Here is a 230,686-nt window from a genome sequence, read left to right as displayed (position 1 = left end):
CAGGTTGCGGTTGATCTCGGTCCAGATGTCGCAGATCAGGTCCGGCTCGCCGGGCGACAGGGTCTCCATCGCGGCGTGGTGGAAATTCATCTGCCGCTCGCGCTGCCAGCCGGGCTGCAGCGACTTGGCCCATTCCGGATCGGTCTTCTCGTTGCGACGCTCGTCGACGGTCGAGGCGGTGCGCTGCAGCACGTAGAGCTGCTTGGCGTACTGGCCGAGGAACGGCACCGCCTGCACCGAGGTCGCGCCGGTGCCGACGATCGCCACGCGCTTGTCGGCGAGCTTGTCGAGCACCGGATTCTTCTGGTCGCCGCCGGTGTAGTCGTAGTCCCAGCGCGCGGTGTGGAACATCTTCCCCTTGAACTCGTGGATGCCGGGGATGCCCGGCAGCTTGGGGACGTTCAGCAGGCCGTTGGCCATGACCACAAAGCGGGCGCGGATCTCGTCGTCGCGGTCGGTGGTGATCCGCCAGCGCTGGATCTGCTCGTCCCAGCGCATCGAGGTGACCAGGGTGTGGAACAGCGCGCCCTGATAGAGGTCGAACTTCCGCGCGATGCTCTGCATGTACTCGCGGATCTCGAAGCCGTCGGTGAATTTCTTCGACGGCAGGAAGCCCATCTCTTCGAGCAGCGGCAGGTAGCAGTAGGCGTCGTTGTCGCACGACAGGCCCGGGTAGCGATTCCAATACCAGACGCCGCCGAAGTCGCCGGCGTGGTCGATGTTGCGGAAGCTGGTCACGCCCATCTTGCGCAGGTGGTAGCCGGCGAGCACGCCCGACCAGCCGCCGCCGAGCACGGCGACGTCGATGTCCTCGGAAACCGCGTCGCGCGCGACGACCGCCATGTGCGGATCGCGGTCATAGGTGTCGTGAGCGAAGTGGTCCGCCGGCGGCATGTACTGCCGCTGGCCCTCGGGCCGGGTGCGGAGCGTGCGCTCCTGGCGGTAGCGCTCCCGGAGCGCCGGAATGTTGACGGCTTCAGGCGCGGGGATGGCGCTCGGCTTACAGGTCATTTCCGATCCCAATGCTACGGAGCTTACTGGTCGTCTCAATCAACAGTGTTGTCGATTGACGGGCGCATTGCAAGTCGCCGCGGGAGCTGGCGCCTCACGGATAAACCCATACCGAGGCCATGAGGTGCGGCTTTTTGCTCTCGCCCCAAACACTAAGGATTTGACCTAACTATTAAGGGCGCATATCACTGCTCGCCGACACGGGCGGCCCGCAGGGATTGGAGCGCAAGCAGTGACACCACACGCCGCCCACAGCGGGCGTCCCGGCCCGATCCCGCCGAACCCGCGCGTCGTCGACGGTATCTTCCGCGCCCTGTCTGATCCGACGCGCCGCAGCGTTCTGGAACGGCTCACGGCGCGTCCGGCGTCGGTGAGCGAACTCGCCGCGCCCTACGACATGGCCCTGCCTTCCTTCATCGAGCACCTGAAGGTGCTCGAAGGCAGCGGCCTGGTGCGCTCGCACAAGACTGGGCGCGTCCGAACCTACGAGCTTGCGCCCGAGCAGATCAAAGTCGCCGAGGACTGGCTCGGGCGACAGCGGAAGCTCTGGGAGCGCCGTCTCGACCAGCTCGACAGCTATCTCATCAAGATGAAGAAGGAAGGTTCCGAATGACGTCACCTGTGATCAAGATCGACCCCGCGCTCGATCTGGTGCTCGAGCGCGAAATCGACGTGCCGGTGGAGCTCGTCTGGAAGGCCTGGACGACGCCCGAGCATCTGCGGGAATGGTTCGCCCCGAAGCCTTGGGCGATCACCGACTGCAGCGTGGATCTGCGTCCGGGCGGCGTGATGAACTTTGTGATGCGCTCGCCCGACGGTCAGGAATTCCCCAATACGAGCTGCTACCTTGAAATCACGCCGTTCGAGCGGCTGGTGATGACGGACACCCTGCAAGCCGGCTACCGCCCCTCGGCCAACCCCTTCTTTACAGCCGTCGTCGAGATGGCCCGCCACGGGTCTGGCGCACGCTACAGGGCCATCGCAATCCATGGCGACGCCGCGACGCGGCAGAAGCACGAGGAGATGGGCTTCCACGACGGATGGGGCACGGTGCTCACCCAGATGGTCGACTACATCAAGGCTGGACACATGCAGCGGTAGGACCTGGGATTGCGACGCGGCCGGCCCTAAGCCGCCGGCCGCACCCGCCCGTACTGTTCGCGCACCAGGGCGACGAACGGACTGCCGTCGTAACGCAGCTCGTCGCGGCCGGCGGCGTAGAGCAGCCCGACCTCCCGCTGCAGGTCGAAATCAGCGACCCGGACGAACCGCACCAGGGGATCATGGAAGCTTTCCGGCATCATGCCGATGCCCAGGCCGGCGCGGACGACCGCCAGCATCCGCTGGTCGCTGGTGGTCTTCAGCACGAAGCGCGGCCGCACCCCGCGCTCGGTGAAGAAGCGGCTGATCTCCGGCAGCGCCTCGCAGTGCCGGCGCACCACCATCCGGTCGCCGGCCAGCTGTTCGGCCTGCACGAACTCGGCGTCGGCCAGCGGGTGGTCGCGCGGCAGCACCATCAAATAGCGCTCGCCGCGCAGCAGCTCGGTGTGGAAGCGCGCATGGTGCGGCCGCACCGCCGTCAGCACCACGTCGAGCCGGCCGCGGTCGAGCCGCTCGGTCAGATCGCGCTCGGACCCTTCGAGGATCTCGAGCACCTCGTTGGCGCTGTTGTTGCGGTGACGGGCGATGATGCTCTCCAGCGTCGCCGTCGGAATGGTCAGCAGCACGCCGACCCGCAGCACCCGTGGCTGCGGCGCGTGCTGCACCTCCTGCACCGCCAGCTCGTACTCGGCGGCGATCCGGCGGGCTCGCACCAGGAAGCGGCTGCCGGCCGGCGTCAGGGCCGTGCTGTGCTTGTCGCGATCGAATAGCCGCACGCCCAGCTGGCCCTCGAGCTTGGCGATGCCGGTCGACAGGGTCGGCTGGGTGACCCCGACCCGCTTGGCCGCGCGGCTGAAGTTGCCGGCTTCGGCGACCGCTAGGAAGTAACGCAGCATGTATCGATCGGTCATAGACATCACCTATTACCGATCCGCCGATCTTTCAATTTCCGTCAATCAGGCCAGAACGTTAGAAGCCGGGGACATTGAAAGTGGCGCCGCGCATGTGCGAACCGAGTATCGGCGCCGCCGGCCGCGTGTCTGGCCGCGAACAGACCGGAGGACATCTGTGACGGTTCTTCCCAACGCCATCGATCCGACGAGCGAAAGCTTCAAGCGCAACCAGGCGCATAACCTGGAGCTGGTCCGGGAGCTGCGCGAACACGCGGCAACCGCGGCGCTCGGCGGCCCGGCGGAGTCGCGCGAGCGGCACGTCAAGCGCGGCAAGCTGCTGGCCCGCGACCGCATCGAGTACCTGCTGGACCCGGGCTCGCCGTTCCTCGAGATCGGCCAGCTGGCGGCACACGGCCTCTACGGCGACGAGGCGCCGAGCGCCGGGGTGATCGCCGGCATCGGCCGGGTGAACGGCCGCGAGGTGATGGTCGTCGCCAACGACGCGACGGTGAAGGGCGGCGCCTACTTCCCGATGACCATCAAGAAGCATCTCCGAGCCCAGGAGATCGCGCTCGAGAACCGGCTGCCCTGCGTCTACCTGGTCGACAGCGGCGGCGCGAACCTGCCGCACCAGGCCGAGGTCTTCCCCGACCGCGAGCACTTCGGGCGGATCTTCTACAACCAGGCCAACATGAGCGCCCAGGGCATCGCCCAGATCGCCTGCGTCATGGGCCTGTCGACCGCCGGCGGGGCCTATGTCCCGGCGATGAGCGACGAGGCGGTGATCGTCCGCGGCCCCGGCAAGGAGAGCCAGGGGGCGATCTTCCTGGCCGGCCCGCCGCTGGTGAAGGCCGCGACCGGCGAGATCATCAGCGCCACCGACCTGGGCGGGGCCGACGTGCACGGCCGCACCTCCGGCGTGGTCGACCACGTCGCCGCCAACGACGAGCAGGGGCTGGCGATCGTCCGCGACATCGTCGGCCGGCTGAACACCGTCAAGAAGCCCGACATCGACATCATCGATCCGGTGCCGCCGAAGTACGACCCGCGCGAGATCTACGGCATCGTCCCGACCGACGTGCGCGCGCCCTACGAGGTGCGCGACGTGATCGCCCGCATCGTCGACGGCTCGGAGCTGCAGGAGTTCAAGCCGCTCTACGGCACCACCCTGGTCACCGGCTTCGCGCGGATCTGGGGCTGCCCGGTGGCGATCCTGGCCAACAACGGCGTGCTGTTCTCCGAGAGCGCGGAGAAGGCGGCGCACTTCATCGAGCTGGCCTGCCAGCGGCGCATCCCGCTGGTGTTCCTGCAGAACGTCTCCGGCTTCATGGTCGGCGGCCGCTACGAGGCCGGCGGCATCGCCAAGCACGGCGCCAAGATGGTCACCGCGGTGGCCACCGCCAGCGTGCCCAAGTTCACCGTGCTGATCGGCGGCAGCTTCGGCGCCGGCAACTACGGCATGTGCGGCCGCGCCTACAGCCCGCGGTTCCTGTTCACCTGGCCGAACTCGCGGATCTCGGTGATGGGAGGCGAGCAGGCCGCCAGCGTGATGGCGACGATCCGGCGCGACGGCATCGAGGCCAAGGGCGGCGCCTGGAGCGCCGAGGACGAGAACGCCTTCAAGGATCCGATCCGCGCCCGCTACGAGCAGGAAGGCAGCCCCTACTTCGCCACCTCGCACCTGTGGGACGACGGCGTCATCGACCCCGCCCAGACGCGGGACGTCCTCGGCCTCGCCCTCTCCGCCGCGCTCAACGCCCCCATCGCCGAGGCTCCGCGCTTCGGCCTGTTCCGGATGTGACCATGTTGCAGTCGCTGCTCATCGCCAATCGCGGCGAAATCGCCCGCCGCATCATCCGCACCTGCCGCCGGCTGGGGATCCGCACCGTCGCGGTCTACTCCGACGCCGACGCCCAGGCCCCGTTCGTCCGCGAGGCCGACCAGGCCGTGGCGATCGGCCCGGCCCCCGCGGCCGAGAGCTATCTGGTCGGGGCCAAGATCCTCGATGCGGCCAAGCAGACCGGCGCCCAGGCCATCCATCCCGGCTACGGCTTCCTGTCGGAGAACGCCGCGTTCGCCGAAGCGGTGACCGCCGCCGGCCTGATCTGGGTCGGCCCGCCGCCTTCGTCGATCCGCGCCATGGGTCTGAAGGACGCCGCCAAGAAGCTGATGGCCGACGCCGGCGTGCCGGTGACCCCGGGCTACATGGGCGACGACCAGTCGGACGCGCGGCTGCAGGCCGAGGCCGAGCGCATCGGCTTCCCGGTGCTAATCAAGGCGGTGGCCGGCGGCGGCGGCAAGGGCATGCGGCGGGTCGATGCGGCCCAGGACTTCGCCGCCGCCCTCGCCTCCTGTCGGCGCGAGGCGACCGGCGCCTTCGGCGACGACCGGGTGCTCTTGGAGACCTACGTCACCCGCCCGCGCCACATCGAGGTGCAGGTGTTCGCCGACAGCCACGGCAACGTCGTGCACCTGTACGAGCGCGACTGCTCGCTGCAGCGCCGCCACCAGAAGGTCATCGAGGAGGCCCCGGCCCCCGGCATGTCCGAGGAGGTGCGCGAGGCGGTCTGCCAGGCCGCGGTGCGCGCCGCCCAGGCGGTCAACTACGAGGGCGCCGGCACCATCGAATTCATCGCCGACGCCGGCGAGGGCCTGCGCGCCGACCGCATCTGGTTCATGGAGATGAACACCCGCCTGCAGGTCGAGCATCCGGTCACCGAGGCGATCACCGGCCAGGACCTGGTCGAGTGGCAGCTGCGCGTCGCCTCCGGCGAGACGCTGCCGCTGGCGCAAGCCGACATCCCGCGCCGCGGCCATTCGATCGAGGCGCGGCTCTACGCCGAGAACCCGCACACCGGCTTCCTGCCGTCGATCGGCCGGCTGGACCACTTCCGCCTGCCGACCAGCGTGCGGATCGACAGCGCGGTCGAGGAAGGCGGCGTGGTCACGCCGTTCTACGACCCGATGATCGCCAAGCTGATCGCCTACGGCCCGACCCGCGAGGCCGCCGCGGCCGAGCTCGCCGCCGCCTGCCGCGCGGTCGAGGTCTATCCGGTGAAGACCAACGCCGGCTTCCTGGCCCGCGCGCTCGCCGACCCCGATTTCCTGTCGGGCGCGGTCGAGACCAACTTCATCGCCGACCGGCTCGACCGGCTGGTGCCGCCGGCCGAGCCGTCGACGGCGGTGCTGCAATCGGCGGCCAACGAGGCGGTGGCGCGCAGCGGGGTGCCGACGGCGCTGACCGGCTTCCGGCTGAACGCCGACCCGCAGGTCCGCGCGCAGCTGACCCACGAAGGCCACAAGCACGACATCCAGCTGATGCCGGAGACCCGGCCGCACGATCTCAAGGTCGTGGTCTCGGGCCGCGACTTCATCGTCTTCGAGAACGGCGAGCCCTACGCGCTGACGCTACCGAAGACCGAGGCCGGGCGCGAGGAGGCCGGCGACGGCCAGATCGAGTCGACCATGCCCGGGCTGATCGTCGACGTGATGGTCACTGAGGGCCAGACGGTCGCCAAGGGCGCGCCGCTGGTGGTGCTCGAAGCGATGAAGATGGAGCACACGCTGACCGCGCCGTTCGACGGCGTGGTGGCGACGGTGTCGGTCAAGAAGGGCGATCGGGTCGCCGAGCACGTCCTGCTGGTGAAGCTCGAGCCGCAAGAGGAAGTCGCGTAATGGCCGGCAAGCTGTACGACGCCTGGGAGATCGGCGAGGTCCTGCGCCACGACCTGCGCCGCACGGTGACCGAGACCGACAACCTGCTGATCTCGGCCCTGACGCACAATCCGCAGCCGCTGCACCTCGACGCCGAGTACGCCGGCGCCACCGAGTTCGGCCGGATCGTGGTCAACGGCATCTTCACCTTCGGGCTGATGATCGGCATCTCGGTCGGCGACACGACGCTCGGCACCCTGGTCGCCAACCTCGGCTACGACGAGGTGGTGATGCCCAAGCCGGTGTTCATCGGCGACACGCTCAGGGTCGAGACCACGGTCCTCGACAAGCGGCCGAGCAAGTCGCGCCCGACCCAGGGCCTGGTGGTGTTCGAGCACCGCACCTACAACCAGGCCGACGAGCTGGTTTGCCAGTGCAAGCGCACCGCCCTGCTCCGCCGCGAAGCCGCCTGACGGCCAGGGTCGGTCAGGCCGCGAGCACTCCGGCCAGCCAGGCCTCCGCCGCCTTGAAATGCCGACGGCTGACCGCCGCCTCCGGGGCCCAGGCCTCGAAGCCGTGCGGCGCCCCGGGAGCGATCTCGAACGTCACCGGGACGCCGGCCTTCTGCAGCCGCTCGGCGTACAGGCGGTCCTCAGCGCAAAACAGATCGATGTCGCCGACGCCGATCCAGGCCGGCGGCAGCCCGCTCAGCTCCCGGCGCCGGGCCGCGGCGGCGTGGGCCGGCGGATCAGCCTGGCCCGGCTCGTGGCCCAGGTAGGCGCCCCAGCCGAGCGCGTTGAGGCGATTATGCCAGACCAGGTGCGCCGGCGCGTCGAGCTCGCGGTGCGCGGCGGTCCGGTCGTCGAGCATCGGCGAGAACAGCCACTGCCCGCAGGGCTGGACCCCGCCTTCGTCGCGCAGCCGCAGGACCAGGCAGGCGGCCAGCCCGCCGCCGGCGCTCTCGCCGCCGACCGCCACCCGGGCCGGATCGATCCCCAGCCCCGGCGCCGCCTGCTGCAGCCACCGCCACGCGGCATGGCAGTCGTCGAGCGGCCCGGGGAATGCGCCCAGCCGGTAGTCGACCGAGACGACGGTGACGCCGAGCGTTCGGGCGACCTCGCCGCAGATGCGGTCACTCTGCACCGCACGGCCGATGATGTAGCCGCCGCCATGGATCCAGAGCAGCGCCCCGGCCGAGCGGCGCGCCTTCGGGTGATAGACCCGCAACGGCGACACCGGCGACTTGACGATCTCCAGCCGCACGCCCGCGGTCTTGCCGGCCGGCGCGACCCCGAGCAGCGCCTGGGCCAGACGCTGCGCCCACGCCGCCTCCAGCGGCAGCACCGTCGTCTTGCGGAGCGGCTTGCGCAGCTCCGGATCGACCTTCGACAGCTCCAAGGCGCCCTCCCCCGACGTTGAACGAACCCTGATAGCTCGCGTCGCGCGCTGTCGTCGATCGGCGGCCGATGTGTGATGCTGGTGCATGACGACTGAAGCGGCGCCGGGCGCGCGGATCAAGATCAAGCGGATCGTGCACACGATCCACGCGGTGGGCGACATCGCCGCCTGCCGCGCCAAATACCTCGACGTCCTCGGCGGGCTGATCTTCGCGGAGGGCTACTTCGAGGCCGAGGACCGCGACATGGCGCTGCTCTATGTCGCCGACTTCATGGTCGAGCCGATGGCGCCGCGCGATCCCGCCCGAGCCGACAAGCCGTTCGCCCGCTACCTGCAGCGCTACGGCGAAGGGCTGCACTCGTTCGAGATCGCCGTCGACGACGGCCCGGCGGTCGCCGCGCAGCTGAAGGCGGCCGGCTGCAAGCTGTCGGCCGAGTACGGCTTCTTCTTCTACGTGCGTCCGGAGTCGACCGGCGGGGTGCTGCTCGAGGCCTGCGAGACGCCGATGCCGAACGACCCCTACGACCGGCGCGGCTGGCGGCCCGACTGGTCGGACGGGCACCCGATGACGATCCTCAAGCTCGACCACATCGCCTGCGTGACCCGCGACGCCGACGCCGTGCTCGGCTTCTTCACCGGCCTGCTCGACGGCGAGCTGCTGGCCGACGGTCGGATCGACGGGCCCCAACCCGGCCGCCGCGTGCTGCTGCGCCTGGCCGAGACCAACGTCGCCTTCCTCCAGCCGGACGACCCGGAGAGCGGCCCGCTCGGCGACTTCCTCAAGCCGCCGACTTCCGGGGTGCATGCAATGGTCTGGCGGGTCGAGGACGAGGCGGCGGCCGAGGCCTGGGTGCGCAAGAAGGGGCTCCGGACGACGCGCAAAGACTGCGTCTCCGCCGGCTTCGCGATCGCGCCCGCGGACTTCCAGGGCGCGCGCCACGAGTTCGTAGGCGCCGCCTCCTGATGGTGACCGTTTGCCGGACCAACGCCGCGTGAGCAGGCTCCGCGGACTGATGATCGCCGCGCCGAACTCCGGCGCCGGCAAGACGACCGTGACGCTGGCGCTGCTCGCCGCAATCCGCCGGCGCGGTGTGGCGGTGCGCGCGGCCAAGGCCGGCCCGGACTACATCGACCCGGCGTTCCACAGCGCCGCCACCGGCGCGCCCGCCTTCAACCTGGACAGCTGGGCGATGGGCCCTGGCCAGCGCGCGGCCTTGGTGGCGACTGCTGCGCCAAGCGGCGAGCTGCTGGTCGTCGAGTCGGCGATGGGCCTGTTCGACGGCGTCGCCGGCGAGCCGGGCCGCTGCGGCGCCGGCGCCGACCTGGCCGCCCAGTTCCGCCTGCCGGTCGTCCTGGTGCTGGACGTCACCGGCCAGTCGCAGACCGCCGCGGCGGTGGCGCGCGGCTTCGTCGGCCATGCCCCGGGCGTGGAGATCGCCGGCGTCGTGCTCAACCGGGTCGCCAGCGAGCGGCATCGCGCGGGCGTCGCCCCGGCTTTGGAGGCGAGCGGAATTCCACTGCTCGGCGCCCTGCCGCGCGACCCGGGCCTGGTCATGCCGGAACGCCACCTTGGCCTGGTCCAGGCGCAGGAACACCCTGCCCTCGCCGCGCTGTTCGACCGCGTGGCCGACCTGGCCGAGACGCATCTGGACCTCGACCGGATCATCGCGCTGGCGAGCGGGCCGGTGCTCGACGCCGCCGCCGCCGAGCCGCTGCTCCAGCCGCCGGGCCAGCGCATCGCGCTCGCCCGGGACGCAGCCTTCAGCTTTATCTACCCGCACCACCTGCAGCAGTGGCGCGCCGCAGGCTGCGAGATCGCCTTCTTCTCGCCGCTGGCCGACGAGCCGCCGCCGGAGGCCTGCGACGTCTGCTGGCTGCCGGGCGGCTATCCCGAACTGCATGCACCGGCGCTGGCCGCGGCGACGCGGTTCAAGGCCGGCCTGCAGCGGTTCGCCGCCACCCGGCCGGTGCATGGCGAATGCGGCGGCTACATGGTGCTGGGCCGCACGCTCGAGGACGCCGCCGGCGAGACCCACGAGATGACCGGCCTGCTCAGCCACGCGACCTCGTTCGCCCGGCGCAAGCTGAACCTCGGCTATCGGCGCGCGGAGTTCCTCGGCCCTTCGCCGTTCGGCGCAAGCGTGGTCCGCGGCCACGAGTTCCACTATGCGAGCCTCGTCGATCCGGGGACCGACCCGCCGCTGGCGCGGCTGCACGACGCGCAAGGCGCCGACCTCGGCCTCGCCGGCGGCCGTCGCGGCGCGGTCAGCGGCAGCTTCTTCCACGCGATCGCCGCCGACGGCTGAAACGCCCCTCCTGCCCGGTGAAGCGATGCTCTATAGGCTGACGGACAAGCCGCGGCGCGGGGTCGGCCGCCGGCAAGGAGGAGCTACGACATGACTGCGTCCGGGAGCCTGCCGCGCTATGAGACGATCGAGCTCGCCCGCAAGGGGCGGCTGCTGACGATCACCCTGAACCGGCCGGACTCGCTGAACGCCGTCAACCTGGCGCTGCACGAGGAGCTGCCGGAAGTCTTCAAGTTCGCCGCCACCGACCCCGACTCCGACGTGGTCGTGCTGACCGGCGCGGGCCGCGCCTTCTCGGCCGGCGGCGACCTCGACCACATGTGGCGCAACGCCACCAACCCCGAGCTGTTCGACCAGGAAGCGCGGGCCGCCAAGCGCATCGTCTTTGCGATGCTCGACCTCGACAAGCCGCTGATCTGCCGGATGAACGGCCACGCGGTCGGCCTCGGCGCGACCATCGCTCTGATGTGCGACATCGTCTTCGCCGCCGAGACCGCCAAGATCGGCGACCCGCACGTCAACATCGGCCTGGTGGCCGGCGACGGCGGCGCGGCGATCTGGGCCTACCGGATCGGCCTCGGCCGGGCGAAGGAGTTCCTGCTGAGCGGCGACCTGCTCACCGCCAAGCGCGGCGAAGAGATCGGCCTGATCAACCACGCGGTCCCGCTTGAGGAGCTCGACGCGGCGGTCGACGCCTTCTGCGACAAGCTGCTGAACGGCTCGGCCAACGCCATCCGCTACACCAAGATCCTCACCAACCTCGAGCTGAAGCGCATCGCCACCGCGGTGATGGACGCCGGCATCGCCTATGAGTCGCTGACCGTCCGCGGCGCCGATCACCGCGAGGCGATCCAGGCGCTGAAGGAGAAGCGCAAGCCGGTGTTCGGCAAGCGCGAGGGGTAACCAAAGTCCCGTCATCCCGGATCGGCCTTGCCGGCCGTCCGAGATGACGGGCTTGTTTGACTAGGCCCGGCGCACCGCCAGCACGCTCCCTTCGGCGTCGGCCGAGACGTAGAGGGTGCCGTCGGCGCCGGCGGTGATGCCGGCGAATGGGCCCATCGGGCCCGACATGTCGCCGATCGCGCCGAGGAACTTCGGCGTCACGCCCGGAGGCGAGCCGACCGGCAGGTTGGCGGCGATGGTCTGCCGCGCGCCGCTGTTCAGCTCGTATTCGACCAGCGCCTTGGCGCCGGCGTCGACGATGTAGAGACGGCCGTCACGGACCAGCAGGCCCTGCGGCGTCGTCAGGCCGTCGACCACGGTCTCGGCCTTGCCGCCGGACACCTTGACCACCCGGCCGCCGTGCGACTCGGCGACATAGACCGCGCCGTCCGAGCCGACCGCGACGCCGGAAGGCTCCTTGAGCCCGCTCGCCAGGGTCTCGACCTTGCCGCCCTCGACGGACAGCACCCGCCCGCCGCCGGCTTCGGCGAAGACCACGGCCCCGCCGGGCGCGATCGCCACGCCGTAGAGCCGGTCGAAGCCGTCGGCCAGGACTTCGCTTTCCTGCTGCGCCGGCCGCCAGCGGGAGACCTGGCCGGTGGCGATCGTCACCACGAACTCGCCCGGCCCGGCGGCGGCGACGCCGCGGACGTAGCCCGGGCTGCCGGGGGTGAACAGCATGCCGAGGATCTGCGGCGCGCCGCCCGGCTTCAGGCTGTAGCTGAACGGGCCGTCGGCGACGAACAGCACGCCGTCCTCGCCCATGGCCATGCCCAGCGGCCAGTTGAAGCCGCCCGGGATGACATCGCGCAGCTTGCCGCCCTCGAGGATCTCGTGGACGTAGCCGGGGATGCTGGAGACGAAGATCCGGTCGCCGACGAACGCCACGTTGTCGAGGCCGGGCGCGATGTCGGCGAGCACTTCGCGGGCGCCGGTGCGCGGGTCGATCCGCAGCACCTGGCCGCTGTGCACCTGGGTCGAGACGATCCGGCCCTTGGAGTCGAACTTCACGGAGTCCGGCACGCCGAGGTCGCCGGCCACCTTCTCCGGTACGCCCTTGCCGTCGAGGCTGACGCGCCAGATCTCGTTGGCCGCCTGGGCCGGGAAGTACAGCATCCCGTCTGGCCCGACGTCGAAGGCATTGACCATCGGAATGTCGGCCGCCAGCACCTTCGGCTCCCCGCCATTGCGGTCGAGCTCGAGGATACGGCCGCCCATCCGCAGCTCGCCGGCGATCAGCCGGCCCTGGTGGAAGGTGATCGGGTTGGCGACCGGGATGTCGCCGTAGATCACCCGGGTCTGGCCGTTGGTCTGGAGGACGCTGACCCGACCCTCGGTGATCTCGGTCGCGTAGAGATTGCCCTCGTCGTCGAACACCAGGTCGTCGGGCCCGACGATGCCGCCGCCCATCGGGCTGATCGCCTCGACCGCGCCGGTCTCAGGATCGATGGCGCTGATCTGACTGCCGGAGACCTGGGCCACATAGATCCGGCCGTCAGCGCCGGTGCGGATGCCGTTGGCGCCGTAGAGGCGGCTCACCGGCGTGATCCGCTCCAGCGTCCACCCCTCGGCCAGGCCCGGGGGTTGTTCCGCCACAAAGCGCCCGAACTGCATCGCCATACCGATCATCCTCCCTGTGGTGCGGTCCAAGGCGCGCCCATCGTCCCGTCGCCGTCGAGGCTGTTGTCCGGGACCGGCGCGCCGCGCCCTCGACCGCTCATCAACGCCGTTGTCGACTGACCGTCAAGCCGGGGCGCGCTCTGATCCCCGGCCGCCGGCCGGCCTTTATAAGGACCGTATAATTGGGCCTGGCCGGGCGATCCCCTAGGCTGGCCGCATGTCCAAGCATCAGATCTTCGTCGCCGCGATCGGCGGGTTCAGCGCCGCCCTGCTGGTCCGCGCGATGGTCGGCGTGGCCCTGCTCATCGACTGACGCAGGGTCCGGGAGCCGTCGGCCAGCCCGCGCGTTCGCGCCGCCGTGGAGTGTTCAGCGGAGAGTACCCCGTGCCCAGGCTTGATCAGGACGATCGCGACCGCTTGAGCGGTCGGCAGTACGCCTTCCCGAAACAGCGCAAGGAGCCGCTGGAGGACGCCAGCCACGTGCGCAACGCCGTGGCCCGCTTCGACCAGGTCGAGGGCGTCAGCGACGCCGAACGCGACGAAGCCTGGAAGCGGATCCAGGCCGCGGCGAAGAAGTTCGACGTCGCGCTCGAAGAGCGCAGCTGGCGCGAACTCGGCAAGCCGAAGCGTTAGCCCCGGCTCGCCGCGGTCAGCGGCCTCAGCCCTACTTCCGCTCGACCCAGTCGGTCGTCAGCGCGCGGTCGGAGAGGTACTTGGTCGAGCTCCAGCCGCCGTCGACGACGATGTTCTGGCCGTTGATGAATTCGGCGCCCGGCGAGCAGAGGAAGGCGATGGTCGAGGCGATGTCCTCGATGGTGCCGAGCCGCGGATAGGGCGTCATCTCGACGTTGATGCGCTTGAAGGTCTCGTCCTCCAGGCGGTGCTCGACCATCGGCGTGACGGTGACGCCCGGCACCACGGCGTTGCAGCGGATGCCCTCGGGCCCGTACTGGGTGGCGATGTGGGTGGTCAGCGCGGTCAGCCCGCCCTTGGCCGCGGAATAGGCGCCGCCGCGGCGGCCGCCGATCACCGCGAAGGTCGAGCTGACGTTGATGATCGCCGAGCCCGGCTTCATGTGGACGATGGCCTCGCGCGCCAGGCGGAACGGCGCGCGCAGCATCAGGCCCAGGAAGTAGTCGAGCATCTCGTCGTCGGTTTCGTGCAGCGGCTTGGGGCTGCCGGCGCCGGCGTTGTTGATCAGGAAGTCGATGCGGCCGAAGCGCTCCAGCGCCAGGTCGACGATCTTCTTCGGCGCCTCGTCCTTGGTGACGTCGATGGCCAGCGTCGCGACGTTGGCCGGATCGCCGATCTCGGCTTCCAGCTTGGCCAGCTTCTCGGCGTCGCGGCCGACGCCGACGATGGCCATGCCCTGTTGGTGCAGCTTGACGGCGGTGCCCCAGCCGATCCCGCTCGAGGCGCCGGTGATGATCGCAACCTGCTTCGACATTCTCTTCTTCCCTAGATCAATGGACCGGCGGCAGGGCGGCCAGGCGGTCGGTGGCCGCCTCCATCCCGCCCGCGAGCGTCGCCAGCAGCTGCGCCCGCTTCACCAGCAGATGCGGGTCCGCTTCGTCGCTGAAGCCGATCCCGCCGTGAATCTGGATGTTCTTGCCGGCGTTCTCGATCGCGGCGTGGCCGGCGACCAGCAGGGCGCTCTCGACCGCCAGCTCGGCGTCGGCGCGGCCCTGGTCGATCGCCGTCGCGGCGAAGCTGACCTGGTCGCGGGCGCTGCGCGCCTGGATCGCCATGTTGGCGCAGTGGTGCTTGACGGCCTGGAAGGCGCCGATCGGCCGGCCGAACTGCTCGCGGATCTGGGCGTACTCGACCGCCATGTCGACCGCGGCCTGGGCGACGCCGGCCAGCGCCGCGGCGTCGAGCAGCCGCAGGCGCAGCAGGGCCTTGGCGTCGAACACCGCCAGCGGCGCGCCGAGCGCATCGACCGTCTCCAGCCGCGCCAGCCAGTTGCGGCCGTCGAGCTCGGTTCCGGCCGCGGCGTTATAGAGCGCCGCGCCGTCGGCTTCGCGCAGCAGCAGGAACTGCGCCTCGGCGTCGCCGACCGCCACCACCTTGCCGCCGCGGCGATAGCCGGCCGCGACCCGCGGCGTGCCGCCGGCGGCGGCGCGCGTCGCGTCGAGCCCGGCGTGGGCGGCGGCGATGGTCGCCAGCACGCTCGGCGCGGCCAGCCGGCGGCCGAGCGAGACGACGATCAGCGCCTCTTCGGCCGCGCCCAGGCCGCTGCCGCCGGCCTCTTCGGCCAGGCCGATGCCGAACGCGCCCAGCCCGTCGAGCTGGGTCCAGACGTCGGCGGTCTCTTCGGCGCCCTGGTGCAGCCGGGCGAGCGGCAGCAGCTCGACCAGCGCGTCGTCGACCGCGCCGACGATCTCCAGCTGGTCCTGGCTGGGATGATAGGATCCCTCACCCGACATCGCGGCTTGCTCCTGAGACTAGATTTGCGACGGCATCCCTACTGACCCTGGGCGATAGGGTCCAGACCTGAGCTGAGGGCGCGCTGAAAACGCCCCCTCCGTCTCGGCGCGTCCCGCGCCGATCCACCTCCCCCGCTTCGCGGTGGAGGATCTGAGCGCTAAGATGCTCCACCGCTTCAGCGGGGGAGCTGTCGCCGAAGGCGACTGAGGGGGCGTTCGGCGCAGGCCTTCGTCGCCCGCTCCGACATCGCCCCAACGGAACCGGGAATGCAGCGCCCCGGCCGCTCTTGCCGTTGCGGCTTGGAAATGATCAATGCGGCGCCTTGGGCGCCCTTCGGCGAGGGGCCCAATTGACGCTCGTCCGTAGAGGCAGCCTATGACGACTAAACCTAGCGCCCTCGAGGGCATCCGCGTCATCGACATGAGCCGCGTGTTCGCGGCGCCTGTGGGCGCCCAGATCCTCGGCGATCTCGGCGCGGACGTGATCAAGGTCGAACGCCCCGGCGTCGGCGACGACGGGCGCGGCTACGGCACCGCCTGGGTCAAGGGCAAGGACGGCGCCGAGACCCGCCAGTCGAGCTTCTTCACCGTCTCCAACCGCAACAAGCGCTCGATCACGCTCAACCACTCCAAGCCGGAAGGTCAGGAGATCATCCGCAAGCTGGCCGAGACGGCCGACGTGCTGATCGAGAACTACAAGGTCGGCGACCTGAAGCGCTTCGGGCTCGACTACGAGAGCCTCAAGGCGATCAATCCGCGGCTGATCTACTGCTCGGTCACCGGCTACGGGCAGACCGGCCCCAGCGCCGCGCTGCCCGGCTACGACGGCCTGTTCCAGGCCCAGGGTGGGATGATGGCGGTGACCGGCCTGCCCGACGGCCAGCCGGGCGCCGGACCGCTGAAGGCCGGCCCCAGCCTCGTCGACTTCATCACCGGCCACAACACCGCGCTGGCCATCCTCGGCGCGCTGATGCACCGCTCGCGCACCGGCGAAGGCCAGTTCATCGACATCGCCCTGCTCGACACCTCGGTGGCGATGGTCAGCCACATCATGCAGGACTACCTGATCAGCGGCGTCGCCCCGCCGCGGCTCGGCAACGGCGGCAACGGCGGCGGCCCGGCCGACCTGCTGCACGCCAGCGACGGCATCGTCTATCTCACCGCCGGCACCGACGAGCATTATCGCCGCCTGACCGTGCTGATGGAGCAGCCTGAGCTGTTCACCGACGACCGCTTCGATTCCAACTTCAAGCGCGCCCGCTCCGGCCAGGCCGAGCTGATCCGGATCATCAACGCCTGGTCCAGCCAGCTCACCGTCGCCGACTTGCTCGCCAAGTTCGACAGCGTCGGCATCCCGGCGGCGAAGTACAACGAGCTCGAGGACGTCTGGCGGGATCCGCAGGTGGAGCACCGCCAGCTGCGCGCGACGACCCCGCACCCGCACGCCGAGGCCGGCTCGGTCGATCTGATCGCCAGCCCGCTGGCGCAGATGTCGGCCAGCCCGGCGACCATCCGCCGCCCGCCGCCGTTGATCGGCGAGCACACGCGCGAGATCCTCGGCGAGCTCGGCTACGACGTGGCGCGCATCGCCGAGCTCCAGGAGCTCAAGGTCGTTTGAGCGATGTGCTCGGTCATCACACCCGCCGCCAACGAGAAGGTTTGATCTGATGGAATTCGGTTGGTCGGCCGAAGAAGAGGCGCACCGGGCGCGGATCCGCGAGCTGCTGGCGCGCACCCTGCCCGCGAACTGGAACGAGATGTCGCTGCACGGTCCGGGCAGCGACGTGCAGACCGCCTACGCCCGCGAGTTCTGCCCGAAGCTGGCCGAGGAAGGCCTCTTGGTGCCGAACTGGCCGGCCGAGTACGGCGGCGCCGACGCGCCGGTCTGGCTGCAGTTCATCCTCGGCGAGGAGATGTGGGCCGCGGGCGAGCCGCGCGGCGGCCAGTACATGAACATCAACTGGGTCGGCCCGGTGCTGATGCGCTACGGCACGCCGGCCCAGCTCGAGAAGCACCTGCCGCCGATGCGCGCCGGCCAGTCGCTGTGGTGCCAGGGCTTCTCCGAGCCGGGCGCCGGCTCCGACCTGGCGGCGCTGCGCACGACCGCCACCCCGGTCGAGGGCGGCTACAAGGTTTCGGGCGCCAAGGTCTGGACCTCCTACGCCGGCCACGCCGACACCTGCTTCCTGCTGGCCCGGGTGCCGCAGGCGGCCGGCGGCGCCGCCGGCAAGGCCGGCATCGTCATCCTGCTGACCGACATGAAGTCGCCGGGCATCCAGGTGAAGCAGATCCCGGCGCTGATCGGCGAAGGCGACATCCACGAGGTGTTCTTCGACGACGTCTTCGTGCCGGAGACCGACCGCCTGGGGGCCGAAGGCCAGGCCTGGGAGATCATCAACTACGTGCTGCAGCACGAGCGCGTCGGCATCGCCCGCTACGAGTTCTCGCGCCGCACCCTCGACCGCGCCGTGGCCAAGCTGAAGGCCGACGGCCGCTGGGACGATCCGATCGTCCAGGAGAAGGCCGGCCGGGCGCTGATGCTAACCGAAGCGGCGCGGATGCTGGTCTACCGCATCGTCGACGGCAAGGCGCGCGACCTGCCGCCGGACGCCTTTGGCAGCGTCGCCCGCTGGGCCACCGTGGTCGCCGACAACGGCGTCAACGAGTTCATGACCGAATTCCTGCCCGAGGGCCTGCTCGGCGAGGATCCGCTGCAGCAGGCGCACCACCAGCGCGCCATCGCCGCCGGCGTCGCCTCCGGCGCGGCCGAGATCCAACTCAACCTGACCGCCCGCCGCTGGCTCGAGCTGCCGGGAGACAAGCGCAAATGAAGTACGCCCTCACCGAGGACCAGGCCGCCATCATGGCCGGCCTCGACCAGCTGCTGGCCGGGGTCGACGCCTCGCCGCCGGTCGAGCCGGTCTTCTTCGCCTATGACGCCGAGCTCGACGCGACCCTGGCGGAATCCGGCTTCCTCGACATCGCCCGCGAAGAGGGCTTCAGCGCCCTCGACGCCGCGCTGATCGTCGAGCGGCTGGCCCGCCTGCCGCGCGTCGTCGAGGCCGCCGCCTCGTCGATCGTCGCGCCGGCGCTGAACGTCCCGGTCGGGACCCGTCCGGTCGCCCTGACCAGCGACCCGACGAAGCCGGCGCGGTTCCTGCCGATGGCCCAGGTGCTGCTGGTCGACCGCGGCGACAAGGCGACGATGATCACCATCGACCCGGCCAACGTCGAGCCGGTCGAGACCCTGTTCGCCTACCCCTACGGCCGGCTGAAGAGCCTCGACGGGGTCGAGGAGGTCGAGATCGGCGACGCAGCGATCCTGCGCCGGCGCTGGCGGATCGCGCTCGCCACCGAGGCCGCCGGGTCGATGGCCTCGGCGCTCGACGCCATCCTCGAACACGTCAAGACCCGCCACGCCTTCGGCCAGCCGCTCGGCGCGTTGCAGGCGATCCAGCACCGGCTGGCGATGGCCGCCGAGACCGTCGAGTCGGCCAAGTGGCTGGCGTTCCGCGCCGCCTGGTCGGACGCCGAGGCCGACGCGGCGATCGCCGCCGGCTTCGTGCAGACCCGCACCGCGCAGTTCACCTACGACCTGCACCAGTTCGCCGGGGCCATGGGCCTGACCATCGAGTTCCCGCTGCACCTGTGGAGCTACCGGCTGCGCGCGCTGGCCGGCGAACTCGGCGGCGGCAGCCGTCAGGCCCGCGCCGCAGCGCTCGCCGCCTGGCCGGATTCTGCTGTGGCTGGCGCTGCGTAAAGGGACGACCGCCCGATGACCGAGACGATCACCGAGTTCCGCGCCCGCGCCCGCGCCTGGCTGGAAGCCAACGTCCCCCAGGGCGCGCCGCCGGAAGACGGCCCCGCCAGCCGCGACTTCGTGCTCGGCTGGCAGCGCAAGCAGGCCGAGGGCGGCTGGACCGGGATCGCCTGGCCGAAGGAGTTCGGCGGCCGGGGGCTCTCGGTGCTGGAGCAGATCGTCTGGTTCGAGGAGTACGCCCGCGCCGGCGCGCCGACCCCGCTCGACGCCTCCTTCGTCGGCCTGAACCACGCCGGCCCGACGCTGATCGCCTGCGGCAGCGAGGCCCAGAAGGCCGAGCACCTGCCGAAGATCCTGGGCGGCGAGACCATCTGGTGCCAGGGCTTCTCCGAGCCCGGCTCCGGCTCCGACCTGGCCTCGATCAAGACCCGCGGCGAAGTCGACGGCGACACCCTGGTGATCAACGGCCAGAAGATCTGGTCGAGCTTCGCCGACATCGCCGACGTGCAGGAGCTGCTGATCCGCACCGACCCGACCGCCAAGACCGGCCAGGCGCTGAGCTGGGTGATCTGTCCGATGGACACGCCGGGCATCACCGTGCGGCCGATCCGCACCATGGCCGGCGTGCTGAAGTTCGCCGAGGTGTTCTACGACGACGTGCGCATTCCGCTGGCCAACGTCGTCGGCGGCCTGAACAACGGCTGGGCGACCGCCATGGCGACGCTCAGCTTCGAGCGCGGCACCGCGGCGCTGGCGCTGTTGCTGCGCCACATCCTGGAGGTCGAGCGGCTGCTCGCCGACTGCCCGGCCGACCGGCCGCAGATGCGCGCCCGCCTGGCCAAGCTGCGCGCCGAGGGCGCCGCGATCCGGGCGATGAACTACCGCTTCGCGCTCGACAGCGAGCATGCGGTGCCCGACGCTTCCGGCTCGATGATCCGCCTGGCCTTCGCCGAGTTCGCCCAGCGGGTCACCGCCGCGGCCATCGACCTCTACGGCCTCGACGCGCCGCAGACCGTCGGCGCCCACGGCTGGGCCCACGACTACCTCGACGCCTTCTCCGAAACCATCGCCGGCGGCGCCGCCGAGATCCAGCGCAACATCATCGCCGAGCGCGTGCTGGGGCTGCCGAAGGGACCGCGGTAGGGCGGAAGGGCTGCGGCTGCCCTCCGTTAGGCTCACGGCCGCCCAGCGCGCAATCGATGCGCTCACGTTCGACATACCAGTCAGAGAGCGGCCAGCCTTCTCCGGAGGTCGATTAGCTTAGGCTCCCGGGCGATACCCTCAACTTCCGAAAGCCGTTCCACGAGCGCGGCACCGCCATATGGCCAGCCCGACGCTCGCTCAGAGAGAATTACGTAGAGAAGTTGAACGAGTTCTCGCGGGTAACTCTTGAGTATATCATCGTTCTTTTCCGAGTCGTATAGCCCCGTGAAGCTTTGCTCTACCGGCCCCAACAAAGGGAGCGCCAAGGCCAATACCTCCGGCAAGGCGTCGCCGGCCGACAGGATAAGATGCGCCAATTGAGCCGAGACCTTGGGCGTCTTAACCATCCGTTGTCGCGGCCATAATTCCCCTAAGAAAATGTCAAGGTCGATGGTCCACGCCGCCGGATCTCTTGCGCGCCACTTCTGTACTTGCCGCAACATGTCCGAACGGAAACGGTCTGTGCCACGCGCGAGAGCCAAATGCATCTCTGCGTCCGAGATAAAGCGATCCCCACCGTCCGCCCGGCTATGCCAACCTGATAGCAAATGAGCGGATAGATTCTGAATGTAATGCGCCTCGCCCCAATCCTTATCCACCAAGGATAAAAGACGAGGCTTTAGCCTAATCAGAAGTTCCTCGCTAATTGCATTCGGACTCCAGAAGAATCCAGACCAGAACACGTCAACGTCCGCCTCCTCCCCGTCCAGCAACGAAAGCAAATGAACCTCAGACCAAACGCGATCGAAGACGTAAAACCAGTTTATATTGTGAAGGAAAATGACGGCCGCATATCTACGCGGATCGCTAGGTAATTCGAGCAGCTGGGCAACCTTGTCGAGCCAATGCTTGGGAAACCCGTTTTGGCGAGAGGGATTGCGACCTTCTAGCGTCATGAGCGCATGCGCCAGACGCCCGGGAGGCGAGTTGAGCGCCGCCGTTACCCAGTCCATGCGGCTGGAAACGACCGATGACTGACCCGACGAAGGATCGTGCCGTAGGGCGGCGAGCATTGCCGCCCAGATTCGGTCGAAAGCCTTCCTATCTTCCTTCCACAAGCTCGGTGCCGCCCCTTCAAACCAACGTGATACCGGGGGCATTATTTCGGCCAACGCTGCGGGATGCAGGCGGCTGAGTTGCTCGGCAATCGCCTTAATCATTCTCAAGCGATCGCTGCGCCGTTCGTCGATCTGCAGAAAAATGCTCCAGGCCCAGTCTGGAACTTCACCGCGGCGTGCAGCCAAAGTGAGTGCGCGAAGAACTTTGGCGGGCCTCAACTCGCTGAGGCCTAAAAGTGGCCTTCGCTCCGTCCAACTCTCAAAGTCGCGCCCCGAAATCGCCTTGGCGGCCGCTAGCACTTGGCTTGGCGGTTTAGCCAGTAGATCGGTCGCATCCACATCGACGCCTACCCTATGTATCCGCATTTCTGTGGACGCCGCGGCATCCCCAGCCCGCTCGTCATGCCAATCCGGCATGGAGCCTTTAAGCGCATCGACGGAGGACAGGGCTTCCGCTGTCAGCTGACAGCCGCGGCGCTGCAGCCACGTGAGTCTCTCCAAAATCCAGTGGTTTGCCCAGGCGCGGTTTTCCTCGTCTGTCAGGTCCGATCGAGCCGGAGGGCCTGCGATTAGGCGATCCTCTAACGCGCGCTTCTTCCCCTCCGGCATATCACCGCACCGGGCGTGCCACGCCAACAGGAGATCTCGCTGGCCAGAGTGACTCCAAAACTCGTTGTCGTTCAGTGCTAAAAGCGTCTCCCCCGCCTGTTCGCCATTGATCAGCGACGGCATGCCGCTAGTCCAAGCCCGAAGGCGATCGAAGATCTCCCAGCATTCAGGCCAACGGTTCAACTCGTCACGAGCTGCGGTGAGATCTTCAGAAACAAGCCGCGTGAACAGAGAAACATAACGCAGCACGGCGGCGGGAAGGCCGTGATCCCGGGCATAGTCTTCCCCATCCGGAGTAGGCTCGGCGATGATGGGCGGCAGATTGTAGAATGCCCAACCGCCCAGCTCGGCTTCCAATTCGATGGCGATCTCAAGGCCACGCCGCGCCTCTACAATCACTCCGAACAAGTACTCCAATGGAACTGTAAGTTGAGTTGGCGTTCGCGGGTAGGTCACTTCGGGTCGGACAATCTCCCTCACTGCCGCGTTGTCGCCTGGCGGCCCAGAGCGCAAATATGGTCGCTCTACCTTCAGGCGCGGCATGAGAACCTTGCCCCACTCGCGCACCGCGGATGTTGTCCAGCCGGCGCGTTTGATCCTTTCGGCGAACTCGAACCATTCGGCGTGATAGTATGCGCCCGGCGGCTCATCCACTCTCAGCAGCAACCGCCAAGCATGTTCGGCGTCGTTCGACGTTCCAGTATTGCGAACGAGCTTCCTAGCAATTTCGCGAGCGATGTCAGGATGCAAGGGCAACCGGCCGGCCGCCCACCATGGCGCTGCAGGCTGATCAGCTACTTTGGGCAGCCACACTGCTCCAAGCTGCAGCAGCCGCGGAAGCAGTCGTGCCGCGCGGCCGCCATCCAGACCAATCACGCCAGCCAAATGCTCATCACCGACCTGTTGGCGGTCTAGGCGATTTGGCGCGAATGCGTTCCAGGCTTCAGCGGGAACGCTCCGCCTGCGCGGTGCAGCCTCGTCAGCGGGGGGGAGCGGCTGAACGTCATCATCAAGACCATAGGCGTCGAACGGATCAAAAGATTGCTGTCCCTCCTCCTCCTCCGTCCTGAGCCGTGGGAGGTCGGAGTAGCGAATGGCTGGGTCGAATACGCACAGCCATTCGGCGGGGGGTGCCGCCTCTGCGAACCGCTTTGCGCCTTGGTGCGAGGAGACGATGTGTTTGACTTGTCCTCTCACCACAGGATCGAGCCCGACGGGGCCGGCCTGTGCGGCAGTAAGGACGCGGGTGTACCAGCGGTCTGGATCGCGCGCCCGCTCAGCCCAGGCCTCTAGCGTCTTCCACAACGCCGCGTAGTTGCTTGCGCCATCGAAGGGGATTGCGATGACGCCCTTGTCGCGCCAGAGCGCCTTTGCCTCATCTGCAGGTCCCGCCTGAAAGGCGTAAATGGTTGAAGCTGGACCTGCTCGATTGTTGAGCGCCTCCAGAAGGTACTGAACCGGCGGATCATCGGCGGCGTAGCCAACGAAGACGATCTGATAGCGTCCAAGGACTTCTCGAATGAAGGAGGTGGCCCAGCCCTCAGCCAAGTACGCGCGGCCAAAATCCGTGCTCGAAAGGACAAACTCATCGTCAGAGGCAGCAGAGTAGTCAGCCAGGACGTGACCGTGGAGGTGAATAATCCCATTGAAGCGCGAGGGACGGCGCGGGTCTGGTAACGCTGGAGGGGCATGGCGGGCCAACTCGCCAGCGGCCGCGTCCTCGAACAGCAGGTCGAAGTTGGTGGTGACGAGCCGGATCGAGCCGTCAGCGCTGGTAGCAAGATCCAGCAAGATCTTGTGGGCGGATAGATCTGCGTCCGGTTGTGGGCGCAGCGCCTGGGCGACGGCTGCCCTAACCTCAGCCACCTCGAATTCTCGCTCGAGTAACGTGAATACCCTGTCCGCCGGAACGAGCCCTCCCACGCCAGGGATCGGTGCCATACCGGCGGCGACCTCAATCACCTTTCTTGCGGGGCTGTCGGTTGCGGCGCGAAGGTGATCTACGACCCGCCTCGCTAAGCCGAAGAAATCTGGCAAGCCCGCGCGCGCCCGAGAGACTCCGGCCCCGCAGAAGAAGATGACGCCGCCTTCGTCCCTCGCGAGCAGCAGATCATCCGGGATGCTTGGCCCATCGGGGAAAAAGCGCATCGTTTCGCGTCACCTAATCCACGAACGCGGTTTGAGTCGAAGCGGGACCATACCACCTTAGTCGCGGCGCTCTCGCCTCCGCGGCGCAAGCCGAGGCTTGGACGGTGCTCTGCCGCGACTTCTGGAGCAGCAGTTCTCCCCGGGGAGGATCTAGGCCGCCGCCCGCCCCTCCGGCCAGCCGACCATCTTCCAGCCCGCCGGGGTCGCCCAGACGTATTCGAGGCAGTGGCCCAGCGTCTCGCGGGCGCCGAGGTAGGTTTAGATCAGGTCCGACATGCCGTCCTCGCAGACGAACGGCAGGCCCGCGGGTCGATCTCTGCCGCCAACGCCAGGCGGTCGTCGCGGCGCAGGTAGCCGTCCTCGCTTCGCGGGCCAGTCGCCCGGCAAGTCCCCGCAGCGCCGCGACTCAGCAATCCCCCGGCGCTGGCAAGGCGAACACCCGCGTGGCCCCGCCGGGGAACAGATGCTCGACGCCCTGAACCGCCAGGCGGATCGGCGCGGCGTCGGGCTCGCGGCCGCGCACCCGCAGCGCGTCGCGGGTCAGGCACAGGTCCAGGGTGTGGCCGCGATAGCGGATGCGCATGTCCATCTTGGCGAGCCGGTCGGCCAGCCGCGGGTTAAGCCGCAACACCCCGCCGGTGGTCTCGACGCCGGTGCAGACCCGCTGGATGAGGTCGACGCTGCCGGCCATGGCGCCGAGGTGGACGCCCTCGGCCGCGGCGCCGCCCTGGATGTCGCTGACGTCGCTCTGCAGCGCCTCGGCCAGGCAGGTGATCGCGTCGGCCCGATTGGCCCTGGCCAGCACCCAGGCGTGCACGACCCGCGACAGCGTCGAGCCGTGGCTGCAGCGGGCATGGTAATAGACGACGTTCTGCCGGATCGAGGGCTCGGGCAGCGCATAGCCGAGGCGCTGGAACAGGGCGGCGAGTTCCTCGGCCGAGAACAGGTAGAAGAGCATCAGCACGTCGGCCTGTTTGGAGACCTTGTAGCGGTTGGCGCTGTCGCCCTCGGCTTCGAGGATCAGCTCCAGACGATGGATGTCGCCGTAGCGCGCGCGGTAGCCGTCCCAGTCCAGCTCGGCGAGGCTCTCATAGCCCTCGAACTGGCTGATGATCCCGTCCTGGTGGAACGGCACGAACATGCGCCGGCTGATGTCCTCCCAGCGCGCCGCCTCCGCCGGCGTCAGGCCGAGCCGGGCCATGAGCTCGGCGCGCCGGATGTCGGGGAGCACCTCCAGGACATCCAAGGCCCGGCACAGCACCCAGACCGCCATGATGTTGGTGTAGGCGTTGTTGTTCAGGCCCGGCGTCGCCGCGCCCGGGTAGGATTCATGGAACTCGTCCGGTCCCATGACCCCGTGGATTTCGTAGCGGTCGCGCGCGGCGTTGTAGGTCGCGATGCTCGCCCAGAAGCGGGCGATCTCGAGGATCAGCTCGGCGCCGTAGAATTGCAGGAACTCCCGGTCGTCGGTGATCTGGAAATACTGCCAGACGTTCCAGGCGACCGCGCTGCTGACATGCCGCTGGCGGAAGCTGTTGTCCGGCACCCAGCGCTGGGACCGCGGGTTCAGGTTCAGCTCCTGGGTCTGCTCCTGCCCGTCGCTGCCGCTCTGCCAGGGGAACATGGCCCCGCGGAAGCCGGCCCGCGCCGCCGCGACGCGCGCCTCGTCGAGCCGCCGGTAGCGGTACATCAGCAACGACCGGACGATCTCCGGCTGGCGGAACGCCAGGGTGGGGAAGATGAACAACTCGTCCCAGAAGACGTGTCCCTGATAGGCCTCCCCGGTCCAGCCGCGCGCCGGGATGCCGATGTCCAGGCCGATCGAATTGAGCGACGCGGCGGCCAGCAGATGGAACAGGTTCAGCCGCAGCAGCATCGGCACGTTGAGCCGAAACGGCTCGCCCGCCGGCTGCATGCGAATGTCGAACCGCCGCCACAGGTGCTTCCAGGCCAGCACATGGGCGGCGCGCAGGCTCTGGTAGCCCCCGGCCCTGGCGAGCGCCTTTTGCGCCGCCTCCCGCGGCTCGGCGATCGCGTCGTCGCGCGAGGTGAAGAGCACGGCCACCTTGTCGAGACGCAGCGTCTCGCCGGCTGCGATCTGCAGCTCGAAGTCCTGCGCGACATAGCCAGGCTCCGACAGCGGGCGTCGCGCCGGCTGCAGCGGCTCGTCGCCGCGAAACACCCGGGTCCGGGCGGCCTGGGCCACCTGCAGCTGGGATTCCGACGTGCGGACGAGCAGCAGCACGCCGTCATCGCCGGCCGCCTCGCCGGCCAGCGGCTCCAGGTGGCGGTTGTTGAACCTGGCGTAGAGCTTGGCGCCGGCGTTGACGACCCGGCCGTCGATCCCCGAGCGGACGGTCACCGCACCGGACCAGTTCTCCGCCCGCAGGGTGATCTCGAGCGCGGCGGTGTGCATGTCGGCCATCGACACGAAGCGCCGCTCGGTCAGGCGGGTGCGGCGGCCTTCGGCGTCCTCGAAGGTCATCGCCCGCACCAGCATGGCGCGCCGCAGATCGAGTTGCTGGCGGAAGGCGGTGAGCCGCACCTGGCGCTCATCGAACCAGTCGGCCCCGGCCAGGCGCAGCTCGAGATGCAGCCAGTTCGGCAAGTTGACGAGGTCCTCGGACTCGACGGTGCGGCCGGCGATGCTGGTGCGCAGCCGGTTGTAGCCGCCGGCCAGGTAAGTCCCGGGGTAGCGCACGCCGTCGGCGCGCGCCCAAGGCGCCGCCCCCCGCGTCGCGAAGTAGCCGTTGCCCAGCGCGCAGAGCGCCTCGCGCTGGCCTTCGCTGGACGGCTCAAAGCCGTCAAAGATCAGCGCCCAGCCGGCCGTGCCGGCCGCGGGCTCGAGCCCCGCCTCGCCGCCTAGACCCGGATCCGGAGGTGAGGAGCGCGCCATCTCTGGTTTCCCAACCCGGTGTGCGCAGGCGGGCGCAGGCTGTCAGGGCTCAAGCAGCGCCCATCGCCGAGCGCCTTGAGACGCTGGATCTTGAGCGGTCCGCCCGCCCGGCCCATCGGGCTGCGCCCGCAGAGCGCTGGGAGATTTACCTGAGCCTCGCCGCCGCCGACGCCCTCACCCGGCCGCCCGGCCCTCCGGCCAGCCGACCATCTGCCAACCGGCCGGGGTCGCCCAGACGTATTCGAGGTAGTGGCCGAGCGTCTCGCGGGCGTCGAGGTAGGTGTAGATCAGGTCGGGGATGCCGCCCTCGCAGACGAACGGCAGGCCCAGCCGGGCGATCTCCGCCTGCATCGCTGCGCGGTCGTCGCGGCGCAGCGAGACGTGGTGCAGGCGCAGGGATTTGTCGGCCTTGTCCTTCGGCAGATAGGGCAGGAACGGGTCGATGAAGCCGGAGACCGGCTCGATCAGTTCGAGCTGCAGCGCGCCGTCCCAGACGCAGGCCACCTTGGTCGCCTGGCTGCGCTCGCCCTGCGGCGTGCGCACCGCCAGCTCGATCTCGAAGGTGATCCAGTCCTCCAGGCCGTAGCGCTGGCCGACCTGGTCCATCGCCCACTGCAGGTCGTGGGTGACGTAGGCGTTCTGGTAGTGGCCGTGCAGGAACATGGGGCGGGTCCTTCCTGGGAGTTTAGGCCGGTAAGAGGCTGAACGCCCCCTCCGTCTCGCGCCTGCGGCGCGATCCACCTCCCCCGCTTTGCGGTGGAGGAGCGGGGCGCGTCGCTGCTCCCCCGCGTGCGGGGGAGCTGTCAGCGAAGCTGACTGAGGGGGCGCTCAGCGCGAACGCTCACAGCAACAGCGTGCCGAGCAGGCCGCCGTCGACGGCGACGCTCTGGGCGGTGACGTGGCTGGCGTCGTCGGACAGCAGGAAGGCGGCGACCGCGGCGGCCTCGTCCGGGCGGCCGACCCGGCCCTGCGGGGTGCGCGCGGCCATGTTGGCCTTGGCCGCCTCCGGCACGCCGCTCAGCATCGGAGTGTCGATGAAGCCGGGGTTGAGGCAGTTGCAGCGCACGCCGCTGGCCGCCGCCTCCATGGCGATGGCCCGGGCGATGCCGAGCGCGGCGTGCTTGCTGGCGACGTAGCCGAGGTTGCCGACCATGCCGCGCTCGGCGCCCAGGCTGCCGGTGATCAGGATCGCGCCCCTGCCGCGCGCGGTCATCGCCGGCAGCAGGTGGCGGACCGCCCAGAACAGCGAGAAGACGTTGACCCGCATCACCCGCTCGAAGGCCTCGTCGGTGTAGTCGGGGGTCAGGCCGAACATGCCGTCGGTCGCGGCGTTGAGGAACAGGCCGTCGATCGGCCCGGAGGCGGCCACGGCCTGGTCGAGCGCGGCCAGGAGCTGGCCCTGGTCGCCGACGTCGGCGGCGACGTAAGCCGCGTTCGCGCCGATCGCCTGGCAGGCTTCGGCGAGCACCTCGGCGCGGCGGGCGATCAAGGTCACCTTGCCGCCGAGGCCGGCGATCCGCGCGGCGGTCGCCCGGCCGATGCCGCTCGACGCGCCGGTGATCACCACATGCTGGCCGGTGAAATCCATCTGTCGCCTCCCTGGGTCGTCTTTGTCGTTAGAACCGGCCGCCGACCGAGACCGCGTCGGCCGCAGGCTTCCGGGTCCCCAGCGCCTCGCGGGCCTTGGCCCGGATGTAGGCGGAGATCTGCCGCAGCTCGGCATCGGACAGGTTCTCGAAGCTCGGCATGCCGGTCGGCCGCAGCGCGCCGTCGTGCACCACCTGGCGGAACGCCTCGGGATCGAGCGCGACGCCGCTTTCCCGCAGGTCCGGGGCGACGCCGGCCGAGACCGCGTCGCGGCCGTGGCAGAGCGCGCAGGTGATGAACAGCGCCTCACCGGCCCTGACGTCGGCCTCGCTGATCTTGATCGCCGGATCGTCGACCGCCGCGACGCTCATGTCGGCCGGTGCGCTCGGCGCCAGCACCGCCTTGCCGTCGAGCGCGAAGGTCAGCAGCCGGCGCGGCTGGGCGTTGTACTTCCAGCCGACGTGGGTGCCGCCGACCGCCGCGGCCCCGCCATAGCCGACCAGCACCGAGACGTACTGCCGGCCGTTCACCGAATAGCTGATCGGCGCGCCCTGCACGCCGAGCCCGGCGTTGAAGCGCCACAGCCGCTTGCCGTCCTTGGCGTCATAGGCCGAGAGGTAGCCGTCGCCGGTGCCCTGGAACACCAGGTCGCCGGCCGTGGTCAGGGTCCCGCCGTTCCAGAAGCTGTCGAGCTTGACCTTCCAGGCCTCCTTCTGGCGCACCGGATCCCAGGCCTGCAGCCAGCCGGTCTTGTCGTCCGGATTGCCGGTGATCAGCGTCATCGCCCCGGCCGGATTGACCTTGCCCGAGGCGCCCAGGCTCTTGGTGAAGCGGATGCCCTGCTGCTGGGCCGGGATGTAGACCAGGCCGGTGCGCGGGCTGTAGGTCATCGGCTGCCAGTTGTGGGCGCCGGCCGGGCCCGGATAGATGTCGACGTCGCTGGCCTCGTAGCGGATGTTCGGCCGCTCGACCGGCCGCCCGGTTTTCAGGTCGATGCGGTCGGCCCAGGTGACCTTGCCGGTCTTCTCGGCGGAGATCAGCTTCCCGGTCTCGCGGTCCAGCACATAGAAGAAGCCGTTGGTCGGGGCGTGCAGCAGCACCTTGCGCGGCTTGCCGTCGATCTTCAGCGTCGCGGCGACGATGTTGGCGGTGGCCTTGTAGTCCCAGGCTTCGCGCGGGTTCTCCTGGTAGTGCCAGACGTACTTGCCGGTGTCGGCGTCGAGCGCGACGATCGACACTAGGTAGAGGTTGTCGCCGTCGCCGGGGCTGCGCACCGCCGGATCGTACGGCCCGCTGTTGCCGACGCCGATGTAGACCCGGTTGAACTCGGGATCGTAGCTCATCCCGTTCCACACCGTGCCGCCGGTGCCGGTCTTCCAGTATTCGCCGCTCCAGGTCTTGGCCGCGGCCTCCATCGCCGGATCGCCCTTATTCTCCTCCGGGCTGCCGGGCACGGTGTAGAAGCGCCAGGCCTGCTTGCCGGTGGCCTGGTCGAAGGCGGTGACATAGCCGCGCGAGCCGAAGTCGCCGCCGCCGTTGCCGATCATCACCTTGTCGCCGAACGCCAGCGGCGCGCCGGTGCTGAAATAGGCCGCGCCCGGGGCGATCGCCTGGGCGCTCCACAGCTCTTTGCCGCTCTTGGCGTCGAGCGCGATCATCCGGCCGTCGAAGGTGGCGACGAAGATGCGGCCGTTGGCGTAGGCCACCCCGCGGTTGGCGGCGTAGTTGAGCCGCATCCGCGCCGGCTCGTGCTTCCAGAACTCCGGGTCGTGCTTCCACAGCAGTTTCCCGGTCGCGCCGTCGACCGCGTAGACCGCGGCATAGGTGCCGGAGAAGTAGAGCACGCCGTTCACCGCCAGCGGCGTGGCCTGCAGCGTCACCTCGCCGGGCAGGTCGAGCGACCAGGCCAGCCCCAGCCGGTCGACATTGTTGGCGCGGACCTCGGCGAGCTGGCTGTAGCCGCTCTCGTCGACGCCGCCGCCGTGGTTCGGCCAGTCCGCCGCCGCGCCGTAATTGCGGTCGCCGCCGCCGGGTCGGGTGCAGCCGCTAAGCGTCGTCAGGCAAAGCAGCGCGGCGACGAGCAGGCCCGACGCCGCGAGAGTCTTCTTATGCAACTGGTCTCACCTTCCGCGCGCGGCGTCCCGATACCCGCGCTCGATAAGATCAGACGTACGCCGAAGCGCAACCTTGAGCCGCACCTGATCGGCGGCCGCCTCCACAAAACGCGGAGGCGGCCGCCGTCGGTTTTAGACGATCCAGCTGGTCTGGAAGTTGGCCTGGGTGACGTTCTGCAGCACCAGCTCGCCGCCCTGGCCGTTGGTCAGCACGACGTGCAGATCCGCGCCCTGCTGGCTCAGCTGATAGGTCACGCCCGGGTCGAGATCGACGCGGTCGCCCTGGGCGCCGGAGAAGTCGGTGACGTGGGTCACCCCGCCGTTGTTCACGGCGTAGAAGGTGTCCGCACCGGCGCCGCCGGTGGCGACGTTGGCGCCGCCGAGGTCGCCGGCGATCCAGTCGTTGCCGGCGCCGCCGGTGATCTGGTCGTCGCCCTGGCCGCCGCGCAGGATGTCGGCGCCGGAGCCGCCGATCACCGTGTCGACGCCGATGTTGCCGTTGATGATGTTGTGGCCGCTCGACTGGCCGGCGTTGACCACGTCGTCGCCCTGGCCGCCGAGCAGCCAGTCGCCGACGCTGGAGCGGCCGATGATGCTGTCGGCGCCCTGGTTGCCGTTGACGTTGTTGAAGTGGTCGAGGTTGCCGGTGATGGTGTCCGCACCCTCGCCGCCACGGATGTAGCTGTCGCCGCCGGCCGCCGCGCTGAGCGCGTCGTTGCCGCCGGTGCCCGGGACCGGCGTCGGCTCAGGCGTCGGCTCCGGCGGCAGCGGCGCGGAGCTGCCGTCCCACGGGTGCGAGCTGTCGAGGCCCGGCTTGCTCGACAGGGTGGTGGTGTTGGTCGCGGTGATGCCCGAGCCGCTGGTCAGCTGGTTGACGCCCCAGACCTGGGTGCCGTCCATCGACACCGGCGCGCCGCCGGGGTTCATCACCATCGAGCCGCGACCGGCCATCTCGTTGATGATGGTGTTGTTGGTCATCGTCAGCGAGCTGCCGCTGTGCAGGCTGCCTTCGGCGCCGAAGGCGACGATGTTCGGGTTGGCGCTGTTCGGGCCCTGCTGGATGATGTTGTTGGCCAGGATCGCCTTGCCGCCGTTCGGCAGGTCGACGCTGTAGCTGGCGTCGCCGTTGTTGTCGTAGATCCGGGTGTTGGTGATCTCGGTGATCGAGGCGCGGCTCTTGATCTCGTGGCCGTACACCGCGTCGTGGAAGAAGCTGTCCTGGATGGTCAGCTTGGCGACGTCGTTGACGTAGATGTTGTGCGTGTAGCCGTCGCCGTAGCCGTTGTGATCGAACTCGCTGTTCTTGATCGTGATCGTGCCGGTCGACGACGGGTTGGCCAGGATGCCGTTCTGGTTGTCGTGGAAGTAGCTGTTGGTGACCACCAGGTTGCCGGCCTGGTAGCGGATGCCGGCGGCGTTGTTGCTGCCGCCCGTCGCGCCGCTGAACTCGAAGTGGTCGACGGTCACGTCGGTGTTGGTGACCAGGATGCCCTTGCCGTTCGAGACGTCGGTCGTGCCGACCATCTTCACCATGCCGCCCACGCCTTGCAGGGTGATCTTGGTGTTAATCTCGATGAACTCGTTCGTGTAGGTCCCGGCCTGCACCTGCACCACGTCGCCGTCGCGCGACGCGGCCACCGCCGCCTTGATGGTGGAGTATTGCTGGCCCTGACCGACCGTAAGCGTTGCCATGTATGATTCCCGTCCTCGACGCCCCTGCGCCGAGCGGGAAATCAGCGGTCGATTGCGGCGCCGCCGGGGCAAAACCTGCCACCTTGAGCGGATCGGGACGACATGTCGCAGCAGCGTGGCCGGGCATGGAGGCGGCTCTGCTGCGGCGAAATGACCGGTCGCGTTGGAATTTAATTGCCGAACGTGGCGCAGCTAACGCCGCACCTCATGCTGTCATCCCGGAAGCCGCGGCAGCGGCTGTCCGGGACCCAAGAACACGACGTCGCCAGCGACGCACCGGCCACGCCGTGTTCTTGGGTCCCGGTCTTCGCTGCGCGAAACCGGGATGACAGCGTGGGGGCGGCCCGCGCGCCGCTGAAGCTGACCCTGCCGGCAATCCGACGCGCGCGAGACGGCGCCCGTCGGGACCGGGCGTGGCGCCGCCGCCGGCGCCGGCCTAGCCTCGGCGAAAAGGATCCCCGGGAGGCGAGACGTGGCGCGATACAAGTGGCTGGTGTTCACCAACTGCACGCCGGGGCGCGAGGCGGCGTTCAACGCCTGGTACGACGAGGTGCACATCGCCGACCTGCTGCGGGTGCCGGGGATCGTCGGCGCGCGCCGCGCCGAGCTGACCCAGGAACAGCTGACGATGGCGACCGGCGACCCCGAGCTCTGCGGGCCGGAGCGGATCGGCGCGAAGCACCGCTTCCTGGCGGTCTACGACATCGAGTCCGACGCGCCGCAGGGGGTGCTGGAGGAGATCCGCGACCGCGCCAACACCGCCGAGATGCCGATCACCCCCGACCTGGCCGAGGCCTGGACGGTGCTCTACCGCGATTTCTGAACCACCGCCGTCAGGCGATGGCTTCCTCGCCGTGCAGCGTCGTGCGGTCCATCAGCCGCTTGCTGTTGGTGTCGTAGGGCGCGGCGCGGTGCATGGCGCCGGTGTTGTCGAACAGCAGGAAGTCGCCGACCGACCAGCGGTGGCGGTAGACGTACTGCGGCTGCGTGGCGAACTCCTGCATCCGGCAGAGCAGCGCCCGGCCCTCCTCGAAGCTCATGCCCTCGACGTAGTAGGCGGTGGCTCCGATCAGCAGCGACTTCTGGCCGTTCGGGTGGGTCCAGACCATCGGGTGGGCGCGCGACGGATAGGCCTGCCAGCGCTGCAGCTCGGCGTAGGTCGGGTCCGGGTTGACCATCCGCTGGGTGCTCTCGAGGCAGTGCCGGACCTTGAGGTTGGCGATCAACGCCTTGTCCTCGGCGGGCAGGTCCTCGTAGGCGGCGTAGGTGTTGGCCACCAGGGTGTCGCCGGTGCCCGGCGCGGCGAGCACCCGGCAGTTCAGCATGGTCGCCTTGGCCGGGACGTCGTCGTTGGCCCCGTCGATGTGCCAATAGAACGCGCCCTTGGTGTAGTCGGCGACCGGGTTGACCTCCTTGTCGAGCGAGATCTTCTGGACCTCCTTGCCGCCGACCAGGAACACCTCGCCGATGGTGCCGGCGAAGGCGAGCTGCTCTTCGATCGTCAGGTGCACCTCGGGGAAGACCAGCGCGCTGCGCTGCTTCAGCAGCTGGTTGATCTGCTCGGCGTAGGCGCCGGCGACCATGTCCTCTTTGGTGGTGCGGATGACCGACCCGACGCGCGGCGACGCGTGCTCGACTTCAAACATCTATTCCTCCTCCGGCCCCGCCTGGGTCTCCGCCGTGAGCCGCTTGACCGCGAGCTCGCGCAGGGCGCTGGTTCTGATCTTGGCGCTGCCGGTGAGGCTGAGGTCATCGTCGCCGACGAACAGCACCCGGCGCGGAGTCTTGTAGCTCGCCAACCGGGCGCGCAGGAAGTCACGTACGTTAGTTTCTTCCAGCACCGCGCCCGGCTCCAGCACCACGCAGGTGACCACCAGCTCGCCGAGCGTCTCGTGCGGCACGCCGACCGTGCGGCTGAGCTTCACCCCGGGGCAGTTGGCCAGCTCGGCGTCGACCTCGATCGGCGAGACGTTTGCCCCGCCGGTCTTGATGATGTCGGTCATCCGGCCTTCCCAGCACAGCCGGCCGCGCTCATCGATGCGGCCGCCGTCGCCGGTGCGGAAGAAGCCCTCGGCGTCGAGCGTCTCGTCGAGCGGGACGCCCAAGTAGCCGAGCATCAGGGTCGCGCCCTTGACCGCGATCTCGCCGGACTGGCCGCGCGGCAGCACCTCGCCGCTAAGCGGATCGACGACCTTGATCACCGCGCCCGGCAGCGCCGCGCCGTGGCTGTCGCCGGCGATCTCGTCCGGCGTGTTGGCCGGATAGGCGGTGACGATGGTGAAGGTCTCGGTGTTGCCGTAGGACCAGCGCGGCTCGACCCAGGTCGTCGTCACCGTCGGATGGCGGGCGAGCGGGTACTGCGGATCGACGTAGCGCAGGCTCGACAGGTCCGCCTCGGCCCAGTTCGGCGCCTCCTCGAGCCGCGCCCATTGGTGGGTCCAGCCGACCGGCATGGTGACCCGCTCGCGCTCGATCAGCCGCAGGGTCTCGGCCGGCTCGAAGGTCGGCTGCAACACCAGCAGGCCGCCCGAGCCCAGCGTCGGGCCGAGGGTCTGGCAGAAGTTGCCGGACCAGAAGAGGCCGTTGACGCTGAGGCAGCGCAGGTCGTCCTCGACCTGCGGGATCCACGCCCAGCGCCAGAGCTGCGCGGCCACCGCCCGGTGCGCGCTGAGGATGCCCTTCGGTTTGCCGGTCGAGCCGGAAGAGAAATAGATCACCCCGGGATCGGCCGGGGTCACGCCGGCGGCGGTCGCCGCCACCAGCGCCGGCGAGATCGCCTCGCCGTGCGCCAGGAACTGCGCCCAGCTCTCGATCGCCCCGCCGGCCGAGCCGTCGCCGACCATCACCAGCCGCCGCAGGTGCGGGAACCGATGCGAGGCGAGCGCGCCGGGCGCGGCCACGGCGATCTCCGGCGCGAGCTCGGTGAGGATCGCGGCGAAGTCCTTCTTCAGCACCCGGCGTTCGGCCAGCAGCACACCGACGCCCGAGGCCTGCAGCAGGTATTCCAGCTCCGCCGGCGTGGAGAAGGTCGACAGCGTCACCGCCACGCCGCCGGCCAGGCCGACGCCGAAGAAGGCCGCCAGCCACTCCGGCCGGTTGGTCATCATCACCCCGACCCGGCTGTCCTTGCCGACGCCGCAGGCGATCAGCGCCCGGGCGACCTCCTCGGCGCGCGCCCACAGGTCGGCGTAGCTCCAGCGCTCGGCCGCGCCGTCCGGATGGTGCAGCACCAGCGCCTCGCGCGCGGCGAAGCGCTCGGTCACCTCGCGCAGATAGCCGGGCAAGGTCAGCGCGCCGATCCCCGGCTGCTCTTCGAGCGGCGGGCCGTGGATGATCGAGGCGGCGGGGGGCGACATGGCGTCCATGGGATAATCCGACCAGACCGCTCGCCGAGGGTCAATCGAAATTGAACTCCTGTTCAACTTTGCGCTTGGGCCGGCCCCGGCTTCGGGCTAACTGCTCTTCGCCGAAACGATCGCATTAGGCTGACCCAGGGAGGAGCGCCCGATGAGCAACGAGACCAGCGCCGAGATCGCCAAGACCCGCCGCAACTGGGGTGAGGAGCACAAGGCGAGGTATCTGGAGTCCGGCGGGACGCTCGGCCACATCGAGGACGTCACCGACATCGGCGGCCATCGCTTCACCACCATGCTGCTGCTGCAGACCGTCGGCCGCAAGAGCGGCGAGACCCGCACCACCGGCCTGATCTACGGCGACATCGGCGGCGAGGTCGTGGTCGTCGCCTCCAAGGGCGGGGCCGACCAGCACCCGGCCTGGTACCACAACATCAAGGACAGTCCGGAGGTCGCGATCCAGATCGGCGCCCAGGCGTTCCGCGCGACCTGGCGCGAGCCCACCGGCGAAGAACGCGCCAAGGTCTGGGAGTTCATGGCCGGGGTCTTTCCGCCCTACCGCAACTACCAGGCCTCGACCGGCCGCGAGATCCCGCTGGTGATGCTCTCGCCGGGCGAGGCGATCCCGGTCTTCACGGCCTAGCAGGCCAGCCGGCTAGGCGCGCCAGACGAGGCGCGCCACCAGCCCTTCGGGCCGCCAATCCAGGTCGAGCGCGCCGCCCAATTGGGCGGCGAGCCGGGCGATCAGCCGTGAGCCGAAGCCTTGCCGCTTGGGCGGCTGCAAGGCCGGGCCGCCGCTCTCCGTCCAGGTGAGCTCGACATTGCGCCGCCGGTCGGCATGCCAGGCGACCTCGACCTTGCCATCCGGGGTCGAGAGCGCGCCGTGCTTGACCGCGTTGGTCGCCATTTCGTGCATGATCATGCTGATCGCCTGGACCTGCGCCGCCGGCAGGGCGAGCTTCGGGCCGTGTAGCGCAAAGCGCGGGGCGGCGGCGTAGGTCGACAGCTCCCCCTCGACCAGTTCGCCGAGCACCCCGCCTTCCCAGTTGCTGCGCGACAGCGTCCCCTGCGCCCGGGCCATGGCGTCGACGCGTCCGACGACCTCCTCGCGAAACCGCGCCGGGTCCTGGGCGTCGGTGAGCCGCACGACCGACTGGACCATGGCCAGCGCGTTGCGCGCCCGGTGATCGACCTCGCGGGTCAGCAGGTCGCGCGCCTCCTCCGCCTGCTTCCAGGCGGAGATGTCCAGCAGCACGCCGGGAAAGCGCAGCGGCCGGCCAGCCTCGTCCAGCTCGACCCGCCCGCTGCCCTCGACCCAGCGCCAATTCCCATCGGGCTGGAGCACCCGATACTGGTGGCGATAGGCGCCGCCGCGCGCGATCGCCTCGGCGACGGCGGCTTCGACGCCGGGGTGGTCGTCCGGATGCACCGACACCATCGCCTCCGAAGGCGGCAGGCCGTTTCGGCAGCGCTCCGGGTCGAGGCCGAAGAAATGGGCGAACAGCTCGTCCGTCGTCATGACGTTTTCGGCCACGTTCCACACCCAGGTGCCGAGGATGGCGCCGGCGTCCAGCGCGAGCTGGACGCGTTCGGCGGTCTCGGCGAGTTCGCGCCGCGCCGCGTGTTCAGCGGTGACGTCCTGGTAGGTGCAGAAGCCCAGCTGCCGGCCGTGCGGCCTCACCTTCGAGGCGCTGATCTCCAGCATCAGCACCTGCCCGTCGGCGCGCCGGTAGCGCATCAGCTCGCGCTCCACGGAGCCGCCGCCCTGCAGCACGCGGGTGAGCGGATAATCCTCCAGCGCATAGGGCCGGCCGTCCGCGTGCACGGCGCCGTAGGTCGCCGGCTCGGCCGGCGGCGGCCAGGCCGGCGCCTCCCCCAGTCCGAGGATGCGTCTGGCGGCCTTGTTGTGCCACGGAAACTCGCTGCCCGGCTCCACCACCGTCACGCCGACCGGCATCTCGTCGATCACGGACAGCCAGGTTTCGACCTCGGCGCCCAAGCCCGTGGGAGAAATCAGCGGCTCCGTCTGCGACCTCGCCATTTTTGCCGCTTCCTTCGCCAGAAGCGCACGTGGCGGAACGAAAGCCGCTCCCGGTCAGTTGCCGGCCCCCTCGCTTTTGCGAACGTGGCTAGCCGCAGCGGACCTTCGAGACCTTCCCGCCGGCGTCAAGCTCGACGTTCAGCCGGTCGTCCCGGTAGTCCATCGTGACCGCGTCGCCCGGCCGGATCACCCGCAGGGTCTTCGCCTGCGCGGCCTGCTGCAGGCTGGCCCCGAGTTCCTCGGTGTAGGCGCGGCCGACCGCGAACTCGGCCGCCGCGGCGCGGCAGGCGCCGCTCATGGCGCCATCCGCGGGCGGCGTCGTGGGCTCGGCCGCCGGCGTCGCGCACGCCGCCAGCAGCCAGAGCGCCGACAGCGCGCTGGCGTGACGAACTCGGTCGCAGGGGATCGCCCCGCGCACAGCTGAGAAGATCTGCATCCTGCAACCCTAACCTGCGACGACGGCGTTCGACAGCCCGGCCTTCGCCGCGGCGAGGCCCAGGGACACGACCTGCGCCTCTCCGGTGTTCACCGGATGGCGCTCGGCGTGACGGCGCGGCCATTGTGCAGTCCGACCATCAGGGAGAGATGCGATGGCCACGAAGCGACTGCTCGCGCTGCTGTTGGCGGCCGCAGCGCTCGCGCCGGCGGCGCACGCCCAGACGCGCGCCCTGGTCGACGGGCGCGACTGGCAGCGCTCGTCGATGGAGGAGCGGCGCGCCTATCTGATCGGCGTCTCCAACGCGATCTCGGTCGGCGCGCGCTACGACAGTCGCAAGGCTCCCGGCCAGAACACCTTTGCGGTCCGCGCCCAGACCGATCTCGCCGGGGCCCAGCTGGCCCCCGCGGTCACCGCGATCGACGACTGGTACAAGACCCACCCCGAGCAGCTCGACAAGCCGGTCCTGTCGGTGATCTGGCGCGAGCTCGCCAAGGGCGGCAAGTAGCGGCGGAGCGAGACGATGAACGCGATCCTTCGTACCTGCGCACTGGCCGTCGCGAGCCTGTTCCTGGCGACCTGCGCGACCGCGACCGGGGCCGCGGTCGGCGCCGGCATCGGCAGCCTGTCCGGCGACGCCGGCAAGGGCGCGGTGATCGGCGGCTCGGTCGGCGCGGTCATTGACATCATCGATTGAGGCCGCGGAAGTCCGTCGCCGCAGATCAGTTCGCCCGCGGCGCCGCCTGCCGCCACCAGGCGTGGATGGCGGCTTCCTCCGGCGGCAGGACGACGAACAGCGGCGCGGCGAACGCCCGCCACTGGGGCGCGTAGCGCGGCGCCACCGAAGTCAGGATCGGGACCTGGATCTCGACTGCGGCGGCGAAGGCCGCCGCCAGGCCGGAGCGTTCCGTCTCCAGCTTGCCGAACTTGCTCAGCACCACCAGCCCGCAGCCGGCGGCGATGTCGCGCCGGACCGCCTCGCAGGCCGACGCCAGGCTCTCGGAGTCGAGGTTGCAGGCGGTCGAGCTCGGCCCGAGATCCTGGAACAGCGGATAGATCCGGTCGTCGACCAGGCTGCGCAACTGGCCGTCGCTGCCCGGCGGGGTCTCCTCGACCACGCCGACCACGCGGGCGAGCGGCCGCAGCGAGGCGGCGACGCGGCCGAACAGCGCCTGGATCTGCGGCGACGGCGCGCCCTGCACGACGGCGATCGGCTTGACGGGGTCGGTCATGGCTCCGGTGCTCGCGACGCTGATCTTGGGCGACAGGCCGCCGCCGATCCGCCGGCCCGGAGCGTTCCTCCCCCATAACCGCGGGGGAGGAAAGCCCGGATGTCCGCGCGTCAGCCGAAGCGCGGCGTGCAGTCGGGCAGTTCGCCGTTCGGGCCCATGCCGGAGTCGTACTCGACCACGGTGCAGACCGGGTTGCTGTTCGAGGCGAACAGCTTCAGCTCATCGGCCTTGCGGGCCTCGAGGAACTGCGGGTCGCCGAGGCCCTTCATCGCCGCCTCGAAGTCCTCGCGGGTGTTCCACCAGATCTCCATGATGCAGTCGTAGCCCGGGTGGATCACCTCCCCGGTCAGCGGGTTCGGCTCCGGCGTCACGTAGCGGCGCACGTAGCGCTGGGCGTTCGGCAGCGACGGCTTGGCGCCGAGCTTCTTGGCCAGCTGCGAGTGCTGGTTCTCGTAGTAGTCCATGAACTCTTCCATGGAGATGTCGTCACGCTTCTTCAGGAAGACGACCTGCTTGATCATCGAATGCTCCTCCCAGCGCCGGTCCAGGTCGCCGCTCCCGCAGATCAGCGGGTCGGACCGGCCGGCTTCAGAAAACTGAACACCTACTCAACAATCGCATGCGGGCGCGGTCAAGGCGCCGTTGGTGGGGCGGCCCACACGATATGTCAGCGCCCGTCCATAGCGATGTCGCGCCCAGCGTCCGCCGTCGAGAGGCCGAACGCTTTCGCGATCGGCCGTGCTTTCCCAATTCCGCCGACATTCATTGGCCGGGCCCGCTAGGTTTCCCAGCGGCCGACGTTCGCAATCGCGAGATTGCGAAACTCATTGGGAAAGTTCGTGGCGCAGAATCGTGTTGCCCCGGGACGGATTATAAGAAATTTGATCTGTCGCCGCGGCGCGATCGCGGCGCAGCTGGCGCTTCGGCGAGATGTCTTCCCCCCATTGGATCGCCGCCCAGTCGTTCGCCGAGGCGGCCGGAATCACCCCGCAGGCCGCCCGGGCGGTCCTTCGAGGCGCGCAAAGCGGCAAGCTGTGGCGCGGCCGGCGGCTCGTCGTGCAGCGGTGTCTCGGTCGTGGTGGCAAAGGAGGCCTCAACCACCGCGTTGAAGTCACAAGTCTGCCAGACGGTGTGCGCGCGCGCCTCCAAGAGTGCTTGCTGCCGGCTAGCTCCCCGGCTCCCCAATCCGCCGCGCTCGACGAGCGAACGCTGACCAAGCTGAGCGCCGTCGAAGCGGTCGTCGCACACCCGCCTGGCAGCCGCGCCCGCGGCCTCGCCGCCGACCAGGCGGCACGCGCCCATCGCGTGACTGCCAGGACAATCTATCGATGGCTCGCCCGCTATGAGCGCCATGGCCTCCGCGGCCTCGGCCGATCGCGTCCCAGCAATCGCGGTAAGCGCCGCGTGCGGATCTCCCGAGACTTCGACCGCGCCTATCTGACGACCGGCCTTCCAGAGGCCGGCCTTGAGAAGATCGCGACGCAAGTCGACCAGGCCATGAAGGGCCTGTGGGCGTCACGCGCCGAACAGGCGGGCGGGGCCGAGGTTCGACGTCTAGCGGAGTTCATCTTGGTCGAGACCTGCGAACAGCGCGGTCTCGAGCTGCCCGCATCGGCGATGCGCCTGTCGCGTCGGCGGGTCGAACGCTTCGCCCACTACCGGGCGGTCAACCAACGGCGGAACGACCGCAAAGCCTACGACGACGCCAAGCCGCGTATTCGGCGCAACTGGACTGGATTGGCGCCGATGGAACGGGTCGTCGCGGACGTGAAGCATCTGGATGTCATCGTCCAGCGTCCAGACGGCTCGACCGCCTGGCCGAAGATCATCGCCTTCATGGACGCCGGCACCGGGCGCGTCTTCGTCCATCCGGTGCTCCTCGACCGCGGCGAAGGCGTTCGGCAGGAGCACGTGATCGAGGCGTTCCTCGCCATGGTCGCCGATCCCGCTTGGGGCTTTCCGCAGGGACTCTACCTGGACAATGGCGCCGAGTTCGCCGCCATGGCGAAGATCGACGGCGCGCTGCAGCTGCTGAATGCGCCGGGCACCCGAACGACGATCTTCGCTCGACCCTACAACGCCGCCGCCAAGCCGATCGAAAGCCTGTTCGCCCGGCTTGATCGCTACGTGTTCGCGCTGCTGCCGGGGTACGCCGGTCCCAACCGTCTCGCCAAGAAAACGCAGGCGCTCGGCAAGCCGCCGCAGCCGTATCCCGGCGAGTGGGATGACTTCCGCCTCACCGTCCTGGAGTTGGTCCGGGCGCACAATCATCGACCGGTCGGCGGCCTGTGGGCCGGCCGTTCGCCCGCCGCGTGGTTCGAAGAGAAGGTCCAGGCGGGATGGCGGCCGGTCAGCGTCGAGGCTTGCACCTTGGACGCCGCCTTCGCGGACACCGACAGCCGCCGCATCGATCGCGGCGTCTTGAAGATCAATGGCCGTCGCTTCACCCATGAGGCGCTGGTCGCGCTACCCAGCCGCACAGTGGTGGATCTGGCGCTGCCCTGGCGTCGCGATGCGCCGCCGCTCGCCCGCCTTGGCGGCGCCTGGGTCTATCTGCAGCCGGATGCGCCGTATCCAGCCCGGTGGATCGAAGGCGCCCGCGAGTCCGGCCGGCGTCAGGCGCGACTGAACCGCCACGTCTCCGCGCTCGCGAAAGATGCGCCCAAGATCGATCCGGTCGACACCAAGCTCCGGTGGGCGCGCCGCATCGAACCTTTGGCGGTCCGTACGCCGCTCCCGTCGCTCGATCTAGGCGGTGAGGTGAGCGACCGCGGACGCGCCATGCAATCCACAGCGGTCGCCCCGCCGCCGTCGCATGCGGCAGCACGTCGGTTGCATGAGATGGCGTTGACGGCTCGCCTCGAGGCCCAGCAGGCTGATGACTGATTTCGTCGCGACGTCGCTGGCCCGCCGCCTGTTCGCGCGAATGCAAGACACCCATGAGCGGCGGCGGATATCCGTCTTCGCCGGGCCGCCAGGCGTCGGAAAAACCACCACAATCGACGAGTTCGTCCGGCGCCGGCCAGGAGAGGTCGTCGTGGTGAAAGTCTCCCGGCGAAACGCCGGGGAGATCCTGGTGATGCAGCATACACTGGAGGCGCTGAGCCCACTGACGGGGTGTTCACCGCACCCCTCGCATATGGCGATCTGGTCACTGCGCCGGCGCCTGTTTGAGGCGACGCGCGCCTGGGCCGGCGGCGATGCAGCCCTGGCTTCCGAGACCAGCAGCGCCATTGGAGGAGATCCCCGAAGGACCGTCATTTTCGATGAGGCTCAGAACCTCTCTCGGGAGGTGATCGAAGCGCTGCGCTACTGGAATGACGGCGACCGCTGCTATGCGCCGATGCCTTTGGGCCTGATCTTCGTCGGCAACAACGAGTTCTCACTCGCCGGCGGGCCATCCCAATGCGTCATCTCGGCGGCCGTCGCCGACCGAGCGCTCTACCTGCAGACGTTCGACTACGAAGACATCGCCGATGAGGATCTCAAGCTCTTCATCGACGCGCGCGGCGGGGTCGAGGGCGATGCGGTGGAGGCGATCCTGCGGTCACTCAGAATTCAGCGCGCGCCACGCAGCTTTCGGCGGCTTTCTGACCTGCTCGACGACCTTGAACGAGAAGCAGGCGCCCGCTGCGTATCGGCGGACGACGTGCGCCGTCACTTCGCCCTCGCCTAGTATGCAATGCCTGGCAAAGCCATCGCCTGCCATAATTTCCATTGTGCGCGAAACGGCCAAGCTTCGATCGCCTCCCTTTTATCGCCGCTGATGGAAGAATCAGCTCGCCGTTCAAGGATATGGCTAAACCACGAAGCCCACGGTCCGTACGAACGGACCGGGGCTCAATGTGGCGGTGATACGCTCTTTGGAGCGCCGAGCTGGTGGCCCTGCTCCGCCATTCACGCGTAACGGCTGGCTGCTAGTACCGTTCCGAGGTCCGCGCCAAGCCTCGCCCCCAACGGCAGGTGATTGGCCAGCCGGAAGTCTCGGCCCGAGAGGCGGGACCAGGGTTTGGTCGTTTGTCCGCGCTGCGTTACTGGGCGGGTTCACCGTCAACTGGTCGCGCGGTGCTTCAGGATTGTTGAACCCGGCTCAAGGCACCAGACTGGCGCCCAGAGCTTGTCCCGAGCTCTCTCGTGCGGCAGGGCCGGCCATGCAGTTCCGACGTTCAGACTTCGCGGACCTCGCGTACTTCCTCGAGATCGCCAAGCACCGCAACTTTCGCCGCGCGGGCCTCGAACTCGGCCTGAGCGCCTCCGCCTTGAGCCACGCCCTCCGCGGGCTGGAAGAGCGGCTCGGCGTGCGGCTGCTCAACAGAACGAGCCGCAGCGTCACCCTCACCGCGGCCGGCGAGGCGCTGCAGGCGGTGATCCAGGACCCCTTCCGGCAGATCGGCCAGGCGCTCGATGTGGTGAACCAGTTCCGGGATGCGCCGATGGGGCGGGTGAGGCTGAGCGTGCCGAACGACGCCGCCGATCATCTCCTGGCGCCTGTGCTGCCCACCTTCGTCGAGCGCTACCCAGATGTCGAATTGGAGGTTTCCGTCAGCAACCGCATGATCGACGTGATCGAAAGCGGCTTCGACGCCGGCATCCGCTATGGCGGGACGGTGCCGGAAGACATGGTGGCCCAGCGGCTCTCGCCGGACATCCGCTGGATCGTGGTGGCCGCCCCATCCTACCTGGAACGCTTCGGCCATCCCGAACATCCGAACGACCTGCAGGCGCATCGCTGCATCCGCATCCGCATCGGCGATGACAGCATCTACCGCTGGGAGTTCGAGCGTGGAGAAGATCAGCTGTCGGTCGCTGCGCCCGGCAGCCTGATCGTCGACGATGGGCGCCTGGGCCTGGCTGCGGCGCGGGACGGGGTCGGGCTGATGTATGTCGCCGACACCATGGTGCGGGCGGAGCTTGCGAGCGGCGCGCTCCGCAGCGTCCTCGACGACTGGGCGACCTCGAGCGGCGGCTACCACATCTACTATTCGAGCCGGCGGCAGGTGCCGGCGGCGCTCCGCCTGCTCATCGAACTGGTGCGCGAGCTACGTCCCCTGGGGCTGTAGAAGCACGCCGCCACCGTTGAATTTCGCGCAACGGTTCATCGCGCGAAGGCCGACTGATCCGGCGGTCGCATCAGGGCTATCTCACCGCGGTCGGGCGAAATCGCCCCAAGCCGTGAGAGCTCATGTCGATCCAATCCGCCACTGCTTCGGAGGTCTCGGCGCCGCGTGAGGGCGCCTGGGGTGCGATCGGCGCCCTGACCCTCTGCGTCTCCACCCTGATCGCCTCCGAGTTCATGCCGGTCAGCCTGCTGACGCCGATCGCGGCCGACCTTCACATCACCGAGGGCCAGGCCGGCCAGGCGATCGCGGTGTCCGGCGTGTTCGCGGTGCTGACCAGTCTCGTCATCTCGTCCGCCACCCGCGGTCTGGACCGGAAGCTGGTCCTGCTCGCGCTGACCGTGCTGATGCTTGTCTCGGGCCTGATGGTCGCGTTCGCCCCGAACGCTCCCGTCTTCATGGCCGGCCGGGCGCTGATCGGGGTGGTCATCGGCGGTTTCTGGTCCATGTCGGCCGCCACGGTCATGCGGCTTGTGCCGGAGGACCAGGCGCCCCGGGCGCTCGGCGTGCTGAACGGCGGCAACGCGCTCGCCACCACGATCGCCGCCCCGCTCGGCAGCTTCCTCGGCCAGTACGTCGGTTGGCGCGGCGCCTTCTTCGTCGTGGCGCCCCTGGCGGCGATCGTCCTGGCCTGGCAGCACCTCAGCCTGCCGGCCATGCCGCCCCACCCGGAGCCGCGAACCGGCAGCGTCTTCCGCGTGCTGCGCCGCCGGGGCGCTCCGCTGGGCTTCGCAGCGGTCGCCCTGCTGTTCGCCGGCCAATTCACGCTCTTCACCTACCTGCGGCCGTTCCTCGAGACCGTCACCCGCGTCGACGTCTCCGCCCTGTCGCTGATCTTGCTCGGGCTGGGCATGGCCGGGCTGGTCGGAACCTGGCTGATCGGCCGCCTCTTGCCGGCCCATCTCGCCGCGCTGCTGACCGGCGCCCCGATGGCCCTGGCCGTCATCGCCGTCGCCCTGATCACGCTGGGCGAGGCGACGATCCCCACCGCCGTTCTGCTGGGCGCGTGGGGCTTGATCAGCGTCGCTGCGCCCGTCGCCTGGTGGACCTGGCTCAGCAAGGCGCTGCCGGACGACGCCGAGGCCGGCGGCGGCCTGATGGTCGCGGTGGTCCAGCTGGCGATCACGCTTGGCGCGACCTTGGGCGGCCTGCTGGTCGACGCGCGCGGCTATCACACCGCCTTCGCCGCCAGCGCCGCCATCCTCGCCGCCGCAGCGCTTCTCGCCGCACTCGGCTCCCGCCTTTCCGCCCTGAGGCTCCCGTCATGACCCGCCCGCCATCCTCCGTCCAACATCCGTCGCCGCGGGCAAGGCTCGACCGTCGCGACGTCCTCAAGTTCTCCGCCGCCGGCCTGGCCACGGCAGGCCTCGTCGCCATCCACCCGAACTCAGCGAAGGCTCATTCCATGCGCAACGACGCCACCAACACACAGATGACGAAGGACTGGGACAAGACCTTCCCTCGCAGCGAGAAGGTTCACCACGAGAAGGTCACCTTCACGAACCGCTACGGCATCGTCCTGGCGGGCGATCTCTACCGGCCGAAGGACCGCGCCGGCGAGCGGCTGCCGGCGCTGGCGATCAGCGGACCGTTCGGCGCGGTCAAGGAGCAGTCCTCCGGTCTCTACGCCCAGACCATGGCCGAGCGCGGCTTCGTCGCCCTGGCGTTCGACCCGTCCTACACGGGCGAGAGCAGCGGCGAGCCGCGCAACGTCGCCTCTCCCGACATCAACACCGAAGATTTCAGCGCGGCCGTCGACTTCCTCGGTCTGCAGTCGGCCGTCGACCGCGACCGCATCGGCCTCATCGGCATCTGCGGCTTCGGTGGGATGGGGCTGAACGCCGCGGCCGTAGACAAGCGCGTCAAGGCGGTCGTCACCACCAGCATGTACGACATGTCCCGCGTGATGGCGCGCGGCTACTACGACAAGCTGGGGCGCGAAGAGCGCGCGCAGATGTTGGAGCGGATGAGCCAGCAACGCTGGGCCGACGCCGTGAAAGGTTCCCCCGCCCCGGGAGCGCGCATTCTTCCGGAGACTCTGGAGGGCGTCACCGATCCGGTCGCTCGCATGTACTTCGACTACTACCGGACGCCGCGCGGCTTCCACGCGCGCTCGCCGAACTCCAACGGCGGGTGGACGGCGACGAATGCGCTGTCGTTCATGAACATGCCGCTCCTGACCTACATCAAGGAGATCGCCCCGCGGCCGGTCCTGCTGATCGCCGGCGAGAAGGCGCACTCGCGCTACTTCTCGGAAGACGCCTACACCGACGCCGCCGGGCCCAAGGAGTTGCTGATCATCCCGAACGCCGATCACGTCGATCTGTACGATCGCGCGGACAAGATCCCGTTCGAGAAGATCTTCGACTTCTTCGCCCGAAACCTCTAGCGCGGAGGCTCTCCTTCAAGCGCGCAGCCGTGGCGTTCGCCCTCTTCCTCGCCGGCGTCCCCATGGCGCCGGGGCGGCCGGGAGGGGCGTGGGCTGGACGCCGATGCGCCGTTGCCAAACTGACGTCAGTCACAGCAATTCGTATCAGCTCGCCGGCCCTGACACCTTCACCGGCGCCGCGGCGACCACGCCGCGGCGTCGCTCGGTCGGTCGTGTGGTCACCTTCTCGAAGTCGGCTTCGAATGTAGGCCGCATGGTCCCGCAAAGCCGATCCCACACCGTAGTGAAGCCGCCGTAGTTGCCCTTGAAATAGCGATGGTGCTGGTCGTGGAAAGTGGCCGAGATGAACCACTTCGTCGCCCAGCTCTTGTTCCACCATCGCGGCAGGAACTCGTGTCCCGAATGCACATAGAGCCCCATCAGCGGCGCCAATGGCGCAATGATCAGCATGCTCTGCTCGTGCACGGTGAAAGCCGCCGTGAACAGTAACAGGGAGCTGCCGTTGACGAAGGACTCCAAAGGACTTTCCGAGAAGGTCGTGAGCAGATTCGGCGACGGCGAGCCATGATGGACCTTGTGGACCAAGGTGTAGAAGGGCTCCTTGTGCATGAGCCGGTGCCACCAGTAGAACCAGGCATCGAATAGGACGAAGTACAGGGCGACCTCTACAGCAACGACCCAAGCTGAGGCCGCCGCGCCACTGTAGGTGATGAAGCCTTGGCTACGTAACCATTGGCCGGCCCCGCCAAGAAGGAAGGCGGAGGCGGTTAGGTTGACCGCCCCCCAGATGACTTCGCGGCCCAGTAGCCGCCATCTGAAGCCCTTCGGCTGGATCTTGCGTGCCCGGAGATACCCGGTGCTGATCCCGACTATCAGGCCGCTTCCAAGGAACAGGGCGAGCGCCCAGCTCAGCGGGTCGAACGTCGAAAGCCCGTGCAGAAACTGCATCATCGAACGTGAGGCCTCCGGCCACAAACAGTTTGAAATCCGAAGTATGGCATATGTGCGGCTCTGTGCCGGCCCTATCCGCCGAGCAGTCGATCGGGCAGACGTTCAACGCCCCGTGTGGAGGTGGCGAGCTTCACCCGTGGGACGCGACGAACATTGCCGCCAGCCAGGGTGTGAGGCGTCGGTTTCATGACCAGCGCGGCTCTGAAGACCACGCAGCGGCTGCCGTGAACGCCGCCGGCGAAACCACAATGGATACAGACCTGGTCAGACACCGGGCTGACCCCCTTTTTGAAAGCGAAGCTTGACCAGGCCAAGTGCGGTTAATGACGGCGCCGGCAGTGCAACGGCGGTGGCGCCGATCGCCGGATCGATACGGGATGCGAAATCATCGCGGCTCGTTCGGATCGAAACTCCTCAGACCAAGCTCGCTCCGCCGTCCGCGCGTGGGCCGGCTATTATTTCCCCGGCAGCTTGGCGAGGTCCGCGTCAATGTCGGCGAGCGCCTTCTCGGTCAGCATGTCAGGGGCATACTGCTGAACGTCGGCGAGCGTCATGCCGCGAGCCATATCGATCTCGTCGTTCTGAACGAGCTCCGGCACGCGCTTCGCGAGAACAGCCTTCACCGCCGGATCGTCGAGCAGCGTCCCGATGTCTGTTTTGGCGACGCTGTAGGGCGCCGCGGACGCTTTCGCGGCTGTCGCAGTTTGCGGCGCGGGGGCCTGAGCGAGCGCAGATGAGGCGGTGAGCGCCAGCGCGAGTGCGGAGACGACAGTGACCAAGCGCATGGAGTTCTCTCCTGGTGAATCTAGTCGGACCGGTCAAACCGAACTCCGTGAGGCCGGCCACAAGCGGCCCCCGCTTGCGATGCCGCTAATTTATGACTTAGCACCTGCTAAGTAAAGACGGTTGTCAAAAGCCCGCTGCGATGCGCCGCATGGCCGGCGGGCGGGGACAGCGGTGTTGAGGCCGCGGAATCATTCTGAGCTGTACCGCTTGCGAGCCGACCGGCTGCTAGGTTAGCGTTGACCCTGCTTCGCCGCTCGAACGTTCCTGTGAACCGTGCATGACGATGTGACGAGTTCACCAGGCCCTGAGCCTTGCTCCGAGTACCGTTCCTAGAATGCGAGACCCAGTGCCCCTAAAATCCCCCTCCCCCGAGGCGACCGTGTTGTCGCCGGTCACTGTCGGTAGCGCGCCGTACCGCCCCGCACTCACCCTGCTGGCGAGCCTCTTCTTCATGTGGGGCTTCATCTCGGTCATCAACAACACGCTGTTGCCGCACCTGCGCAGCGTGTTCGACCTTAACTACACCCAGACCACGCTTATCGAGTCGGTGTGGTTCATCGCCTACTTCGTCGCCTCCATGCCGTCGGCCTGGCTGATCGAACGGATCGGCTACAAAAAGGCGCTAGTGGTGGGTCTCAGCATCATGGCGGCCGGCGCACTGCTGATGGCGCCGGCGGCGCAGATCCCGTCCTACGGCGTCGTCCTAACCGCTCTCTTCGTGATCGCCAGCGGCATCACCCTGCTGCAGGTGGCGGCCAACCCCTACGTCGCCGTGATCGGCCCGCCGGAATCGGCGCCTGCCCGCCTGAACCTCGTGCAGGCCTTCAACTCGATGGGTACGACGTTCGCCCCGCTGTTCGGCGGCGCCCTGATCCTGGGCCGCAGCGTCTCGGGCACGACCCAGGACCCGTCCACTCTGACGATGGAGCAGCGGCTGGCCGGCGCGCAGTCGGTCATCCTGCCCTATTTGATCGTCGCCCTGGTTCTGGTCGTGCTGGCGGTGATCATCGCCCACTTCAACCTGCCGAGCTTCGGCGAGAACTCCCGTCGGGCCGCAGCCGCTGAGCGCAAACACATGTCGCTCTGGCGGCATCGCAACCTGATCCTCGGCATCCCGGCCATCTTCATCTACCTGATCGCCGAGATCGGGGTGTCCAACCTTTTCATCAACTTCGTCTCCGCCCCCGAGATCGGCAACCTCACGCATGAGCAGGCGTCGAGGTACCTGTTCCTGCTGTGGAGCGGGATGATGGTGGGCCGCTTCGTCGGCAGCTTGGTCATGCGCAAGGTCCCGGCCGAGAACGTTCTGGCCGGCGCCGGCGCCGGCGCGGCCATCGTCATGTTGATCGCGGCCACCGCGACGGGTCAGACCGCCATGTGGGCCCTGATCTCGGTGGGGCTATTCCACTCGATCATGTTCCCGACCATCTTCACCCTCGGCATCCGGGGCCTCGGACCATTGACCGAGGAAGGCTCGGGGCTGCTGATCATGGCGATCGCCGGCGGCGCGCTGGTCATCGTACAGGGCTGGCTGGCCGATCATTACGGTCTGCAGGCTTCGTTCTTCCTGACGGTGATCTGCGAACTCTACATCGTGTTCTACGCCCTGTGGGGCTGCCGCGCTCGAACGCCGGAGGCGCAGCACCCGGCGAAAGTGGCTGAGGCGCGTCGGTGAATTCGGCGCCGGCGGCAGTCTGACGATCGGCGCTTGAGGTGGGCCCTGCCCAGCTGCCCAGCTGCCCAGCTGCGCGCATCGCATCGCCGAGCACCGGCGAGCTTCAGCTCAAGCAGCGCGAATGGGACTTGTCCGCCGAGGGCCTGGCTTCAGGTGGTTCGTCGCTCGGCTGCCCGAACGCTGCGCAGTCTCAGGTTAGTCGGCCATGCCGCGACGCAGGTCCTCCATCGCCAGGTCGATTAACTCGAGGCTGGCGGCGCGAGCGCGTTCGGAGTCGCGATCCGCAATGGCGGCGAACAGCGCCTGATGTTCCGGGGTGGCGTCGCGTGAAAGGCGACGTTTGCGCTGCTTGAACAGCGTCGAGGCCTCAACTGCGGTGGAGATCGTCCGGGTAAGGGCGATCACGGCTGGATTGCCGGTCGCGGCGAGCAGCAAGGCGTGGAACCGGCGGTCCGCGAGCTGCCCTTCGCGCCGCTCGAAGCCGAACCGCTTGATCTCCTCGATCGCGTGGCCGAGCTGCCCGAGTTGTTCGGAGGTCCGTCGCTCGGCCGCCAGAGCCGCTGCGGCCGGCTCGACGATGCGGCGCAGCTCGAAAAGGGAGAGGACGAAATCCTCGGTCGGCCCGGCCTCGAACGTCCAGCCGAGGACATCCGGATCGAGGATATTCCATTCGTTGTTCGGGCACACGGTCGTCCCGGATTTGGGCCGGCTGGCGACAAGGCCCTTCGCTGCGAGGATGCGGATCGCTTCGCGATACGCCGTGCGCGAGATGCCGAGCTCAGCACTGGCTTCCACCTCGTTTGGCAGAACGGCGCCGGACGGGTGGCGGCCTGAGATGATGTCGATCGCGAGGTCGCGCGCGATCCGATTGTGGATAAGCTCCCCCGCCGGCGATGACGCTCCCTCGGGCGTCGGCGCACGGCCCGTCGCTATCGCCAAACGGGCTCGAGCTGCTCTGGCCACTCGGTTCGGTCTCCACGGAATTCCTGCAAGAAGCAGTCAGTAGGTAGCGCGTCCGCCGGAAATGTCGAACGTTGCACCCGTTGAGAAGCTGCACTCGTCGCTCAGCAGCCAGCAGATCATCGAGACGACCTCGTCCAGCTCGCCGAACCGGCCCATCGGAATTTTGGACTTCATCATCTCAATCTGGCTTTCGGGCATCTGCTCGAGCAGCGGGGTGACAAAGACCGCCGGGGTGACGGCGTTTACGAGCACGCCGGTCTTGGCGAGTTCTTTCGCGAACCCCTTGGTGAACCCCACGACCCCGGCTTTCGCCGCTCCATAGGCTGACGCGTTCGGGTTCGGATCCTTCGCGGCGATGGACGCCAGATTGACGATCCGGCCGTAACCGTTGGCGATCATGTAAGGGGCGAGAGCGCGACAGGCGTAGAAGACGCCGTTCAGGTTCACCTCGATGACGCGCCGCCAGCCCTCGAGCGGAAAGTCCACCACTGGTGCCGTGGGACCGGTGATTCCCGCCGAGCACAGCAAAAGGTCGACGCTGCCTAGAGCCTTCCGCGTGTCCTCCGCAGCCGCCGCGACCGCGGCGGGGTCCGAAACGTCGACTGCGCATGTGTGCGCGGCGCCGACCTCGGCTGCGGCCTCGACGAGGGCCTGCGGATTGAGGTCCCAAAGCACGACGCGCGCCCCCTCCTTGGCCAGCCGCTGAGCGACCGCCTTGCCCGCCCCTGAGGCGCCGCCCGTGATCACCGCACAACGCCCGCTGAACCGTCCCGCGAACATCCGCTTCTCCCGACGTCGAACGCGGCCGTCGCCGCTCCATTCTTGTCTGACTAGAATGGAGAGCCGTGGATTGCAATCGGCTGCGAGCTTCAGCTTTCGGCCCCGCCTCTGCGCGCGATCCGTTCTCCTAGCCGCTTGCTAGCGGAGTAGCGTGAGGGGTCCTGAGGCCGTTGGACGCACCTTGCCTATTGTCTGAGTACAATTGACATCCAGCGAGCCCTTCCGCATGTCAGGCGCAGCGCGGAGGAGCATGGCCGATGCGAACGATGTGGTTTGTGAGACGGTCGCGCCTCCCGAGGCGCACCCACTGACGGTCGCCCACCGCAGTAGGCGACGCCCGCCGCTGCCCAGCACAATTCAAAGGAGTTCCCATGAAATTCGTCCGCTTCGGCCCGCCCGGCCAGGAGAAGCCCGGCCTGATCGACGCGGCCGGCGCGGTGCGCGACCTCAGCGGCCAGGTCCCGGACATTTCGGGTGACGTCCTTTCCGCCGCCGGTCTCGTCCGGCTGGCGGCTATTGATCCGCAAACGCTGCCGCTGGTCGCCGAGCCAGTGCGCTTCGGGCCGCCGGTCGCCGACACCCGCCAGTTCATCGCCATTGGCCTGAACTTCGCCGATCATGCCGCCGAGACCGGCCAGGCGGCGCCCAGCGAGCCGATCATCTTCACCAAGGCGGTCTCCTGCATCCAGGGGCCGGACGACGACGTGCGTAAGCCGCGCCTGTCGACGAAGATGGACTGGGAGGTCGAGCTCGGGATCGTGATCGGCGCCCGCGCGTCCTACGTCGCCAAGGACCAGGCGATGGACTACGTCGCTGGATTCTGTGTTGTCGATGACCTCTCCGAGCGGCAGTTCCAGATGGAGCGCGGCCCGACCTGGGACCGCGGCAAGGGCTGCGAGACCTTCGGCCCCGTCGGACCGTGGCTGGTGACCAAGGACGAGATCGCTGACGTCCAGAACCTCGACATGTGGCTCGACGTGAACGGCAAGCGCATGCAGACCGGCAATACGAAGACGATGATTTTCGACTGCGCGACGATCGTCTCTTATCTCAGCGAATTCATGGTGCTGCTGCCCGGCGACATCATCACCACGGGCACCCCGCCCGGCGTGGGCATGGGCATGAACCCACAGGTCTGGCTGAATGAAGGCGACGTCGTGGAACTCGGCATCGAGAAGCTCGGCCGCCAGCGGCACAAGGTGATCGCTTGGAACGAAGGCCGCTGAGGTGAGCGGGCCTCGGCTGAAAGACAAGACCTGCTTCGTCACCGGCGCCGGTCAAGGAATCGGCCGCGCCATTTCTGAGCGCTTCCTCGCTGAAGGCGCCGTCGTGATCGCCGCCGACGTACGTTTCGACGGCGGCCTCGCCGGCGCGCGCCGGGTGACGCTGGACGTCACCGACGAGGCGGCGGTTGCGACGGCCGCTCGGGCCTATCCCGCGGTATCGGTGCTGGTGAACTGCGTTGGCGTCGTCGTCCAGGGCGCCCTCCTCGACTGCGATCCCGCCGAGTTCGACCGCAGCATGAACCTCAATGTGCGATCGATGATGCTGACGATGCGGGCGTTCCTGCCGGCGATGCTGGCGCGTCGGCAGGGCTCGATCATCAACATCGCCTCGGTTGTCTCCTCGGTGATGGCGGCCCCTGACCGCTGCGCCTACGGCACGAGCAAGGCCGCGGTCCTGGGCCTGACCATGTCCGTCGCCCGCGACTACATCGCCCAGGGCGTTCGCTGCAACGCGATCAGCCCGGGCACGGTCGAGACGCCCTCACTTCACGACCGCTGGGCGACGACGGGCGACATTGAGGCCGCGCGCGCAGCCTTCGTCGCACGCCAGCCGATGGGCCGGCTGGGCCAGACCGATGAGATCGCGGCGACCGCGGTGTTGCTCGCGTCGGACGAAGCGACGTTCATGACCGGCGCCAATCTGGTCATAGATGGAGGCATGAGCCTGTGAGCCAGCACAATGCAATCGTCACCGGCGACAGCTCGAGCATCCGCCGACACCTGGCCCACGCGCGGGCAACCAGGCCCGTCTGATGAGCGACGTGCGGGAGGTCCCGTTCACAACGCGCCGCTTCGGGCCGGCCGATAGCGGCGCATTGATCGCGACACTGCGCACGATCGCCGGGCGCCGCCACGTTCTGACCGCTCCCGCCACAGTCTCAGCCTACGCCACCGGCTATCGCACCGGCGGCGGACCGGTGGCCGCGGTCGTGCGGCCGGGATCGCTGGTCGAGCAGTGGCGAGTTTTTCAAGCCTGCGTCGCCGCCGATCACATCGTGATTGCTCAGGCCGCCAACACCGGCCTGACAGGCGGCTCCACGCCCTGCGGCGAGTACGACCGCCCGGTCGTCATCATCAACACGCTGCGGATCAGGGGCGTCTTTCCGCTGTGCGAGGGACGCCAGGTCGTTTGCCTGGCGGGCGCGACGCTCCATGAACTCGAGCGCGCGCTATCACCCCTCGGGCGCGAGCCGCATTCGGTGATCGGCTCGTCCTGCCTCGGCGCGTCGGTGGTCGGGGGGATCTGCAACAACTCGGGCGGGACCCTCGTCGCCCGCGGGCCCGCCTACACGGAGTACGCTCTCTACGCTCAGGTTGAGGCGTCAGGGGAGATCGTGCTGCGCAACCACCTCGGCATTCGACTGGGTGACGATCCCGAGGAAATCCTCGCCGCACTGGATTCGGGGGCTTTCGGCGACTTCGATGTCGTCGATGAGGGCTGCGCCGCCTCGGCGAAAGACTACGAGTCCATTGTTCGCGACGTCGATGCGCGCACCCCAGCGCGGTTCAACGCCGATCCCCGCCGGTTGTACGAGGCCTCCGGAAGCGCCGGCAAGGTTATGGTCTTTGCAGTGCGCGTGGACACTTTCGCCAAATCCGAGCGCCCAACGACTTTCTACATCGGCTCGAACGCGCCGCAGGACCTGACAGCTATTCGTCGCCGCATGTTGGCGGAGTGCTCGTTGCTGCCGATCTCGGCGGAGTACATTCATCGCGAGGCTTTCGACATCGCCGCCCGCTACGGCAAGGACACCGTGCTCGCGATCCGATGGCTTGGCGTGCAACGGCTCCCGAGACTGTTCCAGCTCAAGGCGTGGCTGGATCGGCTGGCGACGACCCTGCCGGCTGATCTCTCCGATCACCTGCTTCAGGCCGCATCCCACCTCTTCCCCGACCATCTGCCGCGGCGCATTCGGCAATACCGCGACCGCTTCGAGCACCACCTGATCCTGAAAGTTCCGGAGGCCGCGGCGCCATTCGCCCGGACGCTGCTTGGCGAGATGTTCCCGAGCCCGCAGGGCGAGGCTTTCGAGTGCTCCCCGGAGGAGGCCGAGCGGGCGTTCCAGCACCGCTTCGCCGTCGCCGGCGCCGCCGTGCGGTACCGCGCGATCCACCGCCGACAAGTTGAGGACATCGCCGCCGTCGACATCGCTCTTCGTCGGGACGACCGCGATTGGTTCGAGCGCCTGCCCGCGACCATCTCCGATCGGCTTGTGGCCAAGCTCTACTACGGCCACTTCTTCTGCCACGTATTCCATCAGGACTACGTCGTGCGCAAAGGCGTCCCGTCCATGGCGCTCGAGCACGAGATCCTGTCATTGATCAAGGAGCGCGGCGGGGAATTTCCCGCCGAGCACAACGTCGGGCATCTCTACTGCGCCAAACCCGAACTTGCCGGACACTATCGCCGGCTCGACCCCGGCAATCGTCTCAACCCGGGCATCGGCAACACGAGCCGCAATCGCGATTGGATGTCGTGAACGCGCTCAGGAGCTCAGCAACTCATAGCTGACGCTGGCTCGACGCGTGGCGATCCGTCAGCGACCGAATCGGAGTTCAGAAACAGACTACCCGCTAAGTTTGCGGGCGCGACCGGCGAACTCCGCCGGGCAGCCATTGCGGGACGAAAGGGGCGCGGACTACCCTGGGCCAATGACCCCGAACGACACGCAGCGGCGAACCCGCTCCAAGCCGGAACTCCGCCGCGCCCAGATCCTCGATGAAGCCGTGGGGCTAATCGCGGAGCGTGGATATTACGGGTTCGGCATCCGCGAACTGGCGGATCGCTGCGGGCTCACCAACCCCGGCGTGCTCCATCATTTCGGATCGAAAGACCAACTGCTCATCGCGCTCCTTGAGGATCGAGATCGACGGGTCCAGGATGCCGTGTTCAGTGCGATAGAAAACGCGGGATTTGTCGGGAAAGCGCTTTCGTTTAGCGAGACTTTGCAGCTGTTCCATATCACCGCCGTTCAGGCCGAGGCGCGGCCGGAACTTCTGAGACTCTACGCTATACTCCAATCCGAAGCGCTTAATGAGGCGCACCCTGCCCACCAGTTCTTCGCGGAACGTCAGGCCCGGGTGGTGCGATCCTACGCAGCCCTGGTCGAAGCGTTTGTCGCCGAACCTGAATCGACGGCGCTCCACCTCGTTGCGACCATCGACGGACTGCAAGAGGAATGGCTGCGCGCCAAACAGGGGTTCGACCTCGTTGAGGAGCTTGATCGAGCGATCAAGCGCATCCTGGCTGCGCGTACGGTAAGCTAGGCCTCTCTCTGCAAAGCCGCCTCTCCGCCGACTGGCAGGACGCGATCCCTACTGAGAGCTGTGTCCGCGCGGACACAATTGATGCGGCTGAACACCAGCTTCAGCACTTGTCTGATTATTGCCCCTTCCCTTATACCTACCACTCGCTAAGCAAATGCGACAAAGGCGGGCAGCCGCCGAAGGACTCTGGGGAGGCATGATATGAAGCGGTTCATCTGTCTCGCGCTGGCCAGCGCGAGCTTCACGGCCCTATCGACTGGGGCTTTCGCGCAGCCGGCCGCCGCGTCGTCAGACGATGCTCAGCTCGCCGAAATCGTCGTCACGGCGCGCCGACGGGCGGAGAGCCTGCAGACGGTGCCGCAGACCGTGAACGCCGTCACCGGCGCGACGTTGGAGAAGCTGAACATTCGCCAGTTCGACGAGGTTCAGTCGGTTGTTCCGGGCCTAACCCTCACAAACGGGACCAACGGCTTCTCAACGGCCGCGACGATCCGCGGCGCACCGTTCGAGGCCGAGTCGGGCGCTCAGCCGACCGTCGCCTTCTACCTGAACGATGCGACGATCCAGTCGAACTTTGCCTTCCAGTCGATGTTCGACGTCGGCCAAATTGAAGTGCTTCGCGGGCCCCAAGGCACGCTGCGCGGGCAGTCGGCGCCCTCCGGGTCGATCACCCTCACTACGCGCCGGCCTACGCTCGGTGAATTTGGCGGCTACGGAAACCTCACGGTGACCGACCAGCGTGCGCGCAATCTGAACGGCGCGATCAACGCACCAATTATCCGTGACGTCCTCGGCCTCCGCCTTGCGGCGATCATCGACGACAATCGGGGCAACGGCGTCGGAAGCATCAACAGCAGCATCCAGCCATCGTCCAAGAGCTGGGCGGTGCGTCCGAGCCTCCGGTTCGAGCCGAACGACAGCATCACCGTCGATCTAATGTATCAACACCTTGAAAGGAAGGTGCTCTACTTCGACCAGGTTGCTTCGGTCTCGCTGTTCGATCCCGCCTTGTCGGCGACGCAACCGATTATCGACCCCGACGATCGCGTCGGGATCACCAACAACATCTTCAGCCGCTTCAAGCAGAAGCAGGACATCTTCACGGCCAACGCCGAATACCGGTTCTCCGGCCAAAGGCTGAGCTATGTGGGCTCGTTCACCGAGTTGGACCTGCGCCAGTTCGGCAGCCAGGATGCGGCCAATGCGTTCCCGACAGCGGACGTGGCGCAGGACACCCATAGTCACTCGAAGCAGAGCACCAACGAGCTGCGCCTGTCGTCAGACGACCGGCTGTTCGGCTTCCTCGACTACACGGTTGGGGGCTATGCGCAAGACTTCAACCCGCCTACCGACCTGGTGAACGTGACGCCCATCACGCTCTTCGGGCAACTTGTTCAGGTGGCGGAAACGCCGATTGCAGTTCGAACCAAGACGCACGAACGCTCGATTTTCGGGAACGTGACCCTGCACCTGGGCGACGCCACCGAGCTTTCGGGCGGCCTTCGCAAGCTCTGGTATCGAGACTCGAACTCCGTGAACATTAGCGGCTTTCCGGTGCTCGACGACAAGAAGGGCAAGGGCGAAGCGACACTATACAACGTGTCGCTCTCGCATCGCTTCACCAGCGACTTCATGGCCTATGCGAACACTGGCAGCGCCTTTAGACCCGGCCCGTTCGTCGTCGGCGTCTTCCGGCCGCTCACTCCGGCGCTCGAACGCCACGTCGACCTAGCCAACGAGAAGTCAAAATCTTACGAGCTTGGCTTCAAATCGACCTTCTTTGACAAGCGCGTGCTCGTAAACGCCGCGGCGTTCCATCAGGATTTCAATAACTTCATCTACCGTGGTCCGCTGGTCTACTATGTCGGCCTCAACCAGCTCGGCCCGTCAGTCAGCAGCATTAACTTCGGCAACAGCGTCGACGCGAAGATCGATGGCGTGGACATCGACGCCTCGTGGCAGGTGATGCAGGGGCTCAACCTCTCGGCGACGTTCAGCTACGCCAAGAGCAAGATAAAAAACGACGTGGTCGCCTGCAACGACCTCAATGGCGACGGCGTCCCTGACGTGCTGACGCAAGCCCCGACCCTGGACCAGCTCCAGGCGGCGACCGGCGCCCAGGCAGTGTCCGAATGTCCCTCGAGCGGTTCTCTCCTGTACACGCCGAAATGGGGTCTCTCCGTTCAGGGCGAATACGCGCGACCCGTTTCCGATGACATGGACGCCTACCTTCGCGGCCTCTTCACCTATCGACCGAAGACGAACGGGGATCCGGCGAACGCCTATGACACCGTCGACGGCTTCGGCCTGCTGAATCTTTACGCCGGCGTGCGCAGCGGGAACGGCGCGTGGGAGATCTCTCTCTTCGCCAAGAACGTGTTCAATACCGGCAAGGTGCTGACCGCGTCTTCGACTCTCGTCGCCACCAACGTCCAGGCCCTGCAGCCGCCGACCTTCAGCAGCGTTGCGGCGGAGACCATCAACAGCAGCTACCTGAACGTGACGACGACCGCTCCTCGGGAAATCGGCCTCAACGTTCGCTACGCCTTCGGGTCGCGCTAGGGCGCCCGCTCCTCCTCCTCCCTCTGGCCGGGCGATTTGGGAGTCGCCCGGCCTTCTTTTTTTTGGAGAGCGTCCCGGGGCAACACGGAAACCGGTCGCGCGCGAGCGCGCATTTCCCGTCCCCCGCAGGTCGTTGAGTTCGCCCAACAACCGCAGCGCAGAGTCGGACAGCACGCGTTGATCGGCTTGCTAACCGACCACCTGCTAAGTTATGTGTCTCCCCCACGGCGGCTGGCAGCTCGGACGGCCGTAGAGCCCTAGGAAACCGACAATGGGACGGACTTTGGACGCGCCGAATTACGCGCCTGCGACCGCTTACCACCAACCAAGCCCTGCGACGTTCGAGCTGGGCGTGGACACGCTCTCGATCGAGGATCTCATCAGTTCGACCGCCACCCGCGCCATCCTGACGCGACTTGCGCCGTGGGCGCTGGGGATGGCTGGGACCGAGACGTTCAAGCCCTTCCTGTCGACCTTCACCCTGCGCGATGCGGCCCACTACCTGCCGTTCGACGCCACGAAGCCGATCGCCGAAGTCGATGCGGCGCTTCGCGCTCTGCCGAAATCCGAATGGCCCCCCCATGTCCGCTGAAGTTGCGTCCTCGCTCAACCGGCGGGACATCCTGCTCGCCACCGTCACTGCGGCTGTCTTCCCGCTGCTGCCAGGACAGGCGCGCGCGGCCGCGCCGGCGGAGGCGCTCAGGATAGGACGGGATCAGCCGTTCGACTTCGCCTGGAAGTTCTTCCGCGGTGAAGGCGCGTTCGAAGCGCCTGAGGCGGATGACAACCGCTGGCGCACGCTCGATCTTCCGCATGATTGGAGCATCGAGGACCTGCCGGCCGAGCCGGGCTCCGGTCGGGTGGGTCCCTTCGATCCGCGTGCGCCCGGCGGAACGGCGAACGCCTTCAGCGTGGGCGGCGAAGGCTGGTATCGAAAGCGCTTCAGCAGCGAGGCGCTTCCGCCCGGAAGCCAGGTCTCCGTGCTGTTCGACGGCGTCTACATGGAGAGCGACGTCTGGCTGAACGGCCATCATCTTGGCCGACGGGTGCACGGCTACACCGCCTTCTTCTACGATCTGACGCCGCATTTGCGGCAAGGCGACAACGTGCTCGCCGTTCGGGTCCGCAATGTCGGCAAGAACAGCCGTTGGTACACGGGCTCGGGCATTTATCGCGGCGTAACGATCGACGTCGTTTCGCAGCCGGCTCGGGTCGAGCAGTGGGGGGTGGCGGTCGCAACCCGGCGCATCACCGAACACACCGCCGAGATTGCGGTCGAGACCCAACTTGCCGAGGCTGCGCCCGATCTCGTGCTGGTGAGCCGGGTTCGATCCCCGCAAGGCGTTGTGGTCGCCGAAGCTACGGCGCCCGCCCGCGACCGGGTGAGCCAATCGCTCGACCTGCCCGCCCCTAGCCTATGGTCGCCGAACACGCCGGCCCTCTACTCGCTCGAGACGGAACTGCGCCGCGGGACTGCGGTGCTGGACCGTGTCGTGACCCCGTTTGGCGTCCGAGTGATCACTTTCGACGCGCAGAACGGAATGCAGATCAACGGCGTCGCCACAAAGCTGCGCGGCGGTTGCGTGCACCATGACAACGGGCTGCTGGGCGCTGCCGCCTATGCGGATGCGGAAGACCGGCGAGTCCGCTTGCTGAAGGCCCGCGGCTACAACGCGCTGCGCAGCTCTCACTATCCGGCTTCCCGCTCCTTCCGAGAGGCCTGCGATCGGCACGGCATGATGCTGATCGAAGAAGCCTTCGACATGTGGCGCGTCTCGAAGACCCCGCAGGACTACGCCAATCACTTCGCGGAGAAGTGGAAGGCGGACCTTGCGAGCATGGTGCTCGGTGCGCGGAACAGTCCCTCCGTGATCATGTGGAGCATCGGCAACGAAGTCCCCGGCCGATCCACTCCGGAAGGCGTGAAGACCAGCTGGGAACTGGCCAACGAAGTCCGCAAGCTGGACCCCAGCCGACCCGTCACCGCCGGGATCAACGGCTTTCTCGGCCGCCCTGTCATCCCGGACGAAGCGACGGCGCGGAAAGGACGCGCGGGGCAGCCGGACGAGAGCGCCACCGTCTTCCTGGACGTGGTCGGGTACAACTATCGGCTCGACAGGTTCGAGGCCGACCACCTGAAGCGGCCCGAACGGGTGATCTACGGCTCCGAGAGCTATCCCAAGGACCTTTTCAAGGTCTGGGACACGATCGACGAGAAGCCTTACCTCGTCGGCGACTTCGTCTGGTCGGCCATGGATTACCTCGGCGAAGCGGGCATGAGCACTGCGATCCTGAGCAAATCGAAGGTCGCGATGCCGTCGCCTCCTGCGTGGCCCTGGGTCGTGAACAATCCGGGCGATCTGGACATCACCGGAGGTCGTAAGCCTTCGTCCTATGCCCGCGACGTCGCTTGGCAGGTCAGCCCGCTTGAGGTCGCGGTTCAGCGCCCTGTTCCGGCGGGCATGTACGAGCACGTCAGCTGGTGGGGCTGGTCGGATGAACGGCAAAGCTGGACCTGGCCTGGCCACGAAGGGCAGCCGCTCACTGTTCGGGTCTACACGCGGGCGGATCGCGTTGAGCTCCGCGTCAACGGCGTGGTCGTGGCGTCCAAGTCGCTGGCACTCGCCGAGCAGCTGCCCATCGAACTTGCGGCGCCTTACGCGCCCGGGACCTTCGAAGCGGTCGCCTACCGCGGGGGCCGGGAGATCGGTCGCCGTCGCTTCGACACCGTCGGGCCCGCGGCAGCCCTGCAGCTCATCCCGGAGGCCGCTCAGGGCTCACGCGAGCGCGGCCGCCTCTCCTTCGTTCGGCTCGAGGTCCAGGACAGCGCTGGCAGGTCGGTTCAAGACGCGGTGCGGCAGGTGGCGCTGAACGTGTCGGGTCCTGCCCGGCTGGTCGGCTTCGGGAGCGGCAACCCTCACGCGGTCGGTAGTTTCCAATCTCCGGTGTCCCAGACGTTTGAAGGCCGCGCCCTGGCCATCCTCTCCGCGACGGGCGCGCCGGGTGCGATCCGCATCGAGGCGCAAAGCCCCGGACTGCGCGGAGCCAGCGCTGTTGTCGCCTTGCTCTAGGCGGTGTGCCGGTCAGCAGCCCATCCAGCTGACGGCCCCCGGAGCCCGCTTGAGCAGCTCTGGTTCCCCGCCCAATCACTCCAGTGGACCCCCTCCAAAATGCGTTCAATGAGATCCGTTTCGTTCGCAGTGCTCGCCGGCGCCTGGCTCCTGGCCTCCACCAGTCCGGCCGCCGCTGAGTCAGCTTCGAAGCCCCTGGCGGATGATGTCGTGCGTACACGGGCCGACGCGCTGATCGCTCAGATGACCCCTGAGGAGAAGGCGGGGCAGCTCGGCCAATATTTCTACTTCCCCCAGGCCCCGCCGTTGAACGCTCGGACCGAGAAGTGGGTGGAGGCGGGCGGCCTCGGGTCGGTGCTGATGCTGTCCGATCCGGTCGCCACCAACCGCGTGCAACGGATCGCGGTCGAAAAATCGCGGCTGAAGATCCCCGTGCTGTTCGGATTCGACGTGGTCCATGGACTGCGCACGATCTTCCCGGTTCCGCTGGCGATGGCGGCGTCGTGGGACCCCGCTCTGGTGGAAGAGACCCAGCGCGTCGCCGCGCGCGAGGCGCGCGCCGTCGGGATCCATTGGACCTTCGCGCCGATGCTCGACATCGGCCGTGATCCCAGGTGGGGCCGCATCGTCGAAGGTCCTGGCGAGGATCCGTACCTAGCCTCGGCCATGGCGGCGGCGCAGGTGCGTGGTTTCCAGGGCGCGCATCTCGGCGCGGATGGCCGCGTCATTGCCGGCCCGAAGCATTTCGTCGGCTACGGCGCCGCGCTGGGCGGCCGGGATTATGACGAGGTGGCGCTGCCCCAAAGCGAACTCTGGAACGTGCACTTTCCGCCGTTCAAGGCGGCGGTCGACGCCGGCGCCGGGAATGTCATGAGCGCCTACATGGCGCTGAACGGCGTGCCCGCCTCAGGCAACCAATGGCTGTTGACCACGGTGCTGCGGGAGACCTGGGGCTTCAAGGGCTTCATCGGCAGCGATGCCGGCGGCGTCATTCAGCTGACGACGCAGCACTTCGCCGCTGATGCGCAGGATGCGGCCGTGCGCGCACTGAAGGCTGGCGTCGACATGGAGATGGGCGCCGTGCCGCAATCTCCGGCGATGAGCACCCTGCCCGCCGCGCTACAGGCCGGAAAGATAAGCGAGGCCGAGCTCGATGCGGCGGTCCGCCGAGTGCTCGAAGCGAAGATCCGGATGGGCCTTTTCGAGAAGCCCTATGTCGACGAGGGGCAGACGGAGGCCGTCCTCAACGACCCGAAGCACCTGCAGCTCGCCCGGACGGCTGCGGAGCGGTCCGCGGTCCTGCTGCGCAACGAGAAGGCTCTGCTCCCGCTCGACCGAAAGAAGGTCAAGTCCATCGCCGTTATCGGTCCGCTGGCCGACTCGGCTCGGGACACCCTTGGTCCCTGGGTCTTCCCGCAGAACAAGCCGAAGGCGACCAGCGTGCTCGCCGGCCTGAAGTCAAAGCTCGGACCTTCTGTGCGGATCGACTACTCGGAAGGGGTCCGTATGGCGCGCACTTTTCCGTCCTTCATGGACCAGCTCGAGCCGCCGCCCAAGCTGCCTCCGCTCGACGAGACCGCAGAGATTCAGCGCGCGGTCGCCATCGCGAAGAACGCCGACGTCGCCATCCTCGTTCTGGGCGAGCATCAGAACATGATCGGGGAAAGCGCCTCGCGCGCTTCGCTCGCCTTCCCCGGCCGTCAGCAGGAGCTGCTCGACGCTGTCGTGGCGACCGGCAAGCCGGTCGTCCTCGTGCTGATGTCCGCTCGGCCGATCAGCCTCACAGGGGCTCAGCCCCAGGCCGTACTGGACATCTTCTATCCGGGCTCAGCCGGGGGGGAAGCGACGGCGAACCTGCTGTTCGGCGACGCGACGCCGAGCGGCAAGCTGCCGTTCACGTGGATCCGTGACGCGGCGCAGGCGCCCAATCACTACGGGCAGCTCATCTCGCATCAGCCGGAAAACGCCCAGAAGCGCTACTGGGACGGGACCAACGCGCCGACTTATCCGTTCGGCTACGGCCTCAGTTACACGACGTTCGAGTACGCGAACCTGAAGGTCGAGCGGCCGCGATATCGTCTTGGTGAGCCTGTCACCGTGACCGTGGACGTGAAGAATGCGGGCGCAAGAGCCGGCGATGAGGTGGCCCAGCTTTACCTGCATCAGCGGTGGGGGACCTCGGCGCGGCCGGCGCGCGAACTCAAGGGCTTCCAGCGGGTCGCTTTGAAGCCAGGCGAGACGAAGACGCTGCGTTTCAAACTAGAGCCGGCGGCGCTCCGCTACTGGACTGAGGTCACACAGGACTGGGTTCAGGACCAAACGACGTTCGACGTTTGGGTCGGAGGCAGTTCGACCGCCAAGCACAACGCCAGCTTCGAGGTTCGCGAGCCGTAGCGTTCCGGAGTGCGCGCCAGGACGCGTGCAACAGACAGCAGAAAACAGGAGGTTCTGATGAACCGTCGTAACGTGCTCGCCGGCGGCGGCGCCCTGGCCGCGCTCGCGAGCGTCGCGCCCGCGATGGCGCAGATCGCCACCGTGCCGGTCTCAGTCGACCTTCGCCGCGAGGTCGGCCCGCTGGAGCACATCTGGGAGCGCTGCGCGGGATCTGATCGCGCCGCTGTCACCCTGCGCGAGGACTGGCGCAAGGACGCGCGGCGGGGGCGCCAGGAGCTCGGGGTCCAGCGAGTTCGCTTCCACGGGATCTTCGACGACGAGATGGGCGTCGGTACCAAGAGCTTCCGAATGGGACCCGGCTACAACTTCCAGAACGTCGACGCCGTGTACGACGGCCTCCTCGAAATCGGCTTCAAGCCCTTCGTGGAGCTGAGTTTCATGCCGGGCCGGCTCGCGAGCGGGACGCGCACGTTCGGGACCTACCGCGGGAATGTGACGCCACCGACGTCCATGGCGGATTGGAGCGCCTTCATCGTTCAGTTCGCGCGGCACCTGGTCGAGCGTTACGGGGCGGCCGAAGTGCGGCAGTGGCCCTTCGAGGTCTGGAACGAGCCTGACCTCCCCTCCTTCTGGTCCGGCTCCCAGCAAGACTATTTCGAACTTTACCGCGCCACCGTCACCGCTCTGCGCAGCGTCGATCCCGCGTTCAAGGTCGGCGGTCCATCGACCTCTCGCATTCAGTGGCTCCCTGAGTTCCTGGCCTTCTGCGCCGAGAACCGCCTGCCCGTCGACTTCGTCAGCACGCATATCTACGCCGGCGACGATCAATCGAAGATGTTCGGTCAGGCAGGCCTCTACCGACAGAACGACGTGGTGCCTGCGGCGATGAAGAAGGCGCGCGAGCAGATCGACGCCAGCCCCTTCAAAGGGGCGCCGCTCTGGCTCAGCGAATGGTCCTCCGACAGCCCGGCCATGATCGCGCACATCGTGAAGGGCTGTCTCCCCTACTGCCACGGCATGTCCTACTGGCAGCTGACCGGCACGTTCGAAGAGATCCTGGTCCCCGGCTACATCTTCAAGGAAGGCGACAATGGCTGGGGGATGATGTCCCAGCGCGGTGTCGTGCGGCCGGCGTTCAACACCTTCAAGTTGCTCCACAGGCTGGGACACCAACAGTTGGCTTCGGAGGGCCCTGCGCTGGCGTCCCGCACCAAGGGCGGCGGAGCCGCTGTCCTCGTCTGGAACCTCGCCGAAGCTCAACAGGCGTCCGGCATCCCTGGGGCCAGCAACGAACGAAAGGTCGTCGGGGAAGCGAAGCGTCTTGAGGTGACGCTTAACGGCGCCAAGCCCGGGCAGGCGGTCAGGGTCAGCTACGTCGACATGCAGCGCGGCTCGCCCTACCCGGCTTGGCGAGCACTCGGCTCTCCTACGTATCCGACCAAGCAGCAGCTGGAGAGGATCCGTGCCGCTGCCGAGCTTGCGCCGGCGGAAACACGCCGCCTCGGCCGATGGAGCGAGCTGAGTCTGGAGCTTCCACCTGAGGGCGTCGCCCTCATCGAGCTGTGATCAAGCACACGCTGCTTCGGCGGCGTCGAGCAGCTGAGTTTGTTTTTCGTCGGCTCCGCCGGCGCTCTCGCCCAGTTGTCACCCGCCCGACGACTTCCCGAGCAGCCTCCGACCCGGGCGAATTCACAACCTCGGCCTCCAATGGAGATACCATCATGAAGAAACTGCGTGTTGTCGTCATCGGCGCGGGCAATGTGGCCGGCATCGCAGTGCGGGCTCTGCGCGGCCGCGAAGACGTCGAATTGGTCGGCGTCTGGAGCCGCTCAAAGCATGTTGGGCAAGACGCCGGCCTGCTCGACACGGACGAGCCGTGCGGGGTGATCGTCACGGATAATGCAGACGAGATCTTCGCGCTCAAGCCGGACTGCGCCCTTACGGCGCTGAATATCCGCGACCCACGAGAAGCCCAGGTGGTCAACGGAGAGTGGTTCGTGAAGCTGCTCGAGAACGGCATCAATGTCGTCACCGCCAGCGATGGGGGGCTGGTCTACCCGCCGGCGCACGTGGACCAGGCCTATGTCGCCCGACTTGAGGCCGCGGCGAAGAAGGGCGGCGCGACGCTCTACATGAACGGCCAGGAGCCCGGCTTCGTCGAGCACATGGCGCTGCTCGCCGCCACCATGAGCAACACCATCAAGCGGATCACCTCCTACGAGCTGTTCAACTACTCGTCGGTGAAGGACCGCAACGAGATGGCGCTGATTTTCGGGTTCGACGAACCGCCGGAAAAGCCTGCCATTCTCGAGCACCCCGGCATGCAACTGATGGTCTGGAAGGGCCCAGTGACGAACGTCGCCAACAAGCTTGGCTATGAAGTCGAGCGCTATGAGGAGTCCTACGAGAAGCGGGTCACCGACCGCGACCTCAAGGTCGGCTTCGGCGTAATCAAGGCCGGGAACGTCGCCGCCGTGCGGCTGCGGACCAGCGCGATCGTCGAGGGGCGCGAGGCCGTCGTGGTCGAACACGTCAACCGCATGTGTCCCGACATCGCGCCGGAATGGGAGAAGGCGGACACCGTCGGCTGCATGCGGATCCGCATCGAGGGCGATCCGAACATCTCGATGGAATGCTCCGTCGGCGACCCGGACAAGCCCGAGGAGCTGGGCTACGACGGCTATGTGATGACGGCAATGCGGATCGTGAACGCCGTCCCTTATGTCTGCGCAGCGCCGCCCGGGATTACCACGTTCCGGGTGCTTCCGCTGACCACGCCTTCGAACGCCTTCCGGAGCGACGCAACCTTCATCGACCACAAGATCTGCCGCGCCAACACGTAAGTCTGGTGGGCCACGTCGCATCCCGACCCCCGCCCTCGACACTGCCCGAGGCAGCGCTCGAGGGCGGCCTTCCATGCGTAGTCTGTGGGGTCGCGACCCTGCCAATGCGGTCGCGAACTCCACGCCGTCACACTGAGATTATGATCCCGCAGCCCTGGCCGCTTCGACGATCCACTGACCGGAGTCTCGAGCCTGCTCGTAGATGTCCAGGTGGATAATCCGTCTCCTCTCGTTGAATCGGTAGACTGCGATCACGTTCTTCCGAATGAAGTCTTCACCTCGGTAGTGCCGCTCCTCGATCTCCTGAAACACCGCATTGCCGACCTCGGTCATATTGAAGATGGTCATCTCGAAACGCGTGCCGCCGGAGATCCAGCCAGTGAGAAACGTCTGGTATTTCGGCCAGTCGAGTTCTTCTAGGTAGGCGCCTATGCGTCTGAATTCGCTTACCTCGATGAATTCCGCCACAGGTCTCCAGTCTATCGGAGAATAGGCGGCGTCCGAGATCGCCTTCGCTTGCGCCGCGCAGAATTGATTCACAATTTGCGTCAGCGGGCCTGCCTCATGTCGCACACTGTTGGCAGTAACGATGTTCATTTATCTTCTCCCAGTTCATCTCCGTGGCCTGCAAGGTCGACCCGTCCAGCTTGTTGGACTGCGGTTGTGCCGGTCAGGTCAGATGTGAAGCTTCAGGGCCGTGCGTCTGCACGCCGATCTCCGCAATCAGACCATCGACTCCCGCCTTCGCAGCAAGCTCATCCTCTTCGCCGGATCCGCCGCTGGCCCCGAGTCCGCCAACGCACACGCCCTCGAGGAGGACGGGGACGCCGCCTTGGGAGGGGGTGACGCATTCGAACGCTAGCAGCGAAGTGGTTCCGCCGTGCAGCAGGTCCTCGAAGACTTTGCTCGGTGCGCCGAAGAGCGCGGCCGTGCGCGCCTTCTTGAACGACGCGTCGATCGTGCCCAATGGCGCCCCGTCAAGGCGGGTGAAGGCCAGCAGATTTCCGGCGTTGTCCACCACGGAGATGCTGAGCTTCAGGCCGCGCTCGAGAGCCGCCTTTTCAGCCGCAGCCAGAGCGGCTTTAGCGCCGGATGTGTTGAGTGTGCGGACATGCGCCGTCAGCCCGCTGTCATGACCAACCCTTCTCTTCTCCACCTGTTTTATCGCCGCCGCGCCGCCTGGGCTCAGGCCAACTGCGCGCTCTGACCGCCGTCGATGACCATGACGGCGCCATTAATGAACCGCGCGCGGTCCGAGACCAGGAAGGCGGCAAGTTCGGCGCATTCAGCGGGCTCTCCGCCGCGGCCAGCCGGAATGGTCGCGGTGAGGCTCTCGAGCAGCCCCGCCGGCGCCGTGGCCGCCGCTTCAGTGAGAAACAGGCCAGGCACTACGGCGTTGGCGCGGACCCCCTGGCGGCCGTACTCCACGGCCGCCGCCTTGGTGATCGCGATGATCCCGGCTTTTGCGGCTGAATAGACCGCGGTCGAGGCTTTTGCTCCAAGCGCGGCGACGGACGCCCAGTTCAGGACCACGCCCCCGCCCGCCTCGCTCATGGCGCGCACGCCATGTTTAGTGCCGTGGACGACCCCTCGAAGGTCGATGTCCAGGATCCGGTCGTACTCGGCCATGTCGAGGTCGCCGAGCATCCCGAAGTGGGTCACGCCGGCGACGTTGAGAACGGCGTCCAGACGGCCGAACTCGTCGACCGCGGCGCGGATCATGGCCTCGACGTGCGCTTCCTGAGTGACGTCGCAGCGAAACGGCCTTGCAGCGTCGCCGATCGCCACCGCGACGTCCTGCTCGGCGCCACTCACGTCACCGAGCACCACCTTGGCCCCGTAAGCTGCGAACAACTCGGCGGCGGCTTTCCCCAGGCCAGACCCAGCTCCCGTTATGACTGCGACCTTGCCGTCCAGTTCAGCCATCAACGCACTCCATCTGAGCTTCGTGACACCATCGCGCCGCCACTTGAGCCTCGCCGTCAGCGTCGGGAGGCGGGCAGCAGCACGTCCGAGATGATCGACGGCTTGAACGGCTTCAGCTCATCGAGTCTGCCCGCTTGCACCAGCTTGGCCCAGTCGGGCTCGGCGATCATCGCGCGGCCGACGCCGACGAGGTCGAAGTCACCGCGCGTGAACATCTCCATCAGCCGCGTCAGGTTGCCGAGGCTGCGGCCTGCCTCGACCCCTTCCATCAGGCTCGACTGCATGTCGTTGTCGAGGCCGATGGAGCCGATGGTCATGCTGGGTTTGCCGGTGACCTTCTTGGTCCAGCCGGCCAGGTTCATGTCGCTACCATCGAAAATTGGCTCCCAGAACCGGCGCTCCGAGCAGTCGAAAAGATCGACGCCGGCGTCGACGATCGGCCGCAGCAAGCTTTCCAGCTCCTGCGGGGTCTCGGCGATCCGCGCCTTGTAGTTGACCATCTTCCAGTGGGAGATCCGGAGCACGATCGGCACGCCCTGCCCCACCCGGCGCCGCATTTCGGCGATGACCTCGGCGGCGAGCTGGCCGCGGCGCTCTGGACTTCCGCCATATCGGTCGGTGCGCTTGTTGAGCTCAGGCCACAAGAACTGGTCGATGAGGTAGCCGTGACCGCCGTGAATCTCGACGCCGTCGAAGCCGAGCTCCATCGCCGTCTCGGCGCCGCGCCCATAGGCGTCGATCACTTCGTCGATCTGGGCCTGCGTCATGCCTTCGCAGACCTTCTTGCCCGGCTCGATGTAGCCGGAAGGGCTCACCTGACCGAGCTCCGGGCGGTAGCGCGGGGCGCCGACCGCCATGTCGAAGCTGGAGTATACGAGCCCGACGTGCCACAGCTCAGGGAAGCAGAATCCGCCAGCGGCGCGCACCTCGCTGGCGACCCTGCGCCAGCCCTCGAGCGCCGCCTCGCCGTGAAAGCGGCCCAGCATTGGATTGTCGCCTGAAGAGGAGTGGTCGATGTAGACGCCCTCCGTCATCACCAGTCCTGCGCCGCCCTTCGCACGACGCGCGTAGTATTCGGCAACCTCGCGCGAGGGCGCGCCGTCGCCGCAGATCGCCAGCCCCATCGCCGGCATGACGATACGGTTCTTCAGGGTGACGTTCCCGAGCCGGAACGGGGCGTAGAGCGGGGAGAAATCCGGCATATGCGTCACGGAACGGATCCCGGATGCTTCGGCTGTGTTGGCGGCTTCCACCGTGGCGTCCTCAACGCTGACTTCATCAATCTCGGGATCGGGGCAGGCGCCCGCGGACAGGCGGGAGCGGCTGCCGCCCACCTCAAAGCTCCACCCCGGCCAGGCAGCTCATGGCGCAAGCGCGGCCAGCCTCGTGCGGCGCTGGACGCGCAGCGTCGCCAGCCTATGAGTTCAGCTTGAAAACTCGAGCGGCGTTGCCGCCCAGGATCGCACGGGCGTCGTCCGGCCCCGCGGCGTCCACGACCGCCTTGGCGGAGGTGCGGCCATAACCAAATGAGCCTTCGGAATGTGGATAGTCGGTAGCCCACATCACGCGATCAGCGCCGATATATTCAAGCTGCCGAAGGCCGAGGGGATCGTTCTGGAAGGTGGCGTAGCAGTTCTCATACCAGTAGTCGCTCGGACGCCGTTCGATCCGGTCGATCACATCGCCATTGCCGAAGCTGTCGAAGATCATCTCGGCGTCCTGCAGGGCTGGCGGCACCCAGGAAATCCCGCCCTCGGCGAAGACCACCTGCAGGCCCGGGTGACGATCAAAGACCCCGCCAAAGACAAGCTGTCCCCACGGCTTCCGGAACGGCGCCATCAGGGTCATGTTCAAGGCGCCAACCCCGCCCCGGTGCTCCACGTCCGTGCCCTCGCCAACGTGGAAACAGACCGGCAGCCCGGCTTCGGCGACCACGTCCCAGAAGCGGTCCATGATCGGATCCTGGTAGTGGATCTCCTTGCCTTCGATGCTCTTGCCGGGATTGACCGGGATCATGAAGGTTTTGAGCCCTAGGTCGACGACCTGCTGCATCGCGCCTTCTGCGGCTGCGGGATCCCACCAGTTGCTGAACACCGCAACGGCGTGAGACCGGCCGCTCTTCTCGATGTGCCCGGCCGCATAGTGCTCGTTGTAGACGCGGTACAGGGCTTCCTGGACTGCGAACTCCGGATAGCGAGCGAAGCCGATCAAGGTGTTCGGGAAGCAAATCTCCTCATCGACGCCTTCGGCGTCCATGTCGCTGTAGCGCCGCTCCGCGCTCCAGTCGCCCTGCCCCACGCCGACGGAGCGTGAAATCACCTTCTTCGTCCGCTCGCCGATCGGCAGCGCCTCGACCTGTCCGCGATAGCCGATTTTCCAGAACTCATCGAACCAGACGCGCGGCGCCTTGTCCCTCAGATGCGATGGGAAGTTCTCGTAGAAGACGTCCTCAATGATCTCCCAATGGTTGTCCGCGGAGATCAGCCGGGTCCCGGGCGGCAGGCCCATATCGCCCTCGCTCTGCGGCTTGCGATCCATGATCACGCCGATGTCGCGGATAGCGGGGATGGCGAGGCTGCGCGTAGCGGTGGACATAGAACTCCTCCCAATCTGATCGCGGGCGCGGGACGAACTCATCGGTCGCCGCTTCTGCCGCCCGTTTGCGGCACACAATCTGACTGTGCATCCGTTCAGGCGCAAGAGGGTCTGGAACCAAAGCTGGAAACTTTCGGCTTGGCCACGCTGTAGGTTGAAGCAGGGAAGTCCCATCGCCTGCTTGACCGGGCGTCTCGTTTCGCTGATCTTGTGTTCAGTCTGAATGGGCTCACCCTGGCCCCGCCTGTGAGGCGCTCGCGGGCAAGGCATTGTCGCGACGAAGCCGCAGGTCTCGCCGTCGGCTCACGCAGAGCTCGGCAACATCCCGAATTTTGGAGGTTTCATGTCCCAGGCCGCAGTCGACATTGAGGCGCAACTCGACCTTACCGACGTCGAACCGCGCGTCGGTCAGCTGGTCGGCGGCGGCCAGCGCCGCGATCCGTGCTCGCCGAACGACATCCGCCGCTGGGTCATGGCGATGGATTATCCCAATCCAATCCACTGGGATGAGGATTTTGCGGCGAACTCCAAGCTTGGCGGGATCGTTGCGCCGCAATCATTCGCGGCCTGCATGGACATCGGCCACGGCGTGCAGCCGGCCTGTGTCGGCCGAATTCCCGGCTCTCACCTTATCTTCGGTGGCGAAGAGTGGTGGTTCTACGGTGCCCGCATCCGCCCGGGCGACCTCCTCTTCCAGACCCGCCGCTTTCACGACATCAAGCTCGCCGACACCAAGTTCGCCGGCCCGACCCTCTTCAGCCGCGGCGACACCATCCACCACAACCAGCACGGCGGCCTGGTCGCCAAGGAGCGAGCGACCTCGATCCGCTACCTGGCCGCCGAAGCCGAGAAGCGGAAGATGTACGCCAACCAGCTGCCACCGAAGCCCAGGTGGACGCGCGAGAAGCTCGCGGAGATCGACAAGATCCGCCACGCGTGGATCTTGTCCGGCCGAGGCGGCGCCTCGCCTCGGTTCGACGAGGTGCAGGTCGGCGACAAGCTCCCCCGGCGCGTGATCGGCCCACACACCATCACCAGCTTCACGACCGAGTACCGCGCCTTCAGCGAGAACGTCTGGGGCGGTTACAAGTGGGTGGCGCCGGAGGGCGTGAACGACCCCTGGATCAACCAGGACGCTGGATGGGTCGAAGGCTTCCAGATCCACGACGATCTCGCCGCGATGGACCCCCGCTACCGTGACGGCCTCTATACGGGACCTTCCCGGGGGCACGTTGACGACGAATACGCCGACGAGATCGGCATGGCTCGAGCTTACGGGTACGGCGCCACCATGGGGGCGTGGGTGACGGACTACCTTGCCTATTGGGCAGGCTGGGACGGCTTCGTTCGCCACGTGAAGTCGCAGTTCCGCGGCCCTGCGTTCGAGGGCGATGTGACCTTCTTCGACGCAGAGGTGGCGGCGAAGAAACCTGAGTCAGAGTGGGGCGTGCCGCTGGTCGCCTTGCAGGTGAAGCTGGCCAATCAGGACGGCGACGTGGTCGTCAATGCGACGGCCGAAGTTGAACTCCCCCTCGTCTGAGGTTGGCATGGTGGGCAACGTTCCGCTTCAGCGCCGCGCATCGATTATCCACGGCCCGCCGCTCAGCGAGGAACCTGGGCTGGGCGCGCTCACCCTGCCGGGATACCTGCGTGAGGTGACCGAGCGCCACGCGACCAACGAGGCGTTGGTGTTCCACCACGCTGACGGTCGCGTGGAACGTTGGAGCTACGCCGAACTCTGGGAGCAGGCTCTAGCCGTAGCCCGCGCGCTGGTGGCCTGCGGCGTCGGCAAGGACAGCCGGGTCGGCGTGATGATGACCAACCGGCCCGAGTGGCTCGCCGCCTTCTTCGGCGTGGGACTGGCCGGCGGCGTGGCTGCGACGATCTCCACGTTTTCGACGCCTGCCGAACTCGCGGTTCTGCTGAAGGCCTCGAGCGTGAGCGTTCTGCTGTTCGAAGGCCAAGTCCTCAAGCGGGATTTCGCGGCCATTCTGGAAGAGCTGGAACCGCGCATCCCCGATGCTGCGCGAGGCGAACTGACCTCGACGCAGTTCCCCTACCTGAAGCGTCTTGTCGTGGTCGGACGGGACGCGCGGGGCGGACTTGAAAGCTGGCCGGATTTCCTGGCGCGTGGTGAGGCGGTTGATCCTGCGACCGTCAGGGCGCGGGCGGACCTGGTGGCGCCGGCGGATGCCGGCGCGCTGTTTTTCTCCTCCGGCTCCACCGGAAAGCCGAAGGGCGTCCTTTCCTCCCATCGCGCCGTGGCGATCCAGGCGTGGCGCTGGCGACGCATCTACGGCTTGCAGAATGAGGTGCGCTGCTGGACGGCCAATGGCTTCTTCTGGTCGGGCACCTTCTGCATGTCTCTCGGCGCAACGCTCTCGGCTGGCGGCTCTCTCGTCCTGCAGCCCTCGTTCGACCCCGTCCGCGCGATAGAGCTCATGGAGGCGGAACGTGTCACCCTTCCCTGCGCCCAGCCGCACCAGTGGGCGCAACTTCGCGACAGCCTGCGTTGGCGCAACGCCGATCTGTCGAGCTTCCGTTACGTGGATCCCATGTTCGTTGATCGCCAGCCAACGGTGGCGACGGACTGGCAAGATCCGGTGCACAGCTATGGCAACACGGAAAACTTCACCATAGTTGCGGCTGATCCGAGCGGCGCCCCGGATGCGGTCGCCGGAGCGAGCCACGGCGCCCCTCTTCCCGGAACGTCCATCAAGATTGTCGACACAATGACCGGCGCAACGCTCCCGATCGGGGAGCGCGGCGAGATCGCGGTCAAAGGGCCCACTCTGATGTTGGGGTACCTGGGCGTTTCGTTGGATGAGACCTTGGACGCCAACGGCTATTTCCGCACGGGCGACGGGGGCTTCATCGATGAGAGCGGACGCCTCGTCTTCGAAGGCCGCCTCAACGACATCATCAAGACGGGCGGCGCCAATGTCTCGCCGGAGGAGGTCGACGCGGTGCTGGAGACCTGCCCTGGGGTCCGCATCAGCCGCACGGTGGGTGTCCCGCACGAGACGCTCGGGGAGCTGGTAGTCTCGTGCGTCGTTCCTCATGCCGGAGCCGCCCTGGACGAGGACATGGTACGCGATTTCGCAAAGTTGCGCCTCGCGAGCTACAAGGCGCCGCGGCGGGTCATTTTTGTCGGTGAGAACGAGCTCGAATTAACAGGCAGCGCCAAGGTGAAGACGCGTGAGCTGCGCGAAGTCGCGATGAAGCGCCTGAGCTCCACAGGCGCTGGCGGCGGCCCCCGGGCGACGCAATGACTCGCCCCCGCGAGCGGCCGCGCCGTCACATTTTTCAATGCGGTCGACCAGCAGCGGGGGGACCAGGCGGCGCGGCGAATCGCTCCCTCCCGAGGCGCTCTTCGAGTACATGCTACTTCCGCGGCCGGGCCGCAGTGGGACGTGGACGGAGAAGAGCAGGATGAGCAACCGTCGAACGGCAGACGCGGAACTCTCCCGCAAGCTCATACTCGATGCGACCGAACGGCTAATGGTCGATCAGGGGTACGCCTCCGTGAGCACCCGGCGGGTGGCCACTGAGGCCGGATTGAAACCGTCGCTGGTCCACTACTACTACAAGACGACCGACGACCTCGTGATTGCTCTTTATCATCGAGAAACAGAGCAAATGCTTCGGCGGCTGACGCAAGCGCTGGGGTCGGAGAAGCCGCTCGAGGAACTCTGGAAACTCAACATGGACCGAGGGCGGACGGTTCTTGCGGTGGAATTCCTCGCCCTGGCGAATCACCGGCCGGCCCTCCGCGCTGAGATCGCGCTCCATGCGGAGCGCTTCCGGAGCATGCAGGCGGGCGCTCTGGCGCGTGTGTTTCGCAATCTTTCGATCGATGCTGACGTCAACATTCCGCGAGCCGTCACCGTGCTCGTCGCCGGTGTCACAAGGGCGCTCGTGATGGAGGACGCCCTCGGGATTTCGGCGGGCCATGAGGACGCCCATGGTCTGGTCGATTGGCTTATTCAGCGCGTGGAGGCGACCCGAGAGGACCCTGCACCGGCCACGGTCGATGCGGTCTGAGTCAAGACTGGTTGGCCCCACGAGTCACAGGCCGACCTTCTCGATCAGCAGCCGGCGTCCAGCGGCGCGGCCGCAACCAGGCCTAACGCGCCGGGCCAACAAGATGCTGGAGGGCCGGCTGGTGACGGAGCTGCGGCTGGCGAAGGGACGGATGAGCGGCTGTGCGCCTGGAGCCGTGCGCGACTGCGCAGGCGATCGTCAGCCACCTCTGCGCAAGCCGGATCTGGAACCTGCTAGGTCCGCAGAGCGGTTTCACCAATCCAATCCGCGCCTTACGACCGCTTGGTCGGTTTCTTGTTGACCTACGATCGTTGACGACGGTGGGCCGGAAAGCCCGAAGCTGGAGACACGCTGGTGGATGAATTAACGGGCAAGATCGTCGCTGTTACGGGCGCCGGGGCCGGAATGGGGCGCGCCACTGCGCAGCTGTTTTGCAGCCGGGGGGCCACGGTCATCGCCGCAGACATCAGCGGCGCTCAGAATGAGCTGTCGAAAGAGTTCGGCGCCTCAGTGCTTCCCATTGATTGCGATGTACGGGACGAAGCTCAGGTAGAGGCGCTGATCGCGACAGCGGTGAGCCGTTTTGGACGGCTGGACGCGATGCTCAATGTCGCCGGGTTCGGCGTTCCCGCCATGCTCGCTGACGCGGATATGGCTGAGTATGAGCGCATGCTTGACGTTGACCTTCGCGGCGTCATTCACGGCACCAAGCATGCCATCCGCGCTATGATCCCTAATGGTGGGGGCGTGATCCTGAACTGGGCCTCCGTAGCCGCCTTTGGCGCTACGCGCAATTGGGGGCTCTACTCGGCTGGCAAGGCTGGGGTCGTCGCGATCACAAAGACCGCTGCAATCGAATATGCATCGGTTGGGATCCGCGCAAATGTCATCGCTCCCGGCACGATTGTCACCCAAGCCTTCGCGCAGATCCCCCGCGACCTGGAGACCCAGCTCATGGCGTCAATTCCGATGGGCAGGTTCGGGAGAACGCAGGAGGTCGCTGAACTCGCCGCCTTCCTCGTGTCGGATCGAGCGACATTCCTCTCCGGCGCGGTTATTCCGATCGATGGCGCACAGACTGCCCAATTGGCGTGAACACGACCGTCCCCGGAGCCGGTTGGTCGATGACGACGAGCTCGCGGGTGGTGGTTGACCAAGCCGATCGGACGCGGGGCGTCAGTCACCGCCCCGCGCAGAATCTAGAATCACGACCCTGGACGCCGATCCTTGTCTGGTGAGGCGCCCCACGCTGCACCCGCGGGTTGCTTGTGCTCACGGTGAATCCGCCGACGCTGCTCGGGTAGCCTGGATTGTAGCGCCGGCGGATGCCGGTGCTCACTGGCGGTCCTGCCTGATTTCGCGAGTTCCGCCCGCGGCCCTAAGCGCTGGTGTCCGAGGTCGGGCGAATGCAGATCTCGGAAATGTTCACGCGCCGCGGCAGCGACAGGATGTAGGCGATCGTCTCGCCCACCTCGGACGGCAGCACCGCGCCGTCCTTGCTGACGTGCGCCTGGATCGCCTTGCGCCAGTTCGGATCCGAGATGCTGTCGCCGACCTCTGTGCTGGTGGCGCCCGGCATCAGGGTGCAGATTCGGATGTTGCGGCCGCCCAGCTCCTGGCGCATGGCGTCGGTCATCGAATTGACCGCGTGCTTGCTGGCCGAATAGGCGTTGGTCTGCGGCCCGCCCTTGCGGCCGGCGAGCGAAGAGATGGTGACGATGTCACCTTCCCCCTGCTGCAGCATGTGCGGCACGGAGGCCTTGCAGGTGTAAAGCGTCGCGAACAGGTTGATGTCGAACACTCGTCGATATTCGTCGAGGTCGCAGTTCTCGATCCCGCCGGCCTGCATGACCCCAGCCGAGTTGATCAGGATGTCGATGCGACCGAGCTTGGCGACGGTCTCCTCGACGATGCGCGCCGCCTCAGCCTCGACGGTCACATCCGCGGCGAGCGCCAGCGCCGTTCCGCCGGCCTGCTCGATCTGGCGCACCACGCCTTCGAGGCGGTCCGCCCGGCGCGCGGCGACCACGACCTTCGCGCCGGCCGCTGCCAGCGCGACCGCCGTGCCTTCGCCGATGCCGGAGGACGCGCCGGTCACCAGCGCTACCTTGCCTGACAGGGGCTTCGTCATCCTTCATGTTCTCCTGGTAAAAGCGTGCGTTGGTTGCTCCGGAGCGACCCGCGCCGCGGTCGAAGCCTTAGTGGCTGCGGGCCGAAGTGGGCTTTAAGATCTTGTGATCGACCGATGTCGCGGCGCTCCGCAAAGCGCTGCTTGGAGTCGTCAGAGGCAGCTCGCGGAAGCTCGTCACGCCGGGCGACGCGGCGCACACGTAAGGGATCGCATTGACGATTCGCGTCACCGTCATCAGGTAGCCGTCGTAACCGAGCTCTTCGGGCTTGCTGCGATCGCCAATCGTGCATTCCATGGCGATGTTGGGATCACCCTCGATCTCGACCCGCATGCAGCCGTGCGTGTCAGCCTTCTTCCATTCGGGCGCGATGTCGTCGCACATCCGGTTCACATGTTCGACGACGATGGCTTCGCGGCCCTCGACATACGCGCTGGTGCGAATGCGCACAGCAGCAACCCGGCCCTTCTGGATCGTGCCGAAAGCGACCTCGATGTCGCGTTCGGCGACGCGTTTTTCATAGAGTTCTTCGAACCGCTCGACCTTGTAACCGAGTTTGTCGGCGACGTTGATCAAAGGGCCGCCCCAAACGTACAGCTGGACGCCTGGCTGCTCCAGGATGGCTGGCTTTTCCGGCAGCTCGTCAAAGCCGAAGTTCAGGGCCATCTCGTTACGATCCTGAACCATCGAGTAGTTGAACAACTCGTAGGACGTGATGCGGCTGATGGTGTTGCTCATGGTCGTGGCGAGCAGCGCCATATGGTCGACGAACCCGGGCTCCTGGCCGTTCGCATATAGCGTCGCGTTGCCCTTCTGGGCGGCCGCCTCGAGCCGCGCGACGTAGGCTTGGTCCGCATGCGACGGCGGGAAAACCAACGAACCGTCGCTGGCCGTGACCACGTTGATGCCCCGTTCGAGCAGTTTCACGTGCCATTCGCCGTTGACGCTTTGCGCCTCGAGCGGGTCTCTCACGTTGAGCGCCATGACGGCGCAATCGGGAAGGAGTGCGAAGATCTCCTCCTCGTTGTTCGTGATCATCACTCCGCACGGTTGATCTGTGTCGAGCAGGCCAGCGTCCACGCCGACGTTGCGCGAACGGCTCCAGACCCCGACGAGTTCGACATCCTCCCGGCCCTGCAGGCAGCGAACTGCGATCCCCCCGATATTGCCGCTTCCGATCACCACCACGCGCAGCTTGGTCATTGTCTTTCCTCCACATTCCGCTCGCGGCGGAGCTTGACCGCGCCGAAGCACTGACTCGACTACCCCGAGGTCATCGGGGCCGTTGCGCGCCGTCAGTCCGGCGCACCAAATTTTGCGGCAAGCTCCAGCAGCTCGGGTTCACGCTCCACCCCGGTGGATCGCATCACGCCGGCGACCAGCACGTAGGCCCCGACCGTGAACATGAAGTCGAGCAGCTGCTGGTTGTCCCACTCCCCCGAGAGCGCTCGCCAGCTTTCTTCGCTGATCCGGCGGTCCCTCACCAACTCTTCGGTCGCGAGGATGATTGTCGTCTCGAAGTCGCTGAAATAGGGATCGTCTGCGCCGACCTGCAGCGGGCGGAACAGCTCGGGCTCCAGGCCGAAGCCCAGGCTGGTGCGCAGATGGCTCGACCACATGTACTTGGCCTTGCAGAGCCAAGCCGTGCGCATGATCGCGATCTGGCGCTGCCGCACTGGAACGGTGCTGGTGAGCAGCAGGTGGATGTTAAGCTGTGAGAAGAGGTCCGCAAGCTTTGGGTGGTGGGCGAAAGTCTTCAGGACCGGGTTCTTCCCCGCTTCTTTGAACGGTCCTTTCGTCCACGCCGCGAACATCGCCCTGACTTCATCGGTCCAGGCGTCCGGCTCGAGCTGGGGCATGCGGGCGGGAGGGTCGGGCGGAAAGCTCATTGCAGGTAGCGCCCACCATTGACGCTCAGGGTCTGCCCCGTGACGTAGCTCGCCTCCTCCGAAGCCAGGTAGGCGACCGCGCCGGCCATATCCTCGGGCCGCCCGGCACGCTTCATCGGCGAGGCCGCGGACGTCGCCTCCACGTCGAGCGGAGCGCTGCGCAGCATCGGTGTGTCGACGAACCCGGGCGGCACGTGGTTCACGGTGACGCCCGTAGCTGCAAGTTCGATCGCCAGCGTCTTGGTCAAGCCGACGACGCCACCCTTCGAGGCGCCATAATGCGTGAGATTGACCGAGCCGGCCTGCGCCGACGACGAGGAGATGTTGATGATCCGGCCCCATGAGGCGGCCAGCATGTCCGGCAGAACAGCTTGGGTGAGCAGAAACGGCCCGCGCAGGTTCACGGCGAGTGTACGGTCTAGCAGCTCCGCGGTGACTTCCTGGAACGGGCAAAAGATCGAGATCGCCGCGTTGTTGACCAGGATGCCCACGGGCCCAAGTTCCGTCCGCGTTCGGGCGAGGCTTTGAGCGATCTCGTCCGGGGCCGAGGCGTCGCCGACGCAAGCGATCGCCCGGCCGCCCGCCCGCACGATAGCCTCGACCGTCTCTGCCGCGCCGGCGGCGTTCAGGTCCCAGACGGCGATCGCCGCCGCGTCCTGCGCCAGCCGGATGCTGCACGCGCGGCCGATCCCGCTGCCGCCACCGGTCACGATGGCGACTTTGCCTTTGAGCGACATGTTCGTCTCCTCCGAGAGGGCTCCTCGCCTGCGTCAGGCGGGTCCCTACTTCACTTTGAAAGGGTACTGTTCGCGTGGCGCGCACTGATGCAGCTCGCGCACCGACGGCGGATATTTGCCGCCGATATCCGTGACGCCGTATTGCACGCCAAGTTCGGCGCCGATCAGGGTCTTTCCGCTCAGCGCCTTCCGGTCGGGGTCGTTGAACAGCGCCCAGATGACGTGGCCGGTGAACTCCGGCGACTCCAACGTGCCTTCCAGATGTTTGAAGTGCTCCGGCGCGGCGGCCATCATGCCGAGCAGCCGCTCCGTGGCCAGCGATCCCATCCAGATGGAAACCGCCGCGACGTCGACGCCGGCGTCGTCAAAGTCGACCGCCATGTCGGCGGCCATCTTGTCCACCCCAGCCTTGTGCGCACCATAGGCTGGACCAAAGCAGTAGTGCACCGCCCCCGGCGCGGAGGTGAAGACGATGAGCCCGCCGCCCTGCCCAACCATGGTCGGCGCCGCGTACCAGCTGGCGTCGAAGCCGCTTTTGACGCCGACGTTGATCATCTCGCCGATTTCGCGGGGCTTTTCCCAGAAGGGCCCCGGCGCGGGAAGCTGGTCATGGATGGCGCAGGCGTTGTTGACCAGGATGTCGAGCCGGCCCTGCTCGCGTTCGACCTGATCGAACAACGCTCTGACCTGGGCATCATCGGCGTGGTCGACGCGAACGGGGATGCCGCGTCCTCCCGCCTTGGTGACTTCGTCCGCCGTAGCATAGATCGTGCCGGGGATGCTGGCGTCGCCTTCCCGCTGCGAGCGACCGGTGACATAGACGGTGCAGCCGTGGCTGCCGAGTGCGACGGCTATGCCGCGACCGGCGCCGCGGCTCGCGCCGGTCACAACGGCGACGGGCGAAGAGTCACTCATGCCGCAAATCCTTTGGGGCTAAGCTGAAACTTGGTGCGAGCGATCGGAGCGCCAGGCACGGGGCTGCGTCCACGGTAAAGAACCGAGGTCTGCTCGGTCAGGGGGGTCCCCGCGGCGAGGGCTTGAGCCGATGCGAGGTCGACGACGGTGACGTAGAGGTCGCGCATGTCGGCGCCGCCGAAGCGGACGTTCGTGCAGGCTGCTCCGGGCAAAGCCAGCCGCCGCACCTGCTGGCCGTCTGGTGCGAGGCATAGGAGTTCGCCTGAGCTGAAGCCCGTGATCCAGACATTGCCCTCGGCGTCGAGAGCCATGCCATCGCAATCGGGCTTGTCCGCAAAAAGCCGCGGCTCGCCGAGCCGGCCCGAGGCGTCGATCGGGAACGCGCGAGTGGCGGCGAAGCTCTCGTTGAAGAAGAGCGTCGATCCGTCCGCACTCACGGAGAGGCCGTTGGCGAACGCCAGGCCGTCGCGCAACTGCGTAAACGCGCCCTCGCGGGAAAGACGGTAGATCGAAGACGGCCCGGGTCTCTCGCCACGCATGATCGATGGAAGGTCGGTTGTCCCGAAGACCATGCCCCCGGAGCCGTCGGCCCGCATTTCATTGACGCCGTCCAAGCCGGCGATGAGCACGCCGGCGTCTCCGCTTGTGGGGTTTATCCAGACCACGCCGCCAATACCCGCGACCAACAGACTTCCGTCTTCGTTGAGAAGCAGGCCCCCGACCATGGTGCGGTCCTCAAGCAGGACCACATCAGAGCCGACACGGCGGACCCCGCCGGCGCCGATGTCGGTGAACCAGACATCGGCCCCGTCGACCAGAAGGCCTTCCAGATAATAGCCGCGCGCGATCGGCTCGAAGTCGGTGCCGCTCATCAGGCGAACGCCTCTTCGCCTTCCAGCTTGGTGCGTTGCATCAGCCGGCCGCTCTTGTGGTCGTAGGCCAGCGCCCGGTGCATGGTGCCGGTGTTGTCCCAGATCACCATGTCGCCGAGCTTCCAGGTGTGGCGGTAGACGAACTGCGGCTGGGTGGCCCAATCGCGCAGCCGCACCAGCAGGGACTCGCTCTCGGCGATGTCAACGCCCTCGACCTGCAGGGCGGTGGCGCCCAGCACCAGCGACTTGCGGCCCGAGCGATGCTTCCAGACCAGCGGCAGGGTGTTCTTGCCGCGGGACATCCATTGCTGGAGCGTCGCGTGGCTCGGCTCCGGCTGCCAGTAGAGCTGCGAGCGCCACATGGCGTGAACGACCTTCAGTCGCTCGAGCTCCGTCTTTTCTTCCTCCGGGAGCTCGTCCCAGGCGGCGTAGGTGTTGCAGAACTCGGTCTCGCCGCCGGTCGGCGCCAAGCGGCGGCTGGACATGATCGAGGCCAGGATCGGCTTGTCCGACATGGTGCCGTCGATGTGCCAGAAGAAGGCGCCCTTCAGGTAGCTGGCGATCGGGTTGATCTTCTCGTCCATGGTGATCGGATAGACGGCGTCCTTGCCGGCCATGCCCTCACCTTCCTCGTGCGCGAAGGTTCCGAGCGTGTGGGTGAAGGCGATCTGCTCTTCGTCCGTGAGGTTGATCTCCGGGAACACGATCACGCCGCGTTGCTCGAGGATGCGCCGGATATCGGCGGCCTTTGCGCCGCTTAGAAGGGTCGCCTTGTCCGTCTGGATGGCGCTGCCGATTCTTGGCGCAACATCGCTCACCTCAAAGCGGGCCTGGGTGGAAACGGTCATTCGCAGCTCCATCTGTTCTGCTCAGCAGCGGCCTTTCGCGGCGCGCTGAGCCATCCCATTTCGACCGATGATCAGCCTCGCGACATGGCTTTGCGCGGCGCGTGCGAACGAGGTCGAGCAGGTCTAATTTTCACTATGCAAGTGTTCAGTCAATAGGGGATCGGACGGTTTCCTAGTCCGGCGGCCGCTCACGCGGTGCGGCGCGGCGTCGCGCACCCGGGCGCTCCACGCCGCTCCCGGCGCGAGATCATCGCATCGCTGATAAGCGACTGCGTACAGCCCCGCGCTAGGAGGAGCCCGGACCAGGCGGGCGGCTTTGCGGGAATCGAGGCCGCCGAAACTCAGCCGTCTGCCGAAAGCTGACGGCCTCGCCCGTAGCTACATGCCTGGGACGGGCTGCCCTCCGGCATCCGCACCTTTCACCACAGCGCCGCCAGCAACTGCCTCGATCTCAGCGGGCGCCTGCTTCGCCCGCCCCCGGAGATAGTAGCGGATGCTCTCGACCTGCTCGTCCGACAGCTGCGGCGACGGCGGCATGCCGGCGGGCTTGAGCGCGCCGTTCTTCACCACCTCGCGGAAGGCGGCCTGATCCACGATCAAAGGCGAGAACCGCAGATCGGGCGCGGCGCCGCCGCCGATGGCGTTCATGCCGTGGCAGACCAGGCAGGCGCTGGTGGCGTAGGCCATGGCGCCGGCCTTCATTTGCTGAGCTTCAGGGCGGAAGGTGGGATCCTCCGGAGGCGTGAGCGCCGGCGCTTCGAACGGCGGCAGCTGATCCTTGCCGTCGAGCGAGAAGGTCAGCACGCGGCGCGGCAGCCTGTAATCCGTCCGCCAGGCGGCATTGCCGGTCGCCAGAATGCCGCCGCCCTGTGAACCGCTGCCGGTCAGCACCGTGACGTACTGCTTACCGTTCGCCCGATAGGAGATGGGCGGCGCGACGACCGGCGCGTCAGTCTTGAAGGACCAGACCACCTTGCCGCTGCGGGCATCGCGGGCGACGAACTGCCCATCGATTTGGCCCTGGAAGACGAGGTCTCCGCCCGTGGCCAACACGCCGCCCGGCCAGTCTCCGGGCAACTCGACGCTCCACGCCTGCTTCTGGGTGGCGGGATCGATCGCCTTCAGGAAGCTGCGACGGCTGCCGGGCAGGTCGGCGTCGGCGATCACGGTGGCGCCCGAGGCGCCGAAAATACCGGTAGCGCCGGGCGGCGCCGGACCAATGAGCGCCCCCATCTCCATGACCGGGATGTACACCAGGCCCGAGCGTGGGCTGAACGCCTGAGGCAGCCAGCTATGCGCCCCCTGCGGACCGGGCCAAAGTTCAAACATCCCCTTGGTCTTTTCGTAGCGGATACCCGGGTTCTCGACGGGACGGCCCGTCTTCAGGTCGATGCGCTGAGCCCAAGTCACCTTGGCGAATGGCTCCGCCGAAAGGAGTTCGCCGGTCTGGCGATCCAGCACGTAAAGGAATCCGTTCTTCGGGGCTTGGATGAGGACTTTGCGCGTCTTGCCGCCGATCTTCAGATCGGCGAGCGTCATGTCCATAACCGCCGTGCAGTCCCATTGCTCCGCGGGGCACACCTGGTAATGCCAAGCGTATTCGCCGGTGTCGGCGTGCACGGCGACGATCGAGGCCAGGAACAGATTGTCTCCGCCGCCCGGACTGCGCAGCTGCTGGTTGTACGGGAAGCCGTTGCCGACCCCGATGTAAATGAGGTCCAGCTCCGGGTCGTAGCTGAAGGCGTTCCAGGCGGTGCCGCCGCCGCCCTTGCCGTACCAGTCCCCTTTCCAGGTCGGTCGCATGATCTGCTCGGCCTTGCTGGTCGCAGGCTTCGAGGGATCGCCGGGCACGGTGTAGAACCGCCAGAGCTGCTTGCCGGTCATCGCGTCATAGGCCGTCACATAGCCGCGCGCCGGGCTGATGTCGGCCCCGCCGTGCCCGATGATCACCTTGCCGTCGAAGACGCGCGGCGCGCCATTGCTGTTGCGAAGCTCGTCGAGGCCGAACTGACGCTGTTCCCAGACCGGCTTGCCGTTGTTCGCGTCCAGGCCGATGACGCGCCCGTCGGTCGTGGCCACGATGACGCGGCCGTTCCAGTAGGCGATCCCCTTGTTGCCCCAGCTCATGTGCAGGGGCGACTGGGCGATCTCACGCGTCTTGGCGTCGTACTCCCAGAGCAGCCTGCCGGTGTCCGCCTCGAAGGCGCGGATGTACGAATGCCCCGTGGTGATGAACAGCTTGCCGTCTGCGACCACGGGCGGCGAAACCGAGAAGCCCGGCTCCAGATCGAAGTGCCAGGCGAGCTTGAGTTCGCTCACATTCTTGAGGCTGATCTCCTTCAGCGGGCTGTAGTGCTGCTCGGAGCCGTCGCCGCCGAAGTTGGGCCAGTCGGCCCCCGAGGTCTCGCCGGTCCGACACCCCGTCAAAGCCAGGCTCGCGGCCAGCAAGGGCGCGCAGAACCAAGCAAGCGCCCTTACGCGCACACGTCGTTCGTTCATCGAAATTCCTGCCCGATAAGTCACTTGAGGCGCTCGCCGGTCACCTTTGCGGACCCGAAGATGCCCAATTTGACCTTGCCGCTCAGGCGATCGCCCACGACCTGCAGGTCGTATTTGAGCGTAAGCGCCGCCGGCTTGGTCACTTTCATCTCCCACTTCAGCGTCCCGCCGACGGCTGTTCCGCGGAAGTCCTGGTCGCCGATGTCGCTGAACAGCGTACCCGTGAGCTGGCCGCCTCCGGTCACGAACCGCCCCCGCATCTCTTGCGCGCCCATGGGGCCAGCGATCGTCATCCGCCACATGCCATCGACGATGCGCTCGGCCGTGTCCGGCGCGGCGACCTCGGCCTCGCCGTCTGCGTCGAGCCCGGCCAATGCGGCGGACGGTCCAGCGATCGCCGGGCCTTCGCCGGCCTGGTCTTCCCGCCGGGCGGCGAAGCGGCTCGGCGGCTTAGGCGGCGGCGCGCATCCGTCGATCACGCGCAACAGCTTCTCGGGCGTCAGCGGCAGGTCCACGGGGACTTCGCCGAACGGCGCGAGCGCATCGGCGATGGCGTTGACCAGGGTCGGGGGACCGATGATGCAACCCCCTTCTCCGACCCCTCGGAAGCCGCCCTCGTTCCTGGCCGGCGTCGACGCACCATGCAGGTGCTCGAAGTCCGGAACGTCGAAGATCGTCGGCAGGAGATAGTCCTTGTAGGTCGCGGCAATGGGATTGCCGCGTGCGTCGTAGCCAGCTTCCTCCAGGAGCACGCTGCCGATCGCCTGCGCGAGACCGCCGGCGACCTGGCCTTCGACCACGGCCGGATTGATCATGACTCCGCAGTCTTCGCTGGCAATCCAGCGCAGGATCTTCACAAACCCGGTCTCAGCATCGACCTCGACGACGCACGCGTGCGCGGCGCTGGTGAAGGTCATTGGCGGCGGGTCGTAGCGGACCTGCGCCTCAAGGCCGGTCTCAAGGCCCGGCGGCAGACGCGCCGGCTCGCCGTATGCGATCTCGGCGATCTCGCGCAGGCTGCGCGTCATCTCCGGCGCGCCTGCCACGCGAACGACTCCGCCTTCGATCTGCACGTCGTCAGGATTGGCGTTCAGCAGGTGCGCGGCGACCTGTTTGACCTTGTTGGCGAGGAGCTTGCCGGCCTTCATCGCCGCGCCGCCGCCGATCACACCCTGTCGGCTGCCGCCCGCGCCCGGACTGAAGCCGCCGCGCGAGGAGTCCCCTTCGAAGACCGAGACGTCCTCGTACGGCACGCCGAGCTGTTCGGCGATCACCTGGGCCATGGTGGTCTGGGTGCCATGACCTTGGCTGTGAGTGCTCATCACGGCGGTGACCTTGCCGGTCGGCTCGATCCTGAGCTGAGCGAGTTCACCGGTCATCACCGGCATGCTGCCGGCCGCGCCGGTCGGCTCCACATAGGCGGCGGTGCCTAAGCCCAGGTAGCGGCCCTCCCTACGAGCCTGCGCCTGTTCGGCGCGGAAGGATCCCACGTCGAAGTGCTCGAGCAGCTTTTCGAGACATTCGGCCGGGGTGATGTCTTCCAGCGGGATGCCCATCGAGGTGACGATGGGTTGATCGGCTAATGTCACCAGATTGCGGCGGCGCAGTTCGATTGGGTCGATCCCGATCTGCCTGGCGGCGCGATCCAGCAGGGTCTCCCGGATCAGGCTCTCCATCGCCCAGGGCCCGCGGTAGGCGGTCAGCCCCTGGGTGTTGGTGTACCAGCCCCGCGTGAGAAAGCCGTAGGCCGGCATCTTGTAGGCCGCCCAGATGAACATGTGCACGGCGATGTTCGGGTCGGCGCCCATCGGAAAAGCGCCGTTGTTGCTGCTGTAGTCCCCGTGACTGGCGAGAAGCCGTCCTTCGGCGTCAAAGGCGGCGCGGAGGATCATCTCCTGTTCGCGAGCCTGGTTCGAGGCGGTCAGGTTCTCGAGTCGATCCTCGATCCACTTCAGCGGCCGCCCCAGCAGCATGGCTGCGACGATGACCGCCATCTCCTCGAACCAGGGATGGTTCTTGAAGCCGAAGGAGCCGCCAACGTCCTTGGCGATCACCCTGACGCTCATCTTCGGCAGGCCGAGCGCGAGGTTGATGTAGCGCGCCACCAACTGCGGACTGGCGCAGGTGATGTGGACGAGCAGCTCCTCCTGACCCTGCAGCGTCGCAACGACGCCCCGGGTCTCCATCGGGGACTGCGAGATGCGCTGGTGGACCACGGTGTGGGTCACCAGGTGCGGCGCGCCCGAGAGCAGCGCCTCCAGATCAGTGTCCGGCTCGTCGTCGCCCATCTGGGCGGAGACATTCGACTCCGTTTCGGGGTGGACGCGCGGGCCGTGTCGCGCGTCGTCGATGCTGACAACAGGATCCTCGTCGTCATACTCGACCAAGATCAGGCTGGCCGCATCTTCGGCGACATACCGGTCCACAGCGACGACCATGGCCACGGGGTGGCCTGCGTAGGCCACACGATCCGCGGCGAGCACGGTCGCCGGGATCTCCGTGGGCGTCATGAAGAAGCTGTGCATCCTCACCGGAATGCGCGCGAGATCCTCAGCTGTGAGGACGGCATGCACGCCTAGCAGGTCGCGCGCAGCGCTAGCGTCCATCGACTTGATCCGGCCGCGGGCGATCGGGCTGCGCACGAAGGCGACATGCAGCATGCCGGGCAGCACCACGTCGTCGACGAAGGTGCCCTTGCCGGTCAGCAGGCGCGGGTCTTCCTTCCGCGGCAGCCGCTGGCCGATGAAACGCTGAGCTTGAATGGTCACGCCTTCTCTCCCGCAGTCTCGCCGGCCACCCGGCGGATCGCTCGGCGGATTCCCTGGTAGCCGGTGCACCGGCAGATGTGCCCCGACATCGCCGCTTCCAGCGTCTCGCCGCTAGGCTTGGCGTCGGCGCCGTCGGTCAGCGCCGCCAGCGTCATGACGATGCCCGGGGTGCAGAAGCCGCACTGCAGGCCGTGCTCGTCGCGCAGCGCCTGCTGCACCGGGTGCAGCGTGCCGTCGGCGGCGGCCAGCCCCTCGACGGTGGTGATCTCCGCGCCGTGCGCCTGCACCGCCAGCATCAGGCAGGAGCGCACCGCGACGCCGTCCACGATCACGGTGCAGGCGCCGCAGACCCCGTGCTCGCAGCCGAGATGGACGCCGGTGTAGCCGACGTGGATCCGCAGGAAGTCGCCGAGCGTGCGGCGGCCCTCGACGGTCGCCTGGTGCTTGCGGCCGTTGATGACGACCTCGATCTTGTGCTCGCTCATGCCGCCTGCCTCAGGTTCAGCGCTTCGCTCAGGGTCCGCGCAAAGATCCGACCCCCGACGGTGCGGCGGTAATCTGCGGTAGCGTGGTGGTCGTCGAAGGGCGCGGTGTCGGCGACCGCCAACTCGGCGATCGCGCGCGCGTCGAGCCTTTCCAGCGGCTGGCCGATCAGCGCCTGCTCCGCCTGGCGGGTCTTGATCGGCGTCGGCCCCATGCCGAACCAGGCCAGTCCGGCGCGGGCGATCTTGCCGTTCTCAACCACGACCGCGCCGGTCAGGCCGACCAGGGCGAAGTCGCCGGGCCGCCGGGCGACCTCGCGGAAGACGGTGACCGTGTTCGCCGGCCAGTCCGGATAGTGGATGGCGGTGACCAGCTCGTCGGGCTCGAGCGCGGTCATGTACGGCCCGAGATAGAGCTGGTCGGCCGCGATGCGTCGCACGCCGCGGGTCGAGCGGACCTCGACCTCGGCGCCCAGCGCCACGGCCGTGGCCGGCATCTCCGCCGCCGGCTCGCCGAGCGCGATCGACCCGCCGATGGTGCCGCGGTTGCGCGTCTGGTGGTGGCCAACGTGGCGCATGGCTTGGACCAGCATCGGCAACGCCTGGGCCAGCGCGGGATCTGCGAGCACCGCGTTCTGCCGGGTAATCGGCCCGACCCGCGTTCCGCCGTCGGCGCGGGTCACCCCCTTCAGCGCGGCGATGCGGTTGATGTCGACCAGGATGAACGGCTGGCTCATGCGCAGCGCGAGCAGCGGCATCAGGGTCTGGCCGCCGGCGATGATGGTCGCCCCGCCGCCCGCCTCGGCCAGCACCGAGCAGGCCTCGTCGATGGTCTCCGGGGCGACGTAGTCGAAGGCCGCGGGCTTCACGGTTTCGACTCCTCGACGAGCCGGGCCAGCAGTGACGGATCCAGCACCACGGTGGGCGCGGCCGCGCGGCGGCCGAACTCGAAGCCGGCGGCGGCGACCACCACCACCAGCAGGCCGATCGCCAGACCCATCCAGTCGGAGCCTTCGCCGCCCTGGCCGTGGCCGATCAGGTAGCCGACCAGGCTGGCGACGACGAGCGCCAGGATCCAGGCCATCGGCGGGGCGCCGGACGGACGGGTTGCCGCCGTCGGCGCGGGCGCCGGAGCGCGGGATGCGGCGCTGGGCGCGGCGGCGCTGTCCGGCGCGGCAGCCGCGGCCGGCGGGGCGCCGCCCACTTGCTGGCCGAACTGGTCGAAGAACTTGCCCGCCAGCTGCTTGGCGGTGGCGTCGATGATCGGCCCGCCCAACTGCGCCAGACGGCCGCCGACCTGGGCGTCGACGTCATAGCTGAGCAGGGTGCCGCCGGCGCCGTCGTCGGCCAGCCGCACCTTGGCTCCGCCCTTGGCGAAGCCGACGGTGCCGCCCTGGCCCTCGCCGATGATGGTGTAGCCGTTCGGAGGATCGAGATCGGCGAGCGTCACCGCACCGTTAAAGCGGGCGCCGATCGGGCCGATCTTGACCTCGACGGTCGCCTTCAACCGGTCGTCGGCCTCCTTCTCCAGAGACTGGCAGCCTGGGATCGAGCGCTTGAGGATCTCGGGGTCGTTCAACGCCTCCCACACCTGTCGGCGCGGGGCATGAATCCTCTGCTGTCCGCTCATCTGCATGGCGCATCTCCTCAGGGCGAGGCATCGCCGCGCGGCGCAGGCCCGTTGCCGGTTTTGTCGTGCTCCACCGTCACGACCGCCGCCCTGCAGAGCGCTTCAGTCGTGAGCGCCCGAAGGACCTCGGCCAATTGCTGCGGTCGATGAGCGACATGCAGGTGGGAGCGAGCTCTATTGCTCACTACGCACCCGTTCAGTCAAGTCCACGCGCGAAGGCGCCGCCGAGACCGCCGAGGAGCCCTGCGCCACCAGGGCGCTGGGCGCGGCTAACGCAGATGGTCAGCTAGACAACCAAGCGCCTTGGGAATGCGTGGTCGTGTGAGCGAGCCTCGCCTGTCCGGGCTCATGCCAGCGTCGAAGTCGGCCGTGGCAGCCTCAGGGCCGAGTTCGCAAAATCACGGGTGTAGCCGCAGGTGCAAAGCCTCCAGGCCACGTAGGATGTACGATGGCAGGTAGGTGTATCGCCGCGCGCCTTCGGGGCCGTGGTGCGCCTCGTCTACCTTGAAATCCGCGAAACGGTCGAACAGGAGCTCCAGACCGATACGTGCCTCGACCCGGGCCAGGGTCGCGCCAGGACAGGTGTGCGGACCACGTCCAAAGGCAAGGTGGGTCCTGACGTTCTCGCGCCTGAAATCGAAATCTTCGGGCCGCGAGAATTGACGTGGATCACGATTGGCGCCGGCCAGGCTGATCATCACGTGTGTCCCGGCCTTAATCTCGACGCTACCAACGGAGGTCGTCCGGCGAGCCAGCCGGAAATCGCTCTTGGTGGGAGATTCATAGCGCAGCACCTCCTCGAAGAAGGCCGGAATCGCCGCCCGCTCAGCGCGTAGCTCACGCTGCAGCTCAGCATTTTCACCAAGCAGCCGAACCCCCGTCGCCAGGAGCTTCGCGGAGGTGTCCTGCCCGGCGATGAAGAGAAAGCTCGCGATCCGCACAAGCGCCGGCACCCCGGGATCTGAGCCGTCTGGCAACAGCGAATTGGCCAGTTGGGTAAGCATGTCGTCACGCGGGTTGCGCCGACGGTCGTGCAAGTAGGCGGTGAACGCTTCCTCGAAGTAGGCGAAGGGATCATGGGGCTGGTCGGCGCCCATGGTGCCGGGCGCCGGCAGGATCTTGTCCAGGAGCTCAGCCTGATCCTCTTCCGGCACGCCGAGCAGATCGGCGATCACCATGGTCGCCAGCGGCTGCGAGTAGTCGTTGATCAGCTCGCAACGCGTCGGATCCGGCAAGGCGTCGATCAGGTCCCCGGCGAACCTCCGCACGAAAACCTCGTTGGCCTTCAGCCGCTTGGGCGTGAGCAACTTCATCATGATGTTGCGGTGCGCCCGATGATCGTCGCCATCGAAGGTGATGAAGTAATCTGACAAGACAAAGCTGCCCCGGTGAGCAGCAATGGCTTCGCTGACGTCGTCTCCCTGTGGGCTGAATGTGAGCGGAACCACGGGGCCGCCGACGCACGCGATGTTCGAGAAGTCCTCCGCCCGCGAATAGATATCGACCGCCTCCTCGAACCCGGTCACCACCACAGCGTCATGGTGAGACTCGCGCGCGACGGGGCCGCTCGCCCGCATCTGCTCGATCCACGGATAGGGATCGTCCGACACTGAAGGGTCGGTGAAGAAATCGAGGTCTCTGAGCGGCGCCATGACCTACCTCCGGTTCTCGGTGATCTTTGCGACGGCAGCTTCGGCGTGCGCGTGTGGTCACGCACGCCGTCTGCCTGAGGGTAACGCGAGCCGCCAGCCTTGGTGCGGATCAGTTGAATGGGCGCCAGGTGAACCGCATCCACATCTCGCGGCCGCGATCCATCCAGCAGCCGACCTCATCTGTGCCGGCCGGACCCGCGAGGTTAGTTCCGGTAAGTTGGGTGGGCAGGTTTCCGCCCTGACCGTTGAACTGCGAGCAGTTTCCGGAAGTCAGCTTGTTGTTCAGGTTCTTGCCAATGAGCGCCAGTTCCCAGCGTTCCTCAGGCCCGTGCAGCGTCACCGCCAAGTCCGTCTTGATGAAGGCTCCCTGATAGGTCGGCAAACCGATGTTCACGAGGTACTTCGATGAATAGTGATTGTTGTTGCTGAGCACCAACTTCATGCCCTTGCCGACATCTCTCTCCCATTCGAACCCAAAGTTCGCCTGCCACTTGGCGGCCCGGATGAGCGGCAAGCCCGAGAGGTCCTGGGAGGTGAATCCGCCGACGCCGCTGTTGGCGGCGCTCGAGAAGTTCTGGTTGCACCCCGCCGCGATCGTCTGGCCGCCGTAGCAGGGAACGTCGTCGAGCGAGGTGAACTTGGTGTCGTTCCAGTTGAGGGCTGCGTTCAGCGTCAGCCCATCGACCGCCGCCGGCCGGTAAACCGCGTCCGCCTCGATGCCATAGATGCGCGCGGCGCCCGCGTTAAGCGTTCGCGTCACGGGAATGTTGTTCTCTACGGGAACCACAGTCCCGACCTGCAGGCCCTTGTATTTGTAGTAATAACCCGCAACGTTGAAGAGCAGCGCTCGGTCGAGAAGCCGGCTCTTCATGCCGACTTCCCCGCCGGTCACTCGCTCGTCGCCGAAGGAGTTGTCGAAGCCGGCCACGGGAGGCGTGGCGACGTTGAAGGAGCCCGACTTGTAGCCGCGCTTGAGCGCGGCGAAGTAGGTCAGGTCGCTTGTCGGTCGATAGGTCAGGGTGAGCTCGGGGGACACGTTGTTCGAGCCGATCTTGGTGACCGGTTTTGCAACGCGGATTGGGACCCCCGTCGTGAGATCCGTGGGATCGTTCGTGCGGCGCTCATCGGTCCACCGCGCGCCGCCCGCGAGTTCGAGTTCGGGCGTGATTGCGTAGCGAAGTTGCCCGAAGAGTGACTCGGTGTCGACGTGAACCACCTGCACGCCCTTCTGCAGCAAGGCCGGGAAGCCCAGCCTCTGATTGCCGAGGAGGGTGACGAGATCCGAGAAACGGCCCCGCTGGATGAACGCGCCGGCAGTGAAGTTCAGCGGCGAGCTGAAGTCGCTGTTGAGCCGCAGTTCCTGCGTGACGTCCCGTCGGCGGAAGCCATTGATGACGGGGACGGTGGTTCCCGCAAAGCTCGACTGGCTCGAGTTGAATTGGCTGCGCGAGTGCAGCAGGTAATAGCCCGTCTGGGACGTCAGGGTGAGCGCGTCAGCCAGCTGGTAGTTCATCTCGAGTGATCCGTAAGTCTGGGTCGACTCGAGGAAATCGCGCCCGCCTTCGACGACTCCGACGTAAGCGGCCGGGTCCATGTCTGTCGTGGAGAGGTTGCGGTCCTTACGGCACGCATCGGCGGGGTTGATGAACGGGAAGCCCAGCGGTCCCGCCAGCCCGTCCGGGCAGCTCACGATGTTCAGGACCGACGGGTTGCGCGTGTAATCGTGCACCGTCGCCAGCTTCAGACGCGCGTCGAACCGGCTGGTCGGCGACCAAAGGGCAGTGCCGCGCAGCATCCAGCTCTCGCCGCCCGCAAGGCGCTTGGGCGCGATGGCGCCGCCGAGCGGTGGCAAGGCGAATTGCACCTGGTTTTTGTAGAAGCCGTCCTGATTGGAATACATCCCGGCCAGGCGCAGCTTGAGCGTATCGGTCACAGGTCCCGAGACGATCAGTTCCGCCCGGCGTTCGCGCGCTTCGAACTCGTATCCGCCTCGGGCTATGACTTCGAATTTGTCCGTGGGATCGGCGGTGCGGATGGAAATCACACCGCCCGGGCTGCTTTTTCCATAGAACAGCGCCTGCGGCCCCTTGAGCACCTCGATCAGGCCCGCATCGAAGAAGCCGCTCGAGTAGGCTAGGCCCTGACTCAGCTGCAGACCGTCGATGTTCAGGGAGACCGACTGGTCGATTCCAGGGTCATAGGCCGCCGTACCGACGCCACGGAGCGAAACTTGGGTGCCGATCGAAAGCACCGAGCCACCGAACGCCAGCCCCGGCACCAGCGTCGCCACGTCCCTCAGATCCTTGACTTGGAACCGCTCGAGCTGCTCCGCCGGCAAAGCGGTTTCCACGACGGGGACATTGAGGATGGATTCCTCGCGCTTCCGCGCGGTGACGACGATTTCCTGGAGTTCCGAAGACTGGGCCATCGCCTCTGGCGCCCAGAACAGTCCCGTAGCCGAAGCGATCGCCAACAGGGCGACGCTCCGCAGATATCTCTGCTGCATGTTTCCTCCCCTCACGGTCTTGTGCCGGCGCGCGGCCGGGTGGGGTCCCGTGCTCGGCGCCTCGATCCGTTCGCCATCACGTCAGAGCCAGGCTCCGCTCGAGACGCATCCGGATGGCGGCCATGTCTGCACTATACACAAGTTCAGTCAACCTCCTCCGCCGCACAGACCGCAACTGCGCCATGCCCTGCGCAAGCCGGCGTAGAATCCGCGCCCGGAGGGGGAGTTTCGACGAAGGAGTGAGCTCCTTGCCTCCGGACTTGCGCCGAAGGCGGAAATCCTAATGGCTGCTCTACTGTTCAGCGAATGTGACGATAGCGTCGCCCACCGCCTCCGCAGGCATGCCTCGGCTCGGCCATGCCTGCAGAGGGACCTAGGGCTTCAGCGCTGCAGCTGAAGTGATGGCGGCTCCGGGGGCGCCCGCCAGCCGGCCTTGATCGAAGACGAACGCGGGCTTCGCAGCGAAGTCCAAACCCTGGGAGATTGAGGTGCACTGGCCAGTCTTCGGGTCGCGATCGCCGTCAGCCAGAAGGCGCATAGTCTTCCGCACGGAGGCGCATTCTACGCCCGCAGCGCTGGCCACTCCCGGCCCGCCGACGCGCAAGACAGCGATGGCGTTATCGATCGGGCGATAGCCGCCAGCGTCCCCTTCCAACTCGCCTTTGTCATTGAGGCGAGCACGGATACGCGCCTTGTTGAGCACGAATTCTCCGCCGCTGGCGCCCACCCAGTGCCGCGGCAGGATTAGGTCGGCCGGCTCGGTCGTGAGCACACCGTTGCGAATTTCCCCTCTGACTTTCACCCGATGGCGCGGGTTCTGCGTCATGCCGAGGCTTCCTCCCTCGATCACCTTCTGAGTGGCGTCCCGCGGCGCCCTGTCCGGCGAAGCCGCGATGACGACCTCGACCTCGGGATCGTTGCTCCAGCTCTCTACGCCGCGCACGACAACGACGACGGGGCTGTCCGCCCAGCTCAATTCCCCTAGAAAGTCACCCTGCCCCCCGCCGACGCCGCGCCAAGAAGTGTTGCATGCGATCGAGCGGAAATACTGGTTATCGACGCCCTTCTCGCCCGTTGGGCTCGTGAAGCTGTCGTGCGGACAAATGTCTGGCGCGGGACCGGCCGCACCAATTGCCCCGTCAAGGTCCATGCCAGGGCCGATCTTGCTCTGCACCGGCTTCTGTAGAATCCGGTCGGGCGTATCGAATAGTTCCGCATCGGTGCAAATGTTGGTCCCGTTCGGGCCGTAGACGTAGTCTTCCTTATACCTTCTCTCCAGCTCTGGAGCGTTCTCTGGCTTGAGCAGTCGCGCTCGTTCAGGCGCCGTCACGCTCTCCAGGAATGCCGCCTGAGTGCTGGGGGATCGTCCCTCGGGACAGTCGATCTTGTCGTCGCCCACGTAGAACTGTGCCCCCATGCTGGACAGCACGAACCCGTAGTCCCGCGTGGGCTGCATCTGGCCCGCCCCCGTCGACAAGGAAGCCACCAACGCGCCACCTCCGGCGGCGAACGCGAGCCTCAGGATCTTCATTGGCGTCATCTTCCCGGCCCCCCGTCAGTGCTGCTTCAATCTAACTTAGCAGGTGCTAGGTGAAGTGCGAAAGGTAGAAGCGGCTCAGGCGCGTCGCAGCTTGCTCAAAGGATGCCGTCTCGCGAGGACGTCGGGACGGGAAATCAGATGAAGGCGCGGGCGAAGGTCGTCGCCGGAACCGCCACAAACGCCACCTTCCGGCGGCGTCTGCGACGCGGCTGACGTGGTGCGGTCTCGACGTCCCTGTATCGCCTCATCTCACGGCCGCAGGGTGATTTCGTTGCGTCCAGGATGCAGCGGATAGCTGCGACCGCCCCACGCGAAGGTTCCGCTCAGCCCTGGCGGCAGCTTAATGTTCGCCCGCAGGCGACCGCCCTTCCGTGCGTACCGTGTTTCTATGGGCCCGGCGGGGTGCGCCACCGCTGCATCGAGGTCCGTGAGATCACCAAGATGCGGTTCTATGCGCACGGTGCGAAATCCCGCTGACGCTGGCTTCACTCCAGCTACGAGAGTGAGCAGATCCAGTGTGGGATGCGCTGACCAAGCGTGACTGTCGGATCGGGATGGGTCGGGGGTCTCCGGCCACGCGGTAAAATTCTGCGCCAGCATCTCACGCCAGGCCTGCAGGACTTCGAGGTAACGATCGCTCATTCCGGCGTGTTCTAGTGCACGCGCGAGGTAGAACGCGAAATAGTAAGTTGTTCCGGTGATCCCTGCTGGAGGCTCAATGCCCCGGCGGCGAACGGTGATCTTGTCCATGATCGCCGCGTGCGCGGATTTTGGAGCAACATCATAGAGTACGGCCAGGACGTTGGCGTGCTGGCTGTAGAACGCCTTATCCGCGCCGTCTGAGAAGAGCCCCCGCTCGGGCGACCAGCAACGCGCGCGTATCGCCGCTGTGAGCTGCTGAGCCGTCCGCGCATCTGCGTCTGCCCGAGACTCCTCGCCCAATGCACGCTCGAGGTCCGCGGCCTGCTTCAGCGCGCCAACGTACATCAGGGTGATGATGCAACGATCGTCAGAGTCGGTTCGCCCCGGAGGTTGATTGCTAAGCCTTGGGCGCCAATCGATAAATTCCCACCCGGGCGTCTTGCCGACCAGCCCCTCGGCGTCCACGTATCGCTCGTACCAGCCCAAGGCGTCACGCATCACGGGAAGGTTGCGCTTCAGCACCGCCGGATCTGGCCTGTACATCCAGTAGTCGTGCAACATGCCAACCCACAGAAGCGCGAACGGGGGGATCGATTGCTTCTCATGTGAAGGCCAGCGGGAAAGCGGCAGCCCGTCGCTCTTCGAGTCGGCGATCGCCTGAATGGCTTGCTCAGGCAGGCGCGCATCCGAGTTCACGGCGTAGGTGATCAACGCCATGAGACGGGTGTCGCCGACGTACTGCAGCTGCTCCCAGTAGGCGGTGTCCATGTAGGTCTCATGGGCGTTGAGCCGTACGGTGTCCCAGCCGATGCGCCAAATGCGGTCGAGCTGCGGGTCGCTGCTGTGGAAGCGCGCCTGCGACTTGAACGGATAGCCGGTGAGCTGGCGCGTGAACGACTCCAGCGTCAGTTCCTCAGAGCCGGTCTTCACGCGGATTTCGGCAAAGCGCCAGGCGCGCCACCAATACGTCTCGAACCTTCGTCGCGGCCCACCGTCGGGCTGGAATGTATCTGACAGTCCAAGCGCCCGGCCGCCTTCGACCTGTGCGCGATCGGCCAACCGTTTCTTGTCTGGGCCGTAGAGAGCCTCGGCATAAGTGATGGTGACCTGCGACCCGAGCCCCCCGCTGGTGGTCAGCACGGGGTAGGCGGCCTCAAGCTTGCCCGTGTCCACCATCAGCACCCGCTCTGAATTCGGCGGGATGGTAAGTGGGCCGGACGGGAAGCGGCTGCGCTCGGGGCCTGAAGACGAGACCAGCACGCCACCGGGCGCGGGCTGGTACGCCATCTGCGGAAGCGCATCTTCGATCAGGCTCCAGGGAGGTCGTTCCTGAGGGCTGATTGCATCGATCGCTGCGATCCAGTCTGTCGCAGATGTTTTCGGAGCAGCCCAGTCCCAGGCGCGGCGCGCGCCATCGTGGGTCTCGGCCGCCCCCGCCACGTAGTAGGCTTCTGGGCCGAGTGCACGCATGAGCTGCAGCCAGCCGTTGCTTACCTTGCGCGCGTCATCCAGGCGCACCTGCCAACCCGCGCCGGTTGCGAGCTCGGCGGCCTCTGCACTCGTGGGGTCGACCATGAAGGCGGTACGCGCGGAGATCTGCGCGAGCGGGGCGACCCGGCCCTCGTTCCAGACCTGTGCGGCGATCACGTTGGTTCCGCGGCGCAGATGTGGGGCAAGGTCCAGAGCCTGGACACGCCAATGCCCCAGGTCGCCGCGGGATGGGCCGGCGGCGACGCGCTGACCGTTCACATAGAGCACAAACCTGTTGTCTGCGCTCACCTTGACCTTGAACTCCCGAGGGGCCCTTTGGAGCTCAATCTCACGGCGGAACTGAAGCGCGACAGGCTTCCTTTGTGCATCCGCTGGGGCCGCAGCTGGATGCGTCACCCAATGCCCCGACGCTACAGCGCCTTGTGGCCACATCCCCAGCACGCCTGTCGCAAGGGCCAGGCCAGTGAAGCGTATGCTGCGTCTCAGCCCTTGCGGTTGAAGCGCCCTGCGCCCCACCTCCCCCAGCCTCCAGGCGCGCGAAGTCCTTCGGGCGATAGAGCGAACTTCGGGATTTTCGGTCGGTGACATCGTCCCTGCCCACCTAAGGTTTGGGTCTTCGCGCTACTTAGCAGTCGATCTGTTAGGCGGGAACGGGGGAGTTCGTGGATCGGATGCCAGGAGGTGAGCAATGCGATTTGTCCGAAATATGCAGAGTTTTTCGGACTATTCGTTCTGTCGGTAGGAGACGAAAGGGCGGACATGGCTTCGAACGTCTGCGCTGCCGCCATCCTGGCGGTCGAAGCGGCGCGCGGCGGGGCTGACGCCCATGCGGCAGGCGCGTCAGCTTAAGCCCGCGAAGCCGAGGGCGAGGACCACAGTCGCCCCCAGCAGGTTGAAGGCCGACAGCAGGATCCCGTCCATGATCTTGGTGAGTTTGGCAGCCATCTCGATCTCCAGGCGTCCAGGAGCGCTGGACAAGGAGCTTGATAGGCCTAGTTGATTCATTATTCGAATTACATCGCAGCAAGGTGGACCAGCCTTGAACTTGGCCCAGACGAAGTTCCGGACGGCTGCCTCGATGTGAGCCGTTCAGCACTGGCCGCCGGCAATTCCGGCCCCGACGCCGACCCGCCTTTTTCAGCCGACGGGCCGCTGCCGACAAATTTCGCAGATAATAGATTGGGCGGCGTTCGCGGAGGCTTCCTGCGCGAAGATCGCCTGCCTTAGCCTTCAGACTGCGGCGTTCCGCTGTTCCTGCGCGTCGTCACGCCGAGGCCAGAAGCCTTGGCGAACTCACTGCGCTTTGCCGAATACGTCGGCGCGACCATCGGGTAGTCCGCAGGCAGTCCCCACTTCACGCGATACTCTTCCGGCGTGAGCCCCACGGCCCGGAGATGACGTTTGAGCATTCGATAGGGCCGCCCATCCTCGAACGAGATCAGCGCGTCGTTAGTGATCGACCTCCGGACCTCAGCAGTGCTGGCCCGCTTCACTGGCGGCAGATCAGAACCTTCCGCCAAGCTAGATCCACTCAGTGCGCCATGGACTGATCGGATCAAATCCGGAAGGCTTGCGATCTCGACCCTATTCCGCTCCACGAAAGCGGCGACGATCTCGCTGGTGAACTGCGTGAGATGCGTGTCGGGCATGTGTCCACATCCAGCATGCCCCTCCCCGCGGTGCACCAATGCAGAAATCGGCACGTCGCGACAAGCCAACAGCGAGAAAGCCGTCGGCTTGGGCCTAACGCCCGTGCAAGACGCGCCTCGGGAGCTCCGAACGCGCGCCTGCGCCGACGCGAGATCAACTGCCCGTGGCGTCACTTTTCTTCGCGCGCCGTCCACGCGCCGGCGTGCTCCGCCCAGCCTTGGGCTGTCGGGTCGCCGTCGGCTTGGCCTTCTGCCGGGGCGCAGCGCGAGCCGTTGTCTTCGACTCGGAAACGCGCTCCGCCGCAGTTGCTTGCGCCGCCGGCTGCGACCTGTTCGCCGCGCCGAGGGCCCCAAGCCCGATCGACCTAGCCACCATGGCCCGGGCCTCGCTGTAAGCCGGCGCCACCATCGGGTAGTCTTTCGGCAACCCGAAGAAAGCCGGCGCGCGATCTACCAAGAGATCGAGGCGGGCATCAGCCGCACGTTGAGGGGTCTGGAGCGCCCTTAGACCTGCGCGTCCGCCCGCGGTTGCGTCGCACTCCGCTTCCGAGCCGTTGACGAAGAAATATCCCGACCTGAACTGGTGCCGGGCTGCGGCGCGGCACCGCGAGTGGGCGCGCGAATTTCGTAGATAGATTAGGCGGCGTTTGCGGAGGCTTCGATCGCCAGCCCTAACCTCCAGACTGCGGCGTTCCGCTGTTCCTGCGCGTCGTCACGCCAAGGCCGGAAGCCTTGGCGAACTCGCTGCGCCTCGCCGAATACGTCGGCGCGACCATCGGGTGGTCCGCAGGCAGGCCCCACTTCGCGCGATACTCTTCCGGTGTGAGCCCCACGGTCCGGAGATGACGTTTGAGCATCCGATAGGGGCGCCCATCCTCGAACGAGATCAGCGCGTCGTTAGTGATCGACCTCCGGACCTCAGCAGTGCTGGCCCGCTTCACTGGCGGCGGATCCGAACCCACCGCGAAGCTGGATCCACTCAGTGCGCCATGGACTGATCGGATCAGATCCGGAAGGCTTGCGATCTCGACCCTGTTCCGCTCCACGAAAGCGGCGACGATCTCGCTGGTCAGCTGCGTGAGTTGCGTGTCGGGCATGAGTCCACATCCAGCATGCCCCTCCCGTGGTGAATCAATTGCAGAACTGGGCCCGACACGGCAAGGCTCAGCGCGAGCCGCTCACTCGCGCCAACAGAGGGAATTCGTGGGCGGACCTAACGCCCGTGCCGGGCGCGCCTCAGGGGTCCGAACGCGCGCCCGTGCCGGGTGAGATCAGTCGCCCGTGGCGTCACTTTTCTTCGCGCGCCGCCCGCGCGCCGGGGCGCTCCCACCGGCCTTGGACTGTCGGATCGCCGTCGGCTTGGCCTTCTGCCGGGGCGCGGCGCGAGCCGTTGTCTTCGGCTCGGAAACGCGCTCCGCCGCCGTTGCTTGCGCTGCCGACTGCGACCTGTTCGCCGCGCCGAGGGCCCCAAGCCCGATCGACCTAGCCATCGTGGCCCGGGCCTCGCTGTAAGCCGGCGCCACCATCGGGTAGTCTTTCGGCAAGCCCCACTTGTCCTTGTACTGGTCCGGCGTCAGGCCTCTGACCGATAGGTGGCGCCGAAGAGTCTTGTACGGCCGACCATCCTCAAAGCTGATGATGGCGTCTCGCGTGAGGGACTTCCTGATCTGGCTCGGCGTCAGCTTGGGCTGGGAGCCCTCGTCTGCGGCCTCCTCAACCACCGGAACGGCCGCGGGCGCGGGCGCGCCGATCGCCAGCAGACTAGTCGCGATCTGGTTGATCACCGTCGAGATCTCAGTCGGGATCACATGACTATTATTAAAATAGGCCGCCGCGACGTCAGCGACGATCTTCCGCAATTCGTTGTCCTCGGACATCACAAACTCCCTGCCTCCGTATATCGCGGGAACGTCCTAGCTCCCTGGCGAACGCGCGCAAGTGATCAACTCGCGAATGTTAAATTCGCGACAAGGCGCGAACAAATAAATTGGAGACTCCGATCGCCCGGCGCGACCAATTCCGCCTCGCCGCGCTTAAAGCTCAACAACCAGAAGGGGCGCGCTTCGCCATTAATCGGTCGCGCCATAACTGATGGCGCCTGCAAGGTCTTCTTCGAGAATCGCCACATTCCGGGGATCGCTTGCCTGGGCGTCTATGACCGCAAGGGCCGCAGAACGGCCGCGAACATCGCCTTCGACGCCGATCCTGGCCAATGAGTAGACCGACGTCGCGCAGGCGCCGATCGCCAAAATCAGGTGTCTAAGCACCATGGCAGGAGCCGCCAGGCAGGTTCATCTGCTCGGCTAAATCCTCCGCGACCGCCTCCCCCCGAACCTCGGGTAGGACCCACCAAGGACATTCTAAGCGAGGCTTACAATTCCTGTCCGCGCCGAATAGAGAAGTCCCAACTTCTCCCATTTAGAGATGTCCCATCGGAGCGAGGGGCGGTGCGCGGAGCTCCCACATAGCTCAAGCGCACCGCCCCTCGCGGGCCGCCGCCGCTGCGCTTCAGAACATGTGCGAGGACATCGTCCGCCGCGACGGACTCTTGCGAAGGCGCTTTAGCGGCGGCAACTCGGCCTTCATCTTCCGACAGAGCTCGAGCGCCTCGCTCAGCCGCTTGCTCTCGACGATCGCGGCGTTCTCAAGATCAACGGTCGTCGCTTCACCCATGAGGCGCTGGTCGCGCTTCCCAGCCGCACAGTGGTCGATCTGGCGTTGCCCTGGCGTCGCGACGCGCCGCCGCTCGCCCGCCTTGGCGGCGCCTGGGCCCATCTGCAGCCGGATGCGCCGTATCCGGCCCGATGGATCGATGGCGCCCGCGAGTCCGATCGGCGGCAGACGCGACTGAACCGACACGTCTCAGCGCTCGCGCAAGATGCGCCAAAGATCGACCCCGTTGATACCAAGCTTCGGTGGGCGCGACGCATCGAACCCGCGCCTGCCGGCGCGCTTCGGAAAACCCGCCGTCATCGTCTCCCGTGCGCCGGCCGGGCGGTCGGCCGCTACGCGGGCTGAGGGCTGCGCGCCCGCCCGTCGGCCGACCGTGACGCCCCCTGCCCTGACATCTCTAACCGGCGTAGACAACGCCCCTCCCGGCCATTCGCGGTGCATCCCGAGATTCCGACTTCGCGTCGGCGCGTCCAGCAGCGGAACAAGAGCGGAGAGTAAGTCCGAGGCGGACACCTCGGACTCCGCAACTCACGCCGGCAGCTTGGGCAACTCGATCTCGGCTTTCGCGGTCGCCAGGGTCGCGCCGAGTTGGTTGGTCATGCGGCATTCGACCTGGACCAGGTGGCGGCCGTCCGCGTCGACGAACTTGTCGATGACCTTGCCTTGCTGGATCGTGATGTCGCCGGTCAGCGCCGGGCTGCGATAAGCGCAGTTCGAGTGCCGGATCATTCCCCACTCCCCGGCCCAACCGCCAAAGTAGTCGGTCAACCAGGCGCCCATGGAGGCGCCGTAGCCGTAGCCGCGCGGCATCCCGATGTAGCGCGCCCAACGCGGGAAGAGGTGCCCGCGTGACGGACCGATGTAGGCGCCGTCGGTCTGCTCCGGGTTGATCCGCTCGATCGTCGGGTCCTGCTCAGGCCCAGCCATCGGTCCTACAAAGCCCAGCTCGGCGATGTCGAGGTCGGTCCGGCGATGCGCCCCGCCCCACTGGGTGAAGGTGTAGGAGCGCCATTCCGTGGCGAAGCTGACGATCGAATGCGGCCCGAAGACGCGCTCGGGCAGGTCCTCGCCCACCGTCACCGAGTCCCAGTAGCGCGGGCTGTGGCCGAGGTCGTGGAGCATCTTGATCCAGGTGAACTTGCGATCCTCGAGCGCCTCGAGCTCATCGTCGGTCCACACCGGATCCTCGGCGCCACTCTGGTCGTCCTGGATGCTCTCCTTGCCCGCCTCCTGGCCGTAGCGGATCGAGGTCGAGCGCTGCTTTGCGAGCAGTTCGCCGTTTTGGTTGTAGTAGAAGTTGTCGCCCCGCTGAAAGCAGGTCGGGCCGGCGAATTTCGTGTCCTTGATCGTGTAGTCGAACGGGATGCGCTCGTTCCAAATGCGATCACCGGCGACGATCTTGGGGCCGTAGAACCACCATTCGTCCCCGCCGAAGAGCATATGCGAGTTGGGGATCTGGCCGATGCACGAAGGCGCCGAACCGTGAGCGTCATCCATGGTCACGGGAAAGCTCTGCGGCGCCACGAGCTGGCCGAAGCGGCCCTCCAGCGCATAGGCTGAATCATAATGGAGCCTGTTCGGGTAGTGCATCGCCTGCGCCCACCGGCGGATGTCCGCATTGGCGACAGCCTCGACCATACGGGCCGGTTGCATCGGCTTGCCGAGGTACCTGTCGAGGTCGGAGCAATCGAGTGTCTTGCCGCTCATTTTAGTCTCCACACCAGAAGCCGGAACGCGCGCTGCGGTTTGCAGCAGAAGCGCCGCAGAGGCTTGACGGATTCTGACAGCGGGCGATCAGGGCTGCGGCGGTCAGGCTCAGCCTGTATCCTCCGCCGGCGGTGTACCGGCGGCATTTCGCATGCGAGGTGACCTTCGGCCGCCGACACGACGCCCTCATCCTGCGCCGCCGAGATCTCGCCTGCCCGACTATCCATGCCGATCGCGCGGCGTTCGAGGCGGCGGTCGCGAGCATCGAGAGCCGAGACTTCCCACGCTCGCCATTTCACGCGAGCGTTCGCGGGGTCGTCATGCATTGCGTCGGGACGGACCAGTGCAGCACCACTGAGGTGTCGAGAAGGCCGCGCTAGGCTCGAGCAGCGCCAAGAGCAGAACTCGGAGCCCTCCCCGAAACAGGAACTTCATGGCGGCGGCCGGAACCGCCCGGAAGGTCGCGCCAGCTCACATTGCTGAAACTTGCGAACTCGCCGAGCAGGCTTTGGGTGACTGCGTGCTCGCGGCGCCATCGAGGTCCCCTGACGTTCTTAGTCGCTCGTTCGCCTCCTCGAGTTCGGCCGAAAGTTGACTCTGAGTGTTATTTTATAACACATGAATCGCCGTGTTCCGCCGCATCATGGCGATCGCCACCGCGCCGCCGCGAAGGCGCGACTGACTACGCACTCAAGCTTGGGAGGCACTGCGCCCGTGTCCGGATTCGAGCGGTACTTCGCAGACCCTGAGTTCGTCTCCCGATACGTGGAGCAAGGCCCAGCCGCCTTCATGCCCGGCCACGCTGGGGTGCTCCAGATGGCGGGCGTGCTGATCGCAGAGGCCGCCCCAGCGGACGGCGCCGTGCTCGTGGTTGGTGCTGGGGGCGGACTGGACACCCGCGCGCTCGCGCAGATGGAACCGGGCTGGCGCTTCGTTGGCGTCGATCCCTCGTGGAAGATGCTTGAACTGGCGAGAGTTGTCATCGGCGACGAGGTCAGCGCGCGCCTCGAACTCATCGAGGGGACGGTCACCGACGCGCCCGAAGGCCCGTTCGATGCGGCTACGCTCATCCTCGTGCTTGGGATGATCCCGGACGATGGCTCCAAGCTCAGGCTGCTTCGAGAGATCCGTCGCCGCCTGCGCTCGGGAGCCCCGTTCGTGCTGGTGGACCGCTGCGACGATCGCCAAGGGCCGGACTTCAGGCGCAACATCGACCGGTACGCCGCGTTCGCCCGGGCGTCAGGCGTGGCCGCAGAGACCGTCGCCGGAGCCTATGAAAGTCAGAAGGCCAATCCGGGGCTCGTGCCAGCCGAGCGCAACGAGGCTCTGCTGGTCGAGGCAGGGTTTATCGACGCCGAACTCTTCTACCGGGGGATGGAATGGCGCGGATGGGTGGCTTACGCGTGATGTCAGCGCCGCCGCCGCGACCTCGGCCTGAAGTTCAATGTCGGTCTTCCGGCACCTCCGGACTTCTGCTCCTGAGAGGCTCGGCGCTGCGCTCGAGCTGCGCCAGTAGCCGAAGTTGAACGGACTCCCGGAATCGGAAATTCGCGGCGACGGTCGAACGGATCCGATGGGAGCGCCCGTGCCCTATCACCGCCGCTGCTACGTGCACGGACGGCCGAACCGGCCACGAAGATGCCCGTCCGTCGCACAGCCGCCTGGGTTCAATGAACCATGAGGACCGAGCGATTGGGCTTGTAGTCCCGCAGCTCGGGCAACATCTCGCGCCATTCGGCCAAGACAAGGTTGAGCGCCAGCTCAAGGGCCACTTCAGGCGTTACGCGGAGCATTTCACTCATTTGCTTCAGATGCTCGGCCCGCGCCGGGTCAAGCATGATCTTGAGGACCTGAGACATCACGGCCTCCTTTGTTTCGGCGAAGCTTGATCGGAATTTTGGCCTGGGCGAGGCGAGCGGCTCCGCCGCCTGCTTAGGGGCCACCGCACCCAGCAGGCCGCTCCGATGCCACCGCCAGATGCATTTTCTCTAGCGAGTCCATCGGTACGGATCGGTAATTGACTCACCTAAGCTCACGCTCCGTCTGAACGGGCCGACGTGCATTCTTCGGTCAGCTTCTCGTCGCGGTCGCCCCTCGTGCACGCTCGATCGTGAAGCCGCCGCTAGTCTCGTCCAAAGGCCCAAGGGCGCCCGGCGCGCCCTGCTCGGGAGGGTCTCTGCACGCGCCGGCCGCAGGCGAAATCAGCGGCGGATCTCGGCCTGGCCCGCCCCCGAGGCCGAGACGTTCGTACTGACCGAGCTGTCGGCGCCCACCGCGAGCGACAGGTCGTCGAAACCGCCGCTGCCCGAAGCCGCTGCGCCGGCAGAGGCCGGGACGTTGCTCGCCGCGTTTTGCGCCTGCTGAGCCGCGCCCAGCGCGCCCTGTGCCTGCGCGGCGCCGCTGAGGGCGGCGTTATGACCATAGCCGGCCACGGCGTGCGCCGCCCCAGCGCCCACCCGGGTTGCACCGGTCGCCGCGCCCCTCACGTGCGAGGCTCCCCGCGCCCCCCGGGACGCTACGCCGTTGACGTCCGCGCCCGCGCGGCCCGCCACGCTAAGCGAACCCGTCGCGCCGCCAAAGCCGCCTGCCCCGCCCGTCAGGCCGCCGGCGACGCCCAGGCCTGCGCCGAGCCCGCCGCCCAGTAGCTGGGCGCTGGCGGATTGCGGTCCGAGCAGCGCGGCGGCCGTCGCGAGGCAGATCATGAGAGAGTTCTTACGCATCGTTTCCGTATCCTGAGCTATCGAAGCTGTGCCGCTTCTCGCCAGGTCCAACGACGCTTCCCCGCCGGTTCATCCCGATCGCAGGAAATTTTTCTCATGGCCCGCGAAGCGCGACTGCGCGCGCATTTACGCGAAGCGGATCGACCCGGAGGTCGTTGGCCACCAGGCCCTGGCCGAAGACTGGGTCGCGACCACGGGCGCCGAGGTCCTGGGCCCTGGCGGACAGGTGGCGCAGCGCCGCAGCGGCGCGAGCCGGATCGGGCGCCGGGAGGTCGGCGGCCAGCGCGCCGGCCACCAGCGGGGCGGCGAAAGATGTGCCCCGGACCGTTGTGAAGCCTCCGCTCGGAGCGGCCGCGGCCATCTGCGCGCCCGGCGCGGCGAACGCCACGTGCGCCCCCCGTCCGGCCTCCGGTAGGACCTGGTTCCGCGCGTCCACCCCGGTCACCGCAACGACGCCGGGATAGGCTGCGGGATAGAGCGGCGGTGCGGCGGGGCCGTCGTTACCAACCGCCGCGACTATCAGCGCCCCCCGCGACACCAGCCCGCGAATGGCGGCGGCCAGGACCAGGTTGGGCGGCCCGACGAGGCTGATGTTGATGACGCCCACCTTGTTCTGCGCCAACCAGGCTAAACCGCTGACGATCGCCTGGGCAGAGCCGCCGGCGGGCGTCGGGCCGTAGACGTCCGCGACCAGCACCATCGCCCCTGGCGCAGAACCCCTGAAGGCGCCTTGCGAGCCCGCTAGCAGAGATGCAACCGCGGTCGCATGCGCCGTGACCCGCGCACCCCCCGGCGCGAAGGCCCGCTGGGTGAGCTGCACGCCATTGAAGCTCGGGTGGTCGGTCGCTACCGAGCCGTCGACCAGGCCTACTCGAATCCCGCCAGGCACGGCGGCGGGCCTGTCTCGCAAGGCGCCAGAGACGCTTCCGCCTTCCTGATAGATGTGGTCGAGATCGTATCGCCCTTCGGGATCAAGCGCGCGCAGTCGGCGGACTGCCTCGCGGGCCGCCATGCCTTTGGGCGCAATAAGGGCGACGCTTTCCAAGCCCAGCTCAGGCTCGGTGATCCGCGGCCCCGATAAGAAGCCGGCCTTCGCCGCGGCGGCCAGCGCCTCAGGAGAGGGGGAAAGCGTCAGCACTCGGCCGCGCACCACGGGTGCGCCGCGATCATCAGCCTCGACGACGTCCGGATGTTCTCGGATCAGCCGCTCGGCGGCGAGGCGGCGCAGCTCACGCAAGGGGGCGCCGGCGCGCTCTGGAACAGTTCCACCGAGACCGCGTAGCGGGGCCTTCCCCGCTGTCTTGTGAAGATCCGGCTCGCGAAGGTCCTCGAGCCGGCTTGGTAGCGAGCCAACGACCCTGTCTACTCCAACACCCAGTCCGCCGCCGCCAACACTGCCGCCGAGCAGCTGCGCCGCCGCGGGCGGCGCGCCCATGAAGAGGGCCAAGAGCAGTGCAGGCGCCAGCCCGCTGCGAAGGAGCGTTCTCATGCGTAACAGAAGCCTTGTCGTCAGACGCCATTCTAAGGGATGAAACGCCGTGCGCGCGGCGTTTCATCCCATGAGAACAGAGTCTGATCTTGGACCGCATGCAGCGTGAGATCGTCGAGCTTTTGCCCCGGCTCAGGCGCTTCGCGCGCGTTCTGGCGCGTGAGCCTGCGGATGCCGACGACCTAGTGCAGGCGACGCTGGAGCGCGGATTGGCGGCGCGGGGCCAATGGCGGCCCGGGACGCGGCTCGACAGCTGGATGTTCCGCATCATGAAGAACGCCTGGATTGACGAAGTCCGCGCCCGGGGGCGACGGAACGCCGTGTTCGCGCCCGAAGCGGCAGGCGAGAACGTCGGCGCGACAGGTTCAGCCGAGGTGCGCCTGCAAGCCCGCGAGGTGGAGCTAGCCATCGCCCGCCTGCCCGAGGAGCAGCGCCTGGCTGTCGCCCTCGTCCTGGTGGAGGGCCTCTCCTACAAGGAGGCCGCCGAGGTTCTGAATGTGCCTCAAGGAACGCTGACGAGCCGCCTGGTGCGTGGCCGCCAGGCGCTCCTGGCTCAGCTGGAGACGATATGATGGATCGTGACGAGCGCCTGATCGCCTATGTCGACGGCGAACTGACGGCCGTCGATCGCGTCGCCTTCGAGGCCGAACTTATCGCCGATCCGCTCCTCCAGCACGAGGTCGAACGCCAGCGTGAGCTGCGCCGGCGCCTTTCGGCTGCATTCGCCCCCGTGCTGGACGAACCTGTGCCGCTGCAGCTCGCGCTGGCCGCTCACGCGGCCAACACGCCTAGCCGCCGGGCGCCCGCACGGCGCTGGGCCGCCGTCGCGGCCGGCGTGGCTCTGGGCGTGCTCGTGGGCCGCATCACGCTGCCACAGCGCGCGCCGCTCGTCATGGAGCGCGGGGTTTTGGTCGCCCATGGCGAACTTGCCGACGCGCTGGACCGCCAGCTCGCGGCCGAGCGGGGGCCGATCCAGGTAGGCTTGAGCTTCAAAAGCCAGGACGGCCGCTACTGCCGCACCTTCCAAAGCACTCCCGATGGCCTGGCGGGGCTGGCCTGCCGCGCGCCGAAGAGCTGGACCGCTCAGGCGGTCACGGCCTGGGCCCCCGCCGCGGGGACAGCTTACCGAACCGCCGGGAGCGAGACCCCTGCGCCCGTGCTGGCCGCAGTGGACAACCTCATCTCCGGCGAGCCGCTGGACGCCGCAGCAGAACGGACTGCGCGGGACGCAGGCTGGCGACCGTGACGGAAGCAAATTGCAGCGGGGCATGCGCTGGCGGTGCGCCAGAAGCGGGCATGAGGTGATTGTCGGCTAACGGGCCTGGTGTTACTCGCCCGCCAGCAAACCAACTGGGGACTTGAGGCCAGCTAGCGATGATTCAACCAAGCACCTCGTTCAAGGATAATCTCCAGCAATTGCCATCCGTCGATGGCGTGCAACGCATCGAGCTCATCGACGGGAATGGCGCAGTCGTCGCTACCATCGAAAATCAGCCCGGCAAGCAAGGATCGTTGGCCGTCTATCGATATTTGGAGCAATCCTTCGACCGCTTGGACGAAACAGCTGCGAAACATGGTTTGGCCGTGTTTGCGGAGCATACGGCGGATGCACGGAATCGTCCGGGCGCGCATCCGAACGTCGACCGCCTGCTCGAGATCGCCGCCGGCGGCAGTCCACTGCAAATCGAGGTCGTCGCCGTCAACCGCTGACCGGCCGCCAGCGCGCCAGGAGCCGCACTTGGGTCGCTTCCGGGAATCGGAACTTCACGATCTCGATCGGACCGCTTTGACTGAGCCCTTGCGGAGCCGGCGCATGGCGAAGCGTTGTGGGCCCCGCCTTCGCGGCAAGCCCCGGAGGTTCCGTCGCCGCCTGCAAAGCGCAACGCCGTGCTTGTGCTCTCCGCCGAGAATTGCCCTGCTGGGCGGACGAGCTTTGGCGCCGGCCGCGGCGCGGACCCAGATGCACCTACGCCCGCATGGTCCCGCCGCCGTCGACGTTGATCACTTGGCCGGTGACAAAGGCGCCGTCGTCGGACAGCAACAGCGCCGCCATGGCCGCGATGTCCTCAGGCTCGCCGAGCCGCGGCGTCTTCACGCCCGCCAGCGTCTTCTCGAGCGCGGCCTCGTTCAGGACCGCCCGCACGCCCGCGTGCACAATCAGGCCGGGCGCGATCACGTTGCTGCGCACTCCCTGCTTGCCCCAGCGACTGGCGACGTATCGCGAAAGCGCGTGCACCGCGCTTTTCGACATCGCATAGACCGGCCGCGTCCCGTCGCCGGCGTAAGCGGCGCCCGAGCTGGTGTAGAGCATCGCCCCGCCCCCGCGTTTCAGAAGCTGCGGCACGGCGTAACGCGTGCACAGCACGAAGCCACGCGTGTTGACCCCCATCATCTGGTCATATGTCGCCAGGTCCATGCTGGTGAGGTCGTCGTCGTCCTCCCTGCGCGAGGCGTCGAGGGCGTTGGCGTGAAAGCCATCGAGGCCGCCGTAGAGGCGAACGCAGGTTTCGATGAACTCGATCACGTTCGCCTCGTCGCCGATGTTCAGCTTGAAGGGCGTCGCGCGTCCGCCACTCGCTTGGATCTCAGCCGCGACGTGGCTCGCGTCTTCGAAATTGATGTCGCCCACCATGACGGCCGCGCCTTCAGCGGCGAGGCGCAGCGAGACGCCGGAGCCGATGCCGCCCGCACCGCCAGCAATGGCGACGACCTTGTTCTCGAAGCGAACCATGTGGTTCTCCAGCTTACCCGTATGCGTGATCTGAGACTGAACAGCTTCGGGGACGCGCGCCAGTTGCGGAACTTCGAGCGACCGGAACAGGAACTTCGCGGCGCCGAGCGTACCGCTCCGATCGACCCTAGTCGGACATTGGACGCGGCCAGCTTCATGCTCCGCTCCCCCACCTCCGGCGGACCGCCGATTTCACTAGCGTCGAATGAAAGCGTGTCACGACAGCAGAGCGGGACGGCGGGAGGATGCCAGAATGAGCGCTAAGGAAGCCAACGATGCTGCGAGCGGCGTATTTGTCCCGGCGCGCCTGATACCGCCGCCCCCGACCGTCAGCCCGCAGGCCCGGGCCTTCCTGGCGAACCCGCCAGTAATGGCCGGATCGTCGCCGCCTGACCCGAACGACAAGGCGGCATGGCGGGCATCCATCGCAGAAGGCAACAAGAGCCTGATCGATTTCTTGGCCGCTCGGGCCCAAGCTGTTCCTGCCGAAATTCTCACACATGAGCTGCCGAGGACGCCGGTCTACGAAGTCGTGCCAACGAGTCTGCCTGTGGCGCATAAGGACTATGCCATCTTGTACATCCACGGCGGAGCCTATGTTCACGGGGCGGGGCTGGCAGGCGCGTACATGGCCCATCCGCTCGCTGGCGAGGCGCGGCTGCGCGCCTTCTGCGTCGACTACCGGATGCCACCGGACCATCCGTTCCCGGTTGGCCTTGATGACTCTGTAGATGCCTACCGGTGGATGCTTGAACGTTACAGGCCTGAGAACTTAGCGGTGGCCGGATCCTCAGCCGGTGGGGGATTGGCGGCAGCGCTCGTGCTCAAGGCGCGCGATCTTGGCCTGCCGCTGCCGGGCGCGTGCGTGCTGGGCACCCCGGAGGCCGATCTCACTGAGTCCGGAGACAGCTTCGAAACGAACGACACGGTCGACGTGGTCCTGCAGCACCGGCTCAGGGAGTCGGTAGCCCTATACGCGGACGGGCATGATCTGCGCGATCCCTATTTGTCCCCGATCTTCGCCGACTTTACCAAAGGCTTTCCGCCCACCATCCTGACCTCCGGAACCCGCGACCTGTTCCTCTCCAATACCGTACTGCTGCACCGTGCGCTTCTCCGCGCCGGGTTGGAGGCCGAGCTGCACGTCTGGGAGGCGATGCCCCATGGCGGCTTCTTCGGCGCCCCGGAGGATGACGAGGTCAATGCCCAACAGGCGCGCTTCATCATCAATAGGTTGGGCCTCGAAGGGCAGTCGGTTTAGCAGCCAAGCTTCGCTTTGGGCTAAGCCCGGTTCACAGGGGGCAGGGTCCGGACGGCAGCAGCTTGGAAACGGCCTCATAGTTCAATGCGGCAAGCCGCTCGATTTGCTCTCGCACAGGGGCAAGCTTTTTGTACGCGTGCGTTGTGAAGTAGAGTCGCGACCTGTCGCGGACCAGCCAATCCGCGTCAATCAACTCGGCAACCTTCCGCCGAATTGTCTCTTTTGGCATCCCTAGAGATTCAGCTATAGATCTCGCGTTTGTTCCTAGCCCTGGGAATATCGGAATATCTCCGCTGATCAGTTGTTGCGGAGAATGTTTTGCGAAATCAGGATGCCTAGTGGTTCGAATAGCTACAACCATTATCACCATAAACTTATCTACGTCTCCTCCGCAGTATTCCCGCGCGAGACGAAACAGATCTAGAAGTGGCGTAAGCAAGTCAGTTGCGATGCGCGGATAGCTATCCGCAACGAGCCGCGTAATTTCCTGTCTCACTTCTTCGTGGGCTCCGCTTGGGCCGCGGCCCGCTCAACTCTCGCAGTGAGCGAGTAATCCATAGAAATGCCCCGTTTTGGGTCCTGCCGGTTGTACCGCTAGAATATGCACGACCATAACTTCCGGCGCGACTGCCGCGGAGGTTCGTTGCGCCGGTAAGCGGGCCAGAGCCGCCACATCACCCGCAGCCAGTCACTGTTCCACCCAAGTTGCAGGGGGCTGGCAGCGCACGGGGCTCAGCCCCGTGCGCTCTACGACACAAAAATCACGGAATGGTCAGTGATGCGTTATGTGCTGCTCGTCGAAAACGACCACGCGCTCTCAGACGCCCTCGGCGTTGTGCTCACACGTGGAGTGAGCGTGGAGTCCGCAAGCACTGAAATGGCCGCATACAGCCGATTGTCGCGCTTCCCGACGATTAGGCTCGTTCTGATCGAAAAAGGTTTCGGTGGCGGGGACGCTGCAGGTGATGTCGCCCGTTTTGCGCGCCGTGCTCTCCCCGGCGTCTCGGTCGCCTGGGTAGACACGGCCGCAGGCGCCGCCTCCCAAACCTAACCAGCCGGACGAGCGGCGGCGAAGAGGCGGCGCGGCCTTTCACCCCGTTTTGGGTCCCCGAAGTTGCATCCGAAGCGAGGGCCGGAGCAGAAGTGCGCGCGTCGCGGGGTTTCGTGTGCCGGCCGCGAAGAACACGAGCAGCTCGGTCATTGTGACCGCGCTCACCTGTTTGAGTTGATCTACACTGATGGACGAAGAACGCCGGCGCCGCTGGAAGGCGCACTGCGAACGGATGGCCGAGGCCACCTATACCATCGCCGACTGGTGCGAGGACCCCGAGATGATAGGGGCCTACTTGGAATTAGCCGCCAAGTGGTTCCAGCTCGCCGAGCGTGGCCCTGGGGGGCCGACCTTCACTGCTCATCTGCGTACCGGTCACAGTGGTTGAGGAATTTAAGCCTGAGCCACCACTTCTAACAGCCAAACTTTTCTGGCCCGTGACCGTCCAAGTGCCGCTTTCCGCCGCCCGCGGGCTAGGCAGCGGAAGAAAACGAAGTTTGGCCGCCTCCTCCGCCGTCGTCCGGACCCGCGGGCCATGGCGAGAGGTTTCCACGCTGAACGGAGGACCTCCCCGATGGCTGACCTTTGCGATGTCTGCGGCGTGCGACCGGCCACGGTGCGCGCCACTGTGGCGAGCGACGGCGAACGCCGTACGCTCAATCTGTGCGAGATCGACTACCGCCGCCTGGCGGCGCGGCAGCGCGCCAGCTCGCCGCTGGAGTCGCTGTTCAGCGGCGGCCGCAGCAGCCTGTTCGACGACTTCTTCGGCGATTCCTGGGGCGGGCGGTTCGGCGGCGATCCGTTCGAGCCCGCCGCGGCGGAGGAAGGCGGCGCCCGGAGCGGCGCGCCGCGACCGCGCCGCAGCTCGACCGAGAACCTCAGCGAGCACGCCAAGGAGATCCTGCAGAAGGCCGCGCAGGAGGCGGTCGAGATGGGTCGCCGCGAAGTCGACACCCAGCATCTGCTGCTGGCTTTGACCGAGAGCGACGTGGTCCGCACCATCCTGGACCAGTTCAAGGTCTCGCCCGACGAGCTCCGCCGGCAGGTGCGTGCCGAGGCTCCGGCCGCAACGCCGACGCCGGCGGAGGCCGGCGACGAGGTCGGCGTAGCCCCGAGGGTCAAGGACGCGCTGTCGCGCGCCTTCGCCGCCGCGCGCGACTTCGGCCACTCCTACATCGGGCCGGAGCATCTTCTAATCGGCCTGGCCGAAGAGGGCGAAGGGATCGCCGCCGACGTGCTGCGACGGCTGGGCCTGACGCCGCAGGCGATCCGCCAGCAGGTCACCAAGGTGGTCGGCCGCGGCGCGGAGGAAGGCCGCGTCGATGCGCCGACCAACACCCCGAACCTCGACAAGTACTCGCGCGACCTGACCAAGCTCGCCAACGCGGGCAAGCTCGACCCGGTGATCGGCCGGGCGTTGGAGATCGAGACGACGATCGAGGTGCTGGCCCGGCGCAAGAAGAACAACCCGGTGCTGATCGGCGAACCAGGGGTCGGCAAGACCGCCATCGTCGAAGGCCTCGCCCAGCGGATCATCGCCGGCGAGGTGCCCGAGGCGCTGCGCGGCAAGCGGCTGGTGGAGCTGTCGGTGAACTCGCTGGTCGCCGGCTCCAAGTACCGCGGCGAGTTCGAGGAGCGGGTGCAGCAGATCCTGCAGGAGGTCACCGACCGCCAGGACGAGCTGATCCTGTTCATCGACGAGATCCACACCATCGTCGGCGCCGGCTCCGGCGGCGGCGAAGGTGGACTGGACGTGGCCAACACCTTCAAGCCGGCGCTGGCCCGCGGCGAGCTGAACCTGATCGGGGCGACGACGCTCAACGAGTACCAGAAGCACATCGAGAAGGACGCCGCGCTGGAGCGCCGCTTCCAGCCGGTGTTCGTCCCCGAACCGACCGTCGCCCAGACGATCATGATCCTGCGCGGCCTGCGCGACACGCTGGAGGCGCACCACAAGGTGACGATCACCGACGAGGCGGTCATCGCCGCGGCCGAGCTGTCGGACCGCTACATCACCGGCCGCTTCCTGCCGGACAAGGCGATCGACCTGATCGACCAGGCCGCCGCGCGGGTGAAGATGTCCTCGTCCTCCCGGCCGGTGGAGGTGCAGGACCTGGAGGCCGAGAGCCGCCAACTGAAGCGCGAGCAGGACTACGCCAGCTCGCGCAAGCAATTCGACCGCGCCCACGACCTGCAGGCCCAGCACGAGGCCAAGGCCAAGCAGCTCGAGGAGGCCACCGAACGCTGGCGGCGCGAGCGCGGCTCGGGCTCGGCCGACGTCCGCGTCGAGCACATCGCCCAGGTGGTCTCCAAGCTGACCGGCGTGCCGGTGAACGAGCTGACCAGCGAGGAGCGCGAGCGGCTGGTGAAGATGGAGGACCGGCTGCGGCAGCGGGTCGTCGGCCAGGAGGAAGCGGTGAAGGCGGTCAGCGACGCCGTACGGCTGGCTCGCGCCGGCCTGCGCGAGGGCCGCAGCCCGATCGCCACCTTCCTGTTCCTGGGCCCCACCGGGGTCGGCAAGACGGAGCTCGCCAAGACGCTCGCCGAGACGGTGTTCGGCGACGAGGACGCGATGATCCGCATCGACATGAGCGAGTACATGGAGCGTCATGCGGTCGCCCGGCTGATCGGCGCGCCGCCGGGCTACGTCGGCTACGAGGAAGGCGGCCAGCTGACCGAGCGGGTCCGCCGGCGGCCCTACAGCGTCGTGCTGCTGGACGAGATCGAGAAGGCCCACCCGGACGTCTACAACGTGCTCCTGCAGGTGTTCGACGACGGCCGGCTGACCGACGGCAAGGGCCGGGTGGTGGACTTCACCAACACCGTGCTGATCGCCACCAGCAACCTTGGCTCGGAGATCATCCAGCGCAACCTGCGCCACCGCGGCACCCAGGAGGAGGACCCCGCCCGGCTGAAGCGCGAACTGATGGACGTGCTGCGCGGCCACTTCCGGCCGGAGTTCATCAACCGGATCGACGAGATCATCGTCTTCCACGCGCTGGGCCGCGAGCAGATCCGCTCGATCGTCGAGCTGCAGCTGGAGCGCGTGCGGCGCACCGCCCACGGCCAGGGCATCGAGCTCGCGGTCGCCGACTCGTTCGTCGACCACCTGGCCGAAGAGGGCTTCCGGCCCGAGTTCGGCGCCCGCGAATTGCGCCGGCTCATCCGTTCGGAGCTGGAGACGGAGCTCGCCCGGGCGATCCTCGCCGGCGAGATCCAGGAGGGCGACCGGGTGACCGCCGGCTGGGATCAGGACCTGGGCCGTGCGGTGCTGGAGCCCAAGACGCGCGACGAAGGGCTCCGGGCGCCCGCAGAGCGGCCGAGCTTTGCCCCTGGAGACGCCGACGGCGCAGACATTGCCGCGGACGATTCGGAGGCGGCCGGGCACCGAGCGGACCGGGACGGCGGCGCCGAACAGGTCCCAGGAGTCCATTGACCCGAGCGCAGAGGCCATGACGTCTGCAAGGGGCGAGCTAGGCTGGGGGCTCGGCCGCAGCACTTGCGCCGCTGTTCTCGAGCGGAGCGCTGATGCTGTCACGGAATGCCCGACGTCGGCCGCGGATCAGTTCACCGACCGCGTCGGACGGCTCTCCCAGGTCAAGCAGCAGCGCTTCGGAAAGCTGCAGGCTGGCCTCGAAGGCCTCCGGCACGGCGCTGGTCGCCCCCAGCCGGTAGAGGCGGGTCGCGTCTCGGTCGTCGCGCGCCCGAGCCACAATCACCAGCTCGGGATGATGGTGCCGCGCCATTCCCACGACTGCCTCAACCCCTTCCGGCGCGTCCATGGTGACCACCAGCGCTCGCGCCTCCGTCAAGCCAAGGCGGTTCAGCAGCTCAATCTTCGAGCCGTCTCCGAAATGGATCTGTCGACCGCAGCGCCGCTCGGCGCTGGCAACGCGAGGATCGCGATCGACCGCGGCCCACGGCACGCCGCGCTCGTCGAGGATCTCCGTGATCATCCGACCCACGCGGCCCATGCCCACGATAAGGACGTGGGCGCGCTCGCTCGGCTCCCGATCAGGTGTCGGCTCCCGAGCGAGGCTCCGCGCGCTCACGCGCCGATCGAGAAATGCGCCCAAAGCGACCAGCCCCGGCGTGGCGAACATGCTCAAGGTCACGGCGACGAGCAGGGGACGCAGCAACGTTGGGTGCACGATTTCGGCGCCGCTGGCGTGACTCAGGATGACGAAGGCGAACTCGCCGCCACCGGCCAGGGCCAAGGCCGCTTCCAGGCTAGCGCCTGGGGAGAGTCCAAATATCCGGCAGGCGCCCAGGTTCACCAGCGCCTTCAGCGTCAGGAGGCCGAGCGTCAGGCCCACGACCATGGTTGGCTCATCCCAGAGCACCGCAAGATCGAGCCGGATTCCCACGCTCAAGAAGAAGAGCCCCAGGAGCATGCCGGCGAACGGCTCGATCGTCACCTCCACTTCTTGCCGGTATTCTGTTTCGGCGAGCAGCACGCCGGCGACGAAGGCGCCGAGCGCCATGGAAAGGCCGGCCAGCGACGTCGCTACGCCGGAGCCAATCACCACCAGGAGCGCCGCGGCCATGAAGAGCTCCTGGCTCTTCGCCCGCGCCACCAACTTCATTAGCGGGCGCAGCAGGACCCGGCCGCCCAGGATCAGCCCGCCCAGGATCAGCGCGGCGGGCACAAGCGCATAGACCGTCTTGACCCCCACGCCGTCGTGCCCGCTCGCGAAGAGACCGATCGCCGCCAGCAGGGGCGCGACGGCGAGGTCCTGGAACAATAGCACCGCAAACGCCGCGCGACCGGCCGGCGCATGCAGCCTATGTCCGCGGGACAGCGCGGGCACCGCCATGGCGGTCGACGAAAGCGCCAGGGCCGCCCCGATCACGAACGCGCTTGCAGGATCGCGGACCACCAGCAGAAGGGCGGCGCCGAGAGTGAGCGCAGCGGCGCCGAGTTGGACCGATCCCAGTCCGAAGACCAGGCGGCGCATCAGCCGAAGCCGTTCCCAGGACAGCTCCAGGCCGATGCTGAAGAGCAGGAAGGCGACGCCGAGCTCCGCTAGCTGCTCGAACTCCTCGGGCCGCCCAATAGTGAACGCCTCGAGCCATGGCACGGTGTCGGTCAGCGCGCCCAGACCGAAAGGACCCAGGACCACGCCGGCGGTCAGGAAGCCGAGGGTGGAGCCGATGCGCAGCCGGGTGAATAGCGGCACGACCACGCCAGCCGTGGCGAGGAACAGCAGGAGGTCTTTGAACGGGGGCTGGAGTGAAGCGTCCATGACGATATCGCAGGGACCGAAGCCAAGAGGGCGCCACGACCGTCGCCAAGCGACACGATGGTGTTTCGGCCCTGATTAGGTCACGCGTCTACGACGTTGGCTCCCAAGACGGATCCGATCGCAGCGAGGAGAACGGCACATGAAGTTGCGCTGTTCCAGAAGGGTCTGCCGATTGCGGAGTTTGCGCACATGACCGCGCAACCTATGAGGTGGCACGAAGCTGGCGGGACGATCGTGGCGTTGTCGCTTTCCACCCTCACCGGAAGCTCGGAACTTCCGCCCTGGCGCCCGGTCCCGGGCTCCGCGCTCGGCTCAAGCTGCGCCAGGAGCGGAAGTTGGCCGCCTTCCGGAAACACGAACTTCGCGCATATATCGGACAACCCACCACAGGCGACGGCTAGGGAAATTTGCGCGTGCCGGATTGAGGGTCTGGCGATCTTCAGGGCGCGTGGTTCGGGCGCGATCGGCGACCCGTCTTATCGGCCCATTCCTCGATCAGCCCGTCGTAGAGCGGGTGGTCGATCAACTCATACTTTTCGGGGAAATTGAAATTCGCCGAAGAGATGCGGCCGGTTTCCTTCAGCTCTCGCATCATCTTGAGATGGTTCGCGGCGGCCGTGACCCAGCCACCCGTCGCCATATTGAAGGCCGTGCCGGGGACGCTGAAGCCCATGGTCGCGAGCGGGATCTTCGAGCCGAACGCCTTGAGAAGCTCCGGCACCGGGTCAGGCCGCGGCGGAAAGAACAGCGCGTCGGCGCCAGCCTCCATATAGGCGTGACCCCGCTTGATCGCCTCTTCCATCGAACCGCCGCCCCCGCCGCCAGCTTCGCTCGGATAGAGTTCGTCGCAGCGGGCGATGATGACGAAATCCTGCCCAGAGTCGCGCTGCGCCCGTCGAGCGGCGTCGATGCGCGCTTGCTGGTCCTCGATCGACCAGAGACCGTTCACATGCTTCGAGTGCTTGGGATTGCGCTCGTCTTCGACATGGAAGCCGGCGATCCCCTGTTGGATGTAACGGCGGGTGAAATGGTAGGCGTCAGCCACCGTCTCCCCGAGCGTGTCCGCGTCAGCGATCAGCGGTATGCTGATCGCATTGGCGATCCGGCTGGCCTGCTCGATCTGCTCGACCTGGCTGTACACGCCGTTGTCAGGCACCGCGTAATGGAAGGCGCTGCAGGCGTGACCGCCAAGATACGCTGCTGGAAATCCCACGTATTCGCAGATTCGCCCCGTGATAGCGGAATAGGTGTCTCCGCAGACGAAGTACTCACCCTTCTCGATGAGTTCTCGAAGCTTTGTTCCTCGACCGATCATTTCACCTCCAAACTGCGATAATGGCGGCCGAGCCGCAAATTTGCTCTGCCTGCAGTTCATCTGACGACCGCATTTCGGATGGCGTCAAGCATCTCCGATGCAAGGCGCCCTAGAATGTGAAGCTTTGAACCACCCTCCCTGACTTCATCAGAAGCTCAGCTTCCGCGGCTCTGGCAAGTGAATCGGTTTTCCCCCGACCTCGCGCCAGGGGCAGAAGTCGGATGGCCTCCCTGCAACCGGAAGTTGGCGAGGCGGCCGGCGGGAGCCGGCGTTCCCAGCGAGCTCGTGAGCTGCGCCAGGAGCGGCCGTTGGACCGCACCCGCTTCGAACTTCGAGAGCCGCGCGGCGGACCGACATGTCGGCCTTCAACGCCGGATGACTGTCTCTACTGCGTAGGCCGACCACACGCCGTTCCGATGGGCCTCCCACACGGCGTCGAACTGTTGAGGCGAGAGCCGGGAGATAGTCTCGCGTACGCGAACGGTTCCACCCTTCGACCGCGCCTCACCCTCCAGCACCAACTTGTCGCCGGTCCAGCCTCGGGAGCGTACGGTCGCGAACGTGCCGCTGCCGTCGAAGATTACGCGGATCACCTCGCCGGTCAGCGGGTCGCGGCCCCACATGTCGCGGGCGCTCAGCGACCCGTCCTTGGACACGCTCAAGCCTGCCAACCATGCGCCGCCGCGCGTCGGCTCGATGCTGTACTCGAGCTGGAGGACCTCCCCGCTCGCTGGATCTTTAGAAGCTACATTCCAATGGCCAACGAAATAGCGAAGGTCGTCCGTCTGCGCCGCCGCCGGTACTACGAACGCGAGTTGTAGCCCAAGCGTTATGGCTGCCATCCGGATCATCTGCTCCTCCGCCTCTGCCCCGAATGCCAACCGTTTACCGGCGGCGCACTCCGCTGTTGAAGGATCCCGGGCGCGTCACTTTCGGCGCTCGGCGCCCGACTCAAGCTGCGCCAGGAGCGGAGCTTGAGCCTCAACCGGAAATTCGCCGCAAAGATCTAAGGATTACTGCTACCTCTGACCTTAGTGTGCGTCGCGGCTTAGCCTGTCCGGGCCGCAGATGGCCTATCAATAGGAGAAAGCCCGAAGCCTCGACGCATCGGTCGCTCAAGGGAGGTCCATTTGGTGGGAAAACGCTATCGCGTCGCACAGTGGGGCACGGGCGATGTGGGCCGGCGCGCACTGGCTGCGGTGATTGAACATCCGAAAATGGACCTGGTCGCTCTGCGGGTCTTTTCCACCGACAAGGCCGGGCGAGACGCCGGCGCGCTTTGCGGCAAGCCTGCGACAGGGGTCTTCGCCAGCCTCGACGCCGAGGCGGTGATCGCGGCACGGCCCGACTGCGTGGTCTACTTGCCCAATCAGGCTGACGTCACGGACATGTGCCGTCTGCTGGAGGCGGGGATCAACATCGTCACCGCCTGCGTCGGCTTCAATCATCGCGACTCCATCCCGCCAGCCGACCGGTCGCGGTTGGAGGCCGCCTGCGCCAAGGGGAGTGCCTCGGTGTATGCGACGGGATCAAGTCCAGGCTGGATCACAGAACTCGTGCCGCTGACGCTGCTCAACATGCAGCGGCGACTGGATCGCTTCATCATCACCGACTACGCCAACATGGCGTCGCGCAATTCGCCGGACATGCTGGTGAACCGGCTAGGCTTCGGGACCGACCCCGCCACGCGCCCCGTAGGTCGGCCGCTCGGTACCGCGACCAGCACGCCGCCGACATTTCGCGCGCTGGCCGAGGCGATCGGAACGCCGCTCGACGAGGTGACCACAAGCAGCGAATACGCACTCGCGCGCAGCCGCACCGAGGTGGCGATCGGCACGATCGAGCCCGGTACAATTGGCGCGCTGCGCATGGCGGTGAGCGGCTGGCGGGATGGCCGCGAGGTGCTGACGCGCTACTCGCTATGGTACGTGACCCGGGACACCGAGCCTGCTTGGGACTATCGCGACTCCGGGTGGCGCGTGCAGGTCAAGGGCGACACGTCGCTCGACATTTCGATCGGCTTCGACGTGAGACCGGAGGACTACGCAGCCTACTCGCCAGGCCTCACCGCGCACCCAGTGATCAACGCCTTGCCGTTTGTCTGCGAGGCGGCTCCGGGAATCCGGCATACGAACGAGCTTCCTCCGATCATTGGCTATTTCGGTTCTTGATCCGGGAACCCTGGGCTCGGCATCGGTTCTCGTGCTGCCGACCGCAACCAGACTGTTTCCTGCCCTCCAGCGCGCCGACAGCGGAATTTGGATTGCCGCCCGAACCCGGACGTTGACGTCGCGCGCGCTGCCTTAGTGCGTCGCTGGTGTGTTCTCGGAGATTTCGCCCAGCGTTTTGCCGACGGCCTTGGCGCCGTAGTCGATGGCGACGTCACCAAGGGACAGTATGCCGGCGAGCTTTCCACTTTCGTTCAGCACGACCAAGCGGCGGATCTGCTTCGAGCTCATCTTGCCGGTGGCGTCGGCGACGTTGTCGTCCTCGCGGCAGGTTTCTACGCCCTCGGTCATCACCTCGGAGACCGGGGTTTCAAGGCCCTTCCCCTCGGCCACCACGCGCAGGACGATGTCACGGTCGGTGACCAGGCCAACCACCTTGCCGTCGTCGACGATCGGCACCGCGCCGCTCTCGACCTCGGCCATGGTGCGGGCGACGTCCTTGATCGTGGTGCGCGGCGTCGCCGTCGTCACTTGGGCGGTCATCACTTCGCTGACCTGCATGGTAAAGGCTCCATTCCTGGCTTTGTCGGCGGTGGAGAACCCGCAAACGGCGGAGCCGTTCCCGAATCCTCCGCTCGCGAGGCAGCCTTGCCGACATGAACGCGCGTCGGGAGATCAGTTCGCGCCACGTTCGGCTCGAGCGGCGCCAGGAGCGGACCCGAAAGCACTTCCCGCAATAGGAACTTCGGGGCGATGACCGGACCCTTGCGGGCGTGGCACCAAGGAGCGCGCGCGACCGGTTGCGGCCCCCCGTTGCTCCGACGTACCGTCGTCATGATGCGACCGACACTCCTGGCGATTGCAGCAGCCATCTCACTGCTTTCGGCTCCGGAAGTGGGAGCGCAGCCGGATCAAGGAACCCTTTCAGCCGGTGACCGGGCCGCCTGCTTGGCATCGGGTGGTCAAGTTCCCGGTGCCCAACTGACCGCGCCTAACGACCCTTAGCGGACCTTTCATCCAGAACGCTTCGCTTAAGCAACCCGCACCGCGGCGGTCCTAGCTAACCAGCCGGCCGGAGAGGATTATCGGCGCAGCTGTGCTAGGCAGCCGCACAGCGACGCCTTCGTCGACCTGATCGCCCATTCGCTGGCGCCGGCCGGGCGCGCCGAGCCCCGCCCCCGCAAGCCTGGCCGCTCCGAAACGCCGCCGGGCAAAGATGCGCAGGGCGTCCCTTTTCGAGATCCGCCTAGCCTAGCCTAGCCTAGCCTGGCCGCCTCCCCGGGCTCAGTGGGGAGGCGGGACAAAATCCACATGTCCCGGAGGGACATCCGGGCTCGCCAAAAGGTCGCCTTGGCGTCCCCAACTTGTCCCAGAATTGTCCGTGAAAAGTCCCCCCGCCCCCCCCAAAGCAAGAGGGAGGAGGGACAGTTTCTAAGGGCGAGGGACAAGTTTTAAGGGCGGTCCTACCGCGTTGGTACTTTCCGACCGGCTCGACGACCTCGAACGAGAAGCAGGCGCCCGCTTCGTATCGGCGGACGACGTGCGCCGTCACTTCGCCCTCGCCTAGTATCCGAAGCCCCGGGGCGGCGGCGCGGCGCCTTCGCGGAGGTTTCCCGCACAGCCGCGGCTCCCGCGCACTTGGCGGCTCCCGACCGGCGGCTGCGCAGATGCATCCCCGCAACCTGTAAAACAGCTTGACCGGGGCAAGAAACGCGCCGCAGTGTATCGTTAATAGAAGAGTCGACCGCTGCTGCAGGTACGACCCAGAAAGAAACCGTCAGTTGCGGGGAGTGAAACGACTAAGTTTGGGTTGCGGCCCGCGCTTCGCGCCGAGCTATGCCTTGGCTGAGGTCGCGCGCGGCTGAGCAAGCGCACATTCCAACACAATACAGGTCGCCGAAGCCCCTTCGACGCGCCGACACCTGCGCACGGCCGCCGCCTTGTCGCGGTCAGGTTGCGGCTTGTCGGACAGCATGCGGGACGGCGGTCAATAGATCGGGGAGGCATCCACTTTGAAATCTACTCTGCTTTTCGCGCTCGCAGGCGCGAGTTTCCTGGCGATGGCGTCCGCCGCCAACGCGCAACAGACCAGCGCGACGCCGCAGGCCGGCGCGGCCGAGCCCTACGTGCTCGGCGACATCGTCGTCACCGCGCGGCGTCGGAACGAAGTGCTGCAGGACGTGCCTTTGACGGTGAACGCCGTCACCTCGCAGGAACTGGCCAAGCTGAACATCCGCCGGTTCGAGGACATCACGGCGGTCGTGCCAGGCATGACCATGGCGCCCAACGCCAACGGCATCGGCGCCGTGGCCTCGGTGCGCGGCGTCAACTACGACGTCAACGCCTCGGGCAACAACGGCACCGTCGAGTTCTATCTGAACGACGCGCCGATCTCGGCGGGCAACCTGTTCCAGGCGATGTTCGACATCGGCCAGGTGGAGCTGCTGCGCGGCCCGCAAGGCACGCTGCGCGGGCGCGCCTCGCCGTCCGGCTCGATGACCGTCACGACCGCGCAGCCACACCTCAGCCAGTACGGCGGCTACGTGAACGCCACCGGCACCAGCCTCAACGGCTACAACCTGCAGGGCGCAGTCAACGTGCCGATCGTCGAGGACATGCTGGCGGTGCGGATCGCCGGCCTGCTCGACGAGAACGAAGGCTCGCGCGTCAAGAGCATCCGCGTCGACCAGGACCCGAAGTCCCAGACCCGCGCCCTGCGCATCAGCAGCCGGTTTGAGCCGACCGCGGACCTGTCGTTCGGCGTCATCTGGCAGCAGCTGAACCAGAAGATCCGCTCGTTCGACCAGGTGGAGTCGCTGCAGGCGCTGGATCCGACGGCGCCGGCCAGCCCAGTGTTCATCGACGCCGCCGATCGCCTCGGCGTCGAGGATGCAGGCCGACAGATCCGCCAGCGGTTCGACAACCTCAACCTGCAGGGCCAGTACTCGTTCGCCGGCCAACGGCTGAACTACGTCGGCGCGATGAACCGACAGGTGTTCAACTCGTATGGGCCCCAGGACGTGGGCGACTTCTTTGGCCCAACCTTCCCGCTTTTCACGAAGGACTTCGCGCAGGTCACCCACACCTATTCGAAGGCGTGGGCGCATGAACTTCGGCTGTCGTCAGAGAAGCCGCTGTTCGACGGCCTACTCGACTACATCGTCGGCGCCTTCTACCAGAAGACCGACGCGCCGACGAACCTGACGACTCCGACCATGGTCTGGTTCGGCGTGCCGTCGCCGACCACCGGAGGCACGGTTGTCCGGACGCCGATCATTCGAACCGGCGGCACCAAGGAACAGTCGATCTACGGCAACCTGACGCTGCATGTCACCGAGCAGACCGAGCTTTCCGGCGGCCTGCGCTACATCGATTACGAAGACGACGCGCAACTGGTCGTCGCCGGCCGCACGGTTTCCGCGACCGACGACCACAGCAACCCGATCATCTATTCGGTGTCGGCCAAGCACCGGTTCAACGAGGACCTGATGGTGTACGGCACTGTCGGCAGCTCCTGGCGTCCCCCCGTGCACGCGGTCGGCGACTTCAGCCTGGCGCGCACCCCGCGGGAGAACTCGTTCCTGAACCTGCCTCCCGAGAAATCGACGTCCTACGAAATCGGCTTCAAGTCCGACTGGCTGGACAAGCGCCTGCGCTTCAATGTCTCGGCCTTCCACCAGGACTTCACCAACTACCCGTACCGGTCGGCGTCGGGCGTCTTCTACGTCGAGACCGCGGCGAACACCTCGACCACGCCGCCGACGCTGTTCCAGCGGGTGAGCCAGTTCAACTTCGTCGCCGCCGTGCCGGTGAAGGTGAACGGCGTCGAGGCCGAGGCGAGCTACCAGATCCTCGACACCTGGAACCTCAGCGGCAACGTCAGCTACGCCAAGAGCAAGATCAAGAACGCCGACGTGCCCTGCAACGACTTCTTCCCCGCGGACGGGGAGCCGGACACCGCGTCGGGCGTGCCGACCATCGGCCAGATCCGGGCGGCGAGCGGCGGCGACAACCTTGCCGTCTGCAACGTCGCCTTCCGCGCGTCGCTGGCGCCGCTGTGGGCGTCGAGCATCACCTCGGAATACCATCAATCGCTGCGGGGCGACGTGGACGGCTACATCCGCGGCCTGCTGCAGCTTTACGGTGACTCGAAGAACGATCCGTCGAACGCCGTCGACGACGTGAAGGCTTACGCCCTGCTCAACCTCTACGCCGGCCTGCGCGCGCCCGACGGCGCCTGGGACGTTTCGCTCTACGCCAAGAACATCACCAAGACCGAGCGGGTGCTGAGCCGTTCGCCGACGCCGTTGACGACGAACTACAACATCGGCGCGACGTCATTCAGCGGCGTCACCACCTATCGCGGAGCGTCGACGACCGGCATCACCTTCACGGCGCCGCGCGAGTTCGGCGTCAACGTCCGCTACGCGTTCGGTTCGAGATAACTTCAGAAGCCCCTCTTCCCCGAGGGCTTCGGCGGCGATCGATGGATCGCCGCCCTTTTTTTGCCTGTCCGCCGGCGCGCGGCGGGTTCGCCAGAATGGGCCGCGTTAGGCCGCTTCGCCGCCATCCACGAGCAGGGTCGACCCGCTCATGAAGAGCGACATGTCGGACGCGCAGAACAGCACCACGCGGGCGATGTCGTCGGCGACGCCAACCCGCCCGAGCTTGCTGCTGGCGATGCCCGGGATCGGGATCTGCGCGAGCAGCTCGGGCTCCAGCTCCGCCAAGTGGGCCGTGTGCTCGGTCTGGCAGTAGCCAGGGGCCACCCCGAGCACCCGGATGCCATGCGGCGCGAGCTCCAGCGCCATCTGCCGAGTCGCCCCGCGGACGCCGTGCTTCGAGGTGACGTAAGCCGCCTGGCCGGCGCTGATGCCCCGGAAGCCGGCCAGCGACGAGAGGTTGACGATCGCCCCGCCCTTCCCGGCCTCAATCATCCGTCGCGCCGCCTCGCGCGAGCCGAGGAACAGGCCGCGCAGATTGACCGCCATCACCTGATCCCAGTCGTCCTCGGTCAAGTCGAGCAGCGGGGTGAAGGAGGGGATGCCGGCGTTGTTGACCCACACGTCGAGACCGCCGAACTCCTTCACCGCCAGATCGGCCGCGGCGACGACGGCGTCCTTGTTCGTCACGTCCATCGGGATGGACAGCACGCGCGCGCCATAGGCCTGGCTGATCTCCTGCGCCGTGGCCGCGGCCTTCTCCGCATCGATGTCGCCGATCAGAACCGAAGCGCCGGCCTCGGCGAGGCGGCGGGCGGTGGCCTTGCCCAAGCCCCAGGCGGCGCCGGTGACGACGGCCGACCGACCGGCCAGGGAAACGATCTCGCTCAGCGGCTTGGCCGAGACGTCGGGAATGGACACGGATGACCTCATTGGATGGATGGTGTTTAGGGACGGCCGAAACCTGCCGCCCCTGTGGAGGCGACAGGCGTCGCAGCCTCGCGCTCGAGGCTGCCGTCAACCGGATAGGTGGAGCCGCTATCGGGCGTTCCGATGCGGCGCTCGGCTCATTTCTTCGCCGGGACCTTGGCGAGGTCGGCGTCGAGCTTGGCGAGCGTGTCGTCGCTGAACTGGTCTGGCGCGTAGGATTGCACCTGCCGCAGCGTCATCGCCTTCGCCATCTCGAACTGCTCGTTGCTGGAGACGCCAGGCAGATGCTTGTCGAAGAGCGCCTTGGTCTCGGGGTTCTCGATCAGCTCGCCGATGGTGCTGTTTTCCGTCGAATAGGCCGGCTTGGCGGCGGCCGCGGGGTCAGCCGCAAGCGCCGGGCCGGCGCTGAAGACGATCGCCGCGGCGACAGCCGCAGCCTTGAGCGATGCACGCATGAAATAGAGTCCTTTCGACCGGGAGGTTTGTGGCGGCCCCGCCGCACCTGGAGCGGCGCTCTTCATCGACCACACGCGATGGTTCGGAATTTGAATGACCGCTAGACCAGTGTCTAGCGCTTTTTCGGGAGGCGCCCCGGCGATGGCGAGGACATCCGGTCGCAGCGCAAGATAGTTCGACTTTCGAATGTACTTGCCCGACCCAGGCGTTCCGCGCTAACCACCCGCGCTGGTCACGTGTCTAGCGTCATTCTCTGTGTGCGCGTCGTCGGGCGAGGTCAATGAAACTAGCGGTTTGGATGGCGGGCGCCGCACTTTCGGCGATGCTGCTCGTCGGCGGCTCATCGGCGGCGGAGCTTCCGGAGCTTCGGCGGAACGGCCAGGCCGTTCAGCTGATGGTCGACGGCGCGCCCTATCTCGCGCTCGGCGGCGAGCTGCACAATTCCAGCCCGTCCAGCCCGGCCTACATGGCGCCGATCTGGGATCGCCTGGCCCGCAACAACGTCCGCACCGTGATCGGCGCGGCGAGCTGGGAGTTGGTCGAGCCGGAGGAAGGCCGCTTCGACTTCACCGCGGTCGACGATCAGATCCGCCAGGCGCGTCAGCGGGGCATGCGCCTGGTGATGATCTGGTTCGGCGCCTACAAGAACGCTGAATCGACCTACGCGCCGTCGTGGGTGCGGCGCGACGAGCAGCGCTACCCCCGAGCGACGCGCAACTCCGCCACGACCCTGGTCGGGCGCTTCCCCTTGAATGGTCCCATCCTCAGCGTCTTCAACGATCGGCTCGTGGAGGCGGACTCGCGCGCGTTCGCCGCGCTGATGCGGCACATCAAGCAGGTCGACAAAGCCGGCACGGTGATCATGGTGCAGGTCGAGAACGAAGTCGGCCTGCTCGGCGAAAGCCGCGACCGCTCGCCGCTCGCCGACGCCGCCTGGGCGCGGCCTGTGCCGCCCGAACTGATCGCCTATCTGCGCGAGCACCGCACCATCCTCAGACCCTGGCTGCTCGAGCTCTGGAAGCGGCAAGGCTTCCGCGAACAGGGCTCATGGGCCGAGGTGTTCGGCGAGGACCGCGCGGCCGAAGAGGTCTTCATGGCGTGGGGCTTCGGCCGCTATGTCGAGCGCGTGGCGAAGGCTGGCGGCGCCGAGCACCCGCTGCCGATGTACGCCAACGCCTGGCTGGGGCCGAAGCCGGGCGCCGAGCAGCCGGGGCAGTACCCCAGCGGCGGGCCGGTCGCGCGGATGATGGACGTCTGGAAAGCGGCCGCCCCGTCCCTCGTGCTGTTGGCCCCCGACATCTACATCGACGACTTCACCGGCGTGCTGACGGACTACAAGCGGGGCGACAACCCGATCTTCATCCCCGAAGCGAAGATCGACGCCGGCAACCTGTTCGTCGCGCTAGGCCAGTTCGACGCCATCGGCTTCAACCCGTTCGGCATCGAGGACGGCGCGGAGGGGCACGACCTCTTCAAGGCGTACGGCGTGTTGAACGAGATGACCGGCCTGATCGCCAGCGCTCAAGCCGAGGGACGGATCCGCGGGTTCAAGATCACCGCGCGAGAAGTGCGGCGCGAGACCCTAGGCGGCTACACCGTCTCCATCTCCGGACCGATCGACACGCGGGGGCTGTTCGGCGCCGGAACCGGCTCGGCCGCGGCGCCGCCGGAGGCGGGCTACGGCCTGATCATCCACAGCGGTCCCGACGAGTTCACCGTCGTGGCGCGCGGCGTCTCGCTCAACTTCTCGGCTCCGAACGCCAAGGTCGAGTTGGACGCCGTGCACGAGGGCGTCTTCAAGAACGGCCAGTGGATCGAAGGCCGCACGTTCAACGGCGACGAGCGCCACTTTCTATTCCCCAACGACAGCCTGCGGACGCTGCGCATCCGCCTGCTGCGCCGCCCAGGAGCTTAGAGCCGCATGTCGCCACGAACGCGCGCCCTGCTCGCAGCCTCCGCCCTGTGCCTCACCGCCAGCCACGCGCTCGCCGCGGACGGCGACCCGCTGACGACCGGGTTCCGTGATCCGCCGAGCGCGGCGCGTCCGCGGGTCTGGTGGCACTGGATGAACGGCAACATCACCCGCGACGGCGTCGAGAAGGACCTCGCCTGGATGAAGCGGGTCGGCCTCGGCGGGGCGCAGGCCTTCGACGCCAACCGGCAGACGCCCCAGATCGTCGACAAGCGGCTGACCTACATGTCGCCGGAGTGGAAGGAGGTGTTCCGCGCCGCCGCGCAGCAGGCCGACGCCCTGGACCTGGAGCTGGCGATCGCCACCTCGCCCGGCTGGAGCGAGACCGGCGGGCCTTGGGTGAAGCCCGAGCAGGCGATGAAGAAGCTGGTCTGGAGCGAACTTCAGCTGAAAGGCAGCCAGCGCTTCCGCGGTCCCCTCCCCGCATTGCCGTCGGTGACCGGGCCGTATCAAGAGCTGCACGCCGACCACGAAGGACACCAGACTGTCGACGGCTTCGCCCGCGACGCCGCCGTGATCGCCTTTCCGACGGTCGCCATCCCGCCGCCGCGACCTGAGACGGCGACGGCGAACGGCGGCGCTATCGAGGTCGCGCCTCTCGTCGACGACAGCCGCGAAACCGGCGTGCCGCTCCCGCCCGGGCGGGCCGAAGGTCCGGGTGTCATCGAGCTTGTCTACAACGCGCCGCAGACGATCCGTTCTGCCGTCGTCTTCGTCGCCGACCCGCCAAGCACGGCGATCAGCGGCCCCTTGCGCCCCCAGCTGGAGGCCAGCGACGACGGTAAGACCTGGCGAAAGGTCGCCGAGATCGGTCTGTCGCCGACGCCGTCGACGGCGAGCTTCGCGCCGGTGACCGCGACGCGGTTCCGCCTCGTCTTCGCCCGCGGCAAGGCGCCGAACCGCGCGTCGTTCGCGCCGGCGCCCGGCGTCGACAGCTCCGCGGTGATGGGGATGGGCGGCGCGCGCCCGAAGCCGCCGCAGCTCGCGGAGTTCCGGCTCCTGCCCGAGGCCCGGGTGAACGCCTTCGAGCAGAAGGCCGGTTTCTCGTTGGCCGACGACTATTACGCGCTCGACGCGTTCGCCGGCCCCGAGCTCAAGGGCGTCGCGCCAGGCGCGGTCATCGACCTGACCAACCGGGTGGGCGCGGACGGACAGCTCGACTGGACGCCGCCGCTGGGCCGCTGGACGGTGCTGCGCCTGGGCTATTCGCTGACCGGCAAGACCAACGCCCCGGCAAGCCCCGAAGCGACCGGACTGGAGGTCGACAAGTACGACGCCGCCGCGGTGACCGACTACCTGGAGACCTATTTCGCCAGCTATCGCGAGGCGACGGGCGCGGCGCTGTTCGGCAAGCACGGTCTGTCCGCCCTGGTCACCGACAGCACCGAGGTCGGCCCCTCGAACTGGACGCCGCGCATGCTCGAGCAGTTCCAGACGCGGCGCGGCTACGATCCGCGGCCGTGGCTGCCGGCGCTCACCGGAACCATCGTCGGGTCGCGGGCGCAGAGCGACGCCTTCCTCTACGACTTCCGCCGGACCCTCGGCGAACTCGCCGCCACCGAGCACTACGGCACGCTGGCGAAGGTCGCCCACGCTCACGGCCTGACGGTCTACGGCGAGTCCCTCGAGGCTACGCGCGCCACGCTGGGCGACGACATGGAGATGCGCCGCTTCGCCGACGTGCCGATGGGCGCGATGTGGGCCTATGGTGCCAAGGGGCCGTCCACCAACTACCTCGCCGACATGCGCGGCGCAGCCTCCACCGCCCACATCTACGGCCGCCCGGTCGTCGCCGCGGAGTCGCTGACGTCGATCCTGACTCCCTGGGCGCACGCGCCGGGCGACCTGCAGCCGATGATCGACGCGGAGTTCCTGAGCGGCGTGAACCGGCCGGTGATCCACACCGCCGTGCATCAGCCGCGCGACGACCGCCAGCCGGGTCTGACGCTCGGGGTGTTCGGCCAGCAGTTCGGCCGGCACGAAACCTGGGCGGAGATGGCCGGCGGCTGGATCGACTACATCGCCCGCAACAGCTTCCTGCTGCAGCAGGGCCGCAACGTCGCCGACGTCGGCTATGTCTACGGCGAGGAGACGCCGATCGGCGTGATCGGCCGCGACGCCTACCCGACCGACGTTCCGAAGCGCTACACCTACGACTTCGTGCCGCCGGACGCCGTGCTCAACGAGTTGGGGGTGGAGGGCGCGGAAATCGTCGCCAGGCAGGGCGGCGCCCGCTACCGCGTCCTCTACCTCGGCGGGACCAGCGCGCGGATGACGCTGCCGGTGCTGCGCAAGCTCGCGACCCTCGCTGAGGCCGGCGGAACCATCGTCGGCGACGCGCCGCAGGCGTCGCCGAGCCTCAAGGACGATACAGGCGAGTTCGCCGCGCTCATGCGCCGGCTCTGGGCCGGCGGGCCGGTGACGACGGTCGGCAAGGGCCGGGTGTTCGCCGGCAAGGACGTCGAGGCCGCACTTGCCGCGGTCGGCGCCTCGCCCGACTTCAGCTACGCCGCCCAGACCCCGGACACGGACGTCCAGTTCGTGCACCGCAGCCTCGCCGACGGCGACCTCTACTTCGTCAGCAACCGCAAGGCCCGGCCCGAGCAGCTCGAGGCGCGGTTCCGCGTCGCCGGCAAGGCGCCGCAGCTCTGGCGCGCCGACACCGGCGCGGTCGAGCCCCTCTCCTACCGCATCGAGGGTGGAGAGACGGTCGTGCCGCTGGAGATGCTCGCCAACCAGTCCTTCTTCGTCGTCTTCCGCGAGGCGGCCACGCAACCCGCGCTGAAGATCTCGCCGCCGGTTCCGGCGCCCGTCGCCGAGGTGGCCGGCCCCTGGAAGGTCGCTTTCCAGCCCGGACGCGGCGCGCCGGCGACGATCGAACTCGCCCAGCTCGGCTCGCTGTCCGAGCAGACCGACCCTGGGGTCAAGTACTTCTCCGGCGAGGCGACCTATACGACCCGCTTCACCCTGCCGAAGGAGGTGCGGCCCGGCGCGCCGTTGTGGCTCGATCTCGGAAGGGTCGGCGACGTGGCCGAGGTGCGGGTGAACGGCAAGCCTGCGGGGAACCTTTGGAAGGCGCCCTACCGGGCGAACATCGGCGGTTTGCTCCGCCCCGGCCGCAACCACCTCGAGGTGAAGGTCGCAAACCTCTGGGTGAACCGGCTGATCGGCGACCAGCAGCCAGGGGCCGAGAAGATCGCCTTCACCACCGGCAAGACCTACACCGCCAAGGCGCCGCTGCGGCCGTCCGGCTTGATCGGCCCGGTGCGGCTGCTGGCCCCGGCGGCGCCGGCCTCCGGCCGCTGAAACCGCCTGGGTTGAGCGGTCCCCGATCGACCGGGGACCGCCGCCCTCATCGGGTGGAAACGCGAATGGGCTCGCCCTTCGCGAGCCTCTGCTCCTGCGCCGGGGGAATGAAGGCCTGGACGCCTTCCATCTCGTAGGCCGCGGAGATTCCGGTGAACTCGCCGGTGTTCGGGTCCTGCAGGCCGTCGGCCGCGCGCTTCACCGCGTTGTACATGCCCGGCGCCGTGAACCCGATGGTGTTCTCGTAGTCGGATGAGCGGAAGAAGGCCGCCGCGAGATAGGCCCGCCAGTCGCGATAGCCGCCCAGCATCGCGCTCACCCCGCCGTCGGGCAGGAATTTCAGCTGCATGCGCGCGTTGGCGAGAGACCATGAGATGCCGGCTGGCCCCTCGTGCAGGTGGACCTGCTTCAGCGGCTCCGTGGTCACGACGCCGCCCGCGATCTTGCCCCGGAAGCGGGCGAAGTCCTGGGAATAGGCGGGATCGTCGGAAACCCGGAAGGTGTAGTCGGCGAGGATGATCTTCGACGTTCCGTCCCGCTTCATCGGGTCGGTGCTGTACATCAGCGTGACGGCGACATCTTCGTCATTGCGTTCGTCGTCGATCCCGCTGACTTCCACCAGGATCGAGAGTCCGCCGGCGCGGCGCAGCTCGTTGCCGATCATCGGCAGGAAGCCTTTGCGCCGCCAGCCCTCGACGCAGCCCTGGACGGTGAAGAGCTGGTTGTCGACTCCGGTCTGGCCGTCGGGCGAAACGTAGTTCCTGTGCTGGCGCACGCCCCTCGGCGGCGCGCCCGAGCCGTCGTCATTGTCGAGGTTGAAACCCCGGACGATGTTCACGGTCGGCGCGACGAAGCCGGGGTCGGCGACCACGCCCGGCAACATGGTCACGTTCATCTCGTCAGGGCCGCGGTACGGCAGGAATTGGGTGTTCGCCCCGCCCTTGGCCTTCAGGAAGGCGCGCTGCTCGGCCGCCCGCTCCGGCGACATCAGGGCGTAGTAGTCGTCCTGCGAGGGCTTGGTGTTCAGCTTGGGGCACTGATCGGCGCTGGCGTCCGCGATGGGCGCGAACCAGGTGACCACGAAGACCTTGCTGGCGCCGGACTTCGGCGCGGGCGCGAGCTTCGCCGGCTCGGCGGTGACCGGGCGGGGCTTCGGCTGCGGCCGTCCGTTGACCCAGCGGATATCGTCGAACTTGAGGGCGAAGGCCTGCTCCGGCGCGCCGGCCACGACAGGGCAGGTCAGCCGGACGTTCTTCAGCTCGTATTCGTAGAACTCCGGCGCATCTTTCGGCCGCGGCCCTCGCTCCTGTGGGTGGCGCGCCATCTCCGTCGACTCCGCCACCCTGATGCTGGGGATCGGCGCGCCCGTGCGACACTTGTCCATCAGCGGCTGCAAGGCCGGGCTGGTCTTGTCGACGGCGACCGACAGAACGTTCGGCCCCTTCTCCGGCACGCGCGGGCCGGTGAACAACAGGCTGGCGGTGTCGCCCGTGATGCCGCGGATTTCCCGCAGTTCGGGTTTCGCGGTCCAATAGCTGGCCTCGGTCCGCACCCATCCCGAATATTTGGGATCCTTGGCGCCGCCGGCCACGCCCGGCACCTTCAGGTAGCTGGGCCCGATGTAGTAGGCCATCGCGTCCGTCGCGCTCAGGCCGCACAGGACGCCCGCTGCAAGGGCCAGCCGCTGGAAGGCGGCTCGCGTGCGTTTCACATTCCGCATCTGCTTCGACGCCTCAGACCATGACTTCGCTGATGGGCTTGTTCGTCTGCATCGCCGCGTCGCCCCAGCTGGTCACCGGCATGCCCAGCACCTGCTGAATGGTCAGCCCGACGCGCGAGCTCGGATCGCCCTTGCCGCTGATATGCTGGCCGGACTTCCACTTCCCGCCGGCGCGGCCGGCGACCATGACCGGCAGGTTGTCGACCGAGTGGATCTTCGCGAAGTTGCTTTCGGAGGTCGCCAGAACGAGGCTGTGGTCCAGCAAAGTGCCGTCCCCCTCCTTCACGGCGTCCATCATCTTCAGCATGCTGGCGAAGGTCTCCATGCTGCGCTCGATGAAGAAGGTGGCTTTCGGCTGATAGCCAAGCTGCGGGTCGATGGCCTCCTCGTGGGTCAGTTCGTGGAAAGACACCGGGTCGCCCGCCTTGCGCAGGTTCGAGCCGGCGTTCGACAGGGCGACGTTGAAGACGCGCGTCTGATTGCAGGCCAGCGCCATCACCACGAGCTGACCGAGCAGCTCGTGGCTGCGCGTCGCCATCTCCCAGGTCGGGCCAAGCTCGATCTTGCCGGGCTCGTTCGGCAGCACGCACGCTTCGGCCGGCGCGGGCTTCTCGAGCATCATGGCGAGCTGCTGCTCGACCTGCCGCAGCGAGGTGAAATACTGGTCGACACGTTGGCGGTCGGCGCTCCCGAGCGACCGCATCAGGTCCTCGCGATCGTCCTTCACCGAGCTGAGCACGCTCTGGCGCAGCATGACCGCCGGATCCGGCTTGAACTCAGCCTTGTTCGGATCGCTGAAGCCCGTCCCGAACAGACGTCTGTAGAGACTGATCGGGTCCACCTCGCTCGGGTTGACCGTCGACCCTGCGCGCATGCTGTAGCTGACGCTCGACTGGCCGGTGCAAGCCACCTCGAGCGACCTGAAGCGCGTCCCCTTGCCGATGTGGTCGGCGACCAGGCAGTCGATGGTCGGCAGCTCGGCGCTGCCGCCGCTCACGCCGCCGTGGATCGGCGCCGCGCCGGAAAGCGTCGCCATGACGCCGGACCAGTGCACGAGGTTCGGGCGGCCGCCCAGGTCGCAGTTGAAGTTGGAGAAGATCGCGACCTTGTCCTTGTAGGGCGCAATCGGCCTCAGCTCATCCTTCAGGTCGTAGCCGGCGCCGAGCTTGGCCGGGAACCAACGATCCTCGTTCACGCCGCAACCCCAGAACCAGGTTCCGAAGCGGGTCGGGATCGGCTTGCCCGACGCCAAGGCCTCGCCATGGCCGTCGAGGAAACAGTCCAGCAGCGGCAGTGCGACGGCCACCGTCGAGCCGCCCAGAATGCCTCTCAGCAGAGAGCGTCGAGTAGTGCTCGCCATCACTTCCTCCCGTGTTCTAGTGGGCCGCCGCAACGCGGACGTCAGCCGGCGCCGCTTCGGATGCGACCGAGCGAAACGCCGGGCTGGTCGCGATCCGCCGCATCAGGGCGGGGACCTGGTACTTGTCGCCGGCGAAGCGCTCCGCCGCATAGTCCAGCCACTTCAGCTCCGACGGCGTCACCGGCCGGCCCACGCCGTATTCGAACGTGCGCTGCACCAGGCAGGCCGGCACGGTCGGGTTATTGCGCAGCAGCATCTGCAAACCGATCACGTCCCGGTACGACTGGCCGTCGAACGTGCCGCTCGCATCGATGGGCGCGCCGTTCTCACGCGCGCGGAAGGCGCCGACAGCGTCGTAGTTCTCCATCGACAGGCCGATCGGATCGGTCAGCTTGTGGCAGCCTGCGCACGAGGCGTCCTCGACGTGGATCGCCAGCCGCTCGCGCGCGGTCTTGTGCATGAGGTCGGCGGTGTTCTGCACCGCCGAGAAGTCGACGTTGGCCGGCGGCTGGGGAATTTGCTGGCAGAGGAAGAGCTCGCGGACGTTCTTGCCTCGGATCGTCGGCGAGCTTCGCCCTTCGTGCGTGGGATCCAGCATGAGGAAGCCCGGCAGGGTGAGGATTCCGCCACGCGGGTCGCTGGCGGCGAAGGTGTAGGGCGTCCAGCCGCCGATCGCGCTCTCGTCGACGGCGACCTTGTAGAGCGCGCCGAGGCTGCGGTTGATGAAGGTCTTCTTCGTCGTGAACAGGTCGCGGTAGTCGCCCTTCTGCGTGACCACGAGATCGACGATGGTACGCAGCGCCTGCTCCTGGGCGTCCTTCGCCAGGTCTGAGCTGAACTTCGGGTAGATCGACTGGTCCTTGGTCAGGCCCGCGAAATGTTCGTACCCGAACATATCGGAGAAGAAGGAGCGCACGCCCTGCTCGAAACGCGGCGAGGCGATCAGGCGGTCGACCTGGGCTTCGAGCTTCGTCCGGTCGTAGAGATCGCCGCGCGCGGCCGCGTCGAGCAATTCGGCGTCGGGCGGGGCGTCCCACAGGAGGAAGCTGATGCGCGACGCCAGCGAGTAGGCGTCGAGGCGCTCGGCGCCGGTGGTCTGCGGATCCGCCTCGCCGTGCTCGACGCGGAAGATGAACTTCGGCGACGCCAGCAGGCGCGACAATCCCGCCTCGAGGCCGGTGTAGAAGCTGCGGCTCTGGCCGGTTGCGGCGCTGGCGACCGCCAGGACCGAGCTCACCTCGCTCGGCGAGAGCGGCCGGCGGTACAGCAGACGGCCATACTTCTCGAAGAATTTAGTCGCGCAGGGCGCGTCGAACGCCTCCGGCGACTTCGGCGCGCAGGTCAGGACCTCATCCCGGCGGCCCGGCGACAGGACCTGGGCCGAGATCTCGCGGGCCCGCAACTCGTACTGTTCGATGCCCGACGCCGACACCACCACCTTGCCGTCGCCGATCGCCATCAGGCCCTGCTCGCGCAGCGGCGGATCGAAACGGCCCGGAACCTTCAAGCCGGGACCGAAGACCTGCTCGATCGTGCGGACATACTGGCCTTCGTTCAGCCTGCGGAACCCGGGGCTTCCGCCGACGGTCGCCGGCTCGCCGCCGGCGGCGCGCGCCAGCTGATTAACGTTGGGCCCAAAAGCCGCGGTGGCGATCACCGCGCCGGCCAGCACCACCACCGCAGTGGATCGCAGTAGCCCGGCCGACGTGATCCTCGAGCGACTTCCAGACACCTTCAACGCCTCCCTTGCGGCCATCGTTGTTTCGACAGCGCCTGCTTGGCGTCTTCGGCGCGGCCGACCTCGACTGCCCACCGAGCGCTTCCATGAAGCGCGATCGGGAAGAGCTGGCGGCGCGCGTCAATAAACGCTACGGTGAGTAGCTATTGCTTGACCTTGGCATGGTGTCAACAAGCACCGTTATGCGGCGTCCCGCCGCGAGAGGAGGCGAACATGTCGAGCGCATCGGACCATGCAGACGTCGACGTCGGCGATCAGCCGAACCGGCGAATGCGGATCTTCCGCGCGACGGACGCAGTGGCGCTGGGCACGGACATGATGCCGCTGGAGAACGTCAGCGAGACGGACGCCTTGGCGATGTCGGGGCCCACCAGTCCGGAGGAGCAGATCGGCGCCTTCGTGAAGGTGCTGTTCGCCGACGAGGCCCTGGGCCTCAGCGTGGCCTACAGCTGGTTCAAGCCCGATTTCATCCTGCCGCGGCACAGCCACAACGCCGACTGCGCCTACTACGTGATCTCCGGAGAGGCGCACCTTGGGACGGAGGTCCTTCGCGCCGGGGACGGCTTCTTCATCCCGGCCGGCGGCGACTACCAGTATTCGGCCGGACCGGACGGCGTGGAGGTGCTCGAGTTCCGCACCGCCGCCCAGTTCAACATGAGGCTGAGCGGCAATAGCGAGGCCGCCTGGCTTCGCATCGCGCAAAACGCCGCGGCGAACCACCAGCGCTGGCGCAACGAGCCTCCGCCGCTGGCCGCGGCACGGATGATGGGTGTCGGGACCACTTAGACGTGACGCCCTTACCACTTAAGAGTGGAGCTGCGACGGCGGCGGGCAGTAGTCGACGCCCAAGGTGCTGCGAGGCCCCGGTTCCGCGAACGCGGCTGGGATCTGCACAGCGCCAGTGTCGGGACTACTTCGAGGTGGCGCTTTCCCCACTTGAGGATGACGCCACCTTCCCTTTGATCAGGGAGAGATAATTGGGAGCCGGAGCAGGCGCCGTCAGACGCCACGCACACTGTCCGCAACGACCGCTGCCATGTCCTCTGCGGCAGCCTCGCGCAGTCCGCGGATCACGCCCTGCCGATTGGGCTCAGGTTGGTTCTGACTGACCTTCCACTTGCCCTCGATGCGAGCGACGGGGATCTCGAGCCCGACGATCGCGTGGAGTTGACTGGCGATGTAGCTCTCAGGAGCGTCGGTGACGGCCCATGGCTCGGAGCGTCCAGCTTCCTGGTTCCGGGTCAGGTGATCGATCTGCGCCATAAGCCAGTCCGGCTCGGCAATGAGCTGCGGCTTTCCCCAGACCTGCACCACGACGTAGTTCCACGTCGGCACGACTCTCCCATGCACCTTTTTGGTCTCGTACCAGGAGGGCGTGATGTACGCCTGCGGCCCCTGGAAGATCACCAGAGCCTCAGCAGCCTCCCGAAGGCTTGCAACCTGGTCATTGGCCCTGGCCATGTGAGCGCGGAGCACATCGCCGCCCTCAGTCTCAGCTAAGACGAACGGCACAAGGTTGGCCGTCAAGCCGCCCGGCCCGGCCGTGACGAGCGTGGCGAGCGGATAGCCTCGGATCAGATCGCGAAGGCGCTCAGGTCGAGCCTCCTCGAAGGCAGGCGGCGTGTACATGCGTCCTCCGTCAGGGCTGCGGGAGCCTAGCCCATCATGATCTGTGTCGCTCCAAGGAGCAGCTTGGCGGCGATGAAGAACATCATGATCGCGACGGTCGCCTCGATCCCGCGCCAGACCTCCGGTTTCGACAGGAAGGGCGCGAGCAGGCGCGCGCCGAAACCGAGGCTGGCGAACCAGAGGACGCTCGCCGAAGCGGCTCCAGCGATGAAGGTCGGCTGATCGACGCGCGGGTGAGCCGCCCCGATGGATCCGACCAGCAGCACGGTATCGAGATAGACGTGTGGATTGAGCAGGGTGAAAGCGGCCGCGCGCGCCAGGGCGGAGCCAAGTCCGGACACGTCCAGCGCCCCGCTTGCGTCCAGCGCTCCGGGATTCGCGGCGCGGCTTGCCGCTCCGACACCATACCAGATCAAGAAGGCGGCCCCTGCGAGCGCCATGATGAGCCTCAGAGCCGGCGCAGCCCCAAGGATTGCGCCGAGACCGCCTACGCCGCTGGCGATAAGGAGCGCGTCCATGGTCGAGCAGAAGGCCACGATCGGGAGGACGTGCTGGCGGAGCACCCCTTGCCGCAAGACGAAGATGTTCTGCGCGCCGATGGCCATAATGAGCGGCGCTGACACGGCGAAGCCCTGAAGGAACGTGGTGGTCTGCATATTGGCTGGATCGGCGATCCAGAGCATGAAGTGAAACTCATTCCACTAAGCCAGGATTAGCACCCCTAATTTGCTCGACTACCCTGCCATCGCGGCCGTCGCCGCCGTCATTCGTACCGGATCTTTCGAAGCCGCGGCGCTTCAGCTTGGCGTCACGCCGTCTGCGGTGTCTCAGCGGGTAAAAGGCCTCGAAGAGCGGCTTGGCGTGCCGCTCGTCGTGCGCGGCTCGCCTTGTACAGCGACCGCAGCCGGCGCGCGCCTGTCTGCGCATCTCGACCAGGTCTCGCTCCTGGAGCAAGATCTAGTGGTTCACGCTCCTGGCCTGCTCGGAGCCCCTGACGCGCACCGCCCACCGCTGAAAGTCGCCGTTAACTCCGACAGCCTGGCGACTTGGTTTCCGGCCGCAGCCGCTCGGTTCGCGGGATCGAGCGACGCAACACTGGACCTGATGCTGGACGACGAAGCGCACACTGCGGAGCGACTGCGTTCCGGGGAAGTGCTGGCTGCGATCACCACCACGGGCAAGACAGTACAGGGCTGCCGGACCGTGTCCCTCGGTGCACTTCGTTACATTGCTACTGCAAGCCCCGCGTACGCGACGAGGTACTTCGGTGGGGGAGTGACGAAAGAAACCTTGGCCCGAGCGCCAGTCCTGCGCTTTGATCCTCGCGATGAGCTGCAGAACCGTTGGGCTGTGACTTCGGTCGGCGCCGCCGTGAAGGCGCCGACACACTGGGTGCCGTCGACACGCGGCTTTCTAGACCTGACCCTCGCCGGCCTGGGTTGGTCCGTTACGCCAGAGACGCTGGCGGCTCCTCTGCTCGCATCGGGCAGGCTCATCGACCTCGACCCCCGCGTGCGGGTGGACGTGCCACTGTTCTGGCAGCACCTCCGCATCACGTCTCGCCTCATCGACGACCTAACCTCTGCTGTACGCGAGGCCGCCAAGGAGTTCTTAGCTGCGGATTGAGACCGCCGCCCCCTACGGTCTGCCATCCCTTACCGACAGTCCGCGAAAGCTCGCGCTTGAAGAAGCCGAACTCCGGAAGGTCCGTGGGGACCATGGAAAATCGCCGTCCCGCTTCACACCGGCTGAACAACGCCGCCAGGCACGGCTGCGCTGCCGGCGATGAAGGCCGTGAGGCGGTCGCAGGCGTCGCGCAGTCTGCGCCCGATCCGCTCGACCTCGCGCCCTGGAACGGAACCCGAGAAGCCCATCAGGCCCAGCACGAAGGCCACGCGGCCTGGGCCGGCGAAGACCGGCGCGTTCAACGCCGCGAGCATGTAGTCGCGATCAGGATCGAGCTCGCCCGGCGCCGCGATCGGGAACTCGTTGCGCTCGGCCGCGAAGGTTTCCTCGGGCGTCGCCACCGCGACGGCCGGATTGCGAATATTGAAAATGAACCCGTGCTCGCGCGCGAACGCCATCGATCTGCGCATCAGGTCACGCTGCTCCACCGTCGGTGACGGCGACGAGCTGTCGAGCCAGGCCTCCGCCTCCCCCGGCGACCAGGCGTAGAAGCTCGCGCTGAACGGCGCGCGCAGGCGCAGCCGGGCGCCGAGCGGCGTCGAAAACCCGAGGTGCGCCGCAGAGGTGGCGCGCTCGCGGACGATCACCTCGTCCTGGTCGCGGACAAATGCCGAGCAGATCGCCTCGAACTCGTCGGCCAGCGCGCGCATCTCCGGCTTGGCGATCTGGAGCGGCGACGCATGCTCCGCCGCGGTCCGGCCGATCTGCAACAGGGCAGGGCCCAGGACATAGGCCTTGTCGCTCGCGCGATAGAGGTAGCCCACCTCGACAAGGCTCACGAGCAAGGCGTGGCAGGTCGCCGGGCTGAGCCTCAGGGCCCGCGCAAGATCGCTCAGGGTGAAGGACCGGCCCGGTCGCGCCGCGATGAAATCCAGCGCTGCGGCGACACGGTGCGCACTTGGCGACGAGCGAGACATTGGCCTTCTCCCTTCGAATGTCAGGTCCTCGTCGCGCTAGCCGGCGGGACGCAATGCGGCGGCGGGCGCGCCCGCCAGTCGACCTTGGTCGAAGACGAACGCGGCTTTCGCACGGAAGCCCAGGCCGGTGGAGACCGAGGTGCACTGGCCGGTCGCCGGATCGCGGTCGCCGTCGGCGAGGACCCGGAGCGTCTTGCGGATCGAGGCGCACTCGACGCCGGCGGTGTTGGCCACGCCTGGGCCGCCGACACGCAATACGCCGATGGCGTTGTCGATCGGCCGGTAGCCGCCCGCTTCGCCGACAAGCTCGCCCTGGTCGTTCAGCCGAACCCGGATGCGCGCGTGATTGAGGATGAACTCTCCGCCGCTCGCGCCGACCCAGTTGCGCGGGAGCCGGAGGTTGGCCGGCGTGGTCGTCAGCACGCCGTCGTCTATGCGTCCCTTCACGACCACGCGATGGCGGGCGTTGGTCGTCATCGACAGACTGCCACCGTCGACCACCTTTTGCGCTGCGTCCCTCGGCGGGAGGTCTGGCGAGGCGGCGAAGATCACCTCGACGGATGAGTCATTGGACCAGTTCTCGACGCCGCGGACGACGACCACCACGGGTTTCTCCGTCCAGTACAGCTCGCCCGCGGCGTCTCCCAGGCTCTCGCCGACGCCGCGCCAGAAGGTGTTGCACGCGATCGTCCGGAAGAACTGGTTGTCGACCCCCTGCTCGCCGGCCGGGCTGGTGAAGCTGTCATGCGCGCAGGTTCCCGGCGCCGGCTGCGGACCGGTGGCCCCGTCCAGATCCATGCCGGGGCCGATCTTGCTCTGAACCGGCTTCTGCAGAATCCGGTCTGGCGTGTCGAACAGATCCGCGTTGGTGCAGATGTCCCGGCCGCCTGGGCCGAAGACGTAGTCTTGCTTGTAGCGTCGATCGAGCTCGGCCGCGTTCTCCGGCTTCAGCAGCCGCGCCCGCTCAGTCGGCGGCTGGGCGGCCAGGAAGGCGTCCCGCGTGCCGGGGGAGCGGCCGTCGGGGCAGTCAATCTTCTCGTCGCCCTTGTAGAACTGCAGGCTCATGCTCGTGACGACGAAGCCGTAGTCATGCGCGGCGCCGGGCAGCTCCGCGCCAGTGGCGAGGACCATGACCAATGCACCGCCGCTGAGGGCGAGCGCGCTTCGGGTGAGCCGGGCCGGTCGCTTCATGTCAGGTTCCAGATTTGATCGCCGTCGGCCGGCCGTTGGGGGCGATCACCGCCGTCGCTCACGCTCTTGCCGCTCCAGGTCTTCCGCTTGGCGCGACCAATCCCTGGCCAGCTTCAGCGCCTCTTCCTTGTGATCGCGCCGGCTCATTTGCCTGGCGATCATCTCCGCCTCAGCGGCACGGGCGCGGTACTCCGCAACAGTGCTCATGATCGCGGGCCTCCAACTTGATACTCGAACAGCTCGGCTAGGCCGTGGTGGCCGCGTCCTTTCGAGGCGCCACACGTCGCTTCGTTCATTTCCCGTCATTATAGATCAAAAGCGTGCGAGGTCATCGCTTGACGCCCTCACTCAGAGGGCGCTATTCACTCGTCTAGCGAATTTGCTGGTCGACTGTCTAGCGCGAACTCGGGAGAGCATTCAGCGCGCGTTCCAGCGCCGATCAGGAGAACTCCATGCCCCAGCCCAGCGACATGAAGGGCCGCGCCGCGCTGGTGACCGGCGCCGCCTCCGGCTTAGGGCGGGCGACTGCGCTGAAGCTTGCGCGCGCTGGCGCCGACGTCTGTCTTGTCGATATCAACGCCGCCGGCCTCGAGGAGGCCGGCCTTGAGGTGCGCACCCTCGGCGTCCGCGCCGTGACCCATCCGGCCGACATCTCATCCGCCGACAGCTGCCGCATGGCGGTGACCGCGACGCTGGACGCCTTCGGCCGGCTGGACGCGCTGTGCAACGTGGCGGGGATCCTTGTCTTCGCCCACACGCCGCAGATGACGTCCGCCGACTGGGAGAAGACGCTGGCGATCAATCTGACCGGCCCGTTCCACCTGATCCAGGCGGCGATCCCGCACCTGCTCGAAGCGAACGGCGCGGTGGTCAATGTGACGTCCTCGGCGGCCTTCGTCGGCGAGGCTTATCTGGCGGCCTACTGCGCCACCAAGGCCGGCCTGACGCACATGACCAAGGCCTTGGCCATGGAATATGCGCACCAGCCGATCCGCTTCAACGCGGTCGCGCCAGGCGGGATGATGACCGGCATCGTCAACGGCATGAAGATGCCGGATGACGCGGACTTCTCGCTGATCACCCGCTTCACTGGCCTGCGCGGCATGGTCGAGGTGGAGGAGGTCGCCGAGATGATCGCCGTCCTCGCCTCGCCAGCCGCCGAGGGCTACCACGGCGCCTGCATCAGCATCGACAAGGGGATCACGGCCGGCTGAGCCGTCTTCCCCGGCAGGCGCCAGGCTGACGCCGGATCACAACAAATCATCAGGGAGGAACGGCATGACTGCAGAGCCGATCGGCAAACCGCTTCGGGTCGTCCAGTGGGCGACCGGCACCGTTGGAGCATGCGCCATGCGCGCTGTCGTCTCCCACCCGCAGCTGGAGCTCGTGGGCGTCCGGGTCTACTCGGACGCCAAGGAAGGCAAGGACGCTGGCGAACTGTGCGGCCTGCCGCCGACCGGCGTCGCCGCGACGCGCGACGTCGAGGCCATCCTGGCGCTGAAGCCGGACTGCGTCCTCTACATGCCCGAGAGCACCGATTTCGATGAGGTCTGCCGCGTGCTCGAAAGCGGCGCCAACATCGTCTCGACCCGGGCGGACTTCTTCAATCCCGCGACGATGGACCCGACGGTCCGCGACCGGCTCGAGGCCGCCTGCCGGCGCGGCGGAAGTTCGATCCACTCCAGCGGCAGCAGTCCGGGCTTCATCACCGAGGCCCTGCCCATCGTGCTGACCTCGATCGCGCGTCGGCTGGACCTGCTGATGATCGACGAGTTCGCCAACTGCATCGACGGCTGCTCGGAAGAGATGCTGCTGAACATCATGGGCTTCGGTGAGACCGCCGAGGTCTTTTCGCAACGCCAGCACCCCGAACGTGACGCGGTGTTCGGCCATTCGCTCGCCGTGCTCGGCGATGCGCTCGGCCTGCCGATCGAGCGCTTCGAGGTGACCAGCGAGTTCGCGCTCACGCGTCAGCCGACCAAGCTTCACAAGACGACCATCGCGGCGGGCTCCGTCGGCGCCCAGCGCCACGTGGTCACCGGACTGCACAAGGGCAAACCGCTGCTGCGCTTCCGCTCCAACTGGTTCGTCACCACGGATCTGGAGCCCCGCTGGGACCTGCGCGACGACGGCTGGCGGGTGACGGTCGAAGGCGACACGCCGCTCGACGTCACGATCAGCTTCCCGATCCCGCTCGCGGAGCGCCAGACCACCCTGCCCCGGCTGACGGCCCACCGGCCGGTCAATGCGATCCCCTACGTGTGCGCCGCCCGGCCCGGGATCGTCACGACCGCGGATCTGCCGCAGGTGATCGCCCGGCTCGCGTGAGCGGCTCGGCGGCCCCGCACTTGATATCTAGTTCTGCTGTCAGGAGATCGACCTTGAACCGTCGTCAGATCATGGGCTCCGGCGCCTCCCTGCTCGCGGTCTCCGCCTTCGGCGGCGGCGCGAGAGCCCAGGCCCCGGTCGAAGCCGTCGAGGTCGATCTGCGGCGCGAGGTCGGTCCGCTGCGGCGGGTCTGGGAGCAGTCCGTCGGGTCGGACCGCGCGGGCGTCACCCTGCGCGAGGACTGGCGCAAGGACGCCCGGCGCGTGCGGAACGAGCTCGGCGTCCAGCGCGTCCGCTTCCACGGCATCTTCGACGACGAGGTCGGGGTGGCGCCGAAGGGCGCGCTTGGCCGCACGATGCGCGGCCCGAACTTCCAGAACGTCGACGCGATCTACGACGGATTGATGGAGATGGGGCTGCGGCCGTTCGTCGAGCTCAGCTTCATGCCGACGCAGCTGGCCAGCGGTCCGCGCACCTTCGGCACCTATCGCGCCAACATCACGCCCCCGACGTCGCTCGCCGACTGGGGCGCTCTCGTCGCCGAGTTCGCTCGGCACCTGATCGGCCGCTACGGCGCGACCGAGGTGCGCCAGTGGTATTTCGAGGTCTGGAACGAGCCCAACCTGCCCTTCTTCTGGTCGGGGACCCAGGCCGACTACTTCGAACTCTACCGCACTACGGTGACGGCGCTGAAGGGCGTCGATCCGGCGCTGAAGGTCGGCGGACCGTCCACCTCGGCGATCCAATGGATTCCGGAATTCCTGGACTTCTGCGCCAAGAACAACCTGCCGGTCGACTTCATCGGCACCCACATCTACGCCGGCGACAAGCAGGAGAAGATGTTCGGCCAAGCCGGCCTCTACAGCCAGAACGACGTCATTCCCGCGGCGATGAAGAAGGTCCGCGAGCAGATCGCCGCCAGCAAGTTCCCGAAAGCGGAGCTGTGGCTCAGCGAATGGTCCTCCGACAGCCCGGCGATGATCGCCCACATCATCAAGGGCTGCCTGCCCTATTGCGACGGCATGTCCTACTGGCAGCTGAGCGGGACCTTCGAGGAGGTCTTCGTACCGGACTACCTCTTCAAGGAAGGCGACAACGGCTGGGGGCTGATGTCCCAGCGCGGCGTCGTACGGCCAGCGTTCAACACCTTCAAGCTGATGCACCGGCTGGGCGAACGCCAGCTGGAGGCCACCGGGCCGGCGCTGGCCGCGCGCGGCCAGAGCGGCGCCGCGGTGATGGTCTGGAACCTGGCTGAGGTGCTGCAGCCGGCCGGCATCCCAGGCGCGCGGAGCGAGCGCAAGGTGACCGGTCAGGCCAAGCGCCTGCAGGTGACGCTCAAGGGCGCAAAGCCGGGCCAGAACGTGAAGGTCACCTTCGTCGACCAGGAACGGGGCTCACCCTATCCGACCTGGCGCGCGCTGGGCTCGCCGCAATACCCGACGCCCGACCAGCTGGGGAAGATCCGTGCCGCGGCGGAGCTGCCGGCTCCGGAGATCCGCAAGCTCGGCGCTGGCGGCGAACTGGTGCTGGAGCTTCCCCCGGAGGGGGTCGCCCTGATCGAACTCAAGTGACGCTTCGACGGACGGCGCGCGGCGCCTGACAAGAGATTCACTTTCGTTTTTCGAAATATTCAATATCAAGGCTAACGCAACGGCGCGTCGCATACTGCCGACCGCAATTCGGGGCGGAAGAGGAAATCAATGGCTGACCGACGTGCGAACATGATGTCCTCCGCCGCCGGGCTCCTCGCCGCCTGGTTCTGCGCAGTCCCGAGCCTGGCTGCTGAGGCGACGGTCGCGCCAGGCGCCCTGCCCGCCACCGGCAAGGTCGACGCGCGCTTCCAGTCCTACAATGTCGAGACCGTTGAGGTGGTCGGCGGACGCTTCTGGGCGCCCTACCCGACGCCAGACGCCGAACCGGCCCAGGCCGATGGCCAGAAGAGCGGCGGTGTCGACATCGCCGGCGCCATGTTCCAGAAGCGCGAGCCGCTGGACCTGAAGGGCGACAGGCGTCTGCGGGTCCTCGCCAGGGCGCTCGGCCCGGCCTATGTGCGGGTCAGCGGCGCCTGGCAGAACTCGACCTATTTCCACGACAGCGACAGCCCACCGCCGGAGAAGCCGCCGGCCGGCTACCAAGGCGTGTTGACGCGTCCGCAGTGGGCGGGCGTGGTCGACTTCACCAAGGCGGTCGACGGCGAGCTGGTGGTCTCGTTCCCGGTGAGCGCCGGTGCGCGCGACGCAGACGGGACCTGGAACCCCGACCAGGCGCGCCGGATGGTCAACTACACCCGCGCCCTGGGCGGCTCGATCTACGCCGCCGAGCTGATCAACGAACCGAACGTCGGGCCGATGGTCGGCCTGCCGAAGAATTACGACGCTACGCGGTTCGCCCAGGACATCGCGGTCTTCACCGCCTTCCTCAAGGCCGACGCGCCGGAGATCAAGACCGTTGGTCCCGGCTCCACCGGTGAAGCGGGCTTCGTCGTGTTTCCGAAGGTTCCGGGCCAGCCCAGCACCGAGCAGATGATGACGGCGTCGCCGCGGCCGCAGTTCGATGTCTTCTCCTACCACTTCTACGGCACGGTCTCGAAGCGGTGCTCGGCGATGGACAAGAGCGCCGGGACGACGCCCGACCAGGCGTTGTCCGAAGCCTGGTTGATGCGCGCGGACGTGGTGTTCGACCACTACAAGGGCTTGCGGGATCGTCACGCGCCGGGCGCGCCGATCTGGATCACCGAGATGGCGCAGGCCGCCTGCGGCGGCGATCAGTGGGCGGCGACCTTCCTCGACACTTTCCGCTACGTCGACCAGATGGGCCGGCTGGCCAAGCGCGGCGCCGACGCGATCTTCCACAATACGTTGTCGGCCAGCGACTACGCCCTGATCGACGACGCCAATCACGAGCCGCGGCCGAGCTACTGGGCGGCGCTGCTCTGGCGTCGACTGATGGGCGAGACCGTGCTGGACGCCGGCCCGAACCAGCCCGGCCTGCACGTCTACGCCCACTGTCTGCGCGACAAGCCGGGCGGCGTCGCCCTGGTGGCGATCAATCTCGATAAGGGCGCGCCGGCGAAACTGCAGCTCGGCTCGGCGGCTGAGCGCTACACGCTGACGTCCGACGATCTGCAGAGCAAGACGGTGAAGCTGAACGGCCGCCCGCTGGCGATGCTGCCGGGCGACAGGCTACCGCAGTTTAAGCCGTCGAAGGCCGGCAAGGGAGTCCTGGAGCTGGCCCCCGCCAGCATCACCTTCGTCGCCGTCCCCAAGGCTGCCAACGCCGCCTGCCGCTAGCGGGCTGCCCCGAGCGGCGCAACGCCGCTGCAGCAGTGATTTCTGTTTCGATCTAAAACCGGAGAAAGACCGTGCGGACAAACTCGGCCTTCAGCGCGGCGCTGCTCGTCGCCCTACTAGCTGGCGCTGCGGTCCAGACTGCGGTCGCCGCCCCGGGCGAAGGCGTCAGCCGCCGGCCCCAGGTCGCGAAAACCCCGCCGCCGCCGCGCCCAGAGCCTATCAACGTAACCACGCTGCCGTTGCCGCCGACCGCGCCTTCCTCCGAGCAGGGCGCCTGTTCGACAGCGACGAACCCGCGCGGCACCGGATGCATCGACGGCAGCGACCAGGGTATTCTCGAGGGCCCGGCCTACATGTGGGACAGCCGGCACGTCCTGCTGGCCATCAACTTCGCCGGCGCGCCGGCTGAGCCGGCGGCCGCGAGCATCTACAGCGGCGTCCAGGTCATCGCGGTGAAGACCGACGGCGGGCGCTTCGCCAATGGCGACGCGTGGAAGTGCCTGACCTGCGGCGTCCCCGCGGCGAACGCGGTCGGCGCGAACAGGAGCCGCGGCGACGGGGGCCCGTCCGGCGCCACGCACATCCTGCTCGACCACCCGCAGGCCTTCCCGGACGACAAGCGCATCCTCGCCGGCACGAATGTCGTCGACTGCACGCCGTACAAGCTGACGGACGCCGCCTGCACGCCGGACCGCGTACGCATCCATCCGATCCGCTGGAACATGTCGGCCGACGGCGCCGGACCGGGCGGCGGCATGCGTGAACTGCGCCTCAATCCGGACGGCGTGCACCTCGGGTGGAGCCACCTCTTCTTCCAGCCGCATTTCGGCCAGTACGCCGCGATGGGCCGTCTGGTCTTCAATCCTGCGCCCAAGACCGGGACGCCGCTGGCGCCGCGCTACGAACTGGAGCAGGTGACCTGGCTCGTCGGGCCGACGACGGAGTTTCCCTTTCAGGTCGATCCGCAAAACCCGACCCGGCTCCTGCGCACGGAGCCGCGCTACGTCATCGGCGAGTTCCGCGGGTGGTCGGGCGACGGCCGCTCGGCGATCGGCGTCGGCTTCGACGAGTCCGGCAACTTCGACGGCTACCTGACCAGTCTGGCGACCGGCGACTCCAGTCGGCTGACGGCGGATCCGGCCTACACCGACCCGATGAAGATGTCCGCTGACGACCGCTGGAACGTCGTCATGGATGCCCGCCAGGGCGAGCGGTACAACTGGTACGCCGGCATGCGCGGCGTCCCGCCGCTTACCGATATGGTCAACGTCGGCCTGCCCGCCCACGGCTGGCGCGTGGCCCATCGGCGCTTCTTCCAGCCGTTCCTGATCGACCGTTACGGCGACCGCGGCGACTACCATGGTCAGCAGCTGAACGCCGGGCCGGGCACGCCCGGCAGCCCCAGCGACCCGAATTGGAACGGCCGGGCCGATCCGGCCTGGGCGCCGGACGGAACCAAGGTCGTCTACTGGCAGGCCTTGGCGACCGCGCCCGCCTGTGGCGGAAGCCACCAGGCTCCATGCCCCATCTCCACCGAACCCGGCGGCCGACGGACCCGGCTGATGCTGGCGACCCTGCCCATTCGGCGGCCGCAGCCGGTGACCCGCGTGGCCCCGATTTCGGACGACGTGCCCTGGGGCGTGCCCTACCGGCCGGGTGATCCCCTGCCGAAGCGGCCGCACATCCCGGCGGGTTCCTACACGATGCAGGGACGCGTCAACGGCACGGCCAAGGTCGAGGTCAAGGCGCTTCCCGACCAATCCGGCCTCAGCTCGGTGTCGGTCGCCTACAGCGACTACACGGACGACGGCTCGCACGTCATCAACGGCACGGAGAGCCAGGCGCTCGCCGACGGTCCGAAGCCGAGAGTCGTCCTGCAATCCGACTTGAGGTCGAGCGGCGTCCAGCAGGCGACCAAGAGGACGACCGGCCCGGGGCTCTTCATCTACGATTCCGGCATGTCGATGTCGTGGGAGGGCGTGCTGACGACCACCATCGACGGCAAGGCTTACGGCCCGCCCCAGGACCTCGACTGAGCCGGAGGCGGGCTTCGCCCGCTCGCCGATCACGTCAACAGCGCCTGCCGAGGCCGAGCAAGCCGATCGCATTCTTCCGGGGTTGACGGCCCAGAGGGGCCGGCGCTATGCACTCGTCTAGCGCGCTAGTCGGGTGTCTAGCGCGGTCCGCTCGGGGCCCCGCCCCGTCCCGAAACTGGCTTGCGCGCACGGGCTGCAGGCCGCGTTTGAAGAGTGCGTATCGAGATGCCCCAACTGATCGTCACGACGCGTGAAGGCGAAACGCGCACGCTCGAGCCGGCGACCGGCCTGAGCGTGATGGAGGCCATCCGGGACGCCGGGCTCGACGAGCTGCTGGCGCTGTGCGGCGGCGTCTGCTCCTGCGCGACCTGCCATGTGCACGTCGACCCGGCGTTCGCCGACAAGTTGCCGTCGATGAGCGAGGACGAGAACGATCTGCTCGACGGGGCCAGCGACCGCAACGAGCGCTCGCGGCTCTCCTGCCAGATCCGGCTCAGCGACGAGCTCGCCGGGCTGCGCGTCACCATCGCCCAAGCCGACTGAACCCATCCCACGAATCCGCCCGGCGGGTCCGCCGGGCGCCTGGCCCCTGAGCCGGAGACCCAAATGCAGGCCCTCGAAGAGCGCGACTACTTCACCGATTACGAGATCCTGAAGGATCCCTACGCCTTTTTCGAAGCCGTCCGGGCGAAAGGGCCGATCTATCAGCCCCCCGGGCGCGACTACCTGATTGTCACCGGCTTTGAAGAGACCCTCGAGATCCTGAAAAATCACGAGGACTTCTCGGCCATCATCGGCGTGGCTGGCGCGGCCGCCCCGCTGCCGTTCAAGCCTGAGGGCTCGGACATCAAGGACCAGGTCGAGGCCCACCGGCACGAGATCCTCGGCGGCGATCTGCTGGTCAACTACGACGACCAGCAGCACACGATGTCGCGCGCGCTGCTCAGCCACCTGTTCACGCCGTCGCGGCTGAAGGCGAACGAGAAGTTCATCGCCGAATACTCCGACGAATTGGTCAGCGAGGCCGTCGCCAACGGCGGCGTCGAGCTGATCAAGACGATCGCCACGCCGTTCGTCACCCTGGTGATCGCCGACCTGCTCGGCGTGCCGGCCGGCGACCGCAAGATCTTCATGGATGCGATCGAGAACGCGCCGCCGCCCGGCAGCCTGGACGGCGCCAACGACTTCTCGGCGGAAGACCATCCGCTGGTCGTCATGGGCTCCTACTTCGCGGGGTACGTCGCCGATCGGCGGGCCAACCCGCGCGACGACGTCCTGTCGCAACTGGCCAACGCCAAGTTCCCGGACGGCTCGACCCCGGACTTGATGGAGATCGTGCGTCTTGCGACCTTCCTGTTCGGCGCCGGCCAGGACACCAGCGCGAAGCTGCTCGGCAACTCGATGAAGTACATCGTCGACCAGCCCGGCCTGCAGGACCAGCTGCGCCAGGATCCGTCGCTGATCCCGGCGTTCCTCGAGGAAGTGCTGCGCCTCGAAGGCTCCACCAAGCAGACCGCACGCCTCGCGCGACGGGACACCAAGATCGGCGACCTCAAGGTCCCCGCCGGCACCAAGGTGCTGGTCGCGCTCTCGGCGGCCAACCGCGATCCGCGCCGCTGGGAGGACCCGCAGGCGCTGGTGCTGAAGCGTCCGCGCGTCCAGGAGCATGTCGGCTTCGGCCGCGGCAAGCACGTCTGCGCCGGCGCGCCGCTGGCGCGCGTGGAGGTCCGGGTGATCCTCGAGAAATTCCTCGAATACACCTCGAACATTGATTTCGACGAGACCAAGCACGGGCCGCGCGGCGCGCGGAACCTCGACTATGAGCCGAGCTTCATCATCCGCGGTCTGGCGGAGCTAGACCTCAAGCTGACTCCGGCGGCGGGCTTTGTCGCCCGGACTCCGGCCGCGCCGGCGGTACAGGCCCAGGCGGCCGCACCGGCCAAGGCGGCCGGTGGTTACTCGACGGCCGAGACCAAGCTGGGCGCCTTGCTCGCCGATCCCGCCGCGAAGGCGGTGCTCGACAAGCATTTCCCGGGCGTCTCCAGCGACCCGCGCATGGGCATGGCCAAGGGCATGGCCCTGCGCACGGTGCAGAAGTTCGCACCGGGCCAGTTCACGACCGAGGCGCTCGACGCCCTCGACGCCGAGCTGGCGCAACTGACGCCGCAGTAAGACGGCGAACGACAACATAAGCCCCAGGGTCGGCCGCCGAAAGCGGCCGGCCCATGAGGTGAACGTCTCTTAAGCCGCGTCGCAAGCGCAACGGCTGCCTCCCCGCAGCCGGCGTCGGCGCACGCGTTCGTATGATCGAATTTGATCGGGAGGGTAGATTGAAGAAGATTGTTTATGGCGCGTTGGCGGGCGCGAGCCTGCTGGCGATGGCGCAGGCTGCCGCGGCGCAGGCGCAACCGTCGGCCGAACCGGCCGTCGAAGCCGCGCCCGAGAGCACCCTGGGCGAGATCGTCGTCACGGCGCGCCGGCGTTCGGAAAGCCTGCAGCAGGTGCCGCAGGTCGTGAACGCGGTGACCTCGGACGCCCTCAACAAGCTGAGCATCCAGAAGTTCGACGACGTGCAGTCGGTCGTTCCGGGCCTGACGCTGGCCAGCAGCAACACCGGCTACCAGTCCGGCGCCTCGCTGCGCGGCGTCACCTTCGACGTGGTCTCCGGGGCCGACCCGACCGTCGCCATGTACCTCAACGATGCGCCGGTCGAGACCAACTTCCTGTTCCAGTCGATGTTCGACATCGGCCAGATCGAAGTGCTGCGCGGCCCGCAGGGCACGACCCGCGGCGTCGCCGCCCCGTCTGGCGCGATCACCTTGACCACGCGCAAGCCGAACCTGTCGGAGATCGGCGGCTACGGCAGCGTCACGGCGACCGACCAGCATGGCCGCAACGTCCAGGGCGCGATCAGCGTGCCGCTGATCCGCGACATGCTGGCGGTGCGCGTCGCGGGCCTGCTCGACCAGGACGACTTCGACGGCGTGAACAGCATCCACAGCGGCGTCGCTCCGCGCCAGGTGACCAGCGCCGTGCGGACCAGTGTCAGCTTCGAGCCGAACGACGCCATCAACGCCAACATCGTCTGGCAGCACCTGGACAAGAAGCTCGACAGCTTCACCCAGGTCACCGGCCCGGGCAACGCGCGCAATCCGGCCATCGCGCCCAGCGATCGGGTCGGCGTCCAGGATGCACCGAGCAATCTGCGCCAGCACATGGACGTGGTGACCGCCCAGCTCGACTCCCGTGTTTTCGGTCAGCACCTCAGCTATGTGGGCTCATATTCCCACATGAAACTCAGCAGCCGGGCGGCGCAGGATCTCGGCGACCTGGTCCCTGGCGTTGAATTCTTCCAGCGCAACAACACGCTGCGGGAACAGACGACGCACGAAATCCGGCTGGCGTCCGATCCGGCGCCCGGCCGCTTCCTCGACTACACCGTCGGGGCCTTCTACCAGTGGTACATCACCGAGGCGCAGATCAGCCAACCCGGCACCTTCCTGCCGGGTGCGTTCGGCCCGCCCGGGACCTTCAATCCGGCGCAGTTCAACCCGCGCTACCAGGTCCTGGCCCAGATCGACGTTCCGAACAGCTACCAGGAGACCTCGTTCTTTGGGAACCTGACCGCGCACCTCGGAGAAAACACCGAGCTGAGCGCCGGCCTCCGGCACATCGTCTCCATCACCAACGATCGCACCTCGCTCACCAGCGCCCCGGGGACCATCGCGGTCCAGCTTCCGGTCCCGGTCCCCTGCGCATTGGCGGGGCTTTCGGCCAGCAGCTACGCCGGCTTCTGTGACGCGCCGGTGCCGGGCGGGCTGATCCAGGACCTCGCGCGGCGCTCGACCAAGCGTCCGACGATTTACAACGTCTCGCTGTCGCACCGCTTCAGCCGCGACTTCCTGGTCTACGCCAACCACGGGACCTCCTTCCGCCGCGGCGTGAACCAGGTCGGACTGTTCAACGCCGAGAACGATCCCGCGCTCGCCTCGGTGATCTTCCTGCAGCCTGAAACCTCGCGGTCGTACGAGGTGGGCTTCAAGTCCACCCTGTTCGACGGGCGCGCGCGCCTGAACGTGGCGCTGTACCGGCAGACCTACAACGACCTGATCTTCCGCACCGCCCCGGTGCCCTACCTGAGCACCAACGGCAGCTCGGCCAGCGTGGCGACGACCAACATCACCGCCAACGCCGATGCCGTGGTCGAAGGCGTCGACGTCGACGCGGCCTTCCAGGTGACGCGGGAGCTGAACATCTCGGCGGCCGTCAGCTACTCGGACGGGCGGGTCGACAACGACCAGATCCCCTGCCGCGACGCCAACTTCGACGGCGTGCCGGACGCCGGCGTGCCGACCGTGGCGGACTTCCGCGCGGCGGGCACCGCGCTCGCCTTCTGCCAGTCGACCGGCTCGGTGTCGCAGAACCCGCTGTGGAACGCGACGATCCAGGCCGAGTACGTTCGCCCGGTGGCCGACCAGGTCGACGGCTTCGTCCGCGGCCTGTTCACCTACTACCCGGAGAACAACCGGCAGACGCCGGCGCTGGCGATCAATCCGTACAGCCTGCTGAACCTCTACGCCGGGGTGCGCAGCCAGGACGGCGCGTGGGAAGTCTCGCTGTTCGCGCGCAACGCCCTCAAGACGGACGAGATCACCGACCAGGGCGTCGACCCGCTGCGAACCTCGGCGGTCGAAGCCTTCTACGCGGCCCAGACCGGCGCCTCCGGCTATGTGCGCAGCGCCTACACCGCGCCGCGCGAGGTCGGCGTCAGCCTTCGCTACGCGTTCGGTGCACGCTGATCGACAAGTCCCATCTCCTCGCGCCGGTCGGCCATGCCGCCCGGCGCGCCTTTTCGCGGCTGGCGTCGACCGACGCCTGATCAGGGAACAAGGCAGGGCATTCGCTGGCTCGATCCTCCCCCGAGCTGGCGATCGCGCCGGGCGTTCGTGGGAGCGCGCCCGGCGCAACTTTTTCCGACAGGGCTTGCAAGCCGACGCTTAGGTCAGCAGGACCTCATTGACCGCGCAGACCTGACCGCCGGAGACCTTCAATCCGCCGCCGACGGCGTAGATGCGCCCGTTCACCGCCGCTGCGGCCAGGCCGTGGCGCGGGGTGCGCATCGCTGGCCCCGGCGTCCACTGGTCCGTCGCCGGGTCATAGCCCCAGCAATCGGCAATCACGTCGCGTCCACCTTCGCCGCCGAAGACGTAGAGTTTGCCGTTCGCGGCTGCGCCTGCGAGCCCGCCGGCTGCCCGTGGCATCGGCCGTAGCTTTTCCCACCGGTCGGTCTTCGGATCGTAGCGGTCGAGCTGGGCTGAGTTGCCGCCCCGCACCGTCCGGCCGCCGGCCAGATAGAACATCCCGTCGATGACCGCGCCTGTCGCGCTGTTGCGCGCTGACGGACAGGGCGCGGCGAGGCGCCAGCGTCCGTCCTTCGTATCAAACACCTGGTGGAGATCGACGTCGCCGTGGTCGGTCCAGCGGCGGTTGGCTTCTCCAGACGGAGCTCGGCCGCTGGCGAGGTGTATGCGGCCCCCGAGGGCGACCGCCACGGTCTCGCATTGGAACCGAGGCATTTCGGGCGCAGCCGTCCAGGCCTTGCCGTCGAGGGCGAGTACGTCCCGGGTCGCGATCCAGCTTCCCGCCTCCGTGACACGATAGCCGCCGAACGCGTAGAGCCGTCCCCGCGTCGCGGCGAGCGCTGGGTGGTGGCGCGGAAAGGGTAACCGAGGTCCCTCGCGCCACCGGCCCGTGGCCGGGTCATAGACGCCGGTGCGGTCTTGCGGGTTGACCTCCTTCAGCGAGGCGTCGCTGGGCGCCATGCCGCCGGCGATCACGACCTTGCCATTGAAGGCCGCGCCGTAGACCTCCTGCACCGGCCAGGGCACGTCCGCCGCAGCCTCCCAATGGGGCGCGTGTCGATCGCTCGCCTGCGCGGGCATGACCGGGCCAAGCAGGCCGGCGAGAAGAAGCGTCCGACGGTCGATCAACATACCCGACCTCATTCGCCTTGAGGGGAGTACGCCCAGCGCAGGGCGCGTCCGACCGCGGCCTCATAGGCCGCAGCTTCCGCCGGGATCAGCGCCGCCAATGGCTGGGCGCCGTGGAACTGGCCCTGCCAGCAGTGATGCTCGACGGCGACGCCCGCTTCCACGAGACGCCGGGCGTAGGCGGCCCCCTCCGCGCACAGCGGGTCATACTCAGCGGTCATGATCAGCGCTGGCGGCAGGTTGCGGAGATCGGCGGCGAAGATCGGCGAGGCGTAGGGATTCAACGCATCGGCGACGCCATCCGCCAGATAGCGGCGGCGGACCTGCGGCTTGTCGCTGGGCAAGACCACGCCCTCGTCGGCCGCGCGCAGCGGCGCGTCGGAGGTGAGATCGGTGACGGGGACTTCCAGCACCTGCAGCGCCAGCGGCGGACCGCCGCGATCGCGCGCCATCAGCGCGACGACGGCGGCGAGATTGCCGCCGGCGCTCACGCCGCCGACGGAGACGCGCGACGCGTCGACGCCCAGCTCGGCGGCGTGTTCGACGATCCACAAAAGGGCGGCGTAGCAGTCCTCGGGCGCCGTCGGGAATTTGTGCTCCGGCGCCAGGCGGTAGTCGACCGCAGCGACGATGCACCCGGCCGCCTTCGCCAGGCCGCGACACAGCGGGTCGAAATGGTCGAGGGTTCCAAGCCAGAACGAGCCGCCATGAAGGTAGAGGTGGCATGGCAGCGGCCCCGCCGGCTCGGCCGGCGCATAGAGCCGAACGGTGATCGCGCCGCCGTCGACCGCCACCCGGTGATCGCGCTCGCGCGGCAGCGGTTCGTGCGGCGCATAGAAGCCGGTGATGTTGCGCTCCATCGCGGCGTGCATCGCCGCGCGGGCCTCGGCCGGCGGCCGAAGCTCGGTTCTGGCGTCCATTCTGGCGATGGCGTCGAACAACGGCTTCAGCGCTGGAATTACCGGCATGGATCGACGCTCCTGACCTGAAGCTGGCGGAATGCTAGCCGCCTGTCTAGCGCGCGATTGGCGCGCCGAAGCGAAGCCTACCCCTAGAACTGGCTCGGCGGCATGCGGACCACCAGCCCGTCGAGGTCTTCGGTCACCTTGATCTGGCAGGATAGGCGTTTGCCCGGATGCGGATCCTCGCGCGCCTCCATGGTCGCCTCCTCCATGTCCGCCGCCTGGCCGGTCACGTCGCGCCAGGGCTCCTCCACATAGACGCGACAGGTGCCGCAGGCGCAGTTGCCGCCGCATTCGGCGACGATGCCGGGCACGCTGTTCCAGACCGCGCCCTGCATGAGGGAGAGGCCTAGCTTGACCTCGACCGTGTGCTCGCACCCGTCGGCTTCGACATAGGTGATCCGGACCACGCTCAGGCCTCGACGGGCTTGTCCGCCGGGGTGAACGCGATCGGCAGCCCCTTCATGCCCCAGGCGCCGGGATAGGGACGCCAGCCGAAGTCACCGGTCACCCGGGGATTGCGCAGCCGCTGGGCGATCTGGTGCAGCGCCTCCTGCAGCTGGGCGCGAGCGATGAACTGGCCGAGGCACATGTGCTTGCCGAGGCTGAAGGCGACGTGGCGCTGGTTCGGTTGCAGCTGCCGATCCGGATCGAACCGATCGGGATCTTCGAACACGCCTTCGTCGCGGCCGGAGATGTTCAGGTTGAACCAGACCATCGTGTCCTTCGGCAGCAGCACGTCGCGGAAGACGATGTCTTCGTTGGTGAAGCGCGGCACCGAGCCGGGATTGAAATAGCGCAGGCCTTCGTCCAGCACCTTGCGGCAGTAGTCGGCGTCGACGGCGCAGCGCTCGTACATCTCCGGGTTTTGCAGCAGCAGCCACATCGTGTGCGTCAGCACGTTCTTCGACGTGTCGTAGCCGGCGACGAAGAAGAAGATGATCAGGTCGGCGAGTTGCCGCTGATCGACGCCGCCCTCGTCGGCAGTGTTGATCAGCAGGTGCAGCAGGTCGTCGGGATTGCCGCCTGCCACGTCGGCGCGACGCTCGGCGATCAGCCGCTGGACCAGATTCTCGAGCCGGTCGTAGGCTTCGTAGATCGCTGGCAGCCGGCTCTTGTCCATGCTGAACGCCAGCCCCAGTGTCTCGAGACTGGAGCGGATGCTGGGGATCTCCTCGATCGGCGCCCCGACCAGGGTGAACATGTTGGAGATCGGGAAGTAGGAGGCGAACTCCTCGAAGTCGAAGCTTCCCTTGGGGGCCCATTCGTCGAGCAAGCGGGTGATGGACGCCTGCATCATCGGCCGCAGCTGGTTGGCGAAGCGCGGGGTGAACTTGGCGGCGAAGGCGTCGCGCAGCAGCCGATGCTGCGCCACCGGCAGCGAGATCAGCTGCTGCTCGGTGAACCGCCCCCAGGGCGTGCCGTGCGCGCCCATCTGATCGACGATGCCGTCATAGGCCGGGCGGAACTTCTCATCCTGCCCGAGCAACTCGCGGATGGCGGTGAGCTCGTGGATCATGAAGCCGATGTTGGACTTCGCCAACCACGGGTGCTTCGTCCGCGCCTCGCGGAAGTAGCGCACCGGATCGGCGGCGAAGGCGGGGTCCTCCACCGGGAGGTGCGGAAGGTCTAGTTCGGCCACGCTCTGCATCGTCTTCCTCCCTCGCCGCTCGCCCGTCGTGAGCTTGGCTCGCAACCCTTGGCGGCTGGCGCTAACCACATGGTTAGCAGTGCGGCGGCGGGAGTCAAACGGTTCGATGCAAGACGCCCAGGCAAGGCCGCCAATTGCGTCTTGAACCCTCGCAACCCCGACGCTATGCATGTGTCTAGCAGGCGGGCGGTGGCGCTCCGGCCGGAGGTAGTTGAGCAGGATGGAAGGCCAAGGGCCGAACTCGGAGCGCTATTCGGTCCTGCGCTCCAAGCTCGGCGTCCTGCTCGCCGATCCGGCAGCAAGGACGGTGTTGGAGCGGCACTTCCCCGGCCTGAGCTCGAACGAACGGTTCTCGGCGGCCAGCGACATGACGCTGCGGACGCTGAGGATCTTCGCGCCGGAGGCGTTCACACCGGACGCCCTCGCCGCCGCAGACGCGGAGCTCTCGCAGCTCCCGGCCAAATAGAACGGCGCGCCTGCGCCTGATCGACCTGTCGCGGGCCCAGCCCGCCTACGAGTTTGGAGATTCCTATGAGTAACGATCGTGTTGTGGTGGTGACCGGCGGCGCCTCGGGCATCGGGCTCGGCGTCAGCCAGCTGTTTGCGCGCAACGGTCACCCGGTCGCGATGCTCGACATGCAGGAGGAAGCGCTGGCGCGGGAGAGCGCGGCGCTGCAGCAGACCGGCGCCAAGGTGCTCGCCCGCAAGGTCGACGTCGCGAACCGCGACCAGGTGGAGGCGGCCTACGCGGCCGTGCGTGAGACCCTCGGCCCGATCGCGATCGTCATCGCCAACGCCGGCATCTCCCACTCCGCCGACTTCAAGACCCTGCCGATCGAGACCTGGCAGCGGATGATCGACGTCAATCTCACCGGTGTGTTCCACACCGTGCAGGCCGCGCTGCCCGACATGATCGCCGCGAAATGGGGACGCATCGTCACCATCTCCTCGCAAGCGGCGCAGTCCGGGGCCCAGGACCGGGCCCACTATGCGGCCGCGAAGGGCGGCGTCATCGCCCTCACCCGTTCGCTGGCGCGAGAGTTCGCCCGGGACGGGATCACCGTGAACACCGTCCCGCCGTCGGTGGTCGACACCCCACTCGCGCGGGAAAGCGAGCGCACCGGGGAGTTCCCGCCGCTCGAGCAGATCTCGCAGATGATCCCGATCCCCCGCCCGGGCACCCCGGAAGACATCGCCTATGCGTGCGAATACCTGTGCTCGGACAAGGCCAGCTACGTCACCGGCCAGGAGATCAACGTCAACGGCGGCATGTGGATGTAGGGCGAGGACGCCTCGATGAAGACCTACGATGTTCTGATCGTCGGCGGCGGGCACGGCGGTGCAGCCGCCGCCCTGGCGCTGCGCCAGAAGGGTTTCGAGGGCTCGGTGGCGATCGTCACCGACGAGCTGAGCCCGCCCTACGAGCGGCCGCCGCTGTCGAAGGAGTATCTCGCCCAGGAGAAGACCTTCGACCGGATCCTCATCCGACCGGAGAGCTATTGGGCGGATCGCAAGGTGGAGCTTGTGCTCGGCGAGCCGGTGGTCGAGGTCAACGCCGCGCATCGCCAGGTCCAACTGTGGTCGACACAGAGGTTCGGCTACGGCTCGTTGATCTGGGCCGCTGGCGGCGCGCCGCGACGCCTCGCCTGCTCCGGCCATGATCTGCCCGGCGTTCACAGCGTCCGGACCCGCGAAGACGTCGACGCGATGATGGCTGAACTCCCGGGGGTGGAATCGGTCGTCGTGATCGGCGGCGGCTACATCGGCCTGGAGGCGGCCGCGGTGCTGCGCAAGTTCGGCAAGAAGGTCGTTGTGCTCGAAGCGCTCGACCGCGTCCTCGCCCGCGTCGCCGGCGAACCCCTGTCGCGCTTCTACGAGGCCGAGCATCGCGCCCATGGGGTCGACGTGAGACTCGGGACTACGGTCGACTACATCGTCGAGCGGGACGGTCGCGCGGCCGGCGTTCGGCTCGCCGACGGCGAAGTGCTGCCGGCGGAGATGGTCGTGGTCGGGATCGGCATCACCCCATCCGTAGCGCCGCTGATCGAGGCCGGCGCGGCGGGCGGCAATGGCGTCGCCGTCGACGGACAATGCCGGACCAGTCTGCCGCACGTCTACGCGATCGGCGACTGCGCGCTGCATCGCAACACCTTTGCGGCGGACGCAGAGATCCGCCTGGAGTCGGTGCAGAACGCGGCGGATCAGGCCGCCGTCGCCGTGCAGGCGATCCTTGGCGGGACGGACGTCTATCGGGCTGTCCCATGGTTCTGGTCGAACCAATACGACCTCAGGCTCCAGACCGTCGGCTTCTCGCTGGGGTACGACGAGGTCGTGGTGCGCGGCGACCCGCAGAACCGCGCGTTCACGGTGGTCTATCTGCGGCAAGGCCGGGTCATCGCCCTGGACTGCGTCAACAGCACGAAAGACTACGTGCAGGGCAAGGCGCTGGTGGTCGGGGGACTGCGGGTTCCGGCGAACCAGCTCGCCGATGCGAGCCGTCCGCTGAAGGAGCTTGCGGCTGAATGCGCCAGTCCAGCGACGGGCTGAGCGGCCAGGAACACACCCGTGGAGGCGGTGCTTGATCCTCGGGCAGGGCCGTCGTACCGCGATAGGGACGGAATTTGGGAGATGGCATGGTTTCGGATCGTCGCAGAGGCGGGGAAAGTTCGGCGATGCGCGCCGAACTCATCGATGCGGCGGAGCAGCTCATCCGCGAGGAGGGATATCCCTCGGTCACCGCACGCACCCTCGCCGACAAGGTCGGGTTGAAGCGCCAGATCGTCCACTACTACTTCAAGTCGATGGACGAGGTGTTCATCGCGGTCGTCCTGCGCGCGGCTGAGCGGATGCGGGAGAGCGTCGCGGAGGCGGCGGCCTCGGACGAGCCGTTGCGCGCGCTTCAGCAGCTGAATCGCGATCCCTACGGCGCGATCCTGTCGATGGAGCTGCACGCGCTGGCGAACCGTCGCCCCGCGGTGCGCGAGCAAGTCGCCAAGGCCGCGGAGGAATTCCGCGACCTGCAGACGCAGATCCTGACCAAGATTCTGGAACGCCAGGGCGTCGAGCCGGCCATGCGCCCGGTCGTCGCCATCGTCCTGCTGTCGAGCCTGGCGCAGGTGCTAGCCTTGGAATCCGCGATCGACATCCGTCGCGGCCATGCCGAGACGCTCGAATATGTCGACGAGTGCCTCCGCGCCTTCGCTCAGGGGCAACCGACGCCGCTCGAAGCGGCTCCGCCGCAGAGAAAACGCCGAAAAGCGACGGCCACCGCGGCGCCCCAATCATAGGGCCCGGCGATCCAGGCGAGATCTAGCGCCACTCCAGGCGCGAGGCGCCGCGCGGCACAAGAACCGGATCGTATGCGCCCGGCGTGCGCGACATCACGACCTGGTCCGTCACCCCCTGATAGTCGCCGAGCGGCGTCACGGCCGTGAAGACCTCCGGATCCAGGTAGCGATGGGCTTCTGAGGCGTCGGCGGCGCCGTGCGCCCATGCCTTGTCGAAGATCCCGAGCGAGAGGATCCACAGCGCCACGCGGGTCAGCGAGACGTGCACGTGGTAGGAGCCGCCCTCCTGCGCGCGACGTCGCAGGGCCGAGACCACGCCCGCCTGCGCCAACCAGGACGTGAGATAGTCGTTCACCACGACGATCGGCGGCAGTTGCGGCTGCTCCGCAGAGCCCTCCAGCGCCATGACGCCGGTCACGGCGCCGGCCGACTGATCGAACCCGGGGCGCTCGGCCCAGGGCCCGCGCGTGCCGTGCAGGGAGACGGAGACGTAGATGATCCCCGGCCGCTCGGCCGCGGCCTCTTCCGGCGTCATGCCGATCTGCCGCAAGAAGGCCGGGCGCCTATTCTGGAAGAAGATGTCGCTGTCGCGCAGCAGGCCCATCAGCAGCGGTCGGTCAGTGCGCGGGTCAAGCCAGGCCGAGCGCAAGCCGACGTTCGCCGTCGCGTAGATCGTCTCCTGCTCCGCCTCCCCCGGCCGCCAGAGGTTGAGCACGTCGGCGCCATGCAGCGCGAGCGAGCGCCCCAGGCCTGCGCCGGCGATCACATGGCCCATGCCGAGCGCTCGAATGCCGGAGAATGGCAGCGGGCCGAGCGGCGGCAGCGGCTTGGGCTCGGACTCGCCGATCTTTGTCACCTCGATCAGCGGCGTCTCGGCGAGCACCTCCCTGTACTGCGGCTCCTGCAGAAACTCCGGCAGGGTGCGCACCATCGGCATCACGACGCCGGCGTCCGCAGCCGCCTCTTCGAGCTCCCGCCCGTTCCATTTGCCGATCGCCTCGGTCACCGCCCGCCAGGTCAGCGGGACGCCGAGCAGGTCCTGCGCCCGCATCCGCAGGTTCGGATACATCGCCTGGGGCAGCACCCACCGCCCGTCCGCAGTCTGGTAGAAGAAGGCGCTCATGGCGTTGCCGACCTCGAGCGAGAACCTGACCGGATAGCGGCCAAGGCGCTCCCACTTGCCGTCGTAGAACGGGCTCAGGCGATGCGGCGCACGCCGCAAATCGAGGCTGATGTCCTGCCCCGGCCCGCCCCGCCAGCGGTGCATGGCCGCGGCGGCCACGGATTTCGCCAGCAGCCCGATGGTGGCCGCCGCGCCGATCCGCAGCGGGCTCTTCAACACCGGATCGGCGCCGATGTGGGAGACCGCGCCGCCCGCGTCGGCCGTGGACAGGCCCACGCCCGCCAGCACCTCCTCCAGCGCCGCGGGAAGGTCGAAGTCAGCCGACGTCGCCGGTGCGGCGTAGGCCTTGATCAGGCGCTCGGTCAGGTCAGGCATTCCAAGGCTCCAATCCAGCGAGGGGGACGTCGTGGGCGCCGCTATCGCGCCGCCGCCGCGCGAACCGGGGCTTGGGCGCTCACCTCCCGCCCCTTGGCGCACCGCGTGTCGCCCTGCCGCGCGGCCCAGGCGATCCCCTGCTCCAGAAGCTCGACGCTGTTCGGCTCGACGTAGGATTCCGGGCGATGGCCGATGGCGGTGTAGAAGGACCGGCCCTCGCCGAGGCAGCGGGTCCAGGCGAGCGGATGGTCACCCATGGCCAGCCGCGGGCCGGGGGCGTAGGTGCTCTCGTCGAGACGCACCAGGATGCGCGCACCTGGGGCCGGCGGCCCGGCGAAGGAGTACCACTCTTCGGTCATCGTCCAGCTGTCGGGCAGCTTAGCCGCTATGCCGGACTTCGGATCGGCGACCACGACCTTGGCGGCGCGAAACTGCGGATTGAGCGTATGGCCGATGAAGGTCGCGCCAATCAGCACGTCGCGATACCACGGCCAGACGTAGGTGAAGTCGCCCGCCGAGCCGTGGATCCCGGCGAAGCCGCCGCCATCCGCCAGATAGGCCTGGAAGGCCTTTTGCTGCGGAAGCGTCAGGGCGTCGCCGCTGACGTTGTTCCACACCACCGCGTCGTAGGTCCTCAGTTGCGCGGCATTGAAAGCTGCGCCGTTGTCGGTGAAGGCGATCGACCAGCCGCGGCGCGCGGCCATGTCGGTGAGCGCCTTGTGCGCCGCGTTGACGGAAGGCTCGTCCCGGTAGCCGTTGATCTTCTCGAACACGAGGATGGCCGGACGCCGCTCCGGCTTCGGCAGCGTCGGCGGAGCCTGATCATAGCGGGCGCAGCGCCGCTGCGCCGCCTCGGCGGTAATGGGGATTTGCCCCAGCGCGGCGTCGAGGGCCTGCAGCTTGGCCGCCGATGCGGCGGCGTCGGCCCCGGCGAACGCCGAGCTCATCATCCATCGCGGACTCATCACCGCGGCCAGGGTCGGCGGCTGGGCGCTGCGCAGCATCGACGGCAGGCCTTTCAGCATTCCCTGCTGTTCGAGCACGGCCGCCGCACGGGGGTCGAGCAGCAGGTCGAGTAGAACGGTGTCGCTCGAGTAGGGCGCGAAGGCCGCCGGACAGTCGGGCTGCGCCGCAGCAGCCGGCGCTGCGGTCAGGCATGCCAGCGCGAACAGGCCGACGGCGGCGGCCGCCTTGAAACCCCTGGCTGCGATCGACATCAACTTCCCACCCGGCTTAAAGCTACGTTGAGTTGCTTTGCTCGGCGCGATCCTTTCCGATGTCAAGCCATGAGCTCGGTCGCAGGGTCGTTGTCGCTGCGGCCCTGGCCGACTATGCCTGGATGATCGTGAGCCGCTGTGGCCTCACCTGCTGGACGAAAGGCGGAGAATTTGCCGGCCACCCGCACGGCGCGCCCAACTTCATCCGACGCGGCATCCCACGCTGGCGTGGCGTTCACGCCCAAGCGCGGCCGCCCGACCGCCGACCAGGCGGCGGCGATCGCCAATACGATTCTCACCGCCGCGACCGACATCTTCCTGTCCGAGGACTACGAGGGCGCCTCGATGGAGGCGATCGCCGCGCGCGCCGGGGTGCCGAAGAGCACGCTCTACAAGCGCTTCCCCGATAAGCGGACACTGCTGCGCGCGGTGTTGAAGGAACGCGTCGCGTCCTGGGCGCCCCCGGAACAAGACGCCCTGCTGAGCGACGACCTCGAACAGCGGCTGAGGCAGCACGCCGCCTGGATGCTGGCGCAGGCGACGTCGGTGGAGGTTCGCGCCTTCCTCGGCCTGGTCGCCAGCGCCTGGAAGGATCCAGAGGAGGCGCCCAGCCGACAGGAGGTCATCGGCTACACCGAAATGGTCGAACGCCTCGCAAACGAGATCCGTGAGTACGGTCCCAAGCGGGGCATCCATGCGAAGGACCCGATGCGGGTGGCCTCGGCGCTGATGGCGATGCTCGCCGGCTGGGCCGGGATGAGCGGCCCCGGTCCCGAATTGGCGGGCGACGAGGCTGTGACCTTCGCCCACACCGCGGTCGACCTGCTGTTGAATGGCAGCGCTGCGTGGTGATCGGACGCGCCGAGGCGCGTCACCCGCCCTGAATCAGCTCCAGCTCGTTGCCGTCAGGATCCACCGCCACGGCGACCGAGAGCTTGAAGTCCTTCTGCTCGGTGATCGGCGATTGTAGGCGATAGCCGGCCGCCTCGAGCTTGGCCTGAGTGGCGCGCAGGTCCGGCACCAGGACGATGATGCGACCCAACCGTCGGCCTTCGGCCGCCGCAGGCCTGGTCTTCGGCTGGATCAGCAGCAGGCTGGTCGACGAACCCGGAAACATCAGCACGATCTCGCTGAGCGTCGGGTGTTCGATGCGGCCGCCGACCTTCACGCCGAGCCCCTTGGTGTAGAAATCCACCGCGCGATCCAGGTCGCTGACGTGAAACGCCGCCGACATGATCGTCGCGCCTTTCGCCACCGGCATGTTGATGGCGGGCGCCCCCGCCGGTTGCGCCTGAGCCGTCCCGGCCGCCATCCCCGCGGCGATCGCCGCGACGGCCAGATGTCTCCACAAGATCAAGGCTTCCTCCTGGCTCCCCGTCGCTGCGACGGCGGCGTTTCCGGCTGAAAAAAGATGCGTCGGGCGGACGGAGGACCGCCCGACGCGAGGGGAGCTCATGAGCCGCGCGGGCTGAGGCGCGGGTCCGGCGCGACCAAACGAACAGCGCTCACGACGGCGTTCGACGGACAGAGTTGCAGGCTAGGCCTCTGCTGTCATCATAAAAATACGACGCGTTGCGTTAGGCGGCCGCTCGCCTCAAACCGCCCGCGGCGAGGCCAAAAGCCAAATAAACCTACGATGCGTCGCATTCCTCTTGGCGTCCTACGGTGAAGCCTGTAAATCCTCATACAAAATGACATAAGAACTGGGAGGATTTAATGAAATCAGGTATTTACGCCATCCTTGCGGGAGCGAGCGTCCTGGCGATGGCTTCCGCCGCGGCGGCCCAGCCCACGGCGGCGGACGTCGCTGCAGCGCCGGCGAGCGAAAATATGCTGGGCGAAGTCGTCGTAACCGCGCGGCGGCGGTCCGAGAGTCTGCAGGAGGTGCCGCAGGTCGTGACCGCGGTGACCGGCGACACTCTGCAGAAACTCAACATCCAGCGCTTCGACGACGTCCAGGCGGTCGTCCCCGGCCTCACGCTCGCGAGCAACGCCACCGGCTATCAGTCCGGCGCCTCGTTGCGCGGCGTCACCTTCGACGTGGTCTCCGGGGCCGACCCGACCGTCGCCATGTACCTCAACGATGCGCCGGTCGAGACCAACTTCCTGTTCCAGTCGATGTTCGACGTCGGCCAGATCGAGGTGCTGCGCGGCCCGCAAGGAACCACCCGCGGCGTCGCCGCCCCGTCCGGCGCGATCACCTTGACCACGCGCAAGCCGAACCTGTCGGAGATCGGCGGCTACGGCAGCGTCACCGTCACGGACCAGCACGGCCGCAACGTGCAGGGCGCGATCAATGTGCCGATCATCCGCGACACCCTGGCGGCTCGCATCGCCGGCCTCCTGGACCAGGACGACTTCGACGGCGTGGGCAGCATCCACAGCCGTATCGCCCCGCGGCAAGTGACCAGCGCCGTGCGCAGCAGCCTCAGCTACGAGCCGAACGACGCCATCAACGCCAACATCGTCTGGCAGCACCTCGACAAGAAGCTCGACAGCTACAACCAGGTCACCGGCCCCGGCAGCGCGCGCAATCCGCCGATTTCACCCAGCGACCGCGTCGGCGTGCAGAATGTGGCGAACAACCTGCGTCAGCACCTCGACGTAGTGACCGCGCAGATGGACTCGCGGATCTTCGGGCAGCACCTCAGCTATGTGGGCTCCTACACGAAGTTCAAGCTGAGCACCCGGTCGGCGCAGGATCTCGGCGACGTCGTTCCCGGCGTCGAGATCTTCCAGCGCAACAACACCGACAGCGAACGCACCTCGCACGAGATCCGGCTCGCCTCCGATCCGGCGCCCGGCCGCTTCCTCGACTACACCGTCGGCGCCTACTACTTCTGGAGCGACACCACCGGTCACGTGACCCAGCCGGGGACCTTCCTGCCCGGCGCGTTCGGGCCGCCCGGGACGTTCGACCCGGCGCGCTTCGACGCGCGCTATCAGGTCCCCACCATCATCGACATTCCCGGCACGATCCAGGAGACCTCCTTCTTCGGCAGCCTGACGGCGCATCTGGGCGAAAACACCGAACTGAGCGGCGGCCTGCGCCACATCACGTCGATCACCAGCAACAGCACCGTCCTGACGACCGGAACCGGCACGATCGCCACGCGTCTGCCCGTGCCGATCCCCTGCGCCGTCGCCGGTCTCGCCGCCAGCCCCTATCCGGGCTTCTGCGACGCAAGCATTCCGGGCAGCCTGATCCAGAACTTGCGGCGGAGGGAAACCAAGCGGCCGACGATCTACAACATCTCGCTGTCGCACCGCTTCAACAACGACTTCCTGGTCTACGCCAACCACGGCACCTCCTGGCGGCGCGGGCCCACCCAGGTCGGCATCTTCAACGCCGAGAACGACCCAGCGCTAGGCTCGGTGATCTTCCTGCAGCCGGAGACCTCGCGGGCCTATGAGATCGGCTTCAAGTCCACCCTGCTCGACGGCCGCGCGCGGCTCAACGCGGCGCTGTTCCGGCAGACGTTCAAGAACCTGATCTTCCGCACCGCGCCAGTGCCGTACCTGAGCACCAACGGCAGCTCGGCGAGTGTCGCGACCACCAACATCACCGCCAACGCCGACGCCGTCGTCGAGGGCTTCGACATCGACGCGGCCTTCCAGGTCACGCCGGAATGGAGCATCTCCGCGGCGCTGAGCTACGCCGATGGCCGCGTGGACAACGACCAGATCCCCTGCCGCGACGCGAACTTCGACGGGGTGCCGGACGCTGGCGCGCCGACGGTGGCGAACTTCCGCGCCGCCGGCACGGCGCTGGCCTTCTGTCAGTCGAGCGGATCGGTGTCGCAGAACCCGCTGTGGAACGCGACGATCGAGACCGAGTACGTGCGGCCGGTCGGCGCCAACATCGACGGCTTTGTCCGCGGCCTATTCACCTACTACCCGGAGAACAACCGCCAGACGCCGGCATTCGCGATCGACTCGTACGGTCTCCTGAACCTGTACGCGGGCGTGCGCAGCCAGGACGGCGGCTGGGAGATGTCCCTCTTCGCGAGGAACGCCTTCAACAAGAACGAGGTCCTCGACCAGGGGGTCGACCCGCTACGGACCGGGGCCGTCGAGGCCTTCTTCGGGGCCCAGACCGGCCCGTCCGGCTACACCACCAGCCGCGCCACCGCCCAGCGGGAGATCGGCGTCAACGTCCGCTACGCGTTCGGCTCGCGCTAGCCGATCCAGAGTCCGGCGTCGCGCGGCGGCTCGCCGCCCGACGCCGGCGCGCGCCACGTCCACAATCAGGAAATCGACGATGCCTCATCAGTCCGTTCGGCGGCGCCTGCTTGCCATCGCCTTCGCCTGCAGCGCTCTCGGGGCCGCCCTGCCGGTCCCCGCATGGACGCAGTCGATTCCCCGGGAGTCGAAGGCGGAGGAGGCGATCCGCCTCTCCGCGTTCGGCGGCCGCGCCGCGTTTTCGCCGGACGGCGGTCGCATCGCCTTCGTCGGCAAGAGCTATGGCGACGCCTACGAGATCGAGATCGCCACCGGGCAGGTCCGCAACCTGACCCGCCACCTGCCGCATCAGGGCGTCATGCGGATTCAGTACCTGCCGAATGGCGACTATCTCGTCACGGCGCCCAGGCGACATGCCGGCCCGAACACCCGCGCCCATCTGGAACTGTGGGTGCTCGACAAGAAGCTCGAGAAGGGACTGCAGCCGCTTGGCGAACAGGCGTTCGAAGGCGTCGCAGTGTCGCGCAACAAGAACCTGATCGCCTGGACGGTGATCGAACCCGAGCTGAAGCCGCAGGAGGGTTGGCAGCTTGCGTTTGTCCGCCCGACGAAGCGCTACATCGCCGAGGTCAGTTACGAGAACGGCGTCCCGAAGCTCACCAACAAGCGGGAGATCATGCCGGCTCTGCCGAAGGAGTGCGGCTTCATCGAGCCGCAGGACTTCCGCGAGGCTGACAATGAGCTCGTCTATTCGTGCCTGGGCGCGGCGAACGGCGGATTGCTGATTTCAGTGATGGGATACCGAATCGCGACCGGCGAATTCATCACCTACCTGCGGAAGCCGGGCGAATACAACGAAGTCGAGGGCGTCGCCCCGGACGGGAGCTGGGCGACCGTCGAATGTGGCCAGCAGAGCGGCCCCGGCCTGCCGCCGCTCGACATCTGCCGGCTCGAGCTGAAGCCGAACGGCGCGGTGAGCCGCCTGATCGTCGGGACCACGCCCGGCTCGACCAGCGACGTGAGCAATCCCGTCGTCAGCCCCGACGGCAAGTGGATCGCCTTCCAGAAGTCCGACGCGGTCTCGGGCGAAATCGGCGAAGGCTACGGCCTCTACCTGCTGAAGATCGCCGGGTGACGGCGACGACCTTCGGCGATCCGGCCCGGTAAGCCGAGCCGCCCCCAGGTCACCCGGCTTCGGCCGGGGTCCCTTCGGCCGAGGCGTCCTCCGGCTCGAACTGGCGCAAGCCCCAGGCGACGATGGTCTCGACGTCGCGGTGGCCGCCCGACAGGCCGAGCGCCTGTTCGAAGCCGAAGATCCCGCCCATCAGGAACACGGAGACGGCGACGCCCATCGGCGTGAAGGTCGTCGGATCTGGGCTGGCGTCCTCGAGCTTGCCCTGCAGCCGGTCGGCGACCAACTGGCGGATCCGCTCGCCGAACGCGATCGTCTCGGCGCGGATGACCGCGTTGTGGTTCGACATCGCCATGTATTCGAGCGACAGCGACGCGTCGAACGGATCGGACGACGCCTCCCAAAGGGCGTGCAGCGGGCGCGCCGAGCGCAGCGCCTCTTCGGTCCGGGCGAGCACGTTTTCGGTCCGCCGCCGGTAGGTCGCCAGCAGCAGGTCATCCATGGTCGCGAAATAGTAGAAGACGATCTGGTACTTCAGGCCGGCGCGGGCGGCGACGCTGCGGGCGCTGAGCGCGGCGTAGCCCTGCTCGCGCATGACCGCCTCGACCGCGTCCATCAGGAGCGATCCGGTGGCGGCGTTCTCCGGCCCCATCCGACGCTTTGTCGCCATGTCCGAGCGGTTCCCGATCAACTGTGACTGTCGCTAACTCATAATGGATCGGGCCGCCGCCACCACCCGTTGGGCGCGGCCCCAGACAATCCGCAGCTTTGGGACATCCAGTGGAGCAGATGGCTTTGTGGGCGGGCCGGCGCGCGTCGCCCACGCGCCGGCCTGCCCAACTGACTCAGCGACGCGCCAACGGCCTGTAGGTCAGGCGCGCCCAAACCTCGCGGCCGCGATCCATGTAGCAGGCCATCTCGCCCGCGTGGCCGGTCGGAAACACCAGGCCGCCCGCGAAGTTGGCGATGGAGCAGTTACCCGACGTAAGCCGGTCGGTGAGGTTCTTGCCGATGATCGCCACCTCCCAAGCGTCCTCTGGGCCGCGCAGGGCGAGACTGAGATCCGTCTTGATGAAAGACTGCTGGAACTGATCGTCGTTCGGTCGCCCCGCCGCCAAGGTGGTCAAGTAACGGCTGGAGAACTGGTTGCTGTTGCTGAACACCAGCGTCATCCCGTCGCTGAGTTCGCGCTCATAGTCGAACCCGAAGGTGGCCTGCCAGCGCGGCGCCCGGATCATCGGGAACCCCGAGAGGTTCTGCACGCCGCCGGTGCAGCCGGTGGCCGGCGTCTGTCCGGACCAGCACGGGATGTTGTTCAAGGTGCCGTAGTTCGCCTCATTCCAGTTGATCGCCGCATTCAGCGACAACTCCGGGACGGCCTCAGGGCGGTAGGCGGCGTCCATATCCACGCCGCGGGTCCGCGCGGAGCCGGCGTTGACCGTGCGGATGACGATCTGCCCGGTGGAGGACAAGGGCTCGACGGCGCCCACCTGCAAGCCGCGATAGCGATAGTTGTAGGCCGCGATGTTGAACAGCAACTGTCGGTCGAACAGCCGGCTCTTCAGCCCGATCTCGCCGCCTTCGACCCGCTCGTCTCCGAAGGAGTTGTCGATGGTCGCGACAGGCACCGTCGCAATACTGAACGAGCCCGACTTGTAGCCCCGCTTGTAGGCCGCAAACAGCGTCACATCGTCGGTCGGGCGCCAGGTGGCGGTGAACTCCGGCGCCGTGTTGCTCGACTTGATCCGGGGATTCGGGACGGCGACGGGCGTGGGCGTACCCGACAGGTAGTTGAGGACGCTCTCGCTCCGCTCCTCATCCGTCCACCGCAGCCCGCCCGCGAGCTCGAGCCCGGGCAAGACCTCCCACCTCAGCTGGCCAAAGGCCGAGTAGGTTTCGATGTCGACCGCGGTCTCGCCGTTCTGGCTGAGCAGCGCGATGAAGACCGGCGTGAAGTAGCTCCGGTTGGGAATCCCGGTCACATGGTCGCTGATCCGGCCATCCTGATAGAAGCCGCCGAGGGTGAAGTTCACCGGCGAGGCGAAGTCGCTGTTGAGCCGAAGCTCCTGCGTGAAGTCGCGGCGCTTGAAGCGGTTTTGAAATCCGAGCGTCGGACCTGCGGAACTGGTCTGGCTCGTATTGACCATGCTCTTCGAGCCGAGCTGGTACATCCCCGTGGTCGAGGTCAGTGTCAGCTCCGGCCGGATCTGATAGTTGAGTTCCAGGGTTCCGTAGGTCTGCTCGCTCTCCAGGAACGGCCGTCCTTTGTTGATCAGCCCCGGGAAAGCCGCCGGGTCCAGATCGACAATGCGCATGGTGCGGTCGATCCGACAGTCCTCGCCGCCCAGGAACGGGATCCCGACCGGCGAAGCCGTGCCGCCCGGGCAGTTGGACAGCTGCAGCCCCTCGGCGTTGTTCGTCCGGTCGTTGACGTAGTTGACCTTCAGACGCGCGTCGAAGGTGTCTGTCGGATTCCACAAGGCCGTGGTCCGGATCATGTAGTTTCGCGCGCGCGGGGCGTCGTCGTAGGCCGGGTTCCGGGCGCCTGTGCCGGGCGCCGCGACCGCCCGGTTGTGGAAATATCCGCTACTTTCCGAGTACATCCCGGACACCCGCAGCTTGAGAGTATCGGTCACCGGTCCGGAGGCGATGAGCTCGGCCCGGCTCGTGTCGGCCTCGAACTCGTAGGCGCCGCGCGCGATGACTTCGATCTCGCTCGTCGGATCGGCCGTTCTGAGCGCAATCACCCCGCCCGGACTGCTCTTGCCGTAAAACAGCGCCTGCGGTCCCTTCAGGACCTCGACCTGTTGCAGGTCGAACATGCCGCTCTGGAACGCGAGACCCTGGCCAAGCGCCAGGCCGTCGATGTTCAGCGAGACGGACTGATCGATCCCTGGATCGAGCGACGCAGTGCCGACGCCGCGGATCGAGACCAGCGTGCCGATCGACAGCAACCCCTGCCCCAGGTTCAACCCCGGCACCAGCTTCGGCAGGTCCGTCAGATTGGTCGCCTGCAGCCGCTCAAGCCGCTCCTGCGGAACCGCCGTTTCGATCACCGGCACCTCGAGCAGCGACTCCTGCCGCTTGCGCGCCGTGACGATGATTTCGCTCACCCGCGGGTCCTTCGCCTCGGCCCGGGCCGCGGGCGGCGCGGCGGTCTGGGCCAAAGCCGAAGCGCTCCAGGCCAGAAGACAGGCGCAGCTGGTCGTCAGGTGGAGCATGGCCTTGCTGAACTTCATCGGCGTTTCCTCGTGCTTTTCTTTGATTGGCGGCGGCGATCATTCGTCAGCGCGCGACGGGTCGCGCGCAGCCGCGGGGCTGAGCCCTGCGGCGCACGGATCGAAGCCTTTGCGATACGCAATCTCGGCGCGGCGAGCGGCCGCGCGACTATTCCGGCGCGGACCAGGGCGAACGGATCACATCCACCTGCACCGCACCGCCACTCAGCCTGCCGAAGCCGGCTTCACCTTCAGTCGGCGGGCGTCATCAAACTCGCATTGCCGTACGCCGCCCGGATGCCGAGGTCGGCGGCGTACTGCTGGGCGTAGCTGAGCTCCGTAATGCTCACCCGTTGCAGCGTGCGCTTGTCGGCCGAGATCCGTCCCCGAGCATGCTGGACCGCCAGGTTGTCCCAGAGCACCAGATCGCCCGGATGCCAGGCGTGCTCGTAGACCTCGTCCCGGACATAGAGCGCGGCATAGAGCTCCTCGAGCAGGGCGTCGCTTTCCTCGGAGGCGAGGCCGATGATCAGCGCCGTCATGTTCTGATTGACGAACAGGTACGGGCGGCCGGTCCCCTCCTGCTCGCGGACGACCGGGTGGACGGTGCACAGGTCGCCCGGCTGGAGGTCGGTGAGCCGGTTGGTGCGGTCGGAAAACCGCTGCTTGACCTGCAGCGCATTCAAGCCGGCGATGCGCTCGCGCAGACGCGGCGACAGGCGTTCATAGGCCTTCATCCCGCTGGCGAACTGGGTCGAGCTGGCGCCCGGCGCCACCTCGATCGCGTGCAGGGCGGCGGCGAGATAGGGCTTCGGCAGATAGGGCACGTCGTTGTGCCACTGCAGCTCCATGACGCCGAGATGGCCGTCCGTCCGGGCGTTGGAGACGTAATAGTTCTCGTAGGGGCTATCGAGCACCGGCCCAAAGACACGGCACAGCTCGCACTGCTGCTCCATGCTGAGCTGCAGGTCGCGGAACACAAGCAAGCCGTCGCGAGCATAGAGCCGGCGCAACTGGTCCTGGTCCGCCGAACTCAGCGGCGCTGAAAGATCGATCCTTACCTCAACCCCAAACGGCGCCAACGGGGCGTGGCTGAAGCGAGCGCTCATCCGGCTTCCTCCCGATTCGGCGTATCCTTGCTCGGCCGCCATTCTTGATGCTTACCACCTTATATAGCACAGGTTTGCCGGTCAACATTGCGACCGCAATCGGGCCGCCGCCTCGACCCGGACAGGCGACGCGCTGTATTCCGGACGTCGCGGTGCGCGACGTCACCGTAGTGGGGAAGCAGGTAGATGGGCGTGAAGCGAAGAATGGGGCCGCAGAACTCGGCCAGCCGCGACACGATGTTCGATGCGGTGGAGCATATTCTGCGCACGGAAGGCTACGCCGCGCTGAGCGCGCGACGCGTGGCCGAAGAGGCCGGCTTCAATCACCAGACCGTCTACTACTACTTCGAGACCATGGAGGAGCTGATCCTCGGCGCCTTCCGCCGCCGGGTGGAAAGCAGCCTGAAGCGCCTGGAAGCGGCGCTCGCCTCCGATGAGCCGCTGCATGCGATCTGGCGGCTCTACAGCGACAGCTCCAACGGCCGACTGAACATCGAATTCAACGCCCTGGCCATGCAGAACGAGGCGCTTCGGGCCGAGGTCGTGGCCTTCTTCGAGACCTCGCGGTCCATGCAGGAGGCGGCGCTCGCGCCGCTGCTGCAGGGCCGCAACCTGCCCGACGCCGTCGCCCCAGTCGTCCCCGCCATGCTGATCTTGTTCGTCAGCAACTTCCTCGACCGCGAGGCGGCGCTGGGCGTCACCAAGGGCCACAACGACATGCAAGCCTTCGTCGACTGGTGCCTTCGCTCCTTTGAACTGGCGCCACAGCCCTCGGCCGCCGATCGCGCCTGACGGCCGACGGCCAGGGCGCCGCGACGAGGCTGTCGGCCCCATCCTCCTTGGACTTTGTGCGGCAGCGCTTGCCGCCGGTTTGCGTCGGTTGCTATAAAGGGTGGTAAGCAAGCCGCCGGCGGGCCCCACCTGGAGCCATGACGAGCGCGGCAGGACGCGCCGCAGCGAGGGTCTTTGCCCTGGCCGACGGCGTCGCCCCGATCATGGAGGAGACGCAAGATATGTCCTTGGCTCTCGACGCTTCGACTTCGGGCACGATCTCGGACCTGCTGCCCGCCGACCGCCCTGGGAACTGGCTCGACAAGGGCTACGAGCCGCTGCTGGCGCTCAGCTGGCCCGACTATGCGGACGTCCAGCTCCGGATCCTCAAGCGCCGCTTCGAGGAGATGAAGGGATCGGTCGCCGCGCTCGAGCGCCTGGCCAAGCGCCAGGGCGTCGAAAGCGTCGACTCGGTGGAGGACGCGCTGCCGCTGCTCTTCGACCATCGGGTCTACAAGAGCTATCCACTAAGCCTGATCGAGACCCGGGACTTCCCGAAGCTCAACGCCTGGCTCAACCGCCTGACGACCCATGATCTGTCGAAGGTCGACCTCACAGGTCTGACGATGATCGACGACTGGCTGACGCGGCTGGATGACGCCGGCATGCTGATCGGCACCTCGTCCGGCACGACCGGCAAGCTGAGCTTCGTTCCGCGCTCCAAGGTCGAGTTGCCGGCCTGGACGCGCTCGTACAACGAGGCGAGCCGGGCCACGACCGGCGTCGACCCCTTCACCGACCACGTGGACACCTTCTTCCCCGGCTATCGGGGCGGCCACCACATGATGCTGAAGATGTTGAGTCTCTTCAACATTCCGGCGGCCGGCGGTCCCGAGCACTACCACACCCTCTACCAGACCCACATCTCGTCCGACCTGATGTCGCTGGCGGCGCGCATGCAGGCGGCCGAGGACCGTGGCGAGCTCGACAAGCTCGGCCTCGAGCCCGCGCTGCTGCAGGCGCGCGAGGAGATGATCGCCCAGGCGAAGCGCCGCGACCAGGACATCGAAGCCTGGTTCTTCAAGCTGTTCGAGGAGTTCCGCGGCCAGCGCGTGAAGCTCGGCGGCAGCTTCGGCGACCTGGTGAAGACCGCGCGCAGCGGCATCGAGAAGGGGTTGAAGCCGGAGTTCGCGCCGGGCTCCTTCATCATGACCGGCGGGGGCATGAAGGGGCTGAAGGACGCGCCCGAGGACTGGGAAGGCTACGTCAAGGACTACTTCGGCATCGACAAGGTCGGCATGTTCTACGGCATGTCCGAAGTCATGGGCATGTCGCCGCGTTGCTCGCACGGCCACTTCCACATCATGCCGCACACCATCCCGATCCTGTTGGATCCGGACGCGAAGATGCTGCCGCGCGAAGGGGTGCAGACCGGCCGCTACGCCTTCTTCGACCTGATGGCCGAGACCTATTGGGGCGGCTTCATCTCCGGCGACCAGGTCACCATCCACTGGGACGAGGACTGTCCCTGCGGCTGGAAAGGCCCCCGCGTCGGCCCGGTGATCACCCGCTTCGCCGAGATGGACGGCGGCGACGACAAGATCACCTGCGCCGGGACGGCCCAGGCCTACAACGAGTTCATGGACTTCGTTTCGCAAGGGTGAGGGTGAGCGCCATGTACGACATCCCGATCATCTCGCGCGGCCGGATCATCGCGCCCGGCGACGACGCGGTCGAGTTCAAGGGCCGCGGCGGCGCCAGCTTCCGCGCGCCGGATCCGCACAAGCACATCCACGACCTGGTGCTCGGCAACCCGGTGCTGCTCAGCGACCTGAACGATACCCCGGTGCGCGAGATCGTCGACTTCCTGGCGGAGGCCGGCAAGCGGCTGCGCCTGGAGGACAATCCATATCTGCAGGAGTCCTTCGCGCTGGCCCTGAAGGCGGGCGGGCTGGACGAGCCGATCCTGCGCGGCGTGTACGACGGCCTTCCCGCCATGTTCGATCCGCGCGAGCTGACCGAGATGGCGGACCGAACCATCGGCATCGACTACCTCGACGGATGGGTGCCGGCCCGTACGCCCCACTCCAACGTCCGCGTCCGCGCGATCGGCACGCGGCAGCTGCACATCACCGCCGGGAACGTGCCGGTGGTGGCCGCGCTCACCATCGTGCGGGCGGCGCTGACCAAGTCCGACTGCCTGATCAAGTCGCCGTCGAACGATCCACTGACGGCCAACGCCATCGCCCGGACGCTGATCGACCTCGATCCGAACCACCCGGTGACCAAGCATATCGCCGTCGCCTACTGGAAGGGCGGCGACGAGTTCATGGACTCGCAGATCGTCCGCACCTCGCGGATCGACAAGATCACCGCCTGGGGCGGGATGAGCTCGGTCAAGCACATCCAGAAATTCCTGACGCCGGGCATCGACCTGACCGCGCTCAATCCGAAGTACTCCATGTCGGTCATCGGCAAGGAGGCGTTGGCGAGCGACACCGCCATGGACGAGGCCGCGCTCGGCGTCGCGGTGATCTCCGGCTTCTACAATCAGACCGCCTGCGCCAACACCCGCATCGTCTACGTGGAGAGCGAGACGGACGACGAGTCGCTGGAGCGCGTCGTCGAATTCGGCCGCAAGATCGCCGCCGCCTACAAGACGCTGCCGCCGGTGATGTCGACGCCGGCCCCGGCGCCGAACAGCGACCTCGAGGCGGAACTCGAAGCGGCCGCGCTCGAGGAGGACTTCTACCACGTCGAGGGCGACACCGTGGACGGCGGCGTGGTGATCTCACGCTTCCCCGACCGGGTGGACTTCTACGACCGGCTGAACAACCGGGTCGTCAACATCGTGCCGGTCGCCAACCTGCTCGACATCGTCAAGTGGTGCGACGACACCACCCAGACAGTCGGCGTCTATCCCGAGTCCCTGCGCGACCGGCTGCTAGATCCGTTCGCGCTGGCCGGGGTTCAGCGCCTGGTGGCGCTGCAGGGCGGCGACGCGCTGCAGCTCTTCCACGAGATGCACACCTTGCCGCCGGGCATGCCGCACGACGGCATCGAGCCGTTGCGGCGCAACGTCCGCTGGGTGATCGATCACCGCGCCCCCGCCACCGCCGCCGCGGTCGGCATGGCCGCCGAGTAGTCGCAGCCGAACCACGATCCGACGCGTCGTCCCAAGGGGCGCACGCACACAAAAGCGCGGCCGCGCTCAGCCGCGAAAGCATGGAGATGCAGGTGCAGGTAAAACCGCTTGAAGGGAAGGTCGCGCTCGTCACGGGCGCTGGGCGCGGCATCGGTCGGGAGATCGCCCTGCGCTTGGCGCGCGACGGGGCCACGGTCGTCGCCCACTACTCCAACAGCAAGGCGGGCGCCGACCAGACGGTGCGCGAGATCGAGACCGCTGGCGGGCGCGCCGTCGCCTATCAGGCCGATATCGCGAAGCGCGCGGACGTCGCGGCCATGTTCGAACAGATCGACCGCCATCCGGGCCGCATCGACATCGTCGTGAACAACTCCGGCGTGCAGGCCGGCGGCGGGCTCGGCGATCTCCGCGACGAGGACATCGACTACGTGTTTGGCGTCAACGTGCTGGGTCCGCTCTACATCGCCAGCGAGGCGGCCAAGCGCCTGCCCGACGGCGGACGGATCATCAACTTCGGCTCGACCCTCGGGAAGTATCCGGTGCCGGGCTCGGGCCTCTATTCGGCGGCGAAATGCGCGGTCCAGAGCTTCACCGAAAGCTGGGCCCGGGAACTTGGCGCGCGCAACATCACGGTCAACACGGTGATCCCCGGCGCCACCAGCCCCGGGATGATGGACGCCTCGCCGGAATACCGCGGCTACTTCGAGAACGCCTCGCCTTTCAAGCGCATCGGCCGGGCCGACGAGATCGCCTCGGTGGTCGCCTTCCTCGCCTCGCCGGAAGCCAGCTGGGTTTCGGGGACGCACATCATGGCCAACGGCGCCGCGAACACCTGACTGGGGCCGTCAGGGAGTCGATTGCGGATGTCGCGCCCCCTAACCTGCCGCAAGACGCGTCGACCCGCAGGAGAGTTTCACAAGCTCCTCGGAGATCTCCCAAAGGCGCGACGCAGTCTCCGGATCGTTCGCCGCGTCCGCGAACTCTTGGCGGCCAGGCGGCCCCTTCATGGACATGAATCCCGTCGGGCCATAGAGGGCCCCGCCGGTCGCAGCCAGAGACGTCGCGGCGTAGAGCGTCGGCAGGGCCCCGGCTGACGCTGACTGTCCGATCAGCGGTACGATCACGTAGCGGCTCAGCAGGTTGCCCAGGCTCTTCGCGCCCTGCCCGTTCTGGAAGAGGTCCGTGCCTGCATATCCCGGATGGGCGGCCAGGCTCACCAGGCCCCACCCCGCGGCGTCACTGCGCCTCTGCAACTCTACGGCGAATAGCGCCTGCGCCAGTTTGGACTGGCAGTAGGCGACGCCCGGACGATAGCGGCGCTGGCTCTGCAGATCGTCGAAATCGATCGAGGCGTAGCGGTGAGCGAGGCTCGTGACGCTGACGACCCTGGGCGCAGAGCTTTTCCGCATCAGGGGCAGAAGCCTTCCCGTCAGCGCGAAGTGCCCCAGGTAGTTCACCGCGAACTGCTGTTCGAAGCCGTCAATGGTCGCCTGCCAAATCGGCGGCGACATGATGCCGGCGTTGTTGATCAACAGGTCAATCGCCTCGCCCCGCCGATCGAGCCGCTCGGCGAGCGCCGAGATCGACTGCAGGCTGGCGAGATCCAACTGCTCGAAGGTGATCTTCGCGCCTGGAATCGCGTTGGCGATCTGTGCGATCGCCGACGCTCCCTTGGTGGCGTTACGCCCGGCCAGGATCACCCGGGCGCCCGCCCTGGCGAGGACCAGGGCGGCCTCGTAACCGAGGCCGCCCGTGCCCGTGATCACAGCGGTGCGGTCGCGCTGTGACGGTATGTCCATGGCTGTCCAGTTCATGGGGTTTCGCGCTCAGGCGAGCCCCTCGGCGGCTGGACTGAACTCCGGATTGCCGGCCGCGACGGTGATGTCGTCGTCGCCCATCCAGTGGACGAGGCGCTGCAGCGGGTACATCGCGTCGTGCGGGCCGCCAAGGACGTGCTGGTTCGCCGTTCCCAGCCGGCAGACCCGCTGGCCGCCGGCGCTGGCCAGTCGGTCGCGCAGCTCCGCCTTCCGCTCGGGGGGCCAGACGCCGATCGTCTGGGTGGCGACGTTCACGTAACGGATCGCGTCCTCGAGCTTCTCGACCATCACCACGTTGGAGGTCTTGTTGCTCGGGTGGAAGTCGACCGGGTGATCGGAGAGCAGGACCAGGCCGCGGCCGTCGGTGCGGCCAAATACCTTCACCTCGTCGCCCATCGCCTGCATCACCTCGATCTCTTCGCGCGTCTCGACCGGCAGCAGCGGCGCGACCGCCGAGGCGAAGGTCCGGTCGACGCCGAGCCGCTCCACCAGCTTGGCGCAGAACTGCTCGACCTGCGGCCGGTCGCCCTCGACGAACACGAAGCGGCTGGCGAGGCAGGCCTCCTGGTTGAAGACCGTGGTGTCGGCGGCCGTCCGCTCGGCGGCCTCGGCGACGCCCTCGGCGCTGGCGAACGCCTCGTGGCCGATCATCGAGATCGAGGTCTTCGGGTCAAACGAGACCAGCTGGATGCCCGGGCCGAGGTACTTGATCACGTTGTTGATGGCGTCGCCGCCGCCCCAGGCGACGATCCGGTCGAAATACTGCGGGCGGTAGACCGTCCGCTCGACGCTCTCGTCGCCGCCGCGCCAGTAGATGGCGGACATCGAGCGCACCACCGGGTGGCTGGCGTCGATCTCGGCCATGGTGCGCAGCACCGCGACGCAGGTGAACGGGTCACTGGACGGCATCTTGAAGAGGTTCACCGCCTTCACCAGCGCGCCCTGGGCGATCGAGCTGATGCAGCCAGCCGGCGCATTGCCCGCCAGCATGTGGATCACCCGCGGCGGGAAGGCGCGGATCGCGCCGGTGTCGCCGTGGCGATCGGTGCGCGTAACCCAACGGTCGAGCGCCGCCGGGTCGGCGAAGTTGGACGCGATGCTGCCCTCGAGGATCTCGCGCGAGAGATAGTAGGGCGCGCTGAGGTAGAGGTTCTCGACGACCCGCCGCGGCAAGGGATTGGTGGCGGACAGCAGCTCGAGGCATTCGCGCATGTGCGGGTTGCGGGCGAGCGCCAGCCGCGCGCCGGTCTCGACGAGGAAGTCGATGATCTCGGCGAGCGGCGTATCGAGCAGCGGCGGCAGCTCCGCACGCGGCATGACGATGGCGTCCAGGTCGATCGCCGGGGTGACGAAATCAGCGCCGAGGTCGCGCGAGCGCACCTTGACGTCGGCGCCTTCGACGATCCGGCCGCGGATGAAGAAGGGCGCGGAGATGACCCGCCCCTCGGCTTCGTTCAGAGCGTTCATGCTTCACCTCGCACATAGGCGTCGATGGTGCCCGAGCAGCTGATCTTGTCGCCGCCCGCCAGGTCGGAATAGCGCGCGATCTCGGGCCCTACGGTCGGGCCGCGCTGACCGCAGGCGCACTTGCCGAAGCTGGCCGTGATCTTGTCGCCGGAGATCACGCCGCCCCAGCGGCCGTCCAGGGAGATGTCGAAGAAGGCGGCGCGGCCCTCAATCTCGCCGCCGCTCGCATCGAGCAGCGTCTCGCCCGGCTGGTCCAGCGGCAGCAGCATCACCCAGGGCGCGACGTGGTAGCGCCCGGCGCCGCACATCGGGAACGGCGTGTTGAGCTCCTGCATGCTGTAGAGGTGGTAGAGGCGTTGCGGCTGGGCGTTGAACGTCTCCAGCACGAACTCCTTGTAGTCCGGCGGCAGCACCGCGCCCTTCAGGCCGCCGCCGACCAGCATGGCGTTGTCGGCCTGGAAGTCCTTGGCGCCGTAGCCGCGTTCGCGGATCCCCTGGCAGATCTTGTAGAGGTTCGCCCACATGCCGGTGATCAGCAGCTTCTGACCGCGGCTGGCGATGAGTTCCTCGATCGCGGCCTCTAGCGCGCCATCGACGCTGGCCTGACGCGACTTGGACAGGTTCTCGAACGCCGCCACCTCGTTGGGCAGCGCGCTGCCGTCGGCGATCCGCCGGCGAAGCGCGACCATGGCGCTGACCTGGCCGACCGTGATCGGCTCGCCGGGCAGCTGGTAGAGGTTGTCCCAGGAGCTGAAGCTCTCGACCATCGCGGTGCGGATGACTTCATTGCGCACGATGTTGCTCATCGGGCCGAGACCGAACATCTTGCGGTCGCCCTTGGGCTTGACGTCGGTCGCCCAGCCGAACGCCTGGACATTGTTGACACCGGAGACGTCGAGGTCGGCCCGCGAACAGCTCAGCATCGCCGGCTTGCCAGTCGTGCCGCTTGAGCAGGTCACGAAATGGCCGGCCGGCTCCATCCGCTTCAGCCAGACGTCGATGTCAGCGACACCGTCGAGGTCGACGCCTTCGACTGGCTTAGTCGATACCGTAGCCAGCCATTTGCCCATGCGGTCCCAGCGGCCCTCGGTCAGCCAGCCTTCGGCGTAGCTTTTGTAGGCGGTGTGGGCGAACAGCAGCGGGACCAGGTCCGCGGCCTCGCCGATCGCCGTCAGGCCGGCGCTCTCAGCGCGGTTCTTCAGCAGCGGTATCGCCTCGCGTCGGCTGGCCAGACGCTCGTTCGCCGCTTCCAGTTGGACCGGCAGCAACTCCTCGTACGGGATGTCGTAGCGATCTTCCGCCGTCGCCAGTTTCAAGAGGCGCTCAATAGCCGAACCCATTCCACTACTCCGGTTTAACAATCGCGCCCCGCAGGGCGCATCTGAGGGCGCTGGTCAGCGCAACGCAGGCTGCATCAAATGCATTCTCGAATTTCTTCCCGACGCATGTGAGCGGCATTTGTGCCCTCGATCGGCTCATTACGTTACTTCCTATTACGTAATTACCGCATTGGTCAACGCGACACGAGGTTCGCTGCGCAAAAGAATGCATTTATCTGGAAGGAAGGCTCGACGGGCCGCCGGTGGAGCGCTCCAGGGGAATGCCGTGGGGTCAAAACCAATCGGTCAGAGCTTTGGAGAGTGCATCGGCCTTAAAAAAGTGGCCGAGCGACCATCGTCGCTCGGCTAAGGGGAGGACCGAGAGGGGGCAGCGGTTAGCGCATGCCCTTCTTGCGAACCGTCCAGTTCGGGTCGGTGCAGAGCTTGCAGTCAGCGCCCTCGAACGTGCGGGCGGCCTGGTGGTCGCCGCGCAGGCGCCATTCCAGCCAGTCTGTTGCGACCTGCGCGGCCGCCCCGCCATGAGGCTGCTGGAACGTTCCGCCGTGTCCGACATCGAGACTGCCGACAAAGATCGGGACCTTGTTGAGGTCCTCGAAGGCCTGTTGACCCCAAGGCCAGGCGACATCGCTCCTGCCGCCGAGAACTAACAGCACCGGCGTATGCAGCCCTTGCAGTCGCTCGCGGTGCATGAGCAATGGCGGGTTGTCCGGCAGGGGCGAATTGATGCCGCTGTTATGGATAATTACAGCCTTAATGCGGGGATCCTGCCCCATCAGGATCGCCAGCATGCCTCCACAACTATGGCCCGCGACCGCGACGGCGGATGGGTCGATCTGCTGGAAATAGGGACTTCCGGCCCGCCCGTGCTCGGCCAACGCCCAGTCCAGCGCGTCGCGCATGTCCGAAATGGTGGTCACCATGAAGCGCGGCGTCGGGGCGCCTGACGCCGTTCCCGGAGCCGTCAGCGGTTTCCCCGGAGCGATTACCAAGTAACCATGCGAGGCGATCTCCGCGAGGTGGGCGTAGGCGCTGGCGCCGTCGTTGCTGCATCCGCCGTTGCCCCAGATCAGCACCCCCAGCTTGCGGCGGCCGAGCCCCTGCAGGTTCGCGGGTCGATAGATGGTCGCGTCAGGCAACGCCAGGTCCGCCTCGAGCATCGCGGGAAACGGCCCGGAGCCCCTCAACGCAGCAGTCCCATTGGCCGCATCGAGGCGGGCGGCTGTCACGCGTTGCATGGCCGCGAGCGCCGCGAGGCCGTCGCCGGGCGGCGGCGTCGACGGCGCCTGCGCTGCAGCTGGCTGAACCGCGGCGGCGATGAGAATGCCTGCGACCGCCGCGGCTCTCCGGGCCGGCGAGTTGATGACCTTACGGGCCGCCATCCCCTTGCCCCTCAGCGTGCGCCGAACGCGTAGCGGACGAGCACGCCGATCTCGCGCCGCGGCGTGTAGCCGATCTGCTGGTATCCGGACGCGGGCCGGTTGAAGACCCCCGCGACGCCGCCCGAGGAGACTGGGGCGACAGGGTTGATAGAGAGGATCTGCTGGGTGTCGAAGATGTTGTTCGCGAACAGCGAAACTTCCCAGGCATTCTGTGGGTCACGGACGCCCGCGTAGAGGTTGAGCAGGCTGTAGTTGTCGATGACGACGCCTTGGCTCGCGTTCGGATTGTCCGGGTAGTAGACGAGGTTGCCGCGGACGAAGCCGTCGAGCTCGTTCGTGATCGGCGCGGCGTATTCCGACTGCAGCGTCAGGTTCCACCGCGGGGTGCGGGAAATCGATTCGCTGGATCGGCAGCGGGCGACCATTGTGCCGGCGTTGATGAAGTCCTGCGGCGTCGGGATGATGGTGTCGACGACGCCGTCGAAATTACCGTCGTTGCAAGGGATCAGAGCGTCGGCGAGCCTGGCCTTGGACCAGGTGAGGCCGAGGTTCACGTTCCACTGCGAATTGACCTGGAACGCGGCTTCGACGTCGACGCCGTCCACCTTGGCGTCAGCGTCGGCCGTGAACTCCGACGAGCTGACCGTGCTCGAGGCCGGGTTCGCCGGGTTGGTCACCGCCAGGTAGCGCGTCGATTGGGTCAGGAAAAAGTAGTTCTCAAATTTCTGGTGGAACAGCGCGACGTTCAGCCGGCCGCGCCGCTCCAGGAAGCTCGACTTGAAGCCGATCTCGTAGGTGGTCGACCGCTCGTCGCCATGGAAGACGAGATCCTCCATGCTGCCGAGGTCCGGGCCGCCCGCCTGCGTGCAGCAGGTCAGCGCGCTGGTGATGCCGATGGATGGCCCCGCCGAACGGAACGCCGTGCCAACGTTGCCGTAGAGCATGAAGTCCGGCGTGAATTTGTGCGACAGCGAGACGTTGTAGAGGAAGGGCGTGAACTTATCGCGCCGGTCGACGTCCTGCAGCGTCCGCCCCGGAATCGGCAGGTCGCAGACGCCAGCGTAGACCGGGCTCGCCACGGCGCCGGTAAGTTGCGGGCTGAGCGCGCCAAGCGCCGAACACGGCAGCCGGCCGCCGGTCGGATTGTTGAGCGCGTTGAAGCCGTTCTGCAGGTTGAGGCTGAAGGCGTCGTGCCGCTTGAACTCGATGTAACGCCCGCCGGCCGACAGCTCGGTCTCCTCGCCGAGGTGCGCGGTGATGTTGGCGAAGGCGGAATTCTCGATCGCCACCGGATCGATTTCGATGAGGGTTCGCAGGGTGTAGCGGTCTAGGGGACCCTGCACGACCGGAGCCCCGGGCGGACCGAACGCCCCGGTCAGGAACGAAGCGACGCCGCGGACCTCGGAATGCGACGACTCCCGGTCGTAGAATCCGCCGACCACATAGTCGAAGATGTCGAAGATGGACTCTTCAGAGCTCAGCCTCAGCTCATGTGAGAGCTCGTCGCTCTGGTTGAGCGTGTATTGGAAATACTCGTTCCCCGGCAGGACGTTCGCCACATCCTGCGGCGACTGCGCGGTCGCCAAGCCAGTTCGGTACGACCCCACATAGCTGAGCTTCTGGCCGGCGAACCGCCATTCGGCCTGCCCGACGAGGAACTGGCTCCGGCCCTTGCCGCTGTTGGGGCGGTCGGTGATCCCCAGCCGGTCGCCGGAGTCGAGCGCCGGACCGTTGAGCCCATTGCCGGGCCCGATGAGCTGGGCGAAACCTTGCGTCTCGTTCGTCAGCCGTTGGTAGGTCAAGGTCGCATTGAAGTTGGTAGTCGGCTCGAACCGGATCGTGCCGCGCACCACGTCCTGGCGGACGTAAGGATCGGCCGAGGAGTAGGCGCTTTTCACGCCGCTGCCGTCGCCATGATCCATCGACGCGGCCAGGCGAAACGCCAGAACATCCTGGATGATCGGTGCGCCGACCGCGCCTTGGGCGTTCATATGGCCGCGACCGGTCACGCTCATGTTCAGGTAACCGCCGACGTCGTCGAGGTCAGGGCGGCGCGTGGTGATGGTGATCGCCCCGGTCGGGGCCGAGCGTCCGCGGAGCGTGCCTTGCGGTCCCTTGAGCACCTCGATCTGTCCGATGTCGAACAGTGATTGGGTCACCTCCGGGCCACGGCCGGTCGGGGCGTCATTCAGGTAGAACTGGACGACCGGACTGGCGTTCGAGTTCAGGAAGGTGGGGACGCCGCGGATCGACGAACTCGATCCGAATCCGCCGCTGCCGGAAGACGAACTCTCGATGCTCACGCCGGGGACGACTTGCGCAATGTCCGCGGCGTTGTTGATGCGCAGCTTCTGGATGGTGTCGCTCGACACCGCGTTCACCGTCTGCGGCACCTCCTGCAGCGACTCGGTTCGCCGGCGGGCGGTGACGACGACTTCGTTGATCATTGTGCCGCCGGCTTCCGCCTGGGCCGGCGTAGGCGGCGCCTCCTGGGCGTAGGCGGGCGCGGCGATCGCCCCCATGGCGGCGCTCGCAAGCAGCAAGCCAAGCGGCATCGAATGCATTCTGGTGTTTCCCCCATGTATGTGAGGGGCCTATTAGATCGTCGGCCGCCTCTACTTACGTAACACCGTATTACGCATTTCTCGGCAGCGTCAATCGAAGCTGCGCTCAGATGATGCATTTTGATCGGTTTGGCCGAGGTCGTGCCGCTTCCGGGCGCGGATCCTTGAACCGACGCGGGCGTCGTCGAGCTGCAGTCGCGGGTTAGGGGCGCCCGGCGGACGCTCGGAGGGGGACGAGTTCTCGGAGGTGACGCGCGGAGTTAGTCGCGCGCGACCGGGTCAACGAGTTGAACGTCGACGGGTCGTCCCGTGGACCTGACGATCAGCGTGTCGATGAAGACTACGATGTTCTCGATCGGATAGTCGGCCGGCTGCCGCATCCACCAGGCAAGAATTTCGAACAGGCCGCTGACGATGAAGGAAGCGGCGAGCTCGACGGGTAACCACGGGTTTTGCCGCTCCCGGCTTTGCCCGATCTCCTCAGCGATACGCCTGAATTCCTCGCGCATGGCGGGGGCGGCGCCGCCGGTCAACAGCCGCGTCCAGAGCGAGCGATGCTCATGGATGTAATGGCACAGCGCCCTTATGGACTCGCCGCCCGTGCTGGAGTCGAACATTGGCGTCGTGAGCGCCAGCACCCGGCGGACTTCGTCCGTCGCAATGTCTTCGAGGAGCTGCTCCTTCGTCGCGTAGCGTCGGAAGAACACAGGGTAGCTCACCCCTGCATAGGCCGTGATGTCCCGGATGGAGATCTGATCGAACGAGCTTTCCTTGATCAGGGCGAGCAAAGCGGACTGCAGCGCTTGGCGCGAGCGCAGAGCTCGTGCGTCGTCAGGCCGCGACATTCGCTGTTTCGCTGTGCTCACGTCGCTCTCTTACACTCCGATGACGGCATTGGGAGCCGGCGTTTCATGCCCCCGTCAAATACGCCGTCTTTGGCGAGGCCGTTGCGCAGCAACCGGAAGCCTCCCTGTGACGTCCAGAGAACGTCCGCTCCCCCCGGCTGCACTGGATGCAGGCGCAGCCAGGCTGCATAAAACAAGCCTTGGCTACCACCCCGCGGCCGAGCGAAAGGTCAATTTCCTGCGTCGCGTTAATGCAGGGTTTAGACCCGTCGCGGAGCTTCGGCAGCCGCACCCAACCGCCCAGCCCTCGGAAGTCCGCTCTAGCGCTCGGGTCCGCGTGCGCGCTCGGCCAAGCGGCGCCAGGAACCGCACTTGGGTTGCCTCCCGGGAGTGGAAATTCGCGAATTCGAACGAACCGACGCGAGAGCACGGCCACGCCCGCCGATCAGGCCTCCTCCGACGGCCTGGAGCGGCGCCCGCGCAGACGCGGCGGCAGGGCGCCGCCACCAAGCCGGCGGACCATGACAGCGGCGGCGACGAGTAGCGCCCCCACCGCCAGGAACGACCCGGCCCGCACCACGCCTTCGAGCCGAGCCATGTCGAACAGGAAGATCTTGCCGGTCGTCGCCAGCAGTAACACTAGGCCGGCCGCGCGAAGGTCGTTTGACTGCCGGGCCACGCCATAGACCAGCAGCCCGAACCCGAGGACGCCCCAAGCCGCCGAGAGCGCCCAGGTCTCAAGGCTCATCTCCTGTAGCCCCACGCGCATACTACGACACGGCGACCCACGGCTCGTAACTGCCGCCTTTCTCGCTTCTTGGCTTGTAGGCCAGCCTCAAGCGCTCCGGGCTCGTGCATCCCCGCCGGCTTCATTCATACCTGCACAACGCGCTGTTCGTTAGTGGCCCGCGCCAGCGCCCGAGTTCCATCCCTAGCGGAACTCGGAACTTCCGCTCTGGCGGCCGATCCCGGGCTCCGCGCTCGGCTCAAGCTGCGCCGTTACGGAACTTCGAGCGGCCGCCAATTCCGGAAGTTGGCGGCGTCGCTAGCGGCCAGACCATGGGCCGCCTCTCGCCTAGTGGCGGAACCTTCATGGCGGCCGCCCTTTCCCTCCCTCCTAGGGAGGACGAGATGACTGACAACAAACAGCACGTCGGCGAGCCCGACCGCAGCAGGGTGTCCAGTTCGGAGGATTACGAACTCCGGCACTTCGCCAAGAAGCACCACATCAGCGTGCAGGAGGCGCGCGATCTGATCGCCAAGCACGGCAACAATCTCAAGGCACTCGCCGCCGCGGCGGAGCGGCTGAGGCGCCACTAGCCACCGCAGCGCTTGGCGCGCATTCGCCGCCGCGCCGGCCGCTTTTCACCCTCCCCTGCATTCGGAACTTCCGCTCGGTCGTGCGCCGGGCCCAGGCTGCGCGCTCGGCTCAAGCGACACGCCAGAAGCCGAACTTGCACCGTCTCCAGGAAGCGGACGTTCCGCGCCCTTCCTTCCAGTGGACGACAGTCGCCTCACCACAAGGTGCTAGATTAGCCTGAGGGTCGGGAGGCTTACGGCTGGCGAAGCCACAGCGCTGCAGGAGCGTGCCCGTGGAATTTCACGTCGAACAAACCATTCATGCCGCCCCGGCGGACGTCGCGCAGTCGATGTTTGATCCTGACCTCGAGGACCGCTGGACCGGCGGCAAGGCCGAGAAGCTCACGCCCGAGCCGATCGGCGTCGGCGCTCGTGTCCGGACGGCGGCATGCTCGGATTGCGCGGCGCCTTCGTCACAGAAGTCACCGAGTTCGAGCCAGAGCGCCGGTTAGCCATGGAAATCGTCGACGGGCCGGTGCGCGGCCTCGTGGTTTATCAGGTCTCCGCCACCTCGGGCGGAGCGATCGCGACCGTGCACGTCCGGAACAATCCCAAGCTGCCGATTCCGACCCTCCCCTGGGCTCACAAGCACCGAGTGCAGGAGAACCTCCACCGCCTGGCCGGGCTTGTGACGCACCCGCAGTAGCGTCGGGCTGGACGCCGCGGCATGGCGAAAAGCCAAGCATTTCCGGGGCGGTCGCGCTAAGATTGAGGTCCATTTTCTGGACCCAATCCGGCGCCGGGCGCGGGAGAGGCGTTATGGCAGGCCGAAGGCAGGCGAGGAGCCCTCCGCGGCCGGATTCGACGACCGGTCTGCACGGCGGCTTGCGTCCGCTCGGCCTCGCCGTCCTCATCGTGGTTCCAATCCTGGCGCTGTCGGCCGTCGCCAAGCCGCTGGACGACGCCCGGGCCGCCCAGCGGCGCGGCGACTACGCCACGGCCGCTCGCATCTACCGCAGCTTGGCGGATCAGGGCGACGTCGCCGCCCAGAACAGCCTGGGCGCGATGTACCTGAACGGTCAGAGCGGCAAGCGGAGCGACGCCGAGGCGATGAAGTGGTTCCGCCGGGCCGCGGCGCTGGGCTCGCCGGCGGCGCAGTTCAATCTGGCGGAGATGTACTTCAAGGGGCGCGGCGTCGACCCGGACCTGCTGCAGGCGGCGAAATGGTACAGCCGGGCCGCCGAGCAAGGGCACGCCCAGGCGCAGTTCACGCTGGCCGCCCTCTACCTCATTGGCGGGGGCGTGCCGAAGAACAGCCAGAAGGCCGCCTACTGGTTCGAGCGCGCCGCCGCCCAGGGTCACGGGGAAGCGCAGGCCGCCCTCGGCAAGATGTATGGCGCGGGCCAGGGCGTGCCGAAAAACCTGGTGACGGCCTACAAGTGGCTCGCCCTCTCCCGCGTCAACTCGCAGAGCGGCAAGACCCGCGTCGACGCCGACCGCTCGCTGCAACGCATCGCCGCCAGCATGACCCCCGCGCAGGTCGGCCAGGCGCAGCGCCAGGCCGGCGAGTGGCGGGCCACGCCGTCGAAGGTGCAGCAATGATCCGCGCGCCGCCCGCGCCCTGGCGTCCCCCGCTCGGCGGAGGGAGGCGATGATGCCGGCCAGGGTCGGACGCGCGTCGTCGCTCGTGGAGGCGCTCAGGAGCTTCGCCCAGCGCATGGCCTCGCTGCCGGCCCGCGGTGGGTATCGGTTCGTCGTCGTCGTCGGCCTGGCGAGCCTGTTGCTGACGGTGGGGGTCTGGCAGGGACTGCGCGTCGAGCAGCAGCGTTCCGTCGAGACGCAGTTCACGCTGGAGGCCGAGCAGCGGGCGGAGGCGATCAAGCGGCAATTTTCGTCGGAGACCGACGTCGTCACCGCCCTGCGGGCCTATTTTCGTGGCGCGGAGAACATCGACCAGCGCCAGTTCAACGCCTTCTCCTCGACCTTCCTGTCCGGCCTCTCGAGTATCGATTCCCTGCAGTGGATCCCCTATGTGCCCCAGGCTGAGCGCCGCGCCTGGGAAGCCAAGGGTGCGCGGCAGATCGCGCCAACCTACCGAATTACGCAGATGACGCCTGACGGGTCGCTCGCCGCCGCCAGCGCACGCGACGCCTATTTCCCGGTCTACTTCGCGCAATCGCCCTTCGGCGAGCAGGCCGAAGCGCTGGGCTTCGACTGGGGATCGGACCCGGCGGCGCGGGCTGCGCTGATGGCGGCGCGCGACACCGGCGAGGTCAACGCGGCCGCCCGCGTCCGGCTTCCAGGCGCGCAGGACGAAGAACCGCGCATCGCCGTCTTTGCGCCTGTCTATGACCGTGAGGAGTTGGCGACGACTGATGAGCGCCGCGCGCACCTGAAAGGCTTTGTCGCCGCGGTGCTCCGGATCGGCGACGTCGTTCAGGCGGCGACTGAGATGACGCCGCGCGAAGGGGTCGACGTCTATCTGCTGGAGTCCTCGGCGCCCGCCGGCAGGCGAGTGGTTCTGTCGTTGCCTGGCAGCGGCAAGACGCAGGCCCCAGGCGCGGCGCCCGGCCGCCCGTCCATGGGGGCGCCGCTCTTTCATTCGAGCTCGATCGTCATCGGCGACAGCGTCTTCACCATCTACACCGCGGCCACTGACGCCTTTGGCCGCAAGGGACTGGTCACCGCACCGACGATCGCGCTCACCGGCGGGCTCGCCGTCACGGCCATCCTGCTCGTCTATCTCGCCTCCCTGGCCACCCAGAGCGTCCGTACTGAGCACGTTGTCGATCAACGCACCGCCGAGCTGCGCAAGCTGCATAGCCGGCTGGAGGAGCGCACGCTGCAACTGGAGATGTCCGAACGCGACCTGCGGGCGGCGAAGGACAGGGCCGAAGAGGCGACCCGCGCGAAGAGCCTGTTCCTGGCCAACATGAGCCATGAGATCCGCACCCCGATGAACGGGGTGATCGGCGCGGCGGAGCTGCTCGGCGACACCGGTCTGACCCCGACGCAGAACGAATATCGCCACATGATCACCCAGTCGGCGAATGCACTGCTGCACCTGATCAACGACATCCTCGACTTCTCGAAGATCGAGGCTGGCCGCCTGGAACTGGAGTCTGTGGCGTTCGGGCTGCGCGACGAGCTCGCCGATGCGCTGCAGACCGTCGCCAGGCGGGCGACGGAAAAGGGCCTGGAGCTCGCCTGTCATGTGGCGCTGGAGGCTCCCGACGCCCTGGAGGGCGACCCGCACCGACTGCGCCAGGTGATCATCAACCTGGCCGGCAATGCCGTTCGCTTCACCGACAAGGGCGAGGTGGTCGTCGAGGTGGGCGTCGAGGCGAAGGGCGAACGCCTTGTGCGCCTGCGGTTCGGCGTCCGCGACACGGGGCCGGGCGTCGCCTCGGACAAGCGGCAAGTGATATTCGAAGCCTTCTCCCAGGCGGACTCCTCGTTCACCCGCCGGTACGGCGGCACCGGGCTGGGGCTTACGATCGCCTCGCAGCTCATCCAGCTGATGGGCGGCAAGCTGGAGCTGGAGAGCGAGGTCGGCAAGGGCAGCCTGTTTCACTTCTCCCTGCCCTTCGCGTTGGCCGAGGCGGCGGCCGCCCGACCGTCGCCCGACCGCTCGAAACTGGAAGGCCTTCCGGTGCTGGCGGTGGACGACAACGAGACCAGCCGGCGCATTCTCGCCGAGATGCTGCGGGGCTGGGGCATGAAGCCCAGGACGGCGGACAGCGGCCCCGAGGCGCTCGCGGCGATGAAGAGCGCCGCCGCCGCCGGCCAGCCGTTCCGCCTCGTGCTGCTGGACGTGATGATGCCCGAGATGGACGGCTTCGCCGTCGTCGAAGAGATGGGGCGCCGGCGGGACCTTGGCGAGCCCGCGGTGATCATCCTGTCCTCGGCGCACAAGGATGAGGCGGCCCGGCGCGCCAAGGCGCCGAAGGTCGGCGCGTTCCTGCTGAAGCCGATCCGTCCGTCGGAGCTCCTGCAGTCGATCTTCGAAGTGCTCGGCGTGACGGCGGAAGAGCAGCTTCCCGCTGCCGAGCCGCCCAGCGCGCCGGCCTCGCTTAAGGTGCTGGTCGCCGAAGACAATGCGATCAACCAGCGCCTCGCACTGCGGCTGCTCGAGCGGCGCGGCCATCGGCCCGAGATCGTCGACGACGGCGCCAAGGCGGTCGAGGCGGTGGCGCGCGACAGCTTCGACGTGGTCCTGATGGACGTCCAGATGCCTGGCATGGACGGCTTTCAAGCGACCGCCGCCATCCGCGACCGGGAAAAGGCGACCGGCGGCCACGTCCCGATCATCGCCATGACGGCGCACGCGATGAGCGGCGACCGCGAGCGCTGCCTAGCCGCCGGCATGGATGGCTATGTGTCGAAACCGCTGCGGGCCGAGGACTTCTATGCGGTCGTGGAGAGCCGAGGCAGAGCGCGAGCGCAGACCAACGACGAGGAAGAAAGGGAGTGAGTCATGGCGACGCTCCTCGACTGGGAAAGGGCGCTCGAGAACACCGACGGCAGTGAGGATCTGCTGATCGAGCTGGCCGAAATGTTCATCGAGGAATGCCCCGAGATGATGCGCGCGGTCCGGACAGCCATCGACGCCGACGACGCCCCGGCCCTGCAGCGGGCGGCGCACACCCTGAAGGGCTCAGTCCGCATCTTCGCGATGGCGCCCGCTGTCGAAGCGGCCCGGCGCCTGGAAGAGATGGGCGCAGCGGGCGACCTGTCCGACGCCGACGCCGACTGGAACGCCCTGCGCCTCGAGATCGACCGCCTGACGGCGGCGCTGGCCGAGAAGACCAGCCGAGCGATGGAATGACGCGCCATGGCCAGCCAGACCCTCACCGTCCTCCTGGTCGAAGACAATCCGCTCTATGCGCGCCTGATCCAGCGCCTGCTCGGCCGCTCCGAGCACCCGGCGTTCGACGTCGTCGCGGTCGGCACGCTCGCCAAGGCTGTGGAGCGCCTGACACTCGGCGCCGTCGACGTCGTGCTGCTCGACCTGATGCTGCCCGACAGCTCGGCGCTGGACACCTTCTTCCGCATCCGCGCGCACGCGGCCGAGACGCCGATCATTGTCCAGACCGCGCTCGACGACGTCACCCTGGCGTCCCGCGCGGTCGAAGGCGGCGCGCAGGACTACCTGCTGAAGGACCGCATCAACGGCGCCTCGCTGCTCCGCTCGATCCACTACGCCGTGGAGCGGGCCCGCGCCCGGGGCGCCGAGTGGCATTCGGCGATGTTCCACCTGGCGCAGCAGCAGTTCCTCAAGGCCGCCTACATCGCCGGCCTGGACGACAATATCCGCCAACGGCTGCTGTTTCCCGAACGCTCCCAGATCGCCGCCCTGCCCTTCAAGCGGGACCAGGGCAATCAGGTGGAGACGGTCTTCGCCTATCGCGTGCAGCATGTGCTGACGATGGGCCCAACCAAAGGCGGCATTCGCTATCACCCGGACGTCGACCTGGGCGAGGTCGCGGCGCTGGCGATGTGGATGACCTGGAAATGCGCCCTGACGAACCTGCCCTACGGCGGCGCGAAGGGCGGCGTCCGGGTCGACCCGACCACGCTCAGCCCGGCCGAGCTCGAGCGGCTAACCCGGCGCTACACCTCCGAATTCATCGGCATCATCGGCCCGGACAAGGACGTCCCCGCCCCCGACATGGGCACCGACGCCCAGGTCATGGCCTGGATCATGGACACCTACAGCCAGCATGTCGGCTATTCGGTGCCCTCGGTCGTCACGGGCAAGCCGATCGTGCTGGGCGGCTCGCTGGGGCGCAACGAGGCCACCGGCCGGGGCCTCGTCTATCTGATCGAGCACGCCTGCAGAAGCCTGGGCTTCGCGCTCAACGGCGCGACGGCGGTCGTGCAGGGCTTCGGCAATGTCGGATCGCACGCGGCGACCTTCCTGGCGGAAAGCGGCGCCAAGGTGATCGCGGTCAGCGACGTGGCGACGGCGCTCTACAATCCGCAAGGGCTGCCGATCGACAAGCTCAGGGATTACGTCCGCGAGCACCGCCTGCTGGCGGACTGCCCATATGGCGAAGCGATCAGCAACCGTGAGCTGCTCGAGCTGGAGTGCGACGTCCTCGCCCCCTGCGCGCTGCAGAACCAGATCACCGCCGAGAACGCCGGCAAGCTGAAGTGCAGGATCCTGGCGGAAGGCGCCAACGGGCCGACCACGCTCGAAGCCGACGAGATCCTGAAGGAACGCGGCGTCGTGCTGCTGCCGGACATCCTCGCCAACGCCGGCGGCGTCGTCGTCTCCTACTTCGAGTGGGTGCAGGGGCTGCAGAACCTGATGTGGCCGCTCGAGGAGATCAACGAGCGCATGCGCAACATCCTTACCGACGCTATGACCCGCACGCAGCGGCGCGCGGAGGCGGACAAGCTCGACATGCGCACCGCCGCCATGATCGAGGCCCTCAACCGTGTGGGCTCCGCCAACTTGCTGCGCGGTCTTTTTCCGTAATCGCCTGGGCGTCCGCGCAACGCCAATGCCCGCCATCGGAAGTTCGCGCCGACAGCAGAGGCGCTTCATCCATCCCACTCGGATGAACGCGGCGAGCGCCACCAGAAGCTTGTTCCGTCTTGCCATCTCCGTCCCGCCATGGTCACGCCGCCCATCGAGCCGCCGTCGCGTCCCGCTAGTCGATCGTCACCGCACCACGACGCGCACGCGGCCGAGGTTGGGGATCGGCGCATTCGGCGGCTTGGCGCCACCGTCACGCTCGGACGTGCCGCGCAGCGCCGGGAAGTAGGTCCCGGGTTTGGTGTAGCGATGGGTGACCGTGACAGTCGCCTGGCGCGCGCCGGGCTTCACCGAGGACTTGGTGGCGTAGCCGCTGCCGTCGAAATCCCACTCTGCGGAGACGACCGATCCCGCACCGGGCGGCACTTCGATCGTGCCGCTAAAGGTGACGGGCTCGCCCACCTTCACCTCCGTCCGCTCGCCTCCGTTAGCCTTGAGCGTCACCACTGGCTGAATGCCCTTGCGCTCGGCCGCGCTCGGCGGGACGACCACCTGCCCGTCGACAACGCGATAGACGGTCGAGGCCGGCGGCTTCACGTCGGATTTCAGCCAGTTCGACAGGTCCAGCAGCGCCTGAACGAGCGCACCGCCGTAGTTCACAGTGCGGGTGGACAGCGTGATCAGGATGTTCGCGGGCCCCGGGATCAAGGATGCGACGCTCGTCGGATTCCGGGACGGCGGCGCGGGCCGGATCAACAATTTCCACGTGACCGGCGATCGCGCCGCCTACGAGAAGGTCTCCGCGGTACTCCAGAAAGGCACGGTGACGGCCGGCGGCCTGTCGCGGCTGGCGCAGGCCGACCGCAAGCTCTTATGGTACCACAACCTTAGCGACGAGGCGCTGACGCCGTTCATGTCGATCGCGCGCTACAAGCAGCTCGCCTCTGCGCATGGCGGCTACGCCAAGCTGCAGGAAAACATCCGGCTGCTTGCCCTGCCTGGCACCGGGCATTGCGGCATGAGTGGGGTCGGCCCGGCGAATTTAGCCGGCGGAGCAGCTTCGCCTGGATGAACCCGGTATCTGAGCGATCGGCGGCGTGGGCAGAGGCGTCGGGCCGGGCTGTTGCTCGCGCGTTCAACGCGGGTTCACCTTCGCCATCGGATGCTGGCGCCAAGAACGACACGAGGCAGGCAAAGGGGTGGCCGTGATGCCGGTGTACAAGCTCTATGTTCTGAGCGCCGCGGGTGACGTATCCGACTGCTACGACCTTGTGGGCTGCCCAGATGACGCCCGCGCGATCGCCATGAGCTCGTCACGAGCCCGCACGCGCACGATGGAGCTCTGGTTGCGCGATCGGCTGGTCCAGAGCTTTCCCGCGGCAACAAACAGGTCGCGATCGGAACAGCCCACCTCCATCGCCGAGCCGGAGCTCGGACGGTCGCCTTCGCAGCCGATCTGAGCCGAACTAACGGGCCATGGCGCCTTGCCCGCGCCGCGCTGGTTCAAGAGCGCCGCCGTATGGTGGTTCTGAGCGTCCGCGCCGCCCTCGGGTCACCCGGCTTCCGCCGGGGTCCCGTCGGCCGAGGCGTCCTCCGGCTCAACTGGCGCAAGACCGTCGCTAACTCATAGTGGATCGACTCGGGAGGCATGTAGCCGAACGACCCATAAGGCCCTTCCGATCGCCCTACGCGACGGCGGTAGGCGGCCCTTCCATCGACTTCATCCGCTCGCCGAGAAACTCGCGGAGGGTCGCGATGCGCGGGGTCGACCAGCGGTCGTCTCGGGCGACGAACTTGTAGCCGCCGATGGCTCGGGTTGTAGCCCCTTCAACGGACAGCTCGACGAGGGCGCCGTGTTCCAGGTCACGCTGGAAGAAGAAGCGGCTGCCCAACGCCAGGCCTCGCCCCAGGCGGGCCGATTCAAGGGCCATATGCGGGTGCCAGCAAAGCTCCCCGGGCAGCGGGTCGGGCGGATCGACGCCATTGGCGATCAGCCACATGCGCCAGTCTCCCGTATGGGCGCCGTGCAGCAAGGGCGCATTCAGCAGATCGGCCACGCTCCGGACCCACGATAGCTCCGCAGCCAGGTCTGGGCTCGCCACCACGAGCAACGGGAGCTGCGCCAGGACATGCCCTTTCAGGCCGCGTTCCGTTTCATGGAGATCGTCGCCGAAGTGCTTGAAGATATTGGCGTCCGCCTCGAAGTGATGGAGGTTCGCCGGGACGTCGCTCGGCCGCAGCTCGATGGGCATATCCGGATGCCGCCGTTCGAATTCCACGATCTGCTTGGCGAGCCATTCGATAGAAAGCGCCTGAGAGCACCAGAGCCGTAAGGGGCGCTGAGCTTCGCCATCGAGCACATCGTGGGTGGCCTGGGCGATCTCCCCGATCGCCGCCGAGATGCGGGCGTGGAAGCGCGAGCCCTCCTCCGTCAGGGCAAGGCCCTTCGCGGACCGCTTCAGCAAGGGCGCGCCGAGCCAGGCTTCCAGCTGCGACACTTGCCGGCTGACCACGCTGTGATGCACGCCAAGCGCCTGCGCGGCCTTCCGGACACCGCCGAGCCGGATGAGCGCCTCGAAGGCGCGCAGCGCGGCGAAGGGCGGCAGCTGCCGCTCCCGATCGGCGCGCGCGCCATGAACCTCTGTCTTGCCGACCATGCCGTCCAGGCTCAGCTGATGGATCGCACTGTGCGCTCAATGGTGCATTGTATGCACCACCATCGCAAGCTTTGCGCCTCCCCCGCCCCTCCACCGTGCGCCCATGATCCCACGCAGAACCAGCCGTAATGCCGAGAAACGCTGGGCTGAACGGACCATTGTGGAGGACATCGTGAACAAGCCGGTCGAGATCAACATCGATGAACCGGTCCAGATCACCGCTGAGGATCTGGCTGAAACCTTGACCTATCCGGTGACGGCTTTCCTCTCGAAGGAATACGCCGAGGCCGAGAAGGAACGGCTGTGGCCGAAGGTGTGGCAGCACGCCGGCCGGGTCGAAGAGCTTCCCGAGGTCGGCGACTTCCTGACCTACGAGATCGGCGACGACTCCATCATCGTCGTCCGCACCGCGCCTGATGCGTTCAAGGCGTTTCACAACGTCTGCGCCCACCGCGGTCGGCGGCTGATCGACACCCCGCCCGGCGCGCACAGCGCCACTGGCTCGAAGCACCGCTTCGTCTGCGGCTTCCACGGCTGGACCTACGACCTGGACGGCAAGAACACCTTCATCCTCGACCAGGAGGACTGGAAGGGCGGGCTGAACCAGGACTGCACCTCGCTGACGCCGGTGAAGGTCGACACCTGGGGCGGCTGGCTGTGGATCAACATGGACCTCGAGTCCGTGTCGCTGCAGGAGTACCTCGGCGACGTCATCCGGGTCCTGGGCCCGTTCCAGTTCGAGAAGATGCGCTACAAGTGGCGCCAGTGGGTGGTCTTCGACTGCAACTGGAAGACCGCGATCGAGGCCTTCATGGAGCCCTACCACGTGGCGGGCACCCACACCCAGATGCTCGAGCACGGCCAGTACTACGCCTACTCCAAGGCCTACGGCCTGCACGGGGTCAGCGGCTTCGACGAGCGCGATCCGGCGCTGAAGATGAAGCAGAGCGGCACGATCACCCGGGCGGGAAAGGGCGCCGACCCGCGGGTCTCGACCTACAACCTGCAGAACGAGATCTACACCACGGTCAACAACGCCTCGACGACCGAGACCCTGGTCAACGCCGCCAAGCGGCTGGTCGACGAACTGCCGGAAGGCACGGCGGCGGCGGACGTGATCAAGCACTGGCTGGCCCAGGCGCGCGCCGACGACGCCGCGCGCGGGGTGATCTGGCCGACGATCACCCCGGACCAGATGGCCGAGGCGGGCCTGGCCTGGAGCGTCTTTCCGAACATGGGGATCCTGCAGGGGATCACCTTCGCGCTCTGCTACCGGGTGCGGCCGTGCGGCGACGATCCGGACAAGTGCATCTTCGAGTCCTACGCCATCGAGCGCTTCCCGGAAGGCCAGGAGCCGAAGACCGCGTGGGTCTACGCCGAACCGACCGGCGAGAAGTGGGGCATGGTGCTGGCCCAGGACTTCACAAACATGGCGGCGGTGCAGAAGGGCATGAAGTCGCGCGGCTTCAAAGGCTGCCTGCCGAACCCGCACCAGGAGCGAAAGGTGACCAACGCCCACCGCAACCTGGCGGCCTTCATGGGCATGGGTTCGCCGCAGCGTCTGACGGACCGATAAGGCGCGTCTACCGGGCGCTTTGACCGCCGCGGATCGTGACACCGCGGCGGTCGGCGCTTGGTTTCCGGCCCGTCTCGACGCGAGCGGTTCCGCATGGGTCCGCAAGCGCTATCTTTATGCTCCATGACGCCCCACCCGCAGTTCGGCCCGTCGTCACTCCGACAGGCCATCGTTCTCCAGGTTCGCCAAATCGTCGGCGGCACCGGCGACGACACGATCGAGCGCAATCGCCAGGACACCGGCTTCTTCGGCCCCGAAAGCGTCTGCTGGAAGGTGCACGGCGACCTCGCCAGCATGATGGTGGGCGGAATCACCGCCCTTCTGGTGCAGATGCTGCATCCCGGCGCGCTGGCCGGGGTGTGGGACCACACCGACTTCCGGCATGACATGGCGGGCCGGCTCAAGCGGACCGCCCACTTCATCGCCGGCACCACCTATGGCGACCGGGCCGAGGCGCAAGCCTACATCGCCCGGGTCCGCGCCATCCACGCGCGGGTCGCCGGCACGCTTGCCGACGGGACGCCCTATTCCGCCGACGATCCCGAGCTGCTGACCTGGGTCCACGTCGCCGAGGTCAGCTCCTTCCTGGCGGCCTATGTCCGCTACGTCGATCCAGCCTTGCCGCCGGACGAGCAGGATCGCTATTTCCGCGAGACCGCCGAGATCGCCAGGCGTCTCGGATCCCAGGGCGTTCCGCAGAGCCGCGCCGAGATTGCGGCCTACTTCCGCGCTACGCGCCCGAAGCTCCGCTACGATGAGCGCACCCGCGAAGTCGCCCTCGCGCTCCTGTCCCAGCGCCCGCCCAGCGCCGCGGTCGCCCCGGCCATGTCCCTCGCGTTCGACGCGGCCAAGGAGCTTCTGCCGGACTGGGCCGCAGAGATGCACGGCTTTCGCTTGTCCGCGCCCCGCCGCGCCGCGGCGCGGCTCGGTGTCCAGACGCTCGGTCGCACCCTGCGCTGGGCGCTCATCAACAGCGCCGAGGCGCGCGCCAGGCGGCGCGCGGAACAGCTGGCGCGCGAGGAGCGTCCCGCGCAGGACGCGTAACGCGGCGCCGCTGGTCGGCCTCGGCTCAGAACGCCTCGATGCGGGCCGATCCGCGAATTGACGGCGATTTAGCGCGGTTCTCACGCGCGGCTCACGCCGCGCTGACGCGGCCCGGCGCATTCCTGACGCGCCGCCCGATGGCTTCGCCGCGGCATGTGTTCGATCCCTTTCTGGAGAGTGACCATGCTCAACCTTGCGAGACATATGCCGTTCGCGCCGCTTGGCGCCGTCTGCGCCCTCGCCGTCCTCACCGCCGGCGCGCCTGCGTCGGCTCAGGAAGGCGTGGAGGAATTCACCGTCATCGGCTCGAGCCAGCAGGTGGACGTTCGCCGCATCTCGGCGAGCGTCAACTTCCAGGACCTGGACCTGACGACCAAGCAGGGCCGCGATCAGTTCAACCAGCGGATCTGGCGCACCGCCGGCGAGCTCTGCGACCGGTTGGGCGAACCCAATTACGCGGTCGGCATGGCGTTCGCCTGCCAGGACAAGGCTTTCGAGGCCGCCGCGCCTTCGCGGCGGAAGGCCATCAAGCAGGCGCAGCTGCGCGTCGCCGGCGCCGCGCCGGCCACGACAATCACCATCCAGATGGCGACCAACGCCAAGGCGCCCGCGCGCTGACCACTGGCGAGCAGATCCGGCGGGCTCTCTGAGCAGAGCCCGCCGCGCACCTGATTGCGCGCCCAACTCGCCTTGTGATCATTGCCTGCCCCGCGGCCACAACTAAAGTAACAGCGTTAGCTGAGCGGCCCGCACGGCATGAGCAAGCCCACGACCCGTGTGCTGAGCTTCCCCGAACTCTCGACCGCGCGCTTCGAGCTGCGGTCGTGGGGCGAATTCTCCCTGTTCGATCGCCACCTGCGGCAGGATTCTACGCCGCGCGGCCGCAAGGCGCGCGCGGTCATCGGTTATCTGGCCGCCCAGGGCGGCGATGCGGTCAGCCGCGAGCGACTGGCGGCTCTGCTCTGGAGCGAACGCGGCGAGCACCAGGCCCGCGCCAGCCTGCGCCAGACGCTGCTGGAGCTGAAGCCTCACAGCGCGGACGCGGCCGGGCTGGTGACGATTGACCGCGACCATGTCCGGCTGAATCCGCATGCCCTGAACACCGACGTCGGCCGGCTCGCAGCGCTCGCCCGTAACGGCGAGCTCGACACGCTGTCCGACGCCCTCGCCGACGTTGGCGACCGGCTCTACGCGGGGCTCGACGGTCTGGATCCGGCGTTCGACGAGTGGCTCGCGCTCGAACGCCGGGTGCAGCACGACCATCTGATCGCGCTGCTCGCCGCCGCCGCCCGGCGCGGCCTCGCCGAGAGCGAATATGGCTCGGTCTCGCGCCTCGCGAGCGAGGCGCAGGCGCTCGAGGAGACCAATGAGGCGATCGCACAGATCGGCATGACAGCCGATCACGCCTGCGGCGACACCAGCGCGCTGCGCCGCCGCTATCATCGCCTGTGCGAGGCGCTCAAGCATGAGTTGGGCATCACCCCGTCGCCGGAAACCAAAGCGCTGTTCAGCGAACTGACCGGACCAGGGGCCGTGTCGCCCGGCGCATCGACCCAGTCCGCGGCCGAACCGTCACCGGCGTCGCAATCCCCAACAGCGCCGACTGCGCCCACGCGGTCCTGGGCCCGGGGCTGGCGGATCGCGGCCGTCGCGTTGATCGTCGTCGCAGCCGTCACCGCCGGCGCCGTCTGGTTCCTGCGGTTGCCTGCCGGGCGCGCGCCCGCGGCGATCCCGCGCGTGGCCATCGCCCCTTTTGTCGCGCTTGACGGCGACCCGAGCAGCCAAGCGTTCGCCAGGCGGCTGCAGGACCAGGTCGCCGGAGTCCTCAAAGACAATCTCGTGGGGCTGTCCGTGGTCGACCCGGCCGCCGCCGGGGCCAAGGCCGCCGACCTGAAGCTCAGCGGGACCGTCAGCCGCGACGGCGGCGACTGGCGGGTGCGGACCTCGCTGGAGGACGCCCGCAAGGGCGTCACCCTATGGGCCCGCGAGTTCAAGCGCCCGCCGGCGCAGGAATCCACGCTGCAGCTCGAAACCGCGGTCAACACGGCCGAGGTCATCGACGACGCCATCGACGCGCGCCACGAGAAGGCGGCGCGGCGAGACCCGCGGGCGCTCGCGCTCGCGCTCCAGAGCATGGATGCGATCAAGAGCCCGGCGCTGATGAACCGCGGCGAGCCGCGGCGTCTGCTGGAGGAGGCGGTCGCCAGAGCGCCCGATTTCGTCGCGGCCCGCGCGCACCTGGCCCTGGTGCTGTTCTTCGAAGGTCAGACCGGCGCGGTCGGCGAACGAACGCCGCTGATCCTGCGGGCCCACCAGGAGGCTGACGCCTCGATCCGTCGGGATCCGTCCGCGGCGGGTTCGGCCTACGACACCCAATACCTGATGGCGCGGGTCGAGACGCCGAACGATCTGGTCGGCGCGGAGAACATTCTGATCAACGGCTCCGCCAAGGCCCCGCGGTTTCCCTACCTCCACATGCACCGGTGCCGCTTTCTGGTGGAGGTCGGACTGGCGCGCGCGGCGCTGCCCTATTGTCAGCGGGCATTGGCGCTTCGCCCCCTCGCCTCGCCGCTGGGCTACCGGTACGCCGAGGCGCTCTCCGCGCTCGGCATGCCGGAGCTCGCGACGCGGGCGATCGACAAGGCCATCAGCTTCCATCCGGAACACATGGAGACCCGGCGGGTCCAGTTCGAACTCGCCGCCTTCAACGGCGCGCCGGACGCGGCGGCCGCCCTGCTGCATCCGCCGGCGGACCCGGATCCCTGCAACTGCATGCCGTTCAAGCCCGAGGGCGTTCAGGCGATGGACAGCTACCTGACGGCGCGCCGATCGGGCCGGCCGCAGGACGCGGACAAGGCGGTGGCCGCGCTGAGGAGCGCGGTATTCCATGGCCAGCTGCATCCCCGCTACCTGGTCTTCGGGGCCGCGGCGCTCGGGCGGCTGGACGACGCCTTCGCCATGCTCGACCAACTCGCCAAGCGTCCGGAGCCGCTGCTGGTCGGCGACCCGGGCTACCTCTTCGAGGGCCCCTCCGCGCCGCTGCAGCGCGACCCTCGGTTCTGGCCCCTCGCGGCGCGGGCCGGCTACCTGCGCTACTGGCGCGCGCGCGGCGTCTGGCCGGACTTCTGCCGCGACCCGACGCTGCCTTACGACTGCCGAACGGAAGCGGCGCGCGTGAACGGGGCCTCGCCGTCCAAGGCGGCGCGATGAGCCGAGGCGGGGCGGCTGCGGCCTGCGCGCTCGCGACGGTCTGCGGCTTGCCGGCCCAGGCGCAGGACGCCGTCCGGCTGTCGGAAGTCATCGTCACCGCCCGCAAATCGCCGGAGAGGACCATCACCGTACCCGTGGTGATCGCGGCGCTGCCGCAGGAGCGGCTCGAGAGCCTGCAGGCCTATGATCTGAAGGACCTCGCGTCCCTCGTGCCAGGGATGACCGTCGGCGGCGCGCTGCCGGCCTTCGGAACCCAGGTCTCGATCCGTGGGGTCGGGACCACCGCGGCGGAGCAGGGCGCCGACCAGTCCGTCGCCCTGGTCATCGACGGCCTGCAGCTGACCCAGGGGGTCGCCTACTCCAGCGGCCTGTTCGACGTCGACCAGGTCGAGGTGCTCAAGGGCCCGCAGGCGCTGTTCTACGGCCGGGCCAGCACCGGCGGCGTGATCTCGATCCGCACCGCCGATCCGACCGACACGGCGGAGCTGCAGGCCCGCGTCGGGTACGAGTTCGAGGCGAACGAATGGCGCAGCGAGTTGATCGTCTCCGGACCGCTGGGCGATGATCTCAAGCTTCGGCTCGCGGGGCTGTACGCAAGCCAGGACGGCTATTTCACCAACGCCGCGACCGGCCTGGCGGCGACCGGCGCGCGGGACCCGGCCTCCCGCCGGCTGTTCCCCTCCCGGGGCTATCAGCTGCGCGCCACCGTGCTGGCGACGCCGTCCTCCAGGCTGACCGCACGGCTCAAGCTCAACCTCGTGCACGAACGGACGCGCTACGCCGCAACGCGGCAGTACGTGCTCTGTCCCGACGGCACGGGCGCGCCGTTCGGCGTGCCCTTCCTCGGCGGCGGCGAGGACTGCAAGCTCGACCGGACCTACCGGGCCGTCGACTATGATCTCGCGGTCTTTCCGGGGATCGAGAGCCCCACGCCCTACTTCGAGGCGACCCAGGCCTACGGGACGCTCGAGCTCGACTACCAGCTCGCCCCGGCGCTCACGCTGACGTCGGTGACCGGCTCCTACAAGCTCGACTCCCAGGTCGAGGTGAACGGGACCAATTCGACCTACGCCGCGCCGGATGTCGTCCCGCGGGTGAACGTCCGGATGTCGGACTTCAGCCAGGAGCTGCGGCTCAACAGCGACTCCGCCGGCCGGGCGAATTTCACCCTCGGCGGCTATTACGAGACCGGCTCGCTGGAGGAACTCGTCGCCTTCATCGGCAACCAGCGCCTCGGCGCCCCGCCGATCCTGGCCAAGGGCGTCAACGACCTCGACATGCGGACCTACGCCATCTTCGGGCAGCTGAGATGGCAGCTGACCCCGCAGGTCGAACTGGCGGCGGGCGCGCGCTGGCAGGACGAGCGGCGGAGCGTGGTCGGCGTCGATCTCGCCTCGGGCGCGCCGGTCGCGGTTGCTGCGCCGCGGCCGGTGCTCCGCGCCAGCAACATCTCGCCGGAGCTGACGCTCACCTACCAGCCGAACGCGCAGGTCATGGCCTTTGCGGCGCTCAAGCGCGGCTACAAGTCGGGGTCGTTCAGCATCACCTTCCCGCCGACGCCGGCCGACAACGCCTACGACGAGGAGAAGGTCGAGGGCGGCGAGCTGGGCCTGAAGACCCGCCTGTTCGACCGGCGGCTGGCGGCCGACTTCGCCGCCTACGACTACCGCTACAGCGACATGCAGGTGCCGACGGTTTTCTTCGCCGCCGGCGGCGTCCCCAGCGTCCGGACGATCAACTCCGGACGCGCGCGGGTGTACGGCCTGGAGCTCGATGTCGCCTATCGCCCGCCGGCGGTCGAGGCGCTCAATCTGCGCGCCGCGGCGAACTGGAATCACGGGCGCTTCGAGCGGTTCGACAACGCGCCCTGCTATCTCGGCCAGACCATCGCCGCCGGCTGCAACCAGGCCCTGGACCCGGCCACCGGGCTCTTCACCGCCCAGGACCTCTCAGGCACGCCGCTGATCCGCGCCCCGGCGTGGCAGGCCAGCTTCGGCTTCGACTATGAGCGGCCGATCGGCCACGGACTGACGCTTTCGCTGAACAGCAACAGCCGTTACTCGAGCCGCTACAAGGCGACCCTGAGCTTCCCCTACTACCAGCCGGCCTACCTCAAGACCGACCTCGGGCTGGCGGTGCGCGGGCCCCGCGACCGCTGGGAGCTGGCGCTGATCGGCAAGAACCTCGGCGACAAGCTCACGACCGGCGCCTGCGGCAACCTCAACGCCCAGAGCGGCAACCTCCGCGGCGGCGCGGTCACCGGCGGAACCGGACGCGGCCCGTCCGGGGTCGACGAGATCGCCTGCTTCGTGGACCGCGGGCGCGAGGTGTGGCTGCGGCTGACCCTGCGCCCGCTCGGTTGATTGCGCTTCGGCGGGCGGTTGGCGGAGCGATGGCGAACCGCCCCTTCGGGGCATAGGCTGTTCGGCCAGAACAGATGCGTGGCCGTCAAGGCGGCGAGCCGCGATGGGAGACCCAGGATGTTGCAGCCCGAGGTCGCAGACAAGCTCGCGATCACTGAACAGATCTACCGTTATTGCCGCTCGGTCGACCGGCTCGACGTCGCCTTGGGTCACAGCGTCTTCCACCCGGACAGCTACGCGGACTTTGGCCTCTATCGCGGACCCGGGCGCGGGTGGATCGACTTCATCTGCGAGGAGCACCGCAAGTTCCTGCACCACTCGCACCAGGTCACCAACATCGTCATCGACGTCGACGGCGACCGCGCCGGCAGCGAGGCCTATGTCACCGCGACGCTCAGGGCGCGCGACACCGAGCGGCTCATGCAGCGGCAGTTCTGGGCCCGCTACGTCGACGCCTGGTCGCGACGCGACGGCCATTGGGCCATCGACCGGCGCGAGTGCGTCATCGACTTCGACCAGCTCTCGGAGGTGACGCCGATCGCCGAGCACGCGCGGAGCCGGCGCGACGGGTCCGATCCTTCCTACGCGGTCCTGGGGGCGGCGACATGAGCGATCCTGATCTTGCCGCCGTCGTAGATGGTCAGCGCTACGGCCCTTGGGCGGTGATCGCCGGCGGCTCGGAAGGCATCGGCGCCAGCATCGCGGCCGACCTCGCCCGGGCCGGCGTCAACCTCGTCCTCATCGCCCGCAAGGTCGAGCCCCTGGAAGCCGTCGCCGCCGACCTGCGGGGTCGGCTGGGCGTCGAGGTGCGAACGCTCGCACTCGACCTGACCGATGAGGCGATGCTCGCCCGGGTTTGCGAGGCGACCGACGACATCGAGGTCGGCCTCTTGGTCTACAACGCCGGCGCGTCGCACCGGACCGGGCCGTTTCTCGACTGGCCGCTCGACGACATCCTCAAGGTGGTCCGGCTGAACACCGTCGGCCAGACCGTTCTCGCCTGGCACTTCGGGAGGAAGATGGCGGCGCGCGGCAAGGGCGGCATCGTGCTGATGGGCTCGCTGGCCGGAAACGCCGGCAGCCCGAGCGTCATTCCCTACGCCGGCGCGAAGGCCTTCTCGCAGATCTTCTCGGAAGGCCTCTGGTGGGAGCTGAAGCCGCACGGGGTCGACGTCCTGCACGTGGTCGTCGGCTCGACGGACACGCCGGCGATGGCGCGCCTCGGCATCACCTTGCGCAAGAACGCCGCCGACTCGCCGGAAGAGGTCGCCCGCCACACGCTCGCCAATCTCGCCAACGGCCCGGTCACGGTCGTGCCGAGCATGCAGGCGCGCTTCCGCGCCCTCGCTACGGCCGACCGGCGCGCGGCGACGGAGAGCAACGCCGCCCTGGTGATGGGCAACACCGAAGGGACCTGGGGGAAGCGGGACTGAAGCGCGCCGTCGCGCTCGGCGAAAATTTCAATCCCAGGCCGGCGCGCCGCTCGGCGTGTCGAAGACGGTGCCCTTGGGATCGAAGCTCGTGCCGACGTCGCGGACGTCGCAGGGGACCGTGACGGTCGCGGTGCGGTCGATGAAGCGGTCCTCGTCGGCGTGGAACAGCTCGTCGATCCCCGGCTGCTGCATGATCCGATAGATCTCGTGGAGAGCGGCCTCGTCGGGCAGGACCCATTCCGAGATCAGGTCCCACTCCCATTCGCGCGGGCCGTAGCCGCTGCCCGCCTGCCGGGAATCCCCGCCGGTGTAGACGACGTTCACGTAGTTGCGCCGGTATTCGGAGAACAGATGGCCGCAGAACTTCAGCGCCATCGCCGCGTGCGAGCGTTCGAAGTGGTCTTTGAATTGCTCGTGCGTCAGGTGAGGCTTGCGCTTGATGAAGTGCAGCACCTTGTACATCGCAGCTCCTGTCTGACGTGGCGACGCCGATGGAAGCCCCGGCTGAGCCGAAGCGCAAGGGCAAGCCCGCCCCTTCCCCGCCGGGAGTTTGGCTCTGCGCCGAAGTCGGAGCGGCGCCGACCGGCGCCACCAGAGCGGGGCGCTACTCCGCTAGGCAGGGGCGCGCGACGCCGGTTTCGTGCGGCCGGAACAGGCGTCCGCGCTCGGCCACCAGCACCGCGGCCAGGGCGAACAGGCCGCACAGCAGGTAGCCCGCCTGCATCGGCACGACGGTGCCGTTGAACGCCTGGCCGACGGCGAAGCCGATCAGCGAGGCGCCGACCATGCTGACGAAGCCCTGGAAGGATGAGGCCACGCCGGCGATGTGGCCCATCGGCTCCATGGCCATCGCCCCGAAGTTGCCGGAGGTCAGGCCGAAGCAGAACATCGTCAGCGCCTGGAAGGCGGCGAAGGTGATCAGGGTTTCCTGGCCGGTGACGGCGATGAACAGGTGGACGGCGGCCAGCGCGATGTAGGCCAGCAGAGCCGCGTGCGAGAGCCTGCGCATGCCCAGCCGCATCACCAGCCGGGCGTTCAGCAGCGAAGCGACGGCGATGAAGCTCGCGCAGATGGCGAAGACCACCGGAAACTGATCCCTGGCGCCCAGGGTCTCGGCGAACACCTGCTGGGCCGAGTTGATGAAGCCCAGCAGGCCGCCGAACAGGAAGGTCTGGCCGAGGATGTAGCAAAGCGCGGTCCGGTTGCGCGCCGCCGTGGCGAAGGCCCGCGCGATCCGCTGCGGCTGGATCGGCAGCCGGTCCTCCTCATGCAGGGTCTCGGGCAGCCGCAGCAGCGCCCAGAGCATCGACGAGAGGCCGAAGGCGGCCAGCAGGGCGAAGACCCAGGGCCAGGACGCGTACATCAGGACAAGCTGGCCCAGGCTCGGGGCGACGATCGGGGCCGCCATGAAGACGAGGGAGGTCAGCGACATCACCCGCGCCATCTCCCGCCCGGCGTAGCGGTCGCGCACCACCGAGACGGGGATCGACCGGGTAGCCGCCGCCCCGACGCCCTGCAGCACCCGCGCCGCCAGCAGCAGCTCGAAGGTCGGCGCGAACGCCGCCAGCAGGCTGAACCCGACGTAGACCAACAACCCCACCAGCAGCACCGGGCGGCGGCCGAAGCGGTCGGACAACGGTCCGTAGATCAGCTGCGAGCCGCCGAGGCCCAGGAGATAGGCGGTGATGATCAACTGCCGACGGTTCTCGTCGGCCACGCCCAGGGCTTCGCCGATCGCGGGCAGGTTCGGCAGCATCGCATCGATGCCGAGCGCGCCCAGCGCCTGGAGCGCCGCCATCAACACCACGAACTCGACAAGGCTGATCCCGCCGACGGGTCGCTGCGGGGCTACGGGGGAGGTCATGCCGTGGGCTTCAGCACAGGGCTCCGGCCGCGTCGACCCGCAACGCGTGCTGGCGGTTCGGATTTCTGAGGCCGGCTGTCGAGCTTCGCTACCGCGGCCGTGGCGCGCACTGCCCGAAAAGTTATGCATGTGTTTGAATTATCGATGACGACAGGAGACGCCTGAGGCGCCCCTTGGCCGACCTCGGCCCCGGGATCTACAAACGTGGCGCCCCTGCGGCGTCGTTGACAGCGATGGAATTTATGCAATTGTTTGATATCAGCGGGAGCCGGCTAAGTCCCTCCCCGCGCGCGGCCAGATAAGAGCGAAGCCGGCCCGAAGGGGCTGAGCCAAGCCTGACGACAGGGAGCGACCCATGAATTCTGCGGCGAACCTGAATTCGGAATCCGACCGGCTCGTCAGCCTCGTCGATGCCGAAAACCCGTTTGATTATGACTACGCCGAGATGCTGCCGCGGCAGCTCGCGGCGATCGACGAGCGGTTCAAGGACCGGGTCGAGAAGATCAAGCTGCTGCAGAACCGGGCCGAGACCGGCAAGGTCGCCGAGGTCCGCCAGATGGCCGACATCGTGCCGCTGCTGTTCGCCCACACGACCTACAAGAGCTACCCGGAAGGCTGGCTTGCGGAGAAGAAGTGGGACCGGCTCGGCCGCTGGCTGGACACGGTATCGACGCATCGGGTCAAGCCGATGGACACCGGCGGGATCGACAACCTGGACGGCTGGCTAGGCCGCCTCGGAGAGCAGGGCCACCACGTCAACTGCTCCAGCGGCACGACCGGCAAGTGCGCGATGATGAACGCCTCGACGGCGGACCTGCACATGGCGAGCTACACGGTGCTGCAGGGCCATGCCTGGGCGACCGGCGTGAAGCCGGAGCGCGACCGGCGCTGCCTGATGCTGGCCCCGGTGGCGACCACGCCGCGCAATATGGCGACCCAAAGGATGATGATCGAAGGGTTCAACGCGCCCGGCGTCGAGCCCTTCTACTACCCCGCCCCGCCGATGACGATCGGCGCGATCACCGAGATGGTGGTGCTGAACAAGAAGATCGCCGAAGGCACGGCCAAGCCCGGCGAGATCACCTTCTACGAGGCGCAGACCGCCGAACGCGAGCGCGTGATGAGCGAGTCGGTCGAGCTGGTCGCCGACGCCCTGATCGAGAGCCGCGAGATGAGGCTCTACATCATGGGGCTGTTCGGGCCGATGTACAAAGTGGCCGAGATGGTGCGGGCCAAGGGCTACGGCGGCAAGGACTTCCATCCAGAGAACACCGGCTTCATCGGTGGCGGGCTGAAGCGCGCGCAGCTGCCGCCGGACTACCGCGAATACGTGCTGGAGACCTTCAACCTGGCGCCGGCGCGGCTGTTCCACGGCTACGGCATGCAGGAGCTCAACACCAACGCTCCACGCTGCAGCGCCGGCCGCTATCACATGGCGCCGTGGGTCATGATGATGCTGCTGGACGAGAGCGGCGAGCAGCTGATCGAGCCGCCGAAGCGCGGGGAGATCGAGGGCCGCGCAGCCTTTTTCGACCTGTCGCTCGACGGCCGTTGGGGCGGGCTGATCTCCGGCGACAAGATCCGCGCCACCTGGGAGCCGTGCGCCTGCGGGGCCCGCAGTCCGTCGGTCGCCGACGACATCCAGCGCTACGCCGACATGGCGGGCGGCGACAAGATCGCCTGCGCCGGCACCATCGACGCCTACGTCCGCGGCGTGGCCTGAGCCCGCGCCCGCCAAAGCTTCAGGGGCCAGTCATGAACCAAGTCATCGACCTGAACGGATCGCCCGGGCGGGACGTCGCGACGCCCGCGCCCTTCTTCATTCGCGGACGTGTCGAAGGCGGCGAGGCGCGGCACAAGTCCCGCGACCTGGGCGTCGACTTCGTCACGCCGAAGCTCGAGCTCGACGCGCTGATCACGCCGCGGACCGAGCCGGGGCCGCTGTTCGACGTCAAGCTGGACGAGATCCTCGACTTCCTGGCCGCCACCGGCGAGGCCATGAAGCGCGACAGGAACGGCTACCTGCGCGAGGCGGTCGAGCGCATCGCCGTGACCAATGTCCTGCCGCGGGCGGTGATCGACAGCCAGGTGCAGATGGCCGCCGACTATCTGAACAACGCCATGCTGCGGGAGTACGCTGAGCAGAACCTCGGCGACGCCAGGCTGCTCGACGAATGGGTCCCGCGCGTCGACAGCACCGGACGCCGCAGCTTCACGCGCGCCTTCCCGCCGCGGCTGCTGCATGTGCTGCCGGGCAACTCCCCGGTGGTCTCGGTGCAGTCGATCGCGCTCGGGGCGATGGTCAAGGCGGTCAACCTGTTCAAGATGGGGTCGAGCGATCCGTTCATGGCGGTGGCCATGCTGCGCGCCATGCTCGACGTCGATCCGAACCATCCGGTGCCGCGCTCGATGTCGGCGGTCTACTGGCGCGGCGGCGACGAGGCGGTCGAGCGGGCGATCCTGCGACCGCAGTATTTCGACAAGATCGTCGCCTGGGGCGGCGGCGACGCGATCAACAACGTCATCAAGTATCTGATGCCGGGGCTGCAGCTGGTCTCGTTCGATCCGAAGACCTCGATCTCGCTGATCGGCCGCGAGGCCTTCGAGAGCGACGCGGTGCTGGACGATGTCGCCACGCGCGCGGCGCAGGACGTCGGCATGCTCAACCAGGAAGCCTGCGTCTGCAGCCGGGTCATCTTCATCGAGGGCGAGCGCGCCCAGGTCGACGGCTTCTGCCAACGCCTGCAGCGCAAGCTGGTCGAGCGCAACGCCGTCTCCGGCCAGGCGCCGCCGCTGCCGCGGGAGCTGATCGAAGAGGTCGAGACCTACAGGTCGATGGATGAAGACTTCGGCGTCTGGGGCGTCGGCGACGGCAGCGGCCTGGTCGTGCGCTCGGATGAGCCAGTGGATTTCCACCCGATCAACAAGACGGCCAATGTGGTGCCGGTGACGTCGCTGAAGGATGCGCTCAAGTACGTAAACGTCGCCACCCAGACGGTCGGCGTCTATCCGCCGGCCCGCCAGGTCGAACTGCGCGACGGCCTGGCCAGCGGCGGCGCGCAGCGGGTGGTCCGGCTGGGCGATGCGGGCGGCCAGTCGATCGGCGCGCCCCATGACGCGATGTATATCATGCACCGCTTCGTCCACTGGATCGTGCACGAGGACGGCTTCGCCTCCGAATAGCGGGGGGCGGGCCGTCGGCCCGCAGACGACCACAGCTCTGCGCGGCGAGATCAGGGAGAACGAGAGTGAACGAACGCACAGGAGCCCGGGTGGCGGTCATCACCGGCGCCAGCTCGGGGATCGGCCTGGTCACCGCGAAGGCGCTCGCCGCCCAGGGCTGGCGGGTCATCGCTCAGGGCCGCGATCCCGACCGCACCGCGGCCGCCGAGCGGGAGATCCGCGCCGCCGCGGGCCCGGGCGGCCAGGTCGAGATGCTGCGCGCCGACCTGTCGCTGGTCGCCGACGCTGCGCGCCTGGCCGACGAGATCGCCGCGAAGACGGATCGGGTCGACGTGCTGCTCAACAACGCCGGCGGCACGCCGAAGGAGAAGGTGATGACCGCGGAAGGCAACGAGGCGACCTTCACGGCCAACCACCTCGGCCATTTCGTCCTGACCAACCAGCTGCTGCCGCTGCTGCACAAGTCCGCCGCCGGCTCAGCGCCGGGCGCGACGCGGATCGTCAACGTCTCGTCCAGCGCGCACGAGCACACGCCCGGCTTGAACTGGGACGACCTGCAGATGTTCGAAAACTTCGTGCCGATCGTGGCTTACTGCAACGCCAAGCTCGCGAACGTCCTCTTCACCCGGTCGCTGGCCAGGCGACTGGAGGGCTCCGGGATCGTGGTCCATGCGATGCACCCGGGCGCGGTCGACACCAACTTCATCAACCGGGCGGACGCCGGCACCCAGGAGTATATGCGCAGCCAGCCTCTGCTGACGGCGGAGCAAGGCGCCGACACCCTCATCTGGCTGGCGACGGCCGCGGATCCCGGCGGCTCCACCGGCCTCTACTATCACCAGCGCGCGGCGACGCCGCCGAGCGCCCTGGCGGCGGATGATGCGGCGGCCGAGCGGCTCTGGCGGGAAAGCGAAAAGCTCGCCGCCGGCGCCGGCGCGTAAAGCCTAGCGCGCGGCGCCGTCGGGCGGGAGACGGGAATGAAGTTGGAGCGGAAGAACGGCGAGGAGAACAGTCGCACGCGCGAGGCGCTGCTCGACGCCACCGAGACCATCATGGTCGAGGAGGGCTATGGGGCCGTCACCTCCCGTCGCGTCGAGGAGCGGGCCGGCCTGAAGTCCCAGCTCGTGCACTATCATTTCGGGACCATGGATGAGCTGTTCGTCGCCGTTTACGAACGCTCCGAACGCGAGTTCTTCCGTCGCCACGTGCAGGCGCTGAAGTCGGGAAATCCGCTGCGTGCGCTTTGGGAGCTGAGCATCCACCCGAAGCGCACGCGCCTCGCCCAGGAATTGATCGCGCTCTCCAACCACAAGAAGCCGATCCGAAAAATCACCGCCCGCCTTCTTGAGCAGATGCACGCGATCAATGAGGTGTTCATCGAGCGCTACCTCGAGGAGGCCGGCGTCGACCGCGAGAGGTATCCCCCGGTCGTCGTCTCGCACATCATCAACGGACTCTCACGCTCCCTGGTGACGGAGGAGGCGCTCGGCGTCTCGTCGGGGCGCGCCGAGGTGCTGGCGTTCGCCGAGCGCATGCTGTCCGAGATCGAGGCCCAGCATCGTCTGGCGCAATCGACGCCGCCGGCGGCCTGACGCGACGCCGGGCGACCGTCATCGCTCACATCACAGCCGAAGGGTGCGCTGAGGCTTGGCCCCAAGGTCAACGTCGCCATCAGGCCTGTAATTGTGAGTGTAGCGGCGATTTCACACTAGTGATCGGAAAACGGAAATTCGACTTCGCCAACTGTTGACAGTTGGCAGAACAACAGCTGACAGTGACCGGAGCCGCGTAACGACGGTATCGCCCGGCTGGCGAGATAGAAAAATCAGGGAGGGAACGATGGACGGAGCCAATGCTAGGCGGGTGCTCTTGGTCACCACGGCCTGCGCCACGGCCCTCTGCGCCACGGCCGTCTTGGCGCAGGACGCCAAGCCCCCGCCGCGCACGCAGACCGAGGTGATGGAGGTGATCGTCACCGCGCGAAAGCGGCAGGAATCGATCCTCAACGTGCCCGTCGTCGAGACGGCGGTGTCCGGGGAACAGCTGGAAAAGCTTCAGGTTTCTGACCTGCGCGACCTGCAGAAGCTGGTGCCCGGCCTGAACATGGGGCGCTCCGTCCTGTCGATCGGCGCGCTGCCGTCCATTCGCGGCGTGGGCACCGCCTCACTGGATCCCGGCGTCGACCAGTCGATCGCCCTCAACCTCGACGGCATGGCGCTCGGCCAGGGCCTGGCGTTCCAGAGCGGGATGTTCGACGTCCAGATGGTCGAAGTCCTCAAGGGGCCGCAGGCGCTGTTCTACGGCAAAAGCAGTCCGGGCGGAGTGATCTCGCTGCGTACGGCGGATCCGACCAGCCAGCTCGAAGTCATCGCCCGGGCCGGCTATGAGATCGAAGCCCGCGAGAAGAGAGGCGAGTTGATCGTCTCCGGTCCGCTGACCGATACGCTCAAGGGCCGCCTGTCCGGCATGTATTCGGACGCCGACGGCTATTTCATCAACATCGCCACGCCCATTCCGGGCCTCGGCGGGGTTGCCCCGCGCCAACGGGAATCTCAGCCGCAGAACTACATGGTGCGCGGCACCCTGCTGTGGAATCCCACAAGCCAGTTCGATGCGCGCCTGAAGGTCAACTATGCGCACGACGAAGCGATCGATGCGGAATCCGGCCAGCTGACCTCGTGCCCGAACGGCACCGACTTCAATCCGGCCGGTTTTCCGTTCAACGGCGGCGACAACTGCAAGCTCGATCGCTATCTGCGCGTCGTTTACATGGATCCCGCGAACTATCCCGGCATCGCCAACGGCGGGGTCCCGTTCCTCGAGAACACCCAGAAATACGGCACGCTCGAACTCAACTATCGCTTCACGCCCGAGCTGACGCTGACGTCCACGACCGGCGTCTACCAGCTCCGATCGAGCAGCCTGGTGAACACCGGCCGCGCCGCGGCCCCGGGCCCAGCGCTGGCCATCGAGAACCAGTTCAAGCGCCGGGAAGTCACGCAGGAGTTGCGGCTCAACAGCGACTTCGAGGGGCCGGTCAACTTCACGGCGGGCGCCTTCTATCAGGATGGGCGCATCGGCGATCGCGTCACCACCCGGGGCAACTCCGCCTTTCGCTTTCCGGCGCGCATCGGCGACGGCGAGACCAGCGTCGACATCAAGACCTACTCCGGATTTGGCCAGCTGCGGTGGAGCATCACCCCGGAACTCGAGCTGGCCGGCGGCGCACGCTACACCGACGAGGAGCGCACGGCCCAGGCGCTGAACTACCTGACGCCGACGCCGACGGTGATCCCCATTCAGGTGCCGCGGCTGCATTCGAAGAACACCGCGCCTGAGGTCACGCTGACCTATCGTCCGAAGGACAACCTCACCCTGTTTGGCGCCTATAAGCGGGCCTACAAGTCGGGGTCCTTCAGCATCGCCACGGTGCCGACGCCCAACTCCAACCCGTCCTTCGACGACGAGAAGGTGAAAGGCGGCGAGATCGGCTTGAAGAGCCGGCTGCTGGATCGCCGGCTGGCGCTGAACGTGGCGGTCTACGACTATCGCTACACCGGCCTGCAGGTCGGCGCCGTGGAGCAGATCAGCAATGGCCAGCCGGTCATCCGCACGATCAACGCCGGCGCGGCCAAGACCTACGGCGTGGATTTCGACGCCAACTACCGGCCGCCCCAGGTCGAAGGGCTCGGCCTGACCCTGGCGGTGAACTGGAACCGCGGCCGTTACACCGAGCTCGACAACGTGCAGTGCTGGAGCGGTCAGACCATCTCCGAGGGCTGCAACCAGGCGTTCAACCCCATGACCGGTCGTTACGTGGCGCAGGACGCCTCAGGCACGCCGCTGATCCGCGCCCCCGAATGGCAGGCGACCTTCGGGTTCGACTACGAGGTCCCGGTGCGCGAAGGCCTTACGGTCGCGATCACCAACAACAACCAGTACACCTCGAAGTACGCCACCTTCATCGCCACGAACCGGCCCAACGACGACAACTTCCAGCCGGAAAAGCTGAAGGTCGATCTCAGCGTGGCGCTGCGCAGCGACGACGAGCGGTGGGAGCTCGCGGTCATCGGCAAGAACATCTCCGACGAGATCACGAGCGGCACCTGCTCGCCCGCCTTCTTCTCGAGCGGCCTTGCGCTCAACACCGCGGGGCAGGTCACCGGCGCGGCGACGCGCGGCTCGGCCGGGATCGGCGAGGTCGGCTGCTACACCGACCGCGGCCGCGAGGTCTGGCTGCGTTTCACCTACAGGCCCTTCGCCGGCCGATCATAGCCCCCGGCGGCCGGCTCAGCACTTCTCTCCCCCGACTGCCGCGCCCCTGGGCGCGGCGTCTTTTTTGGGGGCCGGCGGTCGCTCAGGCGCGGCTCGACTGCGCCATGAGCACGTCCCAGTTCTGCGCCCAGAATATCGGCTCCGCGGCGCCCTGGCCGCGATGCGCCTGGGCCTCGGCCGTCAGGCCGGCCTCGATGAGGTAGCGCAGCGCTTCCGGCGGCAGGATGCCGTGCACCCGGGCGTAGGTCTCCACTTCCGTCAGCAACTCGGCCGGCAGTTCCACGCCAACCGTCGTTCGGGTCCGCAGCTGATGCACTGTCATCGTCTTCCTCGCGCGGCCGCACCGCCGCCCGGCAAACAATGCCAAAGCCGCTCTCGCCACGCTGTCAGGGCCGCGAAAATGGTTTGTAAGAATTTCGAAAAGGCGATTGGCCGGCCCGGCCGCCGTCCCCCATGGTCGCGCGGGCTTTGAGTGCGGACGGCGAGCATGCGGATCCTGCTGATCGATGATGATGACACCTTCACCGCGATGATGGCGGAGTACCTGGAGAGCGAGGGCTTCGCCTGCGAACGGGCGCACGATCCGCTCGGCGGTCTCGAGCGCGCCCTGTCGGGCCGCTTCGACGCCGTCGTGCTCGACGTGATGATGCCGCAGCTCGACGGGATGGAGCTGCTGCGCAGGCTGCGGCGCCAAAGCGCCCTGCCCGTGGTGATGCTGACCGCCAAGGGCGACAGCATCGACCGCGTAGTCGGCCTGGAGCTCGGGGCCGACGACTACCTTCCCAAGCCGGTCTACCCGCGTGAGCTGGTCGCCCGCCTGCGCGCGGTTCTGCGCCGTGTGCAGTCCGACCCGCCTGCCGCCAACGACAAGAGCGAACTGGCCATCGGCCCGCTGCGGATCGCGCCGGCCAAACGGGAGGCCTGGCTGCGCGAGCGGCTGCTCGTCCTCACCGGCACAGAATTCGACCTGCTGCTGCAGCTCGCCAGACTGCCGGGCGACGCGATCACCAAGGACGAGCTGTCGGAGCGCGCCCTGCGCCGTCCGCGCGAGCCGTACGACCGCAGCGTCGACGTCCACATCAGCAACCTGCGCCAGAAGCTGGGCGCGGCCGGCGGCGGCGTCGAGATCGAGACCGTCCGGGCCATCGGCTACCGGCTGAGAGCGCCGGCGTGAAACCGCGGCTGTTCTGGAAGATCCTGGTCGCCCTGGCGCTGACGCTGGCGCTCGCCACCGGCGGCGTGGTCCTGGCCTTCGCCGTCCAGACCAACTTCGGGCGCGACATCCAGGCGATCTTCCATCAACAGCGCGCCGAGCGGCTGCGCGCCGCCGCCGTGGCGCTGCGCTATGGCGGCCGGCCGGCGCTCGATCAGGTGGTCGCCGCCTGGCCGGCCGAGGAGCGGGCGCGCCTGCGCCTGGAGCCGCAGGCGGACGGCACGCTCAAGCCTGACCTGCCGCCGCCGCGGAAGCGGGGAAGCCTCCTCCCCGCCTGGCCGCTCGCCGTCCAGCTCGCCGCGAGCTTCGTCTTCAGCGCCGCCCTCGCGGCCTATCTGACCCGGCCGATCGGCCGCCTCAGAGGCGGCTTCCGGCGCCTTGCCGAAGGCGACCTGAAGGTCCGCCTGACCCCTGGCATGGGGCGCCGCCGCGACGAGATCGCCGATCTCGCACACGACTTCGACGCGATGGCGGAGCGGCTGCAGCAGCTGATCGCCAGCCGCGACCGCCTGCTGCACGACGTCTCGCACGAGCTTCGCTCCCCGCTGGCGCGGCTGAGCCTGGCGGTGGGGCTGGCGCATCAGCCCGGCGGGTTCGACGCGCAGGCGCTGGCGCGGATCGAGACCGAGGGGGCGCGGCTGAACACCCTCGTCGGCGACCTCCTGAGCCTGTCGCGCGCCGAGAGCGAAGCCGGCGCCGAGGAGATCTACTTTGACGTCGCCAGCCTGCTGCGGGTGATCTGCGACGACGCGCAGTTCGAAGCCAAGCCGCGCGACGTCACGGTGGCGCTCGAACTGAGCCCGGAACTCGCCGACGCCGACGAGGCGCCGGTGCTCAAGGGGGCGCCGGAGCTGCTGCGGCGCGGCATCGAGAACGTGATCCGCAACGCTCTGCGCTTCAGCCCGGCCGGCGGGACCGTCCACGTCGCCGCCAGGACCGATCAGGAGCGCGTCGTGATCGAGGTTTCGGACGAAGGCCCCGGCGTCTCCCCCGCCCTGCTGGAGACCATGTTCGATCCGTTCGTCAAGGGGGCCGGCGAGGTGCGGGGCGTAGGTCTGGGGCTCTCGATCGCCCAACGCGCGATCGCGGCGCACAACGGCGACGTCCAGGCGCTCAACCGCCCCTCCGGCGGCCTTTTCATGCGGATCTCACTGCCGCGAACGTGATCCGCAAGCCGCTCAGGCAATCGGCTGGCTCGCCTCCAGCCGGCGGATCCAGGCGCCGATGACGCGCTGCGCCTCACGTTTCGCGATCAAGGTTAGGGCGAGCAGGTCCTTCGTCGACCGCCCCTCGACGTCTGCCGTCTCAAGCTCGCGCGCGAGCTCGCCCAGGCTCAGGAAGCCGAGCATCGCCGCCGAGCCGGCGATCTTGTGCGCGTCGGCGCGGATCGCCGCCGGATCGTCCGAGGTCAGCCTTTCAGCGAGCTGATCGCGGAAGATGCGGACCAGCCGCAGGGCGGTGGCCGGCCCCAGCATCTGTTCGAACGCGAGTTGCGCCTGGTGCTCTGCAATATCCGACATTCACGCTCGCGCCGGCGCTGAGCCCCGGCCCAGATCCGGACTTCAGGTTGGAGTAGCGACAATATGCGGTCGCTCGCGTAACGGTAGTGCCCGCGGCATGTTGCAGCAACTGCGTTGCGCCGGCGGTCCCCTCCGGCCAAGCTCCGCGGAACCATAGGAATCGTCGCACATGACCGGGGGCAGCTCCCTTTCGATAAACACAGGCGCTGCGGCCGGACCGGCGCCGCTGCGTCCGGAGCGCGGGCGATGAGCGACGCCCGCGAACAGGACCTCGCCCGCCGCGGCTTACGCCTGGCCAACTACATGACGCTGCTGATTGCGCCGCTGCTGGTGCTGGCCGCCGCCGTCTTTCTCCTGATGGCGCTGCGCAACGCCGACCTCGACCAGCGCGAGGTCGAGGCGTCCTACGAGCGCCGCGCACAGATCCAGCGGGTGTTCTCGCTGCTGCAGGACATGGAAACCGGCCAGCGCGGTTACGTGATCACCGGACGCGCGGGCTTCCTCGAACCGTACGACCATGCACTCCGCCAATTGGACTCGCAGATCACCGCCCTGGAGCAGCTCCTGCGCGCCAATCCTGCGCAGCGCGGCCGCCTGCAAACGCTGAAAGGCCAATCCGCGGCCAAGCAGCAGATCATGGCCCAAGCCATCGCCATCCGCCGAACCGAGGGCGCCGGTCCGGCCGCGGCGCATACGGCGTCGGAGCGGGGCAAGGTGGCGATGGACGCGATCCGCGCGACCGTGGACGCGATGATCCAGGCGGAATCCTCGGCGCTGGACGCCAGGCTCGCCGAGGCGCGCGGCGCCCGGGTTCGCGTAGAGATCTTCACCGGGCTGCTGCTGGCGATGATCCTCGGCGCGCTCGCCCTGTCGGCCGTCCTCGTGCGGCGCCACACCCGCGCGCGCCAGATCCTGATCGACCAGATCAGCAACGAGGCCGCCCGCCAGCAGGCGATTTTCGAGGGCAGCTTGGACGCGATCGTGACGTTCAACCCCAGCGGCTCGATCGAGACGATGAACCGTGCCGCCGAGGCGATGTTCGGCTGGAAGCGCGAGGAGCTCCGGCGGCGGGACATCTCGCTGATCGCCGACCTGGCGCCCGGCGAAGGCGCCTTCCTGCGGCGGCTGGGCGGCGGAGATCCTGCCGGGATAACCGGCGCGCGCGAAGTGGTGGGCCGGCGTCGGAACGGCGCGACCTTCGATGCGGAGATCGCGCTGGGCTCCATGCAGCAGAGCGACGGGATCCACGGCGTCGCCGCGATCCGCGACGTCAGCGATCGCAAGCAGGCCGAGCGGGCGAAGGACGAGTTCGTCAGCACGGTCAGCCACGAGCTGCGCACGCCGATCACCTCGATCGCGGGCTCGCTGGGCCTGCTGGAGTCGGGGGCGGCCGGGGCGCTTTCGGACAAGGCCGCGCGCCTGGTCTACATCGCGCGCACCTCCTGCGAGCGGCTGGTGCGGCTGATCAACGACCTGCTCGACATCGAGAAGATCGCCGCGGGCAAGGTCCGCTTCGACATGCAGCCGCTCGACCTGCGGACCGCCGCGCGGCAGGCCATCCAGGACCTCGGCGGCTTCGCCGGCGACCATGGCGTCACCATCCGGCTGACGGCGCCGGACGCGCCGCTGACCGTCAACGGAGACATGGACCGCCTGGTCCAGGTGTTCACCAACCTGGTGTCCAACGCCGTCAAGTTCTCCCCGCCCGGCGGACGGGTCGATGTGTCGTTGCGCGGCGACGAAGCCGGCGTCCGCGCCCGCGTCTCCGACCAGGGCCCCGGCGTGCCGGAATCGTTCCACGCCAGCATCTTTGGCAAGTTCGCCCAGGCCGACAGCTCCTCCGCCCGGGCGAAGGGAGGCGCCGGGCTCGGGCTCGCCATCTCCAAGGAGATCCTTGATCGCCACCAGGGCCGCATCCGGCTGGTCAGTGCGCCGGGCGACGGCGCGGTATTCGAGTTCGAGCTGCCGCCGGCCGCCGCCGAGCCGGCGGCGAACGCGCCCAGGCAGGTGCGTCTGCTGGTCTGCGAAGGCGATCCGCAGACCGCCGAGACCCTGGCCCGCAGCCTGGAGCGCGACGGGTTCGCCGTCGATCAGGCGCACACCTGCGCCAGCGCCGTCGAGGCCGCATCCAGCGGCGGTTACGCCGCCGTCGTCCTGGGGCTGCCGTTCCCCGACGGCGAGGGCGTGGCGCTGGTTCGCCGGCTGGCCGAGGAGAGCGGCGAACGCCGCCCGCCGATCATCGTCGTCAGCGCCGAGCCGGAGCCGGACGCCGATCTCCGCGGCGGCGTGGCCATCGCCGATTGGATCGACACGCCGCTCGACCCTGGTCGGCTTTCGCGCAGCGTCAGGAAGCTGCTGTCCGGCAACGACGCGGCCTGCATTCTCCACCTCGACGACGATCCGGACCTGGTCGAGGTGGTCAGGCTGGCCCTCGCCGGGGCCGGCGAGGTGCTGGCGGCCCCGACCCTGCACGCGGCGCGCAGCCTGGTGCGCCGGCGGCGCTTCGACCTCGTGGTGCTGGACGTCGGGCTGCCGGACGGCTCGGGCCTCGACCTGCTGGCGGAAATCTCGCGCATGGAGCCGAAGCCGCCGGTGATCGTCTATTCCGGCGAAGAGCTCGATCCACAACTGCTCGACCGTGTCGACGCCGTGCTGACGAAATCCCGAACCAGCATCGAGCGCCTGGTGGACACGGCCCACCGGCTCACCCGAACCGAGGGCGCATGAAAGTTCTCTACGTCGACGACGAACCCTTCATCCGCGAGATCGCGGTCATGGCCCTGGAGCTCGACCCGGGGTTCGAAGTCCATCAAGCGGAGAGCGGCGTCGCCGCCCTGGAACTCGTCCGGGCCGGCGACGTGCGGCCGGACCTCTTTCTGCTCGACGTCATGATGCCAGTGCTGGACGGCCCGGCCACGCTGGCGCAACTGCGCGCCACGCCAGACTTCGCCGACACCCCGGTGATCTTCATGACCGCCAAGGCGCAAGCCAACGACCTGCAGGCGCTCCGCGCCCTCGGGGCGCTCGGGGTGATCACCAAGCCGTTCAACCCGACCACCCTCGCCGCCGAGATCCGCCAGGTGATGAGTGCTCACGAGGGCTCCGGCGCGGCCTGAGGCGGCCCCCTCGCCGGCCGCCGAGGGGCCTACGCCAGGCCTTCGGTCAACAGGGCCATGCGCACCAGCTCGGAGAGGCTGGACGCCTGCATCTTCACCATGACGTTCGCGCGGTAGTTCTCGACCGTCCGTGGACTGATGTCGAGTTCGCGGGCGATCGTCTTGTTCGACGAGCCGGCGACCAGGCCGCGCAGCACGTCGCGCTCACGCGCCGTCAGGCCGGCGATGCGCTGAGCATAGTCGGTGTGGCGGCTCTCCTGCTCCGACGTGCGCGACAGGCGTTCGACGGCCGACCCGACCGCCTTCAGCACGGTGACGCTCTCGAACGGCTTTTCGATGAAATCCGCGGCGCCGGACTTGAGAGCCTCCACCGCCAGCGGCACGTCGGCGTTGCCGGTCAGGACGATGATCGGGAATTCGGCCAGGCGCGCCTGCATGCGTCGCAGCAGCTCGATCCCGGTGATGTCGGGCATCTGCACGTCGGTGATGACGCAGCCGCTGCTCAACGCCGGCAGGCGCTCGAGGAAGGCCTGGGCCGACTCATAGGCGTGCACGCGGTGGCCTGCAGCGCCGAGCAACGCCAGCAGCATCTCGCGGATCACCTCGTCGTCGTCGATCACGTGCACCGCGACCGGCTCGGCCATGACTCATCCTCCTCGCAGCGATCCAGCGTAGCCGCTCGCTCCGAGCGGGATGAATGGCCGCGGGCTGCGGCGCAACGGCGCTCACCGCCCTATGATGGAAATTGCGCGCAGGTTTGCAACCTGCAAGCGATCCTTGGGTGACAGGCGCGTGGGGAAAATGATTGAGCGCGAAGGCGCCGGACCGCCGGGAGCTCAGCCTTCCTCCAGCGCGCGATCCTCGACGCCGACGGCGTCGCCCTCGAGCTCCGGCTCCGCGTCGGCGATGGCGCGGACCAGCTCCACGATTTTGCGCCGCAGCCGGCGGCGCGGCAGTTTTTGAAACAGCAGGGCCAGTTCCGGCCCCTCCGACGTGAGCAGGAACTCGTGGCCGACATACGTCAGCGCGGGCGTCGGGCCGGCTTCGGCGTCGGCGTCGGCGTCGCCAAGGCCGTCGTAGAAGTAGCCGACGTTCGTGTTCAGCGCGCGGGCGATCTCGAAGAGCTTTGAGGCGCTCACCCGGTTGGCCGCCCGTTCGTACTTCTGGATCTGCTGAAAGGTCAGGCCGAGCGCTTCGGCCAGCTTCTCCTGGCTGATGCGGAGCTCCTTGCGACGCATGCGGATGCGCAGCCCCACCTGGCGGTCCACGGGATGCGGCGAGCTGAGGTCGTGGTGACCGTACGCGTCGGCCGGCGCGGGTACGGTCCGAACAGGAGCATTCATCTTCCGAGTCCATCCATAGCGCGCAGGCGGCGCGTCAATCCGGTTCGCGTTCGGCGGGGCCGGCGCGTCTCCAAGTGTGGGCGATCGGCGCCGAGGCTCACGGGAGGAGCGGCAAGGCGGTCAGGATCACCGAAGCCCAGACGGCGAGGCCGAGCGCGGCGATGAACGGCAGGCGGAGCCAGGCGGGCCAGCGCCGCACCACGCCATAGACGCCGTCGTCATCGACCCGCGGCCCGAGGGCGGAGCTCCGACGCGACATGCACAGCGACGATCCGGCGTGGTGAAGCCGGGCCTGGCCGATTGCCGAAACTAACGTCATGCGTGCCTCCCTCGTGGCTGCAACCTGATCCAAGGCTGCGCGCGCTGAAATTCCGGAGGAACACCCCCGTATTTCTACGGGGTGATCGCGCCCTCGCGGCTCCACGCGCGGCGCGACCTCGCGCGCAGGCGGGGGCTGCGGTTCAGGCCGCGAGGTTCGGCCGCCGCATGCCCGTCACCGTAGAAATACGGGGGTAGTGTCTCCGAATTTCGGGTCGCCGATGAATGCGCGACAAAGCTGCATCGCCGGGACGCCCTCGGCCTTCGAGATTGAGCAGCAGCGCAATGAACGACGTCCGCAACCTGATGAGCAAGCTGGGCGGCGAGCTGGACTACAAGGAGTTCCACGCCGCGCCCGCCAAGCCGCAGGCGCCGTGGGCGCTGATCGAACGGGTCAAGTCAACTGCCGGCGCGGCGCCGTCGTCTGGGACCGCCGAGGCTGCCGAAAGCGAGCCGCGGATGGCGATCGAACTGCGCAAGGCCGCCGACGCGCGCAGCCAGCGCGGCGTGGGCGCCGCCGGGCGCCTGTCGCTGGGTCAATATGCGGCGGCGGCGCCCGCCCAGCCGCCGGCCTACACCGCCGGCCTGCCGCTGACCGAGGTCTTCGCGCGGCTGAGCCAGGGCCGCTAATACGTCACCGAGGGCGAACGCGCCGAGCCGCAGAGCGGCGGACGCCTCGCCCCACGCGGACGGCAAGCCGCCAGCCGCGCCACAACGGCGAGGCGGTGAAGACCTTCAGTTCCGCCTGACACTGCAGCAACTCGGCTTCACGCCGTTCGAGGGCGGCGCGGGTTTGCTCGAGCTTCTCGCCCATGGCCTCGCCTTCGCGTTCGAGCCGATCGGCATAGACCTCCAGTTGATCGCCGCGCGCCTTGTGCCGCAGAAGCAGATCGGGGTGGGCGACGTCGAGGTCAGGTTCTTCCACCGGCCGGTCGAGCCCTGCGCCCCAACGCCCGATCTCGGATCGCCGGACGAAGCAGAGGAGGTTCTGGCGGTACCAGACCTCAACCGCTGCGTCGTTCCAGATGCGCCGCCTGAAGTCCGTGAAGCAGGCGTAGCCGCGCGCCGCGAACAGACGCGCCCAGTACGACGCCGGCTGCTCGTTGATGTGCCCGTCGCCGCCCTGTCCAGGCAGGGCCGCGGAAAAGGCGACGACCGGCGCCGCGGCCGTGAGCGCGCGCACCAGCGCCTCCGCGGCTGAAGCCGGCAGGTGTTCGGCCGCTTCGAGGCACAGCGCCAGGTCGAAGCGCCGGTCCAGCACCAGCGGCGCCCCGAGGTCGTGCTCCAGGAACCGCTCCGCGGGCATGACCCGGGCGGACGGCGGCACCCACGGGCCATCGATCGTCAGCACGTCCCGCACGCCGCGGGCGAGACAGGCCGCCGCCCAATGGCCGGCTCCGCCGCCGAAATCCACGACGCTCCGGGGCGAGAAGACTTCGAGAAGCAGGGGGACGACGATCTCCGCTGACCGCTGCGCGCCCGCGTCGATCCCGGCGAAGAAGGCCTCGCCGTATAAAGCCTCGCCGTTCGTGGTTTCAGCCGAGTTCGTCTTGAGCCCCACGGATCTTGGCTCCCTTCGCGCGACGCGGGAGGAACAAAGAACGGCAATACAGCCAAAGTTTACGAGCGCCACATCAAATGAATGACGCTGTCGCTAGAGGCCCGCGTTAGCCTCCGCGCCACCTTATCGGCAGTCTAAAACCCACATACAGCCACGCCTATAGTTAAGCTTGTCTAGCGGCACATAGCTTCAGCGAGAGGTCCGGGCGCTGAATTCCCATCGCTCGGGACATAGTGATGGTGCGCATCCTGGTCGCCGGCGGCCTCGGCTTCATCGGCTCTCACCTGGTAGAGCGCCTGTTGCGGCGCGACGACCTGGACGAGTGCCTGGTGGTCGACAACCTCTGGACCGGCTGCCCGCAGAACCTGGACCATGTCCTTGATCCGCGGCTGCGAGTCCTGATCGCGGATGTCGAGCAGGCGTCGTTCGACGGCCGCTTCGACGAGATCTACCACCTCGCATCGCCGGCCTCGCCGCCCTGGTACATGGCCGAGCCGTTGAGGACGATTTCCGCCAATGTGATCGGCGCCATGCGGCTGCTCGAGGTGCTGGCGCCGGGCGGTCAGTTCGCCTTCACCTCGACGTCGGAAGTCTATGGCGAGCCGCAGGTGTCGCCGCAGCCCGAGAGCTACCGCGGCTCGGTCGACTGCACCGGCCCGCGCGCCTCCTATGACGAGAGCAAGCGTTGCGTCGAGGCCATGCTCTTCGAGGCCCGTCGCGTGCTCGGCGTGCGGGTGAAGGTGGTCCGCCTGTTCAACGTCTTCGGCCCGCGCACACGGGTCGATGACGGCCGCGCGGTCTCCAACTTCATCAGCCAGGGCCTGCGCGGCGCGCCGCTGACGATCTTTGGCGACGGCGCGCAGACCCGCAGCTGGGGCTATATCGACGACATAGCCGAAGCGCTCGAACGCTACTTCTGGCGCGACGGCGTGGACTTCGCCGGCCCGCTGAACATCGGCAACGACCGGGAGATCTCCGTGCTGGAGGTCGCCCGCTACGTCCAGGGCTTCTTCCCTGGCACGCCCATCGTGCACCTCGCGCCGGCGCCGCAGGATCCGAGCAATCGACGCCCGGACCTGACCACCGCCCGGCGCGTGCTGCCGGGATGGCGCTGCGCGGTGCCCTACGAGGAAGGGGTGGTCCGCACCATCGCCTGGTTCCGCGCCGAGATGGGGTTGGAGGACGCCGCCCCCGCCCGAGCCATGCCCGCCGCGCTTAGCGCCGGCGCCGCCAACGCCCATCGGTTCGCAACCTCCCGAGGCGTCGGCATATGAGCTCGGCGACGACCCAGGCGCTGGTCGAACGGCTGCTCGCGGAGCGGCCCGCCTTTCACGCCTGGCCGGACGGCACGCCGGCCAACTGGTCCGTCGCCGGCGACGTGCTCCGTCACCTCGCCGCGCTCGTGCAGCCCGGCATGAAGACCCTGGAGACCGGCGCCGGTCAGACGACCGTCGCCTTCGCGCTCGCCGGGGCCGAGCACGTCTGCATCACCCCCGATGCGACCCAGGCCACGAAGATCCGCGACTATCTCGCGACCCTCGGCGCGCCGCACGCGCTTCGCTTCATCCACCAGAGTTCGGACGAGGCGCTGCCGTCCGGCCACGGCATCCCGGAGCAGCTGGACGTCGTGCTCATCGACGGCGCCCATCGGTTCCCGTTCCCGATCCTCGACTGGTACTACACGCAAGCACGGGTGCCGGTCGGCGGCCACATGATCGTCGACGACTACAACATGCCGTCAGTGCGGATCCTCCATGACTTCCTGGTCGGCGAGGACGAGTGGGAGCTGGCCAAGGCCTTCGAGGTCACCGCCTTCTTCCGGCGGGTCAAGGCGACCGTCAGCGTCTGGGACTGGGCCGACCAGCAGCTCAACAAGCCGCATCTGGAGCGGCTCCGGCAGAAGGAGGCCGGCCAGCCCGCGCCGCAGAACCTGTCGGCCTGGGTCAAGCGATTGGTGGGAGCGGGCTCATGACCCAGGTCATCAGCATGCGCCAGCCGGCCGCGCTGCGGGCGCGGACCAAGGGGATTGCGGGCAAGCTGTGGCGGCGATCGCTGGCGGCGTGGCGCGCCGCACGGCCTGCGCCGACCCGCCGGCCGCAATCCGGCGAGCGGCTTTTCTGCGCCCAGCCGTTCGAACGGTTCGAGGTTCTGGGCGGCGGCGGCGAGCGCGGCGACGTCTACTTCTGTTGTCAGAGCTGGGTGACGCGCTCGATCGGCAACATGGGCGACAAGCCGGTCGCCGAAGTCTGGAACAGCAAGGCGGCCCAGGCTTTCCGGCGGTCGATCCTGGACGGCGACTTCAAATACTGTCGGGCCGACCTGTGCCCCTACCTTCAGCGCGTCGACGGGCCCGTGCAGCGCCTCGCCGACGTCAGCGACCCCGACCTGCTCGAGGTCATCCGCAACAAGCAGACGGTGATGCCCTTCGGGCCGAAGGACGTCATCTGCTGCTTCGACCAGTCCTGTAACCTGTCCTGCCCCACCTGCCGTGACCACCTGATCATGGAGACGGCCCACGGGGACGCCATCGTCAACATCCAGAAGCGGCTGGAGGACGAAGCGCTGGCCGACGCCCGGTTGCTCTACATCACCGGCAGCGGCGATCCGTTCGGCAGCCCCTACTTCCGGCGCTGGCTGCAGACCATGAAGCGGGCGTCCATGCCCAAGCTGCAGCGGATCCACCTGCACACCAACGGGCTGCTGTGGACCCCGCGGATCTGGGGCTCGATTCCGGCGGAAACCCGCGCGCTGGTGAAGTCCGCGACCATCTCGATCGACGCTGCCCGCCCGGAGACCTACGCCGAGAACCGTCGGGGCGGAGACTTTGCGATGCTGCTGCAGCGGCTCGCCTTCATCGCCGACCTGAGACGCAACGGACCTCTCCAGTACCTGGAGATCCACATGACCGTGCAA

195 protein-coding genes (2 of these 195 only partly in view) are annotated in these 230,686 nt (G+C 67.6%); 100 read left to right on the top strand and 95 right to left on the bottom strand.

From position 1 onward, the window contains the following. Window positions 1-1,011 carry the 5' portion of a flavin-containing monooxygenase gene (locus ACSQ14_RS22220; protein ID WP_436016603.1) on the bottom strand. The gene continues 858 nt to the left of window position 1, outside the view, so 1,011 of the gene's 1,869 nt are visible here — the first part of the coding sequence; its start codon is at window positions 1,009-1,011; its stop codon lies beyond the left edge, outside the window. A gap of 232 nt (window positions 1,012-1,243) precedes the next feature. Here ACSQ14_RS22220 and ACSQ14_RS22215 point away from each other — a divergent pair, with 232 nt between their 5' ends. Both ACSQ14_RS22215 and ACSQ14_RS22210 read left to right on the top strand, forming a co-directional pair. Beyond that, the gene (locus ACSQ14_RS22215; RefSeq protein WP_436016600.1) at window positions 1,244-1,624 is read left to right on the top strand and encodes an ArsR/SmtB family transcription factor; all 381 of its coding nucleotides are present in this window, start codon (window positions 1,244-1,246) and stop codon (window positions 1,622-1,624) included. After that, window positions 1,621-2,112: an SRPBCC family protein gene (locus tag ACSQ14_RS22210; protein ID WP_436016598.1), complete on the top strand. Its 492-nt coding sequence runs from the start codon at window positions 1,621-1,623 to the stop codon at window positions 2,110-2,112. The genes ACSQ14_RS22215 and ACSQ14_RS22210 overlap by 4 nt, the downstream gene beginning before the upstream one ends. A gap of 26 nt (window positions 2,113-2,138) precedes the next feature. On the opposite strand, the gene ACSQ14_RS22205 is transcribed toward ACSQ14_RS22210, so the two are convergent. Beyond that, window positions 2,139-3,023 (bottom strand): LysR family transcriptional regulator, encoded by an 885-nt coding sequence (locus ACSQ14_RS22205; RefSeq protein ID WP_436016596.1) that lies wholly within the window; start codon window positions 3,021-3,023, stop codon window positions 2,139-2,141. Between the two features lie 157 nt (window positions 3,024-3,180). Here ACSQ14_RS22205 and ACSQ14_RS22200 point away from each other — a divergent pair, with 157 nt between their 5' ends. Genes ACSQ14_RS22200 through ACSQ14_RS22190 form a run of 3 tightly spaced genes read left to right on the top strand, consistent with a single transcriptional unit; the run spans window position 3,181 to window position 7,132 of the window. Then, window positions 3,181-4,806 (top strand): carboxyl transferase domain-containing protein, encoded by a 1,626-nt coding sequence (locus ACSQ14_RS22200; RefSeq protein ID WP_436016594.1) that lies wholly within the window; start codon window positions 3,181-3,183, stop codon window positions 4,804-4,806. 2 nt (window positions 4,807-4,808) lie between these two features. Further along, window positions 4,809-6,680 (top strand): acetyl/propionyl/methylcrotonyl-CoA carboxylase subunit alpha, encoded by a 1,872-nt coding sequence (locus ACSQ14_RS22195; RefSeq protein WP_436016592.1) that lies wholly within the window; start codon window positions 4,809-4,811, stop codon window positions 6,678-6,680. Continuing rightward, window positions 6,680-7,132, top strand: coding sequence for a MaoC family dehydratase (locus ACSQ14_RS22190; protein ID WP_436016590.1), 453 nt, complete (start codon window positions 6,680-6,682; stop codon window positions 7,130-7,132). Before ACSQ14_RS22195 ends, ACSQ14_RS22190 begins: the two co-directional genes overlap by 1 nt. A 13-nt stretch (window positions 7,133-7,145) precedes the next feature. On the opposite strand, the gene ACSQ14_RS22185 is transcribed toward ACSQ14_RS22190, so the two are convergent. After that, complete coding sequence (locus tag ACSQ14_RS22185) at window positions 7,146-8,057, bottom strand: alpha/beta hydrolase (protein WP_436016588.1); 912 nt, start codon at window positions 8,055-8,057, stop codon at window positions 7,146-7,148. 85 nt (window positions 8,058-8,142) lie between these two features. Here ACSQ14_RS22185 and ACSQ14_RS22180 point away from each other — a divergent pair, with 85 nt between their 5' ends. From ACSQ14_RS22180 to ACSQ14_RS22170, 3 genes are all read left to right on the top strand, one after another. Further along, on the top strand, window positions 8,143-9,021 hold the full coding sequence (locus ACSQ14_RS22180; protein ID WP_436016586.1) for a VOC family protein: 879 nt from the start codon (window positions 8,143-8,145) through the stop codon (window positions 9,019-9,021). Between the two features lie 28 nt (window positions 9,022-9,049). Next, complete coding sequence (locus tag ACSQ14_RS22175; protein WP_436016584.1) at window positions 9,050-10,363, top strand: cobyrinate a,c-diamide synthase; 1,314 nt, start codon at window positions 9,050-9,052, stop codon at window positions 10,361-10,363. A 90-nt stretch (window positions 10,364-10,453) separates the two neighbouring features. Beyond that, window positions 10,454-11,266 (top strand): enoyl-CoA hydratase/isomerase family protein, encoded by an 813-nt coding sequence (locus ACSQ14_RS22170; RefSeq protein ID WP_436016582.1) that lies wholly within the window; start codon window positions 10,454-10,456, stop codon window positions 11,264-11,266. A gap of 60 nt (window positions 11,267-11,326) precedes the next feature. Here ACSQ14_RS22170 and ACSQ14_RS22165 read toward each other — a convergent pair whose 3' ends face one another. Continuing rightward, on the bottom strand, window positions 11,327-12,925 hold the full coding sequence (locus ACSQ14_RS22165; protein ID WP_436016580.1) for a Vgb family protein: 1,599 nt from the start codon (window positions 12,923-12,925) through the stop codon (window positions 11,327-11,329). A gap of 384 nt (window positions 12,926-13,309) precedes the next feature. Here ACSQ14_RS22165 and ACSQ14_RS22160 point away from each other — a divergent pair, with 384 nt between their 5' ends. Then, window positions 13,310-13,558 (top strand): DUF6582 domain-containing protein, encoded by a 249-nt coding sequence (locus ACSQ14_RS22160; protein WP_436016578.1) that lies wholly within the window; start codon window positions 13,310-13,312, stop codon window positions 13,556-13,558. Between the two features lie 31 nt (window positions 13,559-13,589). Here ACSQ14_RS22160 and ACSQ14_RS22155 read toward each other — a convergent pair whose 3' ends face one another. Both ACSQ14_RS22155 and ACSQ14_RS22150 read right to left on the bottom strand, forming a co-directional pair. Then, window positions 13,590-14,372: an SDR family NAD(P)-dependent oxidoreductase gene (locus ACSQ14_RS22155; protein WP_436016576.1), complete on the bottom strand. Its 783-nt coding sequence runs from the start codon at window positions 14,370-14,372 to the stop codon at window positions 13,590-13,592. Window positions 14,373-14,388: 16 nt separating this feature from the next. Beyond that, a complete protein-coding gene (locus ACSQ14_RS22150; protein ID WP_436016574.1) occupies window positions 14,389-15,351 on the bottom strand; it encodes an acyl-CoA dehydrogenase family protein in 963 nt (320 codons plus the stop codon). Between the two features lie 376 nt (window positions 15,352-15,727). Here ACSQ14_RS22150 and ACSQ14_RS22145 point away from each other — a divergent pair, with 376 nt between their 5' ends. Genes ACSQ14_RS22145 through ACSQ14_RS22130 form a run of 4 tightly spaced genes read left to right on the top strand, consistent with a single transcriptional unit; the run spans window position 15,728 to window position 20,254 of the window. Then, window positions 15,728-16,969, top strand: coding sequence for a CaiB/BaiF CoA transferase family protein (locus tag ACSQ14_RS22145; protein WP_436016572.1), 1,242 nt, complete (start codon window positions 15,728-15,730; stop codon window positions 16,967-16,969). 49 nt (window positions 16,970-17,018) lie between these two features. After that, a complete protein-coding gene (locus ACSQ14_RS22140; RefSeq protein ID WP_436016570.1) occupies window positions 17,019-18,182 on the top strand; it encodes an acyl-CoA dehydrogenase family protein in 1,164 nt (387 codons plus the stop codon). Next, entirely contained in the window at window positions 18,179-19,111 is a 933-nt protein-coding gene (locus ACSQ14_RS22135; protein WP_436016568.1) for an acyl-CoA dehydrogenase family protein, read from the top strand. The genes ACSQ14_RS22140 and ACSQ14_RS22135 overlap by 4 nt, the downstream gene beginning before the upstream one ends. 15 nt (window positions 19,112-19,126) lie before the next feature. Further along, window positions 19,127-20,254, top strand: a complete 1,128-nt coding sequence (locus tag ACSQ14_RS22130) for an acyl-CoA dehydrogenase family protein (RefSeq protein ID WP_436016566.1) — start codon at window positions 19,127-19,129, stop codon at window positions 20,252-20,254. Window positions 20,255-20,334: 80 nt separating this feature from the next. Here ACSQ14_RS22130 and ACSQ14_RS22125 read toward each other — a convergent pair whose 3' ends face one another. From ACSQ14_RS22125 to ACSQ14_RS22100, 6 genes are all read right to left on the bottom strand, one after another. Then, window positions 20,335-24,129: an SIR2 family protein gene (locus ACSQ14_RS22125; protein WP_436016564.1), complete on the bottom strand. Its 3,795-nt coding sequence runs from the start codon at window positions 24,127-24,129 to the stop codon at window positions 20,335-20,337. A gap of 406 nt (window positions 24,130-24,535) precedes the next feature. Then, window positions 24,536-27,025 carry a glycoside hydrolase family 65 protein gene (locus ACSQ14_RS22120; protein ID WP_436016562.1) on the bottom strand — a complete coding sequence of 830 codons (2,490 nt, stop codon included), beginning with the start codon at window positions 27,023-27,025 and terminating at the stop codon, window positions 24,536-24,538. 174 nt (window positions 27,026-27,199) lie between these two features. Continuing rightward, window positions 27,200-27,688, bottom strand: coding sequence for a VOC family protein (locus ACSQ14_RS22115; protein WP_436016560.1), 489 nt, complete (start codon window positions 27,686-27,688; stop codon window positions 27,200-27,202). Between the two features lie 178 nt (window positions 27,689-27,866). Further along, a complete protein-coding gene (locus ACSQ14_RS22110) occupies window positions 27,867-28,613 on the bottom strand; it encodes an SDR family NAD(P)-dependent oxidoreductase (RefSeq protein ID WP_436016558.1) in 747 nt (248 codons plus the stop codon). A gap of 28 nt (window positions 28,614-28,641) precedes the next feature. Further along, complete coding sequence (locus tag ACSQ14_RS22105; protein WP_436016556.1) at window positions 28,642-30,726, bottom strand: PQQ-dependent dehydrogenase, methanol/ethanol family; 2,085 nt, start codon at window positions 30,724-30,726, stop codon at window positions 28,642-28,644. Window positions 30,727-30,858: 132 nt separating this feature from the next. Continuing rightward, the gene (locus ACSQ14_RS22100) at window positions 30,859-32,418 is read right to left on the bottom strand and encodes a hypothetical protein (protein WP_436016554.1); all 1,560 of its coding nucleotides are present in this window, start codon (window positions 32,416-32,418) and stop codon (window positions 30,859-30,861) included. A gap of 472 nt (window positions 32,419-32,890) precedes the next feature. Between ACSQ14_RS22100 and ACSQ14_RS22095 the strand changes: the two genes are divergently transcribed. Then, window positions 32,891-33,241, top strand: coding sequence for a hypothetical protein (locus ACSQ14_RS22095; protein WP_436016552.1), 351 nt, complete (start codon window positions 32,891-32,893; stop codon window positions 33,239-33,241). 10 nt (window positions 33,242-33,251) lie between these two features. On the opposite strand, the gene ACSQ14_RS22090 is transcribed toward ACSQ14_RS22095, so the two are convergent. Both ACSQ14_RS22090 and ACSQ14_RS22085 read right to left on the bottom strand, forming a co-directional pair. Beyond that, entirely contained in the window at window positions 33,252-34,064 is an 813-nt protein-coding gene (locus tag ACSQ14_RS22090) for a TauD/TfdA dioxygenase family protein (RefSeq protein WP_436016550.1), read from the bottom strand. Then, the gene (locus ACSQ14_RS22085; protein ID WP_436016548.1) at window positions 34,065-35,783 is read right to left on the bottom strand and encodes a class I adenylate-forming enzyme family protein; all 1,719 of its coding nucleotides are present in this window, start codon (window positions 35,781-35,783) and stop codon (window positions 34,065-34,067) included. 142 nt (window positions 35,784-35,925) lie between these two features. Between ACSQ14_RS22085 and ACSQ14_RS22080 the strand changes: the two genes are divergently transcribed. Continuing rightward, entirely contained in the window at window positions 35,926-36,414 is a 489-nt protein-coding gene (locus ACSQ14_RS22080; RefSeq protein WP_436016546.1) for a nitroreductase family deazaflavin-dependent oxidoreductase, read from the top strand. Between the two features lie 12 nt (window positions 36,415-36,426). Here the strand turns inward: ACSQ14_RS22080 and ACSQ14_RS22075 are convergent, their stop codons facing one another. Next, window positions 36,427-37,812 (bottom strand): sensor histidine kinase, encoded by a 1,386-nt coding sequence (locus ACSQ14_RS22075; RefSeq protein ID WP_436016544.1) that lies wholly within the window; start codon window positions 37,810-37,812, stop codon window positions 36,427-36,429. An 88-nt stretch (window positions 37,813-37,900) separates the two neighbouring features. Continuing rightward, a complete protein-coding gene (locus tag ACSQ14_RS22070; protein ID WP_436016542.1) occupies window positions 37,901-38,248 on the bottom strand; it encodes an I78 family peptidase inhibitor in 348 nt (115 codons plus the stop codon). A gap of 154 nt (window positions 38,249-38,402) precedes the next feature. Here ACSQ14_RS22070 and ACSQ14_RS22065 point away from each other — a divergent pair, with 154 nt between their 5' ends. Beyond that, window positions 38,403-38,756: a hypothetical protein gene (locus ACSQ14_RS22065; protein WP_436016540.1), complete on the top strand. Its 354-nt coding sequence runs from the start codon at window positions 38,403-38,405 to the stop codon at window positions 38,754-38,756. Window positions 38,757-38,771: 15 nt separating this feature from the next. Next, on the top strand, window positions 38,772-38,945 hold the full coding sequence (locus ACSQ14_RS22060; protein WP_436016538.1) for a hypothetical protein: 174 nt from the start codon (window positions 38,772-38,774) through the stop codon (window positions 38,943-38,945). 25 nt (window positions 38,946-38,970) lie between these two features. Here the strand turns inward: ACSQ14_RS22060 and ACSQ14_RS22055 are convergent, their stop codons facing one another. Continuing rightward, window positions 38,971-39,480 (bottom strand): DUF2478 domain-containing protein, encoded by a 510-nt coding sequence (locus ACSQ14_RS22055; protein WP_436016536.1) that lies wholly within the window; start codon window positions 39,478-39,480, stop codon window positions 38,971-38,973. 110 nt (window positions 39,481-39,590) lie between these two features. Further along, on the bottom strand, window positions 39,591-40,001 hold the full coding sequence (locus ACSQ14_RS22050) for an EthD domain-containing protein (protein WP_436016534.1): 411 nt from the start codon (window positions 39,999-40,001) through the stop codon (window positions 39,591-39,593). A 409-nt stretch (window positions 40,002-40,410) separates the two neighbouring features. Between ACSQ14_RS22050 and ACSQ14_RS22045 the strand changes: the two genes are divergently transcribed. From ACSQ14_RS22045 to ACSQ14_RS22025, 5 genes are all read left to right on the top strand, one after another. Beyond that, on the top strand, window positions 40,411-42,366 hold the full coding sequence (locus ACSQ14_RS22045; RefSeq protein WP_436016532.1) for a helix-turn-helix domain-containing protein: 1,956 nt from the start codon (window positions 40,411-40,413) through the stop codon (window positions 42,364-42,366). Then, window positions 42,359-43,156 (top strand): AAA family ATPase, encoded by a 798-nt coding sequence (locus ACSQ14_RS22040; protein WP_436016530.1) that lies wholly within the window; start codon window positions 42,359-42,361, stop codon window positions 43,154-43,156. Before ACSQ14_RS22045 ends, ACSQ14_RS22040 begins: the two co-directional genes overlap by 8 nt. Before the next feature lie 475 nt (window positions 43,157-43,631). Beyond that, entirely contained in the window at window positions 43,632-44,540 is a 909-nt protein-coding gene (locus tag ACSQ14_RS22035) for a LysR family transcriptional regulator (RefSeq protein WP_436016528.1), read from the top strand. Between the two features lie 122 nt (window positions 44,541-44,662). Next, entirely contained in the window at window positions 44,663-45,865 is a 1,203-nt protein-coding gene (locus ACSQ14_RS22030; protein ID WP_436016526.1) for an MFS transporter, read from the top strand. Then, window positions 45,862-46,986 carry an alpha/beta hydrolase gene (locus tag ACSQ14_RS22025; protein WP_436016524.1) on the top strand — a complete coding sequence of 375 codons (1,125 nt, stop codon included), beginning with the start codon at window positions 45,862-45,864 and terminating at the stop codon, window positions 46,984-46,986. The genes ACSQ14_RS22030 and ACSQ14_RS22025 overlap by 4 nt, the downstream gene beginning before the upstream one ends. Window positions 46,987-47,130: 144 nt before the next feature. Here the strand turns inward: ACSQ14_RS22025 and ACSQ14_RS22020 are convergent, their stop codons facing one another. Then, window positions 47,131-47,937, bottom strand: coding sequence for a sterol desaturase family protein (locus ACSQ14_RS22020; protein WP_436016522.1), 807 nt, complete (start codon window positions 47,935-47,937; stop codon window positions 47,131-47,133). A 455-nt stretch (window positions 47,938-48,392) separates the two neighbouring features. Beyond that, window positions 48,393-48,722 carry a hypothetical protein gene (locus tag ACSQ14_RS22015; protein ID WP_436016520.1) on the bottom strand — a complete coding sequence of 110 codons (330 nt, stop codon included), beginning with the start codon at window positions 48,720-48,722 and terminating at the stop codon, window positions 48,393-48,395. Between the two features lie 383 nt (window positions 48,723-49,105). Here ACSQ14_RS22015 and ACSQ14_RS22010 point away from each other — a divergent pair, with 383 nt between their 5' ends. Then, a complete protein-coding gene (locus ACSQ14_RS22010; RefSeq protein ID WP_436016518.1) occupies window positions 49,106-50,398 on the top strand; it encodes a sugar MFS transporter in 1,293 nt (430 codons plus the stop codon). 195 nt (window positions 50,399-50,593) lie between these two features. Here the strand turns inward: ACSQ14_RS22010 and ACSQ14_RS22005 are convergent, their stop codons facing one another. After that, window positions 50,594-51,337 (bottom strand): FadR/GntR family transcriptional regulator, encoded by a 744-nt coding sequence (locus ACSQ14_RS22005; protein WP_436016516.1) that lies wholly within the window; start codon window positions 51,335-51,337, stop codon window positions 50,594-50,596. A gap of 60 nt (window positions 51,338-51,397) precedes the next feature. Then, a complete protein-coding gene (locus tag ACSQ14_RS22000) occupies window positions 51,398-52,141 on the bottom strand; it encodes an SDR family NAD(P)-dependent oxidoreductase (protein ID WP_436016514.1) in 744 nt (247 codons plus the stop codon). A 371-nt stretch (window positions 52,142-52,512) separates the two neighbouring features. Here ACSQ14_RS22000 and ACSQ14_RS21995 point away from each other — a divergent pair, with 371 nt between their 5' ends. The 10 genes from ACSQ14_RS21995 (at window position 52,513) to ACSQ14_RS21950 (ending at window position 67,564) form a co-directional block, all read left to right on the top strand. Beyond that, entirely contained in the window at window positions 52,513-53,367 is an 855-nt protein-coding gene (locus tag ACSQ14_RS21995; protein WP_436016512.1) for a fumarylacetoacetate hydrolase family protein, read from the top strand. A gap of 1 nt (window position 53,368) precedes the next feature. After that, window positions 53,369-54,097 carry an SDR family oxidoreductase gene (locus tag ACSQ14_RS21990; RefSeq protein ID WP_436016510.1) on the top strand — a complete coding sequence of 243 codons (729 nt, stop codon included), beginning with the start codon at window positions 53,369-53,371 and terminating at the stop codon, window positions 54,095-54,097. 82 nt (window positions 54,098-54,179) lie between these two features. Next, complete coding sequence (dld, locus tag ACSQ14_RS21985) at window positions 54,180-55,907, top strand: D-lactate dehydrogenase (protein ID WP_436016508.1); 1,728 nt, start codon at window positions 54,180-54,182, stop codon at window positions 55,905-55,907. Between the two features lie 172 nt (window positions 55,908-56,079). Next, the gene (locus tag ACSQ14_RS21980; protein WP_436016506.1) at window positions 56,080-56,694 is read left to right on the top strand and encodes a TetR/AcrR family transcriptional regulator; all 615 of its coding nucleotides are present in this window, start codon (window positions 56,080-56,082) and stop codon (window positions 56,692-56,694) included. Window positions 56,695-56,895: 201 nt separating this feature from the next. Beyond that, entirely contained in the window at window positions 56,896-59,256 is a 2,361-nt protein-coding gene (locus ACSQ14_RS21975) for a TonB-dependent receptor (RefSeq protein ID WP_436016504.1), read from the top strand. 283 nt (window positions 59,257-59,539) lie between these two features. Continuing rightward, window positions 59,540-59,848, top strand: a complete 309-nt coding sequence (locus ACSQ14_RS21970) for a hypothetical protein (RefSeq protein WP_436016502.1) — start codon at window positions 59,540-59,542, stop codon at window positions 59,846-59,848. Further along, entirely contained in the window at window positions 59,838-62,327 is a 2,490-nt protein-coding gene (locus ACSQ14_RS21965) for a glycoside hydrolase family 2 TIM barrel-domain containing protein (protein ID WP_436016500.1), read from the top strand. The genes ACSQ14_RS21970 and ACSQ14_RS21965 overlap by 11 nt, the downstream gene beginning before the upstream one ends. A 108-nt stretch (window positions 62,328-62,435) precedes the next feature. Further along, window positions 62,436-64,721, top strand: coding sequence for a glycoside hydrolase family 3 N-terminal domain-containing protein (locus tag ACSQ14_RS21960; protein WP_436016498.1), 2,286 nt, complete (start codon window positions 62,436-62,438; stop codon window positions 64,719-64,721). A gap of 57 nt (window positions 64,722-64,778) precedes the next feature. Continuing rightward, complete coding sequence (locus ACSQ14_RS21955; RefSeq protein WP_436016496.1) at window positions 64,779-66,287, top strand: GH39 family glycosyl hydrolase; 1,509 nt, start codon at window positions 64,779-64,781, stop codon at window positions 66,285-66,287. A gap of 155 nt (window positions 66,288-66,442) precedes the next feature. After that, complete coding sequence (locus tag ACSQ14_RS21950; RefSeq protein WP_436016494.1) at window positions 66,443-67,564, top strand: NAD(P)H-dependent amine dehydrogenase family protein; 1,122 nt, start codon at window positions 66,443-66,445, stop codon at window positions 67,562-67,564. Window positions 67,565-67,702: 138 nt separating this feature from the next. On the opposite strand, the gene ACSQ14_RS21945 is transcribed toward ACSQ14_RS21950, so the two are convergent. The 5 genes from ACSQ14_RS21945 to ACSQ14_RS21925 form a co-directional block, all read right to left on the bottom strand. Then, window positions 67,703-68,161, bottom strand: a complete 459-nt coding sequence (locus ACSQ14_RS21945; RefSeq protein WP_436016492.1) for a hypothetical protein — start codon at window positions 68,159-68,161, stop codon at window positions 67,703-67,705. Between the two features lie 73 nt (window positions 68,162-68,234). Further along, window positions 68,235-68,720 (bottom strand): GlcG/HbpS family heme-binding protein, encoded by a 486-nt coding sequence (locus ACSQ14_RS21940; protein WP_436016490.1) that lies wholly within the window; start codon window positions 68,718-68,720, stop codon window positions 68,235-68,237. 29 nt (window positions 68,721-68,749) lie between these two features. Beyond that, window positions 68,750-69,490 carry an SDR family NAD(P)-dependent oxidoreductase gene (locus tag ACSQ14_RS21935; protein WP_436016488.1) on the bottom strand — a complete coding sequence of 247 codons (741 nt, stop codon included), beginning with the start codon at window positions 69,488-69,490 and terminating at the stop codon, window positions 68,750-68,752. Window positions 69,491-69,546: 56 nt separating this feature from the next. Then, a complete protein-coding gene (locus ACSQ14_RS21930) occupies window positions 69,547-70,692 on the bottom strand; it encodes a 12-oxophytodienoate reductase (RefSeq protein WP_436017598.1) in 1,146 nt (381 codons plus the stop codon). Window positions 70,693-70,906: 214 nt separating this feature from the next. Beyond that, window positions 70,907-72,127, bottom strand: coding sequence for an amidohydrolase family protein (locus tag ACSQ14_RS21925; RefSeq protein ID WP_436016486.1), 1,221 nt, complete (start codon window positions 72,125-72,127; stop codon window positions 70,907-70,909). 301 nt (window positions 72,128-72,428) lie between these two features. Between ACSQ14_RS21925 and ACSQ14_RS21920 the strand changes: the two genes are divergently transcribed. The 4 genes from ACSQ14_RS21920 (at window position 72,429) to ACSQ14_RS21905 (ending at window position 77,224) form a co-directional block, all read left to right on the top strand. After that, window positions 72,429-73,625 carry an FAS1-like dehydratase domain-containing protein gene (locus ACSQ14_RS21920; RefSeq protein ID WP_436016484.1) on the top strand — a complete coding sequence of 399 codons (1,197 nt, stop codon included), beginning with the start codon at window positions 72,429-72,431 and terminating at the stop codon, window positions 73,623-73,625. Window positions 73,626-73,632: 7 nt separating this feature from the next. Next, window positions 73,633-75,357, top strand: a complete 1,725-nt coding sequence (locus ACSQ14_RS21915) for a class I adenylate-forming enzyme family protein (RefSeq protein WP_436016482.1) — start codon at window positions 73,633-73,635, stop codon at window positions 75,355-75,357. A 160-nt stretch (window positions 75,358-75,517) separates the two neighbouring features. Continuing rightward, complete coding sequence (locus ACSQ14_RS21910) at window positions 75,518-76,129, top strand: TetR/AcrR family transcriptional regulator (protein WP_436016480.1); 612 nt, start codon at window positions 75,518-75,520, stop codon at window positions 76,127-76,129. 354 nt (window positions 76,130-76,483) lie between these two features. Continuing rightward, the gene (locus tag ACSQ14_RS21905) at window positions 76,484-77,224 is read left to right on the top strand and encodes an SDR family NAD(P)-dependent oxidoreductase (RefSeq protein ID WP_436016478.1); all 741 of its coding nucleotides are present in this window, start codon (window positions 76,484-76,486) and stop codon (window positions 77,222-77,224) included. Between the two features lie 283 nt (window positions 77,225-77,507). On the opposite strand, the gene ACSQ14_RS21900 is transcribed toward ACSQ14_RS21905, so the two are convergent. From ACSQ14_RS21900 to ACSQ14_RS21790, 23 genes are all read right to left on the bottom strand, one after another. Beyond that, a complete protein-coding gene (locus ACSQ14_RS21900; protein WP_436016476.1) occupies window positions 77,508-78,260 on the bottom strand; it encodes an SDR family oxidoreductase in 753 nt (250 codons plus the stop codon). Between the two features lie 67 nt (window positions 78,261-78,327). Further along, window positions 78,328-79,461, bottom strand: a complete 1,134-nt coding sequence (locus tag ACSQ14_RS21895; RefSeq protein ID WP_436016474.1) for an NAD(P)H-dependent amine dehydrogenase family protein — start codon at window positions 79,459-79,461, stop codon at window positions 78,328-78,330. Window positions 79,462-79,553: 92 nt separating this feature from the next. Beyond that, window positions 79,554-80,147, bottom strand: a complete 594-nt coding sequence (locus tag ACSQ14_RS21890) for a hypothetical protein (protein WP_436016472.1) — start codon at window positions 80,145-80,147, stop codon at window positions 79,554-79,556. Beyond that, complete coding sequence (locus ACSQ14_RS21885; RefSeq protein ID WP_436016470.1) at window positions 80,144-80,884, bottom strand: SDR family NAD(P)-dependent oxidoreductase; 741 nt, start codon at window positions 80,882-80,884, stop codon at window positions 80,144-80,146. Before ACSQ14_RS21885 ends, ACSQ14_RS21890 begins: the two co-directional genes overlap by 4 nt. A gap of 45 nt (window positions 80,885-80,929) precedes the next feature. Further along, window positions 80,930-81,799 (bottom strand): SDR family NAD(P)-dependent oxidoreductase, encoded by an 870-nt coding sequence (locus tag ACSQ14_RS21880; RefSeq protein WP_436016468.1) that lies wholly within the window; start codon window positions 81,797-81,799, stop codon window positions 80,930-80,932. Continuing rightward, entirely contained in the window at window positions 81,796-82,671 is an 876-nt protein-coding gene (locus tag ACSQ14_RS21875) for an SMP-30/gluconolactonase/LRE family protein (protein ID WP_436016466.1), read from the bottom strand. The genes ACSQ14_RS21880 and ACSQ14_RS21875 overlap by 4 nt, the downstream gene beginning before the upstream one ends. After that, window positions 82,671-83,519 (bottom strand): TauD/TfdA dioxygenase family protein, encoded by an 849-nt coding sequence (locus ACSQ14_RS21870; RefSeq protein ID WP_436016464.1) that lies wholly within the window; start codon window positions 83,517-83,519, stop codon window positions 82,671-82,673. Before ACSQ14_RS21870 ends, ACSQ14_RS21875 begins: the two co-directional genes overlap by 1 nt. A gap of 378 nt (window positions 83,520-83,897) precedes the next feature. Beyond that, entirely contained in the window at window positions 83,898-86,018 is a 2,121-nt protein-coding gene (locus ACSQ14_RS21865; RefSeq protein WP_436016462.1) for a PQQ-dependent dehydrogenase, methanol/ethanol family, read from the bottom strand. 20 nt (window positions 86,019-86,038) lie between these two features. Next, on the bottom strand, window positions 86,039-88,786 hold the full coding sequence (locus tag ACSQ14_RS21860) for a xanthine dehydrogenase family protein molybdopterin-binding subunit (RefSeq protein ID WP_436016460.1): 2,748 nt from the start codon (window positions 88,784-88,786) through the stop codon (window positions 86,039-86,041). Next, a complete protein-coding gene (locus ACSQ14_RS21855) occupies window positions 88,783-89,271 on the bottom strand; it encodes a (2Fe-2S)-binding protein (RefSeq protein ID WP_436016458.1) in 489 nt (162 codons plus the stop codon). Before ACSQ14_RS21855 ends, ACSQ14_RS21860 begins: the two co-directional genes overlap by 4 nt. Further along, window positions 89,268-90,137: an FAD binding domain-containing protein gene (locus ACSQ14_RS21850; protein ID WP_436016456.1), complete on the bottom strand. Its 870-nt coding sequence runs from the start codon at window positions 90,135-90,137 to the stop codon at window positions 89,268-89,270. Before ACSQ14_RS21850 ends, ACSQ14_RS21855 begins: the two co-directional genes overlap by 4 nt. Beyond that, window positions 90,134-90,904 (bottom strand): CoxG family protein, encoded by a 771-nt coding sequence (locus tag ACSQ14_RS21845; protein ID WP_436016454.1) that lies wholly within the window; start codon window positions 90,902-90,904, stop codon window positions 90,134-90,136. The genes ACSQ14_RS21850 and ACSQ14_RS21845 overlap by 4 nt, the downstream gene beginning before the upstream one ends. Window positions 90,905-91,296: 392 nt before the next feature. Then, window positions 91,297-92,550, bottom strand: a complete 1,254-nt coding sequence (locus tag ACSQ14_RS21840; RefSeq protein WP_436016452.1) for a cytochrome P450 — start codon at window positions 92,548-92,550, stop codon at window positions 91,297-91,299. Window positions 92,551-92,659: 109 nt separating this feature from the next. Further along, entirely contained in the window at window positions 92,660-95,056 is a 2,397-nt protein-coding gene (locus tag ACSQ14_RS21835; protein WP_436016450.1) for a TonB-dependent receptor, read from the bottom strand. Window positions 95,057-95,429: 373 nt separating this feature from the next. Beyond that, entirely contained in the window at window positions 95,430-96,587 is a 1,158-nt protein-coding gene (locus ACSQ14_RS21830; protein ID WP_436016448.1) for a hypothetical protein, read from the bottom strand. Between the two features lie 258 nt (window positions 96,588-96,845). Next, window positions 96,846-99,017: an alpha-L-rhamnosidase C-terminal domain-containing protein gene (locus ACSQ14_RS21825; protein WP_436016446.1), complete on the bottom strand. Its 2,172-nt coding sequence runs from the start codon at window positions 99,015-99,017 to the stop codon at window positions 96,846-96,848. Window positions 99,018-99,952: 935 nt separating this feature from the next. Then, complete coding sequence (locus tag ACSQ14_RS21820) at window positions 99,953-100,378, bottom strand: MucR family transcriptional regulator (RefSeq protein ID WP_436016444.1); 426 nt, start codon at window positions 100,376-100,378, stop codon at window positions 99,953-99,955. A 154-nt stretch (window positions 100,379-100,532) separates the two neighbouring features. Beyond that, a complete protein-coding gene (locus ACSQ14_RS21815) occupies window positions 100,533-100,805 on the bottom strand; it encodes a hypothetical protein (RefSeq protein WP_436016442.1) in 273 nt (90 codons plus the stop codon). 244 nt (window positions 100,806-101,049) lie between these two features. Further along, window positions 101,050-101,475, bottom strand: coding sequence for a MucR family transcriptional regulator (locus ACSQ14_RS21810; RefSeq protein WP_436016440.1), 426 nt, complete (start codon window positions 101,473-101,475; stop codon window positions 101,050-101,052). A gap of 174 nt (window positions 101,476-101,649) precedes the next feature. Next, window positions 101,650-102,255 carry a MucR family transcriptional regulator gene (locus ACSQ14_RS21805; RefSeq protein ID WP_436016438.1) on the bottom strand — a complete coding sequence of 202 codons (606 nt, stop codon included), beginning with the start codon at window positions 102,253-102,255 and terminating at the stop codon, window positions 101,650-101,652. Window positions 102,256-102,447: 192 nt separating this feature from the next. Continuing rightward, a complete protein-coding gene (locus ACSQ14_RS21800) occupies window positions 102,448-102,648 on the bottom strand; it encodes a hypothetical protein (protein ID WP_436016436.1) in 201 nt (66 codons plus the stop codon). Window positions 102,649-102,886: 238 nt separating this feature from the next. Then, on the bottom strand, window positions 102,887-103,237 hold the full coding sequence (locus ACSQ14_RS21795) for a hypothetical protein (protein WP_436016434.1): 351 nt from the start codon (window positions 103,235-103,237) through the stop codon (window positions 102,887-102,889). A gap of 342 nt (window positions 103,238-103,579) precedes the next feature. Then, window positions 103,580-104,758: an FAS1-like dehydratase domain-containing protein gene (locus ACSQ14_RS21790; RefSeq protein WP_436016432.1), complete on the bottom strand. Its 1,179-nt coding sequence runs from the start codon at window positions 104,756-104,758 to the stop codon at window positions 103,580-103,582. A gap of 86 nt (window positions 104,759-104,844) precedes the next feature. On the opposite strand from ACSQ14_RS21790, the gene ACSQ14_RS21785 reads away from it, so the two are divergent. Further along, complete coding sequence (locus ACSQ14_RS21785) at window positions 104,845-105,138, top strand: AraC family transcriptional regulator ligand-binding domain-containing protein (protein WP_436017596.1); 294 nt, start codon at window positions 104,845-104,847, stop codon at window positions 105,136-105,138. Window positions 105,139-105,472: 334 nt separating this feature from the next. Further along, entirely contained in the window at window positions 105,473-106,165 is a 693-nt protein-coding gene (locus ACSQ14_RS21780) for a class I SAM-dependent methyltransferase (RefSeq protein WP_436016430.1), read from the top strand. A gap of 260 nt (window positions 106,166-106,425) precedes the next feature. Here the strand turns inward: ACSQ14_RS21780 and ACSQ14_RS21775 are convergent, their stop codons facing one another. The 3 genes from ACSQ14_RS21775 to ACSQ14_RS21765 form a co-directional block, all read right to left on the bottom strand. After that, the gene (locus ACSQ14_RS21775) at window positions 106,426-106,617 is read right to left on the bottom strand and encodes a hypothetical protein (protein ID WP_436016428.1); all 192 of its coding nucleotides are present in this window, start codon (window positions 106,615-106,617) and stop codon (window positions 106,426-106,428) included. A gap of 342 nt (window positions 106,618-106,959) precedes the next feature. Continuing rightward, window positions 106,960-107,478: a hypothetical protein gene (locus ACSQ14_RS21770; protein WP_436016426.1), complete on the bottom strand. Its 519-nt coding sequence runs from the start codon at window positions 107,476-107,478 to the stop codon at window positions 106,960-106,962. A 94-nt stretch (window positions 107,479-107,572) separates the two neighbouring features. Continuing rightward, window positions 107,573-108,715, bottom strand: coding sequence for a S8 family serine peptidase (locus tag ACSQ14_RS21765; RefSeq protein WP_436016424.1), 1,143 nt, complete (start codon window positions 108,713-108,715; stop codon window positions 107,573-107,575). Window positions 108,716-109,065: 350 nt separating this feature from the next. On the opposite strand from ACSQ14_RS21765, the gene ACSQ14_RS21760 reads away from it, so the two are divergent. The 3 genes from ACSQ14_RS21760 (at window position 109,066) to ACSQ14_RS21750 (ending at window position 110,677) form a co-directional block, all read left to right on the top strand. Beyond that, window positions 109,066-109,539, top strand: coding sequence for a sigma-70 family RNA polymerase sigma factor (locus tag ACSQ14_RS21760; protein WP_436017594.1), 474 nt, complete (start codon window positions 109,066-109,068; stop codon window positions 109,537-109,539). Next, window positions 109,539-110,213 carry an anti-sigma factor family protein gene (locus tag ACSQ14_RS21755; RefSeq protein ID WP_436016422.1) on the top strand — a complete coding sequence of 225 codons (675 nt, stop codon included), beginning with the start codon at window positions 109,539-109,541 and terminating at the stop codon, window positions 110,211-110,213. The genes ACSQ14_RS21760 and ACSQ14_RS21755 overlap by 1 nt, the downstream gene beginning before the upstream one ends. Before the next feature lie 128 nt (window positions 110,214-110,341). Next, window positions 110,342-110,677, top strand: a complete 336-nt coding sequence (locus tag ACSQ14_RS21750) for a DUF2322 family protein (RefSeq protein ID WP_436016420.1) — start codon at window positions 110,342-110,344, stop codon at window positions 110,675-110,677. A gap of 256 nt (window positions 110,678-110,933) precedes the next feature. Here ACSQ14_RS21750 and ACSQ14_RS21745 read toward each other — a convergent pair whose 3' ends face one another. After that, window positions 110,934-111,698 carry an SDR family NAD(P)-dependent oxidoreductase gene (locus ACSQ14_RS21745; RefSeq protein WP_436016418.1) on the bottom strand — a complete coding sequence of 255 codons (765 nt, stop codon included), beginning with the start codon at window positions 111,696-111,698 and terminating at the stop codon, window positions 110,934-110,936. A gap of 253 nt (window positions 111,699-111,951) precedes the next feature. Between ACSQ14_RS21745 and ACSQ14_RS21740 the strand changes: the two genes are divergently transcribed. From ACSQ14_RS21740 to ACSQ14_RS21725, 4 genes are all read left to right on the top strand, one after another. Beyond that, complete coding sequence (locus ACSQ14_RS21740; protein WP_436016416.1) at window positions 111,952-112,959, top strand: alpha/beta hydrolase; 1,008 nt, start codon at window positions 111,952-111,954, stop codon at window positions 112,957-112,959. A gap of 778 nt (window positions 112,960-113,737) precedes the next feature. Further along, the gene (locus ACSQ14_RS21735; RefSeq protein WP_436016414.1) at window positions 113,738-114,010 is read left to right on the top strand and encodes a hypothetical protein; all 273 of its coding nucleotides are present in this window, start codon (window positions 113,738-113,740) and stop codon (window positions 114,008-114,010) included. A gap of 187 nt (window positions 114,011-114,197) precedes the next feature. Further along, on the top strand, window positions 114,198-114,398 hold the full coding sequence (locus ACSQ14_RS21730; protein WP_436016412.1) for a hypothetical protein: 201 nt from the start codon (window positions 114,198-114,200) through the stop codon (window positions 114,396-114,398). 186 nt (window positions 114,399-114,584) lie between these two features. After that, window positions 114,585-117,446: an AAA family ATPase gene (locus tag ACSQ14_RS21725; protein WP_436016410.1), complete on the top strand. Its 2,862-nt coding sequence runs from the start codon at window positions 114,585-114,587 to the stop codon at window positions 117,444-117,446. A gap of 37 nt (window positions 117,447-117,483) precedes the next feature. Here ACSQ14_RS21725 and ACSQ14_RS21720 read toward each other — a convergent pair whose 3' ends face one another. The 3 genes from ACSQ14_RS21720 to ACSQ14_RS21710 form a co-directional block, all read right to left on the bottom strand. Beyond that, window positions 117,484-119,256 (bottom strand): cation:proton antiporter domain-containing protein, encoded by a 1,773-nt coding sequence (locus ACSQ14_RS21720; RefSeq protein ID WP_436016408.1) that lies wholly within the window; start codon window positions 119,254-119,256, stop codon window positions 117,484-117,486. 439 nt (window positions 119,257-119,695) lie between these two features. Beyond that, on the bottom strand, window positions 119,696-120,571 hold the full coding sequence (locus ACSQ14_RS21715; RefSeq protein ID WP_436016406.1) for an isocitrate lyase/PEP mutase family protein: 876 nt from the start codon (window positions 120,569-120,571) through the stop codon (window positions 119,696-119,698). Between the two features lie 365 nt (window positions 120,572-120,936). Continuing rightward, window positions 120,937-121,422 (bottom strand): hypothetical protein, encoded by a 486-nt coding sequence (locus ACSQ14_RS21710; protein ID WP_436016404.1) that lies wholly within the window; start codon window positions 121,420-121,422, stop codon window positions 120,937-120,939. Between the two features lie 282 nt (window positions 121,423-121,704). Here ACSQ14_RS21710 and ACSQ14_RS21705 point away from each other — a divergent pair, with 282 nt between their 5' ends. Next, complete coding sequence (locus ACSQ14_RS21705) at window positions 121,705-122,742, top strand: NAD(P)H-dependent amine dehydrogenase family protein (RefSeq protein WP_436016402.1); 1,038 nt, start codon at window positions 121,705-121,707, stop codon at window positions 122,740-122,742. 132 nt (window positions 122,743-122,874) lie between these two features. Here the strand turns inward: ACSQ14_RS21705 and ACSQ14_RS21700 are convergent, their stop codons facing one another. Further along, entirely contained in the window at window positions 122,875-123,300 is a 426-nt protein-coding gene (locus ACSQ14_RS21700; protein WP_436016400.1) for a CBS domain-containing protein, read from the bottom strand. Between the two features lie 1,451 nt (window positions 123,301-124,751). Between ACSQ14_RS21700 and ACSQ14_RS21695 the strand changes: the two genes are divergently transcribed. Then, window positions 124,752-127,184 (top strand): TonB-dependent receptor, encoded by a 2,433-nt coding sequence (locus tag ACSQ14_RS21695; RefSeq protein WP_436016398.1) that lies wholly within the window; start codon window positions 124,752-124,754, stop codon window positions 127,182-127,184. A 105-nt stretch (window positions 127,185-127,289) separates the two neighbouring features. Here ACSQ14_RS21695 and ACSQ14_RS21690 read toward each other — a convergent pair whose 3' ends face one another. Both ACSQ14_RS21690 and ACSQ14_RS21685 read right to left on the bottom strand, forming a co-directional pair. Then, window positions 127,290-128,102 carry an SDR family NAD(P)-dependent oxidoreductase gene (locus ACSQ14_RS21690; RefSeq protein ID WP_436016396.1) on the bottom strand — a complete coding sequence of 271 codons (813 nt, stop codon included), beginning with the start codon at window positions 128,100-128,102 and terminating at the stop codon, window positions 127,290-127,292. A gap of 146 nt (window positions 128,103-128,248) precedes the next feature. Then, entirely contained in the window at window positions 128,249-128,566 is a 318-nt protein-coding gene (locus ACSQ14_RS21685) for a hypothetical protein (protein WP_436016394.1), read from the bottom strand. 281 nt (window positions 128,567-128,847) lie between these two features. Between ACSQ14_RS21685 and ACSQ14_RS21680 the strand changes: the two genes are divergently transcribed. Further along, on the top strand, window positions 128,848-130,482 hold the full coding sequence (locus tag ACSQ14_RS21680; RefSeq protein WP_436016392.1) for a DUF5597 domain-containing protein: 1,635 nt from the start codon (window positions 128,848-128,850) through the stop codon (window positions 130,480-130,482). A gap of 6 nt (window positions 130,483-130,488) precedes the next feature. Further along, complete coding sequence (locus ACSQ14_RS21675) at window positions 130,489-133,845, top strand: glycosyl hydrolase (protein ID WP_436016390.1); 3,357 nt, start codon at window positions 130,489-130,491, stop codon at window positions 133,843-133,845. 46 nt (window positions 133,846-133,891) lie between these two features. On the opposite strand, the gene ACSQ14_RS21670 is transcribed toward ACSQ14_RS21675, so the two are convergent. The 3 genes from ACSQ14_RS21670 to ACSQ14_RS21660 are packed head-to-tail and all read right to left on the bottom strand — an operon-like array spanning window position 133,892 to window position 138,657. Next, window positions 133,892-135,556 carry a hypothetical protein gene (locus tag ACSQ14_RS21670; protein WP_436016388.1) on the bottom strand — a complete coding sequence of 555 codons (1,665 nt, stop codon included), beginning with the start codon at window positions 135,554-135,556 and terminating at the stop codon, window positions 133,892-133,894. A gap of 22 nt (window positions 135,557-135,578) precedes the next feature. Then, window positions 135,579-136,925: a DUF1552 domain-containing protein gene (locus ACSQ14_RS21665; protein ID WP_436016386.1), complete on the bottom strand. Its 1,347-nt coding sequence runs from the start codon at window positions 136,923-136,925 to the stop codon at window positions 135,579-135,581. Between the two features lie 16 nt (window positions 136,926-136,941). Further along, a complete protein-coding gene (locus tag ACSQ14_RS21660) occupies window positions 136,942-138,657 on the bottom strand; it encodes a DUF1592 domain-containing protein (RefSeq protein ID WP_436016384.1) in 1,716 nt (571 codons plus the stop codon). Window positions 138,658-138,876: 219 nt separating this feature from the next. On the opposite strand from ACSQ14_RS21660, the gene ACSQ14_RS21655 reads away from it, so the two are divergent. Next, window positions 138,877-139,449 (top strand): cupin domain-containing protein, encoded by a 573-nt coding sequence (locus ACSQ14_RS21655; protein ID WP_436016382.1) that lies wholly within the window; start codon window positions 138,877-138,879, stop codon window positions 139,447-139,449. A gap of 213 nt (window positions 139,450-139,662) precedes the next feature. On the opposite strand, the gene ACSQ14_RS21650 is transcribed toward ACSQ14_RS21655, so the two are convergent. Further along, window positions 139,663-140,292 carry an FMN-binding negative transcriptional regulator gene (locus ACSQ14_RS21650; RefSeq protein ID WP_436016380.1) on the bottom strand — a complete coding sequence of 210 codons (630 nt, stop codon included), beginning with the start codon at window positions 140,290-140,292 and terminating at the stop codon, window positions 139,663-139,665. A 26-nt stretch (window positions 140,293-140,318) separates the two neighbouring features. Then, complete coding sequence (locus ACSQ14_RS21645; RefSeq protein WP_436016378.1) at window positions 140,319-140,975, bottom strand: LysE/ArgO family amino acid transporter; 657 nt, start codon at window positions 140,973-140,975, stop codon at window positions 140,319-140,321. A 43-nt stretch (window positions 140,976-141,018) separates the two neighbouring features. Between ACSQ14_RS21645 and ACSQ14_RS21640 the strand changes: the two genes are divergently transcribed. Continuing rightward, window positions 141,019-141,918, top strand: a complete 900-nt coding sequence (locus ACSQ14_RS21640; RefSeq protein ID WP_436016376.1) for a LysR family transcriptional regulator ArgP — start codon at window positions 141,019-141,021, stop codon at window positions 141,916-141,918. Window positions 141,919-142,031: 113 nt separating this feature from the next. Here ACSQ14_RS21640 and ACSQ14_RS21635 read toward each other — a convergent pair whose 3' ends face one another. Genes ACSQ14_RS21635 through ACSQ14_RS21625 form a run of 3 tightly spaced genes read right to left on the bottom strand, consistent with a single transcriptional unit; the run spans window position 142,032 to window position 144,293 of the window. Further along, entirely contained in the window at window positions 142,032-142,895 is an 864-nt protein-coding gene (locus tag ACSQ14_RS21635; RefSeq protein WP_436016374.1) for an IclR family transcriptional regulator, read from the bottom strand. A 36-nt stretch (window positions 142,896-142,931) separates the two neighbouring features. Beyond that, window positions 142,932-144,086 (bottom strand): hypothetical protein, encoded by a 1,155-nt coding sequence (locus ACSQ14_RS21630; RefSeq protein WP_436016372.1) that lies wholly within the window; start codon window positions 144,084-144,086, stop codon window positions 142,932-142,934. 45 nt (window positions 144,087-144,131) lie between these two features. Next, complete coding sequence (locus ACSQ14_RS21625) at window positions 144,132-144,293, bottom strand: hypothetical protein (RefSeq protein ID WP_436016370.1); 162 nt, start codon at window positions 144,291-144,293, stop codon at window positions 144,132-144,134. Between the two features lie 245 nt (window positions 144,294-144,538). On the opposite strand from ACSQ14_RS21625, the gene ACSQ14_RS21620 reads away from it, so the two are divergent. From ACSQ14_RS21620 to ACSQ14_RS21585, 8 genes are all read left to right on the top strand, one after another. Further along, window positions 144,539-145,300, top strand: a complete 762-nt coding sequence (locus ACSQ14_RS21620) for an SDR family NAD(P)-dependent oxidoreductase (RefSeq protein WP_436016368.1) — start codon at window positions 144,539-144,541, stop codon at window positions 145,298-145,300. Between the two features lie 64 nt (window positions 145,301-145,364). Further along, complete coding sequence (locus ACSQ14_RS21615) at window positions 145,365-146,414, top strand: NAD(P)H-dependent amine dehydrogenase family protein (RefSeq protein ID WP_436016366.1); 1,050 nt, start codon at window positions 145,365-145,367, stop codon at window positions 146,412-146,414. Window positions 146,415-146,467: 53 nt separating this feature from the next. Beyond that, on the top strand, window positions 146,468-147,985 hold the full coding sequence (locus ACSQ14_RS21610) for a GH39 family glycosyl hydrolase (RefSeq protein WP_436016362.1): 1,518 nt from the start codon (window positions 146,468-146,470) through the stop codon (window positions 147,983-147,985). Between the two features lie 129 nt (window positions 147,986-148,114). After that, window positions 148,115-149,704 (top strand): hypothetical protein, encoded by a 1,590-nt coding sequence (locus ACSQ14_RS21605; RefSeq protein ID WP_436016360.1) that lies wholly within the window; start codon window positions 148,115-148,117, stop codon window positions 149,702-149,704. Window positions 149,705-149,775: 71 nt separating this feature from the next. Beyond that, window positions 149,776-151,740: a hypothetical protein gene (locus tag ACSQ14_RS21600; protein WP_436016358.1), complete on the top strand. Its 1,965-nt coding sequence runs from the start codon at window positions 149,776-149,778 to the stop codon at window positions 151,738-151,740. A 225-nt stretch (window positions 151,741-151,965) separates the two neighbouring features. Continuing rightward, the gene (locus ACSQ14_RS21595; protein ID WP_436016356.1) at window positions 151,966-152,283 is read left to right on the top strand and encodes a 2Fe-2S iron-sulfur cluster-binding protein; all 318 of its coding nucleotides are present in this window, start codon (window positions 151,966-151,968) and stop codon (window positions 152,281-152,283) included. A 63-nt stretch (window positions 152,284-152,346) separates the two neighbouring features. After that, window positions 152,347-153,912 (top strand): cytochrome P450, encoded by a 1,566-nt coding sequence (locus ACSQ14_RS21590; RefSeq protein ID WP_436016354.1) that lies wholly within the window; start codon window positions 152,347-152,349, stop codon window positions 153,910-153,912. Window positions 153,913-154,070: 158 nt separating this feature from the next. Further along, entirely contained in the window at window positions 154,071-156,539 is a 2,469-nt protein-coding gene (locus ACSQ14_RS21585) for a TonB-dependent receptor (protein ID WP_436016351.1), read from the top strand. A 198-nt stretch (window positions 156,540-156,737) separates the two neighbouring features. On the opposite strand, the gene ACSQ14_RS21580 is transcribed toward ACSQ14_RS21585, so the two are convergent. The 4 genes from ACSQ14_RS21580 to ACSQ14_RS21565 all read right to left on the bottom strand — a co-directional run bounded on the left by ACSQ14_RS21580 (window position 156,738) and on the right by ACSQ14_RS21565 (window position 160,343). Beyond that, window positions 156,738-157,733 carry a Kelch repeat-containing protein gene (locus ACSQ14_RS21580; protein ID WP_436016349.1) on the bottom strand — a complete coding sequence of 332 codons (996 nt, stop codon included), beginning with the start codon at window positions 157,731-157,733 and terminating at the stop codon, window positions 156,738-156,740. 8 nt (window positions 157,734-157,741) lie between these two features. After that, on the bottom strand, window positions 157,742-158,698 hold the full coding sequence (locus ACSQ14_RS21575; RefSeq protein WP_436016347.1) for an alpha/beta hydrolase: 957 nt from the start codon (window positions 158,696-158,698) through the stop codon (window positions 157,742-157,744). Between the two features lie 83 nt (window positions 158,699-158,781). Beyond that, window positions 158,782-159,102 (bottom strand): 2Fe-2S iron-sulfur cluster-binding protein, encoded by a 321-nt coding sequence (locus ACSQ14_RS21570; RefSeq protein ID WP_436016345.1) that lies wholly within the window; start codon window positions 159,100-159,102, stop codon window positions 158,782-158,784. A 2-nt stretch (window positions 159,103-159,104) separates the two neighbouring features. Beyond that, window positions 159,105-160,343 (bottom strand): cytochrome P450, encoded by a 1,239-nt coding sequence (locus ACSQ14_RS21565; RefSeq protein WP_436016343.1) that lies wholly within the window; start codon window positions 160,341-160,343, stop codon window positions 159,105-159,107. A 211-nt stretch (window positions 160,344-160,554) separates the two neighbouring features. Between ACSQ14_RS21565 and ACSQ14_RS21560 the strand changes: the two genes are divergently transcribed. The 4 genes from ACSQ14_RS21560 (at window position 160,555) to ACSQ14_RS21545 (ending at window position 163,630) form a co-directional block, all read left to right on the top strand. Next, the gene (locus tag ACSQ14_RS21560; RefSeq protein WP_436016341.1) at window positions 160,555-160,809 is read left to right on the top strand and encodes a hypothetical protein; all 255 of its coding nucleotides are present in this window, start codon (window positions 160,555-160,557) and stop codon (window positions 160,807-160,809) included. Window positions 160,810-160,874: 65 nt separating this feature from the next. Then, complete coding sequence (locus ACSQ14_RS21555) at window positions 160,875-161,624, top strand: SDR family NAD(P)-dependent oxidoreductase (RefSeq protein ID WP_436016339.1); 750 nt, start codon at window positions 160,875-160,877, stop codon at window positions 161,622-161,624. Between the two features lie 15 nt (window positions 161,625-161,639). Next, window positions 161,640-162,890, top strand: coding sequence for an NAD(P)/FAD-dependent oxidoreductase (locus tag ACSQ14_RS21550; RefSeq protein ID WP_436016337.1), 1,251 nt, complete (start codon window positions 161,640-161,642; stop codon window positions 162,888-162,890). Between the two features lie 125 nt (window positions 162,891-163,015). Further along, window positions 163,016-163,630 carry a TetR/AcrR family transcriptional regulator gene (locus ACSQ14_RS21545; protein ID WP_436016335.1) on the top strand — a complete coding sequence of 205 codons (615 nt, stop codon included), beginning with the start codon at window positions 163,016-163,018 and terminating at the stop codon, window positions 163,628-163,630. A gap of 22 nt (window positions 163,631-163,652) precedes the next feature. Here the strand turns inward: ACSQ14_RS21545 and ACSQ14_RS21540 are convergent, their stop codons facing one another. Beyond that, window positions 163,653-165,128: a CoA transferase gene (locus tag ACSQ14_RS21540; RefSeq protein WP_436016333.1), complete on the bottom strand. Its 1,476-nt coding sequence runs from the start codon at window positions 165,126-165,128 to the stop codon at window positions 163,653-163,655. Between the two features lie 41 nt (window positions 165,129-165,169). Beyond that, the gene (locus ACSQ14_RS21535) at window positions 165,170-166,345 is read right to left on the bottom strand and encodes a ThuA domain-containing protein (protein WP_436016331.1); all 1,176 of its coding nucleotides are present in this window, start codon (window positions 166,343-166,345) and stop codon (window positions 165,170-165,172) included. Window positions 166,346-166,573: 228 nt separating this feature from the next. On the opposite strand from ACSQ14_RS21535, the gene ACSQ14_RS21530 reads away from it, so the two are divergent. Continuing rightward, the gene (locus ACSQ14_RS21530) at window positions 166,574-167,197 is read left to right on the top strand and encodes a TetR/AcrR family transcriptional regulator (RefSeq protein ID WP_436016329.1); all 624 of its coding nucleotides are present in this window, start codon (window positions 166,574-166,576) and stop codon (window positions 167,195-167,197) included. A gap of 19 nt (window positions 167,198-167,216) precedes the next feature. Here ACSQ14_RS21530 and ACSQ14_RS21525 read toward each other — a convergent pair whose 3' ends face one another. After that, a complete protein-coding gene (locus tag ACSQ14_RS21525; protein ID WP_436016327.1) occupies window positions 167,217-167,702 on the bottom strand; it encodes a VOC family protein in 486 nt (161 codons plus the stop codon). Window positions 167,703-168,061: 359 nt separating this feature from the next. Here ACSQ14_RS21525 and ACSQ14_RS21520 point away from each other — a divergent pair, with 359 nt between their 5' ends. Further along, the gene (locus tag ACSQ14_RS21520; RefSeq protein WP_436016325.1) at window positions 168,062-170,527 is read left to right on the top strand and encodes a TonB-dependent receptor; all 2,466 of its coding nucleotides are present in this window, start codon (window positions 168,062-168,064) and stop codon (window positions 170,525-170,527) included. Window positions 170,528-170,606: 79 nt separating this feature from the next. Next, the gene (locus ACSQ14_RS21515; RefSeq protein WP_436016323.1) at window positions 170,607-171,662 is read left to right on the top strand and encodes a hypothetical protein; all 1,056 of its coding nucleotides are present in this window, start codon (window positions 170,607-170,609) and stop codon (window positions 171,660-171,662) included. Window positions 171,663-171,711: 49 nt separating this feature from the next. Here ACSQ14_RS21515 and ACSQ14_RS21510 read toward each other — a convergent pair whose 3' ends face one another. From ACSQ14_RS21510 to ACSQ14_RS21500, 3 genes are all read right to left on the bottom strand, one after another. Continuing rightward, window positions 171,712-172,329, bottom strand: coding sequence for a TetR/AcrR family transcriptional regulator (locus tag ACSQ14_RS21510; RefSeq protein ID WP_436016321.1), 618 nt, complete (start codon window positions 172,327-172,329; stop codon window positions 171,712-171,714). A gap of 175 nt (window positions 172,330-172,504) precedes the next feature. Next, window positions 172,505-174,898 carry a TonB-dependent receptor gene (locus tag ACSQ14_RS21505; protein ID WP_436016319.1) on the bottom strand — a complete coding sequence of 798 codons (2,394 nt, stop codon included), beginning with the start codon at window positions 174,896-174,898 and terminating at the stop codon, window positions 172,505-172,507. Between the two features lie 230 nt (window positions 174,899-175,128). Further along, a complete protein-coding gene (locus ACSQ14_RS21500; RefSeq protein ID WP_436016317.1) occupies window positions 175,129-175,986 on the bottom strand; it encodes a TauD/TfdA dioxygenase family protein in 858 nt (285 codons plus the stop codon). A gap of 204 nt (window positions 175,987-176,190) precedes the next feature. Between ACSQ14_RS21500 and ACSQ14_RS21495 the strand changes: the two genes are divergently transcribed. The 4 genes from ACSQ14_RS21495 (at window position 176,191) to ACSQ14_RS21480 (ending at window position 180,738) form a co-directional block, all read left to right on the top strand. After that, window positions 176,191-176,778, top strand: a complete 588-nt coding sequence (locus ACSQ14_RS21495) for a TetR/AcrR family transcriptional regulator (protein ID WP_436016315.1) — start codon at window positions 176,191-176,193, stop codon at window positions 176,776-176,778. Window positions 176,779-176,999: 221 nt separating this feature from the next. Next, complete coding sequence (locus ACSQ14_RS21490; RefSeq protein ID WP_436016313.1) at window positions 177,000-178,421, top strand: hypothetical protein; 1,422 nt, start codon at window positions 177,000-177,002, stop codon at window positions 178,419-178,421. Between the two features lie 11 nt (window positions 178,422-178,432). Further along, the gene (locus ACSQ14_RS21485) at window positions 178,433-179,902 is read left to right on the top strand and encodes an acyl-CoA reductase (protein ID WP_436016311.1); all 1,470 of its coding nucleotides are present in this window, start codon (window positions 178,433-178,435) and stop codon (window positions 179,900-179,902) included. A 92-nt stretch (window positions 179,903-179,994) separates the two neighbouring features. Next, a complete protein-coding gene (locus ACSQ14_RS21480; RefSeq protein WP_436016309.1) occupies window positions 179,995-180,738 on the top strand; it encodes an SDR family oxidoreductase in 744 nt (247 codons plus the stop codon). A 39-nt stretch (window positions 180,739-180,777) separates the two neighbouring features. Here ACSQ14_RS21480 and ACSQ14_RS21475 read toward each other — a convergent pair whose 3' ends face one another. The 7 genes from ACSQ14_RS21475 to ACSQ14_RS21445 all read right to left on the bottom strand — a co-directional run bounded on the left by ACSQ14_RS21475 (window position 180,778) and on the right by ACSQ14_RS21445 (window position 190,062). After that, on the bottom strand, window positions 180,778-181,716 hold the full coding sequence (locus ACSQ14_RS21475) for an SDR family oxidoreductase (protein WP_436016307.1): 939 nt from the start codon (window positions 181,714-181,716) through the stop codon (window positions 180,778-180,780). 12 nt (window positions 181,717-181,728) lie between these two features. Next, on the bottom strand, window positions 181,729-183,186 hold the full coding sequence (locus ACSQ14_RS21470; protein ID WP_436016305.1) for an acyl-CoA reductase: 1,458 nt from the start codon (window positions 183,184-183,186) through the stop codon (window positions 181,729-181,731). Continuing rightward, window positions 183,183-184,526, bottom strand: a complete 1,344-nt coding sequence (locus ACSQ14_RS21465; protein WP_436016303.1) for a hypothetical protein — start codon at window positions 184,524-184,526, stop codon at window positions 183,183-183,185. Before ACSQ14_RS21465 ends, ACSQ14_RS21470 begins: the two co-directional genes overlap by 4 nt. A gap of 374 nt (window positions 184,527-184,900) precedes the next feature. Next, window positions 184,901-185,905 (bottom strand): hypothetical protein, encoded by a 1,005-nt coding sequence (locus ACSQ14_RS21460; protein WP_436016301.1) that lies wholly within the window; start codon window positions 185,903-185,905, stop codon window positions 184,901-184,903. 11 nt (window positions 185,906-185,916) lie between these two features. Further along, the gene (locus tag ACSQ14_RS21455) at window positions 185,917-188,460 is read right to left on the bottom strand and encodes a TonB-dependent receptor (RefSeq protein WP_436016299.1); all 2,544 of its coding nucleotides are present in this window, start codon (window positions 188,458-188,460) and stop codon (window positions 185,917-185,919) included. A gap of 269 nt (window positions 188,461-188,729) precedes the next feature. Further along, window positions 188,730-189,335, bottom strand: coding sequence for a TetR/AcrR family transcriptional regulator (locus ACSQ14_RS21450; protein ID WP_436016297.1), 606 nt, complete (start codon window positions 189,333-189,335; stop codon window positions 188,730-188,732). Window positions 189,336-189,759: 424 nt separating this feature from the next. Further along, entirely contained in the window at window positions 189,760-190,062 is a 303-nt protein-coding gene (locus tag ACSQ14_RS21445) for a DUF2339 domain-containing protein (protein WP_436016295.1), read from the bottom strand. A 383-nt stretch (window positions 190,063-190,445) separates the two neighbouring features. On the opposite strand from ACSQ14_RS21445, the gene ACSQ14_RS21440 reads away from it, so the two are divergent. The 7 genes from ACSQ14_RS21440 (at window position 190,446) to ACSQ14_RS21410 (ending at window position 197,097) form a co-directional block, all read left to right on the top strand. Beyond that, window positions 190,446-190,634 carry a DUF3606 domain-containing protein gene (locus tag ACSQ14_RS21440; protein WP_436016293.1) on the top strand — a complete coding sequence of 63 codons (189 nt, stop codon included), beginning with the start codon at window positions 190,446-190,448 and terminating at the stop codon, window positions 190,632-190,634. Window positions 190,635-190,906: 272 nt separating this feature from the next. Next, on the top strand, window positions 190,907-191,125 hold the full coding sequence (locus tag ACSQ14_RS21435) for a hypothetical protein (RefSeq protein ID WP_436016291.1): 219 nt from the start codon (window positions 190,907-190,909) through the stop codon (window positions 191,123-191,125). 2 nt (window positions 191,126-191,127) lie between these two features. Then, a complete protein-coding gene (locus ACSQ14_RS21430) occupies window positions 191,128-191,319 on the top strand; it encodes a hypothetical protein (protein WP_436016289.1) in 192 nt (63 codons plus the stop codon). A 179-nt stretch (window positions 191,320-191,498) separates the two neighbouring features. Continuing rightward, window positions 191,499-192,215 (top strand): tetratricopeptide repeat protein, encoded by a 717-nt coding sequence (locus ACSQ14_RS21425; protein ID WP_436016287.1) that lies wholly within the window; start codon window positions 191,499-191,501, stop codon window positions 192,213-192,215. A gap of 52 nt (window positions 192,216-192,267) precedes the next feature. Beyond that, window positions 192,268-195,087, top strand: a complete 2,820-nt coding sequence (locus ACSQ14_RS21420) for a response regulator (protein ID WP_436016285.1) — start codon at window positions 192,268-192,270, stop codon at window positions 195,085-195,087. 3 nt (window positions 195,088-195,090) lie between these two features. Then, window positions 195,091-195,441, top strand: coding sequence for an Hpt domain-containing protein (locus ACSQ14_RS21415; protein WP_436016283.1), 351 nt, complete (start codon window positions 195,091-195,093; stop codon window positions 195,439-195,441). A 6-nt stretch (window positions 195,442-195,447) separates the two neighbouring features. Then, a complete protein-coding gene (locus tag ACSQ14_RS21410; RefSeq protein ID WP_436016281.1) occupies window positions 195,448-197,097 on the top strand; it encodes a Glu/Leu/Phe/Val dehydrogenase dimerization domain-containing protein in 1,650 nt (549 codons plus the stop codon). Window positions 197,098-197,283: 186 nt separating this feature from the next. Here the strand turns inward: ACSQ14_RS21410 and ACSQ14_RS21405 are convergent, their stop codons facing one another. Then, window positions 197,284-197,805: a PKD domain-containing protein gene (locus tag ACSQ14_RS21405; RefSeq protein ID WP_436016279.1), complete on the bottom strand. Its 522-nt coding sequence runs from the start codon at window positions 197,803-197,805 to the stop codon at window positions 197,284-197,286. Here ACSQ14_RS21405 and ACSQ14_RS21400 point away from each other — a divergent pair. Beyond that, complete coding sequence (locus ACSQ14_RS21400; protein ID WP_436016277.1) at window positions 197,774-198,169, top strand: hypothetical protein; 396 nt, start codon at window positions 197,774-197,776, stop codon at window positions 198,167-198,169. The genes ACSQ14_RS21405 and ACSQ14_RS21400 overlap by 32 nt on opposite strands. Before the next feature lie 136 nt (window positions 198,170-198,305). Continuing rightward, a complete protein-coding gene (locus ACSQ14_RS21395; protein ID WP_436016275.1) occupies window positions 198,306-198,557 on the top strand; it encodes a hypothetical protein in 252 nt (83 codons plus the stop codon). A gap of 225 nt (window positions 198,558-198,782) precedes the next feature. On the opposite strand, the gene ACSQ14_RS21390 is transcribed toward ACSQ14_RS21395, so the two are convergent. Further along, window positions 198,783-199,754: a LysR substrate-binding domain-containing protein gene (locus ACSQ14_RS21390; RefSeq protein ID WP_436016273.1), complete on the bottom strand. Its 972-nt coding sequence runs from the start codon at window positions 199,752-199,754 to the stop codon at window positions 198,783-198,785. A gap of 172 nt (window positions 199,755-199,926) precedes the next feature. Here ACSQ14_RS21390 and ACSQ14_RS21385 point away from each other — a divergent pair, with 172 nt between their 5' ends. The 7 genes from ACSQ14_RS21385 to ACSQ14_RS21355 all read left to right on the top strand — a co-directional run bounded on the left by ACSQ14_RS21385 (window position 199,927) and on the right by ACSQ14_RS21355 (window position 209,380). Further along, window positions 199,927-201,330, top strand: a complete 1,404-nt coding sequence (locus tag ACSQ14_RS21385) for an aromatic ring-hydroxylating oxygenase subunit alpha (RefSeq protein ID WP_436016271.1) — start codon at window positions 199,927-199,929, stop codon at window positions 201,328-201,330. Between the two features lie 123 nt (window positions 201,331-201,453). Next, entirely contained in the window at window positions 201,454-202,374 is a 921-nt protein-coding gene (locus tag ACSQ14_RS21380) for an oxygenase MpaB family protein (protein ID WP_436016269.1), read from the top strand. A 183-nt stretch (window positions 202,375-202,557) separates the two neighbouring features. Next, window positions 202,558-202,992, top strand: coding sequence for a UrcA family protein (locus ACSQ14_RS21375; protein WP_436016267.1), 435 nt, complete (start codon window positions 202,558-202,560; stop codon window positions 202,990-202,992). 138 nt (window positions 202,993-203,130) lie between these two features. After that, window positions 203,131-205,584 (top strand): BTAD domain-containing putative transcriptional regulator, encoded by a 2,454-nt coding sequence (locus tag ACSQ14_RS21370; RefSeq protein ID WP_436016265.1) that lies wholly within the window; start codon window positions 203,131-203,133, stop codon window positions 205,582-205,584. After that, window positions 205,581-207,947 carry a TonB-dependent receptor gene (locus tag ACSQ14_RS21365; protein ID WP_436016263.1) on the top strand — a complete coding sequence of 789 codons (2,367 nt, stop codon included), beginning with the start codon at window positions 205,581-205,583 and terminating at the stop codon, window positions 207,945-207,947. The genes ACSQ14_RS21370 and ACSQ14_RS21365 overlap by 4 nt, the downstream gene beginning before the upstream one ends. A gap of 117 nt (window positions 207,948-208,064) precedes the next feature. Further along, a complete protein-coding gene (locus ACSQ14_RS21360) occupies window positions 208,065-208,556 on the top strand; it encodes a nuclear transport factor 2 family protein (RefSeq protein WP_436016262.1) in 492 nt (163 codons plus the stop codon). Further along, window positions 208,553-209,380, top strand: coding sequence for an SDR family NAD(P)-dependent oxidoreductase (locus tag ACSQ14_RS21355; RefSeq protein ID WP_436016261.1), 828 nt, complete (start codon window positions 208,553-208,555; stop codon window positions 209,378-209,380). Before ACSQ14_RS21360 ends, ACSQ14_RS21355 begins: the two co-directional genes overlap by 4 nt. 27 nt (window positions 209,381-209,407) lie before the next feature. Here ACSQ14_RS21355 and ACSQ14_RS21350 read toward each other — a convergent pair whose 3' ends face one another. After that, window positions 209,408-209,842, bottom strand: coding sequence for an EthD domain-containing protein (locus ACSQ14_RS21350; RefSeq protein ID WP_436016260.1), 435 nt, complete (start codon window positions 209,840-209,842; stop codon window positions 209,408-209,410). Between the two features lie 142 nt (window positions 209,843-209,984). Further along, window positions 209,985-211,244, bottom strand: a complete 1,260-nt coding sequence (locus ACSQ14_RS21345; RefSeq protein ID WP_436016259.1) for a multidrug effflux MFS transporter — start codon at window positions 211,242-211,244, stop codon at window positions 209,985-209,987. 355 nt (window positions 211,245-211,599) lie between these two features. Here ACSQ14_RS21345 and ACSQ14_RS21340 point away from each other — a divergent pair, with 355 nt between their 5' ends. The 5 genes from ACSQ14_RS21340 to ACSQ14_RS21320 all read left to right on the top strand — a co-directional run bounded on the left by ACSQ14_RS21340 (window position 211,600) and on the right by ACSQ14_RS21320 (window position 218,702). Beyond that, entirely contained in the window at window positions 211,600-212,967 is a 1,368-nt protein-coding gene (locus ACSQ14_RS21340; RefSeq protein WP_436016258.1) for a hypothetical protein, read from the top strand. 32 nt (window positions 212,968-212,999) lie between these two features. Continuing rightward, entirely contained in the window at window positions 213,000-214,427 is a 1,428-nt protein-coding gene (locus tag ACSQ14_RS21335) for an acyl-CoA reductase (RefSeq protein ID WP_436016257.1), read from the top strand. A 65-nt stretch (window positions 214,428-214,492) separates the two neighbouring features. After that, window positions 214,493-215,368 carry an SDR family NAD(P)-dependent oxidoreductase gene (locus ACSQ14_RS21330; RefSeq protein ID WP_436016256.1) on the top strand — a complete coding sequence of 292 codons (876 nt, stop codon included), beginning with the start codon at window positions 214,493-214,495 and terminating at the stop codon, window positions 215,366-215,368. 36 nt (window positions 215,369-215,404) lie between these two features. Beyond that, window positions 215,405-216,019 (top strand): TetR/AcrR family transcriptional regulator, encoded by a 615-nt coding sequence (locus tag ACSQ14_RS21325; RefSeq protein ID WP_436016255.1) that lies wholly within the window; start codon window positions 215,405-215,407, stop codon window positions 216,017-216,019. A 247-nt stretch (window positions 216,020-216,266) separates the two neighbouring features. Beyond that, window positions 216,267-218,702 carry a TonB-dependent receptor gene (locus ACSQ14_RS21320; RefSeq protein ID WP_436016254.1) on the top strand — a complete coding sequence of 812 codons (2,436 nt, stop codon included), beginning with the start codon at window positions 216,267-216,269 and terminating at the stop codon, window positions 218,700-218,702. Window positions 218,703-218,784: 82 nt separating this feature from the next. Here the strand turns inward: ACSQ14_RS21320 and ACSQ14_RS21315 are convergent, their stop codons facing one another. Beyond that, entirely contained in the window at window positions 218,785-219,024 is a 240-nt protein-coding gene (locus ACSQ14_RS21315) for a hypothetical protein (protein ID WP_436016253.1), read from the bottom strand. A 165-nt stretch (window positions 219,025-219,189) separates the two neighbouring features. Between ACSQ14_RS21315 and ACSQ14_RS21310 the strand changes: the two genes are divergently transcribed. Both ACSQ14_RS21310 and ACSQ14_RS21305 read left to right on the top strand, forming a co-directional pair. Next, window positions 219,190-219,876, top strand: a complete 687-nt coding sequence (locus ACSQ14_RS21310) for a response regulator transcription factor (protein ID WP_436016252.1) — start codon at window positions 219,190-219,192, stop codon at window positions 219,874-219,876. Next, window positions 219,873-221,081 (top strand): ATP-binding protein, encoded by a 1,209-nt coding sequence (locus ACSQ14_RS21305; RefSeq protein WP_436016251.1) that lies wholly within the window; start codon window positions 219,873-219,875, stop codon window positions 221,079-221,081. The genes ACSQ14_RS21310 and ACSQ14_RS21305 overlap by 4 nt, the downstream gene beginning before the upstream one ends. Before the next feature lie 12 nt (window positions 221,082-221,093). Here the strand turns inward: ACSQ14_RS21305 and ACSQ14_RS21300 are convergent, their stop codons facing one another. Beyond that, window positions 221,094-221,435: an Hpt domain-containing protein gene (locus ACSQ14_RS21300; RefSeq protein WP_436016250.1), complete on the bottom strand. Its 342-nt coding sequence runs from the start codon at window positions 221,433-221,435 to the stop codon at window positions 221,094-221,096. Between the two features lie 246 nt (window positions 221,436-221,681). On the opposite strand from ACSQ14_RS21300, the gene ACSQ14_RS21295 reads away from it, so the two are divergent. Then, a complete protein-coding gene (locus tag ACSQ14_RS21295; protein ID WP_436016249.1) occupies window positions 221,682-224,162 on the top strand; it encodes a CHASE3 domain-containing protein in 2,481 nt (826 codons plus the stop codon). Next, window positions 224,159-224,551, top strand: coding sequence for a response regulator (locus ACSQ14_RS21290; protein ID WP_436016248.1), 393 nt, complete (start codon window positions 224,159-224,161; stop codon window positions 224,549-224,551). The genes ACSQ14_RS21295 and ACSQ14_RS21290 overlap by 4 nt, the downstream gene beginning before the upstream one ends. 29 nt (window positions 224,552-224,580) lie before the next feature. On the opposite strand, the gene fixJ is transcribed toward ACSQ14_RS21290, so the two are convergent. The 3 genes from fixJ to ACSQ14_RS21275 all read right to left on the bottom strand — a co-directional run bounded on the left by fixJ (window position 224,581) and on the right by ACSQ14_RS21275 (window position 226,213). Further along, window positions 224,581-225,195: a response regulator FixJ gene (fixJ, locus tag ACSQ14_RS21285; protein ID WP_436016247.1), complete on the bottom strand. Its 615-nt coding sequence runs from the start codon at window positions 225,193-225,195 to the stop codon at window positions 224,581-224,583. Window positions 225,196-225,387: 192 nt separating this feature from the next. Next, complete coding sequence (locus tag ACSQ14_RS21280; RefSeq protein ID WP_436016246.1) at window positions 225,388-225,894, bottom strand: helix-turn-helix domain-containing protein; 507 nt, start codon at window positions 225,892-225,894, stop codon at window positions 225,388-225,390. A 97-nt stretch (window positions 225,895-225,991) separates the two neighbouring features. After that, window positions 225,992-226,213: a hypothetical protein gene (locus ACSQ14_RS21275; RefSeq protein ID WP_436016245.1), complete on the bottom strand. Its 222-nt coding sequence runs from the start codon at window positions 226,211-226,213 to the stop codon at window positions 225,992-225,994. Between the two features lie 284 nt (window positions 226,214-226,497). Between ACSQ14_RS21275 and ACSQ14_RS21270 the strand changes: the two genes are divergently transcribed. Continuing rightward, window positions 226,498-226,842 (top strand): hypothetical protein, encoded by a 345-nt coding sequence (locus ACSQ14_RS21270; protein ID WP_436016244.1) that lies wholly within the window; start codon window positions 226,498-226,500, stop codon window positions 226,840-226,842. Between the two features lie 4 nt (window positions 226,843-226,846). Here the strand turns inward: ACSQ14_RS21270 and ACSQ14_RS21265 are convergent, their stop codons facing one another. Continuing rightward, window positions 226,847-227,773, bottom strand: a complete 927-nt coding sequence (locus ACSQ14_RS21265) for a methyltransferase domain-containing protein (protein WP_436016243.1) — start codon at window positions 227,771-227,773, stop codon at window positions 226,847-226,849. 236 nt (window positions 227,774-228,009) lie between these two features. Between ACSQ14_RS21265 and ACSQ14_RS21260 the strand changes: the two genes are divergently transcribed. The 3 genes in view from ACSQ14_RS21260 to ACSQ14_RS21250 are tightly spaced (each overlapping or abutting the next) and all read left to right on the top strand, a layout consistent with a single transcriptional unit that may run on beyond the window. After that, window positions 228,010-229,047 (top strand): NAD-dependent epimerase/dehydratase family protein, encoded by a 1,038-nt coding sequence (locus ACSQ14_RS21260; protein WP_436016242.1) that lies wholly within the window; start codon window positions 228,010-228,012, stop codon window positions 229,045-229,047. After that, on the top strand, window positions 229,044-229,745 hold the full coding sequence (locus ACSQ14_RS21255; RefSeq protein ID WP_436016241.1) for a class I SAM-dependent methyltransferase: 702 nt from the start codon (window positions 229,044-229,046) through the stop codon (window positions 229,743-229,745). The genes ACSQ14_RS21260 and ACSQ14_RS21255 overlap by 4 nt, the downstream gene beginning before the upstream one ends. Then, on the top strand, window positions 229,742-230,686 hold the 5' portion of the coding sequence (locus ACSQ14_RS21250) for an SPASM domain-containing protein (RefSeq protein ID WP_436016240.1). Its footprint extends 267 nt past the window's final position; only the first 945 of its 1,212 coding nucleotides appear in the window; its start codon is at window positions 229,742-229,744; its stop codon lies off the right edge, out of view. Before ACSQ14_RS21255 ends, ACSQ14_RS21250 begins: the two co-directional genes overlap by 4 nt.

The organism is Phenylobacterium sp. LjRoot219 (assembly GCF_964252995.1).
Taxonomy (GTDB): Bacteria; Pseudomonadota; Alphaproteobacteria; order Caulobacterales; family Caulobacteraceae; genus Phenylobacterium.
The sequence above is the reverse complement of the archived record's forward strand: the minus strand, read 5'-3'. Positions and strand labels throughout refer to the sequence as shown.

Bases quoted from the DNA above. Each gene is read 5' to 3' on its own strand.
- ACSQ14_RS22210 (WP_436016598.1), top strand. From the start codon at position 1,621: ATGACGTCACCTGTGATCAAGATCGACCCCGCGCTCGATCTGGTGCTC.
- ACSQ14_RS22205 (WP_436016596.1), bottom strand. From the start codon at position 3,023: ATGACCGATCGATACATGCTGCGTTACTTCCTAGCGGTCGCCGAAGCC.
- ACSQ14_RS22195 (WP_436016592.1), top strand. From the start codon at position 4,809: ATGTTGCAGTCGCTGCTCATCGCCAATCGCGGCGAAATCGCCCGCCGC.
- ACSQ14_RS22190 (WP_436016590.1), top strand. From the start codon at position 6,680: ATGGCCGGCAAGCTGTACGACGCCTGGGAGATCGGCGAGGTCCTGCGC.
- ACSQ14_RS22180 (WP_436016586.1), top strand. From the start codon at position 8,143: ATGACGACTGAAGCGGCGCCGGGCGCGCGGATCAAGATCAAGCGGATC.
- ACSQ14_RS22170 (WP_436016582.1), top strand. From the start codon at position 10,454: ATGACTGCGTCCGGGAGCCTGCCGCGCTATGAGACGATCGAGCTCGCC.
- ACSQ14_RS22165 (WP_436016580.1), bottom strand. From the start codon at position 12,925: ATGGCGATGCAGTTCGGGCGCTTTGTGGCGGAACAACCCCCGGGCCTG.
- ACSQ14_RS22155 (WP_436016576.1), bottom strand. From the start codon at position 14,372: ATGTCGAAGCAGGTTGCGATCATCACCGGCGCCTCGAGCGGGATCGGC.
- ACSQ14_RS22150 (WP_436016574.1), bottom strand. From the start codon at position 15,351: ATGTCGGGTGAGGGATCCTATCATCCCAGCCAGGACCAGCTGGAGATC.
- ACSQ14_RS22145 (WP_436016572.1), top strand. From the start codon at position 15,728: ATGACGACTAAACCTAGCGCCCTCGAGGGCATCCGCGTCATCGACATG.
- ACSQ14_RS22140 (WP_436016570.1), top strand. From the start codon at position 17,019: ATGGAATTCGGTTGGTCGGCCGAAGAAGAGGCGCACCGGGCGCGGATC.
- ACSQ14_RS22135 (WP_436016568.1), top strand. From the start codon at position 18,179: ATGAAGTACGCCCTCACCGAGGACCAGGCCGCCATCATGGCCGGCCTC.
- ACSQ14_RS22130 (WP_436016566.1), top strand. From the start codon at position 19,127: ATGACCGAGACGATCACCGAGTTCCGCGCCCGCGCCCGCGCCTGGCTG.
- ACSQ14_RS22125 (WP_436016564.1), bottom strand. From the start codon at position 24,129: ATGCGCTTTTTCCCCGATGGGCCAAGCATCCCGGATGATCTGCTGCTC.
- ACSQ14_RS22120 (WP_436016562.1), bottom strand. From the start codon at position 27,025: ATGGCGCGCTCCTCACCTCCGGATCCGGGTCTAGGCGGCGAGGCGGGG.
- ACSQ14_RS22115 (WP_436016560.1), bottom strand. From the start codon at position 27,688: ATGTTCCTGCACGGCCACTACCAGAACGCCTACGTCACCCACGACCTG.
- ACSQ14_RS22110 (WP_436016558.1), bottom strand. From the start codon at position 28,613: ATGGATTTCACCGGCCAGCATGTGGTGATCACCGGCGCGTCGAGCGGC.
- ACSQ14_RS22100 (WP_436016554.1), bottom strand. From the start codon at position 32,418: ATGGCAACGCTTACGGTCGGTCAGGGCCAGCAATACTCCACCATCAAG.
- ACSQ14_RS22090 (WP_436016550.1), bottom strand. From the start codon at position 34,064: ATGTTTGAAGTCGAGCACGCGTCGCCGCGCGTCGGGTCGGTCATCCGC.
- ACSQ14_RS22085 (WP_436016548.1), bottom strand. From the start codon at position 35,783: ATGGACGCCATGTCGCCCCCCGCCGCCTCGATCATCCACGGCCCGCCG.
- ACSQ14_RS22080 (WP_436016546.1), top strand. From the start codon at position 35,926: ATGAGCAACGAGACCAGCGCCGAGATCGCCAAGACCCGCCGCAACTGG.
- ACSQ14_RS22075 (WP_436016544.1), bottom strand. From the start codon at position 37,812: ATGGCGAGGTCGCAGACGGAGCCGCTGATTTCTCCCACGGGCTTGGGC.
- ACSQ14_RS22070 (WP_436016542.1), bottom strand. From the start codon at position 38,248: ATGCAGATCTTCTCAGCTGTGCGCGGGGCGATCCCCTGCGACCGAGTT.
- ACSQ14_RS22065 (WP_436016540.1), top strand. From the start codon at position 38,403: ATGGCCACGAAGCGACTGCTCGCGCTGCTGTTGGCGGCCGCAGCGCTC.
- ACSQ14_RS22060 (WP_436016538.1), top strand. From the start codon at position 38,772: ATGAACGCGATCCTTCGTACCTGCGCACTGGCCGTCGCGAGCCTGTTC.
- ACSQ14_RS22055 (WP_436016536.1), bottom strand. From the start codon at position 39,480: ATGACCGACCCCGTCAAGCCGATCGCCGTCGTGCAGGGCGCGCCGTCG.
- ACSQ14_RS22050 (WP_436016534.1), bottom strand. From the start codon at position 40,001: ATGATCAAGCAGGTCGTCTTCCTGAAGAAGCGTGACGACATCTCCATG.
- ACSQ14_RS22045 (WP_436016532.1), top strand. From the start codon at position 40,411: ATGTCTTCCCCCCATTGGATCGCCGCCCAGTCGTTCGCCGAGGCGGCC.
- ACSQ14_RS22040 (WP_436016530.1), top strand. From the start codon at position 42,359: ATGACTGATTTCGTCGCGACGTCGCTGGCCCGCCGCCTGTTCGCGCGA.
- ACSQ14_RS22035 (WP_436016528.1), top strand. From the start codon at position 43,632: ATGCAGTTCCGACGTTCAGACTTCGCGGACCTCGCGTACTTCCTCGAG.
- ACSQ14_RS22030 (WP_436016526.1), top strand. From the start codon at position 44,663: ATGTCGATCCAATCCGCCACTGCTTCGGAGGTCTCGGCGCCGCGTGAG.
- ACSQ14_RS22025 (WP_436016524.1), top strand. From the start codon at position 45,862: ATGACCCGCCCGCCATCCTCCGTCCAACATCCGTCGCCGCGGGCAAGG.
- ACSQ14_RS22020 (WP_436016522.1), bottom strand. From the start codon at position 47,937: ATGATGCAGTTTCTGCACGGGCTTTCGACGTTCGACCCGCTGAGCTGG.
- ACSQ14_RS22015 (WP_436016520.1), bottom strand. From the start codon at position 48,722: ATGCGCTTGGTCACTGTCGTCTCCGCACTCGCGCTGGCGCTCACCGCC.
- ACSQ14_RS22000 (WP_436016514.1), bottom strand. From the start codon at position 52,141: ATGTTCGCGGGACGGTTCAGCGGGCGTTGTGCGGTGATCACGGGCGGC.
- ACSQ14_RS21995 (WP_436016512.1), top strand. From the start codon at position 52,513: ATGAAATTCGTCCGCTTCGGCCCGCCCGGCCAGGAGAAGCCCGGCCTG.
- dld (WP_436016508.1), top strand. From the start codon at position 54,180: ATGAGCGACGTGCGGGAGGTCCCGTTCACAACGCGCCGCTTCGGGCCG.
- ACSQ14_RS21980 (WP_436016506.1), top strand. From the start codon at position 56,080: ATGACCCCGAACGACACGCAGCGGCGAACCCGCTCCAAGCCGGAACTC.
- ACSQ14_RS21975 (WP_436016504.1), top strand. From the start codon at position 56,896: ATGAAGCGGTTCATCTGTCTCGCGCTGGCCAGCGCGAGCTTCACGGCC.
- ACSQ14_RS21965 (WP_436016500.1), top strand. From the start codon at position 59,838: ATGTCCGCTGAAGTTGCGTCCTCGCTCAACCGGCGGGACATCCTGCTC.
- ACSQ14_RS21960 (WP_436016498.1), top strand. From the start codon at position 62,436: ATGAGATCCGTTTCGTTCGCAGTGCTCGCCGGCGCCTGGCTCCTGGCC.
- ACSQ14_RS21955 (WP_436016496.1), top strand. From the start codon at position 64,779: ATGAACCGTCGTAACGTGCTCGCCGGCGGCGGCGCCCTGGCCGCGCTC.
- ACSQ14_RS21950 (WP_436016494.1), top strand. From the start codon at position 66,443: ATGAAGAAACTGCGTGTTGTCGTCATCGGCGCGGGCAATGTGGCCGGC.
- ACSQ14_RS21945 (WP_436016492.1), bottom strand. From the start codon at position 68,161: ATGAACATCGTTACTGCCAACAGTGTGCGACATGAGGCAGGCCCGCTG.
- ACSQ14_RS21935 (WP_436016488.1), bottom strand. From the start codon at position 69,490: ATGGCTGAACTGGACGGCAAGGTCGCAGTCATAACGGGAGCTGGGTCT.
- ACSQ14_RS21930 (WP_436017598.1), bottom strand. From the start codon at position 70,692: ATGCCGGATTTCTCCCCGCTCTACGCCCCGTTCCGGCTCGGGAACGTC.
- ACSQ14_RS21925 (WP_436016486.1), bottom strand. From the start codon at position 72,127: ATGAGTTCGTCCCGCGCCCGCGATCAGATTGGGAGGAGTTCTATGTCC.
- ACSQ14_RS21920 (WP_436016484.1), top strand. From the start codon at position 72,429: ATGTCCCAGGCCGCAGTCGACATTGAGGCGCAACTCGACCTTACCGAC.
- ACSQ14_RS21915 (WP_436016482.1), top strand. From the start codon at position 73,633: ATGGTGGGCAACGTTCCGCTTCAGCGCCGCGCATCGATTATCCACGGC.
- ACSQ14_RS21910 (WP_436016480.1), top strand. From the start codon at position 75,518: ATGAGCAACCGTCGAACGGCAGACGCGGAACTCTCCCGCAAGCTCATA.
- ACSQ14_RS21900 (WP_436016476.1), bottom strand. From the start codon at position 78,260: ATGACGAAGCCCCTGTCAGGCAAGGTAGCGCTGGTGACCGGCGCGTCC.
- ACSQ14_RS21895 (WP_436016474.1), bottom strand. From the start codon at position 79,461: ATGACCAAGCTGCGCGTGGTGGTGATCGGAAGCGGCAATATCGGGGGG.
- ACSQ14_RS21890 (WP_436016472.1), bottom strand. From the start codon at position 80,147: ATGAGCTTTCCGCCCGACCCTCCCGCCCGCATGCCCCAGCTCGAGCCG.
- ACSQ14_RS21885 (WP_436016470.1), bottom strand. From the start codon at position 80,884: ATGTCGCTCAAAGGCAAAGTCGCCATCGTGACCGGTGGCGGCAGCGGG.
- ACSQ14_RS21880 (WP_436016468.1), bottom strand. From the start codon at position 81,799: ATGAGTGACTCTTCGCCCGTCGCCGTTGTGACCGGCGCGAGCCGCGGC.
- ACSQ14_RS21875 (WP_436016466.1), bottom strand. From the start codon at position 82,671: ATGAGCGGCACCGACTTCGAGCCGATCGCGCGCGGCTATTATCTGGAA.
- ACSQ14_RS21870 (WP_436016464.1), bottom strand. From the start codon at position 83,519: ATGACCGTTTCCACCCAGGCCCGCTTTGAGGTGAGCGATGTTGCGCCA.
- ACSQ14_RS21865 (WP_436016462.1), bottom strand. From the start codon at position 86,018: ATGAACGAACGACGTGTGCGCGTAAGGGCGCTTGCTTGGTTCTGCGCG.
- ACSQ14_RS21855 (WP_436016458.1), bottom strand. From the start codon at position 89,271: ATGAGCGAGCACAAGATCGAGGTCGTCATCAACGGCCGCAAGCACCAG.
- ACSQ14_RS21845 (WP_436016454.1), bottom strand. From the start codon at position 90,904: ATGCAGATGAGCGGACAGCAGAGGATTCATGCCCCGCGCCGACAGGTG.
- ACSQ14_RS21840 (WP_436016452.1), bottom strand. From the start codon at position 92,550: ATGGCGCCGCTCAGAGACCTCGATTTCTTCACCGACCCTTCAGTGTCG.
- ACSQ14_RS21835 (WP_436016450.1), bottom strand. From the start codon at position 95,056: ATGCAGCAGAGATATCTGCGGAGCGTCGCCCTGTTGGCGATCGCTTCG.
- ACSQ14_RS21830 (WP_436016448.1), bottom strand. From the start codon at position 96,587: ATGAAGATCCTGAGGCTCGCGTTCGCCGCCGGAGGTGGCGCGTTGGTG.
- ACSQ14_RS21820 (WP_436016444.1), bottom strand. From the start codon at position 100,378: ATGCCCGACACGCATCTCACGCAGTTCACCAGCGAGATCGTCGCCGCT.
- ACSQ14_RS21810 (WP_436016440.1), bottom strand. From the start codon at position 101,475: ATGCCCGACACGCAACTCACGCAGCTGACCAGCGAGATCGTCGCCGCT.
- ACSQ14_RS21805 (WP_436016438.1), bottom strand. From the start codon at position 102,255: ATGTCCGAGGACAACGAATTGCGGAAGATCGTCGCTGACGTCGCGGCG.
- ACSQ14_RS21800 (WP_436016436.1), bottom strand. From the start codon at position 102,648: ATGGTGCTTAGACACCTGATTTTGGCGATCGGCGCCTGCGCGACGTCG.
- ACSQ14_RS21790 (WP_436016432.1), bottom strand. From the start codon at position 104,758: ATGAGCGGCAAGACACTCGATTGCTCCGACCTCGACAGGTACCTCGGC.
- ACSQ14_RS21775 (WP_436016428.1), bottom strand. From the start codon at position 106,617: ATGTCTCAGGTCCTCAAGATCATGCTTGACCCGGCGCGGGCCGAGCAT.
- ACSQ14_RS21770 (WP_436016426.1), bottom strand. From the start codon at position 107,478: ATGCGTAAGAACTCTCTCATGATCTGCCTCGCGACGGCCGCCGCGCTG.
- ACSQ14_RS21760 (WP_436017594.1), top strand. From the start codon at position 109,066: ATGCAGCGTGAGATCGTCGAGCTTTTGCCCCGGCTCAGGCGCTTCGCG.
- ACSQ14_RS21755 (WP_436016422.1), top strand. From the start codon at position 109,539: ATGGATCGTGACGAGCGCCTGATCGCCTATGTCGACGGCGAACTGACG.
- ACSQ14_RS21750 (WP_436016420.1), top strand. From the start codon at position 110,342: ATGATTCAACCAAGCACCTCGTTCAAGGATAATCTCCAGCAATTGCCA.
- ACSQ14_RS21745 (WP_436016418.1), bottom strand. From the start codon at position 111,698: ATGGTTCGCTTCGAGAACAAGGTCGTCGCCATTGCTGGCGGTGCGGGC.
- ACSQ14_RS21740 (WP_436016416.1), top strand. From the start codon at position 111,952: ATGAGCGCTAAGGAAGCCAACGATGCTGCGAGCGGCGTATTTGTCCCG.
- ACSQ14_RS21735 (WP_436016414.1), top strand. From the start codon at position 113,738: ATGCGTTATGTGCTGCTCGTCGAAAACGACCACGCGCTCTCAGACGCC.
- ACSQ14_RS21730 (WP_436016412.1), top strand. From the start codon at position 114,198: ATGGACGAAGAACGCCGGCGCCGCTGGAAGGCGCACTGCGAACGGATG.
- ACSQ14_RS21725 (WP_436016410.1), top strand. From the start codon at position 114,585: ATGGCTGACCTTTGCGATGTCTGCGGCGTGCGACCGGCCACGGTGCGC.
- ACSQ14_RS21720 (WP_436016408.1), bottom strand. From the start codon at position 119,256: ATGGACGCTTCACTCCAGCCCCCGTTCAAAGACCTCCTGCTGTTCCTC.
- ACSQ14_RS21715 (WP_436016406.1), bottom strand. From the start codon at position 120,571: ATGATCGGTCGAGGAACAAAGCTTCGAGAACTCATCGAGAAGGGTGAG.
- ACSQ14_RS21710 (WP_436016404.1), bottom strand. From the start codon at position 121,422: ATGATCCGGATGGCAGCCATAACGCTTGGGCTACAACTCGCGTTCGTA.
- ACSQ14_RS21700 (WP_436016400.1), bottom strand. From the start codon at position 123,300: ATGCAGGTCAGCGAAGTGATGACCGCCCAAGTGACGACGGCGACGCCG.
- ACSQ14_RS21685 (WP_436016394.1), bottom strand. From the start codon at position 128,566: ATGCGTGCATCGCTCAAGGCTGCGGCTGTCGCCGCGGCGATCGTCTTC.
- ACSQ14_RS21680 (WP_436016392.1), top strand. From the start codon at position 128,848: ATGAAACTAGCGGTTTGGATGGCGGGCGCCGCACTTTCGGCGATGCTG.
- ACSQ14_RS21675 (WP_436016390.1), top strand. From the start codon at position 130,489: ATGTCGCCACGAACGCGCGCCCTGCTCGCAGCCTCCGCCCTGTGCCTC.
- ACSQ14_RS21665 (WP_436016386.1), bottom strand. From the start codon at position 136,925: ATGGCGAGCACTACTCGACGCTCTCTGCTGAGAGGCATTCTGGGCGGC.
- ACSQ14_RS21655 (WP_436016382.1), top strand. From the start codon at position 138,877: ATGTCGAGCGCATCGGACCATGCAGACGTCGACGTCGGCGATCAGCCG.
- ACSQ14_RS21650 (WP_436016380.1), bottom strand. From the start codon at position 140,292: ATGTACACGCCGCCTGCCTTCGAGGAGGCTCGACCTGAGCGCCTTCGC.
- ACSQ14_RS21645 (WP_436016378.1), bottom strand. From the start codon at position 140,975: ATGCTCTGGATCGCCGATCCAGCCAATATGCAGACCACCACGTTCCTT.
- ACSQ14_RS21635 (WP_436016374.1), bottom strand. From the start codon at position 142,895: ATGTCTCGCTCGTCGCCAAGTGCGCACCGTGTCGCCGCAGCGCTGGAT.
- ACSQ14_RS21630 (WP_436016372.1), bottom strand. From the start codon at position 144,086: ATGAAGCGACCGGCCCGGCTCACCCGAAGCGCGCTCGCCCTCAGCGGC.
- ACSQ14_RS21625 (WP_436016370.1), bottom strand. From the start codon at position 144,293: ATGAGCACTGTTGCGGAGTACCGCGCCCGTGCCGCTGAGGCGGAGATG.
- ACSQ14_RS21620 (WP_436016368.1), top strand. From the start codon at position 144,539: ATGCCCCAGCCCAGCGACATGAAGGGCCGCGCCGCGCTGGTGACCGGC.
- ACSQ14_RS21615 (WP_436016366.1), top strand. From the start codon at position 145,365: ATGACTGCAGAGCCGATCGGCAAACCGCTTCGGGTCGTCCAGTGGGCG.
- ACSQ14_RS21605 (WP_436016360.1), top strand. From the start codon at position 148,115: ATGGCTGACCGACGTGCGAACATGATGTCCTCCGCCGCCGGGCTCCTC.
- ACSQ14_RS21595 (WP_436016356.1), top strand. From the start codon at position 151,966: ATGCCCCAACTGATCGTCACGACGCGTGAAGGCGAAACGCGCACGCTC.
- ACSQ14_RS21590 (WP_436016354.1), top strand. From the start codon at position 152,347: ATGCAGGCCCTCGAAGAGCGCGACTACTTCACCGATTACGAGATCCTG.
- ACSQ14_RS21580 (WP_436016349.1), bottom strand. From the start codon at position 157,733: ATGTTGATCGACCGTCGGACGCTTCTTCTCGCCGGCCTGCTTGGCCCG.
- ACSQ14_RS21575 (WP_436016347.1), bottom strand. From the start codon at position 158,698: ATGCCGGTAATTCCAGCGCTGAAGCCGTTGTTCGACGCCATCGCCAGA.
- ACSQ14_RS21565 (WP_436016343.1), bottom strand. From the start codon at position 160,343: ATGCAGAGCGTGGCCGAACTAGACCTTCCGCACCTCCCGGTGGAGGAC.
- ACSQ14_RS21555 (WP_436016339.1), top strand. From the start codon at position 160,875: ATGAGTAACGATCGTGTTGTGGTGGTGACCGGCGGCGCCTCGGGCATC.
- ACSQ14_RS21550 (WP_436016337.1), top strand. From the start codon at position 161,640: ATGAAGACCTACGATGTTCTGATCGTCGGCGGCGGGCACGGCGGTGCA.
- ACSQ14_RS21545 (WP_436016335.1), top strand. From the start codon at position 163,016: ATGCGCGCCGAACTCATCGATGCGGCGGAGCAGCTCATCCGCGAGGAG.
- ACSQ14_RS21540 (WP_436016333.1), bottom strand. From the start codon at position 165,128: ATGCCTGACCTGACCGAGCGCCTGATCAAGGCCTACGCCGCACCGGCG.
- ACSQ14_RS21535 (WP_436016331.1), bottom strand. From the start codon at position 166,345: ATGTCGATCGCAGCCAGGGGTTTCAAGGCGGCCGCCGCCGTCGGCCTG.
- ACSQ14_RS21520 (WP_436016325.1), top strand. From the start codon at position 168,062: ATGAAATCAGGTATTTACGCCATCCTTGCGGGAGCGAGCGTCCTGGCG.
- ACSQ14_RS21515 (WP_436016323.1), top strand. From the start codon at position 170,607: ATGCCTCATCAGTCCGTTCGGCGGCGCCTGCTTGCCATCGCCTTCGCC.
- ACSQ14_RS21510 (WP_436016321.1), bottom strand. From the start codon at position 172,329: ATGGCGACAAAGCGTCGGATGGGGCCGGAGAACGCCGCCACCGGATCG.
- ACSQ14_RS21505 (WP_436016319.1), bottom strand. From the start codon at position 174,898: ATGAAGTTCAGCAAGGCCATGCTCCACCTGACGACCAGCTGCGCCTGT.
- ACSQ14_RS21500 (WP_436016317.1), bottom strand. From the start codon at position 175,986: ATGAGCGCTCGCTTCAGCCACGCCCCGTTGGCGCCGTTTGGGGTTGAG.
- ACSQ14_RS21495 (WP_436016315.1), top strand. From the start codon at position 176,191: ATGGGGCCGCAGAACTCGGCCAGCCGCGACACGATGTTCGATGCGGTG.
- ACSQ14_RS21490 (WP_436016313.1), top strand. From the start codon at position 177,000: ATGTCCTTGGCTCTCGACGCTTCGACTTCGGGCACGATCTCGGACCTG.
- ACSQ14_RS21485 (WP_436016311.1), top strand. From the start codon at position 178,433: ATGTACGACATCCCGATCATCTCGCGCGGCCGGATCATCGCGCCCGGC.
- ACSQ14_RS21475 (WP_436016307.1), bottom strand. From the start codon at position 181,716: ATGAACTGGACAGCCATGGACATACCGTCACAGCGCGACCGCACCGCT.
- ACSQ14_RS21470 (WP_436016305.1), bottom strand. From the start codon at position 183,186: ATGAACGCTCTGAACGAAGCCGAGGGGCGGGTCATCTCCGCGCCCTTC.
- ACSQ14_RS21465 (WP_436016303.1), bottom strand. From the start codon at position 184,526: ATGGGTTCGGCTATTGAGCGCCTCTTGAAACTGGCGACGGCGGAAGAT.
- ACSQ14_RS21460 (WP_436016301.1), bottom strand. From the start codon at position 185,905: ATGGCGGCCCGTAAGGTCATCAACTCGCCGGCCCGGAGAGCCGCGGCG.
- ACSQ14_RS21455 (WP_436016299.1), bottom strand. From the start codon at position 188,460: ATGCCGCTTGGCTTGCTGCTTGCGAGCGCCGCCATGGGGGCGATCGCC.
- ACSQ14_RS21445 (WP_436016295.1), bottom strand. From the start codon at position 190,062: ATGAGCCTTGAGACCTGGGCGCTCTCGGCGGCTTGGGGCGTCCTCGGG.
- ACSQ14_RS21440 (WP_436016293.1), top strand. From the start codon at position 190,446: ATGACTGACAACAAACAGCACGTCGGCGAGCCCGACCGCAGCAGGGTG.
- ACSQ14_RS21430 (WP_436016289.1), top strand. From the start codon at position 191,128: ATGGAAATCGTCGACGGGCCGGTGCGCGGCCTCGTGGTTTATCAGGTC.
- ACSQ14_RS21420 (WP_436016285.1), top strand. From the start codon at position 192,268: ATGCCGGCCAGGGTCGGACGCGCGTCGTCGCTCGTGGAGGCGCTCAGG.
- ACSQ14_RS21415 (WP_436016283.1), top strand. From the start codon at position 195,091: ATGGCGACGCTCCTCGACTGGGAAAGGGCGCTCGAGAACACCGACGGC.
- ACSQ14_RS21410 (WP_436016281.1), top strand. From the start codon at position 195,448: ATGGCCAGCCAGACCCTCACCGTCCTCCTGGTCGAAGACAATCCGCTC.
- ACSQ14_RS21395 (WP_436016275.1), top strand. From the start codon at position 198,306: ATGCCGGTGTACAAGCTCTATGTTCTGAGCGCCGCGGGTGACGTATCC.
- ACSQ14_RS21390 (WP_436016273.1), bottom strand. From the start codon at position 199,754: ATGGTCGGCAAGACAGAGGTTCATGGCGCGCGCGCCGATCGGGAGCGG.
- ACSQ14_RS21380 (WP_436016269.1), top strand. From the start codon at position 201,454: ATGACGCCCCACCCGCAGTTCGGCCCGTCGTCACTCCGACAGGCCATC.
- ACSQ14_RS21375 (WP_436016267.1), top strand. From the start codon at position 202,558: ATGCTCAACCTTGCGAGACATATGCCGTTCGCGCCGCTTGGCGCCGTC.
- ACSQ14_RS21370 (WP_436016265.1), top strand. From the start codon at position 203,131: ATGAGCAAGCCCACGACCCGTGTGCTGAGCTTCCCCGAACTCTCGACC.
- ACSQ14_RS21365 (WP_436016263.1), top strand. From the start codon at position 205,581: ATGAGCCGAGGCGGGGCGGCTGCGGCCTGCGCGCTCGCGACGGTCTGC.
- ACSQ14_RS21360 (WP_436016262.1), top strand. From the start codon at position 208,065: ATGTTGCAGCCCGAGGTCGCAGACAAGCTCGCGATCACTGAACAGATC.
- ACSQ14_RS21355 (WP_436016261.1), top strand. From the start codon at position 208,553: ATGAGCGATCCTGATCTTGCCGCCGTCGTAGATGGTCAGCGCTACGGC.
- ACSQ14_RS21350 (WP_436016260.1), bottom strand. From the start codon at position 209,842: ATGTACAAGGTGCTGCACTTCATCAAGCGCAAGCCTCACCTGACGCAC.
- ACSQ14_RS21345 (WP_436016259.1), bottom strand. From the start codon at position 211,244: ATGACCTCCCCCGTAGCCCCGCAGCGACCCGTCGGCGGGATCAGCCTT.
- ACSQ14_RS21340 (WP_436016258.1), top strand. From the start codon at position 211,600: ATGAATTCTGCGGCGAACCTGAATTCGGAATCCGACCGGCTCGTCAGC.
- ACSQ14_RS21335 (WP_436016257.1), top strand. From the start codon at position 213,000: ATGAACCAAGTCATCGACCTGAACGGATCGCCCGGGCGGGACGTCGCG.
- ACSQ14_RS21325 (WP_436016255.1), top strand. From the start codon at position 215,405: ATGAAGTTGGAGCGGAAGAACGGCGAGGAGAACAGTCGCACGCGCGAG.
- ACSQ14_RS21320 (WP_436016254.1), top strand. From the start codon at position 216,267: ATGGACGGAGCCAATGCTAGGCGGGTGCTCTTGGTCACCACGGCCTGC.
- ACSQ14_RS21315 (WP_436016253.1), bottom strand. From the start codon at position 219,024: ATGACAGTGCATCAGCTGCGGACCCGAACGACGGTTGGCGTGGAACTG.
- ACSQ14_RS21310 (WP_436016252.1), top strand. From the start codon at position 219,190: ATGCGGATCCTGCTGATCGATGATGATGACACCTTCACCGCGATGATG.
- ACSQ14_RS21300 (WP_436016250.1), bottom strand. From the start codon at position 221,435: ATGTCGGATATTGCAGAGCACCAGGCGCAACTCGCGTTCGAACAGATG.
- ACSQ14_RS21295 (WP_436016249.1), top strand. From the start codon at position 221,682: ATGAGCGACGCCCGCGAACAGGACCTCGCCCGCCGCGGCTTACGCCTG.
- ACSQ14_RS21290 (WP_436016248.1), top strand. From the start codon at position 224,159: ATGAAAGTTCTCTACGTCGACGACGAACCCTTCATCCGCGAGATCGCG.
- fixJ (WP_436016247.1), bottom strand. From the start codon at position 225,195: ATGGCCGAGCCGGTCGCGGTGCACGTGATCGACGACGACGAGGTGATC.
- ACSQ14_RS21280 (WP_436016246.1), bottom strand. From the start codon at position 225,894: ATGAATGCTCCTGTTCGGACCGTACCCGCGCCGGCCGACGCGTACGGT.
- ACSQ14_RS21275 (WP_436016245.1), bottom strand. From the start codon at position 226,213: ATGACGTTAGTTTCGGCAATCGGCCAGGCCCGGCTTCACCACGCCGGA.
- ACSQ14_RS21270 (WP_436016244.1), top strand. From the start codon at position 226,498: ATGAACGACGTCCGCAACCTGATGAGCAAGCTGGGCGGCGAGCTGGAC.
- ACSQ14_RS21260 (WP_436016242.1), top strand. From the start codon at position 228,010: ATGGTGCGCATCCTGGTCGCCGGCGGCCTCGGCTTCATCGGCTCTCAC.
- ACSQ14_RS21255 (WP_436016241.1), top strand. From the start codon at position 229,044: ATGAGCTCGGCGACGACCCAGGCGCTGGTCGAACGGCTGCTCGCGGAG.